At 36.9% G+C, this 230,686-nt stretch carries 228 protein-coding genes, 8 pseudogenes and 4 riboswitches (2 of these 240 cut by a window edge); of the genes and pseudogenes, 53 read left to right on the top strand and 183 right to left on the bottom strand.

From position 1 onward, the window contains the following. Positions 1-397 carry the 3' portion of an Lrp/AsnC family transcriptional regulator gene (locus MHH51_RS12350; RefSeq protein ID WP_339282204.1) on the top strand. It extends 41 nt beyond the left edge of the window, so 397 of the gene's 438 nt are visible here — the last part of the coding sequence; its start codon lies off the left edge, out of view; the stop codon is at positions 395-397. An 85-nt stretch (positions 398-482) separates the two neighbouring features. Here MHH51_RS12350 and MHH51_RS12355 read toward each other — a convergent pair whose 3' ends face one another. From MHH51_RS12355 to MHH51_RS12405, 11 genes and pseudogenes are all read right to left on the bottom strand, one after another. Continuing rightward, on the bottom strand, positions 483-1,682 hold the full coding sequence (locus tag MHH51_RS12355) for an alpha/beta hydrolase (protein ID WP_339282205.1): 1,200 nt from the start codon (positions 1,680-1,682) through the stop codon (positions 483-485). A 265-nt stretch (positions 1,683-1,947) separates the two neighbouring features. Beyond that, positions 1,948-2,391 (bottom strand): GNAT family N-acetyltransferase, encoded by a 444-nt coding sequence (locus tag MHH51_RS12360; protein ID WP_339282206.1) that lies wholly within the window; start codon positions 2,389-2,391, stop codon positions 1,948-1,950. 29 nt (positions 2,392-2,420) lie between these two features. Beyond that, complete coding sequence (locus MHH51_RS12365) at positions 2,421-2,816, bottom strand: MerR family transcriptional regulator (RefSeq protein ID WP_339282207.1); 396 nt, start codon at positions 2,814-2,816, stop codon at positions 2,421-2,423. Positions 2,817-2,928: 112 nt separating this feature from the next. Next, a complete protein-coding gene (locus MHH51_RS12370; protein WP_339282208.1) occupies positions 2,929-3,675 on the bottom strand; it encodes an SDR family oxidoreductase in 747 nt (248 codons plus the stop codon). A 470-nt stretch (positions 3,676-4,145) separates the two neighbouring features. Next, positions 4,146-4,508, bottom strand: a pseudogene (locus MHH51_RS12375) (PTS system mannose/fructose/sorbose family transporter subunit IID); the annotation flags it as partial. Next, positions 4,502-4,828 (bottom strand): annotated as a pseudogene (locus MHH51_RS12380) (PTS sugar transporter subunit IIA); the annotation flags it as partial. The pseudogenes MHH51_RS12380 and MHH51_RS12375, both read right to left, overlap by 7 nt. A 393-nt stretch (positions 4,829-5,221) precedes the next feature. Then, complete coding sequence (locus MHH51_RS12385) at positions 5,222-6,577, bottom strand: hypothetical protein (RefSeq protein ID WP_147212125.1); 1,356 nt, start codon at positions 6,575-6,577, stop codon at positions 5,222-5,224. Positions 6,578-6,671: 94 nt separating this feature from the next. After that, the gene (locus MHH51_RS12390) at positions 6,672-7,382 is read right to left on the bottom strand and encodes a GntR family transcriptional regulator (RefSeq protein ID WP_156985319.1); all 711 of its coding nucleotides are present in this window, start codon (positions 7,380-7,382) and stop codon (positions 6,672-6,674) included. A gap of 73 nt (positions 7,383-7,455) precedes the next feature. Then, on the bottom strand, positions 7,456-8,196 hold the full coding sequence (locus tag MHH51_RS12395; protein WP_156985318.1) for an SIS domain-containing protein: 741 nt from the start codon (positions 8,194-8,196) through the stop codon (positions 7,456-7,458). A gap of 35 nt (positions 8,197-8,231) precedes the next feature. Beyond that, positions 8,232-9,530, bottom strand: a complete 1,299-nt coding sequence (locus MHH51_RS12400; RefSeq protein WP_339282209.1) for a neutral/alkaline non-lysosomal ceramidase N-terminal domain-containing protein — start codon at positions 9,528-9,530, stop codon at positions 8,232-8,234. Between the two features lie 382 nt (positions 9,531-9,912). Continuing rightward, the gene (locus tag MHH51_RS12405) at positions 9,913-11,073 is read right to left on the bottom strand and encodes an MFS transporter (RefSeq protein ID WP_339282210.1); all 1,161 of its coding nucleotides are present in this window, start codon (positions 11,071-11,073) and stop codon (positions 9,913-9,915) included. A gap of 100 nt (positions 11,074-11,173) precedes the next feature. On the opposite strand from MHH51_RS12405, the gene MHH51_RS12410 reads away from it, so the two are divergent. Next, positions 11,174-12,043 carry a LysR family transcriptional regulator gene (locus MHH51_RS12410; RefSeq protein ID WP_156985315.1) on the top strand — a complete coding sequence of 290 codons (870 nt, stop codon included), beginning with the start codon at positions 11,174-11,176 and terminating at the stop codon, positions 12,041-12,043. A gap of 121 nt (positions 12,044-12,164) precedes the next feature. On the opposite strand, the gene MHH51_RS12415 is transcribed toward MHH51_RS12410, so the two are convergent. The 5 genes and pseudogenes from MHH51_RS12415 to MHH51_RS12435 all read right to left on the bottom strand — a co-directional run bounded on the left by MHH51_RS12415 (position 12,165) and on the right by MHH51_RS12435 (position 16,315). After that, complete coding sequence (locus MHH51_RS12415) at positions 12,165-13,598, bottom strand: DHA2 family efflux MFS transporter permease subunit (protein WP_156985314.1); 1,434 nt, start codon at positions 13,596-13,598, stop codon at positions 12,165-12,167. 205 nt (positions 13,599-13,803) lie between these two features. Beyond that, entirely contained in the window at positions 13,804-13,941 is a 138-nt protein-coding gene (locus tag MHH51_RS12420) for an RAxF-45 family protein (protein WP_281289861.1), read from the bottom strand. 352 nt (positions 13,942-14,293) lie between these two features. Beyond that, positions 14,294-14,634: pseudogene (locus tag MHH51_RS12425) on the bottom strand (histidine phosphatase family protein); the annotation flags it as partial. A gap of 485 nt (positions 14,635-15,119) precedes the next feature. After that, a complete protein-coding gene (locus MHH51_RS12430; protein ID WP_156985313.1) occupies positions 15,120-15,677 on the bottom strand; it encodes an NAD(P)H-dependent oxidoreductase in 558 nt (185 codons plus the stop codon). Between the two features lie 116 nt (positions 15,678-15,793). Next, complete coding sequence (locus MHH51_RS12435; protein WP_147212118.1) at positions 15,794-16,315, bottom strand: VOC family protein; 522 nt, start codon at positions 16,313-16,315, stop codon at positions 15,794-15,796. Positions 16,316-16,570: 255 nt separating this feature from the next. On the opposite strand from MHH51_RS12435, the gene MHH51_RS12440 reads away from it, so the two are divergent. After that, complete coding sequence (locus MHH51_RS12440; protein WP_186813712.1) at positions 16,571-16,735, top strand: hypothetical protein; 165 nt, start codon at positions 16,571-16,573, stop codon at positions 16,733-16,735. A gap of 726 nt (positions 16,736-17,461) precedes the next feature. Then, positions 17,462-18,070: a class I SAM-dependent methyltransferase gene (locus tag MHH51_RS12445; protein ID WP_339282211.1), complete on the top strand. Its 609-nt coding sequence runs from the start codon at positions 17,462-17,464 to the stop codon at positions 18,068-18,070. A gap of 155 nt (positions 18,071-18,225) precedes the next feature. Here MHH51_RS12445 and MHH51_RS12450 read toward each other — a convergent pair whose 3' ends face one another. From MHH51_RS12450 to MHH51_RS12475, 6 genes are all read right to left on the bottom strand, one after another. Further along, the gene (locus MHH51_RS12450; protein ID WP_147212115.1) at positions 18,226-18,720 is read right to left on the bottom strand and encodes a LysM peptidoglycan-binding domain-containing protein; all 495 of its coding nucleotides are present in this window, start codon (positions 18,718-18,720) and stop codon (positions 18,226-18,228) included. A gap of 767 nt (positions 18,721-19,487) precedes the next feature. Then, positions 19,488-19,808 (bottom strand): antibiotic biosynthesis monooxygenase, encoded by a 321-nt coding sequence (locus tag MHH51_RS12455; RefSeq protein WP_147212114.1) that lies wholly within the window; start codon positions 19,806-19,808, stop codon positions 19,488-19,490. Between the two features lie 184 nt (positions 19,809-19,992). Then, a complete protein-coding gene (locus MHH51_RS12460; RefSeq protein WP_339282212.1) occupies positions 19,993-21,000 on the bottom strand; it encodes an ABC transporter substrate-binding protein in 1,008 nt (335 codons plus the stop codon). Between the two features lies 1 nt (position 21,001). Next, positions 21,002-21,742, bottom strand: coding sequence for an ABC transporter permease (locus MHH51_RS12465; protein WP_339282213.1), 741 nt, complete (start codon positions 21,740-21,742; stop codon positions 21,002-21,004). A gap of 3 nt (positions 21,743-21,745) precedes the next feature. Next, complete coding sequence (locus tag MHH51_RS12470) at positions 21,746-22,519, bottom strand: ABC transporter ATP-binding protein (RefSeq protein WP_339282214.1); 774 nt, start codon at positions 22,517-22,519, stop codon at positions 21,746-21,748. A 141-nt stretch (positions 22,520-22,660) separates the two neighbouring features. Beyond that, positions 22,661-22,770, bottom strand: a riboswitch (TPP riboswitch). A gap of 104 nt (positions 22,771-22,874) precedes the next feature. After that, a riboswitch (TPP riboswitch) is annotated at positions 22,875-22,974 on the bottom strand. A gap of 313 nt (positions 22,975-23,287) precedes the next feature. Beyond that, positions 23,288-23,686: a glyoxalase gene (locus MHH51_RS12475; protein ID WP_156985306.1), complete on the bottom strand. Its 399-nt coding sequence runs from the start codon at positions 23,684-23,686 to the stop codon at positions 23,288-23,290. A gap of 287 nt (positions 23,687-23,973) precedes the next feature. On the opposite strand from MHH51_RS12475, the gene MHH51_RS12480 reads away from it, so the two are divergent. Both MHH51_RS12480 and MHH51_RS12485 read left to right on the top strand, forming a co-directional pair. Further along, positions 23,974-24,582 (top strand): TetR/AcrR family transcriptional regulator, encoded by a 609-nt coding sequence (locus tag MHH51_RS12480; RefSeq protein ID WP_339282215.1) that lies wholly within the window; start codon positions 23,974-23,976, stop codon positions 24,580-24,582. A gap of 4 nt (positions 24,583-24,586) precedes the next feature. Beyond that, the gene (locus tag MHH51_RS12485) at positions 24,587-25,381 is read left to right on the top strand and encodes an SDR family oxidoreductase (RefSeq protein WP_339282216.1); all 795 of its coding nucleotides are present in this window, start codon (positions 24,587-24,589) and stop codon (positions 25,379-25,381) included. Between the two features lie 892 nt (positions 25,382-26,273). On the opposite strand, the gene MHH51_RS12490 is transcribed toward MHH51_RS12485, so the two are convergent. The 14 genes from MHH51_RS12490 to MHH51_RS12555 all read right to left on the bottom strand — a co-directional run bounded on the left by MHH51_RS12490 (position 26,274) and on the right by MHH51_RS12555 (position 43,283). Continuing rightward, a complete protein-coding gene (locus tag MHH51_RS12490; RefSeq protein WP_339282217.1) occupies positions 26,274-26,549 on the bottom strand; it encodes a transposase in 276 nt (91 codons plus the stop codon). Between the two features lie 27 nt (positions 26,550-26,576). Continuing rightward, positions 26,577-27,710, bottom strand: coding sequence for a zinc-dependent alcohol dehydrogenase (locus MHH51_RS12495; protein ID WP_339282218.1), 1,134 nt, complete (start codon positions 27,708-27,710; stop codon positions 26,577-26,579). A 290-nt stretch (positions 27,711-28,000) separates the two neighbouring features. Next, entirely contained in the window at positions 28,001-29,239 is a 1,239-nt protein-coding gene (locus tag MHH51_RS12500; protein ID WP_339282219.1) for a CNNM domain-containing protein, read from the bottom strand. 502 nt (positions 29,240-29,741) lie between these two features. After that, positions 29,742-31,511 carry an adenine deaminase C-terminal domain-containing protein gene (locus MHH51_RS12505; RefSeq protein ID WP_339282220.1) on the bottom strand — a complete coding sequence of 590 codons (1,770 nt, stop codon included), beginning with the start codon at positions 31,509-31,511 and terminating at the stop codon, positions 29,742-29,744. A 65-nt stretch (positions 31,512-31,576) separates the two neighbouring features. Next, positions 31,577-33,118, bottom strand: a complete 1,542-nt coding sequence (locus tag MHH51_RS12510) for an AbgT family transporter (RefSeq protein WP_147212088.1) — start codon at positions 33,116-33,118, stop codon at positions 31,577-31,579. Between the two features lie 22 nt (positions 33,119-33,140). Then, on the bottom strand, positions 33,141-34,577 hold the full coding sequence (locus MHH51_RS12515) for an amidohydrolase (protein ID WP_339282221.1): 1,437 nt from the start codon (positions 34,575-34,577) through the stop codon (positions 33,141-33,143). A gap of 683 nt (positions 34,578-35,260) precedes the next feature. After that, positions 35,261-35,896 carry an SDR family oxidoreductase gene (locus MHH51_RS12520; RefSeq protein ID WP_147212086.1) on the bottom strand — a complete coding sequence of 212 codons (636 nt, stop codon included), beginning with the start codon at positions 35,894-35,896 and terminating at the stop codon, positions 35,261-35,263. Between the two features lie 192 nt (positions 35,897-36,088). Continuing rightward, on the bottom strand, positions 36,089-36,676 hold the full coding sequence (locus MHH51_RS12525; protein WP_147212085.1) for a TetR/AcrR family transcriptional regulator: 588 nt from the start codon (positions 36,674-36,676) through the stop codon (positions 36,089-36,091). Between the two features lie 244 nt (positions 36,677-36,920). Then, a complete protein-coding gene (locus tag MHH51_RS12530; RefSeq protein WP_339286304.1) occupies positions 36,921-37,868 on the bottom strand; it encodes a phosphotransferase in 948 nt (315 codons plus the stop codon). A 31-nt stretch (positions 37,869-37,899) separates the two neighbouring features. Continuing rightward, a complete protein-coding gene (locus MHH51_RS12535) occupies positions 37,900-38,379 on the bottom strand; it encodes a PaaI family thioesterase (RefSeq protein WP_339282222.1) in 480 nt (159 codons plus the stop codon). Between the two features lie 261 nt (positions 38,380-38,640). Next, positions 38,641-40,188: a multicopper oxidase gene (locus tag MHH51_RS12540; protein ID WP_339282223.1), complete on the bottom strand. Its 1,548-nt coding sequence runs from the start codon at positions 40,186-40,188 to the stop codon at positions 38,641-38,643. 192 nt (positions 40,189-40,380) lie between these two features. After that, positions 40,381-40,785, bottom strand: coding sequence for a hypothetical protein (locus tag MHH51_RS12545; protein ID WP_147212082.1), 405 nt, complete (start codon positions 40,783-40,785; stop codon positions 40,381-40,383). A 1-nt stretch (position 40,786) separates the two neighbouring features. Next, positions 40,787-42,091, bottom strand: coding sequence for a Y-family DNA polymerase (locus MHH51_RS12550; protein WP_339282224.1), 1,305 nt, complete (start codon positions 42,089-42,091; stop codon positions 40,787-40,789). A 223-nt stretch (positions 42,092-42,314) separates the two neighbouring features. Beyond that, positions 42,315-43,283, bottom strand: a complete 969-nt coding sequence (locus MHH51_RS12555; protein ID WP_339282225.1) for a zinc-binding alcohol dehydrogenase family protein — start codon at positions 43,281-43,283, stop codon at positions 42,315-42,317. 118 nt (positions 43,284-43,401) lie between these two features. Between MHH51_RS12555 and MHH51_RS12560 the strand changes: the two genes are divergently transcribed. Continuing rightward, positions 43,402-44,001, top strand: a complete 600-nt coding sequence (locus MHH51_RS12560; protein WP_339282226.1) for a TetR/AcrR family transcriptional regulator C-terminal domain-containing protein — start codon at positions 43,402-43,404, stop codon at positions 43,999-44,001. A gap of 197 nt (positions 44,002-44,198) precedes the next feature. Here the strand turns inward: MHH51_RS12560 and MHH51_RS12565 are convergent, their stop codons facing one another. Next, positions 44,199-44,915 (bottom strand): dihydropteridine reductase, encoded by a 717-nt coding sequence (locus MHH51_RS12565; RefSeq protein WP_147212079.1) that lies wholly within the window; start codon positions 44,913-44,915, stop codon positions 44,199-44,201. Positions 44,916-45,284: 369 nt separating this feature from the next. Next, complete coding sequence (locus MHH51_RS12570; RefSeq protein ID WP_339286306.1) at positions 45,285-46,016, bottom strand: metallophosphoesterase family protein; 732 nt, start codon at positions 46,014-46,016, stop codon at positions 45,285-45,287. A 449-nt stretch (positions 46,017-46,465) separates the two neighbouring features. Here MHH51_RS12570 and MHH51_RS12575 point away from each other — a divergent pair, with 449 nt between their 5' ends. The 3 genes from MHH51_RS12575 (at position 46,466) to MHH51_RS12585 (ending at position 50,363) form a co-directional block, all read left to right on the top strand. Then, the gene (locus MHH51_RS12575) at positions 46,466-48,469 is read left to right on the top strand and encodes a S9 family peptidase (protein WP_339282227.1); all 2,004 of its coding nucleotides are present in this window, start codon (positions 46,466-46,468) and stop codon (positions 48,467-48,469) included. A 245-nt stretch (positions 48,470-48,714) separates the two neighbouring features. Continuing rightward, positions 48,715-49,491 carry a hypothetical protein gene (locus MHH51_RS12580; RefSeq protein ID WP_147212076.1) on the top strand — a complete coding sequence of 259 codons (777 nt, stop codon included), beginning with the start codon at positions 48,715-48,717 and terminating at the stop codon, positions 49,489-49,491. Next, positions 49,488-50,363 carry a DUF3307 domain-containing protein gene (locus MHH51_RS12585; protein ID WP_339282228.1) on the top strand — a complete coding sequence of 292 codons (876 nt, stop codon included), beginning with the start codon at positions 49,488-49,490 and terminating at the stop codon, positions 50,361-50,363. Before MHH51_RS12580 ends, MHH51_RS12585 begins: the two co-directional genes overlap by 4 nt. Positions 50,364-50,502: 139 nt before the next feature. On the opposite strand, the gene MHH51_RS12590 is transcribed toward MHH51_RS12585, so the two are convergent. From MHH51_RS12590 to MHH51_RS12610, 5 genes are all read right to left on the bottom strand, one after another. Continuing rightward, positions 50,503-50,814 carry a GNAT family N-acetyltransferase gene (locus MHH51_RS12590; protein ID WP_339286307.1) on the bottom strand — a complete coding sequence of 104 codons (312 nt, stop codon included), beginning with the start codon at positions 50,812-50,814 and terminating at the stop codon, positions 50,503-50,505. A gap of 27 nt (positions 50,815-50,841) precedes the next feature. Then, complete coding sequence (locus MHH51_RS12595) at positions 50,842-51,369, bottom strand: hypothetical protein (RefSeq protein ID WP_339282229.1); 528 nt, start codon at positions 51,367-51,369, stop codon at positions 50,842-50,844. Between the two features lie 156 nt (positions 51,370-51,525). Further along, on the bottom strand, positions 51,526-51,963 hold the full coding sequence (locus MHH51_RS12600; RefSeq protein ID WP_339282230.1) for a carboxymuconolactone decarboxylase family protein: 438 nt from the start codon (positions 51,961-51,963) through the stop codon (positions 51,526-51,528). Between the two features lie 49 nt (positions 51,964-52,012). Further along, positions 52,013-52,696: an amino acid racemase gene (locus tag MHH51_RS12605; protein ID WP_339282231.1), complete on the bottom strand. Its 684-nt coding sequence runs from the start codon at positions 52,694-52,696 to the stop codon at positions 52,013-52,015. Continuing rightward, positions 52,693-53,208 carry a peptide deformylase gene (locus MHH51_RS12610; RefSeq protein ID WP_147212071.1) on the bottom strand — a complete coding sequence of 172 codons (516 nt, stop codon included), beginning with the start codon at positions 53,206-53,208 and terminating at the stop codon, positions 52,693-52,695. The genes MHH51_RS12605 and MHH51_RS12610 overlap by 4 nt, the downstream gene beginning before the upstream one ends. A gap of 101 nt (positions 53,209-53,309) precedes the next feature. Here MHH51_RS12610 and MHH51_RS12615 point away from each other — a divergent pair, with 101 nt between their 5' ends. Next, positions 53,310-54,185 (top strand): LysR family transcriptional regulator, encoded by an 876-nt coding sequence (locus MHH51_RS12615; protein ID WP_339282232.1) that lies wholly within the window; start codon positions 53,310-53,312, stop codon positions 54,183-54,185. 133 nt (positions 54,186-54,318) lie between these two features. Here MHH51_RS12615 and MHH51_RS12620 read toward each other — a convergent pair whose 3' ends face one another. From MHH51_RS12620 to MHH51_RS12645, 6 genes and pseudogenes are all read right to left on the bottom strand, one after another. After that, positions 54,319-55,140 carry a PHP domain-containing protein gene (locus MHH51_RS12620; RefSeq protein WP_339282233.1) on the bottom strand — a complete coding sequence of 274 codons (822 nt, stop codon included), beginning with the start codon at positions 55,138-55,140 and terminating at the stop codon, positions 54,319-54,321. Between the two features lie 15 nt (positions 55,141-55,155). Further along, complete coding sequence (locus MHH51_RS12625) at positions 55,156-57,009, bottom strand: PTS beta-glucoside transporter subunit IIBCA (protein ID WP_339282234.1); 1,854 nt, start codon at positions 57,007-57,009, stop codon at positions 55,156-55,158. Between the two features lie 111 nt (positions 57,010-57,120). Next, positions 57,121-57,957: a PRD domain-containing protein gene (locus MHH51_RS12630; RefSeq protein ID WP_077602913.1), complete on the bottom strand. Its 837-nt coding sequence runs from the start codon at positions 57,955-57,957 to the stop codon at positions 57,121-57,123. Between the two features lie 449 nt (positions 57,958-58,406). Continuing rightward, positions 58,407-60,479 (bottom strand): annotated as a pseudogene (locus MHH51_RS12635) (catalase). Positions 60,480-60,672: 193 nt separating this feature from the next. Next, positions 60,673-61,077 carry a GNAT family N-acetyltransferase gene (locus MHH51_RS12640; protein ID WP_339286308.1) on the bottom strand — a complete coding sequence of 135 codons (405 nt, stop codon included), beginning with the start codon at positions 61,075-61,077 and terminating at the stop codon, positions 60,673-60,675. A 48-nt stretch (positions 61,078-61,125) separates the two neighbouring features. Beyond that, positions 61,126-61,605, bottom strand: a complete 480-nt coding sequence (locus MHH51_RS12645; protein WP_339282235.1) for a metal-dependent hydrolase — start codon at positions 61,603-61,605, stop codon at positions 61,126-61,128. Between the two features lie 550 nt (positions 61,606-62,155). Between MHH51_RS12645 and MHH51_RS12650 the strand changes: the two genes are divergently transcribed. Continuing rightward, complete coding sequence (locus tag MHH51_RS12650) at positions 62,156-63,409, top strand: Y-family DNA polymerase (RefSeq protein WP_339286309.1); 1,254 nt, start codon at positions 62,156-62,158, stop codon at positions 63,407-63,409. 131 nt (positions 63,410-63,540) lie between these two features. Here MHH51_RS12650 and MHH51_RS12655 read toward each other — a convergent pair. After that, positions 63,541-64,033 (bottom strand): annotated as a pseudogene (locus MHH51_RS12655) (DUF3231 family protein). A 124-nt stretch (positions 64,034-64,157) separates the two neighbouring features. Next, positions 64,158-65,942 (bottom strand): DNA ligase D, encoded by a 1,785-nt coding sequence (locus MHH51_RS12660; RefSeq protein WP_339282236.1) that lies wholly within the window; start codon positions 65,940-65,942, stop codon positions 64,158-64,160. A gap of 88 nt (positions 65,943-66,030) precedes the next feature. On the opposite strand from MHH51_RS12660, the gene MHH51_RS12665 reads away from it, so the two are divergent. Then, a complete protein-coding gene (locus MHH51_RS12665) occupies positions 66,031-66,882 on the top strand; it encodes a Ku protein (RefSeq protein ID WP_339282237.1) in 852 nt (283 codons plus the stop codon). Positions 66,883-67,115: 233 nt separating this feature from the next. On the opposite strand, the gene MHH51_RS12670 is transcribed toward MHH51_RS12665, so the two are convergent. Both MHH51_RS12670 and MHH51_RS12675 read right to left on the bottom strand, forming a co-directional pair. Further along, entirely contained in the window at positions 67,116-67,262 is a 147-nt protein-coding gene (locus MHH51_RS12670) for a hypothetical protein (protein WP_339282238.1), read from the bottom strand. 704 nt (positions 67,263-67,966) lie between these two features. Further along, positions 67,967-68,341: a LysR family transcriptional regulator gene (locus tag MHH51_RS12675; protein WP_339282239.1), complete on the bottom strand. Its 375-nt coding sequence runs from the start codon at positions 68,339-68,341 to the stop codon at positions 67,967-67,969. A 147-nt stretch (positions 68,342-68,488) separates the two neighbouring features. Here MHH51_RS12675 and MHH51_RS12680 point away from each other — a divergent pair. Together MHH51_RS12680 and MHH51_RS12685 are read left to right on the top strand one after the other, a co-directional pair. Next, positions 68,489-69,459 (top strand): annotated as a pseudogene (locus tag MHH51_RS12680) (zinc-binding dehydrogenase). Between the two features lie 121 nt (positions 69,460-69,580). Beyond that, on the top strand, positions 69,581-70,819 hold the full coding sequence (locus MHH51_RS12685; RefSeq protein WP_339282240.1) for an aminopeptidase: 1,239 nt from the start codon (positions 69,581-69,583) through the stop codon (positions 70,817-70,819). Between the two features lie 105 nt (positions 70,820-70,924). Here the strand turns inward: MHH51_RS12685 and MHH51_RS12690 are convergent. Both MHH51_RS12690 and MHH51_RS12695 read right to left on the bottom strand, forming a co-directional pair. Further along, positions 70,925-71,115, bottom strand: a pseudogene (locus MHH51_RS12690) (GrpB family protein); the annotation flags it as partial. 92 nt (positions 71,116-71,207) lie between these two features. Then, a complete protein-coding gene (locus MHH51_RS12695) occupies positions 71,208-72,101 on the bottom strand; it encodes an ABC transporter ATP-binding protein (RefSeq protein ID WP_339282241.1) in 894 nt (297 codons plus the stop codon). A gap of 226 nt (positions 72,102-72,327) precedes the next feature. Here MHH51_RS12695 and MHH51_RS12700 point away from each other — a divergent pair, with 226 nt between their 5' ends. The 3 genes from MHH51_RS12700 to MHH51_RS12710 are packed head-to-tail and all read left to right on the top strand — an operon-like array spanning position 72,328 to position 73,883. Continuing rightward, entirely contained in the window at positions 72,328-72,726 is a 399-nt protein-coding gene (locus MHH51_RS12700; RefSeq protein ID WP_147210529.1) for a MerR family transcriptional regulator, read from the top strand. Then, entirely contained in the window at positions 72,710-72,967 is a 258-nt protein-coding gene (locus MHH51_RS12705) for an MFS transporter (protein WP_339282242.1), read from the top strand. Before MHH51_RS12700 ends, MHH51_RS12705 begins: the two co-directional genes overlap by 17 nt. Before the next feature lie 37 nt (positions 72,968-73,004). Further along, complete coding sequence (locus MHH51_RS12710) at positions 73,005-73,883, top strand: MFS transporter (protein ID WP_339282243.1); 879 nt, start codon at positions 73,005-73,007, stop codon at positions 73,881-73,883. 155 nt (positions 73,884-74,038) lie between these two features. Here MHH51_RS12710 and MHH51_RS12715 read toward each other — a convergent pair whose 3' ends face one another. Beyond that, the gene (locus MHH51_RS12715; RefSeq protein WP_339282244.1) at positions 74,039-74,275 is read right to left on the bottom strand and encodes a hypothetical protein; all 237 of its coding nucleotides are present in this window, start codon (positions 74,273-74,275) and stop codon (positions 74,039-74,041) included. A gap of 186 nt (positions 74,276-74,461) precedes the next feature. On the opposite strand from MHH51_RS12715, the gene MHH51_RS12720 reads away from it, so the two are divergent. Then, positions 74,462-75,811: an MFS transporter gene (locus MHH51_RS12720; protein ID WP_339282245.1), complete on the top strand. Its 1,350-nt coding sequence runs from the start codon at positions 74,462-74,464 to the stop codon at positions 75,809-75,811. 27 nt (positions 75,812-75,838) lie between these two features. On the opposite strand, the gene MHH51_RS12725 is transcribed toward MHH51_RS12720, so the two are convergent. Both MHH51_RS12725 and MHH51_RS12730 read right to left on the bottom strand, forming a co-directional pair. Then, entirely contained in the window at positions 75,839-76,498 is a 660-nt protein-coding gene (locus tag MHH51_RS12725; protein ID WP_147210525.1) for an NAD(P)H-binding protein, read from the bottom strand. Between the two features lie 90 nt (positions 76,499-76,588). Further along, on the bottom strand, positions 76,589-77,770 hold the full coding sequence (locus MHH51_RS12730; protein WP_147210524.1) for an MFS transporter: 1,182 nt from the start codon (positions 77,768-77,770) through the stop codon (positions 76,589-76,591). Positions 77,771-78,052: 282 nt separating this feature from the next. Here MHH51_RS12730 and MHH51_RS12735 point away from each other — a divergent pair, with 282 nt between their 5' ends. Continuing rightward, a complete protein-coding gene (locus MHH51_RS12735; protein WP_147210523.1) occupies positions 78,053-78,394 on the top strand; it encodes a MerR family transcriptional regulator in 342 nt (113 codons plus the stop codon). Positions 78,395-78,547: 153 nt separating this feature from the next. Here the strand turns inward: MHH51_RS12735 and erm (MHH51_RS12740) are convergent, their stop codons facing one another. The 11 genes from erm (MHH51_RS12740) to MHH51_RS12790 all read right to left on the bottom strand — a co-directional run bounded on the left by erm (MHH51_RS12740) (position 78,548) and on the right by MHH51_RS12790 (position 87,820). Beyond that, complete coding sequence (erm, locus tag MHH51_RS12740) at positions 78,548-79,375, bottom strand: 23S ribosomal RNA methyltransferase Erm (protein WP_147210522.1); 828 nt, start codon at positions 79,373-79,375, stop codon at positions 78,548-78,550. A 534-nt stretch (positions 79,376-79,909) separates the two neighbouring features. Continuing rightward, entirely contained in the window at positions 79,910-80,278 is a 369-nt protein-coding gene (locus MHH51_RS12745) for a hypothetical protein (protein ID WP_147210521.1), read from the bottom strand. Between the two features lie 70 nt (positions 80,279-80,348). Further along, positions 80,349-80,870 (bottom strand): hypothetical protein, encoded by a 522-nt coding sequence (locus MHH51_RS12750; RefSeq protein WP_147210520.1) that lies wholly within the window; start codon positions 80,868-80,870, stop codon positions 80,349-80,351. Between the two features lie 74 nt (positions 80,871-80,944). After that, complete coding sequence (locus MHH51_RS12755; protein ID WP_339282246.1) at positions 80,945-81,604, bottom strand: ABC transporter permease; 660 nt, start codon at positions 81,602-81,604, stop codon at positions 80,945-80,947. Positions 81,605-81,717: 113 nt separating this feature from the next. Beyond that, complete coding sequence (locus tag MHH51_RS12760) at positions 81,718-82,407, bottom strand: ABC transporter permease (protein WP_339282247.1); 690 nt, start codon at positions 82,405-82,407, stop codon at positions 81,718-81,720. Then, entirely contained in the window at positions 82,400-83,320 is a 921-nt protein-coding gene (locus MHH51_RS12765; RefSeq protein ID WP_339282248.1) for an ABC transporter ATP-binding protein, read from the bottom strand. The genes MHH51_RS12760 and MHH51_RS12765 overlap by 8 nt, the downstream gene beginning before the upstream one ends. Positions 83,321-83,452: 132 nt before the next feature. Further along, a complete protein-coding gene (locus MHH51_RS12770; protein ID WP_339282249.1) occupies positions 83,453-84,385 on the bottom strand; it encodes a sensor histidine kinase in 933 nt (310 codons plus the stop codon). 38 nt (positions 84,386-84,423) lie between these two features. After that, complete coding sequence (locus MHH51_RS12775; RefSeq protein WP_339282250.1) at positions 84,424-85,113, bottom strand: response regulator transcription factor; 690 nt, start codon at positions 85,111-85,113, stop codon at positions 84,424-84,426. 305 nt (positions 85,114-85,418) lie between these two features. Then, entirely contained in the window at positions 85,419-85,766 is a 348-nt protein-coding gene (locus MHH51_RS12780) for a metalloregulator ArsR/SmtB family transcription factor (RefSeq protein ID WP_156987488.1), read from the bottom strand. Position 85,767: 1 nt separating this feature from the next. Next, a complete protein-coding gene (locus MHH51_RS12785) occupies positions 85,768-86,199 on the bottom strand; it encodes an SRPBCC domain-containing protein (protein ID WP_186813641.1) in 432 nt (143 codons plus the stop codon). A gap of 394 nt (positions 86,200-86,593) precedes the next feature. Further along, positions 86,594-87,820 carry an MFS transporter gene (locus MHH51_RS12790; RefSeq protein ID WP_147210513.1) on the bottom strand — a complete coding sequence of 409 codons (1,227 nt, stop codon included), beginning with the start codon at positions 87,818-87,820 and terminating at the stop codon, positions 86,594-86,596. Positions 87,821-88,191: 371 nt separating this feature from the next. On the opposite strand from MHH51_RS12790, the gene MHH51_RS12795 reads away from it, so the two are divergent. Continuing rightward, entirely contained in the window at positions 88,192-89,478 is a 1,287-nt protein-coding gene (locus tag MHH51_RS12795; RefSeq protein WP_339282251.1) for an N-acetylmuramoyl-L-alanine amidase, read from the top strand. A 59-nt stretch (positions 89,479-89,537) separates the two neighbouring features. On the opposite strand, the gene MHH51_RS12800 is transcribed toward MHH51_RS12795, so the two are convergent. Further along, positions 89,538-90,377, bottom strand: coding sequence for a TatD family hydrolase (locus tag MHH51_RS12800; RefSeq protein ID WP_339282252.1), 840 nt, complete (start codon positions 90,375-90,377; stop codon positions 89,538-89,540). After that, the gene (locus MHH51_RS12805; protein WP_156987494.1) at positions 90,340-91,284 is read right to left on the bottom strand and encodes a threo-3-hydroxy-L-aspartate ammonia-lyase; all 945 of its coding nucleotides are present in this window, start codon (positions 91,282-91,284) and stop codon (positions 90,340-90,342) included. Before MHH51_RS12805 ends, MHH51_RS12800 begins: the two co-directional genes overlap by 38 nt. 310 nt (positions 91,285-91,594) lie before the next feature. Here MHH51_RS12805 and MHH51_RS12810 point away from each other — a divergent pair, with 310 nt between their 5' ends. After that, the gene (locus MHH51_RS12810) at positions 91,595-92,056 is read left to right on the top strand and encodes a hypothetical protein (protein WP_246145130.1); all 462 of its coding nucleotides are present in this window, start codon (positions 91,595-91,597) and stop codon (positions 92,054-92,056) included. A 95-nt stretch (positions 92,057-92,151) separates the two neighbouring features. Here the strand turns inward: MHH51_RS12810 and MHH51_RS12815 are convergent, their stop codons facing one another. From MHH51_RS12815 to MHH51_RS12855, 9 genes are all read right to left on the bottom strand, one after another. Next, complete coding sequence (locus MHH51_RS12815; RefSeq protein ID WP_339282253.1) at positions 92,152-92,892, bottom strand: alpha/beta hydrolase; 741 nt, start codon at positions 92,890-92,892, stop codon at positions 92,152-92,154. A gap of 84 nt (positions 92,893-92,976) precedes the next feature. Further along, complete coding sequence (locus MHH51_RS12820) at positions 92,977-93,894, bottom strand: DNA-3-methyladenine glycosylase (RefSeq protein WP_339282254.1); 918 nt, start codon at positions 93,892-93,894, stop codon at positions 92,977-92,979. Between the two features lie 233 nt (positions 93,895-94,127). Next, positions 94,128-95,102, bottom strand: coding sequence for a D-cysteine desulfhydrase family protein (locus MHH51_RS12825; RefSeq protein ID WP_147210508.1), 975 nt, complete (start codon positions 95,100-95,102; stop codon positions 94,128-94,130). 203 nt (positions 95,103-95,305) lie between these two features. Beyond that, positions 95,306-95,494, bottom strand: coding sequence for a BshB3 potential contributor to bacillithiol synthesis (locus tag MHH51_RS12830; RefSeq protein ID WP_147210507.1), 189 nt, complete (start codon positions 95,492-95,494; stop codon positions 95,306-95,308). An 84-nt stretch (positions 95,495-95,578) separates the two neighbouring features. Beyond that, positions 95,579-96,001, bottom strand: coding sequence for a YfmQ family protein (locus MHH51_RS12835; protein WP_147210506.1), 423 nt, complete (start codon positions 95,999-96,001; stop codon positions 95,579-95,581). Positions 96,002-96,153: 152 nt separating this feature from the next. Next, on the bottom strand, positions 96,154-97,611 hold the full coding sequence (locus MHH51_RS12840; RefSeq protein ID WP_339282255.1) for a PLP-dependent aminotransferase family protein: 1,458 nt from the start codon (positions 97,609-97,611) through the stop codon (positions 96,154-96,156). Positions 97,612-97,666: 55 nt separating this feature from the next. Continuing rightward, positions 97,667-98,479: a prolyl oligopeptidase family serine peptidase gene (locus MHH51_RS12845; protein WP_147210504.1), complete on the bottom strand. Its 813-nt coding sequence runs from the start codon at positions 98,477-98,479 to the stop codon at positions 97,667-97,669. 115 nt (positions 98,480-98,594) lie between these two features. After that, positions 98,595-99,320, bottom strand: coding sequence for a hypothetical protein (locus MHH51_RS12850; protein WP_339282256.1), 726 nt, complete (start codon positions 99,318-99,320; stop codon positions 98,595-98,597). 32 nt (positions 99,321-99,352) lie between these two features. Further along, positions 99,353-99,781, bottom strand: coding sequence for a GNAT family N-acetyltransferase (locus MHH51_RS12855; protein ID WP_339286310.1), 429 nt, complete (start codon positions 99,779-99,781; stop codon positions 99,353-99,355). Between the two features lie 227 nt (positions 99,782-100,008). Here MHH51_RS12855 and MHH51_RS12860 point away from each other — a divergent pair, with 227 nt between their 5' ends. Continuing rightward, entirely contained in the window at positions 100,009-100,497 is a 489-nt protein-coding gene (locus MHH51_RS12860; RefSeq protein WP_339282257.1) for an 8-oxo-dGTP diphosphatase, read from the top strand. Positions 100,498-100,540: 43 nt separating this feature from the next. Here MHH51_RS12860 and MHH51_RS12865 read toward each other — a convergent pair whose 3' ends face one another. The 14 genes from MHH51_RS12865 to MHH51_RS12930 form a co-directional block, all read right to left on the bottom strand. Further along, positions 100,541-101,203, bottom strand: a complete 663-nt coding sequence (locus tag MHH51_RS12865) for a tetratricopeptide repeat protein (protein WP_339282258.1) — start codon at positions 101,201-101,203, stop codon at positions 100,541-100,543. Positions 101,204-101,215: 12 nt separating this feature from the next. After that, entirely contained in the window at positions 101,216-101,524 is a 309-nt protein-coding gene (locus MHH51_RS12870) for a tetratricopeptide repeat protein (protein ID WP_339282259.1), read from the bottom strand. A gap of 323 nt (positions 101,525-101,847) precedes the next feature. Next, positions 101,848-102,405 carry an isochorismatase family protein gene (locus tag MHH51_RS12875; RefSeq protein ID WP_339282260.1) on the bottom strand — a complete coding sequence of 186 codons (558 nt, stop codon included), beginning with the start codon at positions 102,403-102,405 and terminating at the stop codon, positions 101,848-101,850. A 274-nt stretch (positions 102,406-102,679) separates the two neighbouring features. Then, the gene (locus tag MHH51_RS12880; RefSeq protein ID WP_147210555.1) at positions 102,680-103,174 is read right to left on the bottom strand and encodes a GNAT family N-acetyltransferase; all 495 of its coding nucleotides are present in this window, start codon (positions 103,172-103,174) and stop codon (positions 102,680-102,682) included. Positions 103,175-103,186: 12 nt separating this feature from the next. Then, on the bottom strand, positions 103,187-103,570 hold the full coding sequence (locus MHH51_RS12885; RefSeq protein ID WP_339282261.1) for a VOC family protein: 384 nt from the start codon (positions 103,568-103,570) through the stop codon (positions 103,187-103,189). Positions 103,571-103,586: 16 nt separating this feature from the next. After that, positions 103,587-104,723 carry a metalloregulator ArsR/SmtB family transcription factor gene (locus tag MHH51_RS12890; protein ID WP_339282262.1) on the bottom strand — a complete coding sequence of 379 codons (1,137 nt, stop codon included), beginning with the start codon at positions 104,721-104,723 and terminating at the stop codon, positions 103,587-103,589. Between the two features lie 207 nt (positions 104,724-104,930). Beyond that, on the bottom strand, positions 104,931-105,755 hold the full coding sequence (locus tag MHH51_RS12895) for an alpha/beta hydrolase (RefSeq protein ID WP_147210502.1): 825 nt from the start codon (positions 105,753-105,755) through the stop codon (positions 104,931-104,933). 17 nt (positions 105,756-105,772) lie between these two features. Continuing rightward, on the bottom strand, positions 105,773-106,666 hold the full coding sequence (locus tag MHH51_RS12900) for an ABC transporter permease (protein WP_339282263.1): 894 nt from the start codon (positions 106,664-106,666) through the stop codon (positions 105,773-105,775). 19 nt (positions 106,667-106,685) lie between these two features. After that, positions 106,686-107,633 carry an ABC transporter permease gene (locus tag MHH51_RS12905; RefSeq protein ID WP_147210500.1) on the bottom strand — a complete coding sequence of 316 codons (948 nt, stop codon included), beginning with the start codon at positions 107,631-107,633 and terminating at the stop codon, positions 106,686-106,688. Between the two features lie 74 nt (positions 107,634-107,707). Next, a complete protein-coding gene (locus MHH51_RS12910) occupies positions 107,708-109,327 on the bottom strand; it encodes an ABC transporter substrate-binding protein (RefSeq protein WP_246145128.1) in 1,620 nt (539 codons plus the stop codon). Between the two features lie 27 nt (positions 109,328-109,354). Then, complete coding sequence (locus MHH51_RS12915) at positions 109,355-110,575, bottom strand: membrane dipeptidase (RefSeq protein ID WP_147210499.1); 1,221 nt, start codon at positions 110,573-110,575, stop codon at positions 109,355-109,357. A gap of 195 nt (positions 110,576-110,770) precedes the next feature. Continuing rightward, on the bottom strand, positions 110,771-111,787 hold the full coding sequence (locus tag MHH51_RS12920) for an oligopeptide/dipeptide ABC transporter ATP-binding protein (RefSeq protein WP_156987507.1): 1,017 nt from the start codon (positions 111,785-111,787) through the stop codon (positions 110,771-110,773). Then, positions 111,784-112,800 (bottom strand): ABC transporter ATP-binding protein, encoded by a 1,017-nt coding sequence (locus MHH51_RS12925; RefSeq protein ID WP_147210497.1) that lies wholly within the window; start codon positions 112,798-112,800, stop codon positions 111,784-111,786. Before MHH51_RS12925 ends, MHH51_RS12920 begins: the two co-directional genes overlap by 4 nt. 16 nt (positions 112,801-112,816) lie before the next feature. After that, positions 112,817-113,587, bottom strand: a complete 771-nt coding sequence (locus tag MHH51_RS12930) for an IclR family transcriptional regulator (protein WP_147210496.1) — start codon at positions 113,585-113,587, stop codon at positions 112,817-112,819. A 510-nt stretch (positions 113,588-114,097) separates the two neighbouring features. On the opposite strand from MHH51_RS12930, the gene MHH51_RS12935 reads away from it, so the two are divergent. The 3 genes from MHH51_RS12935 to MHH51_RS12945 all read left to right on the top strand — a co-directional run bounded on the left by MHH51_RS12935 (position 114,098) and on the right by MHH51_RS12945 (position 117,517). Then, the gene (locus tag MHH51_RS12935; protein WP_156987510.1) at positions 114,098-115,552 is read left to right on the top strand and encodes a DASS family sodium-coupled anion symporter; all 1,455 of its coding nucleotides are present in this window, start codon (positions 114,098-114,100) and stop codon (positions 115,550-115,552) included. 134 nt (positions 115,553-115,686) lie between these two features. Beyond that, positions 115,687-116,544, top strand: a complete 858-nt coding sequence (locus MHH51_RS12940; protein ID WP_147210494.1) for a manganese catalase family protein — start codon at positions 115,687-115,689, stop codon at positions 116,542-116,544. A gap of 214 nt (positions 116,545-116,758) precedes the next feature. Then, positions 116,759-117,517, top strand: coding sequence for a sulfite exporter TauE/SafE family protein (locus tag MHH51_RS12945; RefSeq protein WP_339282264.1), 759 nt, complete (start codon positions 116,759-116,761; stop codon positions 117,515-117,517). Between the two features lie 94 nt (positions 117,518-117,611). Here the strand turns inward: MHH51_RS12945 and MHH51_RS12950 are convergent, their stop codons facing one another. The 8 genes from MHH51_RS12950 to MHH51_RS12985 form a co-directional block, all read right to left on the bottom strand. Then, positions 117,612-118,436 carry a DUF1835 domain-containing protein gene (locus tag MHH51_RS12950; protein ID WP_339282265.1) on the bottom strand — a complete coding sequence of 275 codons (825 nt, stop codon included), beginning with the start codon at positions 118,434-118,436 and terminating at the stop codon, positions 117,612-117,614. Between the two features lie 951 nt (positions 118,437-119,387). Then, positions 119,388-120,116 (bottom strand): 7-carboxy-7-deazaguanine synthase QueE, encoded by a 729-nt coding sequence (queE, locus tag MHH51_RS12955; RefSeq protein WP_339282266.1) that lies wholly within the window; start codon positions 120,114-120,116, stop codon positions 119,388-119,390. Continuing rightward, positions 120,109-120,576: a 6-carboxytetrahydropterin synthase QueD gene (gene queD / locus MHH51_RS12960; RefSeq protein ID WP_156987516.1), complete on the bottom strand. Its 468-nt coding sequence runs from the start codon at positions 120,574-120,576 to the stop codon at positions 120,109-120,111. Before queD ends, queE begins: the two co-directional genes overlap by 8 nt. After that, positions 120,576-121,250, bottom strand: a complete 675-nt coding sequence (gene queC, locus MHH51_RS12965) for a 7-cyano-7-deazaguanine synthase QueC (RefSeq protein ID WP_339282267.1) — start codon at positions 121,248-121,250, stop codon at positions 120,576-120,578. Before queC ends, queD begins: the two co-directional genes overlap by 1 nt. A gap of 82 nt (positions 121,251-121,332) precedes the next feature. Continuing rightward, a riboswitch (PreQ1 riboswitch) is annotated at positions 121,333-121,378 on the bottom strand. Positions 121,379-121,638: 260 nt separating this feature from the next. Then, positions 121,639-122,112, bottom strand: a complete 474-nt coding sequence (locus MHH51_RS12970) for a thioesterase family protein (RefSeq protein ID WP_339282268.1) — start codon at positions 122,110-122,112, stop codon at positions 121,639-121,641. Beyond that, positions 122,099-123,067 (bottom strand): 3-hydroxyacyl-CoA dehydrogenase NAD-binding domain-containing protein, encoded by a 969-nt coding sequence (locus tag MHH51_RS12975; protein WP_339282269.1) that lies wholly within the window; start codon positions 123,065-123,067, stop codon positions 122,099-122,101. The genes MHH51_RS12970 and MHH51_RS12975 overlap by 14 nt, the downstream gene beginning before the upstream one ends. Before the next feature lie 10 nt (positions 123,068-123,077). Next, a complete protein-coding gene (locus tag MHH51_RS12980) occupies positions 123,078-123,962 on the bottom strand; it encodes a 3-keto-5-aminohexanoate cleavage protein (protein WP_339282270.1) in 885 nt (294 codons plus the stop codon). Continuing rightward, positions 123,959-124,543, bottom strand: coding sequence for a GbsR/MarR family transcriptional regulator (locus tag MHH51_RS12985; protein WP_339282271.1), 585 nt, complete (start codon positions 124,541-124,543; stop codon positions 123,959-123,961). Before MHH51_RS12985 ends, MHH51_RS12980 begins: the two co-directional genes overlap by 4 nt. A gap of 260 nt (positions 124,544-124,803) precedes the next feature. Here MHH51_RS12985 and MHH51_RS12990 point away from each other — a divergent pair, with 260 nt between their 5' ends. The 5 genes from MHH51_RS12990 (at position 124,804) to MHH51_RS13010 (ending at position 130,075) form a co-directional block, all read left to right on the top strand. Beyond that, positions 124,804-125,952, top strand: coding sequence for a betaine/proline/choline family ABC transporter ATP-binding protein (locus tag MHH51_RS12990; RefSeq protein WP_156987524.1), 1,149 nt, complete (start codon positions 124,804-124,806; stop codon positions 125,950-125,952). Between the two features lie 18 nt (positions 125,953-125,970). Next, positions 125,971-126,612 (top strand): ABC transporter permease, encoded by a 642-nt coding sequence (locus MHH51_RS12995; RefSeq protein ID WP_156987526.1) that lies wholly within the window; start codon positions 125,971-125,973, stop codon positions 126,610-126,612. A gap of 238 nt (positions 126,613-126,850) precedes the next feature. Beyond that, complete coding sequence (locus MHH51_RS13000) at positions 126,851-127,759, top strand: osmoprotectant ABC transporter substrate-binding protein (RefSeq protein WP_147210485.1); 909 nt, start codon at positions 126,851-126,853, stop codon at positions 127,757-127,759. Then, a complete protein-coding gene (locus MHH51_RS13005) occupies positions 127,759-128,403 on the top strand; it encodes an ABC transporter permease (protein WP_077601435.1) in 645 nt (214 codons plus the stop codon). The genes MHH51_RS13000 and MHH51_RS13005 overlap by 1 nt, the downstream gene beginning before the upstream one ends. Positions 128,404-128,689: 286 nt before the next feature. Beyond that, positions 128,690-130,075: an FAD-linked oxidase C-terminal domain-containing protein gene (locus MHH51_RS13010; protein ID WP_147210484.1), complete on the top strand. Its 1,386-nt coding sequence runs from the start codon at positions 128,690-128,692 to the stop codon at positions 130,073-130,075. Positions 130,076-130,491: 416 nt separating this feature from the next. On the opposite strand, the gene MHH51_RS13015 is transcribed toward MHH51_RS13010, so the two are convergent. The 4 genes from MHH51_RS13015 to MHH51_RS13030 form a co-directional block, all read right to left on the bottom strand. After that, a complete protein-coding gene (locus MHH51_RS13015; RefSeq protein ID WP_339282272.1) occupies positions 130,492-130,704 on the bottom strand; it encodes a hypothetical protein in 213 nt (70 codons plus the stop codon). Positions 130,705-130,767: 63 nt separating this feature from the next. Then, on the bottom strand, positions 130,768-131,094 hold the full coding sequence (locus tag MHH51_RS13020; protein ID WP_339282273.1) for a hypothetical protein: 327 nt from the start codon (positions 131,092-131,094) through the stop codon (positions 130,768-130,770). A gap of 202 nt (positions 131,095-131,296) precedes the next feature. Beyond that, positions 131,297-133,171 (bottom strand): serine hydrolase domain-containing protein, encoded by a 1,875-nt coding sequence (locus tag MHH51_RS13025; RefSeq protein ID WP_339282274.1) that lies wholly within the window; start codon positions 133,169-133,171, stop codon positions 131,297-131,299. A gap of 322 nt (positions 133,172-133,493) precedes the next feature. Further along, positions 133,494-133,886, bottom strand: coding sequence for a cytochrome c (locus MHH51_RS13030; protein ID WP_339282275.1), 393 nt, complete (start codon positions 133,884-133,886; stop codon positions 133,494-133,496). An 889-nt stretch (positions 133,887-134,775) separates the two neighbouring features. Between MHH51_RS13030 and MHH51_RS13035 the strand changes: the two genes are divergently transcribed. Next, positions 134,776-135,675, top strand: a complete 900-nt coding sequence (locus MHH51_RS13035; protein ID WP_339282276.1) for an alpha/beta hydrolase — start codon at positions 134,776-134,778, stop codon at positions 135,673-135,675. A 102-nt stretch (positions 135,676-135,777) separates the two neighbouring features. Here MHH51_RS13035 and MHH51_RS13040 read toward each other — a convergent pair whose 3' ends face one another. From MHH51_RS13040 to MHH51_RS13065, 6 genes and pseudogenes are all read right to left on the bottom strand, one after another. Next, complete coding sequence (locus tag MHH51_RS13040) at positions 135,778-135,984, bottom strand: hypothetical protein (protein WP_339282277.1); 207 nt, start codon at positions 135,982-135,984, stop codon at positions 135,778-135,780. A gap of 530 nt (positions 135,985-136,514) precedes the next feature. Continuing rightward, positions 136,515-136,643, bottom strand: a pseudogene (locus MHH51_RS13045) (zinc ribbon domain-containing protein); the annotation flags it as partial. A 5-nt stretch (positions 136,644-136,648) separates the two neighbouring features. Continuing rightward, positions 136,649-137,305 (bottom strand): hypothetical protein, encoded by a 657-nt coding sequence (locus MHH51_RS13050; RefSeq protein WP_156987540.1) that lies wholly within the window; start codon positions 137,303-137,305, stop codon positions 136,649-136,651. Between the two features lie 13 nt (positions 137,306-137,318). Then, a complete protein-coding gene (locus MHH51_RS13055; protein WP_339282278.1) occupies positions 137,319-137,735 on the bottom strand; it encodes a permease prefix domain 1-containing protein in 417 nt (138 codons plus the stop codon). Then, positions 137,732-138,061, bottom strand: a complete 330-nt coding sequence (locus MHH51_RS13060) for a helix-turn-helix transcriptional regulator (RefSeq protein WP_147210476.1) — start codon at positions 138,059-138,061, stop codon at positions 137,732-137,734. Before MHH51_RS13060 ends, MHH51_RS13055 begins: the two co-directional genes overlap by 4 nt. A 481-nt stretch (positions 138,062-138,542) precedes the next feature. Further along, on the bottom strand, positions 138,543-138,764 hold the full coding sequence (locus tag MHH51_RS13065; RefSeq protein ID WP_156987542.1) for a hypothetical protein: 222 nt from the start codon (positions 138,762-138,764) through the stop codon (positions 138,543-138,545). A 92-nt stretch (positions 138,765-138,856) separates the two neighbouring features. On the opposite strand from MHH51_RS13065, the gene MHH51_RS13070 reads away from it, so the two are divergent. Next, complete coding sequence (locus tag MHH51_RS13070) at positions 138,857-139,468, top strand: hypothetical protein (protein ID WP_339282279.1); 612 nt, start codon at positions 138,857-138,859, stop codon at positions 139,466-139,468. A 391-nt stretch (positions 139,469-139,859) separates the two neighbouring features. Here MHH51_RS13070 and MHH51_RS13075 read toward each other — a convergent pair whose 3' ends face one another. The 3 genes from MHH51_RS13075 to MHH51_RS13085 all read right to left on the bottom strand — a co-directional run bounded on the left by MHH51_RS13075 (position 139,860) and on the right by MHH51_RS13085 (position 143,018). Beyond that, complete coding sequence (locus tag MHH51_RS13075; protein ID WP_147210474.1) at positions 139,860-140,660, bottom strand: HAD family hydrolase; 801 nt, start codon at positions 140,658-140,660, stop codon at positions 139,860-139,862. Positions 140,661-140,727: 67 nt separating this feature from the next. Then, a complete protein-coding gene (locus MHH51_RS13080) occupies positions 140,728-141,942 on the bottom strand; it encodes an MFS transporter (protein WP_156987547.1) in 1,215 nt (404 codons plus the stop codon). 62 nt (positions 141,943-142,004) lie between these two features. Next, complete coding sequence (locus tag MHH51_RS13085) at positions 142,005-143,018, bottom strand: ROK family protein (RefSeq protein ID WP_339282280.1); 1,014 nt, start codon at positions 143,016-143,018, stop codon at positions 142,005-142,007. A gap of 348 nt (positions 143,019-143,366) precedes the next feature. Between MHH51_RS13085 and MHH51_RS13090 the strand changes: the two genes are divergently transcribed. Both MHH51_RS13090 and MHH51_RS13095 read left to right on the top strand, forming a co-directional pair. Further along, positions 143,367-143,834, top strand: a complete 468-nt coding sequence (locus MHH51_RS13090; RefSeq protein ID WP_147210471.1) for a DUF6323 family protein — start codon at positions 143,367-143,369, stop codon at positions 143,832-143,834. Between the two features lie 3 nt (positions 143,835-143,837). After that, on the top strand, positions 143,838-145,274 hold the full coding sequence (locus MHH51_RS13095; RefSeq protein ID WP_339282281.1) for a DUF6179 domain-containing protein: 1,437 nt from the start codon (positions 143,838-143,840) through the stop codon (positions 145,272-145,274). 628 nt (positions 145,275-145,902) lie between these two features. On the opposite strand, the gene MHH51_RS13100 is transcribed toward MHH51_RS13095, so the two are convergent. From MHH51_RS13100 to MHH51_RS13110, 3 genes are all read right to left on the bottom strand, one after another. Further along, positions 145,903-147,132 (bottom strand): MFS transporter, encoded by a 1,230-nt coding sequence (locus MHH51_RS13100; RefSeq protein ID WP_246145127.1) that lies wholly within the window; start codon positions 147,130-147,132, stop codon positions 145,903-145,905. 246 nt (positions 147,133-147,378) lie between these two features. Beyond that, the gene (locus MHH51_RS13105; protein WP_147210469.1) at positions 147,379-147,921 is read right to left on the bottom strand and encodes a PadR family transcriptional regulator; all 543 of its coding nucleotides are present in this window, start codon (positions 147,919-147,921) and stop codon (positions 147,379-147,381) included. A gap of 266 nt (positions 147,922-148,187) precedes the next feature. Further along, positions 148,188-149,237, bottom strand: a complete 1,050-nt coding sequence (locus MHH51_RS13110; protein WP_339282282.1) for a hypothetical protein — start codon at positions 149,235-149,237, stop codon at positions 148,188-148,190. A gap of 299 nt (positions 149,238-149,536) precedes the next feature. Here MHH51_RS13110 and MHH51_RS13115 point away from each other — a divergent pair, with 299 nt between their 5' ends. Then, on the top strand, positions 149,537-150,070 hold the full coding sequence (locus MHH51_RS13115) for an AAA family ATPase (RefSeq protein WP_156987551.1): 534 nt from the start codon (positions 149,537-149,539) through the stop codon (positions 150,068-150,070). Positions 150,071-150,185: 115 nt separating this feature from the next. Here the strand turns inward: MHH51_RS13115 and MHH51_RS13120 are convergent, their stop codons facing one another. Next, on the bottom strand, positions 150,186-150,473 hold the full coding sequence (locus tag MHH51_RS13120) for a CD3324 family protein (protein WP_147210466.1): 288 nt from the start codon (positions 150,471-150,473) through the stop codon (positions 150,186-150,188). A gap of 567 nt (positions 150,474-151,040) precedes the next feature. Here MHH51_RS13120 and MHH51_RS13125 point away from each other — a divergent pair. Beyond that, the gene (locus tag MHH51_RS13125) at positions 151,041-152,807 is read left to right on the top strand and encodes a DUF2207 domain-containing protein (protein ID WP_339282283.1); all 1,767 of its coding nucleotides are present in this window, start codon (positions 151,041-151,043) and stop codon (positions 152,805-152,807) included. 106 nt (positions 152,808-152,913) lie between these two features. Here the strand turns inward: MHH51_RS13125 and MHH51_RS13130 are convergent, their stop codons facing one another. Further along, entirely contained in the window at positions 152,914-153,279 is a 366-nt protein-coding gene (locus MHH51_RS13130; RefSeq protein ID WP_147210465.1) for a hypothetical protein, read from the bottom strand. Between the two features lie 60 nt (positions 153,280-153,339). Further along, positions 153,340-154,260 carry a YafY family protein gene (locus MHH51_RS13135; RefSeq protein ID WP_339282284.1) on the bottom strand — a complete coding sequence of 307 codons (921 nt, stop codon included), beginning with the start codon at positions 154,258-154,260 and terminating at the stop codon, positions 153,340-153,342. 241 nt (positions 154,261-154,501) lie between these two features. On the opposite strand from MHH51_RS13135, the gene MHH51_RS13140 reads away from it, so the two are divergent. Genes MHH51_RS13140 through MHH51_RS13160 form a run of 5 tightly spaced genes read left to right on the top strand, consistent with a single transcriptional unit; the run spans position 154,502 to position 158,471 of the window. Continuing rightward, the gene (locus tag MHH51_RS13140) at positions 154,502-155,248 is read left to right on the top strand and encodes an ATP-binding cassette domain-containing protein (RefSeq protein WP_147210463.1); all 747 of its coding nucleotides are present in this window, start codon (positions 154,502-154,504) and stop codon (positions 155,246-155,248) included. Continuing rightward, positions 155,248-156,027, top strand: coding sequence for an ABC transporter permease subunit (locus MHH51_RS13145; protein WP_186813634.1), 780 nt, complete (start codon positions 155,248-155,250; stop codon positions 156,025-156,027). Before MHH51_RS13140 ends, MHH51_RS13145 begins: the two co-directional genes overlap by 1 nt. A gap of 12 nt (positions 156,028-156,039) precedes the next feature. Beyond that, positions 156,040-156,753 carry a hypothetical protein gene (locus MHH51_RS13150; protein WP_156987558.1) on the top strand — a complete coding sequence of 238 codons (714 nt, stop codon included), beginning with the start codon at positions 156,040-156,042 and terminating at the stop codon, positions 156,751-156,753. 9 nt (positions 156,754-156,762) lie between these two features. Beyond that, complete coding sequence (locus MHH51_RS13155) at positions 156,763-157,452, top strand: response regulator transcription factor (RefSeq protein ID WP_339282285.1); 690 nt, start codon at positions 156,763-156,765, stop codon at positions 157,450-157,452. Then, a complete protein-coding gene (locus MHH51_RS13160; protein ID WP_147210460.1) occupies positions 157,449-158,471 on the top strand; it encodes a histidine kinase dimerization/phospho-acceptor domain-containing protein in 1,023 nt (340 codons plus the stop codon). The genes MHH51_RS13155 and MHH51_RS13160 overlap by 4 nt, the downstream gene beginning before the upstream one ends. A 96-nt stretch (positions 158,472-158,567) precedes the next feature. Here MHH51_RS13160 and erm (MHH51_RS13165) read toward each other — a convergent pair whose 3' ends face one another. Together erm (MHH51_RS13165) and MHH51_RS13170 are read right to left on the bottom strand one after the other, a co-directional pair. Next, positions 158,568-159,305: a 23S ribosomal RNA methyltransferase Erm gene (gene erm, locus MHH51_RS13165; protein ID WP_147210459.1), complete on the bottom strand. Its 738-nt coding sequence runs from the start codon at positions 159,303-159,305 to the stop codon at positions 158,568-158,570. A gap of 259 nt (positions 159,306-159,564) precedes the next feature. Further along, the gene (locus MHH51_RS13170) at positions 159,565-160,320 is read right to left on the bottom strand and encodes a HAMP domain-containing sensor histidine kinase (RefSeq protein ID WP_339282286.1); all 756 of its coding nucleotides are present in this window, start codon (positions 160,318-160,320) and stop codon (positions 159,565-159,567) included. Positions 160,321-160,359: 39 nt separating this feature from the next. Here MHH51_RS13170 and MHH51_RS13175 point away from each other — a divergent pair, with 39 nt between their 5' ends. From MHH51_RS13175 to MHH51_RS13185, 3 genes are all read left to right on the top strand, one after another. Next, positions 160,360-160,632, top strand: a complete 273-nt coding sequence (locus tag MHH51_RS13175; protein ID WP_339282287.1) for a hypothetical protein — start codon at positions 160,360-160,362, stop codon at positions 160,630-160,632. 8 nt (positions 160,633-160,640) lie between these two features. Next, positions 160,641-160,913 carry a hypothetical protein gene (locus tag MHH51_RS13180; protein ID WP_147210456.1) on the top strand — a complete coding sequence of 91 codons (273 nt, stop codon included), beginning with the start codon at positions 160,641-160,643 and terminating at the stop codon, positions 160,911-160,913. Between the two features lie 88 nt (positions 160,914-161,001). Continuing rightward, complete coding sequence (locus MHH51_RS13185) at positions 161,002-161,256, top strand: hypothetical protein (RefSeq protein ID WP_156987568.1); 255 nt, start codon at positions 161,002-161,004, stop codon at positions 161,254-161,256. Between the two features lie 98 nt (positions 161,257-161,354). Here the strand turns inward: MHH51_RS13185 and MHH51_RS13190 are convergent, their stop codons facing one another. From MHH51_RS13190 to MHH51_RS13245, 12 genes are all read right to left on the bottom strand, one after another. Continuing rightward, positions 161,355-162,392, bottom strand: a complete 1,038-nt coding sequence (locus MHH51_RS13190) for a serine hydrolase domain-containing protein (protein WP_339282288.1) — start codon at positions 162,390-162,392, stop codon at positions 161,355-161,357. A gap of 157 nt (positions 162,393-162,549) precedes the next feature. After that, a complete protein-coding gene (locus MHH51_RS13195) occupies positions 162,550-163,320 on the bottom strand; it encodes an NUDIX domain-containing protein (protein ID WP_339282289.1) in 771 nt (256 codons plus the stop codon). A 76-nt stretch (positions 163,321-163,396) separates the two neighbouring features. Beyond that, the gene (locus MHH51_RS13200) at positions 163,397-164,029 is read right to left on the bottom strand and encodes a response regulator transcription factor (protein WP_339282290.1); all 633 of its coding nucleotides are present in this window, start codon (positions 164,027-164,029) and stop codon (positions 163,397-163,399) included. Further along, positions 164,022-165,074, bottom strand: a complete 1,053-nt coding sequence (locus MHH51_RS13205; RefSeq protein ID WP_339282291.1) for a sensor histidine kinase — start codon at positions 165,072-165,074, stop codon at positions 164,022-164,024. The genes MHH51_RS13200 and MHH51_RS13205 overlap by 8 nt, the downstream gene beginning before the upstream one ends. Continuing rightward, positions 165,071-165,805 carry a cell wall-active antibiotics response protein LiaF gene (gene liaF / locus MHH51_RS13210; RefSeq protein WP_339282292.1) on the bottom strand — a complete coding sequence of 245 codons (735 nt, stop codon included), beginning with the start codon at positions 165,803-165,805 and terminating at the stop codon, positions 165,071-165,073. The genes MHH51_RS13205 and liaF overlap by 4 nt, the downstream gene beginning before the upstream one ends. A 106-nt stretch (positions 165,806-165,911) precedes the next feature. Then, the gene (locus tag MHH51_RS13215) at positions 165,912-166,547 is read right to left on the bottom strand and encodes a PspA/IM30 family protein (protein WP_339282293.1); all 636 of its coding nucleotides are present in this window, start codon (positions 166,545-166,547) and stop codon (positions 165,912-165,914) included. A 24-nt stretch (positions 166,548-166,571) separates the two neighbouring features. Then, positions 166,572-166,925 (bottom strand): flagellar basal body rod protein, encoded by a 354-nt coding sequence (locus MHH51_RS13220; RefSeq protein WP_147210448.1) that lies wholly within the window; start codon positions 166,923-166,925, stop codon positions 166,572-166,574. A 392-nt stretch (positions 166,926-167,317) separates the two neighbouring features. Then, positions 167,318-167,761 carry a GNAT family N-acetyltransferase gene (locus MHH51_RS13225; RefSeq protein WP_156987578.1) on the bottom strand — a complete coding sequence of 148 codons (444 nt, stop codon included), beginning with the start codon at positions 167,759-167,761 and terminating at the stop codon, positions 167,318-167,320. Between the two features lie 35 nt (positions 167,762-167,796). Beyond that, a complete protein-coding gene (locus MHH51_RS13230) occupies positions 167,797-167,952 on the bottom strand; it encodes a hypothetical protein (RefSeq protein WP_156987580.1) in 156 nt (51 codons plus the stop codon). A 124-nt stretch (positions 167,953-168,076) separates the two neighbouring features. After that, positions 168,077-169,234, bottom strand: a complete 1,158-nt coding sequence (locus MHH51_RS13235) for a serine hydrolase (protein ID WP_339282294.1) — start codon at positions 169,232-169,234, stop codon at positions 168,077-168,079. Positions 169,235-169,253: 19 nt separating this feature from the next. Continuing rightward, on the bottom strand, positions 169,254-170,120 hold the full coding sequence (locus MHH51_RS13240) for an ABC transporter permease (RefSeq protein ID WP_186813632.1): 867 nt from the start codon (positions 170,118-170,120) through the stop codon (positions 169,254-169,256). Further along, entirely contained in the window at positions 170,113-171,045 is a 933-nt protein-coding gene (locus tag MHH51_RS13245) for an ABC transporter ATP-binding protein (protein ID WP_147210444.1), read from the bottom strand. Before MHH51_RS13245 ends, MHH51_RS13240 begins: the two co-directional genes overlap by 8 nt. Before the next feature lie 356 nt (positions 171,046-171,401). Between MHH51_RS13245 and MHH51_RS13250 the strand changes: the two genes are divergently transcribed. Then, the gene (locus tag MHH51_RS13250; RefSeq protein ID WP_156987584.1) at positions 171,402-171,542 is read left to right on the top strand and encodes a hypothetical protein; all 141 of its coding nucleotides are present in this window, start codon (positions 171,402-171,404) and stop codon (positions 171,540-171,542) included. Positions 171,543-171,650: 108 nt separating this feature from the next. On the opposite strand, the gene MHH51_RS13255 is transcribed toward MHH51_RS13250, so the two are convergent. From MHH51_RS13255 to MHH51_RS13350, 20 genes are all read right to left on the bottom strand, one after another. After that, positions 171,651-172,157: a DUF3189 family protein gene (locus MHH51_RS13255; RefSeq protein WP_339282295.1), complete on the bottom strand. Its 507-nt coding sequence runs from the start codon at positions 172,155-172,157 to the stop codon at positions 171,651-171,653. 211 nt (positions 172,158-172,368) lie between these two features. Continuing rightward, entirely contained in the window at positions 172,369-172,779 is a 411-nt protein-coding gene (locus MHH51_RS13260; RefSeq protein ID WP_147210442.1) for a VOC family protein, read from the bottom strand. 48 nt (positions 172,780-172,827) lie between these two features. Beyond that, positions 172,828-173,928, bottom strand: coding sequence for a CAP domain-containing protein (locus MHH51_RS13265; RefSeq protein ID WP_339282296.1), 1,101 nt, complete (start codon positions 173,926-173,928; stop codon positions 172,828-172,830). 649 nt (positions 173,929-174,577) lie between these two features. Next, positions 174,578-175,804 (bottom strand): DUF819 family protein, encoded by a 1,227-nt coding sequence (locus MHH51_RS13270; RefSeq protein WP_339282297.1) that lies wholly within the window; start codon positions 175,802-175,804, stop codon positions 174,578-174,580. 180 nt (positions 175,805-175,984) lie between these two features. Next, positions 175,985-176,866, bottom strand: coding sequence for a 4-hydroxy-tetrahydrodipicolinate synthase (gene dapA, locus MHH51_RS13275; RefSeq protein WP_147210440.1), 882 nt, complete (start codon positions 176,864-176,866; stop codon positions 175,985-175,987). A 242-nt stretch (positions 176,867-177,108) separates the two neighbouring features. Then, a riboswitch (Lysine riboswitch) is annotated at positions 177,109-177,289 on the bottom strand. 188 nt (positions 177,290-177,477) lie between these two features. Beyond that, positions 177,478-178,401, bottom strand: coding sequence for a cysteine synthase A (gene cysK / locus MHH51_RS13280; protein WP_147210439.1), 924 nt, complete (start codon positions 178,399-178,401; stop codon positions 177,478-177,480). Between the two features lie 15 nt (positions 178,402-178,416). Beyond that, positions 178,417-178,830 carry a PH domain-containing protein gene (locus MHH51_RS13285; RefSeq protein WP_147210438.1) on the bottom strand — a complete coding sequence of 138 codons (414 nt, stop codon included), beginning with the start codon at positions 178,828-178,830 and terminating at the stop codon, positions 178,417-178,419. 300 nt (positions 178,831-179,130) lie between these two features. Beyond that, positions 179,131-180,027 (bottom strand): 5'-3' exonuclease, encoded by an 897-nt coding sequence (locus MHH51_RS13290; RefSeq protein WP_339282298.1) that lies wholly within the window; start codon positions 180,025-180,027, stop codon positions 179,131-179,133. A gap of 18 nt (positions 180,028-180,045) precedes the next feature. Then, the gene (locus MHH51_RS13295; RefSeq protein ID WP_339282299.1) at positions 180,046-183,654 is read right to left on the bottom strand and encodes a dynamin family protein; all 3,609 of its coding nucleotides are present in this window, start codon (positions 183,652-183,654) and stop codon (positions 180,046-180,048) included. Between the two features lie 300 nt (positions 183,655-183,954). Next, positions 183,955-184,944, bottom strand: coding sequence for a phosphotransferase (locus MHH51_RS13300; RefSeq protein WP_339282300.1), 990 nt, complete (start codon positions 184,942-184,944; stop codon positions 183,955-183,957). A gap of 449 nt (positions 184,945-185,393) precedes the next feature. Beyond that, the gene (locus tag MHH51_RS13305) at positions 185,394-186,923 is read right to left on the bottom strand and encodes an acyl-CoA carboxylase subunit beta (RefSeq protein ID WP_339282301.1); all 1,530 of its coding nucleotides are present in this window, start codon (positions 186,921-186,923) and stop codon (positions 185,394-185,396) included. Between the two features lie 21 nt (positions 186,924-186,944). Further along, complete coding sequence (locus MHH51_RS13310; RefSeq protein WP_186813631.1) at positions 186,945-187,724, bottom strand: enoyl-CoA hydratase; 780 nt, start codon at positions 187,722-187,724, stop codon at positions 186,945-186,947. Positions 187,725-187,745: 21 nt separating this feature from the next. Further along, positions 187,746-187,955: an acetyl-CoA carboxylase biotin carboxyl carrier protein subunit gene (locus tag MHH51_RS13315; protein WP_339282302.1), complete on the bottom strand. Its 210-nt coding sequence runs from the start codon at positions 187,953-187,955 to the stop codon at positions 187,746-187,748. Position 187,956: 1 nt separating this feature from the next. Continuing rightward, positions 187,957-189,312: an acetyl-CoA carboxylase biotin carboxylase subunit gene (locus MHH51_RS13320; protein ID WP_339282303.1), complete on the bottom strand. Its 1,356-nt coding sequence runs from the start codon at positions 189,310-189,312 to the stop codon at positions 187,957-187,959. Between the two features lie 16 nt (positions 189,313-189,328). Continuing rightward, entirely contained in the window at positions 189,329-190,471 is a 1,143-nt protein-coding gene (locus MHH51_RS13325; RefSeq protein ID WP_339282304.1) for an acyl-CoA dehydrogenase family protein, read from the bottom strand. 320 nt (positions 190,472-190,791) lie between these two features. Beyond that, the gene (parC, locus tag MHH51_RS13330) at positions 190,792-193,251 is read right to left on the bottom strand and encodes a DNA topoisomerase IV subunit A (RefSeq protein WP_147210430.1); all 2,460 of its coding nucleotides are present in this window, start codon (positions 193,249-193,251) and stop codon (positions 190,792-190,794) included. Positions 193,252-193,276: 25 nt separating this feature from the next. Beyond that, positions 193,277-195,232 (bottom strand): DNA topoisomerase IV subunit B, encoded by a 1,956-nt coding sequence (gene parE / locus MHH51_RS13335; RefSeq protein WP_147210429.1) that lies wholly within the window; start codon positions 195,230-195,232, stop codon positions 193,277-193,279. Positions 195,233-195,850: 618 nt separating this feature from the next. Next, a complete protein-coding gene (locus MHH51_RS13340; protein ID WP_147210543.1) occupies positions 195,851-196,267 on the bottom strand; it encodes a CoA-binding protein in 417 nt (138 codons plus the stop codon). Positions 196,268-196,286: 19 nt separating this feature from the next. Next, on the bottom strand, positions 196,287-197,810 hold the full coding sequence (locus tag MHH51_RS13345; RefSeq protein WP_147210428.1) for an ABC transporter permease/substrate-binding protein: 1,524 nt from the start codon (positions 197,808-197,810) through the stop codon (positions 196,287-196,289). Next, positions 197,807-198,871 carry an ABC transporter ATP-binding protein gene (locus tag MHH51_RS13350; protein WP_339282305.1) on the bottom strand — a complete coding sequence of 355 codons (1,065 nt, stop codon included), beginning with the start codon at positions 198,869-198,871 and terminating at the stop codon, positions 197,807-197,809. Before MHH51_RS13350 ends, MHH51_RS13345 begins: the two co-directional genes overlap by 4 nt. A gap of 904 nt (positions 198,872-199,775) precedes the next feature. On the opposite strand from MHH51_RS13350, the gene plsY reads away from it, so the two are divergent. The 4 genes from plsY (at position 199,776) to MHH51_RS13370 (ending at position 201,956) form a co-directional block, all read left to right on the top strand. Beyond that, positions 199,776-200,357, top strand: coding sequence for a glycerol-3-phosphate 1-O-acyltransferase PlsY (gene plsY, locus MHH51_RS13355; RefSeq protein ID WP_147210426.1), 582 nt, complete (start codon positions 199,776-199,778; stop codon positions 200,355-200,357). Between the two features lie 114 nt (positions 200,358-200,471). Next, the gene (gene folE2, locus MHH51_RS13360; RefSeq protein ID WP_339282306.1) at positions 200,472-201,404 is read left to right on the top strand and encodes a GTP cyclohydrolase FolE2; all 933 of its coding nucleotides are present in this window, start codon (positions 200,472-200,474) and stop codon (positions 201,402-201,404) included. Positions 201,405-201,411: 7 nt separating this feature from the next. Next, positions 201,412-201,642, top strand: coding sequence for a membrane protein insertion efficiency factor YidD (yidD, locus tag MHH51_RS13365; RefSeq protein WP_222595726.1), 231 nt, complete (start codon positions 201,412-201,414; stop codon positions 201,640-201,642). A gap of 17 nt (positions 201,643-201,659) precedes the next feature. After that, positions 201,660-201,956, top strand: a complete 297-nt coding sequence (locus tag MHH51_RS13370; RefSeq protein ID WP_339282307.1) for a hypothetical protein — start codon at positions 201,660-201,662, stop codon at positions 201,954-201,956. Between the two features lie 57 nt (positions 201,957-202,013). On the opposite strand, the gene MHH51_RS13375 is transcribed toward MHH51_RS13370, so the two are convergent. The 5 genes from MHH51_RS13375 to MHH51_RS13395 all read right to left on the bottom strand — a co-directional run bounded on the left by MHH51_RS13375 (position 202,014) and on the right by MHH51_RS13395 (position 207,642). Then, a complete protein-coding gene (locus tag MHH51_RS13375; RefSeq protein WP_147210422.1) occupies positions 202,014-202,310 on the bottom strand; it encodes a hypothetical protein in 297 nt (98 codons plus the stop codon). Positions 202,311-202,312: 2 nt separating this feature from the next. Further along, positions 202,313-202,741: a thioesterase family protein gene (locus tag MHH51_RS13380; protein WP_147210421.1), complete on the bottom strand. Its 429-nt coding sequence runs from the start codon at positions 202,739-202,741 to the stop codon at positions 202,313-202,315. 28 nt (positions 202,742-202,769) lie between these two features. After that, positions 202,770-203,372: a TlpA disulfide reductase family protein gene (locus MHH51_RS13385; RefSeq protein ID WP_147210420.1), complete on the bottom strand. Its 603-nt coding sequence runs from the start codon at positions 203,370-203,372 to the stop codon at positions 202,770-202,772. A 157-nt stretch (positions 203,373-203,529) separates the two neighbouring features. Beyond that, positions 203,530-206,241 carry an aconitate hydratase AcnA gene (acnA, locus tag MHH51_RS13390; RefSeq protein ID WP_147210419.1) on the bottom strand — a complete coding sequence of 904 codons (2,712 nt, stop codon included), beginning with the start codon at positions 206,239-206,241 and terminating at the stop codon, positions 203,530-203,532. 279 nt (positions 206,242-206,520) lie between these two features. After that, complete coding sequence (locus MHH51_RS13395; protein ID WP_339282308.1) at positions 206,521-207,642, bottom strand: ATP-binding protein; 1,122 nt, start codon at positions 207,640-207,642, stop codon at positions 206,521-206,523. A gap of 222 nt (positions 207,643-207,864) precedes the next feature. On the opposite strand from MHH51_RS13395, the gene MHH51_RS13400 reads away from it, so the two are divergent. After that, positions 207,865-208,338, top strand: a complete 474-nt coding sequence (locus MHH51_RS13400) for a DUF2621 family protein (protein WP_147210418.1) — start codon at positions 207,865-207,867, stop codon at positions 208,336-208,338. A 73-nt stretch (positions 208,339-208,411) separates the two neighbouring features. Here the strand turns inward: MHH51_RS13400 and MHH51_RS13405 are convergent, their stop codons facing one another. The 7 genes from MHH51_RS13405 to MHH51_RS13435 form a co-directional block, all read right to left on the bottom strand. Continuing rightward, positions 208,412-208,885 (bottom strand): cytochrome c biogenesis protein CcdC, encoded by a 474-nt coding sequence (locus MHH51_RS13405; RefSeq protein ID WP_147210417.1) that lies wholly within the window; start codon positions 208,883-208,885, stop codon positions 208,412-208,414. Positions 208,886-209,013: 128 nt separating this feature from the next. Then, the gene (locus tag MHH51_RS13410) at positions 209,014-209,718 is read right to left on the bottom strand and encodes a cytochrome c biogenesis protein CcdA (protein WP_339282309.1); all 705 of its coding nucleotides are present in this window, start codon (positions 209,716-209,718) and stop codon (positions 209,014-209,016) included. A 214-nt stretch (positions 209,719-209,932) separates the two neighbouring features. Then, positions 209,933-210,160: a YneF family protein gene (locus MHH51_RS13415; protein WP_077601369.1), complete on the bottom strand. Its 228-nt coding sequence runs from the start codon at positions 210,158-210,160 to the stop codon at positions 209,933-209,935. A gap of 47 nt (positions 210,161-210,207) precedes the next feature. Further along, positions 210,208-210,666, bottom strand: a complete 459-nt coding sequence (sirA, locus tag MHH51_RS13420) for a sporulation inhibitor of replication protein SirA (protein WP_077601368.1) — start codon at positions 210,664-210,666, stop codon at positions 210,208-210,210. Between the two features lie 157 nt (positions 210,667-210,823). Then, complete coding sequence (gene tkt / locus MHH51_RS13425; RefSeq protein ID WP_147210415.1) at positions 210,824-212,824, bottom strand: transketolase; 2,001 nt, start codon at positions 212,822-212,824, stop codon at positions 210,824-210,826. A 101-nt stretch (positions 212,825-212,925) separates the two neighbouring features. After that, a complete protein-coding gene (locus MHH51_RS13430; protein ID WP_147210414.1) occupies positions 212,926-213,159 on the bottom strand; it encodes a DUF896 domain-containing protein in 234 nt (77 codons plus the stop codon). A gap of 68 nt (positions 213,160-213,227) precedes the next feature. After that, positions 213,228-213,878: a recombinase family protein gene (locus tag MHH51_RS13435; protein WP_147210413.1), complete on the bottom strand. Its 651-nt coding sequence runs from the start codon at positions 213,876-213,878 to the stop codon at positions 213,228-213,230. 477 nt (positions 213,879-214,355) lie between these two features. Between MHH51_RS13435 and lexA the strand changes: the two genes are divergently transcribed. Then, a complete protein-coding gene (gene lexA / locus MHH51_RS13440) occupies positions 214,356-214,976 on the top strand; it encodes a transcriptional repressor LexA (RefSeq protein ID WP_147210412.1) in 621 nt (206 codons plus the stop codon). A 170-nt stretch (positions 214,977-215,146) separates the two neighbouring features. Continuing rightward, complete coding sequence (locus tag MHH51_RS13445; RefSeq protein WP_147210411.1) at positions 215,147-215,410, top strand: hypothetical protein; 264 nt, start codon at positions 215,147-215,149, stop codon at positions 215,408-215,410. A gap of 218 nt (positions 215,411-215,628) precedes the next feature. On the opposite strand, the gene spo0A is transcribed toward MHH51_RS13445, so the two are convergent. The 16 genes from spo0A to spoIIIAF form a co-directional block, all read right to left on the bottom strand. Beyond that, positions 215,629-216,411, bottom strand: coding sequence for a sporulation transcription factor Spo0A (spo0A, locus tag MHH51_RS13450; RefSeq protein ID WP_077601363.1), 783 nt, complete (start codon positions 216,409-216,411; stop codon positions 215,629-215,631). Between the two features lie 384 nt (positions 216,412-216,795). Then, positions 216,796-217,986, bottom strand: coding sequence for a SpoIVB peptidase (spoIVB, locus tag MHH51_RS13455; RefSeq protein ID WP_156987599.1), 1,191 nt, complete (start codon positions 217,984-217,986; stop codon positions 216,796-216,798). Between the two features lie 247 nt (positions 217,987-218,233). Beyond that, positions 218,234-219,928, bottom strand: a complete 1,695-nt coding sequence (gene recN, locus MHH51_RS13460) for a DNA repair protein RecN (RefSeq protein ID WP_339282310.1) — start codon at positions 219,926-219,928, stop codon at positions 218,234-218,236. A gap of 288 nt (positions 219,929-220,216) precedes the next feature. Next, a complete protein-coding gene (argR, locus tag MHH51_RS13465) occupies positions 220,217-220,666 on the bottom strand; it encodes a transcriptional regulator ArgR (protein ID WP_077601359.1) in 450 nt (149 codons plus the stop codon). A gap of 40 nt (positions 220,667-220,706) precedes the next feature. Next, positions 220,707-221,513, bottom strand: a complete 807-nt coding sequence (locus tag MHH51_RS13470) for a TlyA family RNA methyltransferase (protein WP_156987603.1) — start codon at positions 221,511-221,513, stop codon at positions 220,707-220,709. 106 nt (positions 221,514-221,619) lie between these two features. Next, on the bottom strand, positions 221,620-222,504 hold the full coding sequence (locus MHH51_RS13475; protein ID WP_156987605.1) for a polyprenyl synthetase family protein: 885 nt from the start codon (positions 222,502-222,504) through the stop codon (positions 221,620-221,622). A 4-nt stretch (positions 222,505-222,508) separates the two neighbouring features. Then, positions 222,509-222,757 (bottom strand): exodeoxyribonuclease VII small subunit, encoded by a 249-nt coding sequence (locus MHH51_RS13480; RefSeq protein WP_147210406.1) that lies wholly within the window; start codon positions 222,755-222,757, stop codon positions 222,509-222,511. Further along, positions 222,729-224,099: an exodeoxyribonuclease VII large subunit gene (xseA, locus tag MHH51_RS13485; protein ID WP_339282311.1), complete on the bottom strand. Its 1,371-nt coding sequence runs from the start codon at positions 224,097-224,099 to the stop codon at positions 222,729-222,731. Before xseA ends, MHH51_RS13480 begins: the two co-directional genes overlap by 29 nt. Continuing rightward, complete coding sequence (gene folD / locus MHH51_RS13490; RefSeq protein ID WP_339282312.1) at positions 224,096-224,950, bottom strand: bifunctional methylenetetrahydrofolate dehydrogenase/methenyltetrahydrofolate cyclohydrolase FolD; 855 nt, start codon at positions 224,948-224,950, stop codon at positions 224,096-224,098. Before folD ends, xseA begins: the two co-directional genes overlap by 4 nt. Positions 224,951-224,962: 12 nt before the next feature. Next, positions 224,963-225,343 (bottom strand): transcription antitermination factor NusB, encoded by a 381-nt coding sequence (nusB, locus tag MHH51_RS13495; RefSeq protein ID WP_147210403.1) that lies wholly within the window; start codon positions 225,341-225,343, stop codon positions 224,963-224,965. A 270-nt stretch (positions 225,344-225,613) separates the two neighbouring features. Beyond that, the gene (locus MHH51_RS13500; protein ID WP_147210402.1) at positions 225,614-225,997 is read right to left on the bottom strand and encodes an Asp23/Gls24 family envelope stress response protein; all 384 of its coding nucleotides are present in this window, start codon (positions 225,995-225,997) and stop codon (positions 225,614-225,616) included. Between the two features lie 12 nt (positions 225,998-226,009). After that, entirely contained in the window at positions 226,010-227,383 is a 1,374-nt protein-coding gene (gene accC / locus MHH51_RS13505) for an acetyl-CoA carboxylase biotin carboxylase subunit (protein ID WP_339282313.1), read from the bottom strand. Positions 227,384-227,396: 13 nt separating this feature from the next. Beyond that, positions 227,397-227,888 (bottom strand): acetyl-CoA carboxylase biotin carboxyl carrier protein, encoded by a 492-nt coding sequence (gene accB / locus MHH51_RS13510; RefSeq protein WP_339282314.1) that lies wholly within the window; start codon positions 227,886-227,888, stop codon positions 227,397-227,399. A 997-nt stretch (positions 227,889-228,885) separates the two neighbouring features. Continuing rightward, positions 228,886-229,440 carry a SpoIIIAH-like family protein gene (locus MHH51_RS13515; protein ID WP_147210398.1) on the bottom strand — a complete coding sequence of 185 codons (555 nt, stop codon included), beginning with the start codon at positions 229,438-229,440 and terminating at the stop codon, positions 228,886-228,888. Between the two features lie 13 nt (positions 229,441-229,453). Further along, entirely contained in the window at positions 229,454-230,092 is a 639-nt protein-coding gene (gene spoIIIAG, locus MHH51_RS13520; protein WP_147210397.1) for a stage III sporulation protein AG, read from the bottom strand. Further along, a protein-coding gene (gene spoIIIAF / locus MHH51_RS13525) for a stage III sporulation protein AF (protein ID WP_246145123.1) crosses the window boundary here: on the bottom strand, positions 230,089-230,686 show its 3' portion. The gene runs 32 nt beyond the window's last position; 598 of the gene's 630 nt are visible here — the last part of the coding sequence; the start codon falls outside the window, past its right edge — the gene reads right to left on this strand; it ends in the stop codon at positions 230,089-230,091. Before spoIIIAF ends, spoIIIAG begins: the two co-directional genes overlap by 4 nt.

Below are 230,686 nucleotides of genomic sequence, written 5' to 3' on the forward strand. Positions count from 1 at the left end.
AAATGCGAAAATCTCTATGAAGGATTTAGCAAAAGCCGTTCATTTAACCTCTCCATCCGTCATTGAAAGAGTACGAAGATTAGAAGAACAGCAAATTATTGAGGGCTATCATGCGCATATCTCTTTAAAAAAGGTAAATCGTCCCATTACTGCACTTGTATTGTTTAAATCAACAGATTGTAAAGCATTATCTAATTTTTGTAATAATCATCCGGATGTGCTGGAGTGTTATAGAGTTGCCGGAGAGGTAAGCTATATTGCCAAATTAGCCACACATTCTGTGGAAAGCTTAGAACAATTTATTGATGATACGATGCAATATGGAACACCATCAACGAATATTGTACTATCTTCTCATGACAAGAAAGTAATTGACCCATTTGATATGAAAAAATAAAAAGTAACTAAGTGAAGAAGTTATACAAATTCTTCACTTAGTTACTTTTTTCACTAGTTTGTAGCTTTCCATTACCCAATAAATCCTAGTTATATTCATTTAAAAACTCTTCTATTTTTTGTCTGGTTGCTTGATTAGCTATACTGTCCCAGTTAGTGTCATAACTATGGTCAGAAAAAGGAAAATAGTAAGCTCGGTTATCTATATTATTTTCATCAAGTTTTTCATGCAATATCTCTATTTGCTCTTCAGGTACCACTTTATCTTTTAGACCTACAAATGAAACAGTGGGTGCAGATGATTCATTTACATACTGAATAGGAGACATTTGCTGATAACTTAGTTTGATTTCTTCTGTTTTTGGCTGGTCATCCATGAGTTGTTCTAGCAGTGGCTGAACAAATTCTTTACTATTATTTTTACCATAGAGCTGTAATAAATCCGATGGTCCATATAGATTAATAATAGAATTTATTTTCACTGTGGAGTCGGAATCCGTTTCTTTGGGAACAAGGCTGTTTTCCTTTAGTTCCGTGTACCCCGTTAATAAGGCTAGATGGCCTCCGGCAGAAGCTCCTATTAAATTAATTCTGTTTATATCTAAATGATATTCATCCGCATGTTCAACAATCCAGTTTAACGCTGCATGTGTATCTGAAATTTGTTTTTGCCACATATCGGGGCCGTTTTGACTGTATTCCACATTAAATACAACATACCCCTTCGAATTAAACCATTTGCTCCAAGAGGAAACCTCACTTTTATCTCCACTGCTCCATCCGCCGCCATGAATATTTACGATAACAGGACGATTTTCATCATTAACTTTCGTATCCCATACATCCAGTAATAAATCTTCATCTTCGGCAGTTTTATAAACAACATCTTCTTCTAGATCGGAATACGTATCTGTACCAGAAAAAGAGAATGTATAGTTATCCATCAATGCTGTTTCTGTACCAATACGATCTGCATAGTGTTTGTTTTGAATCCCGGAAAGAAGCGCTAATCCTAAAAAAGAAATACATACGACCGCCCAAACAATTTTTAAAAATAGTGCAGATTTTTTCCAAATAAGAAAGAGTAAAATAATGAAAGCCGCCACACCTAAAATTAATAATGCTAAAGGGAATGTAAGCAAGTAAAATGCAATCTGCCCTGAATACGTACCATATCCACTAGCAGAAAAGGAACGCCAAAGTAAAATAAACGTGCCTGTTAGTACTAATAAACTAGCAATAATACCAATTTTGTTGGAAATAGATTTAGATTTTGTAAATGTCATTTAGCTTCTCTCTTTCATTCGTTTATCTGAATAGCGATACCCCGAAAAGAGTTCTTTGAAACTAAAATCTGTTCATCATACTACTTTAAATAATTTAATGTTTACTTCTTAGTTGTGCTAAGCTGTGATTTTTGTCTGATAAGGTTCTTTACCTTTTTGCATTAACATGACAGGAAAGCATGTTTTGCAGATAAAGCACAAAAATTGCAGTCAACTTGTTAAGTTTAAACTGCATAGAACTGTTTTCGTGAACACAAATTTTAAATTAATGATGATAGTTACTTTTCCGCAGAATAACAGGAGTAACTGTCCCAACATAAAATGGCTGAGGCTCACCGACTATCTCCCCGCCCATTTTACATACTATATTTGCTGTTACCTCTCTTGCCTCCATGTAGATTTCATCAACTCCATCCGCAAATAAATCATCAAAGGATAATTGTGCTATTTTACTGCCAATACGATTCCCTCTGTGATCAGGATCTGTAACAAATCGCCCCCAATGTACAACATTATCCTCTTTCCATGCAGCAACAGCCCCTATAATCATATCATTGAATACAGCACACCAACATTGTGGTTTCTTTGATAAAAATGCTGATATAGCTTCCGAGGGTATCTTTTGTTCATCGTTAAATATTTTTATCTGCAAGTCTATAATTTGAGGAAAATCTTTTTTCTTTGCTTTACGAAACACTATATTTTCCAAATAATATACCACCTTCCACTTGAAAATAACTAACAAAGTTTTTGTTTATTTAGACTTGAAAGATCCATATTCTCAAGTTGTTTTAAATGGTTAATTTTTATGGCTACCATCTCCTCTGTTTTCTTTAATTCTTCCTGCTGCTTCTGAAGCTTTTTCTGATGTCCTTCTAAAATATCAATCCGTTCGGATAATACCTCTTTATCCCCTTTTGATAAATTCATCATTTCTTTCAAGTCAGTGATTGAAACATTTGCATCGCGCAAACAGGAAATCACTTCAATCCATGATAAATCATCCTCTGTATAGATTCGATAACCATTTTTATCCCGCTTCACGTTAGGTAAAAGCCTTTCTTCTTCGTAATAGCGTAAAGTATGTGGGGCAAGCTTTGCCTTTGCGGCTGCCTCTTTTATTTTATAAATCATGGCTCTTCTCCTTTTATTAATCTTTTAGCGTCGTATTCTTTGATTGTATCTTAGATCATTCATTTCTAAGATACAATCAATTGACACTTTCATTTAATAATAATTGAAGAATTTAAAAAGCTTTTTGAATAGTAGGTCTGACGATGATTTCATTTGTAGAAACTTCATCCGGCTCATTCACAGAATAAACAATGGCTTTTGCAATACTTTCTGGCTGCAGCCACACTTTACTCACCATTCCTTTTACAGCATCCTTTGTTTCTTCATGGGTTATCCCATTTGTAATTTCTGATTGAACAGCACCAGGAGAAATAATCGTGGTACGAATATTATTTTCACATTCCTCCTGTCGAAGCCCTTCTGTAATAGCTTTCACCGCAAATTTTGTTCCTGCATATACTGCGGCATTTTCTACGACAACATGAGCTAAGGCAGAAGCAACATTAATAATCTGCCCTTTTTTATTCTCTCTCATGGTAGGGAGAACAGCAGATATGCCATACAATACACCTTTGATATTAATATCTATCATTTCATCCCATTCATCCACTTTCTGTGCATGTAATGGAGAAACTGGCATAATACCTGCATTGTTAATAAGAACATCAATCGTTCCAAATTCGTCTAAAGCTAATTGAGCTAGTTCCTCTACTTGTTTGCTTGAAGTAACATCCGTTATTTTATAAACAGCTGTGCCTCCTGCTTCTTCAATGGCCTGTTTTATACTACTTAACCTTTCTTCACGTCTGGCTCCTAAAACTACCTTCGCACCGTGCTTTGCCAATAATTTTGCTGTATTTTCCCCGATTCCGCTGCTGGTGCCGGTTATGATAACTACTTTGTTTTGTATATTTTCCATGAAAATTCCTCCTCCTTTGTATTAGCTTGTATATCTAAGCTATAAATTGGAGTATAAACCTTCAAGTGAACCTGAAGGCAAGGGGAATTTCTTTAATAAGATTTTTGCAATAAAATAAACCCGACTAAATCAATGTCAGTCGGGTTGAAGTTTGATACTTGTTAACTAAATGGAGCAATGCTTTATGACAATTTCTCCATCTTTCACATTCGCTGTATTAAAGGACATCCCTCATTTTTCATACTCTCTTTTGCCGCTTCCACAACCTGCTGTAAATAATCAATTGTTGTTCCTTCTTGATTTATTTTAAGATACTGATAGTTTATCTTAATAGATTCATCAATAGTTTGTATTTTTTATCATTTTACAAACCTAAAACGTAGAACGAAGCAAGGGTACGCTTGAAGCTTTATCATGCTTGGATTTATCAGTTTTTATGTCTAATTATCAAAAAGTTGTTAAAAAATGTATTACATCAGATTAATCACATGGAATACAACACCAACTACGAATAATCCAAGAATCATCACGATTGGTGAAACCTTCTTCCTGAGCAGCCACATACAAAGTAGTGTCAGGATTAATCCGACCAGACCAGGAATCAAACTGTCTAAGTTGTCTTGTAGGGTCGTGACATCCGTTTGACTTAATGCCCTGCCCTCCGCCTGTTGTTGCAACGCGGTCTGGGTTCCTTCAGACCCCTCAGGCAAGTTATCCCAATCAATATAAGCACCTTCGCCGAGCTCAACTTCTGAAACGGTCGGGGTAAAGGCCACATTCACCCAACGGTTCACCAGTGCTCCAAGGATGAACATACCGAGTATGGATGCGCCGTGTTCATGGACATGCGTGAAGCATAGGATTCAATCACCATTGCTAAGTTTAACCCGGCAAAGATAGCCCATTTATCTTCATGGCCTTCCACCAAGCCGCTCGCCTGATTGAAAGGAGTTCCGCCCCAAAGATCGACTAAGAATAATACTTCATCTTGATTGTCAAAAGAAGCAATGGCTTCTTCCATTTTTGCCCTGATATCCTCAGGTCCTTCACTCGGCATCAATGTAACAGCTTTAACATTCTCCTGTTCTCCGAAGATCATTGCTCCAGATTGCAAGATGCCGGTAGCAAATTCACCGTGGCTGGCAATGATAATTCCTCCCTCACATTCAGTATAGAGCCTAAAGCTTCAACAAATGTTTAAAGCGCTTTCAAAATTAATAAAAAATATGAGTGAAAACGAGGCTTAAATAAAGATAGGGATATGAAAATATCCTTACTCTTCACTTTAATCACTACACTTCACTCATATCTAATGGACTCAGTAATATCTCAATATAAAGTGATTGTTCTAATAGCTCAGAATGAGTAATAGTTCTAATAGAAATAAAGTTATTAATAATTTACAAACTAGCATTAAATACAGTAATGCTCTGATTATTATCCACTTTTTCCTGTGTTCTCATCAGCCGTAAAATAACCGCTTTAAAAAATAGAGAAATTTCATATTTTTTATTGGGTTGAAAACTAGTCTATATCCATACCAATCCTACCAACCGTATTTTTTATATCCCCATTCTTTTTCAATATGTTCTTCTTTTTTTATAACAAGTGTTTCGTGAGGTATATCTTTTTCCACATTCAACCCAGGGTATAATGCACATTCACTTCCTACTTTCACTCCTGGGAAGAATATATTATTAATACCTGTTCTAGTATAGTCACCAATAAAAATTGCGTTTGAATAAATATCTGAATAAATTCTTCCATTTATTTTGTGTGTCTGTGGAGTATCATTAAATCTTACAATTCCGCATACACAGGCTGCAGCAATATCCACATATTGACCAATCACACCGTACATTTCGCTATAATGAATAGCTGAAATACCTTTCATGGTGACACCTTCTATTTCAGCATTATGCCCAATTCTGTTCTCACTGCCGATTACAGTATTTGGTTCAAGTTTTGCGTAATCTTTAACATATGAATTATTCCCTATCAAAACAGGTCCATTTATGATAGCTCCAGTATCAACGTTTACATTATCCCCGATAATTACATTGCCATTAATGGTCACATTTTTACCTATAGTTGAATTATCCCCTAATATAATATTACCGTTTATAGTTGATTCTTCAGAGATAAATGAATTATTTCCAATAGAATGACTATTTATCTCCTGAGTTAATGAGTTAAGATAATATGCATTCACGTTTAATATATCCCACGGGAATTGTAAATGATGCACTTCATCCTTAGCAAACACAGATTGAATCTTTTTTCCCTCTTTCAAATAATCATTCAAACCATTTTCGATAAATAACTGATTAGGAATTACGGATCCTGTCACACGTTGACTGAATCCATAATTCGTGCAAGAAATTGTTTCCAGAGCATGCTTATCCAACTTAAATAATCCCGCCACTTCAGAGTTAACATAGTGTTCACGAGCATGAGCCAAAAATTGATTTACTTGATTATTCTCTACATGAGCACCAATCATATCAATACTTTTTTGTCTTTTTTCTATTAGCAGAACACTGGTATCTTCCTCTGATTTCTCAAGAGATACTATATCCTGTACACTAATAAGAGAATTACCTTTTTGAATAATTGCTCCTTCCTTAAATATTTCAAGATTCTTCCGCAAAAAATCATCTAAATTTTGATTAGGTTCTATACAATTAATTTCTTGATATTTTTTTATAAGATTTCTTGTTTGATCTGGTTTATAATTAAGAAATACATAAATATCCGATTCCAATATACCAGCTTTTAATAATCTCTCTATTTGCCAAAGAATCATTTCCTTATTCAATATCGGGAGGCTATTAATTTGATAATGTTTATCAAAGGGAAACATCCTTGGCTCTATTTCAGTACATAATATAAAAGCTTTCATTGTTTTCCTCCTAATCTTATCTTTCTGTTTTTTATTAAATATAAAATAAAAATCCAAGATAAGCGGGTCCAGAGAATATAGAATTTGGTCAGATTTATTTATATACGGTATGCATCAAATAGTAATTTTTTGTTTGATACAGTGCAAACCCAACATTAAATGGTTTTCCATTCTCCATACAAGCAATTATTTTTGTATCGATCAACGGCGCTCCTTCTTCAACATTCAAAAACTCAGCTACTTTTGAATTAGCTAAGGTAGCACTAATACGCTGATCTACAAATTCGTAAGATATTCCTTGCTCATCTAGATATTCATAAATAGAATTTTCACAAATCTCGGCATTTAAATCTTTCACAATGGAAGCGTCAAAATATTCTACCTCGTAAATAACTGCTGCTTTATCAGCGTATCTAATTCGTTCAACCAGCCACAGTTCATCGCCGACAGCAATTTTCATATCTTCCGCTTGTACAGCATCCGCTTTTATTTTTTTCAATTCAAGTAATTTTGTAGAAGGTTCTATCCCCCTATTTTTCGCTTCGGAAGAAAAACCAATGCCAGCCTTGAATCCAAAAAATTTAGGTATTGGATTAACAAATGTTCCTATCCCCTTTTTTTTGGATAATATTTTCTCATTGACAAGTTCTTCGATTCCCCGTCTAACAGTTATTCTTGACACCGAAAGATTATTAGATAATTCTGATTCTGATTCAATAATTTGATGTGGTTGATAAATTCCTGCTTTAATTTTGCTTAGTATATAATTTTTTACAATCTCATATTTTGGTGCGTTATTAGCCATGTTAAATATCCTCTCAATCTGTTATAATCTGTTGTTATTATATCATCAGAAAGAATATTAATCATTTGGTGTGTTATTTCCAATATCCGTAATATTGATTGAAAAGCCTATCATTGTATTCGTCAGCTCCGTCTAAATTCGAGCTTTTAAACACAGGTATTTCTAACTCGGCTTCTTTTAAGCGTGAAATAACGCCAATAATAATTGCTTGTGAAATTCCAATTCCAGTAAAATCAGATGTAGGTCCTAACCCCGTATCTACCCCTTCCATGTAATAGGCAGCATCTCCTTTTGGTGCATGGTTATCAATAGTGACATCGGCAATTTCATAAATATTTTTTCCAGACTTATGCCGAGAAGAAACCGATTGAGAGTGCTCCATAGATGTCAATGCAATCACATTAGCCCCCAGCTTTTTAGCTTCCATACACATTTCTATCGATATGTTATTTCGGCCCGACTGAGAAACGACCATAATTGAATCTCCTGCTTCAACTTTATAAAGCGTTAACATATTCTTAGCATACCCATCTAATCGTTCCATATATGTGCTTTTATTCGGCATTTGATGCAACATTAATTCAGGCGGAAGAATACCCTTCACATAAGCCAGTCCTCCAGCTCTAATATAAATTTCCTCTGCCACCATATGAGAATGACCTGATCCAAAAACATAAAAACGACCGCCGTCTTTACAGCTGTTAAAAATTAACTCTGCAGCCTTATTAATTGCTTCATCTTCATTTTCTATGACTTGTTGCCACGTATTACTCAAATAATTCAAGAATTTTGTAACTTCGTTTTTAACAGTCATTTTATCCCCCCTTTTATTATTATACACTCATATTATCATAACCTGTTATAACATGCAAAGAGTTCGACGTATTCTTCTATTTTGTTAATTAATTTCTCTGCCTCGCCTGCTTTAAAAAAGCTGCTTTGCGCCTCATACATATTCGCTTTATATAACTCCTTTTCTGCAAAATAAAATAAATAATCATTTGTCAGACTGAAAATGAAAGCATGATAGTTGTTTCTCAATTTCTCTGTTAAATTAGAAGTTATTTCTCCAGGGATAAAGATAATTAATTGATCATCGAATGCACCTATCCAAAAAGGTACTTTAAGTGAAGAAATATCACTTAAGGATTCCTTCATTTTGATAGCAGCACGCTTTCCTTCAATTTTTACTTGAATTAATTTTCTTTCTTTTTCACTGTATGTCTTATTTAACTTCTGTTTTAATTTTTCTTTAGAAATCTGTTCTTCTTTTTTAGAAATAGTACTGACATCTTTTGTTTCTAATCTTATTGATTTTTCTTCAAAAGAAAATCGTCCTAATGTTTCTTTTTCTTTTATATATGCTTTCTCTCTTATAAACTGACTATATAATGCATTGCTAAAAAAACTAGATTGCCTGAAACTTTGTTCCTCTCTCGTAAATCGTGTACTGATATTTGCACTGCTCCCATTAATAAAACTTACTAAATCAAAAGCTTCATTCATCTTTTCATAAAAACCTGAAAGAAAGTCTGCTGAAATTAAGTAATTACTAGATGGCAAAACAGTAGGATGACAAGCATAATTAACGATAGCTGTTTTACTTGTATCCGTAGTAATTTCAAATACGGTCATTGTCTGGTCTATTTTTTTTGAAGGCTGATGTCTATCTGTTGCAATTTCTTGAATATTTGTTTTACTTATACTGTAGCGAAACGACTTCATTTTATTTTTACTCCATACTATTGATTTAGTTATTAACAAAATAAGATGCTCCTCTAGGAAATTATCGTATTCTCCAAAAATCCCCATTAAGCCTCTCTTAAATTGCTTATTTGTATCAATCATTCCGCTGGGCCCCGAATGAGTATGAGTTGCAAAAAGAAATAAATCAAATGTATAAGAATCATTTATGAAATTTTCTTTAATTATTTTTTTAATTTTACAGTGTAATGTGCTATCAATGCCCACTACATCGAGTGAAATAAAAAATAAGTAATGGTGATTAGATTCATCCAAAAAAGTATGCGTTTTAACAAACAGTGGGTCATGTTCTCCTTGGCATTCTCTAACAGGATAATATCCGCTTAATTTCTTCACTTTTAGAAAATCTACTTTCTTTTCTGAAAAACCATATAGAATTGCCATTAATATTCCTCCTCAAAACAAATTGTTACTTATTATAATATGTTATAAATACATGCAATTCAACGATTAAAAGGATATAAAAATAATGGCAGTCCAGTATAAGATATAAAATATCACGTCATTTCAGTAAAAAAGGTGCTCTCTTATTTTTCATTAACAGATTCGTTCTAATTGATCTCTCGGCATATATTCTGTAAATTCATCCAAGCAACTAGATACATCATCAGCAAAAAATGATTCTAATCAATGATGACCAGAATCATTTTTAAATTAATTTTAATCAGTTATGCCTGTAACTGCAGCTGTTCCAGTGTCATCTTCATCTGCTCTTATTATTAAAATAATGGATGCGCTGCTTCTATTTTGTGTCCGCCTCTTTTTATCACAACATTTTATTCAAATAAAAAGACCGCCTGATAAAAATAAGCGCAACTGCCACAAACAACCCGGCAATCCAGCTTAAGTTAACAATATCCATATTCTGAATAATAATTCCTCCTAGAGCAGAACCAAACATCATTCCCACATTCATTAATGCGGTATTAAAACTGATTACTGTTTCAGATGACTCGGGTCTCAGTGAAACTAAATATAATTGCTTTGCCGGCGTTGTTGTCCAGGTTGCTACACCCCAAACCGCTAAGGTGATAAATACACCTATCGTTGAATATTGGGTAAATGCCAGTACAAATAAGGCAGCAATATGAATACATAAACTGAGAGATATGGTTCGATTTGGCCCCCATTTGTCTACCGCATATCCTCCAAAACGTGATCCAATAAAAGCAAAGGTGCCTAAAACAAATAAGGCAATACTTGTCATCTTTATAGAAAATCCGGCTGTACTGCTTAACAATGGAGCGATGTAGGCGAACACCATAGTATATCCTAAAATCCAAAAAATTGTGGTCATCAACCCGGAAAGAACCCGCTTGTCTTTAATAATTTGCAGCTGTTGTTTAAACGGCAGTGATGGGTTTCCTTCGATAGCCGGCAGTAATTTGTAAAGTCCGGCTAACAAAAGAACTGTACCAAGCGCAATGATAAGAAAAACGTAACGCCAATCAACATATCCAGCTAAAAATGTTCCTATTGGCACCCCGAGTACCAAGGAAATCGTAAAACCAGTAAGAACCGTCGCCATGGCACTTCCCTTTCTTTCAGGAGCTGCAATTTGAGCCGCATAATTAGTAGCTATGACAATAAACAGTCCCCCACTCATTGCCTGAACAACTCTGGCTGCCATAAGAACGGCAAAATGATAGCTGAAAAATGCTATCAAATTTCCTGCAACGACCATAGAAATGGCAAATAAAAGTACTTTTTTACGGTCAAATTTAGAAGTTAACATGACCAGTACCAATGCCCCGACGGCATAAGATAGCGCATAAATCGTGATCAACTGACCGGCCGTTGATATAGACACGCCCAAATCAAAAGAAATCAGCTCTAATATTCCAGAAACAACAAATTCCCCTGTTCCTGTTACAAATGCTCCCAAAGCTAAAAGTATAATTGTAAATTGATTCTTCCTGTTTTTCATTTTCTATGTTTCTCCCTTCTTTGAACATTGTTTTTATTGTAAGTCCCGTGTTAATATAAGTAAAACTCGATTTTTTAATAAGGGAGATGAGTAAAAACTCATGAGCATTGTTCGCTTTGAAATCATTGCAAAAGTAGTTGAGTCGGGGAGCTTTACAGCCACTGCTAAAAAACTAAATATGACACAATCAGCAGTAAGCCACGCTGTAGCCAGTCTGGAGACTGAATTGGGCGCTTCTCTGTTAATCCGCGACCGTAAAAAAGGAATTACTCTTACAGATGTAGGCCAAAAAGTTCTTCCTCATATTAGAGAAATACTGAGAAGAATGGAAAGTATCCATCAGGAAGTTGCATTAGCAACCAATTTAGAAACTGGAATGATTCGTGTGGGAACATTTGCAAGTGCTTCTTCCTGTTTGTTACCGAAATTGCTCGCAAAGTTTCAGAAAAAACATCCTAAAATAGAATTTAAGTTTTATGAAGGAACCTATGAAGAAATTATCGATTGGCTGAGTTCAGGTATTATCGACATCGGTTTTGTTGTAAAAGGAAAGTCAAATTCAGGTTTTGACTTGGTTCCTTTGATAAAAGACAACATGGTGGTAGCTTATCATCCAGAACACCCCTTCCATTCAAAAGGAACGGTGGATATGAATGATTTAAAAGACCAGCCTTTTATTATGCCGACAGGAATGTATCAATCTCATGTAGAAGAGTTGTTTGAAGAAGCACAAATAAAACCTCCTATCCGTTTCGAAGTGCATGATTGTACAACGATTGCTAATATGGTACAGGAAGGTCTCGGCATTACGATTGGTCCAGAATTATTCTTAAAGACACAGCAGAATATAAAAATCAGTAACTTGAATATTAAAAACACACGTGAAGTGACACTTGCCTGTCAGTCCATTGAAAATGCTTCACCTGCAGTAAAGGAATTCTTACGTGTAGCGAAAGATGTTTTTGAATGAAGACAAAATGTTTATGGTATTTATTGAATGGTATAAATACAAAAAGAAGCTATCTTCAAATGAAAATTAAGATAGCTTCTTTCATCTCGCTAGAAAAGGTTCATTGTCGCGAATTAATTACTTACTCCTCATTAGGCGGTATAGCTCGCCTTATAAAAAGTGAAAATATCAAACCCACTAAAGCAAAACAACTACCCACTTTAAAAGCAAACTGTATCCCGGCAACGACTGTATCTTCCTGCCCCCCGATAATGCCCGATGTACTTGGGTAAAGGTTTTGCCCTACACTCATCATCGTGACATAAAAGGCGATACCAGTTGCACCTGCAATTTGCTGTAATGTATTGAAAATAGCAGTACCATGTGAATAATACTTAGCAGGAAGCTGGTTTAATCCATTTGTCTGTGCCGGCATGATAATCATGGCAATGGCAATCATCACTAACGTGTAGAGCAATATAAACATGAGTATCGAAGTTGCAGTGTTTACTTTGGTGAATAACTGTAAACCAATTACTAACAAAATCATTCCTGGTATCACTAAAATTTTTGGACCGAATTTATCGAATATCCGGCCTATAAATGGAGAGATAGCCCCATTTATAATTGCACCCGGCAATAAAATAAGACCAGCAGCAACGGTACTGACACCAAGTGCATTCTCGAAAAGGAATGGAAGTAAAATAATCGTTGAAAATTGTGTCATCATGCCGATAAATAGGAGAAGAGCAGCCAATGAAAACATAGGATGTCTAAAGGTCCGCATTTCAAGCATGGGCGTTGCTGACTTTAATTGCCTCCATACAAAACCTGAAAGACATACAAGACCAACACAAAGTGAAATATATACACTTGGATTCAGCCAGCTTACAGATTCATCACCAGCAAAACTAAGTCCAAAAACAATGCCGCCAAATCCAAAAATGGAAAAAAGAATAGAACGAATATCTATTTTTGGCCTTGTAACAGTTGTCACATTATCTAATACGAATATGGAGCTAATCAATACAAGAAAGATAAGTGGCAGCATCATGAAAAAGAGCCATCTCCAGTTCAAAAAATCTAATATGACTCCTGAAAGTGGCGGTCCTATAGCTGGGGCGACCATGATGACTAAACCAATAAACCCCATAACAGTACCTCTTTTTTTCGCAGGATAGAGCATGAGCAAAGTGTGCATCATTAATGGAAGTAACAAAGCAGTACCCATAGCCTGAAAGAATCTCCCGATAAATAAATATGGCAAAGCAGCAGCTAAACCAGAAACAAGACTTCCTACAGAAAATAAAACAAGGGATCCAATAAATAATTGTCTTGTTGTAAACCACTGAATCATCAGAGAAGATACAGGAATAAACACTCCCATGATCAACATATATCCTGTAACTACCCATTGAACAGTCGAAGGAGCAGCATCCATCTCATTTACGAGCACAGGAATCGCTAAATTTAAAAGTGTTTCATTTAAAAGGGTGAAGAACACTCCGGTTAATAGAATAACCATGATTAAAAATCTTTTTTCTTTTGGTATCTCTTTAGAAATATTTTTTGTCATATAAACCAACCTTTTTGTCACAATATATTTTCAAATCGTGTTGTCAACTCTAAAATTGTATTTTATGACGTATGACCTTTTAATCAACAAAAAGCCATGAGGAAATATACTCCCCATAGCTTCATTTCAAATTTAGCAAGCAAAAAGAAGAGCATGAAAAGCTCTCCTTAAACCAAATTTATATCACGATGGATAAGAGGTGGTTTCACTGTTTTTGTTCCCCTATCAAGTTGTTAAAAAAGGACATACGTATCCTGTTAACAACTGAAGCAGCAAACTTTGCACGATTCAAAAACAGATATTCTGTCCAAAATTCATGCGTAAATACAGTGAGATTTAACATCTCTTTCCACCTCCTTTTCCGTATACTCTGTCTTAAAGTGTAAAAGTTTCAAAATAATTTTTCAAGACATAAATACTATTTTATTAATAATAAATGCTTAAATACAGCATTATTGAATATAAGAGTATTACTTTATCAAATTGAAGAATAGTGCTTGGTCTTATATTTATACCAGATTCCGAGGGCCCTATTCCTTATATAAGGAATAGGGCCCTCGGATTTTGACTCATTTTTTATACCGCTCCTTCTCTTAGGGGTTGATATTGTCTTTTGTCTAAAAGTGTTTTATGAATTATCCAGATTAAGTATTTCTCCCTTCCTCTTGCTGCATAATATCTAATAAGCAATCAGAAATACGTTTCTGTACTTCATCCTCACCATCCCCACCAAATTGAACAAAAAAATCTCTATATGGAAGTGCTGGATTCAAATATTCATGCTCCCCTTCAAAACAGCCAAAATTCCATTCTTTCAATCCTTTTATTCGTTTATAAGGCAGATCTGTCACTAGTTCCAGAGAGTATCGCAGGCCCGCTCAGATGTGGAACTATAAGCAGCATCTAGTTCAATATTTTGTTTCTTAAAATACCCTTCGGCAATCCGCGCCTGCTCTACACTGTTTTCGGTTAATGGAGAGTCACACCATCCTTGAATCTTTTTCATTTGATTAAAAAATGTTTTTCCATGTCTCATTAAGTATAAATATTGTTTTGACACAATTGTTCTTCAATAATCTTTTACGGAATACAGTTTACCAAATATTGTATCTATTTCACTAATTCAATTTGGCTGTTTGAATCTTTTTAATATATGCTCAGGATTACTGGATTTAAGGATTAATATTTGCTCTGAAACAAATGTATGATGTAACTTTCTCTTAAGATAGCTTATGTGGAGCAGTATAGATTAAATGTTGTTGCTACCTTTAATCTAATAGCAACATTTGTCATGATGGTAAAAGAAAGTGTTGGCTATGTTTGTTTTACCTTTTGATAAGCTGATTAATACGAAAGAGGTCGTAATATTTGTACTCGCCCCTTAGATCAAAAACATTATTAATGTTCAAGCCAATTCCTGTAGTTCTAAGGAATACATTGGTATAGGCGCTAACCACCGAGCACAAAAATAGTTCCGGCCATTCTTTTTAATGGACTGGAACTATTTTTAATTTAGATCAGTTAATTTGCTTCAAATGTCTCAATTAAATCTACAAAAGCATCTACAAAAGACTGGAGAAATTGAATAGTGCTGTCATTATTAATTTTTCCAGTCTCATCTAACAGTGTCGCAACATTTGCTAAATATGCTTCTGGCTGCTGTACGACAGGCATGTTAAAAAACACGAGCGACTGCCGTAAATGATGGTTGGCACCAAATCCACTCAAGTTACTTGGTGAGTTACTGATAATTGCTGCTGGTTTATCATTCCAAACGCTATCTTCTTTAGGGCGGGAACCAATATCAATGGCATTTTTTAATACACCAGGCACGGAACGGTTATACTCCGGTGTTACAAATAAAACAGCATCAAATTCTTTCATTTTTTCTCGGAAGGTTGTCCAATGATGAGGAGGGTTACCCTCATCATCAAAGTCTTGGTTGTATAATGGCAAATCTCCAATCGGAATAATTTCTGTTTCAAATTTATCCGGAAATAACCCCATTACATTTTTTGCAACCTTCCTGGAAAATGACTCTTTCCGTAATGATCCTATTAATACTGCAATTTTTGTCATTTTTAACACACTCCTATTTTGTTATTAAACTGAAGTATATCCTGCTTGTATATTTTCAAGTGAATAATTATGCTCCATACAAACCATGAAATGAAAAATGGACCTAAATATATATTTTAAGGTGTAAATCTTTTTGCTTCACTATATTCAGGGTAATCTAATTTATTTGGATTGTAGCTTATTAACTCAATCAGCATACCCCATGGAGCACGTCCATAAACAAATTCCCCTGCTCCATTTTCCACATCTCCTAATAGCTCGCCTGGTTCCGTTAATAGTTCCCCGCCTGCTTCAACAAAATAATCAGCTGATTGCTGGATATCATCAACATAAAATGCAAAGTGCTGTACTCCCAGGTCAGAAGCAATAACTGGCTCTCTTTGCTCTGTATTTTTAAAATTAAAAAGCTCTAAGCTGGAGCCATTACCAAAAGAAAGAATACGGATATGAATAACCTTTGCCCCTTTTTTAAGACCTAATGTTTTTTCCACATCCTCTCCCTGCTGTGGTTCATCACCTAATTTCTTATTATCGTAGGAAATTTTTGCGTGAAAAGCTTTTTTGAAAAATGTAGTAGCTTCTTCAATATCTGGGACTGTAACTCCGATATGATCAATGCCGCTTGTTAAATTTGCCATGATAAAATCACTCCTTTTATTAAATGAACTAATATCTTTATATTAACTTATAGTATTTGCGAGTGCATACATATTAAAGGGGGGCTGGTTCTTAGTCAAGTGATAAAGTGCATTCTCTTTAATAGATACTTTTAAAATTTCAACTTGAACCTATTAATTTTTTCAGAAAACATATATGCTAGATATGTATTTTCGGCGAAGATAACTTAAATATTGATAAATTAATGGAATATGTTTTCAGGAGGAGAAAGAAACATGTCTACCCTGCCAAATAAATCGAGACGTGCTGTAATCACTGCTCTTGCCAATGAAATTGTCTCATTAAATCTAGACCATCCGACAAGGGTTGCTATAGATGGCCGATCTGCTGCGGGGAAAACTACATTATCCGATGAGCTGGCTGAAGCTATCCGCGAATAAACCCGTGTAGTTTTCCAGTCTTCCATCGATCATTTCCATTACCCTGAACATAAAAATCGCTCGCAGCAAGGAGATTGGACGGTGCAAGCTTATTATGATTATGGATTCGATTATACTTCGTTTGCCAACTTCGTATTGGAGCCTCTTGGATCTGAAGGAAATCGAAAATGCCGAACGTCTCTTTGGGATTCATTCCATGACAAGGAGATCACAGATCAATGGCATACTGCAGGAAATAAGATATTGTTATTATATTTCTTCTGCATCCAGAGCTTATTAATTACTGGGACTATGTAATTTGGCTGGATATTGATAACGAAACCATGGTGAATCGAGCTGTGCAAAGAGATATAGCTTGGGTTAACTCGGCTCAGGTTGTTGAAGAGAAATACCGGCAATTTTGGATTCCCATGCACAAACATTATGAGCAGCAGACATCAGCACCTGATCATACTCATGCCTTTATCGATAATAAAATTTTCACTGAGCCTAAGCTTTTACGTCTATCAAAATAATTACCTGCAGACTGCTGATTTTCTATTTCAAGCCTTTCCATCAGCAGGTACATCCAAAAGCAGAGTACGCTTTATCTGATTAAGGAATTAACTTTCTACCAATCTTAGAGAGTCTATGCTCTTGGAAGCATAAATAAACAGATAATAAAATAAAAATGAAAGTTTAGGCTAATAACATTATGATTATGTTATGGAAGAAAGGAGATTATAAATGACAAACAATAAATGGGATGAACTATATAATAATCAGGAATACCGATACGGAAAAGACCCTAATGTCTTTGTTCAATCAATGTTACCCGGTCAACCTCCTTCTGATCTATTAACTCTGGCAGAGGGAGAAGGACGTAATGCCGTCTATGCAGCTGAATTGGGGCATCAGGTTACTGCCTGGGATTATTCTTCCGTTGCCTTGAACAAATTACAGCGGCTTGCTGATGAAAGAAGTGTAGAGGTAAAAACAGAGTTAGTAGATCTAACACAAAATAGCCCTTTTAGAGAAAATCAATGGGATGTAGTATTGAATGTTTTTGGTCATATTGGAGATGCTTCTGTCCGTCAGCGTTTAATGAAAGGAATCAAAAAAACACTTCGCCCGGGTGGAATCTATATCATGGAGGTTCGCTCTGATCGTCAGCTTCCTTACCGGACTGATGGCGGAAAAGACTCCAGTCGCTTATACTCGCCATATGAAGTACTTGATATTTTTACAGACTGGAAAATCAAGCATTTTTATTATGGTGAAGTGGAACGTTTTGAAGGTAAATCACACAATGGACTGGGGCACGTTATTCAACTCGCAGCTTATAAAACTCTATAATTTAATTGATCACATTTATTTATTTTACTTTCTATTTCTTCTATTATAGGATGTTAGAAATGAAGCAGCCTGATACCAATGTTTTGAGGTAACAGGCTGCTTTTTTGTGGTAAAGTTATGAATAACATTATAAATCTGTAATCTAGTTTTCAGAGTTAATATGTCCACACTTTAGCTTGAAGTTCTTGTACTCCAAATTCAAGTGCATCATCTAAATCTTCCATGTAAATATCCAAATGGCCATTTGTAATTGCGCTTCCCCGATCTTCACACACGTAAGTTTCATTCAGATCTGAGATATGTATTTTTGTTCCAAAAGGAAGAGATTGCGGACATGCAATTGTTTTACCTTCTTCTACCTCTTCACCAGACGCCGTTATACCATAGGCAGGGTCGCCAGGTTCTTTTCCGGTAGATTCAGGTCCAGCTGTATAGGCTGTAACAGTAAAAGAAGCTCCAGTTTCATCTGGTATTTTTATTGTTTGTCCAGCTTCAATATAGGCAGGATCCGATATGGATGGATTTGCTGCAATGACAGCATTTACATCTACTTGATAGTTTTGGGCAATACGGTATACATTATCTCCTGATTTTACTTCATAATTCTTCTCAGCAGCTGCTGTCCCTGCAAAGAGTACGAATCCAACCAAAGAAAAAATGATTAAAGAAATATACTTGATAATAACAACTCCCTTTCTATGTAATAACTACTATCTACCCTTCTTTTTAACTTGTAAACGCAAATTCTATCTATCTGAACATTTTTAATTTAATTGTAAAGAAAATGAAAAAAATGAAATATTTCTTCATTGCGTTAATTATTTTCCGTAATAGTAAGTTTGATAACTACTTGTCATCCCCCTTTTATATCTCTGATTAACGATTTTTTTATAAAATTCTTCGTAGATTTTACTGCTTCAAAGGTTTGTATCACAGCCTAAATCTACTGTATTTTTTATCAAATCAAAAAAGAAAGGAAAGAAAAATCTTCCCGTTAACCCGGACAAATAAGATTTTTCTTTCCTCTATTCTTTATTTTTCGCATATATAATAAGAAATCAGTTTTGTATAATTACAGGATTTCTTATGACCTATAACAAAAGAGAAGGAATCTCTATCAAGTCTCTATATGTTGGTTGGGGGGTAACACAATGAGTGATCTGATTAATCCACAGAATAATTTGATAGAGAAACCCCTTTCTGTAATGATAATGATAATCATTATCACATTAGTTGTCAATACCTAATTGCAATATTATTTATTTTAATAAGCAGTTTGATTCGTTCACTAATTGATTATTGTATGAATTATTGGGGAAATATGCATAAATCTATTCATAAAAATGCCGTCTTCTTCACAGTTGAAGACGGCATTTTGTGAATAATCATAGTGTAACAAAACTTAGATAAAAGGATACTATGCTGGATGGTGCTGTACAAAGACTTCAAATATTGATAATTCCGTTCCAAGGATTGGACTATCTTCTTTTTCTTCTTTATTCTGTGATTCATGAGCTTTTCTTGTTTCTCTGCTTTCTCTCCAAACCTCAAAAGAAGCGTGATCATCCCACGTTGTGCAAACCTGCAGCTCATCATACTCTGCTGTATTTTCTTTTATCAAGACTTCCATAAATACAAATCCATCAAATGTGTGTACTGCCTTAGCTTTTTGGAATAATGCTGCGACCTCATTTACCTTTCCTTTTTTTACTCGTAATGTGTTAACGACTTTAATCATTATGCACAGCCTCCTATGATTTAGATAAAAATCTATGTTTATATTCTAATACCACTTCTGCCTGTTTTCCACCTATTCGGGTGTGCCAAAAATACGGTATACCATGAGAAACCCTTGCTTGAAACGCACTTGGCTGATTTCCAACAATACTTTGAACAATAAATAAGCAGCTTTATAGAAATTATTATTCAATATTGACAAATATATCATCGATATTTGGAATTTCTTTAATCACGCCGTATTCTTTTAACCAATTCGCTGTTTTTTCCCATGAAGCTCTTTCCTGTGTACCAAAACCCTGCTCTGAATCCATTTTTGGTAATAAAATAGTTAAGCTCTCTGTTTCAATTTCTTTTTCCAGGGGAAAGTTTACTTCATCCTGATAATCCAGCAGGATTTGCAGTGCTTCTTCCTCATTTTCAACCATGAAATCGTATCCCTTACGCGCAGCGCGCCAAAACGCTTCAATATTTTCTCGCTCGGCATCCCATGTTTCATCACTTGTCACAGCGACAATTTCGTAAAAATCAGGCACCCCGTAATCTACTGGATCAATAAAATCAATTGCATGCCCTTCACTGCGTAAGACTGGCACTTCATGATTCACATACATGCCACTCACTGCATCGACCTGCTCAGAAATAAGTGAAGAACCTAATTCAAATTCTACATTTATCATATCTACTTTTTCATAATCTCCGCCGTCATGCTCGACCATTGTTTTAACAATTGCCTCATTTACAGGAATTCCAGGGTAACCTACCTGCCTCCCTTCTAATTCTTTCGGCGATTCTATCGGATCATTGGAACGGGAAACAATCCGGTTTAACGGCTCACGAACGACAGCAGCCACAGACTTAACAGGAATATCTTCATTTGCTCTTGCTGCAATCACATCGGGCTGGTAATATAACCCCATTGTCACCTTGCCTGAAGCCGCAAGTGTCAGAGGGTCTGTTGGATTTGCCGGGAATTGAATATCAACTTCAATCCCTTCTTCCTCAAAATAACCCTTCTCTTCTGCTACGTATAGATAACTATGTACGGCATTCGGATACCAATCAAGCATAATAGAAACAGTATTTGTCCCGTTTACTTTTTTATTATCCTCTGCATTTGATTCTTCATTTCCACAAGCGCTTAGAATTGTAAAGCCTATCAGAATACTAACTATTGCTGTTAATTTATTCATACTAAGATCTTCTCCATTTCAATATATATTTTTCTAGCAAAACAACTGTAATAAATAATATAATTCCAATTAAAGAGAGAACGACTATAGGTGCAAAGACCCCTGCTCCATTAAATTGTGTCATCATCCGCCGGCTAAAATAACCTAGGCCAGCCTGTGCACCGAGCCACTCTCCAATTGCAGCGCCAATCACACTCATGGGGACGGCTACTTTTAACCCTGAAAAGAAAGAAGGCAGTGCAGATGGAACCTCCAGCTTGAAAAAAAGCTGTCTTTTAGATGCGCCAAGTGTTTGAAATAACTCTTTCAGTTCTTTACTTGTTGATCGAAAACCATCGAATGTACTGACGGTAATAGGAAAAAAGGTAATGATAATTGTAACGATGACTTTGCTCCAGATGGAATATCCGAACCAAAGTACAAAAATAGGTGCCAGTGCAATAATAGGAATGGTTTGTGATGTAATTAAAATAGGATAAATGGCTTGCTCTAATGTTTTTGATATATTCATACTGATTGCTAGGATAATTCCAAGTACTAATGAAATACCGAGGCCAATTGCAATAACAGCCAGTGTAACAGGAAGATGATGCAGCAGAAGCTCCGCTTTCAATTCCCATAGCTTTATCGCAATTTCAGTCGGCGCCGGTAAAATAAATGGTGTATTAACAAACCTCGCTCCTGCTTCCCATATAAATAAAAATATTGTGATTAAAATAATAGAATAAAGATAATTTTTCATTGATTACACCCTCATCCGAAATTGATCCAGCAGATTATTTTTTAGCTCCGTCACTTCTTTATTTCCTAAATCCTGTTGCCGTCTTGGACGTTCCAAAGGCACTTCGATCTCTTTAAATGTTGTAAAAGGTGTATCAGTAATGACAAAAATGCGGTCAGACAAAAATAATGCTTCTGTAATATCATGTGTTATAAATAAAATAGTAGATTGCTGCTCTTTCCATTGTTCTAATAGCCATTCCTGCATAAATAACCTGTTCATCGCATCCAAAGCTGAAAAAGGTTCGTCCAGCAATAGCACATTAGAACCGGATAAAGTAGCTCTTAAAAAGGAAACACGCTGGCGCATCCCACCGGATAGTTCATGCGGATATTTATTCTCGTATCCTTTTAAACCAAACGCCTCCAGCAAGCTATCGACAGCTCTTCTATCGAGACGACTTTCTTTGTGCAGTTCTAACGGAAGAACTGCATTTTGCTGAACTGTACGCCAAGGCATTAATAAATCCTGTTGAGGCATATACCCAACTTTTCCTGAACGGTCGGTTACTTGTTTTTCATTTAAATAGATAGATCCACCGGTCAGTTCTTCCAGCCCGACAATAAGACGAAATATGGTTGATTTTCCTGAGCCGCTTGCACCGATAATACTTACAAATTCACCATCTGCAACAGAAAGATTCATGTTTTTTAAAATGGGAATCTCCCCTGCATCATTTTTATAATGGAAATCGACATTTTTAAACTGAAGTGCTAATTTATTATTTTGTTCTCTCATCCTTCGTTTTCACCCTCTTTCTGATAAAAAGTATAAGTTTATTTCTTAATAACACTTGTTAATAGATTGAATATGCACGCCTCCCTTCAAACAAAAATACCCCGGACACGAAGCCCAGGGTACACACATTTCCATATGATAGAAATTACTTTGCATGTTCCCTACGCTGGTCTCAACCAGATCAGGTTCTAAGGGTCTTTATCTTATGGATACTATCTCAACCAGCAACACTGGTCCCCCTACATTCTTATTAAATTGTATCTCTTACTATTTGAATCTACTGTAAGAGCATTAAAAAACCCACTCAACAAATATTGATGAATGGGAAATGAGTACATAACTAGATTATTACCTACTTAAGTAAACCTCACTTCCCTACGTTAGTGTTAACTAAATCAGGTTCCAAGGGTCAAGTTTCCTTTCTCAGCAATAAAATTGCTCCCCTAGCGATTATAGAAATATGAAATTTAGAATTAATAGTTTACCTGTAAGTGCTGATTAAATAGCATGATGCATTCATAGCGTTATTTTCAGCGGTATCCTTTATAATCAGGGTGTATTATGGTTTTTATTCTTGAAACGAATACACTACAGCATGCTATAAGAAAGAAGTAAAATACTTAAGGCTTATTTAAGCATATATCATTTAAAAATGCAAACCATGCCTGACACTACAATATTAGCGTCAGGCTGGTTCCTGTCATTATTGGTACTTATTAATAGGACGAGATCATTATCTCTCCACATTTCTTCTATTCATTTATTACCCTATTGTTTCATCCACATCGGTTCTAACATATTCCCATCAATATCAGATACCTCCAAGCCATACATTTGCTCTTCCGGCACCCCCATATCAACACGATAAGCATCGCCGCCATTTTCTTTTGCTAATTGTCCAAATTCTTTGACTGCTTCAGCGCTTTCCATGCCGAAACAAATTAAAGCAGCATTTTCTTTTTGTGTATCGGCAATCTTCTTATTTTTGAGGAACTGTTGATAAAAAGAATGTTCTAACAACATGATATAAAAATTTTCGTCCCAGACCATACAGCTTGCATGAACATCAGAAAAGTCATCGTTCTTTGTAAATCCAATTTTTTCGTAAAAATTAGTGGCATCTGCTACATTCTTGACTGGAAAGTTAACAAAAATCATTGTACTCATTAAAACGCCTCCTTTTTATTAGTTTACTATAAATGAATAAGAAAAGCTTCTTCTCGATTGCTCAATAGTTTTTCTTTTATTTAATAAATTCTCGGTATAAGCCATTACCTATTTTCTTTTTCAGAATAAATAAGGCTTCTTGATTTCTCCTGGTGTGTTTTCCCCTGCATCTTATATTAGACATTTTTTCATACATAATATTGAAATTTCTTGCCTAATAGGTAAAAATATATTAAAATGACCACAGGTCAAAATTGACTATGGGTCAAATAAAGGAGGTTTTATTCATGTCACAAAGAATGGATAAAATATTTCATGATAGAAATACTACCATTCTAAATAATGCAGAGAAACTATTTAGACTAAAAGGTTTTGATAACGTAACGATGAATGACATAGCGAAAGAATCTAATATTGCAAAGGGTACGTTATATTTGCATTTTAAATCAAAGGAGGAATTACTTTTTAATATTTTGATACCTAAATTAAAAGAATTTAATGCCAAAGTGGAACTTATCGATAAAAAAGAAGAACTTACAAGTGATAAAATCAAAAAAATAATCACGTATGGATTTGATAGTGACTTTTTTGATTTTACTAAGAATCATTTTCTTTATATGCATCAATTATTTAATGTACAATACTATAATGAATTAAATGCAGTTATTGATAAGATCATAAAGAATTTTTCTCTAATCATACAAAATGGAAAAGAAATAAACGAGGTAAACTCTTCTTTGCCTAATAACTATTTATCCCATCAATTGATGCACGTTTTTGACCCTCAAATTTATTTTAGTTTAGTTGAAATTGAAAAAAATACAAAAGAAAGTTTTGTACGCAACACGATTACTTTTTACTTAAATGTATTACATGTGGCTAATAAAGGAGACTAATAATATGGATTTAAAATTAAAAAATAAAAAAGCACTTATTACCGGGTCAACGAAAGGAATAGGAAAGGCAATAGCTTATGAACTTGCAAAAGAAGGTGCGGATGTTTTGGTCAACGGCAGAAGCAATGAGGAAGCAGAATTGGTTGTTCATGACATAAAGCAAAAACATCCAGAAACTAATCCTCAAAATGCCTTTGGTAATCTATTGAACAAGGATGATAGAGAAAATATCTGTAATAATCATCCTGATGTAGATATTCTTGTGAATAATTTAGGCGTATACGAAATGATGAACTATGAAGAAATCACTGATGAAGTCTGGAAAAAATATTTCGATACCAATTTCCTCGTTGCTGATAATATGTCTAGATTTTATTTAGAAAAAATGCAGAGTAAAAATTTTGGCAGAATTATTTTTATTGCCAGCGAAGAAGCTGTTATGCCTTCTGGAAATATGCCGCAGTATGCTGTGACCAAATCAATGATTTTATCTTTATCTAAATCATTATCCTTTTTAACCAAAGGCAAAGAAGTAACAATTAATACTATTATGCCCGGGCCCACATTATCAGAGAATGTTGAAAACATACTCAAAGATATGAATGATACCTCCAGTAAATCTTTCGAACAAATTGAAAAAGACTTTGTATTGTCTAATTTACCTGATTCATATATTGAAAGGTTTATCCGTCCTTTTGAGATAGGAAGAATGGTTGCATTTTTAAGCAGCCCATACTCTGGTGCCATGAAAGGTACCGCGGTTCGAATGGATGGTGGTTTAATACCTTCTATTTATTAATTCAACAGTAAAAAGGGCAGCGAAATGCTGCTCCTTTTACTATTTATTAATATTTTTCAGTCAGTTACATTGCTATAAATTATAGAAAATACTTGCGAATATTTTATTTAAATTCAACTAGATTATGTGGTATATAAGGCTCTTTCAAACAAGCGATATCTTCCTCTTGAAATGCGATAGCTAAAGCTTATGCCAGCAAGATCAATTTTTGAGCGCGAAGTTTGTACATCGAACTTTCTTGTAAGCTTTCTTATTGCAAAAGGACTACAAGGCGTTACTGCAATGCTTTCTGATTTACAATTAGGTAGCATTTCTCTTTCGTCTTCACAATAAATTAATTCAACGGTTTGGTGAACTAAGAAAGTTAATTCCCGATATCAACCAAATGATTTTAATCAATCATTTATATGAGCTGAAAAACTGTCGTACTGTCAAATGCACCGTCTGTCCAATTATGCCTCCTCATGGTTCTTTTCAGGCAACACAGTCAATTGAATTAAGACAGATTTCTTGCCTGGTGATGCATCTGCTGTGTCGTTTGAACTGTCTTTACAGCCGTGGCAGGGTTTTCTCCTGTATTTGTATTAAGAAAAATAAAATTCTGGGAACTGGAAGTAATTGACAAATGAATTCGATGTCCCTTTTTAAGTATCTAACAGTTTGTTTTCTCCATTTGCTCTCAGCTCTCACTATTTTAAACCACATATTATACGCTTCTTTTAACTCATGCGCTCTTTTTAAATCCTCCGATAACCGTTGATAACGCTCCAAATACCAGCACTGATTTTTCTGTCAGATCTTTTTTATAAAATACATGCCTTATTCGTTTGCACTTCTTCCGGTCATAGTCGTGAAATTCTCTTTGCACACAAATTCGAACACACTCCAGCGCCTAATAAATATACCTGGTAAAGTGAAACCGGTCGGCTAAGATAATCGGAAAATTCAATGCCCTGCTTACCGCAGCTTTAAATGAATGACTCATATTCATGACAACAACTTCCACGCTATCTCCATGTTCTTTTAAGTACGCTACTAATGTATCCTTTTCCCGGTCCGGAAGAATTTCTAATGGTTTATGACGGATTGGATCAGCGATGATTGTTTGATACTTCTTATTGCCTGCAACTCTTTTATACTCATCAATCGCAATCGCTTTTGGCTTCAATCAAAATACAGAATTTAAATGGTGCTGCTAGGGCTTTAACACAACTTTAATGCAATTATCTTCCTTTTTATTAAAAATATGGTACCCATGAGAAGCCTCTTCTAAAGGCATCGTATGAGTAATAATTTTTGTCGGATCAATATTCCCGTTCTTTATCATATTGTACAGATCTGGCATATAGTGACGTGCAGGTGCCTGCCCCATTTTTATTGTAATGTTACGAGTGAAGAAAGGGCCTAATGGAAACATATTGTATAGTCCGCCATAAACACCTGTGATTTGTAAGACGCCACCCTTACGCACTGCTTTTGTAGCAATTTGAATCGGCCCTAAAGTTCCCCCTTGCAGCTTTAATTTCTGTTCTGCCCACTCTAGTGGAGACTTTTTACCGTCCATTCCTACACAATCAATAACAACATCTGCCCCGCCTTTAGTAAGCTCTTTTAGAGTCTCCCCCATATCATCATATTGAGTGAAGTCAAATGTTTCTGTTCTGTTTATCTTTTTGGAATGATGGAGCCGGTTGGTAATATAATCAACTGCAATGACACGTTCTGCCCCTCTATCCCATGCAAACTGTTGAGTCATTAATCCAATAGGCCCAGAGCCCAGGACAATAACTGTGTCTCCTTTTTTTACTCCTGCATGCTCCACACTCCAATAAGCAGTTGGAAGGACATCTGATAAAAATAATAAGGATTCATCTTCTAATTCACAATCTTTTGGAATTACAAAAGGAGTATAGTTGCCAAAAGGCACGCGCAGGTACTCTGCTTGTCCGCCCGGATAGTTGCCGAATTTTTCGGAATAACCGAAGTAACCTCCAGAATCATAATGGGGATTAGCGTTATCACACTGACTTTCTAAATTGTGTTCACAGTATTGGCAGGTCCCGCAGGCTACGGTAAATGGAATGACAACGCGGTCCCCTTTTTTTACTTTTGTAACATCGGGACCTACTTCTTCAACTATTCCCATTGGCTCATGTCCGATAATGTAGCCCTTTGGTAAAGGGAAGTTCCCTTGATATAAATGAAGATCAGAACCGCATATGGCTGTTGAAGTGACTTTTATAATCACATCTTCACGATCTTGTATTTTGGGAGCTTCTACTTTTTTGACGGCAACATCATATTTCCCCTGGTATGTGACTGCTTTCATAATATCCTCCTAACATGTATAAAAGAATGATTAGGGATCTCTTTTACTGCAGTATTCAAGTACTGCCTGAAATCATAATACCCTCCGCTTTAACCGTAACAAGGATTTGTATGCTTATTATTACAGATTTAAACGTTGTAGAGATCCATCTTCTTTTATTATTCAATGTTAGCTTTCGTTATGTTTACATAGTTTATTCAAACAAACTATTCTGATCGTTGTATTGCTTTATTTTAACTGTTGTATCTTTTAAAAATCGCCTGCAGATTTTATTATCTCTGCCAATCACCTTACTCCGGTTTTTTAATTCCTTTTAATATTTTAACTTTACTAATTTTATTCTTGTCGGCATCAAGAATCTCAAATGTTAAATTATCATACTCAAAAACCTCTCCAATTTGTGGGATATACCCTAGTTGGCTCAGGCAAAAACCAGCTAAATTATCTTCTTCCTCTGGAATATTCGTTTGAAATATAGTGTTAAGGCGGCGTAATGAAATTTTACTGTCACAAATAATCTCATTCTCTGTTTGTTTTTCAATTATTATATCATCAACATCCGTTTCATCTTCAATATCTTGTCCGATCATTGCTTCAATCATTTCTTCCATTGTTATAATGCCTTCTGTACCGCCATATTCTTCATGGACAATTGCGAAGTGTTTTTTCTTTTGCAGCATCTGCTTGTACACATCGCTTACCTGCTGAAATTCATATACATGCAGAGGATTTAAATCAGCAAACGCTGTTACTTGCTTTTCCGGTTCTCGAGACCAGGAAACAAAAAATTTCGAATGAAAGACACCAATAATATTATCAAGATCGCCTTCGTAGACAGGATAACGGCTAAACTGATTTTGTAATAGAATTTCACCCGCTTCCTCAAAATTTGTATCTGCAATAATTCCCTGCACATCAATTCTGGGAGTCTGCAGTATGTCCGCAACATTTAAGTTGGAGAAGTCCAGCACTCCTTTTAAACCATAAACTTCTTCCCTTCCAAACGTTCCTTCTGTATGTCCGATATCCACCATCGCTCTCATATCTGCCTTAGAAATCGTTGTTTGATCATTATTATCTTGTCCAAGGAGTTTAATGGTTGTTTTGGTCAATAGATTTAATAAGAGGATGAATGGCTTTAATATCACGAGAATAATCATAGTTGGATAATAGACTATATGAGCAATTTTTTCAGGAAACGCTGCTGCAATTGATTTTGGCATTACTTCCGCCAGAATAATAATGAGTATTGTTAAAACGGCTGTGGTTATGCCTACATTCCAATTGTATTCGAGTGCCACAATTGTAACCAATGAAGGAAGTACAATGTTTGGTACATTATTTGCAATTAATATACCTGGAATAAATAAATCTGGGTTGTTAACCAGCTTCAATAAGCGTGCGGCTTTTTTATCTCCATTTGTTGCTTTTAGCTTCAGCTTCATTTCATTTGTTGCCGTCAACGCTGTTTCACTGCCAGAAAAATAACTGGAAGCGATAAATAGTAAAATAATTGCAATAATTAACATGGTCAAACTCTTTCACCTACTCTAATTCGATTGTTGTTTACATTTCAATAACTACTTTCTTTATCAAATTATATCAAAACAGGATAGGGATTCCAAAAATGATGATATGACTGTTCATATGTATAAAACGGCAAATCCAAAATGAAAATTGACCTTTTCTCCATTAAGCGTGTTATTTACCAAGAAATTTCATTTACAAAAGTCTTAATATGGACTCTTTATTTCAATAAACAAAGCAACGGTCTGGTTAAACCGTTGCTCATTTACTTTTATTTAATTGTTTTCAACATTGTAGTAGTTTCTACAGACTTCTAGATTTTAATAACTTGTAGATATTTATTGCTTTACCCAACAACAGATATCGAATCTATCTGAGTGTTTCCCGGAAGAAAAACTCGTATACAATACGAAAGCCAATTTGAATCAGATAGCATTCTGCTTCTATCGTTTTACTGATTGACAGGATAATGCATATAGCAAGCTCCCGGTTTCACGTCTGATTTTATCCTTCTACAAACAATGGGAGCAATTGTTGTTTATTCACATCAACAAGGCCTAGATTGCTGATACGTATTTCCGGAATAACTGTGAGTGCTAGAGAAGACATTGCCATTGAAGGAGCCCGTCTGCCAACTTTAACGCCCATATCTATAGCTATATTATTAAAATTTATAATAGCAGGTGCAAGTGTTTCAACTGGGAGATCTGACATCAGTCCAGCCACGGGTAAATCTATCGCTGCTTTCACATCCTCGTCATCGAATAGAACGAGCCCTCCGCCTGAGGATTCAAGATATTTAGCTGCATGATACATATCTTCTGCGTTTGTACCGACGACTACCAGATTATGGCTGTCATGAGATAATGTTGTCGCATATGCCCCTGTTTTCAGACCTGCGTTCTTTAATACACCTACAAAAGGCTTTAGACCTTGACCATGTCGTCCGACTACTGAAGCAAAAACATATCCTTCTGGCAATTTATCGATTATTCCATTTTTTGCGGAAATTTCCAGTACTCCTTTTACTGTAGTGCCGATTGGGGTCATTTCTATCGTATTGATACGAACACTATCCATTCCATTTGGCATGCTGATATTAAAGTCATTCACTTCAATGTCGGGAATCTTTACAGTATCCTCTTTAAGAATTTCAGTTGTTGTCTTGATTCTATTGATTAGCTTGCCGCCTTTCACCTGATGAATGCCTTTCGTAAATACATCTGTAACATCCATGTCTTCCAGTGTGTTTACCAGACAAAAATCAGCAATATATCCCGGACCTATACCGCCGCGATGTCTCAAATTAAAACGTTTCGCACCATTTAATGTTGCAAAACGCACGGCAAGCGGTGCGGGGATCCCTTCTTCAATGCATCTTCTGACAACACGATTCATCTGACCGCCCTGGTACATATCACTAGCTTCTACATCATCTGTGCACATAGCAAGGTTTGTTGTATATGGAACTTCACGCCATGCTTCAGCAGCGATATCCGCAAACTGGCTGACACTTGACTCGCGGATGTACACACACATGCCTTGGCGCAGCTTCTCAACAATTTCCTCCGTAGATCGGCTCTCATGATCAGAGTCGACACCTGCGGACATGTAAGCATCCAGATTCTGACCGGTTGTTCTCGGCAAATGCCCTTCATTATAGACACCCTTTTTTAATCCTTCTTCAACAATCCCCGTCATCCGTTCACTCTGGTTGATTACACCGATGTAATCCATAATTTCTGCTATACCGATGACACGCTCTTCCTCTAGCAGCATGCCAATTTCATCCGATCCGAACACAGCGCCGCTTGCTTCAAGACCTGGAACTGCCGGAACAGCAGAAGGTATTGTTACCAGAATATCAATTGGCAAGTTCTTCGTTGCTTCAATCATATATTTGACGCCATCCACACCGAGTACATTTGCAATTTCATGAGGATCAATAACTGCGGTGGTCGTGCCTCTTTCGATCAGCGCTTTGGCGAAGTTAGCCGGAGTCACCATAGTGCTTTCAATATGTACATGACAATCGATAAAACCGGGAACTGCAAATTTCCCACTGCTATCGATTTCCTTCTCTCCTGCAATTTCAAATATAGGGGCATTATCTGTATACCGTGCCACTGCAGCAAAGACATCTTCCTTAATGCCTATATCCGCTGTGTATATTTCAGCGGTAAACACATTCACAAGCTGAACACCGCGGATTACTGTGTCCATTGGAATATCTCCACGTGCAGCAGCAACTACCTGTTCTCTTGAATACATCATTATCTCTCCTCTTCTGCTTACCTATCGTGAAAAAAAGATGGAGAGAATATCCCCACCTTTTAAAATTATCCATCTAATCTAATATTAATCCCCGGACCAATCGGCAGATCAAGCAGGAACCATACTATCATCAAGAGTATCCATCCTACCATCAGGGCAATCGTGTAAGGAATCATTGTTGAAATGATGGACCCAAGTCCAGACCTTTTATCATAACGCTTCATGAACCCAAGCACCATGATCAGGTACGGGTTTAAAGGTGTAAGTAGCGCTGTCGATGAATCACCGATTCGATATGCCAGCTGTGTAAACGCCGGATGGAAATCAAGCAGCATGAACATCGGTACAAAAACCGGAGCCATTAGCGCCCACTGGGCTGAACCGCTTGTGATGAACTGGTTCAACATCCCCATCACCAGAATGAATATAATAATCAGCGGTAAGCCGACAAAATTGACTGATTGGAGGTAATCAGCACTATTTACCGCGATAATTGTACTCAGATTCGTCCAGTTGAAGTATGCAATAAACTGCGCAATTGCAAAGACAAGTACAATATATGGCGCCATATCTTTAACTGCACTGGCCATGAAAACCGGGATATCTCCTGACTTCTTAATTGTTTTGGCTGATATTCCATATGTGACCGATACAACGATGAAAAATACAAATATAATCGGCACGATATTTGACAGAAATGGCGATGGAACCAGAACTCCGCCTTCCCCGCGCAAGACGGATGTTTCAGGCCAGATCAAGGCTAGGATAACGCCTATATAAACAAGTGCTGCAATCATGCTGTTCCTGAGTGCTTTTATTTCAATTCTGCCAACTTTCTCCTGCTTCTGTGCCAAAATACCTTCTTCAGCATACTTTGGATCATATTTTCCGAGCCTTGGCTCGATGACTTTCTCAGTTACGAGTCCAACCAGCAGGACAATCAGGAAGACGGATGTTGCCATAAAGAAATAGTTATCAATTGGTGTGATCAGCATATCCTGGTCAATTGCCCGTGCTGCTTCAGTGGTAATTCCGGCCAGCAGGGCATCTGTACCTGCGATAAGCAAATTCGCAGTAAAGCCGCCTACTGCACCGGCGAAACCGGCTGCAATACCGGCAACTGGATGCCTGCCCAAAGAGTAGAATACCATTGCTGCGAGCGGCGGAACAATGACAGCAGCAGCATCGGAAGCTATGTTACCCATAACCGCTACAAAAGCAATAGCATATGTAATCACTGCCCGGGGCGCTTTTTCAATGGTCAGCTTGATTGCTGTATCGAACAATCCAACCCCCTGGGCAACACCTATACCTAACATCATTGTAAGTACAAGCCCGAGCGGTGCAAATCCTGTAAAGTTCTCAAGCATTGTTTCCAAGGCAAACAATAGCCCTTCACCTGACAAAAGGCTCTTAGCCACAACTTCTTCCCCTGTACCCGGATGTGTAACTGAAATATCAAAGGAGGCAACGATTGCCGATATAATAATGATAATCGCTGCAAGATAAACGAATATTAAAAAGGGATGAGGTAACTTGTTACCGAAGCGCTCAATGAAATCCAGTACACGTTGGAACTTGCTTTGTTTATGGTTTGTATCTTCCATGGTACACCTCACTTGTTTAGTATCAATTTAATTTTGAAGGCACCACGCCTTGCGGGATAGGACATACATATTTCTTTCCACCCTTACGCCGATCAAATTCCGCTTGAGCTTCTTTGATTTTCTCGGGATTATTTAAAACCGCCCCAGCAGTCTGTGCCATAACCTGCGCTGCATGCAACATTCCTTTCGCAGCATAGGTCGTCTTCCCCTGTGTAACTGTTTGCCACGTATGCATCTGTGTGCCGAATGCATAGCATGTTGCCAGGCACTGTACTGTTGGTGCTATCTGACTGACATCTCCGACATCCGTCGAACCGGGAAGAAGATTGTATGCCTTGGAATAAGGTATTGTATTCCCATATAATACTCCCTCGGATTCAGGGGGTTCCTGTCCAGCTTTATGATATGCATCACTGATTTGTGATTCCGAATACTGGATTTCATCCGGAGTAAGTGATTCCTGAATCTTCTTAGCAAACTCAAGTTCATCAGCCGTGTATGACAGGCCGCCGATTTCTTGAAGCTGTTCCTCCATGACTTCTTCCAGCACATTATTGCGCAAAAAATTGGAGCATGCCTTTTCAAAGTGAATGCTGAGTTCGGTTTCTGTCATGAGTGCTGCGCCTTCAGCGATCTTCTTCACACGCTCATAGATGGCGCCAGCCTTCTCCACACTGACATCGCGCATCAAATATAGAACTTCGGCTTCTCCCTGAACCACATTAGGTGAAATGCCGCCTGTATTTGTAATGGCATAATGCAGCCGTGCAGTATCTTCTACGTGCTCTCTTAAATAATTTGCACCGACATTCATAAGTTCAACAGCATCAAGTGCGCTGCGTCCTAGATGTGGGCTCGATGCAGCATGTGTAGATACACCTTTGAACTTGAATGACACCTGATAGTTTGCTAGTGATTCATTCACCCATACTTGGGTGTATATCCACGGGTGCCAGCATATCGCAAGGTCAATATCATCAAAGACACCCTCACGTGCCATGAATGTTTTACCTGATCCGCCTTCTTCACCGGGACATCCATAAAAACGGATAGTACCTTCAAGATTATGCTCCACCATATAATCTCGTGCAGCAATAGCCGAAGCCATCGCACTTGTGCCAAGCATATGGTGACCGCAGCCATGTCCATTGCCGCCTTCTTCCATTGCTCGCTGTTCAGCAATTCCTGGTTCCTGACTGAGGTTGGACAGGGCATCAAATTCACCTAAAAACGCAATAACAGGACCACCGGACCCATATGAAGCTGCAAATGCAGTATCAATATCTGCAATGCCGCGCTCAACAGCAAAGCCTTTCTGTTCCAAATATGTTGCCAGCACTTCACTGGACTTTGTTTCTTCAAAGCGCAGCTCCGGATTATCCCAAATTTCTCTGGAAATTCTTATGTAATCTTCCTCACTATTTTTTATACTCTTCTGTACTGAATCATATAAAGACATACTTCATCTCCTTTTATTAATGTCATATCATTAAAATTTTTATGATTTCTCCGTCAAACTATTGGTATGGAGGATTTTTTCCACTCAAAGTCAAGCATACCCTCCTTTCTAAAATCTCCTATTGAGACAGGAATTTACTTGGAATGACAAGCATGAAAAGTTATAAATTTTTATGAAGCAAGAGACAGCTGCATCTTTGCACTATGATTTATGCTTGTAAAGATTCCAAGTTAAAGTCTCTAAAATCAGATAGCGTTTTCATATTTTCTTTGACGCTATCGATAATAACAATATATTCTCACAAAACATATGTACGAATAATGAGACATTTTATCATAGTCAGAATTCATAATCAACCATAGTAAAAATTGGTAACCGACTCGATTCGACATAAAAATTCAATTAGGTGAACAGTTATGATAAAGCAAATTGTGATGCCTCCGAACTCAATCTAGAGAAGAAGTTAGCTAGATTTTAAAATTTATTTTGATCCCAAAAACAAATGCATCGTGTTTCATAAAAACATAAAAAACCTCCATTGTTTCTTGAAAAAACGATGGAGGGAAGAATTTGAGAGGAATTTGAAAGGGTGAATATTCCCTCTAAAAGCAATATCGAACTATTTGTACTTGCAAACTTCGTGAAAAGCGTGGTCCGTTTGTTATTTTTTCATAAAATATATTCTACTTAGCACAAACATAAGCAACTCTATGAATAGAATCTGGATTTTTCAATTGATCTACTATAGATGCAGCCAAATCCGCCCGGGTTATACGCCCCTTTCCTTTCTTAACAGGTTTATCAAAGCTTATTTGATAACGCCCTTTTGGAACGCCGTTAGTCAGATAAGGCGGCCGGATAATGGTCCAATCAACTGTACTTTGATAGATTTCTTCTTCCATTCGCTGCATGTCACTATATAAATTATGAAATATTCTCCATAAAACTTTAACAAGGATACGCTCTGTAAACGAAGATTCTTCCTTCGATTTAAGTGTTTCAGCAGATAAGCAAATCAGTCGATTAACTCCTGATTTCTTCATTTCTTTTATTATATTTGCCATACCTTCCGAGTAAACCGTTGTCGGCTGGCGGTGATTTCCGCCAAGAACTGATAATACGGCCTCTTTTCCAGTCAGCTTTCCTTCTATGGCAGCTGGATTTAAAACATCCCCTCTTATAACTTCCAGACGTGTTCCGGATAATTCTAACTTTTCCGGGTTTCGTACGATTGCTGTTACTTCATGACCTTCTAGAAGTAATTGCTTTACTAATGGAATTCCTGTATCACCAGTGGCTCCAAATACAACAATTTTCATATAAAACACCTCCCAATAATAAATGTTAGTTAGTAACAACTAACATTTATTATAAATTTTTTATTATGACTGCCATACCGGCATAAGCGTTTGAGCAATAATACAAACAGCATAGATCCATGCTAAAATAAGAAACACTTGCCTGGAATAATAAACACGATTAGTGGAGTCCGCCAATTTTAAACACCTCCTTTACGGTTGAAGTCCATAACAAAATGTTTGTACACTATTTTTAATAAACTCCTCCTTTGCTACAGTGATAAATTTTTCTTTCCATAATGCAGTAGAAATAAAATAGCTGAACAAGGTCGCTAAAAATATAGATGCCTGCGTATAAGAATCTGTTTGCTTCATCTTCCCTTCCTCCTGCATGGTATTAAAATATGCCGTGATATATCCTTTTAACTGCTCTGTGTTGTCAGACACCAGATCGACTAATTCAGGCATTGATGCTCTTTCTTGAACAGCAATTAAACAAATAGATTCATAACGCTTCATAAGGTCAAGGTATAAATTGGCTATCTGCAGCAAATCTTTTTCCAAATTCCAAACAATGTCTTTATCAAGTATCTGCTTAAACCCGGGAACAACCGTATTTCTTTCAATCGCTGCCTCCAGAACTCCTTTTTTTGTTTCAAAGTGGCGAAAAATCGTCATTTCGCTCACATTAGCTGCATCTGCAATTTCCTTAATGGTCACTGGCTGGAATCCTTTTTCCTTCATTAATTGAAGTGCAGATTGTAATATCCTGTCTGATGTACTTAATTTATTCTTCGACATAACGCCACCTCCACTTTCAGAAATATATGTTATTGATAACTAACATTTTATTGATTATTATTTTATCTTTTCATACAAATAAAGTCAATGCTTTAATTTGAAGTTAGTTATAAACCAGTTGTTTTCGGTAATGCTTTAATCAGCAGGAACCTGAAGTGCCTCTTCCCTTCTGCTTTTTCATTACCGTTCAACTAACTGGCTCTATTAACCAATCTCCCGCTTCCATAGCAGCGTTTCATAAATATCAGCTTTCAAAAAAAGAAGACTCTAGTTCTATCCTTATTCTAAAATGATTCATTATTCTTATCTGTTCTTCAGTCAGCTTTTCTTTATCCCAGTACATATGCATTATATTGTATTCAAACAATTCTTTTAATTTAATAAATAAGGGCAGTTTATCTAACGTTTCCAAAGGCAGATCATTTTCCTCCTGATATCCCTCAATGATTGCTTTTGTAATCCCCCGTCCGTATTCCGCTATGTTGCCTCCGCCTGCAAATGAATACTCCACTGCACTGTATATAGGAACTGCTAGATCGTAAATATAATAATGCTTTTCACAATCTTGAAAATCAACCATTGTTACATTCGAATTTTCATCCACCAATATGTTTTCCAGCCATAAATCACCATGTAACAATCCATAATTCGAATTATTTTGAGGAATTTGTTTTATAGTTGATAAAACCTCTTCTGCAACATCTCTGATAGTGGATTCTTCTTCAGGAATATATTTTAGAAAGTTGTATTCCTCATTATCATGCCAATCATTAATATGTTTAATTGGATACAGTTCTTCAAACTTTCGGGACAAACGATGCAATTTACCAATTTGTCTGCCTAATTCTTTTAGTATATCTACATTCCATTGATTTCTTGGTAAATGTACACCAGGCGCTGCTTTATAAAGCACTGTTAAGAGTTCACGGTTATTATAAATCAGTTTTTCTACTGTATTCCCATTGAAAGAAGATACTGTTGGTGATACTCCCAATCCTTTCTTATACAGGAAATCTGTATAATTAACTTCCTCCAGCTGTTCATCAAAGCTTTTATAGTTTGTAATTCTTGCAAAGTAATTGCCTTCTTCTGAAATGCATCGAAATATCTCATCTGTTACCGCTTCTGTCTTAATGAAATGAATTGGATATAGTTTATTAAGTTCTGTAAGTATCTCCTGACTCAAAATTATCCTTCTCCTCTTATAACAATCTTCCAATATATTATTTTAAAAATGTACTGGGCATAACAACAAGTTCTACCACTCCACGGGCACAAAGAACATCATTAGCAGACACCTCTGTATGCACCTTCCATCTTTTAGGATGGATTTCTTCAACTGTCCCAATTGCTTTTAAGGGAACATCCTGTGGAGTCGGCTTAAGGAATTCAACATTTAGGGAAGCGGTAACAAACCTGGGCGGTACAGTCCCATCGCCGATTTCATTTCCATTCTTGCGGTGTAATGCAAGTGCAGCAGATCCAGAACCATGACAATCCATTAAGGAAGCTATCAGTCCACCATAAATAAAACCCGGGATTCCCATATACTTTGATTCAGGTGTAAAGATAGTAACTGTTTTATCTCCCTGCCATCCGGTTCGAAGGTGATGGCCATCTTTATTTAACCGGCCGCATCCATAACACCAGGCGAAATCATCAGGGTAAATATCCTGTATCGCTTTTTCAATTTTTTCTTCCATTATTCATCCCCCTCGCATAATCAGCTTAAGTAAATCTATTGCATTATAAGTAAGCGCTTTATTCCATTGTACTATAACTACTATATAAGTTCTTCCTGATACACAATAATTTCTCGATAAATGGAAACTTCAATCAACAAAAATCCCTCCCTCTCATTTGGATATGCTTCCTATGAAAACAGTACGCCAGTATTCACTTTATTTAATACCTCAAAAAAAGAGCTGAATCAATTCCAGCTCTTATTCTGTATAAATTCAGCATTACTTTTCGTCATATTCATCTTCATCTACAACCATATAAGGCCGCATCATATCATAGTCTTCATGCTCTAAAATATGACAGTGCCACACAAACTCTCCGCTATATGGTGCAAATTTAGCAATTACTCTGGTAATGTTAGCTGCTGGCGCCTCAATAGTATCTTTCCAGCCGCGATTATTTGCTGCCGGCGATTGAGGCGGTCCTGTAAATATAATTTTTCCATCTATATTATATTGGTCCAGATCGAATGGTTGATGCTCCAACACTTGGAATTGAACCAGATGAATATGAATTGGATGAGAAAAATTTGTTGTATTTGTAAAACCCCATATCTCTGTTGATCCAAGCCGCGGATTTTCTGTAACTGGGTCATGCCAGTGTTTATTGCTTAGAAGTAATAAGGGACGATCAAATTCGTCAGAAGAACCGACTAATTTTAAATAGCGAATGCCCGAAACGTCATTCTGTTTTAATGAAGGAATAACAGATAAAGCGGAAGGCAAATGACTGCTATCCTTATTTTTTAATGGCTTCGTAACTCGAAATTGCATAATCTCCCCAGTTTCGTCATCTGGATTAGCATTTGCTCCTAAATCATTTTTTAATATGATGGATTGACCGGCTGCTTTCGAAAAATCAATAATGACATCAATTCGTTCTGCCGGCTGAAAATTGATTTCCTCCATTTCGACTGTACTTCTAAGCAGTCCGCCATCAGAACCGATTTGTTGGAATAATGTATTGGAATCAAGCCGTAATCGATAAGACCGTGTATTTGAAGCATTCAAAATCCGGAAGCGGTATTTTCTCGGTTCAACCTCCAAGTAAGGCCATATCTTTCCGTTAACTAATATTTTATCTCCATTGAAGGCAGGCAAAATAGAAGGGTTTGGCAGATTAGCAGCTGCATCATCAGGCTGTGATGGATAAAATAATGAACCATCGTCGTTAAAGCTCCGGTCTGTAATCATAAGCGGAATCTCATAGTCCCCCATCGGCAGGTTTAAAGCTTCCTCCTGTTTATCACGCAAAATGTACATTCCTGCAAGTCCTGCATATACATTTAATCGTGTAATTCCCATCGCATGATCATGATACCAAAGCAGACTTCCGCGCTGATGATTTGGATACGTGAATGTTTTTCTCGAAAAAGCAGGCCCGGTTTCCCGAAAGTTATTTGTATACCACGCTTCCGGATGCCCATCGCTTTCTGGTTTTGTCTCAATACCATGCAGATGCACCACAGTGCGTACAGCAGGCAGCTGATCAAGTCCATGAATTGATACATCAACAGGAAGCAGATGTTTACTTGGCAATTGATTCAGCCATGTTACGTGAACGGGTTCATCCCGATTTGCTTCAATCATCGGTCCAGGAAATTGACCGTTATAACCCCATAAGGTTGTTGGTGGTAAATCCCGATGTACTTTCTTCCTGAATTGCTTCATCGTCATTTCATAATGAGCTCCATCCTTCGTTTTTTTATAAGGCTTTAGAAGCTGTATTTCTGGAAGTAGATCAACAAATTTTTCTAGTTTGCGACGCAATTGTATTCACCTCATTTCTTTCCTATGAATAGTAAATGTAACTATATGCAAAAAAGGAAAGGCTGATGTACCTAGTAAACTAAATTAATTAGGGTGAATATAACAAAATGATTATCATCTTTCGTTGCCAATATGGAGCTTCTGCAATGATTTCAAGCTAAACAAAAAATATCGGGATATTCTTTTTGTTTATTATCTTCTTTTTCGATACCAATCAAGCATGTTCATCATCTCCACATTTCTTATTTCCTCCAGTGTACAGCTGGTCGCCCGCCCATCTTTTAAAAATAAATAAATCCGATTATCAACATATCCGGATATCTTACATTCTAAATCTTTATAGTAGTTACCATTTCTGATAACATTTGCTTGAATACAAACAGGAGAATCCGTTACAAAGGCCTGATACAACACACCGGCTATTTCTTCTTCGTCCATCTTTTCTTTTGCTTTCACTTCTATCAGCTGATCATCTATTTCTTCTTTTTTCAGTGCTTCGGAATGGTCTGATAGCATCATTCCTAACCATTTCATAATACCTCTGTCTCTATATCCAATTTTTTCAGGTGTGAAGCGCGTTATCGATATTTGCTCCATATCACTCTTCCTTTCCAGATCGGTGACCGCCAAGCAATTTCGCACGGTATCTCGCCATTCCGCCGTCAAGTAAGCTGGAGGCATGCAGCAACGAAGTATAACCATACTTTTCTCTGACAAAATCAATCGTCCTGTCCAGCTCTTCATTTTCTACCGCTTCTTCTGGCGGCTCAAATAAATCCAGCTGCAATAATTGCTTTGGCTGAACTTTTCCAAAGGTGACGTTAACAGTCCTTACAGGTGTGTTTTTTTTATAATACTTATTAAAGATAAGCAGCATATACTCTTTCAATTTTTTTGAGGAATCGGTAGGCTCAATCTTCATCTGATGATTGAATCCACCTTGTGCTACATCTCTGGAATATCCAATATACAGCTTTACTACACCGGTCATTAGATTGTATTTTCTTAATCTTGCTGCATTCTCGTCTGTCATTTCCCGGATAACGGTTTCCACATCATGTTTAACTGTATAGTCTCTGTTTAATATCTGATTTCTGCTGAATGATGTGCTTTTAGGTTTATAACTATCCGATAACCGTGTCCGGTCGATCCCATGTGCATGGCAAAAAAGCTGTTCTCCAATGACTCCGAACCTTTCCTTTAATTTATCAATACTGTATTGAGACAAATCATAAATATTCCTGATACCTAACCGATTTAAATTTGCTTCTGTTTTCTGGGCGATTCCCCAGAAATCCGCCAACGGTTCAATTTTCCATACTTTAAGAGGCACATCCTCGTAACGCCATTCACCAACAAAGCCACGCTTTTCGTCGTGTTTCGCCTGATGATCAAGCGCTAATTTTGCTAAAAGAGGATTATCTCCTATCCCCACTGTCAGCACTAAGCCTAATTCTCTCCATACATCACGCTGGATTTTTTTTGCTATCTCATGCGCACTTCCAAAAAGCTTTCTTGATTTAGTCACATCAAGAAACGACTCATCGATTGAATAAACAAGCAAATCCTCTTTCGCTACATACCGTTTAAAAATACGTAATATTTCTAGGTTCTTCTCCAAATACAATGCCATACGAGGCTCAACTATTTCTATATTTGCGTGAAGCGGGATCTCGTAAATCCTTGTTCCGGTCTTAACCCCGTATTCTTTTTTTACCAGAGGAGACGAGGCTAAAACTAAACCGCCCTGATTATCCGGTTTCGATACAACCGCAATCCGCGCTTTTAAAGGATGCTGCTTGCGTGCAGCAGCTTCTGCGCTTGCAAAAAATGATTTGACATCGATGCACATAATATCCCGGCGCGGTTCATTAGAGTAATCCGCCATCATAATATTTTTCATCATACTCTCTCCTGACACGAATGTATGTTTGTATTTAAAGTATACGAACTTACATTCGTGTAGTCAAGATGAATACGATGAAATAGGCGTGTTAATATATGGAAAAGAAAAATTGGAGGGAGAGTGAATGCTTTTAATTTTTAAAGTAAATATGCCTGTTCGACATAATTAAATGAATACATACGTATCTTTGTTCCTTGTTTCTCCCTTGTTAATATAATCCTTAAGGATGAATTACAATCCTTTTCCCTTGAAAATCGGAACAGTTCCAGACATTTTCAATATCTTGAAGCAAAACATTTTCCATGTCCATATGAAGTTTACCTTCTTTTAGCCACTTCCATATCAGATTTGTTCCTTCCTCTATGAATGCAGGAGTTATACCTGCAGCGCCTCCGGAAATTTCAAGACCAGAGGTCCGTAGAGCACTTGCGGGAAGCTTGAGATCTGATCCTGCCTTTTCCCCTATTTGAACAAGGTGCGTTCGATGTCCATTTAAGCTTATTTCTTTTGGTACGATCGATTTTAGGAGTGTTTCTGTTGGAGGCCCCCATAAAAAATCCAAAATAATATCTATCCCTTCATCTACCTCCTTTTTAAAGGATGCAGATAAATTATCTTCAGACTGTTTAAGGTTCAACACTGTATCTGCACCCAATTCCTTGATCCGCTGCAAAGATTCTTCGTTCCGGCCGGTGCCGATGACGCGCCCTGCGCCAAGGAGTTTTGCGATTTGAACAGCAAGCTTACCTGCAATCCCGGTAGCGCCGTTTATAAGCACGGTCTCGCCAGGCTTCATCTTCGCTCCCCATTTAAGCGGAAAAAGTGAAGTCAATGCGGCAGGTGGAAGAGCAACTGCTTCTTCGGCGCTGACTCCATCAGGAACCAGGACAATGGATTCTTTAGAAACAACTGCTTTTTCTGCCATGGCGCCATATGGAGATTTTGCACCCGAAAATCCAACCAGTTTTCCATCGGAACGCTCGCCCACACCTCTAAGTCCGACGATAGCCGGTAATTCAGAAAGAAATTGACGGCTCGCAAAATGCTCCCCTCTCGCTATCATCTGATCAACATTTTCAAGAGCTACAGCTTTCACATGGATTAAAACTTCATTTTTACCTGGAGACGGATCTGCGAAATCTTCATAACGTGGCGTTTCTCCAAATTTGTGCAGTACGGCTGCTTTCATGATAAAACCTCCTGTATAAGTTTACTTAACACTGTTAAATTTAACGGTGTTAAGTAAACTTATACTCCTTTTATGATATACTGTCAAGAGCACATACAGCTAAAGAAAGGAGTACACTATGGCACTAAAAAAACAACAAATTATAACAGAAGCTTTAGAGCTGCTTAATAAAAGCGGACTTGAAGGAGTCACGCTAAGAAAGCTGGCAAGCAGATTAAATGTCCAAGCTCCTGCATTATACTGGCATTTTAAAAATAAACATGCTTTGGTGAATGAAATGGCTGAAGCTATTCTGCAGATGGAGTTTCATGATCTGAAAGAGGCAGAAAATGAAGAGCACTGGCAAGATTGGCTGCTTAATATATTTAATCATTTACGTAAAGCAATGCTCGCATATACTGATGGAGGACGTGTCGTTGCAGGAGCACACCTTTCGTTAACGATGGCTAATTTATCTGAGACTGCAATAAAATCCCTGGTGAATGCGGGAGTAGAGTTGCGCCAATCACGTTTGATTGTTTTAACTGCAACCCGCTTTACTTTCGGCCATGTTATTGAAGAACAAACGAGGATCACTGAACAGGAGATGCAAGAACTTCATATGGAATCATTTAATCAGGAATATCCTACACTGACAGCAGGTATTGAAGAATATTTTTCAGCAGGAAAGACAGTTAATGACCTTTTTAATGATGGTTTGCGAATGATTATTGGTTAGTTGATTTGATTTAGATGCTTACGTTATTTGGAAAAGAGAGTTTTTCTTTTCACACGTCTATCTTCTGTCTAATTACAGAAAAAAGCTGCATTCAGTATTATACTAAACGCAGCTTTTCTATCATTTATGGGTTATCATTTATGGGTTATCATTTATGGGTTATCATTTAATGTTGATTAAAAAGAGAATTGTCTTACTTAAATAGAAACATCAGATGGTAAAAATTCAGCCCGCTGACCTTCATGCTTGTCGAGCATAATCTGTTCCGGCTGGATGCCCTGCTCACGCAAAACCTCAATGTTCTCCGCCAGGAATTCGTCACTGCCGACAACATAAAAGAGCCCAGCCTTGTCTTCAGCAAGATTTTTCACTTCTTCATAATAATCTTTACGATTATCTACGAACTGTGATGTGAATTTCTTGTCAGGTGCGGGTTCAAAAATATTAGTGAATAGGAAATCTCTTGATGAATCAATGTTCAGGGAATGAATTTGATTGACGTTGTCGGCACACTCGAAATAATCCAGTACGAGTGGTCTGAAGGTTGCCAGGCCAACCCCTGCTGACAGCAGATACACATTTCTGTCTTCTCTTTTAAGCGGTACATTCGTATGTGTTTTAAATACAGCAACTTCCTGCCCAACTTCCATCTCTCTTAAAATCGTTTTAAATTCAGAGCACTGCTCTTTGATACGTGTTGTGATACCGATTAAATTTTCATGCGGTAAAGTGGAAATCGACATATGGCGAATCAGACTGCGGTTTGGTTTATCTCCCGCATTAAAACCCTCCAGTGCAAGATGAATATGGGAACCCTCTTCCCATGTATAGTCTTCCGGGCACTCAAGCATATATGTTTTAACCTCAGGGGTTTCATCAATAATCTCATTTATTTTAGTCCAGTATATTTTCATTATATATTCTCCTTCTCCATTATATTTATCGTTACTATCTACTATACAATAAATGATAATAATTCTCAATTAAATGAATTGATTATTTTAGTAAATTTATGCAATTTAAATTTACTAATGATGCGGAGAGTAATTTCAGGTTAGTAAATATCCTGGCAATCCGGTCTTTTGGAAATGTTGACCATATCAATTAATGAAGAAGACAGTATACTATCAGATAAATCCTGCTGATATTAAGAAAATAGCTAATCCATGCGTCTGGGTTTGTGTCAATTTAGTTTTAGTTTTTTTAAAGAATTCTAAGCAGTTATAGGATTCATGCAGGATTGATTAAAAGAAAATAAGTATATTACATTTGTATAAATGTTATTAATTTTTTTTAAGTAATTCAGCCGCCTCCAAAGCTGTCGGGATTTCAATTACATTCTTTTCAGCAAATTCATAACCTTGTGGATCACCACTTGCTATAATTTCTTGAGCAGCCATTTCAACATCGTAGGATGTAAAGCGGAATTCAATTCCTTTTGGGCTAATTAAAATCCAATATGCTCCTGGTTTATCTGCAAACGGCATTCCTACACTGCCTGCATTAAAAATTTGTATGTCTCGCAACTTTCTTTCAAATTGCATGTGAGTGTGCCCACAAATGACAATCTTTTGCTGAATGTCTGAAAAAATATTATCGAGCTTTTCCTGCGGGGTAAGCGATGTAAATATTTCTTCATCACTTCTTGGTGTAGCATGACAGAAAAGAACATCGCCCAATTCATCAACAGGAATGGTTACTGTCATTGGTAATTCGGACAGTAAATCCCTTTGAAATTGGGTTAACTGTTCAGCAACCCATTGTGTCCTCTTACGACCCTGTTCTGACATGGCAGAAGGAAGTTTTTTACCGTCAAAAGCCATTACCACCTCTCTATCTCCATTCCCGCGTACAAAGTTCAGTTTTTCACCTAAAGGCAAAAGTCGTTCCAAGGTCTGCCCTGGCATTGGTCCAGAAACAATATCTCCTCCAATCACAATAGAATCCGAGTCGAGTTCTTCAATATCATTCAACACGGCATTTAACGCTGGTAAGTTACCATGGATATCATAAATGCTGCAATAACCATTTTTTAATCCTCCATTCTAGTATATTTATCTCCATAATATATACGAAAAACTCAAGGGAAAGGATATGCGTTATCGAAAATCCTTAGAAAAAGGATTTTATTTTATCTATTTTTTAAATAACTTGAAGTTGTAAAATAATAGGATTATTATAAATATATTGAAACCCTTTTCAAAACGAGGTGATTAATGATACAAAAGCTATTTTAGTACAACCGGATTTTTGGTTTGCAAAAAAATAAATTCCGATAAGCTATAGTTCAAAAATTATATCAGCTTAATAAAAGTCAGAATACTCCCCAAAATATATCATCTTGAGAAGTTTTAAGCATGGTCACAGAAAATCTACCGGAAATCTTTTACAGCAAACTGAAACCGCAGAGAATTATCAAATCAAAAGTAAAACTATTAAACGATAATCTGAAAGGAGTATACTTATGCCCAATAACCATGCAAATTATTTAACAATAGAAGAAATAATAGCTTTACCAACATTCCAGGATGTTGCCATCAGCGAGGATGGACAGCGTGTAGCTTATGTAAAAAGCACAACGGACTGGGACAATAATACATACCCTCAGCATGTCTGGATTTATGACAAACATACCGATAAAAGTTATCCCTTAACAATAGGTGAAAATGAAAGTACGCAGCCTTGCTGGTCACCGGATGGGCAAACCCTTGCTTTTCTCAGCACAGCTGGTGAAGGCGACAAAAAAACAAAGCAGATTTTTATCCAAACTGACGAGGAAACAGCAGCAATACAGATTTCTCATGCCGAACATAATATTGATTATTTTAAATGGACTCCAGACGGTAAAGGCCTTTTCTTCACCGCAAAGCGCCCTGAACCGGATAAACTGAAAAGCCGCAGTGACATGTACGGAGAATTTTCCTATGTGGATCAAGATTTTCATTATAATGCATTGTACTTTCTGGATCTGGATAAAGGGAAACAACATGCCAAAGCGCTGGACAATCTGCCAAAGGACTTAAGGGAAGCGGCAGATGAAAACGGTGAAGATAACAAAGATAAGGCAATTACACCATTGACGGAATCGCTGGATAGGTATATTTATTATTTTGATATTTCACCAGACAGCCGGAAAATTGTCTTTAGCTCTGCCCCTACTCCCAGATTCACTGACCTGTTAAGCCAGGAAACTTATTTGTTGGACCTGGAAACCAATGAATTTGTAAAATTAGATATCAGCCCTTTACAAGCGGGACCTGTTCTATTTTCCTATGATGGGTCAAAAATTTGCTATAGCCGCCTTACACAGAAAAAAATATACGCAAACGTTATGCTGGAAATCTATGATTTAAAAGTCAAACAAGTCAAACAGCTTCCACTGAACATCGATGAAAATATTTCTCCTGTTCGCTGGACTAAAAATGGTATCCACATTACCTGGCTGGAACGGACCAATTACATGACCGGGCTTATCGCAGAAGATGGCACATTGACACCGCTTTTTGATTCATCTGACATAGTGGTGACTTACCCGGCTATTACGACGGATGGCAAGCATGCTGCATATGTTAAGGCAACTTCACAAGCAGCTGCTGAAGTATATCTTGATAATAAACAGCTGACCAAGCAATATAAGCTTTACGAAGGAAAAACGAAAAGTAAAAAAGAAATTATTTCCTGGAAAACAGAAGATGGATTGGAAATTGAAGGCATATTATCAAAACCGGCTGATTACGATGATTCGAAGACCTATCCGCTTGTACTTGCCGTTCATGGCGGCCCAACAGGCATATCATTAGCAACCCCGACCACAAATAGATATCAGCCAATCGAACAATTTATAGAGAAAGGGTTTGTTGTTCTGGAGCCTAACTACAGGGGCAGCGCCGGCTACGGAGAAGCCTTTCGCTCGGCAAATTTCCGGAAGCTGGGGCTGGGAGACTATCAAGATATTATTTCCGGAGTCGATTTTTTGGTTGACAGCAAGGTAGCAGATCCGGAAAAAGTCGGCATCCTGGGCTGGAGCCAGGGCGGCTATATATCTGCTTTTTGTGCAACATACAGCGACCGGTTTAAAGCCGTTTCGGTCGGAGCCGGTATTTCCAACTGGATGACCTACTATGTCAATACGGATATTACTCATTTTACACGCTACTATTTAGGAGATACGCCATGGAATGACGAAGAAATCTATCGAAAGACCTCGCCTATGACTTATATTAATAATGCTTCAACACCAACCTTGATTCAGCACGGTGAAAAGGATCCCCGGGTTCCTGTTCCAAATGCCTATGAACTATATCGCGGCTTGAAGGATGTCGGTGTAGAAACAGAGCTGGTCATCTTCAAAGACATGCTGCATGGTTCAGACAAGCCGGGCATCCACCGCGCTATTCTTAAACAAAATCTGGATTGGTTTGCGCATCATATTTTAGATGAAGAGCCGGATGGAGATCGGGTATATTAGTTTTTTCATTCAGTATAAAAAAAGCACTTTGAAATAGAATTAAATAAAAGCGGGTGATGATGCAAAATATAATGTATTATCACCCGCTTTTTTCAACTGTAAATAAAAAAATCTCTTTATTTCTACTATATTAGTCTAAATCATCTAATCTCAATAAAGTTTGACTATTTCATCTAATTTTTGTTATATTCGATTATATAATCAAACTTATTACTACATTCGATAAGGAAGGAGCTGTTTTCTTCATGGCAAATGAAGTCTCTATCTTCATTATGGATATAAGTAATTCATCAAAAGAAAATATCGGAAATGAATTAAGCGAATACCTGGAGCAATTAAAAAACTACATTACCGAATGGACAGAGAATACAGCTGTCACAAAGGTCAGCCACCGCGCTGGTGATGAATTGGTGGTTGTAAGCAGCGGTTATGCTTCGGCTTATACACTTGCTTTCTATCTAAGCCGTATTTGGCGGTTTCCCGATCATAAGCCCTATTTCGGGTTATCATTTGGTGATATTCAAGAGGATATCAGCGAAATAAACATAGAAACCTGGATTCACCCCTTAATGAAACAAGCTAGAAATGCCAATAATCATTTAAAAAAACAGACGAACAGATTACTGTTTCACTTTGAATTACCTCCTTTATCAGAGGGACAGAGCTTTACTGTTTTCAGTCAGCAGTTCGAAGCCTTAATAAATACCAGTTTAACTTTAAAGCAGGAGCAAATAAATGAACAAACCGAAATACAGTCTCTCGTCTGTTCTTTATATGCCATACTCGGTCAACAGAATAAAGTAAGTGAATATCTTGGAAGAACAACAGCTACGATATCCCATCATATGAAACAAGGAAAAACGCATCTTATTTTGAATGCTTTTTATAACATTGTAAAGGTGCTGGATTCATTAGGTGTACAAGATTGGCAGGCTCAGACGGATAAACTGCAGGAAAATATCAGACAAAATATAAGGACGCATCTAAATGATTATTTTCCTGAAGAAAGGAGTTTGTCATGACTATATTATTGCTGTTACTTGCGCATCTGATTGCTGATTTTTGGCTGCAAACAGACCAGATGGTGCAAAATAAAATAAAACATTTGAAAAAACACTTACTTCATCACCTGGTGACAACAGGCATTGCGCTGGCGATAATATGGGGATACCAATATGAATTTCAACATATAATCTACTATTTTATCCTGCCCTTTGCCTTTATTATCCTCACGCATCTTGTGATTGATTTGTTAAAAATAAAATTAGTAGATTCTATTCCAAAAAGTCCGACGGATAATATAAAAAGACTTGGATATTTTCTATCAGATCAAGTCTTGCATATCATCATGATACTCATAGCTTGTATCCTTTTCTTTCATATGACAGCTGCAAAAATGACGGCGGAGCTCTTTGATTTGTTGCATGGGACAAGCAGTTTAAATCCATTCCATACCGTATTATTTATGATTATCATTTATATTTTAGCCATAAGCGTCAGCGGGCATATTGTAAAATTTATCATCGGCTCCCTGCCCTCTGAATTTGCTAATTTTGAAGGCGAGCTGACATTAAAAAATCAAATCGCTGCCGGAAAGGAAAAAATTCACGCGGGAGCAGATAATCGTTTCACAGAGGAATATCATTATTTTACCTACTCTACCCCGCTTCGTTCGCACGGAAAACTTATCGGCTATCTGGAAAGATTACTAGTGATTATATTAACAGCGGTTGGTGCGTATCCGTCAATTGCTTTTATTATTGCAGCCAAATCCATTGCGCGGTTCAAACAGTTAGATGACCGGAACTGGGCAGAGTATTTCCTGCTAGGTACGTTGTCTTCTATTTTCTTAGGGTTGGTGCTTGGCCTTGTTGTACAGGGGGTTCTTATGTAAAACCCAAAATCTTTGGAAATGAACAAAGCCCTTACGTTTAAGTTATACCTTGAACATAGGGGCTTTTTATTATGATATATACCATACCCTTAACCTGCTCCCTTCATTATTGCAGGTATAAAGGGTGTCCAATCTGGCTCTATTTTAAACGATGAAATGATTTTGTTTGAGCGAATTGTTCAAAACCGATAGACTTGTAAAGCTCACATGCATCTGGGGAGGTACAAACAACAACCGCTGTTTTTGCCCCCTTTTCACTCAAAGCATTGAGAGCAAGCTTGCTGACTGAACTCGCTAACCCCATTCTCCTAAATCCCGAATTCGTTCCAACAGGTTCCAGTAACCCCACCTTGTTAACTTCATCATACCAAATTAAACAAGATGCGACGAACTCACCATTTGGAGATTCTATTACCCAATCAAGCGAAGGATCATAAGGATAGGTATTCATAACGTTCAAGTAACTTTCTTCTGTGACTCAGGTTTTATCAAATGCAGCCCTATGCACTGCCACACGATTTGTTAAATCCTCAGAACCCTTGATATGGCGACCCTTAAATTTATCTGGTAATTGAACAGGAAAGGAACAACTATCCAATGAAATTTTTGTAAGGACTTCTGGATTTTCTGCTAATGGGGTGAATAAAGAATCTTCTAAGGCAGAAATAAGATGCGATTCCGTTTCCAGGACAAGCACTTTTTGCTCATTGGTTTTAGTTATTTTATTAAACCAGTCAATAACATCCCTGGCCACTTCAGGAAAATCAGGATGAACTTGACATATTAACTCACCAGGTTTTTGAATCCATCCCCAAGCAACGGGATTCCCATCCAATTCCCAAATTGCAGTATCCCAATCATCCTCGCGCCCAGTATGTCGGTAGCGTTGCCAAGCCAAATCGCCTATATGGTAATTAGGTTCCAGTGGCCATATAGCTTGTGTGAGTTTCTGCATCCGTTTTAAATCATTTGAATCCTTGTAAGTTCGAATGACAGGTTTACTCATTTATCTAACCTCCTCGAGAATTATTTTTCTACCCTAGCATTTATTATGAAATCTATATCAGCATTTATAAATTGAAATAATAACTAGGAAACAAAGTTTCCATGCAAAGAAATATTAACAATTTACTACTCACCAAATTATCCAATGCTATCTTAATCACTCTGCCATCGCCCCTGTTGCAATAGAAAGCCGGTTCCAGCTATTAATTTGATTAATCAACACAATTAAGTCCAGGTATTCCTTCTCCGTATAATGTATTCGAACACGATCAAATAAATCATCCGATACATCATTTTTTGAAATAAGCGTAATTTGTTCCGCTAACTCTAAAGCAACCTTTTCTTTTTCAGAATAAAAAGTACAATCCCTCCAGGCACTGACACAATATAATCGCTGTTCTGTTTCCCCTATCTTCCGGGCTTCTATTGTATGCATATTCAAACAAAATGCACAGCCATTTATTTGTGATACCCGGATTTTAATTAGCTCCTGGAGTTTACGGTCAATGTTACTTTTTCTCGTGTACTTTTCAATCTCCCTCATCATCCCCACTGCCTCAGGTGCAAGCTCAAAAAAGTTCATCCGCTGTGTCATATATAGTCCCTCCAAGTTATTTTTTATTTCCTGCAATCAACAATTTTCTTCACTCTACACTATAATCTAGTGTTTTTTGAACATGTAAAGAAACTGTATCCAAAAGCGGTATATCACAATCATCACTCGACAAAAGTAATGGTAATTCTGTACAACCAAGTATAACAGCATCCACATCATAATTATTAATTATTTCAATAAAACGGCTTTTCGTCTGGTTGGAAAAATGCTGTATAACCAACTCATCAAAAATAAAGGAATTGATTTCGTTTTGATGCTGTTCATTCGGCGTAATGACTTCCGGCCCATATTGTTTAAATATGTCCTGATAAAAGGTAGATTGCATGGTGTATTTAATGCCCGTTAAAAGCAATTTGGCATATTTTTTCTCCATTGCTTTTAAAGCTATTGATTCAACAATGCTGATCATAGGCACATTAACAAGTTGTTCTATTTCTTTAAATACAGAGTGAGGAGAATTGGCAGCCATTATCACTACCTCAGCCCCGGCTCGTTCCAACCCATTTATTTTCCGGAAGATATAATCTATGTACTCTTCTTTTCGATGCTCGTTCTCTAAGTCTGTGAAATACTGAAAATCCAGACTATGAATTAGAATTTCGGGATAATAATAATCCTGATACTTTTCATAATATAAATCTGTCAGCCTCTTATAGTAATGAATTGTTGATGCAGCACTTATACCGCCGATTATCCCAATCTTCTTTTTCATTGGCCCTCCTCCTTATCTATATTGCTTCTTTGGGAACGCAGAGCAAAGGATTGATTATCAACAGCTTTTGAAGTTGCCAGGATACCGTCTAAGTGGTCATATTCATGCTGAAGCAGCTCTGATAAATCATCCGTCAGCTCCATACTTTGTTTCTTCCAATCGATATCCCGATAATGAATCGTACACGCCTTATATCTTTGTACTTTGACAAGCAGGTCCGGAAAGCTCATGCAATCATCCCACACCTCCATTTTTTCATGATTGGTAATCACTAATTCCGGATTGATAAATACAAACGGTTTGTCAATATACATATAAATCATTCTTTTAAAAACTCCGATTTGAGGTGCCGCAATGGCACGCCCTGCATCATATTTTGATTTGAAATCCAACAATGTATCGTGAAGATCCTGGACAGCAGGCAACAATTCATCCATTTCCTCTTCTGCCACCAAAGAGCTGATTTCATGTAATTTCGGATTTCCCAATAATAGAATTTCTTTCACTGCCATGCTTCTCCCTCCTTTGTTTATATTATAAAAGCAAGATAGTATAATAGACAAAACGAATAATTAAATAGTTACTATTGACTTTTTCGATAGGAGGAAGAAAAATGCATTATGAGCAAATAAGGACCTTCTTAACAGTCGTTGAATTAAAAAACTTCACCAAAACAGCAGAAGTCCTTCATGTGACGCAGTCCACAGTGACAGCACGTATTCAGCAGACAGAAGCATTCTATGGACAAAAGTTATTAGTGAGACATAAAGGTAATATCGAACTGACTGCCATTGGTTATAAACTGCTGCCTCTGCTGCAGCGTCAAATGGATTTATGGGAACAGACGAAAAAGATTGCTGAAGAGGAGTTAGAGGAAAGCTTTCAAATCACAATTTCTGCTGCTTATTCACTTTGTAGAAAAATGAATACGAAAATCATCAAAGAATTACATCAAGTGCATCAGCCGGCACACATCCATTTGCGAACAGATCATTCCTCTTTTGTCATTCAGCATGTTTTAGATGGATCAACAGACTTTGGTATTGTTTATAATAAGCCGATGAGCAAGGAAATCTCTTCCATACTGATTCAACAAGATACCTTTCATTTGTATAAGTATAAGGATTTGAACATAAGTAAGCCCGCAGGATTCCAAGAATTAGCTAATCAGACTTGGATTTATCTGAACTGGGGGCGTTCGTTTCAATCATGGATGGAAAATGAGAACGAGCAAGGAGCCAAACCTAGAATGGAAGTGGGACATAGTGATTTAGCGATTCAATTTATTATTGATTTAAAAGGGATTGGATTTTTGTCTGATACGGAAGTGAATCAATCTGATTATGCAGATTGTCTGGAGCAAATAGAATTCAAAAGTAAAGTTTCTATTCCTTCTCAATCCATATTCCTCCTATTTAAAGAAAGCAGAAGGAATGAGTCAGCTATGAAGGCAACCATTGATATATTTCAACATCATAAACAAGCTTGAGATTTGTTTTGGTCAAAAACTTAAATAAAACAACTCAAATGTCTATGTGAAGATACATCCCGAACGTTTAAAAAAGGACAGCACGCACCCAATTAAATCAGAGTACATGCTGCCTTTTTTTCACTTAAATCTTCTATTTACCAGCATTACGCTTCAATTCTATGAACTGCTCTTCCGTCAAGCCATTATTACCAAACTGAAGCAATTCTGGATCGTGAAAATCACTTCCACCGCTTCGATACAAATTGAATTTAGAAGCAAATTCTTCTGTCAATTTATAATCAATTGCTTTCATTTTTGAATGATTAATTTCTATTCCCTGCAACCCAAAATTCACATACTTTTTAATTTCGTCATAATTATCGTATACACAAGGATGAGCCAGCACTGCAATACCACCATCTTTTTGAATGGCTTCAATGCCTTTTTTAACATCTATATATTCCATTTTCATATCTGTTTCAATAGAGGTTTTGGAAGCAAATAACTGTTTATATTTTTCAGGATTCATATCATCCGAATATTTTTCCTTTAAAGCCTGGTAAAGATGCATTTTAAAAACAATATTATATTTAGAATACTTTTTGGCATCTGCATAGGTGATATAGTAATTTTTCTGCTTCAACTCTTCGATGAGTTCTTTATGATAATTATCGCGTGCCTGTAAGGTTTTTGTACACAATTTTTCAATATGATCTGTTTTTTCAATCCATAAGCCGAGCACATGTACTTTTTTATATACATCAAAATCATAGCAGCTCATTTCCACACCGCGAATCGCCTCTATGCCTAATTCCTCAGAATATTGCTTAATCTCTGCCCAATGATCGACTGTATCATGGTCAGTGATAGCAAGTGCTTTTATATTTTTTTCTTTCGCTCTATCTAAAACATCCTTTATTTCACATACTCCATCACTATGGTTGGTATGAACATGTAAATCTGCATAAATCATTTAACTCTTCCCCTTTCAAATTATTGCTAATAAATCATCTGCCACTTTGACATTCTTTTTATTTACAGGAACAACATCTAAATAATCATCGCTATTTGTAATAATGACAATCGTTGTTGTTTCATATCCAGCCTTCACTATTTGGTCTATATCGAATTCTATAAGTAAGTCCCCTTCTTTAACAACCTGTCCTTTTTCAACAGATGAATGGAAATACTTTCCTTCCAATGAAACGGTGTCGATTCCTATATGAACCAGTATCTCTACGCCATCATCCGTGGTTAAGCCAACGGCATGGCCGCTGCTGAATGCTGCACTTACTACACCATCACAAGGGGCATATAATTTCCCGTTTTCCGGTTTAATTGCAATGCCTTTTCCCATAATGCCACTGGAAAAAGTCTCATCATTAACATTTTCCAATGGAATCAATTCACCATCTAAAGGACTTTTTAATTTGGTATGTTTTTTAACAGCTTCATCATTTTTAACCATATTTGATTCTTGGGACTTTTCTTCAACCGGATCATCAAATCCGATAACAAATGTTGCTATGAAGGTTACAACTGCTGATATAATCAGTGTAAAAATAGCCAGCAGAATATTGTTTTCCTCTTCTGAAATCCACATAGGTAAACTTAAAAGACCTGGAGTAACATAAATAAAAGCTTTGAGTTTCATGATACCCGCAAACAACCCTGCTGCTGCGCCGCCGATCATACATGCATACATAGGCTTTTTCAATTTTAGGTTAACCCCATATAAAGCAGGCTCTGTAATTCCGCCTAAGAAAGCCGCCATACTTGAAGAAAACGCCAAAGATTTCAATTGAGTATTTTTACTTTTAATGGATACGGCAAGGGAAGCAGAAGCCTGGGCCATATTGGAACAAAGAGCAACAACACGAATAATCGGGTCGAATCCTCTGGTCGCTACAAGGTCAATACTAATTGGACTTAATGCCTTATGAATACCGATAGATACTAACCAGGGATATACCATTGCCAATAATGGAATAGCAATAAAGCCGCCATGATTATAAACAAACATGCTTCCTTGGGCAATTAAAGAAGAAATGAAATCGCCGACCGGACCGACAATAATTAGCGCTAAAGGTACGCTGATTAAAGCTACCAGCAACGGTTCTGCGAATACTTTAATCATCTTAGGCACTATTTTTTTAACAAATCGTTCTACATAAGACATAATCCATACAGCAAGCAAGGCTGGAACCAACGTTGCTGAATATTTAACTAAGGAAACACCAATACCTAAAAATGTAACAGGATCTCCTTCTGACACTAGAGCCATCCAATCAGGATGTACCATCACCAGACTAAGAAACGCACCTAAGTACTGGTTGGCCCCAAAAATTTTAGCCGCAGAAAAACCGATAAATGCGGGCATGAAATAGAACCCTGTATCAAACATTAAGTTTAAAACAATATACGTATCCGATTCTGTTGTTAACCAGCCAAGCATCGTTAGTACAAGTAATAATACTTTTCCCATACCACAGCCGGCAAGTAACGGAATTATCGGCGCTATCGATCCAGTAATTGTGCCGATAACTTTATCAAAAACGGACCTGTCATCATTTTTCTTGCCATTGTCTCCCGAACCGATACCAATTACTTTTGCTAAATCATTATAGACACGATCCACATTATTTCCAATGACTAATTGGTATTGCCCTCCTTTTTTAACCAGGGACAATACTTCTTTTATGGATTTAATTTCTTCATCATCCGCTTTGGAATCGTCCTTCAAAGTAAACCGTAAACGGGTAGCACAATGAACGACATTATTTATATTGTTCTTTCCCCCTACTGCCTTTATAATTTGATTTACTAATTTTTCATTTTTCATGTTTTCTCCTCCATTTTTAAATGTATTAATGAAGGTTTAGCCAACTTAATGTCACCATCCTCTGTCAGAGCTATCGTTCATCAATCACCGCCTTAAAGGTTATTATAGAAGCTATTGCTTTATTATTTTTGCTATATGAATGGTTAGATACAATAGTTCGTCATTGTCCAGAATATAATCATATTTTTGTTCCACATATTCTTTTATCTTCAAGGAACATAGATAAGGCTGCACATATTTTTCTTTAATAATTTCTAATAAATCATTATCCAGCGGATTTTCTTTTTTATTATTTTGTAAAAAAATACGGTGACCAAAAAACTTTAAATGTGTAACAAAACGATGATATGCAAGCGATTCCACGTCAAATTCGATGGAAAAATAATATTTAACGATATGGGTAATCTGTTGAATAAAGTTTGTTATTTGATAGGAATTATGCACCTCTCCATCTAATTCAGCACTGACAATATGGACAGCAATAAAACCCGCTTCATCCTCCAGCATTGAAATGCCCGTTTCGTTTTTTATCAGCATCACAGCCTCTTGTCCAATTTCAAACTCCTTTTGATAAAAATGTTTGATCTCCCATTGTAATTTATTTTTCAAGGGGATCCCTTCATGATATCTTTGAATACTCGTATAAATATGATCCGTTAAAGATATATAAATACTGTCATTTAAAGGAGTTTCAAGCTTTTCCTTCGCGATATTAATAATCTGTTCGGATAAATCAATGTATTTTACCGGAATCTCATCTATCATCTCAATTATTCGGCTGTGAATTGTCTGAGAGTCAGCGGAAAAAGTTTTATAAACTTTATCCTGATCGATGGAATCACCATTCTTTTTGTTATAAGCAATCCCTTTTCCCATTACAATAATCTCTTTATTATTACTATCTCTTGTAATAACAGCACTATTGTTAAGGATTTTTCTTATTTTCATTTCATTGGCCTCCTTACCTGCACTATATTGTATTAATTTACATTTTTGTATCTTTATTGATGTCAGAATATAAAAAAACCTATTTACAAATAAAGATATTTGTAAATAGGTTTTGTGTAGCTCAGAATCATGCTATAACAATCCTAATCGTTACTATCATATAGAAATTATATTTAAATTATTTCGTTTTTTTTTGTATAAAGATTTGATTATAAAAAGCGCTCTCTATGTCACCTAGTATACCATGGGCAGCTTTGATGTCAAGCGCTTACGAAAATCAACTGGAACCTTTTGAAAACGAATCACCGATTACTTGGTAGAGTAAATAAAAAAGAAGACCCCTAAACAAGTAAACTTCACTTTGATTAACAGGCCCCCTTATTCAGACAGGAGATATTGATTTTTTTATCTCATCTTCAACATTTATAAAATAGAAACGAAAGATGTACTTATTTCCCTTTAATCCCATTCACATTATAAAGAAAACTTGGGCGCTCCCAAAAGCGCTGCTTCGCCATTGCATCAATAAATTTCTGGCCAAACTGAGAATCTGTATCCATCACAACGCCCGGCATCCCTTCAATTCCCATTTCCTTCAATAAGTGAGCACTCTCTTCCCTCGCACCTATTGGCTTGAAGTGATTGTACATATTCATAATAAAGGTACGGGCCTGATGATGGAAATAGTCATCCACTCCAGTTCCACCAACCAGGTAGGCACCCTCATAGCTTAAAGGTGACCCTGTCAGGAAGTTTTGGTCGACATCATACGTCATTCCTTCACTGCTCTTTACTTCACCCAGGTTGTTGCTTACAATCACTACATGTATCCCTTCTTTTCTCCACTGCTTCAAAAGTGCGTCCACTTCCTTTCCAGGAAAGCCTTCCGCCAGAAACACAGCTACTTTTAGCGTTTTCGCCACGAATTTCGTATTCATCAAGCTTACAGCTGGTGATGATTTCGTAACCTTGGATTCTTCTACATCCGGTACAGTAACCCCGACTTTTATCGCAACCTTTTCGGCGAGTTCTTTACTGACCCTCGCCAAGCGGTCAACCATCTGCTGACGTACAGGTACATGAAGACATCTTCCAAGTTCAAAGCTGTAAGCACCGATAATATGGTCCCGCTCCACCGGTGTCATACTGTTCCAGAAAAGCCTCGCCTGTGAGTAGTGATCCTTGAAGGAATCTGCTGTTTTACGCAGCTTCAATCCTTCTACCGTCGAAGGATAGGTTACAAAGCCTCCCTTTTCCGGCGGTACTTCAGCTGGTGTATTATCTGCCAATATGTTTTTGTGATAAGAAACTTTCCCGCGGTCAATCACATAACGTGAAGCACCATCCCGCTGATTGTTAAAAACAGGACACACCGGCTTATTGATCGGAAGCTGCTGGTAATTCGCTCCAACCCGTTCCTGTTGCGTATCCGTGTACGAGAATAAACGTCCTTGCAGCAGCGGATCATTAGAGTAATCAATTCCCCGGACAATATTCCCTGGATGAAATGCACTCTGCTCTGTTTCCTAAAAGGCATTATCAACCGTTTTATTTAACGTTATTTTCCCTATCTTCTGAAGCGGAACTTCCTCTTCTGGCCAGAACTTCGTCGGGTCTAAAATATCAAAATCAAACATAAATTCCTGATCTTCCGGAATAATCTGTATCGCAAGCTCGTATTCTGGATGATTTCCCATTTTGATATTTGTCCAAAGATCTCTGCGGTGAAAATCAGCATCCTCACCCAGCTTTTGTGCCTCGTCCCAAATTAATGGATGAACCCCCAGCATTGGCTTGATATGAAACTTCACAAAATGAGCGACCCCTTCTTTGTTAACTAGACGAAATGTATGGACACCGAATCCTTCCATAGTACGGAAATTCTTAGGAATTGCACGATCAGACATAATCCACATAGCCATATGGGTTGTCTCCGAGTTGATTCCCATAAAATCCCAAAACGTGTCATGCGCCGTTTGGCCTTGCGGATATTCGTTATCTGGATCCGGTTTAACAGAATGAATCAAATCAGGGAATTTAATTGCATCTTGAATGAAAAAGATAGGAAAATTGATAGCAACTATATCAAAATTTCCGTCATCTGTATAGAATTTAATAGAAAATCCGCGCACATCCCGAACGGTTTCATTACAGCCCCTTGAACCAATTACTTGTGAAAACCGCACAAATAACGGTGTTTTTTTAGAAGGATCCTACAGGAAATCAGCTATCGATACATCACTCATAGATTCATACAGTTCAAATTCACCATAAGCGCCCGTTCCTCGTGCGTGAACAACTCTTTCCGGAATTCTTTCCCGATCAAAATGTGCTATCTTTTCTCTGGCAAGAAAATCTTCAAGCAAAGTCGGTCCGCGGTCGCCGGCGGTCAATGAATTTTCATCATCCGCTATCTTTTTTCCTTCATTGGAAATCATCTCTTGATTACGTGTCTCTCTTATATGGGATTCCAGCTGTTTTTCCTTTTTGTTTAGATCTTCTTTTCTTTCATACAGATTCATCTCCTAGCAATGGTAATAGCATCCATTTTTAACCAAGAAATGAAAAGTATGCACTAGGAATAGTTTTCTGTATAAAAATAGAATGCCTTTATTGTATGTATCGTTAACTTCTATTTTATTTTGATTATTGTATTCAGTTAAAGAAGTCACCTGTTCAGTACAGACGGCTTCTTTAACTGATTTGATTTGGGAACTATACATATTTCTCCATAATAACGTAGGACTCGTCATTTTTCACAAAGCTTGAGCATGTCCGGACAAGACCAAACCTTTGATAAAAACTCTCCTTGTTTTTTCTGGCATTACACCAAATTCTCTTTATATCGTATGTTTTTGCTTCCTCCAATACTGCCTCTAGCAATCTACTTCCATACCCTTTTCCTTGTTCTGATTTCAGCGTCGCAAATTTTCTAAATTGAGCTTCGTCTTTATCTACAAACAGTGAAACAACAGAAATCAGCATATTTTCTTTAAAAAGGCCAAAATGAATACCTGCATCATCATCTTTTAATTTTATGTAATCGAAATCCTCATCTGGCCACATCACCTCATGTCTTAGCACCCAAGCTTTCTCTTTCTTTATTTTACTAATTTGAATTTCCATGTTCCCCTCCTCTTTGCCATGGCTCTTAGCAAGAATCTACTTCTAAAAAATCCCGATCATACGGTTCGCATAGTAGAGCGTAACCACAGTCAGCAGCAATAAGATAATATTTTCTGCCTTTCCGCCGGTTCTCGCAGTAATTGGAAAACGAACCGTTATCCTAGCAGGATATAATAGCTTAATTCCCTGTTTGGTACTGGCATCTAATAATAAATGTGTGGCCATACCAATCAAGAGGCCCACGGTAATGGAGGTGTTACTGACTACTTCCGATAAAATAAGTGCCACTAAAGCTAGAAATAATAAACTGTGTGTAAACGTCCGATGTCCAAAGATTGTATTGATAATTTTCGAAATCGCCGGAAACCTCCGCCCGATTTTGCTGCCGCTATGGCAAATATCCGGAAGTAATCCACCGGCAGTTCCTGCTGCAATGAACCATTCAGGCTGGTAGGCATCCGTAATTGCCACAATAGCTGTCGTTGCAGTGATGCCGGCCATGATATGTGTTTTCCCTGTCATGCTCTTTTTCTCCTTTATTTGTAAATTACATTCTATCATCATAACACCTCTACAAGAAAAAGAACATACGTTTCTTTCATTTCATTTCTGTTTTTTAAAAATGCAGCAAACATTGATTGTCTGCTGCATCAAAATATTTTACTGTTTTGTTAAATGATAGCTCGTATCCAAAAGCTGAAAGATTTCATCCTTTGAAAGAGTACCGTCTAATACAATACTTATCCACAGGTTTTCATCATGCTTTAAACTCTTTTTTATCAGAAATGTTGTTAATGTTAAATTTATCTGTTTGAAATCAATATTCACTTTTTATTTTAAACTATTATATAGAAGAAATAAATCAAAAAAACGAATCGAATGTAATCTTATAAAAAAAGAGGTAGGTCTCTCTTTTTTTCCATTTATTACATCCTAATCTACCTTGATCTTGCGAACGTATATTCTTACAATTAATGCATATAATAAATAGGAACTTACATTCGTATTGAGGGGTGTCAGCATGAAAGAAATCATGATGGTGGATTATACTAATGAACCACGTAGAGATATAATGTGCATTGATGCAAAATCATTTTTCGCAAGCGTTGAGGCAGTCGAACGTAATCAACATCCTTTATACGCTCGCATTGCAGTTGTATCAAAACCGGATAATCAAGGTGGCCTGGTGCTAGCTTCCTCCCCTCTGGTTAAGAAGGAATATGGTGTTAAAACCGGCACGAGGATTTATGAGATCTCTAAAAAAGCTAACATTGAAATTGTTGAGCCGCGAATGGCTCTGTATTTGAAAAAGAACATGGAAATATTGCGTATCTTTAAACGTTATGTAGCAAAAGAGGATTTACTTGTTTATTCCATTGATGAGTCGTTTCTTGATGTAACTAAATCTCATAAACTTTTTGGTAGTACGCATGAGATAGCAAGGAAAATCCAGCGTGATGTATGGAGAGAGCTTGGATTAGTTTTGACTGTTGGTATAGGCCCCAACCCTCTTTTAGCAAAATTAGCTCTGGACCATCAGGCAAAACATGATGAGAAAAATGGATTTATTGGTGAGTGGAGATATGAAGATGTTCCGGAAACTGTATGGAAAATAAGGCCACTTAGGGATTTTTGGGGTATAGGTAGCAAAACTGAGGAGAAGCTCAATCGAATGGGTATACGAAGTATTGGGGAGCTGTCACAATACAATTTTAAAAAGCTTAAAGATAATTTTGGAGTCATTGGATTACAGCTCTTTTTCCACGCACATGGAATTGATCGGACCCTTTTGTCAGACGTTTATACACCTAAAAGCACATCATTCAGCAGAAACCAGATATTGAATCGTGACTATAAGGATATACACGACATTGAAGTCGTCATACGGGAGATGACAGATGAAAATGTGGCCAGGATAAGAAAAAATTACTTAATGACTACCGTAGTAAAATTGTACGTCGGTTATTCCCGGGATGTCGTACAAGGCGGTTTTAATCAGCAGATGAAGATTCCTGCAACTGACTTATCTAAAATATTAAAAGAACATATGATATATATCTTTTATAAGCATTACGAGGAAGGCACCCCTGTAAGGACTATTAACGTTATGTTCGGAGGTCTTAAGCATAAGCAATCACTACAGCTTAATCTATTTGAACCTGCTGAGGAAACGATACAAAACGAGGAGTTGGACCAGACTATAGACCATATACGGCAAAAATATGGTTATACCTCCCTGCTGCATGCTTCCAGCCTGCTTGATGGTGGTATGGCTAGATTTAGAGCCAAATTGGTTGGTGGTCATCGTGCTGGGGAAGATAAATAAAAATAACCCATTCTTGTTAAGACTCCTTAGAACTTTTGCTTTTTTAAACCAAACTTACGTTCTGCAAAAACTACGCCCAACCAAAAAGGTAGGGCTAATTTTCACTTCAAAATTAATACATTCAGTTATCATTAGCCTTCTTTTGAAGAAGGATGAAGGGGAGGAGGGATAAGCCAACCTTTTTCTTTCGTTAACTTTAATAATTTACCTCCAAGTGCGGCTTTATTCATGTGAAATTGTCCAAACATCATTGCAATGTCCTCACGAATAGATTGTCCCATTATTTGACTACAGGTAACTAAACCAGTTGCTATTTTTGCAGAGACTGAAGCTGCTACATCTGCATCCTGAAAACGAGCACCCGTAGGAATATCATTGATCTCTACATACGGAGGCTCAGGAGCTGCAGGGGGTAGAGCAATACCGTTCTGTTTTAATATCTCTTCAACTTGCTTTACTTCTTGTTATCCTCCGTCTATGGAGTCTTTTATTAATTTCTTTAAATCCTCATCTCCTACATGGTTTAAAAGCGTTTGATGGTCAGCTATCATTTTATTGCCTGTTAAAACATAACTCCACGTAGTGCATTGGTTCATCCTGTGGATTTCCACTTAAAATACCCATTGTTATCCTCCTAAATAAATTCATTTATGTGCCACCTTTCTTGTTTGCACACTTATTCTGTTGTAGTATGTGAAACTTTTATCGATTAATACATTTAAATCAACAAAATTGAATATAAGGACTTTTAATCTTTAACTATTTTCAACACCTTATCCAATTTTTGTTTGCTTCCTGTTTCAAAATATCCTGCAAACGGACACCCTACTTCTTGCACACGTTGGACTGCATTTCCGATTGTAAAAGCTGTAGGAGTCAAATCTTCATTCACCTCGTGCCAATACAGGGGCATTGAAACAGTTCCTTCTTTAGTCTTCCTCGGAGAGTATGGAGCAATTAATGTTTTATCTTGTCCATGCTGCACGTAATCAATATATAACCTTCCATGTCGATTCTTTTTCAGACGTTCTGTCGTAAAATCATCTGGGTAGGTTCTTTCCAAAGTTTTCGCTACAGCCTCCGTAAAAATTCCTGTCTCATCATATGTCATACTTCCCTCTCTGATAGGGATATACACTTGTATTCCTTTATTTCCAGATGTCTTTACAAAAGATACAAGGTTTAAGCCATCTAACATTTGCTTCAACAGCTTGGCTGCTTTTACTGCCATGGAAAAATGTTCTCTATCTGGTGGATCTAAATCAAATACAATCTCTAATGGTGTAACATGCCCGACTTTTTGAAAAGGCACATGGTATTCAATGGAACCATGATTAGCCATCCATACTAAACTTTCCAAATGATTACATACAATTAAATCATCAGTTGAATCAGATGATAGAAAGCCAGGGACATAGTCCGGCAAGCTTTTCTGAAAGAATGATTCTTTATCTATTCCGTCTGGACACCGAATAACTGTTAAAGCTCGTTGTTTTAAAAATGGTAGCATCCAGGGTGATATTTCTCTGATATAAACTAAGAGATCTTTCTTTTTTAAAATATCAGGCCATAAGTATTTATCAGTGTTGGATACTTCAATCGGCATCTGCGCCATGTCTAACTGCAATTTATCCAATGTACATTCTCTATAAGGTGTAGTAGGATTAATGCTCTTGAAATTAGGTTCTCTTAATTCTCCACTATATAAATCCAATGTATTGATTGTACTAGTAATAGCTGATGGCAGATGATACGAACCGTTGGTAAGCTTACCTTGCTCTCTAAAAAGCTTTTGCACCGTTTCTGCTGATCCTTTTGGTAATCCGTGTTTGCAAGTTCCAACACTTATTAAAGCATCACTATTTAATACATTAACAGCAAAATAACCATTGCTTGGATTATACTCTGTTAAGATACCCTGGACCACTCTCCAATTTTTAATCTTATACCAATCATCATGGTTCTTACCTTTTTGATACGCGCTTTCCTTTCGTTTAGCAATGATTCCTTCACTTTTAGAATCGGAGACAACTTTTTTAATCTCTGCGATTGATGTAAAAGTTTCTACACGTTTTAAAGCCGCATCTTTAGATATTGTCTCCAATGTTTGCTGCAGAATTTCTTTCCGAAAAGATAACTTATCCTGGTGTAACTTTTTCCCTCTTATTTCAGTTATGTCAAAGACCATTAAAGAGGCCGGTCTTATGGCAGCCTGTTTCTTTATTCGATCAATACTTTTCATTCTTCCCCGCGCTTGTATTAAAGTGAAATTAGCTTGGTATTGGTGATTTAGAATGACAAGTTCTCCATCCAATTTTAACGGCATCTTATTTTTAAAATAATCATAATTATTATTGCACCAATTAACTATCTCAGGAAACTTATCTGAAATTTCATGACTGTTTTTGCTTGTTAAAATAATCTTCTTATCTGTCCAATTTAACTCACATCTAAAGCCGTCATACTTAACCTCGTAAATCCAGTTATCACCTGCTGGTATATCTGTTCTCTCGATCGGCTTCATCCAATCCATTCGTATCACCTCTTTTAAATAGGATACCTCATATCTTTGTATAAAAAACATGCAAATCAGCAAAATAAATCAAAAAGGAGTGAACGGAATGCATACAATGTGGAAAGGAACCATTAGTTTTGGTCTTGTTAACATCCCTGTAAAAATGCACGCAGCTACTGAAAATAAAGATATCAAACTGAGACAACTACACAAAAAGTGTAAAACACCGATTAAATATGAAAAGACTTGCCCTAACTGTGGAGATGAAGATGTAAAAAGCGAAGATATAGTTAAGGCGTATGAATACGCAAGGAATAAATTTGTGGTTTTGGATGATGAAGAATTGGAGGCTCTTAAAAAGGAGCAAGAAGATAAAGCTGTAGAAATTATGGATTTTGTGCAATTGGAAGACATTGATCCGATTTATTTTGAAAAGAGCTATTACTTATCTCCCGGTGATGGTGGGACAAAAGCATACGCCTTATTAAGAGAAGCTTTAACCGATACTGGCAAGATTGGTATTGCAAAAATGATGATACGTTCAAAAGAGCAACTCGCTGTAATCAGAGTGTATAAAGATGCCATAGTAGTTGAAACAATTCATTATCCTGATGAAGTTCGGGCTGTTGGTGATGTCCCTAATGTTCCTAGTCAAGAATCTGTTGGCAAAAAGGAGCTGGATACTGCCAAGCTGTTAATTGATCAATTAACAACAGAGTTTGAACCAGAGAAGTATAAAGATGATTATCGAACTGCACTTATGGAATTGATTGAAGCTAAAAAGAATAATGAAGAAATTGAAATTGGTGGGGAAACTAAAGCGAAGCCTGATAATGTGGTTAATCTGATGGATGCGCTGCAAGAATCACTAAATCGTGCTAAAAGCGAAAAACCGAAAAAGAAAACAGCCGCTAAAAAGACTACCAAAACAGCTCCAAAAAAGAAAGCTACTTCTTGATATTTGTACAGCCCTCGTATAAGAAGGCTTATTTTCTTAGTTCAATAAGATGCAAACATTCCAGTCGGTGATATTAAGCTTGTTAGTGTAATTTCTTAGATATATTGGATTGGTATGATAAAAGCTTAAATAGCCCCTCACATCAGTGAAGGACTATTTAAGCTTTCTTGCTACTTAATGATTAAAAATAACATTAGTCGTACTAAGGAGGGAATCCGACTACAGCTAATTAATTAAAACTCTACCTTCCCGGCACTATCATTTCTTTTAGTAATACCTGTTACAGCAATGACAGAATCTTTTCTTACAACGACTTTTGTAGCAATTTTTTTGACATTTGTAATGATCGTCATAATAGTCGTCTTTTTTATACCAATCATAATCTTTTTTCTTGCAACGACATTTACAATGATCTTCGTGTTTCTTTTTACATGTGTTATAATTATAACACATAGCTTTATCACTCCTTTCGTATTTCAACATACGCAATTTCAGAAAAGGAGATTGGACAAAGCTAATAGTAGCTAACACATTTTATTTCTTTAAAGGTTTTCGTGGAGCATTAGCATAAAATACCCTAAGCGTGAGGGCTTGTTTTTTGATAAAGAGAAAGACGCCCGCAATTATCTATGCAAGCGTCTGATCTTTGAGTCCCAATTGCCAAAGCAATTTCCAAATATCCCACAGAGCATTATATGTCTGTAACATTGTGAATGTGAATGTGGTTTATTGATCGGTTGGATTGGTACAATAAAATTAAATAAAAAGACGCTCACGAGGAGCGCCATTGTAGGAGAATATGAGAGAAATCACTCTCACACCTTATATGTATTATATCATGCAGTTTCTTTATGTAAAGCCCCTCACACCAGGGTAGTGACCCCTAAAAGTTAGAGTTCACAGGGACTGGTATGCAGAATAAGTGGAAACTTCTTGATATCCTTCCATTCAAGCATCTGTGATTTAACTGGCATATCCTGCTCAGGTATAACAGCATAATAATTCTCCGTAAATAATTCCGTTATAAACAGATCCTTTGTCCGAAAAGAAGCATCGATAAAAGCCGCATCAATCTGTTCGTTGATTACTGACTGGACAAGCGCTTCTGAATGATTCTGAATAAAAACAGAATGATCCGTAATAACATCCGGGAGAAAAGAGGTTGACTTGGCAAACAGCCAATCGTAAGTTTATCAGTTTGCTGCATTTTCATTAACTTCTCTCTCGTTCTGTTCGTTTCCTGCAGCAAGGATTGTGCCTGCTGGTAAAAATACTGTCCTGCTTTGGTCAGTTCAATTCCCTTTGAGCTTCTTGTAAGCAATTTTGTATTTACATCTGCTTCTAAGCTTCTTACTTGTTTGCTTAATGCAGGCTGAGAAATATTTAAACGATTGGCCGCTCTGGTAATACTTTTTTCCTCAACAATCGCGATATATGCTTCTAGCCAAATCTGATTCATTCCATCACCTCATAACAATTGATTATGATAACCAATCTGTATTTCCGCCGTCTCTATGTTCACTATACAATAAACAAAGTATACAGGCAGTTTATTTGTTTTTGATTTAATATAAAAATGGTTTTATTCCTTTAGTTATCATAACGTATTGGAATAGAAAGACTAACTATATAAAGTCAAGTAAGAAATAAAAGACCTGGACCAAGAGAGGTAAAAATCAAATTAAAAGCTGCAGGGTTAAATCGGCGTGATTTATTTGTGATGAGTCAGAACCGTTCCCAAGAAACATCTTATATCCCAGGATCAGATGGTGCGGGAATCATTACAGAACTCGGAAAAGATGTTACAGATTTTAATCTAGATGATGAGGTTTTTATTAACCCAAGTCTTGATTGGCATGCAGTGAAAGATGTACCTGAAACACCGCATGTTTTAGGCGGCCCATCCAACGGCACCTTTGCCGAATACATTGTGATTCCTTCAAAAAATATCGTAAAAAAACCCGCTTATCTTTCATGGGCAGAAGCAGGCGTATTATCCTTATCAGCTCTTACTGCTTATCGGACATTGTTTACCAAAGGACAGCTTAAAACTGGACAACATCTTTTTATTCCTGGCATTGGAAGCGGCGTAGCAACCTATGCTTTACTGTTCGCCAAAGCAATTGGTACAAAGGTAAGTGTTACTTCACGCGATAAAGCTAAGCTTCATAAAGCCAAAGCTCTCGGAGCAGACCAGCTTCTCCCGACAGAGAGTGATTGGAAGACTGAGCTGAGAGAAGATAAATTTGATGTCATATTAGATAGTATTGGAGCAGCATTTTTCCCTAAACATTTTGATGTATTAAAACCAAATGGGAATTTGGTTCATTTTGGGGCAAGTTCCGGTGACAATATTACACGTTCTCTGCTCTGCGCTCACTCTTTTATCTGCAATTTAATATCCTCGGAACCTCAATGGGAAGTGCAGAAGAATTCGAACAAATGACACAATTTATATCGCATTACAAGATAAAACCGGTCGTGGATAGTGTTTATCCGCTTATTGAAATCGAACGGGCAATGGAGAGAATTCAATCCGGAAATCAATTTGGAAATATAGGTTTAGTGATGGAATAAAAACACGACTTTCTTTTGGCGTCTATCACACAACCAATATTTCCCTCCCCTTCTTTGTTATTCATAATTGATTATGCTACTATGAAAAAGGATATCAAATTTACAAGGAGGCTCAATACGTATGGCTTTAGAAAATTTTGATCAATTACTGGAAAAATATGCTGAATTAATCGTAACTGCCGGTGTGAATGTACAGGAAGGACACTCTGTTGTTGTATCCATCGATGTCGACCAGGCTCCATTAGCCCGTAAAATAACAAAAGCAGCTTATGAAAAAGGCGCCAAACGCGTTATTCTTAAATGGGGAGACGATAAAGTTTCGAGACTTGGTTTTGAACATCAATCAACGGAAACGTTAACAGATATTCCTGATTACCGAATCGAGGAAATGAATTACATCGTTGAACAAGGTGCTACCCGTATCAATGTTGTTTCCAATGATCCTGATGCCTTAAAAGGCTTAGATGGTGAAAAAATTGCTGCAACTCAAAAAGCAGCCGGTGAAGCCTTTAAGCCAATGGCTCAAGCAACACAGGCAAATAAACTCTCCTGGATTGTAGCAGCAGCTGCCAGTCCGGCATGGGCAGCAAAAGTCTTTCCTGAATTAAATTCAGCTGATGAACAGACAGATGCATTATGGGATGCTATTTTCAAAGCCGTTCATTTATATGATGACGATGCCATCCAGACATGGGAAGAAAAAGATAAAACCCTGGAAACAAAAGCAGAAACGTTGAATAAAGAACAATTTGTAGCGTTACATTACACTGCTCCAGGTACGGATTTAACTGTCGGCCTGCCGAAAAATCATCGCTGGGAAGGAGCTGGAAGCTTTAACTCTCGCGGCGAGCGTTTTATCGCCAATATGCCGACCGAAGAAGTATTTACTGCTCCGGATGCTAACCGGGTAGATGGTGTTGTTGTTTCAACCAAGCCATTAAGCTATGCCGGTTCTGTCATTGAAGGGATGGAATTCCATTTTAAAAATGGGAAAGTAACCAAGGTTACCGCTGAAAAAGGCGAAGAGGTTATTCAAAAATTAATCCAGCAGGATGAAGGTGCTTCCCGTTTAGGAGAGGTTGCGTTAGTTCCTGATGCCTCCCCTATTTCTCAATCTGGATTAACTTTCTTTAATACATTATTTGATGAAAATGCTTCGAATCATTTAGCACTGGGTTCTGCATATGCGTTCAGCTTAATCGGCGGAACAGATATGACAGAAGAAGAGCTAAAAGAAGCAGGTCTTAACCGTTCGACTACTCATGTTGACTTTATGATCGGTTCGAATCAAATGGATATTGACGGTATTAAAGAAGATGGTAGCCGTGTTCCTGTTTTTAGAAAAGGCGCATGGGTTTAATTCGTTTGTCGATTTGACTATTAAAAAAATCCAACTACGAATATAGTTGGATTTTTTCTTTATTTACATTTAAGGTGATAATAGGATAACTGCCAAGCATCTTTATTAAGATTTAATATCTGTTCTCTTTATAAAAATATTTTTAACAAATTCCTCTTTGAAATCGGTATATTCATTGACTCCTATAGAAGAATTCTTAAGATACCCAACTTTATCTCTAAATACTGTTTTCTTGCTGCCTCATTTGAATTTAAATAATCCCTAAAGAAAATTAGATTATTCCATAGCTCCTTTTGGCTGCCTGCTGTGATCGCAATCAACAGGAATAAAATAATCCATGTCAGCTTCCGATTAACAATCTTCATCATTTCATTTGAGATCAATCCAATCATTTTTCTTCCCCCATCATTTCCAAAAATTTATCCTCCAGGGTCCGTTCCTGCAACAACAGCTTATTTAATTCCGGAACCTCATCTTTATTCATCTGGATCCACAACTCGTTTGGTCCGTTACCGGCTATCGCAGTCTTGTTCAAATCCGCAATAAGCATTTTGGTCAATTCTGTTTGCGATGCTTCTACCTCCAGATAAACTCGTGAAATACTATCTTTAGATATAAATGCTTGTACATTTTCGATACTGACCAGCTTTCCCTTCTGCAAAACAGCAATTTTATCGCACATCAATTGCATTTCTGAAAGCAAATGACTGGAAACAAATACGGCTACTCCCTCCTGGTGAGCAAGTTCTTTTAAATTATTGCGGAGCTCCCGTATTCCGGCAGGATCCAGTCCGTTTGTAGGTTCATCCAGTATTAACAGAGACGGTCGATGCAGCAGTGCCTGGGCAATTCCCAGACGCTGGCGCATCCCCAGCGAATAAGAGCTTACTTTGTTATGAATACTCTCCTTCAATCCAACATGCTCAACGATCTCATTGATCCGTTTCTTAGAAATACCCGAAACCATCCGCGCATAATGCTTTAAATTCTGATAGCCCGTTAAATATTTATATAAATCCGGGTTTTCTACAATTCCTCCTACATGCCGGATTGCTTGTTCAAACTGGCTGGCAATACTGTGCCCATTAATCAGGATATCTCCCCGGCTTATTTTTATCAGTCCGACCATCATCCGGATTGTTGTCGTTTTACCCGCGCCATTTGGCCCCAGAAATCCAAATACCTCTCCTGCTAAGACATCAAAATTTAAATCATTAACGATTGTCTTTCTTCCAATTATTTTAGTAGTGTGCTTAAATTTAACAATTGGCTGTTGATTCATATACCTGTTCCCCTTCTGTTTCATAATATGGAGCGCTTATCCGACGCTTCCACTAAATTATAGAAAGCGAAAGTAAACAGAGGGTAAACTAAACGGAAATTAAATACTGTGCAAATTCACGGATTTTATTTACTTTATTTTTCATGTAAAACAAAGAAGAATTTTATTCATTGACCTTCACATAATGTCAAGGTTTATACTGCTATTATCGAAAGGAGGTTATCCAATGAAAATCAGTGAGCTGTCTCAGGAGACCGGAGTTAGCATGCGCTCTCTCCGTTATTACGAGGAAAAGGGCTTGATTCATCCAAAGCGGCTGGAGAATGGCTACCGTGATTACGATGAATCTATGTTAGAACAGATAAAAACAATTCAGTTATATTTTAATTTGGGTCTAAGTACGGTTGAAATTAAAGAAATTGTGGACTGTGATCCATTTGTTTTTCCTTACGAACAATTAATATGTGATGAGGTAATGGAGCTCTATCAAAATAAATTACTGGATGTAGAGCGTCAAATCAACACATTAAAAGAAGTAAAATCACGCTTGCAAAACAGAATTGAAAAAGTAGAGGAATTAAGGGTTTCAACGAATGGGAGTAAAGCACATGACAAAACCGAATAATATATGGATATTAACAGCGCTGTTTATCAGCGTATTTACAATTGGCACATCAGAATATGTAATTATGGGGATTCTGCCAGTTATTGCAACAGATTTAAGTATTACCATTCCAACAGCAGGACTGCTGGTAACTGGCTATGCCCTCGGAGTAGCTCTTGGCAGTCCATTAATAACAGCAATGACCAGCCAAAGCTCCAGAAAAAAGCTGCTGGTCGGCTTAATGATATTTTTTTCTAAGTAATGTACTGGCTGCAGTATCCTTCAATTTTGAATTGTTGATGATTGCCAGAATTTTATCCTCTCTGATTCACGGAACCTTTTTTGCAGTTGCAACTGTTGTGGCCAGCAAGATAGCACCACAGGACAAACAGGGTTCTGCGATTGCAGCTGTTGCTGCCGGCTTAACCCTTTCCACTGTTCTAGGTGTGCCATTTGGTACGTTTGTGGGTCATACATGGGGATGGCAGACAACTTTTGGGATAGTGACTTTCCTTGGTATTGCGGCATTAATAATGCTGATTCTACATATTCCAAGCCGAATTAAATTTCAGTATCAATCTTTGAAATATGAATTAGGAGCTTTTAAAAATCCGCAAATTATTCTTGTTCTATTAATTACTGTCTTTGGATATGGCGGTATCTTCGCTTCCTACACGTATATTGCGCCACAGTTGGAAACATTTGCAGGTTTTTCCGCAGAAGCCATTACAATACTTCTGTTTCTATTCGGTATAGGGTCATTTCTGGGAACGGTTGTAGCAGGAAAATTTGCTAATCGATTGTTAATGCCGACACTAAGTATCACCTTAGTACTGTTAACTGTCATTCTAGCGCTTTTCACTTGGACAGTTCATGATAAAATACTTTCTTCAATTACTGTTTTTCTATTTGGATTTACAGCTTTTGCGACCGTGCCATTACTGCAGACAAAAATTGTCCAAACTGCTAAAGAAGCCCCTACCCTGGCAGCAGCGGTCAATATTTCTGCTTTTAATCTAGCTAATGCTGTCGGTGCTTATCTGGGCGGAGAAACAATCCGTACAGGCTTTGGAATGGCTATTGTTAATCTGACAGGTGCAGTCATTACAGCTGCAGGGCTTATCTTTTCTATTATTTTAATAGTGTACGGAAGAAAGCACAGAGTGAAACAGAAATAATCTAAAGGTTTCATGTAAAGAATACAACGTCAATTCCGATTAAAATTAGTGGATTAGATGGATAAGGAGTGCTGCTTTTTCACGGAAGCACTCCTTTCTTTTTCATATAAAACTAATATTTTATTACTGCCTTATGGTAATTATTCTAAATAAGCTTAATTCTGCTGGATAGAACGGACCCAATCTATCATATCATTTAACGTATCATGGTTAACAGAATAAAAATAACGTTTCCCCTCTCTCTCCAAATTTAGTATATTTGCATTTCGCATTTCTTTTAAATGATAAGAAAGCTTTGTGTTTGAAATAGCTGCTTCTTCATTATTTAATATTCTTAATATATCCTGTGGACAGAAGCTGTTTTCCGCCAAATTTGTAGCGGGCAGATACATTCTTTCCTCCTTTCTCTTCTGTATGATTTCAATTATTTTAATCCTTGTCTCATCCTGTAATACTTTAAAAATGTCATTGATTCGATATGTTTTCATATTTTTATTATAACAGTTTAACTTGACATTTCAAATATTTTTGAATTAAAATCAATATTGTTTCAAAAATATTTGAAATGAGGGGTTGTAATGAAATATTATTCGTTTACCAAAAGAGAAGCAGTGAGTTTAATCAGCATATGTTTGGGAAGTTTTCTAATCATTTTAGATACAAATATTTTGAACGTTGTTATGCCCGTAATCAAAAATAAACTACATATCGATTACACAGCTATGGCTTGGGTTTCTAACAGCTATATCCTTACATTTGCAGGATTGCTACTCTTGTTATCAACATTCGCAAAAAGGATAGGCAGTAAAAATGCCTTTTTATTAGGAATTTCTGTCTTTTTAGCTGGCTCTATTTTTGCCGGGTTTGCTAACAACTATTTCTGGCTAATTGCTGGAAGGATTGTACAAGGGGTTGGGGCTGCACTCTTTTCCCCTGTTGCTACTTTATTATTAAATCAGCTCTTTCCGGACGCGAAGAAAAAGGCAGCTGCTTTTGCTATATGGTCAGGAACATCCGGCATCGCCTTTGCTTTTTCTCCGATTATCGGGGGATTATTGAGTTATACTTTCGGTTACCGCAGTGTCTTTTTTATTAATATTCCTTTTGTTATCATCATTATTTTATTTGGAATCTACACTTTACCGAATAATGCTAAAGAACAGACTCAATTTCATTTCAAGGAACAAATCTATTTTATAATTGGTCTTCTGGCTTTTGTTCTGTTTTTAAGTTTTATAGATATTTTTTCAGTTGCCTACACAATTTTGATTAGTCTATTATTTATTGCTATTGTTTTTAGGTTTATTCATCAAATCAGAAAAGATAAACTGCATATTCTGCCTGCTGATTTATTTAATATCCAATCGATTTCGTCTCTTTTAAGTGTTTTCAGCTACAATCTGTGCTGTTATGGATTTATGCTGGCATTATCTATTTTATATCAAAATCAATTAGGCTATAACTCAACACTTACAGGAGTTTTATTCTTGCCTTTTACATTGTCAGCCATGTTACTGACCACTTTTTTATCACCTAAAATCAGTGAGAAGTTCGGGTTGTATAAGGGGCAAAGATATTCTTTAATTTCAATGATTATTGGCCTGATTTTAGTTTGTATATCCATGCTGTATCGTGACTATTATTATTTATTAAGTATCGGCTATGTCTTTTTAGGCTTCAGCGGAATGGTAGCTCCTTTGGTTACCAATGCTATCTATCAGGATACAAATCCTGAATATCATAATGAAATATCTTCTTTTCTTAACATCTTCAGGCAATTTGGCAGTATGATCGGGATTATTTTAGCAACAATTTCTATTAATTATTTTGGGATTATAAACGGCATCTATGTTGTCAGTTTCTTGATGGTTATTCTTTTAGTAATTGCCATTACTCTTTCGAAAACAAAGCACCGGGCTCAATATTGAACCTGGTGTTTTGCAGATTTTTAATTTTTACTCGTCATCGGCAATAAGGTATATCCCTTCCCACCTCTCTTTTACCGCATCACATACAGCAGTTGCAAAATCCTCATAGCTGATACTTTTCTTTAAAAAATCCATCTTATTGTTCTGAACTTCCCACCTTTTATAAGCTCCAGTACGCAATCCATCAGGAAGATAAGCAGGCGGCGGAATTAAGTAAGCCCATGATTCAAATGAAGGCAGTTCCGTTAAATAATCATATAACTTTGCATGAGCTCTTCCTCTGGGTAAGGTGCGTCCCGGAAAAGCAATATCCTGCCAAAATCGTTTTCCATTCCCCATTTTCAGACTCCCTGCCCCTCCTACCGTAACAATCATTGGATTCTTTCTGCCGGCAGCTGCTTTTCTAATTCGTTTGTCAAGGTCAACCAATGCAGTTGCCTGAATATCTCCACGCATACGAATCGCATTAATAATTACATCTGCTTCATTTGCAGCGCGGCTTAAACTGGAGATAACATTTATATCCACAACCTTAGTTTGAAAAGGATATGTTGTTTTCGGAAGCCTTGAAATATCCTCAGCCTGTCGTAATGCTGCAATAACCTGAATATGCTCATATTCTGATAATTGCTGTAAGACAGAGACACCTGTACGTCCGGTGGCACCTAAAATAAGTACATTTGTCATCAACGCTTCACTCCTCAATAGAATTTTTATGGTTTAAAACACTTTAAATTACATGATAAATAGAATTAACTCACCCTTTTCAAATTAAGATTAATCATTTTTTATACAAAACGATATGATCAAGCTGATTCCAAGCAGTATCGCCAGGCATACAAAAGCCATCCCGTAATTTGCAACCTGTAATAATAGCACTGCAATCATCGGACCGAGACTTGCGCCGACAAATAAAATAAACGTGTAAAGTGAAACCGCTGCTCCATGATTTTTCCCGCCAAGCTGGCCGATTAAAGAGATAAGCGTTGGAACAGTCAATGCAATTCCAGCCACAAAGATAATACTCATGAATACTAAAAATACTGAGTTGGAGTTAATTCCAATGATTAATGAGCCTAGAACTGCAATAATAAGTGCTGCCCGTAAAACGGCCATTAATCCAAATTGGCTGGTCAGCTTTCCTGCAAATGGAGCAAATAACATGCCAATGATGCCGATTATCCTGATATAAAGAATACCGTCAGCACTCATTCCAAATTCATTCGTCAAGTACTCGCCGAGAATAGTATAGAATGCCACGAAAGTAAGTAACAAAGTCACAGCGATACTATATACCTGAACCAAACGCTTATCCGTTAATAATCGAAAAAACTGGGTAAACATGAACTTCAGGTTAGTATTTTCTTGCCTGGCAGCTGTCTTTGGAAGCAAAATCAGAACCAATACAGCCGTTAGGAAATAAATCCCTCCAAAGTAATAAAAAACACTTTGCCATTTAAATTGCTCGCTAATATAACTGCTGAATATTTGACCGACAATGGCAGAGATTAAAAAGCTGGAGCTGATAAAACCAATGGCAGTCACTCTTTTTTCCAGAGGAAATTTATCTACTACATAAGCAATAGCCACCGGCGCAAAACTCGCTGCAGCAAACCCTTGAAAAGAACGCCAGGCAATGACCCATGCTAAAGAACTGAAAATCGGTAGTATAAAAGTCACCATCGTCAGTATAACTAAGCCTGTTAACATAACCTGCTTTCTGCCATAACGATCAGATAAGGGGCCGGTAAATAAACACCCTATCGCATAGCATAGAGAAAAGGCGCTGCCCGTCCAGGCTGTATTTGCCATACTAGTGTGAAAATCCTCACTGAATATCGACATTAACGGAATGGTTAAATAATTACTTGCTACTATCACTAACCCGCACCAGAACAAAATAGCTGTTAATAAGGAATACTTCGGCTGTGAGTTACTATTTTCATTACTAAAATCCATGACTAATCCCCTTCACGAAACTTATTTTCTTTATTTGTAACTTATTTATACAAATTGTAATTTAGTTACAATGGTAAGTCAAGAGATAATTTGTAGACTACCTACTTTTATTGTAAAATAGTTACAAGCATGAAATTATATAAAATGAAACCTTAAATAGTATATTTACCCCCTGCAAAGATAGCTGCATAGTAATATATCTTTTAATTAAAAAAGCCTGTTGTTTTATTAGCGGGATATGCAGCGCTAGCAAAAATCTAAGTGGAGTTAGGAGAATAAGAAATGAATGAGGACGCACAAAAGTTGAATGCTCTATTGGACTTTGATTTATTAAAAAAATTAGTAGTTGGAATTGGCGAAGTATCCGAAATCACAGGTATTCCAACTCGTAAAATTCGCTATTGGGAAGAAAAAGGAGCCATACAATCTGAAACCAATACAGAGGGGTCAACACGAAGGTACAATTATTTAAATGTGAAAAAAATGCTGCTTATTCAGGAAATGATTGAAGAGGGATTTACATTAGATGCAGCGATTAAAAAGGTAGAAAAACGTATGGTTACCTTAAATGAAGCATTTCGTAAATTGGCGGATACAGTGCCGGATACAGAAGATAATGAATAAGAGCTTTTTCAGTAGCTATATCAGAAGTTATTTCTTAAATTATCGAAGCTGCAATATAAAAATAAGAAAGGACGCAAGATTTATCCATACTTGCGTCCTTCCTTAAGATAAAAAAATATTGGTTAGATATATTTTTTATACTTTTGGACTTTACTATTTCTTTACTCTGGGCCATAACGGTCGCTGCACATATTTAATCATCGTATTGAAAACCATCCCCCATTGAACCTCTGTCAATAATCCAATTGGAGTGTCATTCGTAACTCCCAGATTTCTTCTTACATATTTTAATTGTGCAGGTGTAAAAATCCTTTTAAACGCCTTACCAATAGCTGCTTCAGGTTGTTTTAGACTATACTGTACCAATCCAAGAAAAATGAAATAATCCTTCTTCGGTATAATAGGCTCTTTTTTTCTGGTTATTGTAATCATTGCGGAATCAACTTTTGGAGGCGGTGAAAAGTTATTTCTGGATATTTTCCTGATGTAACATATATCAAACCACATTCTCCACGCCAGCACATAATCATCTTTGACAAACTGTGAAGTAAAACGTTTAGCTGCTCCCATCTCCATAATAATAACTCCTTTTTGAAAACCGTTTGCAGGCTTATTTAAAAGCATTTTCATAATGGGTGTTGTAATAGCATAAGGAATATTTGAAACGACAACAAATTTTTCTTTTGGTAAATGTATTTTCATAATATCCTGATGAATAATTTTAGTAACTGGATTTTCTGCTGTTTTTCGTTTTAAAATATCTATAAAATTGGTATCATATTCTACTGCTAGGACTTTGCCCGCCTGTTGATTTAATACAGTTGTTAAAGCCCCCTTTCCAGCTCCTAATTCTAAAACAGTGTCCTTCTTACTTATATTTGCTCTGTCAACAATTTCATGAAGCAGTTTTTTATTATGAATTAAATGCTGCCCGGAAAAATTGGGAGATTTCGTATTATATTTATGAAATTTTTTAGCCATATCTTCTCTTCCTTTCTAAAATAAAAAATCACGGACAATCTGCCTGTGATTTAAAGTAAAGGGAGAAGACCCATCCTCATGTAATTATGAGCTATTAGAAATAACCCTTCATTTTATAACATTAGAAGGTAATTTAGACATAAATAAAGAAAGGCAGAACAATCCGCCTTTCCAGACATTACATATTATTTACTACCCTGTCCATTGTCCAAAGATAGTACGGAAGAAACCACATATAATTTGCCATTCAAAGCAAATTATATGTGATTCTAATATGAAATGAAGATTATTAAAAAAGAACAGACTTATCCCGTTTACTCTGCATATACAGGCAGAGCCTTTGAATGTATTTAATTACTGATTCAAAGTTGGGAAACGAAGTCTGATCGAATGTGGCATTTTTTAATAATCCTCCTTTAATTAATTTATCAATACACTCACATTGTATTCAGTATTTCATTAAAAGTCAAACGGCTTTCCAATCTCTTATTCCCCTAACTTATGGAAGCTTCTTATCACTTACATCTAATCCAGCTAACTTTCCTTAAAAAAACTTTCCGGCAAAGTAATAAAAATACTCCAAATACTGATTACTGCACCGACTAATGAAACGATACTTATAAACACAGCATTGAAACTAAATACGCCTGTCGGTACAAGAATGATAAACCCTAAGAAAAACATGGATTGATATATGGCTGACAGAAATCTCCAGAATTTATGATTAAAAAAAGATAATAAAACTGGAGGAATAAACAAAATAACCATAACGATGATACTTGCCTGAATGACTTGTGGATCATTTAATGAAAGTGTATTCATGTCTCTTTGATAATAAGCAGTGACAAATAATGTTACGATAGAGACAATCAGCATTAAAAATAATAAACCTAATCTTTTCAAACATATTCCTCCTTGCACATAAAACATCTGTAATTGAGATTTTTATTGTATAATATGTTTAGTAATCCAGTTAAACAGCATCTTGTATTTTTCCTCGGTAAACAGAAATTAATCCGGGTATCTGCTGAATATCCTGGGGTGTTATTAGCTCTGGCGGTTTATTAAAAGAAGTAATCTCAGCTTCCATTAAAAGAGAAGCCACAAATTGAGAGCAGAAGTAGGCATTTGATCTTTGAATAGGCTTGTTCAGAATCACTCCAAACAGCCCTAAGAAGTTATAGTGATAGGAGTTTTGTCTGCTCTTAAAAAATGCTAGTGCTCTCTTCAATTTCTTACTTTGTTTTGGATCAATAGCATAAGCATAAATCAAGCAGTCCGCATTCTGAAAAAGTCCCTCTTCTGTTCTTTCCTTCACAAATCCGCCCCAAAATGGATTACGAAAATGCTTCCTGCCAAAGCTGTATACTTCATTTAATTCCAAATCCAGAGCTAATGAAACATGATTGTATTCTGCTTTTGTGTATAATCTAATAGCTTTTGTAAGCAATGTACCCGTATTTGTGAATAAAAGATAAATATGTTCTTGTCTCATCACTACAAACTCCTATTTTTTTGATTTTTCTGTTTTTTTCAGCGAGTATCTTCTTTCAAATTTTCATCTTATCTTTAAAATACATCCTTGTGTTCGATATTTCTTATCGAGAAGTACGAAGCAACCACACCAATGATGGTAAGTGTCAATGGTATTACGATAAAGGAACCTATCGACAGGTCTTCATTGCTTGCACCGAAAAAAGCAGCAATTATAATCGATGTAATAATCGTCGTTCTAACCGACTTTTTAAGCATCCCCAAAAATAGAGGGACTAAGCTGATACCACTGGCAGAAAAGTCATAGAGAATTGTATTTCTAAAATGTTCTATAATCATTTGAAATGTTATGTCTCCCTCGATGAAATTCAAGCTGTTATCTAGCATCGTTAAAACAACTGTTGCAAAAATTCGTGACAGGAGAATCGAGAAAAAGGTAAAGCATATAATAATCAATAGCTTTGAGCTAATTAATTTTTTTCTGCTGATTGGATACGTAAACATCAAAGTGATTGTTTTATCATTGTATTCTTCAATAACTAATCTTGAAATTAACACACCTGAAAATACAATAAAAACCATTCTTGTAATACTATCAACCAGGAAGAAGAAATCTGTACTGCTGGCAGTATACAAATCTCTGTCGACATATAACATGAAAAATAGAAATCCGGTGACTGCAAAGCAAGCTGCCATAGAGCTATTTATATATCGGCCAAAATTAACTTTTCTCATCTCCAAACTCATTAACTTAAGCATTTCTCTCACCTCTCTTTATATTGATTGGTATTAAAAATGATATTGCTTCATTCTTATGGATTTTGGTTTTCCCATTTTTTTAATTAGAATTAAAGGACATCTTTCTGCACAATATTTCTTATCGAAAAATATGAAGCAGCTACGCCAATAACAGCAAATATCAACGATCTGACGATGAAAGAACTCATTGATACGTCCGACAGTTCCTCATTACTTATTCCGAAAAAAACTGCAATAATAATAGACGTGATGATAGTCGTTCTAACAGATTTTTTGATCATCCCAAAAAATAAAGGAACTAAGCTGATACCGCTGAATGACAAATCATAGATAATTGTATTTCTAAAATACTCCATTATCATATGAATTGTTACGCCTCCATCAATAAAATGCAAGCTGTTATTTAACATGTATAGGACAGCTGCTACAATGATTCTTGATACATGTATGAAGAAAAAGGTAGAGCATATAATAATCAATAATTTAGAGATAATAATCTTTTTTCTGCTGATTGGATACGTAAACATCAAAGAGATTGTTTTATCATTGTATTCTTCAATAACCAGCCTCGAAATTAATACTCCTGCAAATACAATAAAAATCATTCTTGGGCTGTCAACCACGAAGAAAAAATCTGAAATGGTGTTGGCAATCTCATTTCTATCCGCATAGACCGCATAGAATAACATTCCGGCAAGGACGAAACAGGCTGCTAAAGCGCCAAGGACATAACGCCAGAAATTAACTTTTCTAATTTCTAAATGGATTAATTTAAGCATTTTTCCCGCCTCCGATTAAGGACAAGAAATAGTCCTCCAATGAAGCCGATTTTGTATTGATCGATGTAATAGAAATATCATTTTCCATTAACTTTTTATATATTTGGTTTTGCGACATTCCTGTTTCGTATATTCTTATTTTGTTCGCATCAAGCACTTTGAAATTTTTTATATTTAACTCTGAGTCAATAATATATACTACTTTCTGAGCATCAGCGGTTTCTATTTCAATATACTCCGCATTATTTTCTCTAATCGAATCCATGGAAACCTCTTCTACTAAGTGTCCATTATTCATGACGCCTATTGTGTCAGCGATTTGCTCTATTTCCGCTAAAATATGACTTGAAATCAGGATGGTTATCCCATATTCTTTGTTCAGCATTTCAAGTAGATTTCTAATTTCTATTATTCCGACTGGATCCAGTCCATTAACGGGCTCATCCAATATCAGCAGCTCTGGCTTCGTAATAATTGCTCTGGCAATCCCGAGCCGCTGCTTCATCCCCAGCGAGAAATTTTTAACTGCTTTGTTCGTAATGTTCTTCAGATTTACAAGTTCTAACGCTGCTTTGATATCCTGCTTATTGTGATAACCCATATACTCACAATGCATATCCAGATTATCCTCTGCAGTAAGCTTCTCATAAAAAATAGGATATTCGATAATCGCATTCATTCTTTTAAATAATTCATAAGGAGTATCTGTCATCGTTTCATTAAAAATTTCGATGGCGCCCTGGCTTGGTTTTAATAGATTCAAAATCATCTTCATGACTGTGCTTTTTCCGGCACCATTCGGGCCCAATAACCCATAGATTTCTCCCTTCTCGACGTTCATATTGATACCGGAAACAACATTGTCTCCATTGAAAGATTTTCCTAAATCATGTGTTCTTAAAATATATTCCACAATATGTCCTCCTCTGCTTTGCAAAATTTCTATACTACTAATGGTAAACGTTAAAATTATCTTTTTTCTTAACGAAGTCTTACGAATTTCTTAAGTTTGCAAAGCGTAGGGCAGGAGCGGCTTTTAGCCCGTTTAGGAAGCCAATTTCTTTAATTTCACGGTAAAGACTGTTTTCTCATAGGGTTTGCTGGATAATGATATATCGCCTTCCATACTTTCTACTAATCTTTTCGTGATAGTAAGACCCAGTCCACTTCCCTGATACAGTTTATTTCGCGAGTCCTCAAGCGTATAGAGCCTTTGAAAAACGCTTTCTTTATTCATCTCGTCAATGCCCTTCCCTTTATCCCAGACCTCGATATAAACGAATGAGTCGTCCTGCTTTAAGGTTAAGCCGACAACACCACCGTCATTTCCATATGTGATGGCATTAGATATCAGGTTCCTGAGTACCCTGTCTAGAGCCTCTTGATTTCCTGCTGCATAGATATTTTCATCTGGAATCTCAATGGAAACATCTAAGCCTTGATTAGTTAATATTTCATAGAATTCTAAAATACTCTTCCTGCATGCCTCGTTAATATTTGTCTTTTCAAGCGGCATCTCCTTATCACCGGATTCCAATTTTGCCAGATCAAAAAAAGTATTGATTAATGTTAGCAACTCTACTGACTTTTCATGCGCCTTATTAACTTCTTTTTCCAGCTCATTTTGAATGGATTTATTCGATTGAATGATTTCTAAATAGCCTACAATAACCGTCAGCGGGGTTTTCAAATCATGTGATATATTTGAAATCATTTTCCGGATAGATTCTTCTTTTTTCGTATAATCAGCCAATATTTTCTGGTTATGGTTTAATAGATTATTAATACCCATCAATAGATGAATAAGCTCCTTATCATCGGTAAAAACGAGAAGGTTCTCACTTGTTCTTTCAGTAATAATCCTATCTAATTTTTCATACATATATTTTATTTGTTTATCTCTTGCTGCCTTTAATCTATATTGAAAAATGATTATGCCTGTTAAAATCAATATGATCACAATGAAGGAATAAATCATACTTATCTGTCCCCTTTAATTATTTTCAACTGGGGCAATCATTCACCCAGCTTATAGCCAATCCCCCAAATAGTTCTAATATAATCAGGCTCTGCCGGGTTGTCCTCTATTTTCTCACGCAGCCTTCTAATATGAACATTGATCACATTCTCATCACCAAAGTAATCGTTATTCCAGACTGTTGTATATATTTGGGCCTTTGTAAAAACGTTATTGGGATGCTTGAGAAATAATTTTAAGATATCAAATTCCTTTGATGTCAGTTTAATTTCCTTCCCATTTTTTTGTACAGAATAATTATTAATATCAACTGTTAAAGCTTTATAATGAATCACATTCACTTCTTTTTTCGCTTCCGAATAACTGGTTGCACGCCGCAGCGCTGATTTCACCCTGGCGGAAAGTTCTATCATGGCAAATGGCTTTGCTATGTAATCATCTGCACCAAGCTCAAGGCCTAAAACCTTCTCTACATCAGTGTCCTTAGCAGAAACAATAAGTATTGGCACAGAGCTGTCTCTTCTAACTTGCTTCATTACTTCGATACCATTTAATTTAGGCATCATAATATCGAGAATGATTAAATCAAATGCATCGTTTTGAAATTTTTGCATTCCCTCTTCCCCTTCAAAGGCAGCTGTTACCTCATAGCCCTCTTTTTCTAAGTAATCTTTAATCATTTCGCTTACGGATAGATCATCTTCTACGATTAAGATTTTATTGTTCATAACGTGTATCCTCCTATGCAATTTCTCTGATTACCAGCTATGCATGACTGTTTGCTATTTAATTTTATTACAGAAATTTTTTACAAGTATTTCATAAAGTTTAACACATTATTTTGATGTTAAAATAATGTGTTGTTGAATCAGCTATATTCCTGAGATGAATAATAAAAATAAAAAAAGGGATATTGCTGTTACACATTATCCCTTAACCTATTAAAATCTGCATCTTTATTATCAAATTTTCTGCAAACCATTCAACTAGAGACCATTCATTGTCTTCCATATCCTTAAATTACAATACTGAATTAAGTTAAACCAGATTTATCAGTGGATTCCGCTGACTCCTTAATCCATTGTAATCGTTTATTCCAATCAGCTGCCAGATCTGCTATCCACTCTGCCGCTGATGAAAGTTGATCGGGACATACGGTATATCGTACCTCTCTCCCGACACGATTGGATGTAACAAGCTCAGCTTCACTAAGAATACTAAGATGTTTCACTACCGCCTGACGAGATACAATCACCATCTTTGATAATGCAGTCGCACTTGCTTGTCCTTTTTCAGCAATGAGATGAAGCAATCGACGCCGAGTAGGGTCTGCTAATGCAATCAAAATATTTTCGTAATTGTCCTGAGATGTTGACTCCATATTAATTCTCTGCACGCTTTCGTAATACTTCCATCTGTTGCTCCCATCCATTTACGTTTCCATCCAAGAACTTCGACTGTTCTTCCTCCGATACTTCAAGGCTGGAGAAACCACTTTCCACTACACGGAGCAAAGTTCCCTCTTCCTTTTCAGTCAATGTAAATGCAACTAGCGTAGAATTTCCTTCTTGCGGTTCCTCACCTGGAAAAGAACTTGCCCATTGACATGTAAGGTAGTTTGGTGGATCTATTTCTTTAATTAATACAGGGAATGTACCAAATCTTGTCTCCGCTACTATTCTTGTACCTTCGACCTTTACGCTGTCAGGACCAGGTTTATCACCTACCCACCATGCTGGGCGGCTAACCAATTCCCAAACGGTATGAACTGAAGCTTTAATAAAAATTTCCCGTTCGATTCGATCGTTATTCATACTGTCCCTCCTTATAAACTTATATGTGCAACCAAATGGTAGCACGTTATTGTTTGACATACAACATTTCGGTTGCACTACATCATCTCACTGAACGAATTACAACTAAAAGCAGAAAAATCTGTTTTAAAATTTCAAGGTCTACTCTTTCTTTCTCATCTGTAAATTCAATGTTTTTTAATTAGATACTTCAAATCCAGTCTTCATATTCCATTTTTCAGGGATTTAATATATAAGCTATAAAGTAAAAACACCTCCATTTGTTTTGAAATAAAACAAATGGAGGTGTTATATAAGTTAAGTATTTTTCATCATTTTTGATTCATTATAGTAATAACAAACTCATTCTATATTTGAAAATAGCTTTCGGCATATCCCGAGAAGTAACAGTCAATCACACATACTTATTCCTTCCAGCACCCAGCCCTGCTATCGTCATCAATAAACAAACTGCAATAATAGCCATAATCGGCGCGCTCCAGGCATGCGTAATATCAAATAACAAACCGATAAATAACGGTCCGATGGCAGCAAAAATATATCCGACAGATTGTGCCATTCCAGACAGAGCACCTGCCTGCTGTCCATTACGTGCACGCATACCAAGCATAGCCAGAGACAGACTGATGGCACCACCAAAAGTAACCCCAATCAGTGTTACCCAGACGAAAATTAACGGCAGCGGCCCGCCGATTAAAAGACCGATAAATCCAATTGTTGCTCCACCGCCAATTGCAAGCACGATTCCCTGCTGATTGGAGAATTTTTCTGCCAACACCGGTGCCAAGAAGGTTGATGGCAATCCGACAAACTGTACATAAGCGATTATCCATCCGGCAGCTGAAACAGAAAATCCAAAGCTTTGCATTATTTCCGGCAGCCACGACACCATTACATAGAATATAAATGATTGCAGACCCATAAATAAGGTGACCTGCCAGGCTAATGGAGATTTCCATAGGCTGCTGTCATCAAAGGGTTTACTGCTTAACTGTACTTGTTCCTCTTTAGGCACAGGATTTTGTCTGACAACAAAAACCCAGATAACTATTCCTACTACAGCCAGCAGTGCCCAAGATAGTAAGGCTAATTCCCAGCCCAGGCCTGCATCTTTTGCAAGCGGGACAGAAAGCCCTGAAGCAGTAGCTGCAAATATTGCCATAGATGTAGAATACACACTGGTCATCCGGCCGACTTTATTCGGGAATTTTTCCTTAATAACTGCCGGCAGCAGGACGTTCATCACTGCGATGCCAACTCCAATAATGGCTGTGCCAATAAATAACGTTGGCGTATACGGGATCGACCTGACCCCGATTCCGGCAAACAGGAGTATAAGACCCAGCAAGACAGCTTTTTCATTTTCCAGCCGTCTGCCAAGTTTCGGAGCAAGCGGTGATACAATGGCAAATGCTATCAGCGGTAAACTGGTAATCGTTCCTGCGCTCCAATTTTCCAGACCAATCTGATCCCGGATCGTTCCTAATAGCGGTCCAACGGAAGTAATTGCCGGTCTCAAATTAAATCCGATAACAATAATAGCAATTAAATATAGCATTCTCTTATTGGAGACTACTTCCTTGCCCCCGATGTTTTTTACTTTACCTCTATTTTCCTCCATCCAATACCTTCTTTTCCACTAACCGTATCCCTTATCATAGAAAAGGGTACGGAAAATTTTTAAACAATACAATATATGTTATGGTATTGTATATTCCATTGTCAAGATGCGAATTTTATATCATTAATAGAGTCTATTCTCTTCATTAGTATATTTATTTAACCCTCCTTCATATATTCTTCTCTTTTCGTATCCCCCTGCTGTTCTTCATTATGAACAATATACTATTTTCTTGAAATCTCCTCGCCAGTACAATTAAAGTTCCCAACTCTAAAACTAAAATTCTAACAAATTTGCATGAAATGTATATTAATAGAATTTATTGGCAAGCCTGTCAATATAACAAACTATTAATTGGAGGTATATCCAATATGAAGTACAACATAACGATAGGCATTGCTTTTCTTATCTGCCTATTTGTTCTTTTACCAACAGTTCATGCAGACAATGGAAAAACGTATAAGGTAGATTCTGAGAAAATAGAGTTAATGAATGAGCCTGGTAAAGACGCAGCTGTTCTTGGCGAATTAGAAAAAGACTATAAGGTCACTATTTTTGAAGATTCATATGGCTGGGGTAAAACATTTTATAACGGAGAACCAGCTTGGGTTGCTCTAAATCAGCTTACAGAAGTAAATAATGACATAAATAATATGGAAGAAAATCAAGAAGTAGAACAGCAGGATACAGACGAACAAAATAATGAAGCTGTATCCGCTTCAGAAACAAGCACTGAAACAAATAAAGCTATAGAAAATGGAAAATTGTACCGCATTAACGCATCTGCTGTAAATTTACGCAGTGCTCCTGATAAAAATGCAACGATTATTACTGCATTAAGTAATGGCAGCCAGATTACTATCTTTCAAGAATCTTACGGCTGGGGTCAGACTTATTATAATGATGAAGAAGTATGGATTGCATTATATTTACTTGATGAAGTGAACGACTCAACAGATGTTGAGGTATCAGAGGAAACGGAAAAGACTGATTCACAGCAAATACCAGAAGAAAGCGAAATAGAAGAGGCAGAATCAGAATCTGACCAAAAAGATGAGGAAACAGCTACTGATGCTGCCGAATCTCAGGAAGAAAAACAAGTGGTTCAAGCAGAGCAAAGCAGTGAAGCTCCTTTAGCCGGTTACCATTTTGTTATTGACCCGGGACACGGTGGAAAAGACCCAGGTGCGATTGGATCAGAAATATATGAAAAAACGTTAACACTAATCTCAGCGAAAAGATTAGAACAAAAATTGCATAATAAAGGGGCTTCTGTAACGTTTACCCGGACAGATGATACGTATATTTCCTTAGGACAACGAGCTGTGATTAGTAATTCTACAGATGCAGACGCGTTTATCAGCCTGCACTATAATTCATCAAAAGATCAGTCTGCACGTGGAATCGAAACCTTTTACAACGAAGCTAGCAGTCTTGCCAATTTCGTTCAATCATCGCTAATGAATCATGTTAATCTCATTGACCGCGGGGCAAAACAGGCAGGTTTTCAAGTGTTGAAAGAAAATAAACACCCTGCTATATTAATTGAGCTTGGCTTCATCAGCAATCCAGACGAACAGAAGCTTGTTCAAACGGATAGTTATCAGGAAAATGCGACCAATGGTATTGTGGAAGGATTGGAAGCGTATTTCAATTAAATATGAAAGCATGCTGAAGAAAAGTGCAGGAAAAGCGCACTTTTCTTCAGCATGCAATTTTACCCTTGCATATTTAGATTATTAAATCGTTTTAAGCGATAGAAATTAGTCGTATTAGCGCTAATCTGTTGTCGAACTTTATCAAAAGACAGCTGCTTTATTTCAGCTATTTTCTTTATAACTTCCATAATCATATTTGGATGTGTCATCTGATTTTGAAAAGGTCCTTCAAATCGCCAAGGTCCGTCTGTTTCTGCCATGACAAGCTCTAACGGATATTGTTTAATGATTGACTGGGTCTCTTCTTCATACCAGCAATCAGGTGTTATAGAAATCATATACTGATTGTTTATCATACGTTCAATGGTAGCTTTATCACCTTTAAACCAATGGAAATGAGCTTTTTTAACCTCATATTTTTCAAGGAGATCACAGACAACAGCTGCATCTTCATACACAGCATGTAATACGATTGGCAAATCATATTTTTTGGCAGCTTGTACGAATCGTTCCAGTATCGCGTGATAAGGAGTAACATCCAGTGATGCTTCTTTACGCTTTTTATAATATGGAAGTCCCACTTCCCCAATAGCAGCAATATCTTGAAATCTTTGATCAATCGTTTGTATAATATTGTCGATTTCCCGCACAGATGGCAGATTCTGTTCTGGATGCCATCCAAAAGCTGGATAAACAAACGGGTATATTTGTACTAATTGCCACACCCTTTGACAGCTCTCAAAATCACTGGAAACAGCTATCATTCCATCTACTTTAAGCGTATCCATTAACAGCTGCTGCTCATCCGTCTGATACCAATCCAAATGAATATGTGCATCAATCATCCAGCACACCTCGCAATCAAATATCTTTGAATAAATCTCCGGCCTTCCTGACATCAACATTTCCTCCGCTTAAAACAACACCCACTCTTTTCCCTTTAACAGGAAGCTTCTTATATGCTGCTAAAGCGACAGCTCCAGATGGTTCAACAACAATTTTTAACCGGGTCCAAAGAAAGTACATCGCAGCTTTTATCTCCTCTTCGGAAACGGTTATAAAATCATCAACATTTTCCTTAATGAAAGGAAAGGTTATTTTTCCTAATGAAGGTGAGTTTAATCCGTCAGCTATGGAGTTTGGATTCGCAATGGATCGTAATTCTCCTGCCCTGAATGACCTTGTGGCATCATCTGATACCACAGGTTCAACCCCGATCACCTTACTTTCAGGTAACAGATATTTTGTGGTAATTGCGCAACCGCTTAACAGTCCACCGCCACCGCAAGGGACCAGCAGATAATCCAGTTCGCCCACCTCTTCTATGAGCTCTTTAGCAACTGTCCCCTGTCCAGCTATAATGGATTCTGCATCAAATGGCCGGATTAACGTATAGCCAAATTCATCTATCATTCCTTGAGCTATTTCCTCCCGTGATTCTGTCCGGCGATTATATGTTACGATAGTCGCACCGTAGTCTCTGACAGCTGCCGTTTTTACCTGTGGAGCATCCTCTGGCATGACGACAGTAGCAGGTATATCAAGTATTTTACAGGTCAAAGCAGTGGCCATTGCATGATTCCCTGAAGAATAGGCAATGACACCCTTACTCTTCTCTTCTTCAGAAAGGGAGCTGATCGTATTATAAGCACCACGGAATTTAAATGCACCCATCCGCTGGAAATTTTCACATTTAAGAAAAATTTGATTTTCGGTTAATTCATTCAGGAGTGCGGAAGTTAGAACCGGCGTTTTATGCGCAATACCTTCTATCCGTTTGGCTGCTTCTACTATTTTTTCATACATTATTGATTTCTCTCCTTTTTAACTTATATTTATCAAAAGCTCTAAATCATTTCCCCAGCTTTCCACATGCTTTATTTTATCTCTCTTTCAAAAAATAATTTCTCTAGATGAAATCTATTCTATCACTTGTTTCTTGTATTAAAAAATTATAATTCATATATAATCAAAATTTTAAAACAAATTTGCATCATTTACTTCCTTTGAATATAATTATATAAAATAATGTACTTCTGTAATCGAAAGGCCAGCTTAAAATATCTGAGGATTTCTTATTTAAAATTTATGCAAAATAAGAAGGAGGTTACCTATTATGGTAAGTCCACGGGATGATAAGCTTACCACTAAGATTGAGGATTTAAGAAACAGCCTAGGAGAGAAGACTTCCAGAAAACTTGAATTGGATAAATGTAACCGGCTGGTAAAAAGACTAAATATACTTTCGTCCGAATGTGAAAAATGTTACCAGGATTTTATCGATTTAGAAAAACATATAACAGAACTGGCAGATAAAACTGATCAACTTACCAAAACGGATTTTAAGCAGCACAGTCAGAAGCTTGAATCTATTAGTTCTCATCTTCTGAAAGAGCATAAGTTAGTCTCAAAGGATTATTATTTGAGCATTTATATGTCTTTGGGGTTAAGCATAGGTCTTATTTTTGGACTATTATTCGATAATCTTTCATTAGGATTGCCGATTGGCTTAGGTATTGGAGTAGCGATTGGAGCAGGTCTGGATGCAGATGTTAAGAAAAAAGGAAAAATAATATAATCTTTACCAGGAAAATTAGCTCGTCTGTTCTTGATAGATTTATTTCCACTTTCTATTTAGAAAGGAGAATTCCACTAATAGTTTTCTATCATAAATCACCATTGTAAATTATTCAAAAACGATAAAATATCAGCTTGAATTTGTTCCTGATCCTTATCCGCCAGCATTATATGTCTGGAATTGGAATATCTTTTCAAAATTTTATTTTCAGAAGACACATTTCGATAGATATAATCTGCACTTTCTTTATACAAAGGCTCATCCAGTTCCCCATAATAAATACTTATTGGTTTATCAATTTTTGATAGCTCTTCCATGGTTAAATCAATATGTTTCTCAAATTTTATTAAACTGTTTAATGAATTCTCTTCTAAGTTATTTAATTCATAAGAAATCTGCTGTTCTGATTTTCCTTCCAGTTGTTTATACGTTCGCGCATACCTTTGGACACGGCGTTTTAATGCATTTACCTCTCTTTGATATGGAGCTGACATTGTAACAATACCGTTAACGTTCCATTTTTGTCCTGTATTTAAAGCTAAAATTCCGCCTAACGATATTCCAATGACAGCGATATTCTGATAGCCTTCATTCTTTAAAAAATGATACCCTGCTTCGACGCTTCCACACCAATCATCAGGACCCGTAAGAATTAATTGTTCTGCAGATAATCCGTGGCCTTTATATAATGGTGCAAAGCAAGTGTAATTTTCCTGATTCAGAAATCTGCCCAGTTTCTTCATATCGACTGTACTGCTGGTAAATGAATGTAATAACAAAACAGCTCTTTCGCCGCCTTTTAAGAAGAAAGGTTTAGGTCGAACTATTTTCCCCATCTAAATTTGCCCCTTCATGATTTAATTTACGCATCTAAATTATTCCTGCTCTACGGATCGATGAACTTATACTGTTTAATACAATTAATACAACATTCTCCATAAATAAAATGTAGCATAGGACTCCCAGTTCTTCCATTCTGATGTCAATTCTCTAATCTCTTCTTTTGTTGGTTTCCGCTCCATTTCCGTGACCAGTTTAATAGCATTGATCAACCCTGCATCATCAATAGGAAAAGCATCCGGATAGCGCAGACAGCGCATTAACACATAATTAGCAGTCCATGGACCGATCCCCCTAATTTGGGTCAACTCTCTTTCGGCTTGCTTCAACTCATCTAAATACAGCAATTTTTCTTTTGTCAAATCTCCCTTTGCCATCAGCTCAGCGATACCGATAATATATTCCCTTTTCTTTTTTGTCATTTTAATGTCAGACATATCTTCAGGACTTAATCCAGAAATTTTATCAAATGAAGGGAAAACCCAATAAATTTTCCCTTCATATTCCAAGGTCTCACCAAATTTTTCAACAAATTGACGTTTTAACGTATACGCAAATGTCAGATTAATCTGTTGCCCCAAAATTCCCCAGCACAGGGCTTCAAATAAATCGTGTAATCCTATAATTCTGAGGCCATAAAATCTTTCAATAGCCTGCTCAAGCAATGGATCCTTGCTTCCCATTTTATAAAAGGGTATAAGATCGGTTTCAAAATCAAACCACTCTTCAACATAGCGTACTATTGCTTTCTTGTCTTCCATTGATTCCAGCTTCCCCCCGGCTAAAAACTCCACAGCCAAATATTCACTGTCTGCTTCACTTATACGTACCAACGTACGCAGATGATTTATTTCAATCACACGTGTAATTCTATCTTCTTCTATCTCATACATGCATTCATTGGGGTCTCTCCGTAAATAATTTAAATTTGTCTTAAAATCAAATAGTTCAGGTGTTTTGATTAAAATGCAATGTTTATTTTCTTTCCAAATTCTCAATTTATTTCCCCCCATCTTTAAGACCTGCAAAATATTCTGTCTGTTCGTTTCAACATCCTTTTCTCTATTGTACACCAAGTGATATAACCTCTGTAATTCACCGAATCTTCCAGGTAACAATGTCTTCATCACATTTATGTAAAAAGACAAAGAAATACTGTTTTCACAATATCCCCTTGTCTTTTTAAGTGGAGGCTTATACGTGCACTATCATAGCTTTCTGCAAATAAAAATTACGCCCTGTCATTCTTTCTTAAAACATCCTTCATTCTCTCTCTCATCTCTTTTGTATATCCTTGCTGTCCTCCGGTATGAATGAATAGAATATTTTCTTGATCATCATAATTCCCATTTTTTATTTCGGTTACTAATCCTTTAAAAGCTTTTCCTGTATAAACTGGGTCAAGAATAATTCCCTCGCTTTTAGCAACGTCCATATAAAATGCCAGTTCTTCATCTGTTGCTTGACCGTAGCCAAGTCCAATATAGCTGTCATTAATGGAAATAGAATCAAAATGATGGTCAGTGTCTTCCAGATCAATTACAATTTTCATCACATCTTCTTTGAACACTTCTGCTATCTGGTCAACAGAATAGCCAATGATTTTCTTTCTGGTATCGGCTTCTTCATTTGCATACCAGAGTCCTGCATATGTTCCGCCAGATCCGATTGCAAGGTTGATAGAATCAAAATGAATACCCATCTCTACTTCCTGCTTTATAATTTCGTTGTAGCAATTAATATAACCGTAAGACCCGATTGCATTTGATGCACCAACCGGAATAATCAATACTTTTTTCTTTTGAGATTCCAGCTTTTGCTTCAGCTCCTCCATCGCATCTTCCCTTGATGCGCTGGGAGGAATAATATTTACATTTGCTCCAAGCATATCATCCTGGAATAAATTTCCTTCATATTCTTTTACTTCACCTCTAAGTACCAGGTGGCACTCTAAATTCATCATCGCACAGACAGCAGCAGTCGCCCGGGCATGATTTGATTGAATAGCACCTGTTGTAATAATGGTATCGTAGCCATTATCCAGCGCATAGGCAATAATATACTCCAGCTTTCTTACTTTGTTGCCTGAGACTTCAATACCCGTAAAATCATCGCGCTTCATAAAGATATTTTTCCCCAGCTTATCGCTCAGTTTTTCCAGTTTTTTAATTGGTGTATCCAGGTTAGCAATATTTAGTTTACGCATTTTTTATTCCTCTCACTTTCATTCTGTTTATTCCTTTATGATAGCGAATAATCACTTACATAAGCAACTGTTAGATAGATTGATTTTATTATTTCAGCACCGGGATAATTTTATTTAAAAATCAAAAAACAGCAATAGAACTTCCTATATAATAGAAGTTCTATTGCTGCGTATACATCCAATCTAAAACTTTAAGTAAGATACTAGATAAAAACCCATATAAGAACCGAAGCTAAAATAATCGCAGGCAAACCAAGAAAATAAATATAAGAGAGACTTGAGAAGCTTTTCTTACGTTCGTAATTGTCATCAAGCATTCTTGTGATAAGAAGCGTTCCAATCAATGCAAGAATACATACAACAATAACCACTATGATAAGGATGTTCATCATGCTTCCTTCCCCACCTTTCAAAAAATTAAATGGTTCATACAGCTTCATTCACACAGCCTCAGGCATTGCGCGGCTTGCTGTCTGTCAAAGCTTCCTTTGCAGATACTCAGAATCAAGGGTGTAGGAAGCCATTTTTTTCTTCCATTGTTTCACTACATCAACATGATTTTCATAGTTGAAAACATGGAATGTCATTTCTTTATTCTTCTTTTTAAAATGAACAATATATGGTGTAATATTTGTTTCAGGATGGAGAAATAACTCTTCCTTGCCAGGAAAGATATGATTCTTGTTTAAAAATTGAGCTTTATTAAAAGAATCTATAAATCTGCTTTTTTCGTCTTCATCCAAGTATTCTCCATCGAATAGTACAGTACTGTTTGATACATCAATTTTTGGATGTAACTCAAATTTATTTAAGAACCATCCGACCAAAGCACTCGGTGGGCTGGTTAAAAATTTCACTATAATTCCTGCTATCGTGATTAATACAAAGGTCCATGTCATTTCTAAATTCCAACTCCCTAATAAGCTGCATTTCCTGCTTTAATAGAAGACAGCGTTACTTGCTAATAAATTTCAATTTTATCCTAACTTTCATTGTAGCGTATATTTGAATAATGATACCATCCAATTCGCATAAAAATAACCCATCCACTTTAGTTATTAATAGATGGGTTACTTTTATGCAAATGCTGAAGAGCTTCAGAAAGTCTAGATATCCCCTTCCAAATATCTGAAGGATTACTTCTGCCATAAGTGAAACGAACGAACCCTTTGCTCTCACCAAAAATAGATCCGGGAACAAAAGCAAGTCCTCTTTTCATAGATTCATTCAGCAATTGAAATTCATCGACAGGTTCTTTCAGTTTACACCATAAATGAATCCCGCCATTTGGTTCGATAAACTCCACCTTATCTCCAAAAAAATGAATAAGCGCTTTTGATAATTGTTTTCTGCGTACTTCCAGCTGCTGTCTAACCCTATGAATATGCTCATCAAATTGCGGAGAACCAATAAATTCATTTGCCACCCACTGCGGAAAAATACTGTGTCCGAAATCAATCTGCTGTTTGGCATCAGCTAAACGCTGGATTACTTTTTCCGGACCAACAATCCAGCCGATCCGTAATCCAGAGGCGACAATTTTGGATAAGGAACTGATATATAATACATTTCCGTTATTATCCATCCGCTTTAAAGAAGATGCTACATTTCCATTAAACGCCGTAATACTGTACGGGTCATCCTCTACAATAGGAATACCATAATCAGATGAAATCTCTAATATTCTTTTTCTTCTGCTTAACGGCATCTGCACACCAGTCGGATTTTGAAAATCAGGATTGATAAATACCATCCGTATACGGTGCTTTTTATGCAATTCAATTATATCCTCCGGGTTGATTCCGTGTTCATCGCTTTTTAATAAATAGGTACGTAAACCTGCTGATTTAAATAAAGGCAATGAATAAGCATAAGACGGGTCCTCTATCGCTACTGCATCTCCCGGCTTCAGTAAACATTGTACGATTAAGTGAAGTGCCTGCTGCGCACCGGATGTGATCAGAATAGATTCTGCATCGTTAGAGATTCTTTTATATGCATAGAGATGATTGGAAATGGTTTCCCTCAAATTAATATTTCCTTGAGGGTGATCATAGCCCAGATGCTCTGTAAATGGCTTCTCTTTAAAAATAGAATGGAACTGCTCTGCAGGGAACAAGTCAGCTGCTAATTCCCCGCTTGCCATATTTATCATGTCATTATTTTGGGTTTCTGTCCGTATTTTTTGAACTAATGGCAAATTAGGAAGAAACGAACCATCCTCCACATACCTTCCCCAGTTAGGGATTCTTTTATCGGAAATCCCCCAAATATCTGTACTGATATGTGTTCCGCTGCCTTTTTTTCTTTCAACAATTCCTATCGATTGCAGCTCATCATAAGCGGCAACTACTGTACTACGATTAACCTGTAGTTCTTTCGCCAGCTGACGTTCTGAAGGCAACGCAGTGTCCGGAGAAAACTCACCTGTAGAAATTCCGTTTTCGATATATGCTGCTATTTGTTGATATAATGGAGATTTTGCTGAACGGTCCAATTTAAAGTTCATATGAATTCCTCGATTGTGTTGTAGATTTAAATTTGCTTGTATCCTCAATCAAATACTAACCAAGATATTTTTTAAACCAATTGCTTGCTTTTAGTTTCATATTATAATCAAATTGGTGGTTAATAAAAGGCATACTAAGCTGGAGTTTATCTGGATGTTCAGAGTAAAGTGGCAATAGCTTCTTATAAAGCTCCAACGAGTAGATAAAAATAGAATCCATGTCTTGATCACCATTAATAATTAATAAGGGCTTGGGGGAAAAATTACTGAATTTTTCAAATGGATCTATCTTCCGGAAAAATTCCGTACGTTCTTTTATTTCGCTTTTTACGTCTTGAAGCGGTATCTTCCATTGTTCATAAGTAGCAGTTGATGCAATGCTATCTTCCCATGCCTTCTCAAAAGCGGGTTTACCGGCCACTGGCACTGCAGCCTTAATAGCGGGATTATTTGCAGCTACATAAAATGAAGCGTATCCTCCCATGGAGAACCCTGATACTCCGATTCTATCAGCATCAATTTGTTCCTTATTTTTAAAATAATCAATTAAATATTGTATATCAATACCTGCCTGCTCAATAATTTCATGCATATGGACATATGTATCCAACCCAGTATCCAGAGGGAACACGGAAGAAAACTTACTGTTTTTATTGGCTTTTTTTCTCTTACCATGGTCTTTACAATCTATACTCACATAATAAAAACTTTTTTTAGCAAGCATATATCCATAGTCTAATGCTTGTTCTCTATCAGCACCATAACCATGAATATAAAAAACTAATGGGGCTTTGACTATTTTTTCTGGATATATACTTAATACAGGTATTTCATTTATTATACTATCGTCTATAATTATTTTTGTCATAATTTAAGCCTCCTATTAACTAAAACTACTTTTTTTATTCAATTCTTATAATAAAGTATTCACCCATTCAAGTTTATCACAGCCACATTGTATCATAACTACATCTCACTTTATTCTACTTCCAATATTCAATCATTTCGCTCAGGTTATCTTTTTGTTTATTAAATTCCTTCATTCTATGTCCATTCGCTCCTGATGGATGAGGAAAACCTTTCAGGCAAACCTGATTAATTTTTTCCTCCTGCTTTAATTCATCTATAATGGAATCTACTGTTTTACCTAAAGGAATTAATAGTGAGGATGAAGGTAACGAATTAATTTCATCAACAAACCTGTCATATGCATATTTAGAAAGAAGCGGGCTGTTATTAATTTTAGGTTGGTGACCAGTATAATTTTTATCTTTGTAAAAAACCGGATGCTTAATCATTGATGTTGTATGTAATAATGATCGGCTATCTTCAAATATGCATGATGTACCAGGCAATCCAAGGGCATCATGAAGTTTGATTTCATCTAACATATGTATTAAATTCAACCTCATTGTACCCGAAAAACTTGCTTCCTTTTTCGCTTCTTCAAGAATTCGATCTACATTCAGGTTTCCTGCTGCTTTCAAAGCAACAAAAGTCTCAAATGCCCTCTTCATCTGTGTCCACCCAGGAGCAATTCCAACAATCACAATCTTTGCTTGATAATTTATATATTCATTATGAGGTGAATAATACATTTGCAAATTATTTTCTTTTTCTATAAGAAAATCAGGATTAATCAGATCATCACGTCTTAATTCTCTGGAATCAGGTAATTGTTCTATATATTGTAAGTATTGATCTAACATAAGCCGCTCCTTTAAAACAGTGATTCATATTGTTAATTGCTATTATTATACCAATCAAGAAAAATATTCTTTTCAATTACATTCAAAACACATGCCTCTTGCACTTGAGATTCCAATTTCCGCTGTTCTTCAGGGAACTCCCTTTTAACATCAATTGTTATATACGGAATCCTTTCTTGTGCTTTTTGAGAACGGATATTTGATATCTTTGCTCCCGCAAATACATATTCTAAATCTAATTCTGTAAATGCCTTGTATAACATTTTTTCTTTCGCCAATTGATTATAACCTTTACCCCGGTACGGATACCCTATCCATGTTCCAATATGGCTTGTTCTCTTTTTCAAATCGATTTCTTTTAGTGTTATAACTCCTATTATTATTTTATTTTCATTTAGTATTACTCTCGAAAGTTGTTTTTTCTTTTTTTCTTCTTGGACAATAAAATGAATAAAATCGATTGTCCCTTTTCATGTAACATGCTCACATAGAAGACAGAGTGCATTTTTGACTTGAGGATGAGAGGATAAAGTGGAAATTTGTTTTGCATACTTTAAATGATGAGGAACCAACAATATATCTATCATCATTTCTTCCTCCTTCAAAATTCATTTTTCTAATTGATAATCATTTTATGCAATGCTACTATTGCTTATTATACATAAAAACATTCTATTGGAGGTGTATCATGCAACAAGATATTACATATAAATTCTGGACTGTTGTAATGGTTCAACATAAAGATAAAGTACTACTGCTGAATAGACAGCATGATAACTTCAAAGGGTTTATCCCGCCAGGAGGAAAAGTAGATTTCCCAGAGAGTTTTGTTGACGGAGCCATCCGGGAAGTAAAAGAAGAAACTGGATTAGAAGTAACAAACTTGGTCTTTAAAGGGATTTCCGAATTTGTTAATACAGCTGCAAAAGACCGTTATATTATGATGAACTACTGGACAAAGGATTTTAAAGGAGAATTATTGGAAAATCCTCCAGAAGGCACACTGCATTGGATTGATATTAACGAAGCCAAAAATCTGCCGATGCAAAAAGATATCAAACTTCGATTTGATTTATTTTTTAAACCTGGCACATTTGAAATTCACACTGTCTGGGATGCAGAAAAAACGCTCCAGGAGAAGTATTTATTAAAGAAACCTGAACTGGGAAAAGGGTAAAATGATATTTTAATAGATAGCAATCATTTTACCCTTTTCTTACTTATAGGCCATTAAAAGAATCCTCATCAGCTCCAACCAGTTCAATAAATCTTTCATTATCATAAACTTCTTCAAACATTGGGTCAGAAGCTGCATAATCAATTAAGTTCGGGTCTTCTGCTGCTGCGTCTTCCAGCTGATCTAAACCTTCATCAATCTCTCCACGATAGATATGTATGAAACTTAATCCATAGTATGCTATACCTTTCTCTAAAGGATGCTCCTCAAGCATTTTCTCGTAAAGCTGTTCAGCCTCATCCAATTGCCCGTTTTCTGTTAAAAGGATCCCCTTATAATCGATATTGTAAATAAGATTTTCATCCTCATCAATTTCTATTACAATGTCGTTATATTTTATAGTTTCCTCATAATCGCCTGTCATCTCATAAGCATAAACAAGTGCATCCAGCACATCAACATCTGTTGGCTCCAATTCCAGATACGTTTCAAGATAAGTAATACTTTCCTCATATTCTTCCAGGTAGAATAAGGCTCCTCCCTTACCATATAAAGCGTAGTCTAATTTCGGATCAATTTCTAACGCCTTGTCAAAGTATTCCAGAGCTTCTTCATCTCTATCCAGCATAACAAGTGCATTCCCCAAGGCTACATATTGTTCGGGTGCATCTGGTTTAAGTTCTATAGCTTTTGTTACGGCTTCCATTTCCTCCTCATATTATTCCAAATCAATTAAAGCAAAAGCCAGATTACTATATTCTTCTTCCAACTGATCATCAAGACCGACTGCTTTTTCTAAATTTTCTCTGGCTCCTTCAAAATCTCCAAGTTCATTAAGTATATAACCCTTTTCATTATAAAGCACCGCCTCTTCAGGATACTCCTGCAAGCCTTCTTCAACTAGTTCTAAAGCTTGTTCAAAATCTCCAGCTGAATAAAGAGCCCGCAGCTTAATTGTTAACAGATATGGGTTGCTGCCTTCCGATGATTGATTTTCTTCTTCTTCACCTAAGTCTTTTTCTTTCACATCTTCTTTCGTATCCGACTTTTCATCGGAAGCTTTAGAGGATGATGGTTCAGTTGTATCCGATTCTTTTGAGGACTACATCCTGCAATTAATAAAAATAATACCAAAAAAATAATAATTCTTCTTTTATCCATACTTTCCTCCACATCTACCAAATTTTTCTTTTAACCAATAAATTTATTATAGTACAAATGGAATATAACAGGAAGTCAGATTTAAGACCGTATGCTTAAGAAATAATTTTTGTTAAATACATAATCACCCTTAGAAAGCAATCTCTACAATAGTAAAAGCAGCACAAACTGTACTGCTTTTACTATTATCTACCTATAGGTATCATGGGCTGGACAAAACAAATCTTCCGTTGCATTTCTCACAATTGAAAAATGATCTACATTATAATGCCCATGAAGTGTATGGTTATGATGCTTTATAATCTGCTGCTGGCTTAAGACATCATTACCCAGCGTCGAGTGGCCGTCCCCGACTAATGTGACGTCAAATCCGTTAATAGTCGCTGTTCGGACAGCACTGTCTACGCAATGCTGTGTTTCACAGCCCATCATGACAATATGTTTTATTTGATGAAGCTTTAAATATTCTGCAAGACCTGTTCCGTAAAAAGCATTTGTAGCAGATTTATCAAAAATTTCTGCTGCTGTCGGAACATTAATTTCCTGATGAATTTCAAACCCGCTTCCTTTACCTTCATTAACATCTAAATCTCTGACAAATACAACTGGAACAGATGCTTTTCCCGCTTTTTCAATTACCAGATTAATATTAGAAATAAGCTGTGTTTTTTGAAACACTGCGCTCCTCTCAGGATTTCCATCCATTAAATCCTGTTGTGCATCAATAATTAATAGAACTTGATTCAAATTTATTCCCCTTCCAATTTAGGGAAACACGATATAACTGGTTAGTTAAGCGTTCTCCCTTTTCTGTGTTTTACTGTCATTCTATTTTTATTTATCATATAAAACGCCTCCTCCAATTATATTCCTTATTGAATTGCTTTCTTTAAGGTAGCTTTATTTTACCATAAAAAAATAGATTTTCTTTTCTATATTACAAAAGATTCAATTTTTACATATTAATTTCGAAGCATAAAGGAAGAAAAATACTACTTGGATCGGAAAGTTAAGAATAAAACTAAATGCTCCTTGAATACTGCAAATTCACAAAAGCTTCGCCAGTATCCGTCATCCCGTTTCTTTTTTCACGCAACATAAATCCTCTTGCCTCATAGAATGGAATCCCCCTTTGATTATCGTCCTGCACAGACACCCACTGCTCTGTTGCGCCTTGCTCTTTGTGTTCCTTTGTAAATATTTCTAATAATTGTTTCCCTATTCCCTGATACCGATATTTTTCATCAACATATAATACGAAAAGCCTGCTTACACCAGAGTCCATGACCTTACCGCCAATGACGCCTGCCACCTTTGAATCAATAATGGCAGTATGGGTATAGGAGCCTATTTCTATATCCTGCTTAATGCGTTCCGGAGTATACCATTTTGTGACATTCTTATCCTGATAATCCTGACTGAACTTCCCTGCTACTGTCTGTCTCCATCCAGAGGAACAAATTGCAGCAATTTCCTTTGCATGCTCTGTAGCTGCTTTTTCAATTTTCACTTCCATCATCACTCCTCGCTATTTTACATGGGTTAAATTTTCTACAATCCAAATTCTGTATCCATCAGGATCAGAAATGACTGCTTCTTTCACACCCCAAGGTCTATTAACAGGTTCTTGAATGACTTCTGTATGTTTCCTTTTCATCGATGAAATAGCTGAAGTAACATCATTGACCAGAAATTCAATAACAACTCCTTTTTCCACCGGTTCAGGCTCATCAATTAAATGTAATAGTATAGTCGTTTTTTCTTCAGACGCTCTAACCAAAAAGAAAGCCATACTTTCGTCGGTAAATGTCTGCTCTAAATGTAATACATTCTTATAAAAGTCGATCGATCTATTTAAATGCTTTACTGGTACAACAATTGTATTTAACTTTTCGATTTGAAATGCTGTCATCCTTCTCCCTCTCTTTCTAAACCTTTAAAAATGAATTTAAGGTCGCTGCTACTTTTTTCAGTTCATCTTCATTTATAGAAAAATACTTTGTATTTCCTTCCTGATGTACCGTCACTAGATTTGCTTGCTGCAGCTGGTTTAAATGGCGTGAAACGGTGCTTTGCTTCAAATTCAGTTGTTGGATAATCTGTTGAGCGAACATTTCTTTATTCTCAGCTAATAAATCAATGATTTGCAGCCTTGTTATATCCCCTAACCCTTCAAAAGCAGAAGAATAACCTGACAGCTTTTCTTTATTTCTACCAGCTTCTACTTTTGGATCAAACATAAGATAAATATGCTTATCGAACCGGGTAAAAGTCAGTAATCTCTCCAGATTGGAGGAAGGTATAAAGGTTAGGTATTCCGCTCTGTTTATTTTCTCTAATTCACTGGTGTCTGGATATAGGCCGGTTATTTCAAAAATTGCTGCTCCGTTTGTAGGGTAGGATTTTTTCAACAAAGTTTCGTGCTGCCTAACCCATGTTACCAGAGCTCTTTGGTTACTTTGCCACTGTTGGTTTACTCCTGAATTCCAAAATGTTCTGAGCAATCTGATAATACTTTCTTTAATAAAAGATAGATTATCGTAATGCTCTGCTAATTTATTTATTTTTTCGATAGGAACAGACCAGCTAAGTAATACTGCTTTCACAGCTTGTCTGCGCATATCAGAGTCTTGAAATAATGACTCTTCTTCCAGACGAACCTCCTGCATCACTTCTTCTACAGCCAGCATACGGGGTATGTATTTATGGTAATAGTCCATTGTTTCTCTAATTCCATAGATAACAAGCGCCAGTATATCGGCCTCATCAAGCTGCTCCCACCACTGGATAAATAAATCCCAATTCCCGGTTAAATCAGAATTCTTTTTAATATAAAAATCTCTTAAAATCACGCTATGGGCAAACACCGTTCTTAGTAATTTCAAGTCTTTTTTAGAAGTTTCCGATAAATCAGCTGAAAAATTTCTTATCCAATCATTTTGCTTAGAAGAGCCATTTAAATAGTAATCAACCAGCTGAATATTTGTAAAAAGATTTATTGCTAAGGAATTGACTGCATTTAGCTCTGTCTTAGGAAAAGCTGGTATAAGTAAATGTCTTTCCAAATCATTACCTCCCTCACCTTATATTCGTATATTGAATATATTAATATAAGGTTTTCATATCGTCAACAGATATACGGTTAGATACTATTCTCTATAGCATTCTTATACACGCTGCTTTAATGTTTTGTGTTTTCCAAACATGTAAAAAGTACATACTAATAGCGCATGTACTTTTGGGAGTCTCTATATAATCTAACATTTATATATCTAAACAAGGAAATCTCTTATAAGCTGAATGAATTTTTTATTCTCTTCCTGTTGTGGAGAATGACCGCTGTTTTCAAAAATAACCAGCTGCGCATTCGGGATATTCTTCGCAATTAATTCTGAGCTTTCAACAGGAGTAATCCAATCGTGCCTGCCAACAGTTACTAATGTAGGTACTTTAATATTTTGAAGACTGGGAACAAGATTAAATTTTGGTTTATTATATTTAAAAGCAAAATTATGTGTCTCATAACGATAGTAAATAGAATTTAGCCTTTGTTGAACTGCTTGTTCATCATATTTTACTGTATATAACGGCTGGATAGCAGCAAACATCTCCTTTAATTCTTCGTTTGATCCTACTTCACCCTTAAATAACCTGTTTATACCGTCTTCTGTAATTCCCGGTAAATTGCTCTCTAAGGCTTTATCAATTGATAAATGATCAAATTCATTATTTGCTGAGGTGTCTCTAAGTAATACATGTGTAACATTTTCTGGGTATCTTAATACATACTCAAGAGTGAGAAAACCGCCATAGGAACCACCTAATATAATTATTGGTCCACCAACTAAATGCTTTCTTAATTCTTCTATATCAGCAGTCCATTGTTCATGCGTAAAAGGCGGATTATTTTCAGAACGTCCAGACCCTCTCATATCCAGAAAAACTAAACGATACTTGTCACCCAAAGCAGAAAAAGATTTTATATCGCCCCGGCAGTCACTCAGCCCTGGTGCCCCATGTATAAAAAATATTGTTTCCCCTTCTTCATTTCCATGAACCTCATAATATAATTGATTATCATTAATGGTTATATACATATCTATTCACTCCGTTTTTATTTTTTCACAAATCTTGGATCTAGTGCATCCCTAAGCCCATCACCTAAAAAGTTATATGCTAACACTACTATTGTTATAGCTGCTCCGGGTAAAACACCTAAAATAGGTGCAGTCCAAATATATTGTTGTGAATCCTGAAGCATATTTCCCCAGGTTGGTGTAGGTGGCTGTATTCCCATTCCCAGATAACTTATTGCACTTTCAGTTAAAATGGCCGCTGCAATGGTTAAAGTTCCTGAAACGATAATAGAAGGTATAATTTGTGGAATAATGTACTTCGTAAGAATCCTGATAGAAGTAGCTCCTGAAGCATTTGCAGCTTCTACAAATTCATATTCCTTCCATTTTAATGTCTCTCCATAAACTACCCGCGCTATCTCCATCCAGCCTGATAATGCAATAACAATAACTACCATAACAGGGCTGGTTCCTAGTACTGTTAATGCTACCAGTACAAAAAAGAAATTCGGAATAGCCATCATTGCCTCTGCAAATCTCATCAGGACTGTTTCAACGTATCCTCTGAAAAAGCCCGCGCAGGCTCCTATTATAGTACCAATCAGTAAAGCAAATAGCATAGCAGCTAATCCTACTATTAAAGTAATTCTGCCACCATATAGCATCCTTGAGAACACATCTCGTCCTAAATCATCGGTTCCCATTGGGTGCTGTAGTGACCAATTTGCCAAAGCACCTGCATCCTGTAATCCTGTTGGACTTACTTTCCATACAAGAGGACCAATAAAAACAATAATATGAACTAAAATCAAAAAACAAAGAGATACATAAGCTATTTTATTTCTACTTAATCTTTGAAGCAGAATATTTTTCCTGCTTCTTTTTTTAAGAATATCTTTTTTCTTAACATTTATATTAGTAGATGCATTCATCTTGCTGCCTCCTGCCTGTTTATACATTTTTCACCCTTGGATCAACACGTGAATAAACAATATCTACTATTAGATTACATAAGATAACAACAATAGTAATTACAATTGTAATGCCCATGACCAGCGGATAATCTCTTCCTCTGGCAGCTTCTAGAATCAGTGTACCAATACCCGTCCAGCCAAATATAGCTTCTGTAATTACAGCACCACTTAAAAGTCTTGGAATTAACACACCGATAATCGTAATAATTGGAATTAAAGCATTTCTTAGAGCGTGAATATAGATTACAATCGATTCCTTGGCTCCCTTAGCACGAATTGTCCGGATATAGTTTTGGGAAATAACCTCCAGCATAGAGGAGCGGGTAAATCTGACTATATTCGGTAAAATGGTAGTTGTCAGGATGAGAACCGGCATAATTAAATGTGAAATCCATCCCCATAAATCAAAGTCTGTTCCTCTTGCACCTACTCCTGAAGAGGGCAGCCAGCCCAAATTGATTGAAAATAATAGAATCAACATTAACCCTAACCAGAAAGCTGGAACAGAGAGACCGACTACGCTAAAAAAGTTAATAATATGGTCTGGTACACTTCCTCTTTTTATTGCAGATAGTATACCAACTGGAATACCAATAATAATAGATATAATAATAGTAAAAAATGTCAGCTCAATAGTATATGGCAGTCTTTCTGCGATTCTTTGAACAACAGGTTCATTAGAAGTGAATGAAGTGCCTAAATCGCCAGAAAATGCTCCTTTCAACCAACTTGCATACCTGACAATAACAGGCTGGTCCAATCCTAACTTCTCTACCATAGCCTGTCTTTCCTCTGGAGAAGCATCCATTCTCATCGTACTTGATGGGCCACCAGGAGCTAGATTAATAAGAAAAAATGTAATAACAGTAACAATTAATAATAAAATAATACTTTGTCCGAATCTATTTATTAGAAATTTCAGCAATAAAACTCCCTCCTGACATTGGGACGTTATGAATATATAGAAGTGCGCCCTACAGCGCACTTCTATATATAATTTTATTCTTCTAAATACCATTCATTAATATAATGAAGAGCATCTCCAAAAGATAAGTCTGGAACTCCTTTTAATTTGTCAATGCGTACCTGAGCCTCTTGTGGATACCATAAAAATAAATACGGTAACTCTTCAGCCATTAATTGCTGTGCTTCAATATATATATCTTGCCGTTCTTCTATATCACTGGTTTGTGCGCCTGCATCCAGCAGTTTATCTAACTCCTCATTTTTATATCCAGGTATATTATTCCCGTTTACATTTTTGGAGTGCATATAAGCAGATAAATCAGGATCAGCAGGGTATCTCCACCAGTTTAAAGTCATCTCATAATCTCTCTCAACTACAACCTGCTGAATCATTGTATTCCATTCCATTGCATTTAAATTCACTTTTATTCCTATTTCCTCCAAATATTGCTGTACCATTTGAGAGACTGCTTCCAAATCGCCCTGAATTCCTATTTCGAAATCAATTGTAAATGGTTCTCCATCTTTATCTAAGATTCCATCTCCATCAGAATCCTCCCATCCGGCTTCCTTTAATAGTTCTTTAGCTAGATCTGGATCATACTCGATTCTGGTAACATCTTCTGTATAATATTGCTGCAATGCTGGCGCAATGCCGGAATCAGCTATTGTTGCATAGCCTTTTAAAACGGTATCAATAATAGTTTGCCGGTCAATCGCATGGAGTATTGCTTGTCTAACTTCCTTATTCTGATATTTCTCTATTTCCTGATTTAAAATTAGCCAAAAAAATCTTGTCGTATCCCGGGCATAAACATCTACTCCATCGGCATTTTCTATTTTTTCAATAGCCGCTAAATCATCTAAAGCAAAAATCGATAATTCTCCAGTCAAAATCTGGGCAACATGCGTATTAGCATCTCCAAGTACTTTATATTCCACTTCATCCAGCAGTGCAGTTTCTCCGTAGTAATCCTCATTTCTTTCCAAAACGACACTTTGCCCGGAATTATAATTTTTTAATTTGAAAGCACCCGTTCCTATAGGATTTTCTTTATTAAAAGAGGTCAAATCCCAAGGGTCTTCTCCTTCAAATATATGTTTTGGAAGGATTTCCGTATTAAAACCTAAATATGCAGGAAGAGCAGCGACAGGACTTTCTAATACAAATTTCACAGTATACTCATCTACGATCTCTACCTCATTCAGTTGTCCGAAATAAGAAGAGTTATTCGCTCCTAACTCTTCATTCAGAACAATTTCATTAAAAGTATATGCTACATCATCTGCTGTAAACTTCTCTCCATCGTGCCACAATACATCATCCCGTAAGAAAAAAGTCCACTCTAATTCATCATCTGAGACTTCCCACTCTTCAGCTAAATCTGGAGAAGGAGCAAGATCTTTACCAGGCTTAGTCAAGCTTGAAAATAATACTCTATTTACTACATTTGACTCAGCGTATGCATTAGGATGCCAAGGATTAAAAGTTGGATCCGCAACTATAGGTATCGATACTTTTCCGCCCTTTTGTACATCTTCTTCCTTATCGTTGTTAGCAGTTGAAGTATTATCAGCTCCGTAAGAACAGGCATTCATAAATAACATTCCGATTATTCCAATAATTGTAATAACAATAATCTTTTTATTCACTTTGTTATTCTCCCCTTGACTATAAAATTATTTAGCCCATGTTGCCTCTAATACTCTCAGTACATTTCCACCTGCTACTTTACGGATGTCTTCACGACTATAACCTTTTTTAACTAACCACCTTATAATATTTGGCATACATTCGGCAGGGTTTTCTAATCCTTTTACATATTCTACTTTCTTCAAACCAGGCATTTGCGCACTTTTGATTGATAATTGTCCAGCTAAAAGGTCATGTGTACCTACATGGTCACCGAATAATGTATCTGGACCAAAAGCTACGTGATCAATACCAACTAAATTAGCAACATACTCAAAGTGTTCCATGAATGATTCTATATTGTGTTCAGGGTGGGCTTTAGTGATTGTAGAATGGGGTGCTGCTTCAATACCAATCACGCCTCCTTTTTCGGCACATGCTTTAATAACACTGTCTGGCTTCAAACGCTTCGTATCCCACAATGCTCTTGCTCCAGCATGGTTAATGGTAACTGGCTTTTCACTTTCCTCAATGGTGTCCAGAGAGGTTTGATCTCCCGCATGTGATACATCAATGGTAATACCTAACTTATTCATTCTTCGGACCGCTTGTTTACCAAAAACAGTCAAGCCAGCATCATTTGGTTCTCTCAGTCCGGCTCCTAATTGGTTGGCTTCAGAATACACTATCCCCATTGTCCGAATTCCAAATCCATAAAGTATGTCTAGCCTATCCAACTCATTTTCTATCATTGTCGAAGACTCTAAAGCACCGACAAATGCAATTTTACCTTCTTTTTTCGCCCGATATAAGTCAGAAATTCTCTCTGCTTTAATCAGCAAATCTTGATGAGCTATATCACTATATCGAATTCCAATATCATGAATAACATCTGACCACTTCCATCCTGCCATAGATGTTACCATTGCTGTTCCATCCATAAAATTTTCAAACACGACATCCAGCCCTGATTCACTTAAAGCTTTATAACCTGTCCAATCTCTTCCTTGTCGTCTGAATTCAAAAAAATCTAATAAGTTTTCCGGCATAATAAATGTATGCTCATGCATAGAAACAATATAATCTTCTTCTAATATTTGTTGTACTTGTTCCTCTTCATCTTCTGACAAAGAATATACATATGGAGTAACACGATCATTTTGTTTAGAAAGCTTGTACTCTTTATAATCGACTCCGGCTTCTAAATACTGAAAAGATGTATAACCATCATATACCTTCTTTTTTCCTTGCCCTAACTTTGTTGACATTTTAACCTCTCCTTATTGAAATATTTTTATAGAAGTGTTCAAATCCTGATGGAACTTATTGTCATTAAGATGGGAATTTTCTGATAAATAAAGCTATTTTTAGCCTATATATTTTTACCTTGTAATGCTTTTTCCCCTGCTTAACATTTGACAGTACTGTCTATCACTTTTTGAACACATAACTATCCTTTTTATTTATAAGTTTGACACAACATCTTTTAATGACTGGTCAGCCCCAAGCGGAAAATGGCATGAAACATAATGTCCATTTCGAACTTCTTGCATTTTTGGAACTTCTAATTGACATTTTTCTGTAGCTAAGGGACATCTTGTCCGAAAATGACAGCCTGATGGTGGATTTGCAGGAGATGGAACCTCTCCTTTAAGAACAATTCTCTCTTTCCGTAAGCTAACATCAACATCAGGTACTGTTGATAATAAAGCAGCTGTATAGGGATGTGCAGGTGTATCAAATATATTATCTGTTTCCGAAATTTCTACAATTCTTCCTAAATACATTACACCTACACGATCAGAGATATGCCGCACAACATTTAATCCATGCGCAATAAATAGCATAGTCAGACCGAGATCTTTTTTTAAATCCATTAGTAAATTGATGATTTGTGATTGAACGGATACATCCAAAGCAGATACTGGTTCATCTGCAACAACAAAATCCGGATTTAAAGCTAGGGCTCTTGCAATACCTACACGCTGCCTTTGCCCGCCTGACAATTCATGTGGATAGCTGTTATATTTTTCTGAGTCAAGACCTACCAGCTCCAACATTTTTTTTATTTCACTCAATTTGTCTATTTCCCTATCCGTTTTGTGTATTTCATACATCTCCCCAATAATCTCTCCGATAGTAAATCTGGGGTTCAAGGAACCAAAAGGGTCTTGGTATATAATCTGCATTTCCTTACGAAGTCTTCTTAATTCACGATTGTTATATTTCAATATATCCTTATCTTTGAAAAACACTTGTCCTTCAGTTGGCTCTTGTAAACGCAGAATATTTTTTCCCAGTGTTGATTTCCCACAGCCTGATTCTCCAACTAAACCTAATGTTTCCCCTTGAAAGATTTCCAGTGAAACATCATCAATTGCTTTCACAACTTTTTTATTATTAGCAGCAACGAAGCTGTTGCCATTTTTAATGACAAAGTATTTTTTTAAATTTTCGATTTTTAGCAGAGGGGGATTCATTGAAACACCTCCGTATCTTTTTGATTCTTTACGTGATCGTGAAGTACATTATCTATATTCCAGCAAGCAACCTGGCGATCTTTAAAATTCTCTAATACTGGCTCCTGGTTCATGCACTGCTCCGTAGCGAATGGGCATCTTGGTGAAAAACGACATCCAGATGGAACATTTGATAAACTAGGTATTGATCCTGAAATGGAATTAAGTTTCACTCCCCTTTCACCTGTCATTTTAGGGACAGATTCTAACAAACCTCTTGAGTAAGGATGAATCGGATTTTCAAAAAAATCTTCAGCACTTGAAACTTCCATTATTTTACCTGCATACATAATAATTACTTTGTCAGCCATTTCAGCAGCTACTCCAATATCATGTGTAATAAGCATGATAGACATTTTTTTCTCTTTTTTTAACTTACGCAGTAAGTCTAAAATTTGGGCTTCTATTGTAACATCGAGTGCTGTAGTAGGCTCATCAGCAATTAATAGTTGGGGATTTGAAGCTAAAGCTATAGCAATCATTACCCTCTGTCTCATACCACCCGATAATTCGTAAGGATATTGCTTTAATCTTGTCCTTGGATCTGAAATTCCTACTAATTGAATCAATTCTTCTGCCTGCTTATATGCATCTTTTTTCTTTACAGATTGATGAAAACGTATAGCTTCAACAATTTGTCTGCCTATTGTAAATACTGGATTTAAAGCTGTTAAAGGTTCTTGAAATATCATTGATATTTTTGAACCCCTTATTTTTCTCATTTCATAATTATTTTTTTCTACAATATTCTCACCATTAAATAAAATATCTCCATCAATAATCTTGCCGTTTTCATATTCTATTAATCTCATAATGCTCATCGATGTAACACTCTTCCCACTGCCTGATTCTCCAACAATACAGACTGTTTCTCCTCTGTCAATATCAAAAGAAACTCCATCAACCGCTTTCACAAATGTATTTTTTCCTTGGTAACCTGTTACTAAATTCTTAACCTCCAATATTTTGTCCAAATTACCCCTCCTCACTTTATTCGTTTCGTTTTGAAGGTAAATAGATTTTATCTAATATTAAGTTTATTTCCTGTTGATACTTTTTTGGAATCTCTACAATCTCTTCAGATTTAATTTTTGTTAATCTATAGCTTGGTCCAGCAACAGAAAGTGAACCGATAACATTCTTCTTCATATCAAATAATGGAATCGCCACAGCCGATACTTCATCAAATGTTTCATTAGCAGTAAATAACCAGCCTTGTAATTTGATTTTGTCTATATTATTAATAAATTTCTCTATAGCACCATTTTGTTTCTTCTTGGTTGTTTTCCATTGATTAAATATCTTCTTTTGTACAGATACAGGTAAATAAGCTAAAATAATTTTATGTGATGCGCCTATATATAAAGGGCTTCTTCTTCCGACTGTTTCAGAAAACCTTACATTCTGATTCGACTCAATAATTTTGGTATACACCCCCTCTTCATTATCGAGAATGGTTAAAACAACACTTTCCCCGGTTTCTTCAGAAATCTTTTTCATAATTGGCTCTAATACATTAGAAATGTTTAAATTTTCTTCTACCACTTGGCTTAGCTCTATAAATTTAATTCCTAATTGATATTTTTTTGTTTCCTCATCGTAAATTAAATATCCATTTTGTTCGAATGTAACTAAGAGTCGATAAATAATTGTATGACTTATTCCCAAATGTCTCGCAAGCTCTCTAAGCCCCCATGTCGGTTTTTCAATTGTAAATGCGTTAAGTACTGATAAAGCTTTATTTAACGTTTTTGAAGTCATTTTATCCCGCCTTCACTACGGTTCTATTTTAGAACCGCTGTATCTATATTTGTTTAAATGAAATAGTATCACTTAAATAAAGTAAAGTAAATATATTTTTTAAAAAATTCTAATTTTATCAATTAATTATGGCTTAACAAAAAAAGTTATTAAACCATTGTTGAATACAATGATCTAATAACCTTGAAATAAATTGCTTCTTATACTATTTCTTTATGAATTTCATCTTATTGGTAAGACAAAATTAAAACATATTCTTTTCTAATATGTCTTTTAAATAAATTATGGAAACGCTTATAAAAGTTCTTATAACCAGCCGGATCGTGATGAAGTAATATTGATAATATTAATTATAATGTAAAGCAAAATTTAACTGAAGGAATTCTTTCCCTTCTATTTATTGAATATTTTGTGAACCATTTCACAAGTTCATTATTCTGTAACATGTGAAACAAATCACAAACAAGGTATTATATATTATAATAAAGGTAAATAAAGGGAGGGGTTTTCATGAAAAAGAAAGATGCTATTGCACTCATTGCAGCTTTTTTAGTTCTTATTATTATTTTAATCTTACCTAATCCTGATTCATTGCCTTTGGTGGGACACAGAGCGCTTGCTGTCTTAGCTTTTGCTGTTGTTTTATGGGTTACAGAAGCGGTTTCTTATCCTGTCAGTGCGGTAATGATAGTCAGTTTATTGGCTGTCCTGATCGGAATATCCCCCACTCTCGAAGACCCGGGAATAATTTATGGAACGAGTCAGGGGCTTGGGATGGCAGTAGAAGGATTTAGTTCTTCTGCCGTATTGCTTGTCGGGGGAGCACTTGTTTTGGCAACGGCTATGGAAATTACCGGGCTTCATAAAAGAATAGCGCTGTATATTATGTCGAAGGTCGGAACAAAGCCTGATGCGCTCGTTTTAGGAACGATTATTGTCAGTTTTGTACTTGCATTGTTCGTGCCAAGTGCCACCGCCCGTGCAGGTACACTTGTACCTATCTTGTTAGGAATTGTTGCTGCATTTGGATTAGCAAAGCAAAGTAAACTGGCAGCATTATTAATGATTACTGCTGTACAATCTATTTCCATTTGGAATATTGGTATAAAAACAGCAGCCGCACAAAATATGGTTGCTCTGGGATTTATGGAATCTGCATTTGGAATTAATGTGACATGGGGAGAATGGTTTCTCTATGCTGCTCCCTGGGCTTTTATTATGTCTATTGTGCTTTATGTTGTTATGGTCAACCTGATAAAGCCGAATATGTCGGAAATGCCAAAAGGAATAAGTATCGGCAAGCAGCTGAATGAGCTTGGAAAAATGAGCAGTAAAGAATGGCGTTTGGTTATTATTGCCGGATTATTATTATTATTCTGGTCTACTGAAGGCATTTTGCATCCTTTAGATTCTACTACGGTTACCATTGTTGCGGTTGCAATTATGCTGACACCAGTTATTGGCATCTTTGCCTGGAAAGAAGTACAGACCAAGGTTCCTTGGGGTACATTGATTGTATTTGCAACGGGAATTTCATTAGGGATTGTTCTGTTAGCAACGGAGGGAGCTACCTGGCTTTCTTCTAATTCATTTGAAATACTTGGTGTGTCTTCCCTGCCTCTGGTTGGTATGATCGCAGTACTTGCTTTATTTAATATTCTGATTCACTTGGGCTTTGCCAGTGCCACCAGCCTAGCATCAGCCTTTATCCCGATTGTTATTGCTTTAGTCGGATCTATGGAGCCGGCAGCCTTTAATGGTCCGGGGCTTGTCCTGATTATGCAGTTTGTTATCAGCTTCGGCTTCTTGTTACCGGTCAGCGCTCCGCAAAATATGCTGGCATATGGTACCGGAACATTTACTTTAAAACAATTTATTAAATCCGGCGTGCCGCTTACTGTGATCGGCTACCTGCTTGTTATCCTGTTTAGTGCAACCTATTGGCAGTGGGTTGAATTGTTATAATTAGTGTAAAAGCGATATAAAAGAGATTAAAACTGCTCTTTTACATCTTTTTTCATTTTTTATTTGAATAATTTAAATTTGCATAGGAAAGATAAGTAAGAATATATCAACAGATAAAAGGAGACCAACCATTTATGTATTTCTATAAAGAAGATTTAATCAACATGATTGTTCCAGATAAACCCGACCCGCATGCAGCAAGAGTACTTCAAGAAGCGTTAGGCGGACAATTTGGAGAAATGAGAACTCTGATGCAATTCTCTTTTCAAAGTGCTAACTTCAGAGGGAAAGCCAAGCCTTATCGTGATCTTATCAGAGGGATATTTATAGAAGAATTAAGTCATGTGGAGCTTGTCCAATCCACCATTAACCAGTTATTAAATGATTCTGGAGAGAATATGCCAGGTAATCAGGCATCTGATGGTGCTCCACTGGATGATGTCATTCAGACCGGGGTGAATCCGCATCACTATATTATGGGAGCAAAGGCATCCCTGCCTGTAGATGCTGCTGGTAATCCGTGGAACGGAAGCTGGGTTTACGATCACGGGAACCTGGTTGCGAATTTATTAAATAATGTTGTATTAGAATCAACTGGCGTCCTGCAAAAATCAAGAATTTACGAAATGAGCAGCAACAAGGCTTTAAGAGAGACCATTGCTTTTCTGATTGTTCGTGATAACGCCCATCAAAATGCGTTTGCAAAAGCATTGGAAACATTAGGAGTAGATTGGGGCAAGATATTCCCAGTTCCAAATTATGATTTAAATAAGTACCCGGAATGCCGTAAATATGTTGAAATGGGCTTCCATAATGCTCAATTTAATTTTAGACTGGATGATACACAAATAGGAGAAATATTCCAGGGAACGACCCCAAGCAGAAATGGCGGCGAATTACATGTTACAGAGCCGCCTAAGGGATATCCAGTACCTACTATGCCAGATATGCCAAATGAACATGCGCCAGGCATACATGATTTAAATAATTAATGGTCAATTACTTATTACATTCACAAAAAGAAAAATGCCTTTATCGGTGTTTTTCTTTTTTTATATTCTTCACAAGTTATATTAACTGCATAAACTCATCACTCAATCAATATGCTGTCTGATACGAACTCTTCACAAGACCTGCCGCCCAATATTTTTCCGCTAATATGCTATAATACTTCATGTAGTTTTAGAAAAGAAAGGGATTTTAATTTTGATTGTTTTATTAACGATGCTTGTTATCGGAATGCTACTTGGGTTTATCGGGGCTGGGGGCGCCGGTTTTATTATTGCCATGCTGAGTGAAGTCTTTGATGTTCCGATACATACAGCACTCGGGACATCCCTGGCAGCAATGGTTTTCACATCGTTATCCGGCACAATCAGCCATCTGAGAGAAAGAAATACGATGTTAAAAATAGGACTGGCAACGGGATTGTTTGGCGGAATTGGTGCCTTTTTTGGATCAAGGCTGGCAGTTTTCATTCCTGAAAGTGATTTAAAATGGTTTACAGCCGGAATGCTTTTTTTATCCGCAATTTTGCTTTGGATTCGTGTCACAGTCGGCTTCGGCAGTTTTGCTACGCAAGCATTTGCAGAGAAAAATCGCTCTTCAAGAAGCAGATTTTGGATGACGGCTGGCGGTATTGGGATTGTGACTGGTTTATTATCTGGTGTCTTCGGTATCGGGTCTACCCCATTTATTCAAATCGGTTTGCTTGTTTTCTTCGGTTTATCGCTTCAACTATCCGCAGGTACAACGATGCTCGTTATTATACCAATCGCATTAGTTGGCGGTATCGGTTATTATACTGTAGGATTTCTCGATCTAACATTATTTGCAGAGGTCGTTGCAGGAACGATTGTTGGTTCTTATATCGGCGCTAAATTTACAACTCGGTTACATCCGATGGTATTAAAAATCGCCATGGTTGCTGTACCAATGCTCGGCGGGATTATTTTATTGCTTTAGTCTGCCAATACAAAAAAATAAAAAGGATATACCATTCCCCTATCAAAAGGCAGTGGTATACGTCGTCTTTTGACAGGGGCATAGCTATGTAATTCTAAACTGATTTCAAGCCGTTTGTTTTTACCCTGTACATCCACATGGCTTGCAGACTTCCTTCATATATCAGATAACCAGCCTGGATAAGCGAACGGATCCGGTACTCAATCCATAAATCTGAAAAGAATTGATCAGACTTCGTTAATACGCCTCCAACTACTCTTGCTGCATTGATAAAGGTCGCTTCCTCTCCTTCTTGTTCCACACTTTTTATATATTCTATAATCAAGGTATCATCTCTTGTTTCTAATTCATCTATGATTTCCCCTTGCTTCCAGGAACGTACCAAACTGCCACGCTGAAGCAATTCTTTTCCCTCCTGCTCGAAAGTTTGCCGCATTTCTTTTGTTATGTATGAATATGAATGATTATAAAAATGGATTAGCTGTTTCGCATTACAATCACCCGTGGAAAGAATAGCAACTTCTATTTCTTTACCCCTCATATATTCCTGCATTGCGTCAGCGGTATTTACTACCCTCAGCTCCACATCTTTACCATTTAATAAATAGCAGCTGATTCGAAGGCCAATTTGCTCCGAGGTATTTTCACAGGTCCAAATGGTCAGTTTATCGCCATCTTTTATTTCTCCTAATTGCTTCAGCGCTTCTTGATAATCAGATTGATCTGCATGAAAGTTCTGCACCTCCTGAAAACAAGAAGCTTTCCAGGCAAAATGATCCTTGATGCCACAAGGCTGATGAATATTAGTAATTGGCCCTACTGAAAAATCAATTGGAAAGCTGATAATTTGATGATTTTTCTTACGGAATGCGTGCTTTAAAATGCCGGCTGCTGCACTTCCAAATATAAAGTGTTTCATATAATCAATCCTCCGCTAAGATCATTTTATCACAATGCACCATGCTTGATGGATAAGCAACTACATCTTCCATATTGAATAAAAATTCATAGTATAAGCAACCTTAATAACACATTTTACATAATAACAGCTTTTCTTTCTTTATTTCTATCATTTCAGCCAAGCGGACTCCTTCCTCAAAAATTTCATCGGATTTTAGGTGGGAGGTTTTAATACTTCATCCATGCAGATGTAAATGGCGCTGCAAATATTATGCGAAAAGTTTTCAAAGATGCGTCTCATCACAGCTTTTCCAATATCGGGGCTTTACGAAACCCGGTAACTTTGGTTGTAAGATAAAAGTAGTCTTAGGAGGCAAAGACCAATGGGATAGCGGGGTTGGGTGTTTTCAGCACACCGATGTGTCCACTCCACTGGAGGTTAATCGTCATCTTGAAATTCGACACCCCAGAAACCCCCACTTCCAATTTCAATAGAAATGAAGTGGCGGGAGTATTCATGAGGACGATTATTTTATTACTGAAGCATCTTTAGTTTTATCAGAAGCCAATATGCAAGACATCATTGAAATTGATGCAGCCGTTTCTTAGGTAGACGATTTAAAAACGGAAAATTATATTAAACACTTAGAGGGACTTGGACTGGAAATGGAATAGTTATGTTACTCATGTAGAAGTTTCTAATTTCTCTCTGCCTATAGGAGTTTTTAAAAATGAATACTTGAGAAGTCAGACTGACTTCTCAAGTATTATCAGAGTCTTACCATTGACCTGGATCAACTTTCTATTTTGTTAAAAGTAAAAATAACAGATTCTCTACAGAAATTTAACTTATGATAATGAACATGATTTTATAAATATGCCCGTAAAGATTTTTATACTTTTTCTCATAACAATAAAGGTGCTTTACCATAACAAATTATATTATTATCCGTGAAATTCCCTTTTTTTACTACACCCCACGTTTATTTCCCCAAACTAACGCATGCACCTGCGGCAGAACACGAACCCGATTCAACACTGTAGATGCCACTACTTCATTAATTAGCCATTCATACTTATTTAATAAATGCCGGGATAATTGCTGCGGCTCTGCTTCCTCTAAATCATCATTTCCTACCTGCATGAAAAAAGCAAGCTCCGGATAGCGCTGATGTACTTTTTCAGCATAATGAAGATCTTCTTTATCAAAAATTACAACCTTTAAGCTGGTATGTTTTAATCGTTCATTTGCTTTAAGTTGATGGATGATATCATCAAGCTTCTCCCAGTTTGTTTTCATATTAGAGCTTGGCGGTTTTGGAGAAATGGTCAGATCATCAATTTTCATAAACCAATCCTGATAACTACTCCCCTGTGTTTCCAGGGCGACCTCGATATTATTTTTCTGTAGCAAATCGATCAGGTTATCAATAGCAGATAACAAAGCTGGATTCCCGCCTGAAATCGTCACATGGTCAAATTGATTGCCGCCTATTTCTTTCAGCCGCTGCCAAATCTCTTCACTCGTCATCTGAACAATATCTTCTTTGGCGCTTCCATCCCATGTAAATGAGGAATCGCACCATGCACATCGATAATCACATCCAGCTGTCCTTACAAACATCGTCTTACGTCCCACTACCATTCCTTCCCCTTGAATCGTAGGTCCGAATATCTCTAAAACAGGTATTTTACGCATGATAAATCCACTCCCGTCTGGCCTCAGCATAACTCGTCGGCGTTTCAAACAGCCGGACAAGTTCTACTTTACAATCGTTAGGCAGGTCACGGATTGCTTCTTCCATTTGTTCAAAAATCCAGACGACCATATTTTCTGCAGTTGTATTCATTTTTGGTAATGTTTCATTTAAATAACGATGATCTAAAAATACTTCAATCTTGTCCTTCCAAATCTTTTTTATATCGGAGAAATCAATAACTAAGCCGATTTCATCAACAAAACCGCTGATACCGAATATAACTTTATAGGTATGCCCGTGAAGATTTTTACACTTTCCCTCATAACAATGAAGATGGTGTGCCGCATCGAATGTAAATTCTTTACTTACCATTACTCGTTTTTGATGGTAGGCTAAATGCTCTCTTTGAATATCTTCATCCAGTTTTTGCAGTTCTTCAACAATACGAAACCCGAACATTATTGATTCACCTCCTGCCTTCTTGCCAGATATTGATCTAACCCTCGCTGGCGCAATTGGCATGCCGGACACTCTCCGCACCCGGCCCCTCTTATTCCGTTATAGCAGGTTAGTGTTCTCTCTCTGATATAATCGAAGACTTGCAGCCCGTCCGCCATTTTCCATGTTTCTGCTTTGTCCAGCCACATTAATGGAGTGTGAATAACAAAATCTTCGTCCATTGACAAATTTAATGTGACATTTAAAGACTTAGTAAAGATATCACGGCAATCCGGATATCCGCTAAAATCTGTCTCACATACACCGGTAATAATATGCTTTGCATTGATTTGCTTAGCTAAAATTGCTGCAAATGAAAGAAACAGTAAATTTCTTCCCGGGACAAATGTATTTGGTAATTTTCCTTCCTCTTCGGCATTTTCCACTTCTATATCCGCCCTTGTCAGAGCATTAGGAGCTAATTGATTCAGTAATGACATATCCAGGATATGATGTCTCAACCCTTGCTCTTCAGCAATTTCCCTGGCGACTTCAATCTCCAGGCTATGACGTTGATTGTAATCAAAGGTCACTAATTCCACATGCTCAAACTTTTCTAATGCCCAAAATAAGCAGGTAGTGCTATCCTGGCCACCGCTAAATACAACTACTGCGCGCTTATTATTTTTTCCCATAAAAAAATCCCCTTTCCAATCTGAAAAAGAGAATCCTATACACCCAGAAAATATAAAAAACCATACCTAAGGCTCGGTATGGTTATCCTTAGTTTTTTATAGAGGGTGTTAGCTAGAACCTCTTCTACTTCGTTTCGTAGATTTTATTAATGTTGATTACAAATGGCAGTATAACATATTTTTCCTGATGATGTTACCATTTTTACAAATGTTGAATTATTTTTCAACAGCTAATACAGTCTTACAGCGAATGATATCTGTTCTTTCGGGCATAGCAAATGCTCCCTTTATCATCTGAGAGAATTTTAATTATTTCTCTGTTCACAATAAAGGGAGTATATATTACCTATGACAATACAAATATTTTTGTTTCAATCAAAAGTATATGTTATTTTTTCTCACGAATACCCATAAGTGTATTCGCTCCAGTAGGCCAATTCTCTTTTGGCAATCTAGGAAATTGATTAATCCGCACATCAACTGTATCTGGAAACGGCGCAGGGCGCCCTGATATCTGGTCCATTCCCATTACCATCTGTTCACTGGTTGCCACAGTCGTATTTTCTTCATTTTTCATTTCAAACCAAAGATGCATACGCTTTTCATCCTTGTTCAAAACAGTAACATTTGTATGCAGTTCTTCATTTTCATGTGCTTCTTTTAAATATTTAATATGCGCTTCCAGGGTAAATATAGTATAAGCGTTTGCTTTTCTTCCTTCTTCATCGAGTCCAATTTCATCCATCAAGGCATCCAGGCTGCGGCTGAAAATCAAAGCATAATATGCATCATTTAAATGGCCATTATAATCTACCCATTCGGGCAATACACGGCCCTTCCATATTTGCTTACTTTCTATCATAGGAAAGCAGCCTTTCTGCCGGCCAGAAACCTTCTTCCTCTAAAAGCCCCATCAGTTTAATCAAGAAGCGGTCACGACGATGCTCCAGATCTTCAATTGGTACATCTCCGCTTTGCTCTGCAGTTCCTGAAATAACTTTTTCACTTAATTCTTCGGTCAATTCTGGGGCTACCAAGCGAGTCCACGGAAGCTTCAAAGCAGGACCAAACTGTTCAAGCATGTGCTTCATACCGTCTTTACCACCAGCTAAATGAAGTGTCAAAAATGGTCCCATCAAAGCCCAGCGCAGACCAGGTCCATACACAATCGCCTTATCCACTTCTTCAGTTGTGGCAACGCCATCGTTGACAATATGAAGACCTTCACGCCAAATTGCTTCCATAAGCCGGTCACCAATATGACCATCAATTTCGCCTTTCATCACAAGCGGCTTCATATTCATGCTTTCATACATTTTTTCTGCTTTTTCCATGTAACTTCTTTCTGTTTGTTTGCCTCCAGCTATTTCTACCAGCGGTATTAAGTAAACTGGATTAAATGGATGTGCAACAATAACGCGTTCTGGATGGTGAGCACAGTCCTCCTGCAGTACTGAAGGCATATAACCGGAGGTACTGGATGCAATAATCGCTGTTGGTTTAGCTGCGGCATCGACTTGTACCAATACCTTTTTCTTCAACGCTTCCTGTTCTGGGACGTTTTCTTGTATCAAATCAGCTTCTTTTACAGCTTCTTCTAAGGTGTCATAAAAGCTGAGATTTTCCTTCGCTGCTTCATCACTTATTCCAAATTCTTCTAATGTTGTCCAAATTTCATCTATCATTTTTTCTGTTTTTTCTTTCGCGCCAGGAGCCGGATCAAAAGCATTGACTTTATGACCGCTTGCTAAAAAGCGGGCAATCCAGCCATTGCCGATAACTCCAGTTCCTAAAACTGCCATTGTTTTTTGTGCCATAGTTCACCTCTTAAGAATTAAATGTTTTCAGATTCAAATGCTCTCTCGCTTCTGCCGCTGTCATCGGCTCAAGTTTCACACTGTTTAAAATATTGACAGCTTGATCTACCAGCTGTTCATTTGTACCAAGTACACCTTTTTCTAAATATAGATTGTCTTCTAATCCAACACGGACATTCCCGCCAAGCAAAGCAGCCTGTGCAACAATCGGCAGCTGCATGCGGCCAATACCGAACGCCGACCAGTGGGATCCCCCGACAATACGTCTTTTCATATATTCGATTGTTTCTGAATCAGCATCAGCGCCCCATGGAATCCCAAGACAAAACTGATACATTGGTGTTCCTTCCACCAGCCCTTCAGAAATTAGTTGGTTGGCAAGGCGGATATGACCTGTATCAAATACTTCCAATTCGGCTTTTACACCACTCTCTTTAATCAGCTCGGCATGCTCGCGAAGCCAGTCTTCCGGTCCTAAATAAACCTGGTTACCAAAGTTCAGGCTGCCGCAATCCAATGTTGTGAGCTCCGGAAGCAATTTACCGACAGGCTCATGCCGCTCCTTCGGGGTCTGGATATCTGTCCCTGGCCCTCCTTGTGTCGGATTTTGAAGGTCAGGAACAAAATCTCCGCCCCCGCCAGCAGTAATATTAATAATCACATCTGTATCGGATTCACGAATTCGTTCTACAGTCTCTTTAAAAAGCTCTACATCGTGACTGAGCTTACCAGTCTTTGGGTCACGAACATGAATATGTGCAATTGCAGCACCTGCTTTTGCTGATTCAATAGCAGATTCCGCAATTTCTTTTGGTGTAACCGGGACATGTCTGCTTTTTTTTGTTGTATCTCCTGCACCAGTCAGTGCCGCAGTGATGATTCGTTTATTTTTCATTTTGCGCTTCCTCCTTCTTGTTCTGAGGAGACGATGGGTACATGGTTAAAAATCTCGCCACTTTCAAAAAATGCAACAAGATTATCAATCCAATTATAATAAGCATTCCATTCATCCAATTCCTGCTGTAATCTCTCCATTCGAACCTTTACATCTTCAGAAGAATCCTCCGTCAAGAAAGTTTCTAAATGACGAATTTGTTCTCTGAGACGGCGTTCTAAACTAGTATTACGTTTTACAACCTCTGACCAGTTACTTGTAAATAAGGAAATAAACGTCTGGGCATAGTCCCGTTCCACATTGTAATGATCCTTACGGCTGCCTTTAACGTATTCTTTCTCAGCGATATTAAGTGAAATCATCTGTCTCATGACTTGGCTCATTCTTGTTTTACTCATACCTGTTTCATCAGCCAATGAATCTAATGTCATCGCCTCTCGGTTCATATAAATAATGCCAAGCAAACGGCCGACTGTTGAAGATACGCCGAAAGTTTCCATATTATCCGCAATTCGATCTGTGAGAAGATCCTCGCAGGATTTAATTTCTTGAAGCAATTGATCGTTTGAAAATGATGCCATCGTCAAGCCCCCTTTTTCCTGTATATGTGCCACTTTAACATGAATCAAACAAAAATGAAAAAAGCAGATACTGTAGAAAACAGTCGTAAAATAAAGAAATTCTAAGATAAACCCTTCTGTATACTTTGTAAAGTTTAAATTGCACAGATTTTACGGTTTAAATCGCTATTTTCGGATTTTCATTTTTACCTGACTGTTTATTATACTGAGTAAGTCTGAAAGTTAGTTTTTTAACGGAATAAGCAATGGAGGTGCTTTGGATGCTAGAGTTTAAAGAAGTAACAAAACAGTTCGAAGGGAACGACTATCCTTCTGTTCATAAACTGAACCTAAAAATAGAACGTGGAGAGTTTGTCGTTTTTATTGGACCAAGCGGCTGTGGAAAAACAACAACAATGAAAATGATTAATAGGTTAATTGAGCCTTCCAGCGGAGAAATTCTTGTGGACGGAGTAAATGTTCTCAAGCAGAATGCTGTCCAGCTGCGACGATCCATTGGATATGTTATTCAGCAAATCGGATTAATGCCCCATATGACTGTAGGAGAAAATATATCTCTTGTAGGATCCCTTTTAAAATGGAATAAGGAAAAACAACAGAAACGGGCAAAAGAACTTATTTCTTTAGTTGACCTTCCAGAGGAATATTTAAATCGTTATCCTCATGAACTAAGCGGTGGACAGCAGCAGCGAATTGGTGTGCTGAGAGCTTTGGCTGTGAATCCCCCATTAATTTTAATGGACGAACCTTTTGGGGCACTAGACCCAATTACCCGTGACAGTTTACAGGAAGAGTTTAAAAAGCTTCAAAGGGAAATGGATAAAACAATCGTTTTTGTAACGCATGATATGGATGAAGCAATAAAACTCGCTGATAAGATCGTTATTATGAATAAGGGGGAAATCGTTCAAGCCGGTACCCCAGATGATATTCTGCGTCATCCAGCTAACGAATTTGTAGAAGACTTTATTGGAAAAGACCGGTTATTAGAAAGTCGCCCGGAGGTAACACGGGTCGAACAGATTATGAATCCGAATCCAATTACGATAGAAGAAGAAAGCAGTCTGAAAGAAGCGATTCAGAAAATGCATGCAAAGCGTGTGGACTCTCTGCTTGTAGTTGATGAGTCAGGAATTTTAAAAGGCTACGTCGATATCGAAATGATCGATTCAAATTATAAAAAGAAAAACCAGGTCTATGAAGTAATGGATACTGCAAAATATGCTGTTGATAAAAACAGCCTGCTCCGGGATACGATGTATCGTATGCTTCGCCGTGGCAGCAGTTACGTACCAGTTGTGACAGATAATAATAAGCTGGCGGGAATTGTAACAAGAGCAACACTTGCAGATATGGTATACAACACCATCTGGGGTGATGAAACAGCAGAAGGCAGTGCAATTGAATAATAAAGGAGGCAGCAGAGCATGCAGACAATGATGGATACACTCTCATCATATGGATGGGATTTGTTAGATAAAACGGGAGAGCATTTATACATCTCTATCGCCGCTATTGTTTTAGGCGTACTGGTTGCTGTTCCGCTGGGGATTTTACTGACACGGATACCAAGTAAAGCAGCAGACCGGTTTATATCTTTCGTAGGAATTTTGCAAACCGTCCCGAGTTTAGCTATTTTAGCTTTTTTAATGCCTTTTCTGGGCGTAGGCGTTGTACCTGCGATTATTGCTTTGTTTATTTATTCTGTACTCCCCATACTTAGAAATACGTACACCGGTGTTATGGAAGTAAATACAAGTTTAAAAGAAGCAGGAAAAGGCATGGGAATGAGTACCTTTGAGATTATTCGAAAAGTTGAACTGCCGCTGGCTTTACCTGTCATTATGTCCGGCATACGATTTGCAACAGTTTACCTGATTGGCTGGGCCACACTGGCAGCATTTATCGGCGGCGGCGGTTTAGGTGATCTCATTTTCGATGGTCTGAATCTGTATAAACCTGAACTTATTGTTCTCGGTACGGTTCCGGCAACGATTTTAGCTTTAATTGCTAATGGGTTATTATCACTCCTTGAAAAAGGATTAACGCCTAAAGCCTTGATAAAGTGAAACTTTATTCAGTGAGGTTTTTCTTAGCATTTCCCACTGACGTAAGGAACAAAGGCTAAGTTCGCGACATCGTGTCGCAACGCCTTTGTGACCTACATCCTGTAGCCCCGAACCAATCGGGCCGTTACTGGCTGTTTGATCTCCCACCTAGAAATTTCGAGTTTTCTCTATGTTAGGAGTGGGAGTCTTACAGCCAGTTACACTGCGAGAAAAACTGTATAAAAAGGAAGGATAATATATGAAGAAATTATTGCTGGTTCCCCTTCTTTCGGCACTTCTCCTTTCAGGATGCGCACTGCCTGGTCTCAGCGGTCCTTCAGAAAGTACCGTTCGAATTGCAACCTTAGATACGGTAGAATCCGAAATATGGGGCAATATTCTATCTCAGATGATCGAGCACTATACTGATTTAGATACGGAGTTAGTAACAAATTTAGGATCAACTATGGTCCTGCACCAAGCAATGATGCAGGATGAAGTAGATATTACCGCTACCAGATATACCGGCACAGATATTGCAGGTGTCTTAAATTATGAAGATATTACAGACCCTGAGGAAGCAATGGAAATTGTACAGCGGGAATTTGACGAAAAATTTAACCAGACATGGGGCGACTCCTACGGTTTTGAAAACAGTTATACCATTTCCGTTACACAGGAATTTGCAGATGAAAATGGAATTACACACGTAGATGATCTAAAGCCCTTCGCTGATGATATGAATTTTGGAGTGGATAACGCATGGGTAAATCGTTCAGGTGACGGCTATGAAGCTTTTACAGAGACACACTTTGCTTTTGGTAATGTTTATCCAATGGCAATTGGTCTAGTGTATGAAGCTGCGGCATCTGGGAATATGGATGCGGTACTTGGCTATTCCTCAGACGGAAGAATTGCCGCTTACGATTTAAAAGTACTGGACGATGACTTCTTCCCTCCTTATGATGCTTCTCCTGTAGCAAGAAATGAAATCCTGGAGAAAAATCCAGAGATTAAAGAAGTAATGGACAAGCTGAGCGACACAGTAACAACAGAAAATATGCAGGAAATGAACTACCAAGGTGACGTGGAATTAGTCAGCCCGGCAGCCATTGCCCGCGACTTCCTGGAAGAAAACAACTACTTCGAAGATAAGGAGGGCAAATAATGAGCATCTGGGAACAATTTACAACATACGTATCTCAAAATGGTTTTTACATTTGGACAGAATTTTACCGTCACTTTTTAATGGCTGCCTACGGTGTTCTTTTCGCTTCCATTGTTTCCATCCCAATTGGTGTTTTGATTGCCAGATATGGTAAGCTGAGCGGATGGGTGCTGACACTTGGAAGCATCATTCAAACCATTCCTGTATTAGGATTTATGGCTATTACCATGGTTGCGATGGGACTTGGAACAACAACCGTCATTACAACCGTTTTTTTCTATTCCCTATTGCCCATCATTCAAAATACCTATGTTGGAATAACCGGGGTCGACCAAACAGTGAAGGAAGCTGCTTATGCTTCTGGAATGACACGATTCCAACTGTTGTTCAAAGTAGAATTACCTCTAGCAGTCAGCGTTATGATGGCAGGAATCCGTACAGCACTTGTTGTCGGCATCGGTGTTGTAGCAATCGGAACGTTTGTTGGCGCAGGAGGTCTCGGCTCCATCATTGTACGAGGTACAAATGCAACGGATGGAACAGCTATTATTTTAGCTGGTGCTGTCCCTACAGCCTTGATGGCAATTGCAGCAGATTTAATTATGGGTAAAATCGAAAGAATGTTAAATCCGGTAAAGAATTAAGATAAGTAAAATGATAGGACCCTTTTAGTTAATATATAATTAGTTTTATTAATTATTAGACAGATACGAAAAATACCACCTGCTTAGTAAAATAAGCAAGTGGTATTTTGTTGTTTTAAATTATTCACTCCCCCTCTACGAGAAATTATCTTGTCAAAACTTAAAATTCTTTTACAATTATTGAATTAATTTGAAAAGCAATTATAATGAATATAATATATTAAAGTGTATATTTACTTTATATTCAAAATAATTTTCCATTCTAACGAAGGAAAGGAGCAAAAATATGGAACAAGTTATACAAGCATTAAGCACAAAATTATCAAGTGATCAAATATCCTCAAATGACACAGTGAAAGAACTACATAGTAAAGATGAAACCTATCATCAGACAAGCCTGCCTGATGTCGTCGTGTTTCCAAAATCAACAGAGGAAGTTTCGTTTATCATGGAGGTCGCCCAGAAATTTCAAACTCCGGTAACCCCTTTTGGAGTTGGTACCAGTTTAGAAGGACATGTTATCCCTTACCAAAACGGGCTTACGATTGATTTTTCATTAATGAATCAGATTCTGGAAATAAAAGAAAGTGATTTGCTTGTAAAAGTTCAGCCGGGAGTGACAAGAGAACAGCTGAATAAAGAGTTAAAAAAGTACGGTCTTTTTTTCACTGTAGACCCTGGTGCAAATGCAACTCTTGGTGGAATGGCAGCAACAAATGCAAGCGGTACCACAACTGTGAAATATGGGGTTATGCGTGATCAGGTTCGTGATATGGAAGTTGTGCTTGCAGATGGAAGTGTTATTCATACAGGAAACCTGGCAGCAAAATCCTCTTCTGGCTATCATTTAAACGGGCTTTTTATTGGTTCTGAAGGCACACTTGGCTGTTTTACCGAACTTACACTTCAGGTTTATGGAATACCGGAGCATATTGTTGCTGCCCGTGCTACTTTTCCAAGTCTTACTAACGCAATTGAAGCCGTAACCTCTATTTTACATGCAGGAATTCCAATCGCGAGAGTTGAGTTTGTTGATGAAGCTTCTGTAACACAAATTAATAAATTCAATGAGACAAATTATCCTATAAAGCCCACACTTTTCTTAGAATTTCACGGAAATGCATCTGGGTTGCAAGAAGATCTCGCATTTTCACAGGAGATTATGCAGGATCACGGCTGTGATAATTTCAGCTCGGAAACAGATAACGCTGCCCGCAACCATTTATGGGATGCCCGGCACAATCTAGCATATGCTTATATTCATGGTCATGTTGGTAAAAAAATGATGCTGACAGATGTTGCTGTTCCAATTTCTGAACTGGCAAATTCCGTGATTTATGCGGGTGAAGAATTAGAAAAGCTGAATATTCCTGGAGGCATTTTAGGACATGTCGGGGACGGAAATTTCCATTCATTAATTATGATCGATATGGAAAATGAAGAAGAAGTAAAAAAAGCAAAGCAATTTAATGAAAAAATTGTACGCTACGCATTAGAGCGCGGCGGAACCTGTACTGGTGAACACGGTGTAGGTATCGGAAAAAAACCTTATCAACGCCTGGAGCACGGTGCAGCACTTGATGTTATGGTAAATATTAAAAAAGCTTTAGATCCAAATAACATCCTAAATCCTGCTAAAATCGTAGATGTTGATAATAGAGTTAATCAATAAAAACATTTAAATCCGTTGAACTAGCACTCATAAAAACAGCTGAACGATCGTTCAAGCTGTTTTTTTTATAGATACCCGGCGCACGCATTAAAGTATTCATCCGGTTGGAGGTTTACGTACAAGCCCCAATATACCTGCGGTGATACAAAAGAAAGCTCCGATAATCGTTAAAGATATTTCTATGAATCTTTTTATATGAGCTAAAAATTAAAAGCTGTAGAAAAACATCCCTTCATTATTTTCATGTTACACGTCAATGAAAAGGAGGCTTCTTTATTTCTATAATTAACAGCTGTTATTCTTTATCTAAAATGGACCTTCCTCAGACACCATCATCTCAACAAACTGTTCCACATCTTCCAGCTCCTCTATTTTTATTAAAGGAATAGATAGTCTGTCAAAGAGTGGTTCTCCATTTACCGCAAAAAATCATCGAACATATAAACAGCTTTCGGTAAAACTTTTATTTTATCAAGAAGTTGGTAGATTGCCTGCTGAACACCTTCTGTATCGCAAACAGATTCTATTAAATCATAATGTAATACTTCCTCCGTTCCCCTATCAATAAGAACAAGAATATACGGGATAAAAGGTCTTGATTCAGGAGTTTTCTGAACTGGTTCGTTCATTTGAATAAAGGCCAGCTCTACTTCATTCCCATTTGCAGGCTATATTTTTTTCTTTGTCCGCCGTCACTCCAGTTCAGATATATCCAGCTTCAAAACAGGGTTCTGCAGAGCTTTTTCAATCAGCTCATCCATTGATAAAAGAGTTAATTCCCCATTTTCCTGAATAACAAGCAGGTTCTCTCCAAAGCTCGGAACCTTTTCAGACAGGTTTTCCGTATCAGAAAGAAAAGTATTCAACTTTAATTGAATATCCTTTAAAAGAAGGCTTTCTTTCTGGTTAATCATCCACGGCAATTGATCCGGTATCATGCTGACAAAAGGAGGCCATTGATATTTTCCGCGGTATTTTCTTCCGAGACATTTTATTAATTCATATTCTTCTCTATCCAAATCCTCCTGATTATCCAAAACTCAATTCTAACATTATTTTTCTTTGGACAAGATGCAAATATTTGATAGTATCTATCTCTTTCATAACGGGCATCAATTTTATTTTTGCAGATTGGAATTTCTTACCAGACAAATAAAAATAAGAGAATAAGCATGAACATAAATGCCTCTTCTCTTATTTACAGAAAACCGTTTAATGGGTTTATGAATACATCTGCCAAATAAACAGCCAGGCAATAAACAGTATGCTGCTGATACAGGTCAACAGATATCCGCCCTTCTGCCATTTCGATAACGGAGCTTTTTTCCAATATATAATTACCATAACAAGAGAAATCAAACTGGTTATAGTGAAACAATAAGTCCCTATAAAATGAAGAAACAACTCTGAATATGCCCGCATTGGATTAGCCAGCATCCGTACTATCAATAGTGCTATATTAACTGTCAAGGCTGTCCCTGAAAGCATCACCGCCCAGTTCCATTTCGCAGCAGCTGTTGTTTTATTCTTTCTTCTCCTTCGAAAAAATGCCAGCACTATTAAAACAAAAGGAGAAATCAGGAAGTACACTACAGACCAAATAAATAATACTAAGCTTACAAGCAGAAACGATTTACTTTTATCCATAGACACATAATCAGCATACACCGTTGAAATTTGCTCTGCTTCTCCATCATTCACATGAAAATACATAACATTGTTTTGTATAAAGATATCATTTCCGCTTTTCAACTTATATACATAAGGACTCGTTTGCATATAAGTTGCTTTAAAACCCGCCAGATCCAATTCAATCTCATTATCATTTATTGGCTCAACATGTAATGGAGCAAGATATGCATAAAGATTCATGAAACCATCATAAGTTCGGCGTGCAGTAAGGTAAGACCCTTCTACGTCAGAGGCTGGAGGAAGGTTTTCCTGTACTGCCTGATCTCCCCTCCCTACTAATTCATCTATCAGCCCAATTGAAAGATCTGTTTCATCAGCCTGATTAGTTAAAACAATAATAGCAAACTGATCCTCCGGAACTATCTGCATATTGCTGGAATAAGCAACTGTATTTCCACCATGCATCAGCCCTCTATACTCCCCGTCATATTCCCAAAAACCGTGAGCAAGTCCCGGGACGCCCTCCTTTGGAGAATAGCTTGTTGAAAATAGTTCAAAAAGTGTCCCCTTTTCCTGAAATAAAGAAGTATTTTCCGATTCAGGCGGCATCAAAGCCTGTACAAATTCCGCTAAATCTATCGCTGTTCCATTAATCCCTCCGCTTGGATACATGGAAATATAAAAAGGCTGTGATTCTGTAAAATTAGCACTATCCCCAGTTAAGTAACCCTTTCCTTTATGAAGCGCAATGTCTTGATTATCCTCAACAGGCAAATGCATAGTGGAATGATTCATTCCCAATTCTTCAAAAATATGCTCATCTACATATTCATAAAAAGGCTGTCCGGTAATTCCTTCGATAATATAAGCTGCTAAAGAAGTAGAATAATTAGAATAAGCAACAACCTTCCCAGGCTTATAGACCTGCTTCGGCTCTGCTAATTTCAAAGATTCCTCCAAAGACACCAGATGTTCTGGAGAGTCAAATAATAAATCAAAAATATACTCTTCAAAGCCCGCATTATGATGCATTAAGTTTAACATGGTAATGGGCTGCTCATCAAAATTTAATTTAGTCAGAAAATCTTCCGGCAAATAGCTGCGGATGTCCTCCTCCAAATCCAATTCTCCTTGTTCAGCAAGCTGCATGGCTGAGACCCAGACAAATAATTTGGCAATAGATCCCCACTCCAAAACTGTTATCTCTGGATCCATCGGGATTTGATTTTCTATATCTGAAAAACCATAACCTTTGGACAGGACAATCTGATTATCTTTAATAACTATAATTACTGCACCTGCCACAGTATTTCCTATGTATTCCTCTGCATAATCGTCTACAAACTCTTCCAGTTCTTCAATCGGGATACCAGATGGTGTTGTATTTTCTGCTGCTGAAAAAGTATTCGGAAAACATAAGCTTAATAAAAGTATATGGAGAAAAAAACAGCTTCTTTTTATCATTCTGTTACCCTTCTCTCTTCTTTTCATATACAATTTCTGTATTCATCATACCATTAAAGAGATATTTTTACAGTTATTATTTAAAAATTCTAATAACTTTTTAATGTTTTGATATTCTCACTCTCTGTTTTTAGGGAGGAGTTTTTAATGGTTATCCATTTAACATCCATCAAAAGGCAGATGCTTCATTATTCAATTTCATTCTTTTATGTAATTATTAATCAGCAAACAAAGTGCTCCCTTTATGCCACTAGAGAGTTTTTATTATTTCTCCGTCTGCTTAAAGGGAGCATCATAATGTATACTTATTTTTTATTACCTATTACTTATGTTCACTCAGCCACTTAGTAAGTTCATCCAGGTCATCACCCTCTAAATTCCCGAAGGCTGGCATTCCTCCATCTGTTCCATTTTCAACAATATCAGCAATTTCATTCTGAGAATATTTACTGCCGATTTCTGTTAAATCCGGACCTCCTCCTCCAGTCAGATCTTGGCCATGGCAGCCGGCACAATTGTTTTGAAATACTTCTTCTCCAGCTTCAACGCTGGCAAACTCAGAATCTTCATCTTCCTCAGTTTCTTCCACACCTGCAGACTCTGTCTCTCCCTCATCACCTGCGTTATCAGCGCTTTCATTATTGTCATCTCCTCCACAAGCTGCTAATACACACGCTAAACATAAGACCAATAATATGAGATAGAACTTTTTCATTATAAGTTTTCCCTTTTTAAATAATTTTATTTTCAATTTTCATACTACTCCTTTTATCTTTAAAAAACTATATATTTGCTTATATAGAATGATTCAAAAGACCTGAAAAAATATCTTTTAATAACAGCTTCTATGTGTTGTATTCTCGTAAGATTAATATATACTATTCCCTCCCTATCAGGAAAAGAATATATTTTTATTTATTTCACAAATAACAACAAGGTAAAATTAACTGTATATCTGCCAATTGAATAGAGCTTTCACTGTAAAAATTTTTAATCCCGATGATTTTAAGCCGATAAATTGATTATAATTACTGTAAACATAATTCTGTTTAAAGATGATAAATAATGAAGAAGCGTATATACTTGTAAGGTATTTAGATTTTACATCTTAACTAATACAATAAACACAAATATTTATATATTTATGTAAAGATTGCAGAATAAAAATTGGTATTACAGAAGTTTTGGAATGCAGTCATCTTCTTTTGTTTTATACTGAAAGGATGGCTTTTTAGTTTGTTTAAATAAAATTACATCAGATATTATTTGATCCATGCTAAGTCATCTGCTGGATATATAGGAATAATCAATACGTATGCGACGGCTTCCGTATGCTCAAAACATACTTTAACAATAAGATTGTCACAAGTAATGTTCAAAATGGGTTAAACATTATACATAAAATGAAACTTCAATCAAAACTTCAATCAAAACTTGACTAAAAAGTAGTCTTCATAAAGAATCTTGAACCAATCAGAGCATCCTGGACTGCCCTGCTCCCACTTAGAATTTTCAATTTTCCTTTCTTATTGAAGCGGAAGCCTTACACACAAGTTAAACTGCGATAAAATCGAACGATTAATGATATACAGGGGGAAGCAAATATGAGAAGTATTCAGAGCTGGTTCGCAGAACGTTTACTCACACGGTTGAGTAACAAAAATAATTTTACCAATCATAATTTATACGCTAAATTTTTAAAAGAAAAACAAATCAAAAATGAGAAGCCTTATGTCTTGCCAAAATTTATTCAAAGAAAGTTTGACATAAAAAAACAAAAGTTTGATGGAATGGACTATTATATCTTTAATCAAGAAAAAAATACTTCTGAAAAAGCTATACTCTATTTGCATGGAGGAGGATATATCGAACAGCCATCTGTATTCCACTGGCTTTTTCTTGGAAAAATAGCAAAAGAAACGAAAGCTACAATTTTCGTTCCAATCTACCCTAAAGCTCCCAACCATCAATATAATGAATCTTTTGATAAAGTTCTTCCGATATACGAATGGATTTTAAGAACATTTGGTAAGGATAATATTACCTTGATGGGCGACTCAGCCGGCGGAGGATTTGCATTAGCGTTAGCACAATTGCTCCTGGAAAAAAAGTTATCACAGCCCCGGCATATCATCTTAATTTCACCTTGGCTTGATATTACGATGAAAAATCCAGATGCTTCTGCGCTGGAACGCAAAGATCCAATGCTGGGTATTTATGGTTTAATTGAAATGGGGAAAGCATATGCAGGAGACACAAACCCAAATGATTATTTACTCAGCCCAATAAATGGAGAGATAAATGGATTGGGAGAAATTACTTTATTTGTCGGAACACATGAAGTTTTTTTACCTGACGCCAGAAAGTTCAGAGACAGACTGAAAGCGGGAGAAGTGAAAATAAATTATTTTGAATATCCAAAGATGAATCACATCTTTGTACTTTATCCTATACCCGAAGCAAAAAAAGCGACCAGAGAAATAGTGGAAATTATCAATAATTAACCATAACAATATATACATTCTTGCAGTTAAAACCAGCTGAAGCAGAGCCTCCGCTTGAAACAGACGTAGATTTACGGTATTTTGATTCAAGACAAACACGTACTAAAAAACAAAAATAAAGTAAAACGATAAGTGCAGAACTAAAATAATATGAAGTGTTTTCAGTTTCGCACGTAAAAATGCCACTACGATGCCGAGACCTAAGATACTAAATGCAGATGAAACATGCGCGAGTGCAAAACTATCGGGAATAAATACCGCATGACCAATATAGAAAATGATTGCAACTGCCAGAATAACTGTCCACATTGGCAGGTGTTCCTCTAAGTAACTCTGCAATAATCCAAATGTAAGGTAATCCTGCCAGAATACAGAAACAGTCATCCAAAAAATATAAAGATGTGCTGGAAGCGGAAGATTGTAATAAAAAGGAAGCACCAAAGCCAGAACAACGGGAGAAATATAGAGATAAATCCATTTTGGATTGATGAAATAATAATTGATTACAGCGTTTATGCGTTACAATCAGTATGATTACAATAATTAATGCAATGATTGTTTCTAGAAAAATAGAGGATTCGTCATTATTCGTAAATAGGTTCCCAATACCATTGCCATGCAGCCCTGGCGTCAAATACCAGAGTATAAGCCACCCTCCACAAATAACAAGAAAGGAACTCCAAGGCAGTATTCTATTATTGGATGCAGAGGTATCATCTGGCGGTATAAAAAATAGAAAGTCTAACATGTTTTGGTCCTTCTTTTTCACATTCACCAAATCCTTTTAAGAAAAATTCACTGATAATGGTTTCATTATTTTTACACTTATCAAACTTCTATTCACGCAAAGCGAGATTTTTATCGTCTTTGTTTTGATGTCCACAATTCGAACATAGCTAACTGGAGGGGGAGTTTTTAACAACGATAACAATTTGCTTTCTGTACCAGGCTGCTTTGTATTCCAGCATTGTTCCTATATTTGCCGGATTATTTTATTGCGACTATTTCTTTTATTAGAACCATAAAAATACATACTCAAAGGCCACCACAGAATTAGAAAAATCGGATACACTTCCCAAATAACATTTGGTGTGGAAACCGCGCTGACAACAATCAAAAAAACGACTGTTAAGAAGGTTCCGAAAATAGATAGTCCAAAATATCTTTTTGAACTGATAAAATATAAAAGTGTTGGCCACCATAACACTGCATATGCCGGATAAACCGCCCACGGGTACCCTGGCGAAAGATAATAATTCAAGAAAGAATAATACAGTATGGCAGCCAGGCTTCCGATTATTGCAACAGACAGTTTTATACTTGATTTACCTAAGAAAGTTAAGACTACCAATAAAATAATTGGATAAACAGCGTATAAAACCCATGGATGCCCCGGTGAATTGAAATAATTATTTAACGATAAGAAAAGGATGATTACTAATCCTACAAAAAGAACACCAAATTTATATTGCTTTTCACTTAAAAAATAAAGGCTGACAGGCCACAGAACAAGTATATGAGAAGGATATAAAAACCAAAGATGCTCAGGACTGGTGAGAAGGTTAACTATCATCAAAAATACAATCGTCATAATACTTCCAATCGTTGCAAAAACAATTTCCTGCTTCATATTGACACCTCTTTTATTTTAATTTTCTCCATCGATAAAACATACTGAGCGGCCACCATAAAATAGCAAAGGTCGGATAGACAAACCAAATTGTTGATGGCGAGTAGTATAGATTAATAAAAACCATCAAGGCAATAATTAAAATACTTCCCCAGATAGAGAAATTCAAATCGATTTTTGCTCTTTCAATTCTTTTTCCATCTCCATCTCTGTTTACGTTATAAACACCTAGTTCACTTTTTATTTCATCAATATTCCCAAATTCCACGATGGCTTTGTTAACAGCATCCTCTTCTTCTTTCCCTTGAGCCACCAAATCATACACTTTTTCTTCCAGATTCTGAAAAATCTCTTGTTTAATAATTTCCTTTTCTTCACTCTTTCGAATATCTTTAAATAATTCATCTACATGATTTTTTATCTTATTCAATCTAATCCCTCCATAAACAAATCAATAATTTCCTTTGTAACTTTCCATTCTCTGGCTGTTTCTTTTAAATATGCTTTTCCTAACATCGTGATCCTATAATATTTTCGCTTTCCGCCATGAGATACTTTGCCATAATATGACTCAATTAATTCTTTCTTTTCAAGGCGTTGGAAAACGGCATATAATGTTGCTTCTTTAATCTGAAAACGATTTTCTGTCCGCAAGCTGATTTGTTTTGATATTTCATAACCATATTGATCATTTTCATAAATCAACCGCAGTATAATCGATTCCAGATGTCCCCGGATAATATCACTTCTAATCATAATAATCCTTCCTTATCATATAACTCTATCTGATAGAGTTATATTAACACTGATTACTCTATGTGTCAAAGTAATTATAATTAAAGAAAATTGATACTCCTAATTATTTGAAAGGTCTATTAAATAAATCATTTTCAATTTAATAAGCATTTATATGATTTATTACCATTTACTTATTATTATATCGGAAGAGTAATTATATCATTTATTACTCTTTCTGTTATAGCAAAATCACAAGCTGTATTGAGGTTTATAAATCCACGGAAATCAACCATGTAATATGAAGATTTTTTCTGCAAAAATCAATCGCATTCTCCCCCCCCTTCGCTTCATTAGAATGATTGAAATAGTTAATACCCTGATGAACGATAGCGCCAGCATTGCCCCTCGGTCAGGTTATTCGAACTATATGACGGTCCTGGCGGTACCATAGCTCTTTCGGATTCTTGTAATAAAAAATTACGAGCGACACTGATTGGAGTCAATACATCGTTCCAAGTAGATTGTTTGCAAGAATTTGAGTAAGTGTAATACCAAGAAATACATCCAGAACAAGAATTCGACATTTTCCAAGTAATGCAGCAACCAAATCGAGACACTGCTTCATCCTTGGAGAGTACCTTTTCACTCTAGTTTTTACAGCATTAGAAAGATCAGCCATCCCTAAAATTTTACCTGTTCTTTCTTTGGAAACAGGCTTCATATCTCTTTATAAAACCATTATTTTTTAGAGGAATATTGAAAAAATATATCGTCATGTTTGTATGTATACTAATCATCGCAGGTGGCTGCGATATGCGTATACAAGAAGAAAATAGAAAGCCTTCAGAAATGAAGCTTGATGAATTACCAGAAGCACCAGCATTTAAAGATAACTTTACAAGAGGGTTTTTACAGTCCGCAGAGCCAATACGAGAAGGGTATTACCCTTTTTTATCGGAATCAGAAAGCTTTACCATGGACTTTCCTGAAGAGATGAAAGTGGAGTATCGGAGTCACTTCGCAAGTTCTGATAACGAGAGGGAAACAGTTGAAATAAGGAATGTAGAAAAGAACAGAAATGTTCATGTCCATTTTTTTATGCAATATTATCGCTCTATGGGCACTGCAGAAGATAGTATGAGAATGATGTCAGCAAGTGCTGATAAGGATTTAAATTTCAAAAAAATAGAAACAACTTATGAAAATCAATATTTAGATGTTGCAGAATTTCAATATGATGAGAATAACCACACTATCTTAGCGATAGTATGGAATGAAGCGGGTCAACAGATTCAAATTTCTTTGATGGCAAGATGCCTGGATTCTGAAGAGATGGACCGATGTGAACCTTTAACAAAAGAGGATAGAGAAAAAACAATGGAACAATTTAAATCCATAGAATTGATTCTCCCCGAAAACGATTAATCATATCAGAAAGAAAAAACAGAATTTATAATTGGCAGTGTTTTCAATTGATAATAAAAAGTTTTCTAAAACACCCAACACGTTAGAATAAAATCGGAATGTATTTATAGCTATCTAAAAGCAATATTTTTATAGTTTCTTATACAAAATAAATACTGACTGCACAGACAGCCAGTATTAAAAACCGCACGGAAGAAGACCATTGAATATTAATTACAAACTTTTCTTGCAGATAGCTAACCCGAGTTCCGCACTGCCAAAATGCCGGGATCGGGATTTCTCTGCGTGATAAAACCAGTTAAACACAAACGGTAATTCTTCTTTTTCAACGTACCTCTTACCATTATAACAATTGTAAAAAGTTTATATAGCTCATTTTCTAATCATACCATTATCCTTGTAAAGATAACGTTTGAATGATCGTCTTCATTACAGCATCCTCTTCATTGGAACGAGCGATGTAATTCGCGGCATCTTTTAATTCCTGTACTGCATTACGGACCGCAAAACTATATTTCGCACGGACCATAAGCTCTAAATCATTATAACCGTCACCAAACGCCATCGTTTCTTCCGGGGTCGTATTTAATAAATGCTGTAAATGTTCAACAGTAGTCCCCTTATGAACATTAGCATTTGCAATATCAATCCAGGCTGCTTCAGAGGCAACAATGTAAGCTGACTCAAAAAATGGAGATAATTTCTCTTTTGTCTCAAAACAATTTAAGGATGGATCATGAACTGTTATCTTAATAAAATCATCCGTTATTTCATTAAAATCAGCAACCTGCCTTATCTGCGTATATGATCCTTTGACAACATTCATTTCATCCGGTGAAAGGTTTTGTTTAACAATCGCTGCCTCTTTCGTACATGCGATAATCGTATGTTTCGAGCTTATTTCCTCAAGTAAGTGAATAATTTTCAGTCCTAATTTATTGCTTAACAATGATTCATAAACAAATTTACCTTGATGCTTGATTCGGGTTGCGCTGTCTCCCAGAATCCATAAATCATCTGCATCGTCTCCAAATAATGTCTCCACACGTTCACATTGTTTCCCTGTAACAGGTGCAAATACAACATCTTTTTCCTTCATTATCTTTTTAACATCTTTATACAATTCCCGATTAAAATCACCACTGTTATTCAAAAATGTACCATCCATATCTGTTAATATCAATTTAATCATATAATATCCTCCCGCTCTGTAAATAAATTCATCCATTTAAGAACTCTATTTAAGACGATCTGTATTTCTACCTCTCCTGCTTTAATAATTGAGATGTTTTCAGTAAGCTGTTTAATTTCTCTGAGCATAGAATCATTACTGCAATAAAAATAACAATACAAATCGTAAAGACTCCCATCGTTGTGTGAGATACAATGAAACCGATAACAGGTGGCATAAATGTAGTACCTGTATAAGCGGCAGCCATTTGATAACCCATTATTGTTTGAGAATGTTTTCTTCCAAATCGCGACGGTGTTTCATGTAACATACACGGAAATATTGGAGCTAGACCAAGCCCAATAATGATAAAGCCAGCAAGTGAAAAAAAGGCGGGCAGTGGCAGCAACAGAATAACGGCACCTGTTAATGCTGTGATTTGGCCAGATCTAATCAGTGTGCGATTCGTTATTTTAAAGGTAATAAAACCAGTTATTAACCTTCCTGCTGTTATCCCCACAAAATACATAGAAACCCAACTGGCTGCTGTTGCTGCATTTAATCCTTTGATGTTTACTAAGAAACTGCTTCCCCAAAGGTTTACCGTTGCTTCAACACCACAATATAATAAGAAAGAAACAAGCGCCAGTTTAACTCCCTTTATTTGCGTTGGCTTTATTTTTTTTATAGGTTCATCCTTCATTAGATAGATTTCATCTTCATTCTGATCAGGTATGCTATGCGTACTATTGTGGATTACTTTGTTCCATAAAGGCAAAGAGAAAAAGAGAATCAAAATCAATACAAATTGAATACCAGCAATAACGAGATACCCGTTTCTCCAAGAATTATCCCCAGAAATAAAATACGCCATTATAATCGGTCCGAGGGATGCTCCTATCCCCCAAAAACAATGCAGCCAGCTCATATGATGCGCCTTGTAGTGGGTAGCTACATAATTGTTTAACCCCGCATCAACAGCTCCAGCTCCCAAACCAAGAGGAATGGCACAAATGATTAACCAAATTACCGATGGAGCAAAATAAAACCCTAATAAAGCAATGGCAGTCATTAAGACACTGACAAAGGTTACTTTGCCAGTACCGAACAATTTAAGTATCCTCCCGCTAACTAAGCTGGAAATAATCGTACCAAATGCAATCATCATAAAAAGGATTCCGCCTGTTTCAATCGGAGCGCTAAGATCTGATTGCATTACCGGCCATGCTGCTCCTAATAATGAATCTGGTAGTCCTAAACTGATAAAAGCTAAATAAATAATTAGTAAAAGATATACTGCCATGTTTTATCTCCTTTTAATATTTATCTTTCCATGAAGATTTAAAATGAAAGTTATAGTTACAGTCACCTCTCCTGAAAGTTAATTTTATAAATCGTGTCTTTCGTAACTAACCATCTTAAACCAACTGTTATGCTTTGCTGGAAATTCCGGTCAAAATAGATGACAGGTTTGTTTGGCTGCCTGGAAAGATGCGTATTATCCCCAATTTGTCGCTTCATCATTTCTTCGTCTATATTTTCAGAGGAAATCACAAAAATACTTGGAGCTATAACAGCATTATAAATAGCTACAATTTCTGAAAGATTATGGACTAATTCTTCATCCGTACCTGGAGCAGCTTTATCCATAAGCATCGGAAGATATTTTATTTCACCGACCAACCCTTTCTGTCCTTCTATAAGCACACCTTTAGATAGTATGGTTATTCCCGGCATACTTTTTTCTGGATAATAGATTCCAACAACACTTTCATTCGTAAGATTATTTTCAACACAATATCCCATCGTCATGATATGTGCATCATTCTGTATTTTTATAGGAATATCCGTTATTTTTTTCAGTTCTTTTTCAATATTCCAGGAATCAAACATATTTTCCCAACTGGATGTAATAACACCTTCAAAAATTTTCCCGGGCAGTGTCAGCCCTATTCTTTCAATTTCATATTCTCTATGAATATATTTATCAATGATTTGCAAAAGGTCATCTGTATCATTCGGAAAATCGACTATATCAGAAACTTTCTCATCTCCATCCAAATTTACAATTTTAATGATTGTTTCCAAGTTCCTTTTCCGTTTAGCACTCTTTTTTTCTTGAATTGAAACGAGAAGATAAAATGATTTGTCATAATTAAAAATATAATCGGCTGCCGGCCGCCCTGTCTTTTGCTGTACGAAAGAATTCTCCAAAAATATGTTTTCCTTCACTAATTCTTTAACTAATGAATTAATAGTAACTACACTAAGGCCGGTGTCTTTAACCATCTCTGCTTTAATAGCTTTTCTCTTTTTAAACAGCAACGCTTTCAATTCCCTCAGGTTTTTTTGTCTAATAGGATTGTTTTCTTCTCTCAATCAAACCACCTCCCACATTCATTAAACTACTTTATTAAGTACCTTTAATAAATATAAATGATAAACAAATTATTGTAAAGAGAATTTGCAGGATATTGCCATAAAGTGAAACTTCATTGAGCAGGGTTTTCTTCCATGGGATTGGAACTGGAATAAATAATTTACCGGGGTTAAAAAGCGCTGCGCGTTGACAGTTCATAAATATTTAAACTTGATCTAAAAAGTTGACAAAAAAATTATTTCATGCTATAATTTACATTTATTATTTTTAGTTATATAATAGGGTTCCCTTGGCCAGGGGACCCTTTTTTTGCGTTCTAAATATCCTTACAGGAAAGGTGATATCCTATGAATTTATCCGCTATGTTGAATTCCATCCAACAATCACATCATTCCAATACAATAATGGATCTGGTTAGTTTAAACGATAAAACAAAAGAGCGGGGTTTAGCGCTAACGCCAGATGATGCAAAGTCACTCGTGGCATCCAGAAATAAAGTGCTGCGTGATCATGCGAGAATTGAATTGAGCAACGGTGTGTTAAAGGAGTTAATTGAGGTATTTTCCACCTCCCCTTATATAAACCAGGAGCACTATGTTGATACACTGAATGAACTTCAGGAGATTTTTTATTATCTTAGAAATGAAACGGAAGATAAGGTTGCAGATGCAAAGCTTATTCAACTGATGAATGATTATTATAACAGATCCTGTGCAGGCTCTATCGAACTGTTAAGAAGTAAAATGGAAGAATTCACGGAGAATTTCAGAAGAGATATAACGCTTCCTGATTCTATTTTTAAAGGGGATGAATAATATATGGAATTCGATAACCACTCAGGTCATTCCCGGCAGATTTCTAATATAAGAATTGATCGGTCGCGGTTAAAACAAAACCAATATACCCTCTCTCTCCTGCAGGAAGGTCAGCGGTCAGGAGTTATCCCAAGTCAAAAAGTTTATCAGATACAAGTAGAAGTGGTGCAGGTTCTTCAGCGATTAATCCTGCGGTATACTCAAGGAGCAAGTACCTCAGTGACAACGGAAACAGCGGAAGGAATCATGACATCCCTGCTTTATGCTATTGATGCTTATGCTCTTCAATATGAGAATCCTGAGGAAGCACTTACTCGTTTAAATTTGGAAAGTATAAAAGATATACATTCTAAAGGGGTTGAATTACTCCGCTGTTATTTTGAAGAAACAAAACAACTGTATCAAGAAGTTAAAAAGATCAAATTAGATGTGCCGGTCGATGCTTATCATTTGACTATTGATGAATCGTTACCTGTATTTATAAAACATTATGATATTATTTTCGAAGCCCAAAATACTATGGCAAGCATTGATTATCCTTTAGCTGTTGATGATATGCGGCTTCAGGGCGTTTTTTATATACGGCAGTATTTAGAGCGATTACGAATAGAGACAGAATTCTGCCGCTTTTTTAGTCTTCAGGATGTAATGTTTGTCTTAATAAATCTCGGAAAAATAAGTCGCTTTAATTACCAAATCGAGCTGTTTAATATGTTTGAGCTAATGATAAATAATGCTGTTTTTTCACTGCTGTCCGGAGGAAAACCTGATAATGTCCGGATTTCGGGAATTCAATTTGAGCAGCTGAATCGAATGTTAACAGCTGCCCCTGCTGATCAAAGGACGAAGTTGATTCATCAAGCTCTTGATCAGCTGCAGAAAATCCTGCAAACAAATCAGGCTCTCATTGATTACATCGATTTGTACCGCGGTGAATTCGTTCAAAGGGTGAATAGTGCTGCAAAAATCGGCAGCTTCGAAACGCTTATTATCCGAGAAATAAAAGAACATGAAAAAACAATGGTATTCAAGTTAGATGAGAATGATCGAATGAGTGATATACAAATGCGCAGCTTAGTAGACCGTATCTTAGAAATCAGCAATTCTGAAGAAAAAGCACTGCTCATCCGGAGACATTTTGTTTCACTGCATGATTATCTGGATCTACTCCATGCAGGATGCCTGTTTAACGGGGATTATGAAGCTCTTTTTAGAACTTTTGGAGATATTGAACTAGCTATTTTAGCCAAAATCATATTTTATGAGAAATTACGGGATGCTACGCACGATTTTTCAGATATTATTGAGGATGGTATCGAAGCGGAGAATGAGTGGGAGATACATTATATTGAATTTATACAGCAGTTGGAAGATGAGCGCATTAAAGCTATAGGGAATTTTATTTATGAAATCAATTATGAGGATATATCCTTTCATTAGGCAGAAATTATTGAAAGGAAAATGATTACTTCATCTCCCTTAAGTTTTCCTGTCTACAAAGGAATAGAACTGCGCGAAATAAGAAGTGAATTGTATCAGCTATGTTTGTGGATTATACTGGCAGGCAGGCTCCTCTTCTTGCGGTTTAATAAGCTTCGAATTATTGAGATGGAGACTTACTGCCAGTTTAAAATAAATTTAACCTGATTTAAGACAGTGAATATACTCGATCATAACTTTAGAATCTAATGACTATTCGCGCATCTTAAGGCATCGGTTTTTCCAATAATAATGAATAAGTCTTAAATAAACTATTGGACTCTGGTCTGATTTTCTGTATATAATCTGGTCTGATTTTCTGTATATAAAATGAAGTTCCGCTCTTATTGTGTTAAATAACGTTTAATTATTTAACACGAAGTCCAGAAAAAATTGCAAACAGTTGGGTTCATTCATTAATACACTGAATTATTTTTTTATTTCCGGTATCTAATGAGTACTGTATGAAATCATGCTTATAGTAATATCAAATTCTTCTGAAAACCAGTATGCGGTAAAATGAATCCTGTCCTTCCATTTCACCGCATACGTATAAATCTGGTCTGCTACTTGAGAAGCGTTTATTTTATCATCCCGTATTTCTCTTCGAAGGTGTCATCACAGTAAAAATGAGCATATATACCAAAACAACAAGCCCTATTGCAAAATAACTTAGCTGTAAACCGAAAAAATCAGAGGCAGCTCCACTAATCATTGGTCCGATCATCATCCCTGCAGAATAAGCCGTATTATAAATGGCAAAGGTAACACCATACGCTTGGGTTTGACTTTCCTGTGCAATATCAGCAAGTTCAGGAAGTGTCGGTGCGAGTACCGTTCCCATACTGATACCGATACAAGCTAATGCAGCAATTTGCAGCCATATATTGGTCGGTAAAACAACGAGTACCAGAGAAACAGCAGTAATGGCTAAACCAATAGTAATTGTTTTAGGATGACCGATTTTGGTGGAAAGACCTCCAATAATGGGAGCTGTAAACGCATAAGCAAGTGAAGGTACACCAAATAATAAACCGATAGCTCCTGGTGATGCATCAAACACATTTCTTAAATAGGTTGGAAATGTTGGTTCCAGCACACTGGGAATAGCAGCACCGATAACAACTGCCCCGCCAATCATGAACAAAGAACGATTTTTCAATAAACGGAACGCACCTGATGGTTCCTCTTCCTTTCTGTGAGGCTCTTCTTTCAATAGAAACACTCGTAACAGCCCATCGATTAAGGCAATTCCTGCCGCTATAAAAAACGGAAGCATATAGCCCCCTAATTGGTAGAGCCAGCCTCCGAAAGCTGGGCCCAACAAGGTCCCTAAAGCTTGCCCCGATAGAGCAATTCCCATGACTTTTCCCCTTTCTTTCGATGGATAAAAGTCTGCAAGCAATGCAAGACCGGATGTCCAGGTGGCAGCTGCAGCAATTCCTTGTAAAACGCGGCAAAGGAGTAGTAGCCAAAAAGTATTCGCAAACGCAAATAACAGTGTAGCGACACCGAGTCCTAAAATTCCCCACAGCATTGGACTACGTCTTCCAAATTTGTCTGAAACAACACCAAATATTGGTGTGGCAATTAATAAAGCAGCTGCATAGCTGCCAAATAAAATACCGATTGCAGTTTGTGATATACCTAAGTTTTCAGCATAGTCCGGTAAAATAGGAACAATCATTCCATAAAGCAGCATATCAGTGAAGATTGCTAAAGTTACAACTAACAAGACGCTTTTTTGAGCTTTTTTAATATTTCGTTCCTGATTCATTTTCTTTCCTTCTTTCTTCAGATATTTTGTTGTTAATATCAACAACAGCTACTCCCCTTTGTCAGAAGCTGAATGACCTCCTTTCTTCTTTTACTCCTTAAGAGGAAAAGGAATAATTGTTTTTACCGCCTCGTTAGCTCGCCGCCTCCACCGATAACCGCAGTAATTTATTATCTTACTTATGTCACTGCTATTATCCATCCCGAATAAAATATAACTTACCCTCCATTGATTACTCAATGTTGACTATAAATATATTTTTTTCTCCCTCTCAATAAAGAGGGAGAATTACTGATCATTTTTTTCTAAGTATATCAATGCTTTCTCAACGAAATCCTGCTGCTGTCTGATAGTAGCAAACATATTATCAAAAACCAACTGCACCATGGGGGGAATATCGCCTTCTATCGCTGCTTCTTTTTCCTTCCAACCTGCCTGGACACTGCGATATTCATTTCCCAACGTCATTTGCTGCTGTTCTAAAGCTTGACGTGCTTCTTCTACAGACAGCTTATCAAAAAAAGAAATGCCGGTATATAAAGAGGAAGGATATTGAACGGATGAACTGGTTAATGCCTCTCGAACCAAATCTTTCAGGTGTTTTTTTCCTTCTTCTGTGATTCGATAGGTAAACTTTTGCCGATGACCCGTTTGTTCCACTTTGTCAATTGCAATATATCCATCCTTTTCTAATTTTTTGAGCGCATGATAAATCGAACCGATTAATACGCCGCCCCATCTTTCTGCATCTGTCATGCGCAGCGCCTGCTGAATATCATAACCAGACATCGGTTTCGTATCTAACATACCCAGTACAAGTAATCTTGTCAAAAAAGTCACACCCTTTACTTAACGTTGAGTATTGTATAATGAATATATAAGAATGTCAATTATTCAGAATATAAATGCACAAAACGTTTATCCAACTTTGTTGCAGATTATTTACTTTACCGTTTTCGATATCCCCCATTTGAAAGATAAAAATATGCCTCAATATCATTTATAATTAAAGATCTTGTACTCAATAGCAGTAAAGAACCTATTATTGCTAGTGTGAAATAATTAACAGAAATAGGTTCCCTCGCAGTTGTATTATATTAATTTTCAAATGATTTTCGAAGTATAATTATTTCCTCAAGCTCTAGGCTGGTTAATTCAGATATTTCTTCATCCGTATAATCCCTGTCTAAAAGCTTTTTCACAAAATTTCGTTCTGCTTCTTTCATTCCTTGTTCTATTCCTTGTTCGATACCTTTTTCTATACCTTCAGCCACACCTCTTGCCATTCCCTTTTCCATGCCTCTTCTTGTCGCTTCTTCCTCAATTTCTCTAAACAATCTTCCAAACGTCGGGGTGTCTCTTAGCTTTTCCATTCCCATTATTTTTCCTTCCTCCTTTTCATTTTGTGCGATTGGTAATGATTCGTACAGTTTTTCCTGAAATTCCGGTGGTATCTGCAGGGTATAATCGATAAAGTACAACAGGGCTGCAAGATAGGCTTCGCGATGTGAATATTTTTCGAATGCCAAGCTGATGAGCTTCTGCTTAAATTGGAACTTTTTTCCATTATCTTTATCTGTCCTGCCAGTGTTTTTACTGATATAGATTCCCGCGAGAACAGCTAAAGCGAATGGATTACCAGATTTTTTCAGCTCCCCCTCATCTTCCCCATAAAATCGATAGGTGTTATAGGCATAGGTCAGTTCTGTTCCATAAAAAGAATAATGGAACCTATCTTCATGGTGCTGATGGCTGGCATCAGTCAAAAGGGCAATAGAATAAATCAGGTGATTGTATTTATCGTATATCCGGTAAAAATATTTAAACATGCGTTCTGCAAAGTCCTGTTTCCCAATGGTCTGCACTTCGATATGGATAAGAACATATTTTTCTTCCCCGTTTTTCAGCAGCACTTTGACTAATTTATCCGTATAATTTTTTCCTTTTCTTGAATCGATAACAAACTGAAAAAGTTCCAGATTCAAGAAGTCTGCTCCTTTTTCAAAATCAATTTCCGGATATAAATCCTGTGCAAAATATTCCATAAATTCTTGAAATAATTCTTCAATCAAATTTTTCCAGAGCCCATCGTAATCCGTGTTCTTTTCACGGTAAGTCTTTTTATTTTCTTTTACGGTTGTCAGCATTATTTTACCACATCCCCAAGTAATAATAAATTTGTTTTAATCGTATAGACTTTGTGCAAGGAAAGCAAAAGCGCAAAACAGGATTTCTTCTGTACATACTGACTATATATATGGGTTTTTAGTACAGTATTTTACGTTTTCGACCATGAAATGACATTCATATTGAGTTTTTAGTAATATTTTTTTCAGTAGAAAAATTGCTTGTCCTTTTTTAAGCCAATTGTGATACCATGGTATAAGCTATTGTGTATTTTAATAGAGAGGTTTACATGCTTTTTAAAAGATTTGGAGGGATTTTGATGGAAGTAACCAGATCAACCGCCAATCGAATAGTAATCATTGGATGTCCCGGTTCAGGTAAGTCAACATTAGCTACACAAATTGCTCAAATTGGAAACATTCCTTTGGTACACTTAGACAGCATTCAATGGATCGATAATGAAACGAATACTTCTCAGGCAGTTTTTGATGCAAAATTGAAAGAAGAAATACAGAAAGACCAATGGGTTATTGATGGTAATTATGGCAGAACGATGGAATTGCGTATGAAGCGCGCAGAAATGGTTATTTGGTTAGATTTTCCCCGCAGTGTCTGTCTATATCGTATACTCAAGCGCTACGTAAAAAATAAAGGAAAGAAAAATCCGCACGGTAATCCGGATAGATTATACTTTTCTTTTCTTCGTTTTGTTTGGAATTATAAGAAAGAGAATGATTCCCGTATAGAGGCATTAAGAGGCAGATTCCAAGACCAGCTTCTATTCATCCATATTCATTCTGGAAAAGAGCTCAGGAAATTTATAAATAATTTTGAAACTCGATGTGAGCTGTAACATATGTGTCAGCTTAGTAATTACTTTCTGTCGCCAAAAAATATCCTGCATAAAAAGAGCAGTACTCATTAACATGTTAGTGAGTACTGCTCTTTCAGATTAAAAACGCTTATCATTATTTTATTTCACTATTCATCTCACGTGTTTTATAGATAATTTTACGGATACTGTCCATCGATAGATTATAGATTTGTTCCAATTCCTCAAAAGACTGGCCTTCATTATATAATCGATAGATTTCTTCGTTTCTTTTGGCTAAGGCGATACGTGATCCGTTAGCTTCTCCCCATCCTGCACGCTGGCTGGTTTGTTTCGGAATATAGATAAGCTCTCCTTGAATATATTTCTGGAGCTCCTTCAACAAATGAGGCGGAAGCACCTCTTTTCCATTTTTGTATGACAAGCAAGAACATCCTTTCTATGAAGATGTATGTGTCGATCATGCTTTGTTTTCTCATTCATCATTAAAACTCCTCTCATTTTAATTTATTTTACGTAAGCCTTTTCATTATTAGTATACATTAAAGCAGAAAAGAAAAGGAGACCGCAATTTTAATGCGGCCCCGTGTTTTATGATTTCCGCTAAGCGGAAATCACCTCATATTTTGTGATCAATTTAAATCAGCCTCCTTTCCGAAATATTATCGGTCCGACACCCTTATTAACTCATATATTCCCTGCCTGAACAAGGGGAAGAACGATTATAATTATTTTTTACCACTTTTTATATTTATTACAAATAAATACTCCAAATAAAATCAAGGCTGGTATATTCCAGCCTTAAATGAATATCTACTACACTATAAATTCCCACCTGCTCATTAGCCAACATTTTGCACATTCCTTGAGGTCAAGAGTCCTCTCGCCTGTAGGATAGATTTACGATTAGCAGCTCTTAAAAAGGGGTATATAATGTATAATACATTATGAAAAATAACATTATAATGACGAAAGCGAGTGATAGACACAAATGAATAAGTGGACAAAAATACTTGTTGCCTTAACGATGATAATCACAATTAACATGGGACTTACACTCACGGCATTTGCGGAAAATCAGATGAACGATTTACATATTGAAATAGAACTGCTGGAAGATGGTTCAGGAGTTGTTACTGAACATCGTCAAATGAATATAGATAATGGTACGGAGTTTTTCATTAATATGACCAATCTTGAGGGATCAGAAGTATTGGATTTTTCAGTTGAAGGATTTACAGAGGAGCCTGATTGGGATTCCGATGCTTCCCGGGAAGAAAAGACTGGAAAATATGGAACAATATCTACCAATGATGGGGTTGAATTAGTTTGGGGGACTGGAGAGTACGGTGAAAATTCGTATACCATAACCTACACGCTTTCTAACCTTGTTCGTAATTTAGAGGATGGGCAGGGAATGCTTTGGAACTTTGACACCTTTTCAGATGTTCCTGCTCAAAATTTGACAGTTGAAATTTCAGGTTTTCAGCCGTTTACATCTGAAACGGTAAATTTCTGGGGCTTCGGTTTTGCCAATGACATGCAGCTTGAAGATGGTCGAATTGTATGGAAGTCAAATGATGAAGTCGATGGAGATGTGATTGTTTTGACACAATTTCCAGCTGATTTCTTTCAAGCACAGCAAACAGAGGACATGACGTTATCCGAACAGCAAGAAGAAGCAATGGACGGGTCTGCCTATAATACAAGTGACAATTCCAGGGCAGCTATTATCATCATTAGCGTAGTCGTTGGTTTTATACTATTAATCGGTACTGGAACCCTTCTAATTATCCTTAAAACCAACAAAGCAAAAAGAGAAGCCGGTGCAATGAAGCCACTGCATAAACGAATGGCAGAAAATAAAGGAAAAACGTATGCAGCCATACCTTTCGATGGAGAAGACTATGCAGGTTTAAGTGCCCTTCTAACTCAGATGCGACTGGGTTATTTTGAAGATATTTTCCAGGCTTATCTATTAAAATGGTCAGTGAATAAGAAAATCTCTATTGAAGCAGAAGAAAAAAGTAAGGTTTTCGGGAAAAAATATCGCTCGACCATTGCTATCAATGATTTTAAAAATGAACGTGATAAACATCCAACAACCTTTGGAGAACTAACGGATCAAATTGAGGGCGAAACATATGACGAATCATATGAAACTGGTCTATGGACGATGCTCTTAGATGTTGCTGACAGGAATGGTGTCGTTACAGAAAAAGCCATCCAAAAATGGAGTAAACAGTATGCAAAGGAAGTCAGTACGTTTGCTGATTATCTCAAGGACTATTCCGAAGCTTATTTAGAGCAGCAAGGGCTGTTTTCTTTTAAAGAAATTAAAGCAGCTGGATTTTTACAATCTATTATGGTACCAAGTGATGAGGGAGACAAACTGGCGGATCGTTTGATACAATTTAATAACTATTTAAGCGAAGCAGATATAAATCAATTTACGAACGTTTCCAATCCAATTTCATTAAAAGATATGATGCTATGGAGCGTTTTGCTCGGTAAAAGTGATAAAGCATCTAAAAAATTAGAGGCTTTAGTACCTGAAAACAGCTATGAAGAGGACTTGGTATACCTTAATTACTGGTATGGGACTGTCCACGCCCGTACAATCATGACTACAGGCTTAGCCAGCGGCGGCTTTCATTCCAGTACTTCATCTATTAGTGGGTCCAGCGGAAACGGCGGGATTACAAGCGTCAGCGGCGGTGGCGGAGCTGGTGGAGGCGGCGGCGGTGGGATCCGCTAGATAAAACCTCTTTAGTTCCCAGCTTTAAAAAATACTATATCAATTATCTAACATAAGAAAAGCTCAAAACTAATTTGAGCTTCTCTTATGTTGATTTTCTTTTAAGTTATGATTGCCCAATAAATTCCTTAAAAGACTGCGCATCAAAGAAAATAGAGGAAGCTGTCAGTTTACCAGCTTCATTAAAAGACAGGAATTCTCCAACATCTAACTGCTTTTCCGCTCCAGATGGAGACTGAAGTGTATAACGGTTTATAGCAGCAGCCTCATTTCCCTGAATAATCAACTGCTTTGTTTCCAATGCTGTACTTAACGAGAAAAATTGTCCTGCTCCTTTTAAATAGAAACCCTTCCCCTTCATAGCATCGGCAGTATCCAACACAACATAGGTTATGTCGTCAGAAACATAGCTTTCCCATCCCCCGTCATGAATCGATTGAAAATACGCTTTGACTAAATTCCCTGTAACCATAAAATTACCTCCTAAGATGATTGTGTTCATTACACAATCATCTTAGCAAAGGCAATATGACTACATATTGTCATATTGCCTGAGATTTTTTTGCAAAATCATTATTATTTTTGTCTTTAAAGAAGATGGACCGAGAATCTTTACATGATTCCCAAAACTGAGAAGAAGGTCAACCAGCTCCTGATCAATTATTCTTTCTGCTGTTACCAGCAAATTGTTTTCCTGCTCTGTGATTTCCTCTGCTTTAAAATAATCATATACCTTTGCAGAAACATCCAGTGAAAACATTAACCGGACAATTTCTTTTTCAACTGATTTTTTCGGATTAATCATTTGCTCCAGCTCTTGATAGTTCAGCTTTTTATGTAATGTCTCATCAAAATTCACTGCTGTCATTTCCAAATCCCGGATTCTGGATAGTTTAAAAAAACGCAGCGCTTCTTTTTCCAAACAAAAACCTAATAAGTACCAGGCATTCATTTTAAAGATCAAATGGTATGGAACCACTGTACGTTTGACTTGTTCCTTCTTTTTCGAAGTATAGTCAAATTCGACGATTCGTTGTTGGTGTAAAGCTGCGTCAATCCTGTCCAAATTATTTGTATCCAAATTCCAGGAATTAAAGTCAAAAAAGTAATCACTGCTGACCGGGTTGTCTGATTTATAAGAATCCATCTTTTTTTCAAGCATATCAACACTAGGATAATGAATCATTTGATTAATATTTCTGCTTATATTTTTAATAAATTTCTGCTCTTCTTCCGTAAATAAAGAAGCATTCATTTTGTATTTCTCCGCCAGAAAAAATCCGCCATTATTTCCCCTTTCCGAATAAATCGGAATACCGGCTAAAGTTAATGTATCGATATCTCTGTAAATAGTACGAACAGAAACTTGAAACTTCTCAGCTGTTTCTTTTGCTATGATTCTTTTTTGAGACAACAAAGCAATTAGAATATACATCAGTCTTTCTAATTTCATATAAGAGTTTCCTTTCTAATATATTTTGTTTTACTGTTTCTATTAAACAGTTTATATCATTTAAATATAGTTATAGCACATAGAACACCCTATCAAGTAATGCTGTCATTATACCATTATAATTTGAAAACTCCCTGCCTCTTTCCAAAAATCATACTTTATCAAAACTTTATGTAAACTATATTCTCAGCTTATTTTACTTTGCTACTATTTACAGTATCAAAAAGGAGATGAGCAAATAATGCAAGCAAATAAAAAAGAGTCCATTTTAGAAATTAGAAATCTAAACAAAAAAATTGACGGGCAAACCGTAATTGATGATATTCATTTTTCAATTCAAAAAGGTGATATCTATGGCTTTCTCGGACCAAATGGTGCAGGAAAAACAACAACATTAAGAATGATTACCCGTTTGATTTTCCCTCATTCCGGTGACATATTAATTGATGGACATTCCATCAGGAATAATTCCGTTTTAGCCCTTTCCAGAGTAGGAAGTATTATAGAAAACCCTGCTTTTTACCTCCATCTTACAGCAAGGCAAAATTTAACTCTGAGTGCTAAATTAGCTGCTGTCAAAGTGCCGAAAACAAGGATCAATGAAGTTCTATCCATTGTAGACCTGAAGGAAGCAAAAGATAACAAGGTGAAGACATTTTCTTTAGGGATGAAGCAGCGTCTTGGAATTGCTAATGCCCTATTGTGCTATCCCAGCTTAATTATATTGGATGAACCAACGAATGGTGTTGATCCAATGGGTCTTCGGGAAATGAAAGCATTAATTAAACGACTGGCAGAAAAAGAGAAGATTACATTTCTTATCTCCAGTCATATGCTTCGGGAAATGGAGGATTTATGTCATAAAGCAGCCTTTATTCAAAGCGGCAAGATTGTTGAAGAAGGAGATATTGCCGAATTATTAAACGTCTATCAAGTTACCAATTTAGAGGATTTATTTTTTGCATGTATAAAGGAGAATTTAACATAATGAAGAATATATGGGCACTGACCTCATTCGAGTTTAAACGTACACTGACTTCCAAAATGCTGCTTGTCTATACACTTATTTATGCTGCGATGTATGTTTTAACAGGTGTTATTTTTAAGGTTTACGGTGCAGGAAAAACAGTAGTTGCCGGTTATGGTCAATCATTTCCTGTGGAAATGCTCCAAGCTGGTATTACATTTACAGCTGTTTTTATTGCCATTTATGTTGGAGAGATATTAATACAGGAACGAAATAACGGGACAATCAAATTTGTTCTTTTACGTTCTGTTTCCAGATTTCAATATTATATTTCGAGAATTATATCTATCTTTTTATTTTCACTTCTATTAACAACTATCATCATTTTAATAGGTTATGTCGTTGGCCTCCTGTTCTTTGACTGGGGAGATACGTTTGTCTTTTATTCTGTAACTACGAGTGGCTGGCAGGGTATAAGAGTTACGGTTTTAGCCGGGTTAGCCTTTGCTTTTGCTTATTTTATTTTTGGTTTAATCGCTTTATTGGTTTCGCAGTTTATTCAGCGAATTGCTACTTTAGCTATGCTGATGGGATTGTCTACACTGGTCGGACAATATATCGTTATTTATGATCAAATAAAACAATATGTGATTTATGAACATTTATTATTTTTCCATATTAATCTATTTGAAAAGTCTATTTCCTACAGTGTCACAAGCTTTGGTGTACTCGTTGGTTATCTTATCGTACTTGGAACAGCAGGCTACTTTCTATTTAAAAAACAGGATTTATATGTATAAAGGAGGGTGTATATGATTCAACAATTAAAACATGACATATTTTATTTGTTTTATAATCGTAAATATCGGTTATTGATATTACTTACTATTTTATTAACAGCAGGTTTAAGCCTTTACACAGCGGTAAATGCGAATGCAGGAGAAGATATTCTCATTCAGGTGTTTGGAAGCTTCAGGCAAATGTATTGGATAATCTGTGCTTATTTAATTGCTGATTTGCTATCAACAGACTATCACTCGCAGACAATTAAAAACATTATCCCTAAATTATCCAGCCGTAATCATTATTATTTATCAAAAATAATCGTTGCGACATTATTAGGAATAGTTATCTTATTAATACACGTTGTAACGAGCTGGCTCACAATTGGTTCTCTTGCAGCAGGAATCGAATTAAATTATTTTAACATCTCCTATTTTTTATGTGGAGCTATCCTTTCTCTTCTTTTCTATTCCTCCATGTTGGCTTTTGTTATAGCTATTTCTAGAAAAGAAACCGTCACTATTGGCGTGGCATTAGGACTTATACTCTTGCAGGCGTTGATGGAAGGTCTTGATCCTGTGGTTTCAGCTCATTTTCCAACCATGTACGTCAGCACTTTACATGATCTTGTTTCAGCGAATCTATTAACAGGTATTATTTCGATTAGCTGTTATCTTATTTTCACTTTCTTATTGTTTATTGGTACGATAAAGATATTTAGTAAACAAGATTTATTTACTTAGGAGGTACCAATGGAGCTGAAAAAAATACTTGTAATAGAAGATGATGTAGATTTAGCTAAAATGATGGAAAATTATTTAAATAGAGAAAACTACGATGTGTTGATTTGCCAGCAAGGGGATCGAGCCCTGCATGTTGTCAAACAGTATCAACCTCATATGGTTTTACTAGATTTAATGTTACCAGGATTGGACGGGCTGGAGATATTAAAGCAAGTAAGAGCATTCTCTGTAGTACCTGTCATTATTATCAGTGCAAAAGAAACAGAGGTGGATCGAGTACTTGGGTTAAAAATTGGATCTGACGATTATATTACGAAGCCATTCTCGATTAAAGAACTCGTTGCAAGGGTGGAAGCATTATTCAGACGTTTTGAATATGCTTCTCTCCCCTCTGCTTCCAGTGAAATCATTGCATTTGATGATATTATTATTGACCTGTCTTCGAGAAATGTAACAAAGGGCGGAGCGCTTGTTAACCTGACTATGAAAGAATTTGATTTGCTCGTATTCTTAGCACAATCTCCTAATCAGGCTTTCCGCAAAGAACAACTCTATGACAACGTTTGGGGAATACATGAATATGGAGACATCAATACAGTTACGATTCATATACAAAAAATCAGAGAAAAGCTGGGGAACAGCAGCTACATCACTACTTTACGCGGAATAGGCTATCGTTTCGACGGTGAAATACAATGAAGCAGAGTATTGTAAAAGAACTTATTTGGATGTGTATCATCACTGCTTGTATACCGCTGCTGATTGCTTTTATGATGGCACAGTCTGATATTATCTTTATTATTATCCTGATAACAACCTTGCCTTTTTTTCTATTCTCTTTTTGGATGATTACCTACGTGAGAAAAAGAATGATTGCCCCTCTATCCATTTTAGCTGAGGAAGCTCAAAAAATTTCTCAAGGGAACTTATCACATCGAATCTCATACAAAAAAGAGGATGAATTTGGCCGTTTTATCTCTGCTTTTGATCAGATGAGAAATACATTACATCTGCAAGAGCAGCAGCAGCAATCCTTTGAAAAGGAACGTAAGCATTTTATCGACAGCATTTCCCATGATTTAAAAACACCGATTGCTTCGATTTCTGCTTATATTGAAGCATTACAGGATGGCATGGCAGAGGGTCCGGAAGAAGAACAGCTTTATTTACAAGTCATTCAAAAAAAGGTACATGTATTAAATGACCTTTCCAATCAATTAAGCCTAAGCTATGAAACACCGGACACCATTCATTTGGAAACACAATCAATCAATTGCTATGAATGGGCAGTGGACTGGCTGGAAAATATTCTTGTGGAGTGCCAGACAATGGGTATACATGCCCAATTAGAAAATCAACTTAACAGTAAGGATGCTTCCAATTTCTGCATCGATGTCTATCAGCTGGATCGAGCGCTGCAAAATATTCTTAACAATGCCTACCGATATGCGAAAGAATTTTTATCGGTTAAAACAAGTCTCGACGCTGCTTCTTTTAAAATATACATGGCAAATGATGGAGCCCGCCTTCATAACACACAGATCCATAGGATTTTTGAACGGTTTTATACGGAAGAACTGCACAATGCAGATGGTCATCTGGGTTTAGGGCTTTATATAACAGATACACTGGTCCAGGCGATGGATGGGAAAATAACGGCAGCTGTGAAAGATGGCCGGATATATTTTGAAATTACTTTTCCGATTGTAAGTATATAATTTGATTCAGCAATTTTAGTTCTATATAAAATAGAGAAAAGGTAAAGCATTCAATTTATTTTCTTCTAAATGCTTTACCTTATCATTATCTTTTCTTCAGTTCAAGAATAACTTATAGCTATGAAACATTGATAAGGCCTGCTCACCAGTTAAACAATTTATGTTTGTGACCCCGGTATGCTTCAATGTCTTTTTAAACTGATTTTTTGTAAACAGCTTATCATATTCCTTATTTACCAATTTATAAACAAAATATTGATACAAATCTCTATCACTAGAGTGAATTCCAGATTCTTTTCTTCTAAGTCTGATTAAAACAGAATCAACTTTCGGTTTTGGATGAAAATAATCTCTAGGAATTCTTCTTAAAACCTTTATATCAACTTCAGGAAATAGGAATAATCCTAAAGTCCTTCTATAATCTGTCAGCCGCTTCGCAAAACCTGCTTCTACAATCAGAAAACAGTATGCAGCAGCACTTTCAAATACAATCTTTTTTATTATTTTTGTACTTATATTGTAAGGTATATTTCCGAAAATTTTATACGGTTGATTTCCTTTTGAAAATCTATATTTTAATATATCTGCATGCACAACTTGAATGTTTTCAGAACGTTTGATAGACCTCTGCATCATAGATACAAGCTTCGTATCTATTTCAACAGCTGTGAGAAAATGACAGATCTTAACGAGCTCTCTGGTGAAGTGACCTTTCCCCGAACCAATCTCAATAACCGTATCATTTTTCCCAATGTTTGTTTGGGATAATATGTCATTAATATGCTTTTTCGACGTAATAAAATTTTGACTATCTTTTAGATTTATTTTGTTCATTATAACCCTCTATCCTATTGGTTATAACAAACTTTACCTATCGTTCATTATAACCATTTCGTATTTTTCTTGGTTTATAATGAACTTTTTTAACAACAGCAATGCTACAAATCCCCATGTCTACCCTCCTTTTAAATTTTAGAAGAGTAGACTGTTATCTACTACTGCGATAGATGCAATTCCCATTACGATAACCTCCAAATATAATATGACAGATTGATTATAACAGATGCGTGCATCTAAAAACAGCCTAGCTCTATCATTTAGCTGTTGGCAATACAATCTGTACAGCCAAACCTCCATACTGGCTCTGGTCAATAACGACTTCACCGCCATGCGAAGAAATAATCTGTTTTACAATCAGCACTCTCAGACCATGCCGAAACTCTCCAGAACGATTGCTCCTAAGCATATAGTGCGGGGAATTATTTAAATGTTGAATTTGTTCCTTCGTTGCACCTTTTCCATTGTCTTCTACTGAAATAACGCATTTACTCTCCGCTATTTTAATAGATATAAAAATGGTACATCCATCCTCATTATGATTCATGCAATTTTGAACCAGATTGCTGATCGTCCGTTTTAGTAAGGATTTATCTGCCACAATGATACAAGCGGATACCTCTTTATCAGCAATCCATTCTACCGGATATTTTCCATCCAAATCGATATTCATAAATTCTACTGCTACTTCCCGCACAACAGCAACCACATTTTCGTCCTTTAAATGAATCGGCTGCATATTATATTCCAATTTGGAAGCCAAGTTCAAATCATCAATTAACCGCTTCATTTTTTCACTTTGTTTTCTAATGACTGATATTTTTTTCCTGGATTCTTGATTCAGTGTATCTTCCTCTTCCAGTTGCCCGACATAGCCCATTACCATCGACAAAGGAGCCCATATATCATGCGAAACGCCGGCAATCCAATTCGATCGTGCTTCTTCCTTCCTTTTCAGCATCCGCTGTTGCGATTGTAAAATAGCAGCAGTTTGATTGATATTTGCCGCCAATTCAGATAAAGCGCCCTTCTTTTTCCTGGCGGCTAACCAATGCTTTCTGTATTCTGGATGTTGTCTATCTGCATTCAGACACCTATTTTTGTCACAGGACTCAGACTGGCTTCTGTCGTTCCATCTGTACTAATGATTAATACGAAACTTTGGTTTATTTATCCGATGTGCTACCCGTTTTACGTAATAACCGCCAAATACATTTCGACAGCTCAGGTCAGTCTCTTCCCATGGATACCTGCTGCAGTTGGAATTACAATCGTTTGTTTAGCCATTTCCTGTATCTTTTTTGGGAAAGCGGAAAAGAGGTAGGATTATAAATGAAAAATATTTTTATAAGCATTTGTACAATCATGCTGTTTATCCCCTGGACAATTCTAATTCTCAGGACAAATGATTGGGCACTTGAATCACCAACAGCTGAATTTATAATTTTATCCTATGCTGCATTTATGGTTTTCAGCGGCATATTCACGATATTTACCTATCTAAAAGTAGATAAGGAAGCCTTGATGAAAATCTGTCTGATAATCAATTGTCTATATGCTTTTACCGGGGCAGCAGCAATCTTTCTTATCGTTGCTCCTTCTTAGCGGATTCACATACACTAAGTTTAAAATTAGACATCTATGGGAAGAAACTTAGCATGAAGAATATACAATATGTATGGAGGCAGTACGAATGATTGTTGTTTTTATCATTATCATTTTGCTGAGTTTTTTTGTAAATAAAAGATTTACGAATAGAGATTCAAAACCAAAAATTCCTGTTCAGATCGGAATGGCAGCAGTTTCCATTGCTGCGACGATGCTTATTTTGTTTAATGATCATGCGGGGGATCAGGCTTTTAAATATATTGCTGTTGGTATAGGCATATTTTCTGCAATAGCGATTTTATCTGAAGCATTTATTACAAAAAGAGATTATAAACAGTAATTCTAAAGAATAAAAATAGCAATGGGATGATGTTGTTGCTATTTTTATTCTTTTCAAATAGAGTAATCTGACTGTTTTCTCTCATCATATAATGCTTTCTAAGAAAAAAGTGTCTTATATATTTCTCCTATGATGCCTTCCATTTGATGAACACCTAATTCTGCATTTGTCATGATCACTGCACCTTTTCCTGGATACGGATATGCTACGATCATACATTGAAAACCTACACCCCAGCCTAGAGATGCAATTTCCAGTTTTTCTTCCGAACCTTCCAAAAACACTCCTAACCCAGCCCAGTTTTTACCTTTTTGCGGAGTAATCATTTCTTTTGCTGCATTTTCCGATAGACCAATCTTACTTTTCCTTTTTACAGCATTCATTAATTCCAGTACTAATTTAGCTAAATCGAAAGATGTTGTCCATAATCCAGAAGCTGCCGGATAAGGATATATAGGGTATTTTTCATCTGTGAGTCCACCATTTCTGTTATGTCCGCAAGAAAAATTATCACTATCCAAATTCAAACTTGTCGTATCTAAATAACTGTTTTCCATTCCTAGCAGTTCAAATACTTGCTCATTCATAACCTGATGAAAGGCTTTTGCAGTAACATCTTCTATCAACTGCTGAATAATACAGAAGCCTGCATCTGAATAACGGAATTCACTTTCAGGTTCACGCTTTACTTTAATAGGAGCTCTACAATAAGGTGTTTCTCCTTCTAATACCGCAATTATAGAAGGGCTTCCTGCTTCCGGATCCAGTTCAGAAAAGCTGCCCTCAGGATCTATAATTCCAGATTGATGACTTAATAAATTTCTTAATGTTACTTTCTGATTTTCTGTAAATTCACTTTCCGGTACTTTCCACGAGATAAGGCTTTTATTTACGTCTTCATCTAAATAAAGAATTCCTTCATCTGCCAGTTTCATAGCAAGGATGCCCGTTAAGAACTTGCTGATGGAACAAGCATTAAAAATAGAATTATCATTTACTTTTCTATTGCTTTCAGCTTCCAATAAGCCTTTATTTATCGTTCTGCTGATTTGACCGTTCTCAAACAATGTAATACTCAACCCATTAACATGATAAAACTTCATCCGTTCTTCCAAGTCAATATTTTTTAACTCCAAATTGTTACCTCCTTCTTTTTAGGTTATTTTGAAATGTAATTGCCTATTGTCAGAATTAAACACACAAATATTCAGACAAATAATCTATATAGAGACTAAAGGAGATATACGTCTTATATAATAAGCATATATCCCCTTAGTTAAGTCTACAGCAGCTCTAATCAGAAAGTATAAGATTAGAAACAACTATTTTTGACCATGACTCCAACGCGTCAAAATGTTGTTTCAACTCCTCTTTTGTCATCCATATCCCCGTAAGCTCTTCTTCCTCTGATTGAATATCTTTACTATTTAATTCTATTTCATAAATAATCCCCAGATGATCACTATCGACACCATCATTCGATTTAATTATACCTTTCATTTCCAGCTTTTTAACCTTTTCTGCTTTTATTCCGGCTTCTTCTTCCAACTCACGCCAAAGTCCATTTTCGATAGAACTTTGAATATCTCCGGGTACTGCATCAATTTCCCCGACGTGTCCCCCCAGAAGTCCTTTTCTTCCGGCAAGTCTGCTTTCTCCGACACCTGCACCGCGTAAAATAAAGAAGTATTCCTCTTCATATCTTACAGCGACGTATGGGATCGGATGTCTTTGATTCGGGTGGTATTCCAATAAACTGCGTTCTTCTATTTCATAGTCTATTAACGGCAGGTTCTTTACTTTACTGAAGCCCCATGGAATACTGTCTAAATCAGCTTCTTTAAAATATAATATTTTTTCCGCTGTACTTGGCTTTTTCTTTTGTAAAATTTCCGATTTAAACTTATTTAAATACTCCCATTCATCTGATTCAACAGGATACTGCGACCGTTCAGCTAATATTTCTTCCAGACTTTTTTCTTTGAGAAAGTCTTCATCGTTTTTTAGAAATTGGACTGCTTCATTCTTTTTATTAGAAGAATACATCATTTCTTTATTTGTCATAACATCACCTTTTTCCTGAAACTATAGTTCACTTTTCATTTATTTAAAGAAGCTGAAGATACTCGCTCCAAAAATACTATTCTACCAGCTTATTTTGAAAAGCATAAATTACCGCCTGTGTACGATCGTGCACCTCCAATTTTCCTAGGATATTGCTGACATGCACCTTCACTGTTTTTAATGCGATAAACAACTCATCGGCAATTTCCTGATTCGATTTCCCTTTTGCCATTAATAATAATATTTCCTTTTCTCTCCCTGTTAATTGCTCATGTAAAACGGTCTCCTGCTTTGTCCGCATACGATTCATAATTTTCCCGGTAACTTCTGGTTCCAGTATTGATTGTCCTTCGTATGTAGCACGAATTGCTTTGGCAATTTCGCCGGCTTTTGATGTTTTCAGCATATAGCTGGTTGCTCCCGCTTCTAGTGCCGGATATACCTTCTCATCATCTAAAAAGCTGGTAACGATAATAATCTTTGCTTCCGGCCAGGATTCAATAATTTTCTTTGTGGCTTCAATTCCATCCATTTCTTTCATCACAAGATCCATTAAAATAATATCCGGGCGAAGCTCTAATGCCAGGTCAATAGCACGTGAGCCATCATCTGCTTCTGCAACTACATCAATATCCGGCTGTGATGACAGATATGCGGATACGCCGATTCGTACCATTTCATGATCATCAACAAATAAAACTTTAATCATCAGGGTTATGCTCCTTTCTTAAAATAGGGACTTTTACTTCCAAACGCGTGCCTTCATTCGGCAGACTGATAATTTTCAAAGTACCGCCAACCTCATAAGCACGTTCACGCATATTCTGCATTCCATAAGAACTTGTTTTAACAGCTTCTGTCTCGAACCCAACTCCATCGTCAACCACGCGCATAATAATATTTTCATCTCGTTCCAGTAATAATATCTGAAGATTTTCAGCCTTCGCATGACGCAGCGTGTTGGAGATAGATTCCTGAAAGATACGGAATAGCTGGTCTTCTACCCCTTTATCAACTTGAAATGCCTCTATTTTTGCATTGATTTCTAAAGGTACTTTTTGTGTCAATTCTCTTAAAAGCCCCTCTACGCCCTCCTGCAATGTCTTCCCCTTTAAGTCAACCGGCCGTAAGTGCAGAAGAAGTGCACGCATTTCCAATTGTGATTGATGGATCATTTTTTCCACCATATTTAACTGCTTATTTAATGTTTCATCCTCAGCTGATCCTGCCTCATTAATTGCTGACATCAGCATGGAAGCTGCAAAAAGCTGCTGACTCACGGAATCATGCAGTTCCCGGGCTAAACGGTTTCTTTCTTGTACAACTACTTCCTGCAAACTCTGTTCCCTCTCGTTTGCTCTTTCTGTAGCAATCTTTTGCGCATGCTCCGTTTGTGCACGCAACTTCTCCTGAACCTGATTCATTCGCGCAGAGATCGGTTCCAGTTCTTTTGGTATTTCTTCTGTATCAGGAGGTCTTTCTCCTTTAATAATGCCTGTAAGCATTTTTTCAATTTTTTTCAAATTCCCCTTCCAATACCAGCCTATAATTGCACCGACTATGGAACCGAAGATAATCACAAAAGCCAGAACCGTCAGAAGGAAGGAAACACCTCCAATTTGCCCTTCCCAAAGTGCGCTCCAACCCGCTGACTCATTTACAGAGAAAGTAACAAAGGTCGTTAAAACTGCAGCAATAGCCAGAACAAAACTGCAGGCAATAGACAAGAGAACAAAACGGATAATCGTATTCATATGCGTTTCACCTCAATGTCTCCGGAAAATAAAGATGTGACAATCTTTACTCTTTGATGAGCCGTATTATAATTTTTTGTTTCATAATGAAGTGACTTGTTCATTAGCCGGCCATGGTATTCTCCAAAAATAGATGCCCTGCCAAATATAGAACTATGATGAATACTGACCTCTACTTCATAAGGAACGTAAATCTCAATATTGCCTACAAGATGCCGGATAGAGATAATCGCCGTATCGTAAGGCAGCACTGTATTACTTAAATCAATAACACGATCACCATAAATGCCATGCATATTGACATCTTTCCATTGATAAGCTGTTTCCTCAGTCCGAAAATCATCAAAAAAGCGTTCATCAAATAAATTATCAACCTGAACAAGAGGTTCTTCATTTTTCAAACTTGCTTTATTCGGAAGCTCCGGTTTTTCTTTACTGGGTTCTTTCGTTGATTTGATATAATTTAAAATAAAGAAAACAATGGCAACGATAATTAAAAATCGAACCGCCAATAAATTAAAAACGTTCAGAATGAAGGATATTGCAGCAATTGCGAACACAATCTTCCAGCCCAGTGAATGCAATCTTTTCCAGCTGAAGTAAACAAAGAAGCCGGAAATTAACGCTGATATCAGTGAACCGCCGTGGAAAAAGACGATTTCAAAAACAAGAAGAATGGCGACGGTAATCCATATCCAGTTTAAATTTCTCGTGCTGAGCTGTTTATACATCCTTCCATTCTCCTTTCATTATTATGTAAAATATACAAGGCGCAAGAACAACCTGCGCCAGTATAAGTATATCATGATTTTCTAATTCACCCTACAAATTCTGAGTTTATTCATTTTCCTTTTCTTCTAATTTCTTTTCGATTGCTGCAATTTTATTATCAAATGTGCTCTGATAGTATGAGCTGTTTACTCGGTATTCAAGATTTTCAATATATTGTTCCATTTCTTCAAATTTGGAGAAAGGTTTTTCTGGTGACTCTTCCACTACCCGATTAATTTGATGATTCGCTTTTGCGATATTTTCACGTCCCATCAGTTCCATACGGCGCAGGTGCATATCCTTTAAGCGGTGCTTCATCTCTTCGTATTTCTGCTCCAGATTTTCAAGCTCAGTAATAGCTACTTCTCTGGATGCTTTCATACGATCTGCACGGTTTTGATATTCTTCATGCTCTTTTAGAGCAAATTCATGCATTTCCTCTTCCTGAGCACGATCTGCGATTTGTGCTTGATTTAAGCGTTTATCCGCAAGTTCCTGTGCTTTCATATACTCACGTGCAAACTCTTCTTTTAATTTAAATTGGCGGTCAATCAGCTTTCTTACTTTTTCTTTTTCCTGTTCACTTTGGCGTAAATAATGATTAAGCGCAGCAATTGGATTCTTTTGCTCCTTTCTATCCATCATTGTGTGTAAATCTGCTGAAATCGTATCCTTCATTCGAGTGAAAATATTTGTTGACATAATCAATCTCTCCTTTTATGATTTTTATTTGTTTAACTCCGCCCACTGTTTTTCAAAATTCGTAAATGGGTCATCATCTTCTTTTATTTCGTGGACAACAGAGCTTTCCGGCGTGTTCCAATTTTTATAGATAAGGTAAAGCGCATATGCTGCTGCAACACCTAAAACGGCATAGATGTTAGAGAATGTGATGCTCAATACGATCAATCCTGCAATCACCCATCCGATTTTTGCAGCAGTTGAATCTGTGCCCATAAATTTTTTAAAGCATATATACAGTAACCATATGCTTAATGCAAGCAATATCATCGGGCCAAGGTTTGCCAGAAGTATCAGCACTGCGACAAGTCCTCCGATAAATAACATGAATTTTTTCATTCCGTTTTCCTCCTTTCGTTATTGTATCTTCATCTTACCGTGGGACTGTTTTTTGTGTAATGAGCCTGAGAAATATCTTTATCTAAGTCTTAGGGTCTATGCGCCTCTAAACCTCCGCAGCAATACTTTTCCAATAGAGAAAAAACATCTGCTAAATTCAAAAATGGAATGGTACCTCTTGCTGAGATACCATTCCATTTCTATTCTAGCTATTCGATTTTAAATGTAACAAAAGTTCTTTTTGCCTTTAATCCTTTCGTTAAGGCCGGCACAATACTGTGTATGAATCCCCCCTAAAATTTAAATTTATTTTTGAGTAGAGAGCCTCCTAGACTTTAATGTTAGAGAATAACATTAAAGTCATTTAGTTTACATAATATAATTATGGTCATCTATAAATGCTTCTCCATAATAATTTCTCCTTCCGAATCATGCTGCCCTGTCCGGACAAAGCCATGCCTTTTATATAATTGTTCAGCTGGATTGTTTCCCGGAACAAAGCTTAAACGTATGATTTGCACATCATAATGCTCTATAATGTATTTTTCAATTAATGGGATAAACTGATTTGCATAACCTTGCCCCTGAAAACGACGATCAATCATAAAACGATCAAACCAAATGCTTCTTTTTTCATCAAAATAAAATCCAGTCATGGCATACCCAACCGGTTGATTGTCATCATACAAGCCAAGCGATGTTGTAAGCTGTTCAATAAAGCTTTCTGCTAAACAAAATGATACGCTTTCCATAAAATCTTTTTGATTTTCAGTTACTTCTAATGCAGCAATTTCTCTCCAATTTCCCTTATTTACTTCTTCTATATAAATTGACACTGCTTTCCACCGCTTTTCTTAGTTTAGTGATACATTTAAAAATAATGTTGAATTATTTTTACCCAGCCACTAATAGAAAGGATTAATATTATCAGTAAAAATAAACCGGCACTTAAAATTCTCGGGATAGAGAACCAATACGCTGCTATTTTCAAGGAAGTCTTTTCTTCCTTATTTTTATCATCTTTCATTTTTTCATCCTCTCAAGCAACTGTCCCCTGCTCTTTTCTTGAAACAGATCTTTTTAGAATACAGCTTATAAATCAAAATCCCCTTAATACGATGCAAGGTACCGGCGTCAGGGGAATTATATAATTATTCAGCTAATAATTCTCTAACTTTCTCACGAAAATCTTCCTCATTTACTAATTTATCCGTCAAAGCCTGCACCTGCATAGCTGCGACCTCCAGCTCAGAAAGGTTAAGATCATTTGTAAATAAAATCATCTCTAAACGGTTGCCTGCCCCGTCTTCTGCATATACAGCCTGATTTAATACAAAAGCAGTGCTCCCGCCTTTTTGTGCCGCGCGTTCAATTGCTTCATTTTCTAATTTCAGGCTAAAGATAGCATCCAATTCTTCATAAAAAGCATCGGAGTAATGCTCTTTTTTATTCAGCATAGTCATGATTTTATGGTAATCTTCAGCTGTTGCGTGGGTCAATCGATCAGACCAGACCTTTTGAATCGGCATATCCAATAGTGCAACAGCTTTTTCTTTTTCCTCTTCACTTAACGGTTCCTCTTGCCATTCTTCAAAAAGATCGACAGCTATCTGGCGGTATGCATCATCATCTAAATCACGTAATGCTGCTTCTAATTCGTCTTTTTCTAAATTGTTCTCTTCCAATACTCTTTCCGGAATTGCAATGCTTGCTGTTAACGGATAGATCGGATCATGGTTATTTAAATCTAACTCCTCAACCCGATTATTTACTTCCTCCAGCCCCAATCGTTCTATTAAATAATCAGTATTTGCATTAGAGCTGAAATCCATCATTCCTTGTGCAATTTGTTCGAGGGAAACCTCTCCTGCTTCGTTGCTCAAGGTATTTTTCCAGGCGTCATGTGCTCCGCCATCTGTATTAGCAAAATAATACTTATCTACTTCTTCCATAGATACCTTTTCCGAAGGGTCGATTTTCCCTTCCTCCGCTTGACTGGCGAATTCAATCGCAATAATTATTTTGACAACACTGGCAAGCGGCAGGGCTAGATTGGTATTCATTTCTGCTATTGGTTCATCGTTCCATGTAGCTAAAAAAGCAATCCGGTCAGAGTCTTTATTTTCTTTTATAAATTCCATAAAAAGCCCTGTTGCAGGATCCAGATTTTCTTTATTATCCTTTTCTTCCAGATCCTCTTCTTGCTCCGTATCATTTTGATTATCTTCTTGTTCTCCCTCATTCTCATTAGAGCAAGCTCCTAAGAGAAGCAAAAGAAATACAAACAATAAAGTAGAAGATTTCTTCACAATGCCTCTTCCTTTCCAATTAATTTCCAGCTACATCTCTTTTTTTGAAAGTGAGCCATCCTACTATCATAAATATAATGTAATAAACGATAAGAACAGCAATAGAAAACCCAATAGTTGTTCCTTCAATTAAAGGCGCCCCCGCAAAAATACTTTGGAGATCGAGATGTGCCGTTAACAGATATTTTGCAATTTCATAGCGGCTTACCAGCATGGTAATAATAGGTGCAGCAATGAAAATCACAATACTTGCTGCAATCGCCATGGCGCTGCCTTTGAATAAAATTGCAATCATGAAGGACAAGGTTGCCACTATAATTAACGGAACAAGACTAAATAGTATATTTTTACCGATAGAAGTAATGATAGAAACTTCGGTATAACCAGACCCCATGTTATCTACAATGATTGGATTCCAAGCATCAACACCAAAAAAGATAAGCCCAATAATCATGGATAGAATAATGGTGTATAGAATTAATACAACTGCAAAGAGTAAAACAGTAATATATTTGGATGTTAATACGGTTCCCCTTCCTGCCGGGCGAATAAGTAACAATTTAATCGTTCCCCATTTATACTCATTCGAGATAATTTTAGCTGCTGCGACAATGATAAAAATAGTAATAAAACTGATAAGCGAGATATTATCAGCCACGAAAGCCCACATATCATAAGCTGGAATCTCTACCCCAACAGACTGATAAGCTTGAACCAGTTCACTTTGAAAGGTTGCGTCAATAATCATACTCTGGTTAGCTACAAAGTTTGTAATGATAGCCCCGCCAACCAGAAGAACCGCAATAATGATATACATAGCCCACGTAGATTTATAATGATGCAGTTTAATAAATTCGTTTTTTATAAGCTGACTCAGATTACTCAATGACATTCTCTCCAATCAAATCGAAAAATTTGTCTTCTAACGTGCCTTTTGCAGCCTGAACTTCATATACATTGATATTATTATTTAATAATTCTTTGAGTACAGCTGGTATTTGTTCACGTTTCATCGCTGTTTTTAAGATTGTTTCATCTGCTGTCTCTACAAATAAAGATTCATCCAGACTATCCAGATGCGCTTTCGCAGTCTCCGCATTGCTAACGGAGATAATATATTCTGATATATCACTATCCTCAATCTTTCTGTTCTTTTCTACATCCTCTACAGCGATTAATGATCCATTTTTAATAACTCCAATGCGATCACACATCAGCTCAATTTCAGATAATAAATGACTGGAAACAATGACACTGACATTTTCTTTTTCCGCCAAGGTACGGATATATTGGCGAATCTCCTTCATTCCTGAGGGATCAAGACCATTTGTGGGCTCATCCAAAATGAGAATCGATGGTTTATGTAACAAAGCCTGTGCAATTCCCAACCGCTGCCGCATTCCAAGAGAATATCCGCCAACTCTATCATTGATTACCTTCTTCAAACCGACTAATTGGACTACCTCTTCTATCCTTTCTTTTGTTGTGCCTGGAACCATTCTTGCAAACTGCTCCAGATTTTTTCTTCCTGTTAAAAAAGGATACATCTCCGGGTTCTCAACAATCGCTCCAACCTCTCTGATCGCTTCACTATAATCTGTTTGAATACTTTTGCCAACAATACGGATGTCGCCTTCTGTAATTTTCATTAAACCAACCATCATCCGGATGGTGGTGGTTTTACCAGCCCCGTTCGGCCCGACAAAGCCAAAGACCTCGCCCTGTTTTATTTGGAAGCTGACATCTTTAATAATTTCTTTATTCTTGATACGCTTGCTGACATTTTTTAATTCCAATGCAATTTCAGTCAATTCTAGTCCTCCCCGTTCAACTTATTCTTCTTAATCAAGTTATACGAAATGATTGAAAAAAAGTTTCAAATTCATTTGTATTTTTTAAGTAATTCGTTTATGAATCTGCAGTCTCCATTAAAAAATGTGTTAGCTCCTATTAAGTTTGTCTAATCCCTTTTTTCTTACTAACGTATATTGAATGGGAAAGGGGGGATAAGCTATGTGCGGTCATCACTCATCAGAAGGAAGACGTAAAGACCCTTGTTGCAACACAAGTCGTCCAGGCGCCGACTATCGTCGTAAAAATCATAAACAGGATTGCTGTCATAACAGTCACCAAAATCACCAAAATCGCAACAGATGTGAAAACAGACATGAAGACTGTTGTCACAGCAGAAATAATCACAGAAACGAACACCATCACAGATGTCGTGAATCGAATCGTTGTGATAATAGGCAAAGGAATAGTAACAGAAGGAAATTCTGTTTTTGTTGTAACAGCTTCTACTAATTAAAGCTTGCAGACAGGTCACCCTCATCTTTTGAAAAACACATCAGGCTATCAGGTATTTTATTCTGATAGCCTGATGTGACCTATAGAAAACTTTTTCTCCTAAATAAAATCAATGAAATTTTTTATTTTCCAATACAATAACTTTGGCAGTCATAGAATGACCCGCCTGCTTTGTTTCCTCAACTAACCGGTTAATCTTTACACAGCATTGCTTTGCACCGGCAACCAATAAAGGTTCTCCTAAAAAATTGATATTCAATCCTCTGGATAAGAAGCCTCCCACTGACATCACAAATGGTACAGTAGGAGAAGTATTGGAAATAATAATCTTTTCATTCATCGAAGTTCTTTCATATAACAAAGCTGCTAAGTCTTTTATAGCTGGCACAACATATTTATTATTTCTTCTTCCTATGGTGTATACTGCATTTCCCTCGTCATCCATACCATGGAAAATCAGTTTACCTAAATCATGCTTTGTTAATTTATTGAAGTATCTGACATGAAGTATTTCTTCCTTTGTCAGCTTTCGATTCGTTGGAAGTTTATTTAAATGATAGGCTGCTGCAAGTGAAGTGGTATGTGTACCTCCGTAGTCGTTATATATATAAATCAAAATAATTTCCTCCTCTAAAAAGTTTCCTTTTGATACCTTCTGAACGTATATCACCTGCTCCTTGAAATAACCCCAATCCATTAAAATTTCTAATCAAGATTTATTATTATCCAAAAAATATAAAGCAATGCACCCAGGCATATCATTTACTAAAAAAGGATAAACAACACATATATGTATTGTTTATCCTTAAAACTTTATATAAAATTGATTACTCTTTCGTAAAATTCAAATCCCAAACAATCCCGAATTTATCTTTGACTTTTGCATATTTTGCTCCCCAAAATGTATCCTGAAGCTTCATTAATACTTTGCTTTCCTGATGCAGGTTATCATATACCTTCTGAATACTTGCTTCACTTTCAAATTCGAGCACCAACGAAATATGATTCCCCGTTTCAACAGGCTGACCGGGAAAAGTATCTGAGAGCATAAAGAATAATGCATCCTTTTTAAATTGTGCATGAATAATTCTGTTTTCCGCTTCAGGAGGAGTTGGATAGTCCGCTTCACCAAACGTTTGTATCGCCAGGATTTCCCCATCGAAAACTTTCTGGTAGTAATTTAAAGCTTCTTTGGCATTTCCGTTAAATGTGAGGTAAGGTGTTGCCTGTTTTTTCATTAAATCACTCCTTTTCATTAGATTACCCGATAATCTTTCTTCCGTTAGTTACTGAAGAAAGTTCTCTGTATAAAACGGCTGGTCACTTTCATTAAAATCAACGCCGATTCCTAAATGACTAAAGCTTTCGTGTAAAATATTTTCCCGGTGTCCAAGAGAATTCAATAGACCCTGATGGGCAAAAATACTGCTGAACTGGCCATAAGCGAGGTTCTCACCCGCGCTTAAGAAAGAAATGCCATCTGCCTTCATCCGGTCAAAAGGAGATTGTCCTTCTAAATTCGTATGACTGAAAAATTGATTGACAGCCATATCAGTACTATGCTTTCTTGCTGTTTCTCTTACATCTTCATCCCATTCTAAAATAGACAGATCCTGTTTCACGCGTGTAGCGTTGGTTAAATCAAATAACTGGTATTCCAGCCCTTCTTTCAGTGCCTCACTGCCGGGAGTATAAAGCGTGCTCTTCGCAGCTTCTAAATCTTCATCTATGATTTGAATGGCAGTTACTTCATCCAATTCATGCAGATCATAAAACATGGTTACGTAAGTACCATCCATATGATAAACATCATATTCGCCTTCACTCTCTATTTTATAATTAAACCAGCCGTTGCGGATCATTTCTTCCGGCTCACCTAATATCTCGTTTACTGATGACTTGGAATCACCAAGCGCAATATCGTGCTTAGATGACAGTAAATCCTGGTTGGTAAAGAGTCCACGGACTACATCCTGTTCATCGTAAGCAACCATCATAAAGTTTTGATAGTTTTCATGATAAGTGGACCACTCTACCCCATATTCATTTTCACTTTTCCGTTCAGGTTCTCCATACGTCTCTTCAACCTGATCTCTTGTATCTCCAATTTCTACATTGCCCACGGAAAAAGATTGCTCCTCGGGTGTAGTGAGCTCCGGTGTTTCCACTTGCTCATACTCTCTATTTGTTTCTGAACCTGTGATGGAATTAAAAAATGAAGCAGCTTGATCTGATACCTGCCGAAAGTAAAAATCATTATCTACCGCATCATTAATAAAATCACCTGCAGAGGAAAATGTATCACTTACAGCATCAGGAATTATATTACGGACTGGATCTTCCCATAATGGTTTTGTCCAAATGGCTAACAGTATAATTAACAGCAAAAAAAATAATCGCTTAAAAATAGCTATCCCAACCTTTTTAATCTCTTTGATGCAACAAAAGGATTACAACTGATATTTTATTATTTACTGAATCAGTCTTTATTAATCCTTGAAATTAGCAGTCTGCCTGCTGACGTATATTAAATTATACTATGTTCAAATTGCTTTCAACAAATCTGAACATTTTTCATAGTAATGCTCTTGAGAACAAAAGCGCAGAGCGCCTGCTTAAAAACGTAGAGATTGGAGCGGCGCAACTGAGATAAAGAAAACGCGGTGAAGTTGACGAACCGATGTTGACTTTCGCCCACAGGGCATAAGTGCGACGTGAAGTCTCTAAAGTTTGGCGCTCGGAGCTGGACACGGCTGCTTTTCTATAAATAGTTATCCACAAGGCAATTATTCTATAATTTCCTGGTGTATGAAATAATGATTTCAAACACAAAAAGTCCCTTTGACTATGCTACGATTGAAATACTTAACCAAGTTTACTCAATCACCCACCCGACAAGGAGGAAATAGTCAATGAGATACTTTAATGGAAACAAGGTTTTAGAAAAAGTCAATTCGCAAAAGAGATTCGAGGTACTGATTTATGCAATAAAAAAATCTGCTTCTGTATTAATGACAGAAGCAGATTTGACTATCTCTACATCATGGTTCCAAACCACACAGCGAGGAAGGTGCCAATATAGTTTCCAATAATATAGCCCAGGGTACCGACGATTAATATTGGACCTACTAATTGCCGCCAGCCTTTTGCAATCGCAAACGCTGCTGCAGTAGTTGGTCCGCCAATATTTGCATTACTTGCCAGCAAAATTTCCTCTAAGCTCATTCTAAATAGCTTTCCAAAAACAAGAGAAAGTATTAAATTGATTGCGACAATAATAAACGCAAAAACAAGCAATAATGGTGCCGTATTAATAATTAACGTGATGGATGCCGGGACTCCAATAACGACGAAAAATATGTGAATCAGATATGTACCAATTTCCTGACTGCCGTTTAATTCAGAAAAATAATTTGGAAAAACTCCTAAGGCAATAAAAGTAAGTGTTGTTAATACCAGATACTGATCACCGATTAAACCGTTTAACAGGTTATTGAAGAAGGATGCATCTTCTCCACTTGGAATAATACTGGCAAAGAAATCGGCAATTTTTAAAGAAACGACTACTAAAAGAAAAGCTGTTCCAACAGAAAGTGCCATATCCTTTAATGAGACTGATTTTCTCTTCCAAAAGCTTTCTGCTAATGTTTTATCACCATCAGCTGATTGATTCTGCTCCACTTCGTCAATATGAGGCGTTGGATAGCATTTTCTAATAAAGTTCATGGCGGGAATAGCCATCAGCATGATAAATAATAATGCCATCATTAAATTATCAGCAACAACTGCCGCCGAAATAATTTCGCCAGGAGTTTCAAATTTAGCAGCCATTGCTGCAAAATTCACGCCTCCCCCAATATATGTAGCACTGAAAATACCGCTTAATTGGTCTAATAGAGGTATGTAATTCCTTAAAGTGAAAAAGGCAACAATTGTTCCTGCAATCGTACCAATAGAGCTCAGCAGAAAAATAAGCAACAGCCTGCTGCTTTCCTTCCATATTTTTTTAATATTAACATGAAACAACAGAAGCGGTATTGCTAATGGAACAATAATAGACCAGACAGCATCATATACCGGCGACTCCGTTGGAATGATACCAAAATTAGATAAAACCATTGCTCCCACTAATGCAATAATTGCTCCTGTAACCTTGGAAGCCCAGCTATAACGCTGTTCTAAAAAAATACTGACAGATGCCCAGATAATGATAATCCCCCAAAGGGTGATTGTATCATCTGCTTGAATGAATGTTTCTTTCATTAACTCCTCATTCCCTTCTTTTTATGGTTTGTTTCATATTTTACCATTTAAAGTTAATAATTTCGCAGGTATTGTGGAGTATTTTTTTAGAATTATAGTAAATAGTCAGCTGTTACTTAAATGGAAAAAAATTGAAAATACCCTCTCTAAAACGTTTTAGAGAGGGTTCAACAAAAATTTTTATTTTACTTTCTCAAATAAATCCAGTTTATGATTTAAGGATTGCAGCTGTTCATCATTTAATGGGAGCAAGGGCAAACGGACGCCTCCTACATGTACGCCAATTCGATTTAATGCTGCTTTGACGGGTGCAGGGCTGGGTGCTGCAAACATTTCCTGCATTACCGGCAGGATTCGCTGGTGAATAGCAGCAGCTTTTTTCACAGCTCCCTGTTCATATGCCGCAATCATCTCTTGCATCTCATTACCGATAATATGTCCAGAAACGGAAACAATGCCTATGGCTCCGACTGCAAGGGATGGTAATGTTATCGCATCTTCTCCGCTGTATACAGAAAAACTTGCATCCGTCTGTGCCACCATCTCTGTCAGTTTATCCATATCACCACTCGCATCTTTAATTGCCACAATATTATCAACTGCAGATAAACGAATAGCTGTTTCAGCTGCCAAATCTACAGAAGTTCTGCCAGGTACATTGTATAGCATTACTGGCAATTGAACCGCGTTTGCCACTGTTTTAAAATGCTCATACAGACCATCCTGAGAAGGTTTATTATAATAAGGCGTTACGAGCATAATTGCATCAACACCTGTTTTTTCAGCAGCTTGTGACAGCTCAATAGAGCCTTTTGTCTGATTGGAGCCTGTGCCTGCAATCACTGAAACCCTTCCATTTACTTTTTGTACCGTATGAGAAAATAATGCCAGCTTTTCTTCATTTGACAAGGTTGGTGATTCGCCCGTTGTTCCTGCTACTACCAATCCATCTGAACCATTATCAATAAGGTATTCAATCAGATTATCTAATGCATTATAATCAATTTCTTTTTCTTCGTTAAATGGCGTTACCATCGCCGTGACCACTTTTCCAAAATTCATAACAACACACCCTTTGTATAATATCAACATCACTTGATGAAAATAGACGGACAGCGCCTAAGTAAAGTACTAAAAAAACTAGAGGATGGAAAATAATAAAGACAAGCAGAAAAAGTTTTATTTTCTGTCCTTCTGCTTCTGAATTTATTTGATTCTCTTATCATTATTCATTACTTCCATTATTTCCACAAAATAAAAAGCACCAACGGAGACCGCTGCTGCACAAACATTTGAATGTCCTCTCAGCTGATAGCCCTCCACATAGTTTCCTATATGACAGCACCGGATTTATTCAATCCCAGTACCAGTACAATAAGAATACGGCTTATTATACTTCGGCAAATTCCCCTTTCCATATGCTTCATCGCCAGCCTATTCTGCCTCTGCATATTTACTGATGGTCTTTGCACCTCTATCGTTCATCTATGAATAATGAATTTGTTTGTATTATAGCAGGAATACGCAAGAAAAACAAATGAAAAATAGAGATATTTATGGAGTAAGAAAAGCTTTATAGCGACCGCACCAAGATGCAGAAGCCCAATATTGTTCAACTTCTTTACTGGTAAACTATGCAAAATAAAAAAATAGGTGATTCGCCTGCTTGATTATTAATTCTCTTGCAGAAAGTCCATAGACAAGTATCTTTCTCCAGTATCAGGCGCGATACAAACTATCTTTTGTGAAGGCTTCAGACGCTTGGCGACCTCTCTGGCTGCGTAAATGGCTGCAGCCCCGGACGGTCCGATAAATAACCCTTCTTTTTGGGCAAGCTCCTGCAATAAATTCAATGCCTGATCATCATTGATTTGCATGATTTCATCATAAATGGAGGTATTTAAAATCTCAGGTACGAAGCCTGGACTTGTTCCTACTAACTTATGCGGGCCAGGTTCTCCCCCTGATAAGACTGGAGAGCCTTTTGGTTCAACAACAGTAATATGTAAATCCGGAATAAATTTTTTTAGCGATTCTCCCGTACCTGTTACTGTTCCCCCTGTACCGGCAGTACAGACAAAGGCATCTAATTGATTATTCATATCCTTTAAAATTTCCAGTGCAGTTGTTTTACGATGAGCATCAGGGTTCGAAATATTTTTAAATTGCTGGGGAATAAAACTGTTTGGTATTTCCACCTGCAATTCCAGTGCTTTTTTTATGGCGCCCGGCATTTTTTCATTACTTGGTGTTAAAACTACCTTTGCACCATATGCTTTCAAAAGATTTCTTCTCTCTTCTGTACTATTATCGGGCATCACAAGAATTGCCTGATAACCCTTTGCAGAAGCTGCCATTGCCAATCCTATTCCTGTGTTTCCACTTGTCGGTTCAATAATTGTATCTCCCGGTTTTATAAGTCCCTCCTGCTCTGCAATATGAATCATATGAGTTGCAGCCCGGTCTTTTACACTTCCGCTCGGATTAAACATTTCCAGCTTCACATAAATTTTTGCTGCATTTTCTGGCTGCAGTTTATTTAGCTCAACCATGGGTGTCTCTCCTACTAATTCTGTAATATTATCTACAACTCTCATAATTGCCGCCTCCTTCTATTCTTTTAATAAACGCTTATCTACTGAAATATCTGGATTTATCTTCATCAGTTCTTCTACAAAGGTAAATTTATCCTTCGGTGAGATTGCAATTAAATCATATTTTCCGCTTCGGATTTGTATACGATCTAGAGATAGCGCCGGGGCAATAATCGGCATCTTCGCCAGGAGAATTAACTCCATATTTTCTATATAAATCGTTTGACGAATCGGCCCATAATAGACAATTAAACGGTCTTTATCAATCTTATACCCTGTACGGAACCAAAACCAAAGCAATATACTGCATAGTATTAGCATAATGATTAAATTAATTATCTGGCCTTTCAGTAATGGAATAAACACACCACTAAGCACAACAGCCCAAAGAATAACCACCATCCAGGTATCTTTTTTCGATTCAAAATACATTATATTCCCCCATTCATCCTAACAATATCTCATCTTCCATTATAGCCACTGAAAGTGTATATACCAAATTTCAACATTATTTCCATATGTTAAATTTATACAATAAGAATAACTTATATCACCCGAACCCTTTCGTTCTCTATAAAGAACGCAGGGGTTTTCATCCTTTTTCACTTCTATAAGTATAAATAATCTCCACCTAGGTCTGATATCCTTCAACATAAAATGAAAGGAGGGGGGTATGTTCTATACCTATGCCCGGTATAAAGCATACCCCCCCTCACCAAAGAATTAATTAATTTAAAATGATACAGATGGTTTATTTTTTAATGGAGCAAGTAAACGATCCAGATGCTTCCATTCAAGTTTATCTAATTCGGTTATCACTTTATCTTCTTTAAAATCCCATCTGGAACCTTCTAAATCACAGCTAATTGGAACATCACATTTTATTTCCGCTAATTGCCGTGATAAATAAAGCATATCCATATCGGCTTGTAATTTACTTTGTATTCCTTTTGGGAGCCTTTCAATATTCTCTACTAAACCATCGATGGTTTCAAATTCCTCCAGCAATTTTAAGGCTGTTTTTTCTCCAATTCCTTTTACTCCAGGATAATTATCCGAGGAGTCTCCCATCAATCCTTTTAAATCAATGATTTGTGCTGGAGAAAGAGCCTTTTTCTCATAGAAATTATCCTTATCAAAGACCTCATAATTCCCCTGGCCTTTCCGCATAATAATAACACGGATATTTTCTTTTACTAATTGAAGCAAGTCTTGATCACCAGAAAGAATAAACACTTCATTTTCCGGATTATATATATTTGCAAGTGTACCCATGCAATCATCCGCTTCAAAATTTTCTAACCCTATATTAGGAATATCAAAAGATTGTACAATTTCTTTTACCAAATCAAACTGTGGAATTAATTCCACAGGCGGTGCATCCCGATTTGCTTTATACCCATCATACATCTCTGTCCGAAATGTTTTGCTTCCCATATCCCAGCAGCAGACAACATGGGATGGTCCGAAAGTTTGAATGGCATCTGTTAAATAGCGTAAAAATTGGTAAACACCATTAGTCGGAACTCCTTTTGAATTATACATAAAATTCCCCCGGAAAGATGTTGCAAAAAATCCCCGGAACAGGAGTGCCATCCCGTCTACTAATAAAACTTTATTTGCTGTCATGCTTCATTTCCTCCCTCTTTAGTATCGATCTAAAATTAGATCCATTTGTTCTTTTCTATCTGTCAGATCATCCATATCCACTTCCACAAATAAACGGTCAATAAATTGCTGATAAAGTATATCCGCTTCTTGTACAAGGACTGACTTTTCTTGATGAATCCGATTATTCCACTGTTCCTGATAGGACGACTCGATTAATTTAACACCTTCTTCTACAAAATCCTGGACGCCTGACTCTATGATTGCGTATAGCTGCTCCTTTATCTCTTCCTTTTGATTTTGTACAAAGAACGTTTTTGTATCTTTAAATTTACCAAATAATTTCTGAAGCTCGCTATGCTTTTGAACCGATAGCTTAATCGTTAAATCAGGTGTATCAAAGCCGGAGATATCCCACTCTGATATTGAAAAAACAGGGTCGAATCTTTTAGCTTTTTCTATCATTTCAAGCTGATTGGTTTTTAACAAACCTTTTAAGAGCTGCTCAACCCGTAAAGAGACAGCTAACAGCTCTTGATGCAGCTCCGATTCCATATAAGTGACCAGCTGTTCAAACTGCTTGACCAGCTGCTGCCGGCCAGCTCTGCCTGACTCCGTAATCGTTGTTGGATTATAAATTTCTTTAAATAGATCATGAAAGCGGATCGCAAAGCGCTGATTTAGAAAAAAGGCTTGTTTTTCTAATTTTTGATGCCATCTATTTTTAGTTGAGTCTAGATCTAAATTTTCTACTGTTTGAGCGATTTGCTGATAAGCGTTTTGCAGCACTTTTTTCCGCTTTGTTTTTGCAGACTGGTCCAATTTTAACGATTGAATAAATTGTTCTAATGCTTCACCTGACCGTTCGATATCGCTGATTGCTGCTCTTTTTGCAAGCGCAGTTAAATCATGATGAATAAAATCATAGAAACGGGATTCAAATGACCGCATCTGTTCATTCAGTGTTTTTTGTTCTATTTTTTCTGCTAAAGATATCTTACTCGATACAGGATAAAGACGCGGAAAACGAATTCCTAATTGTGCTAATTGCTCTTTAACGTACATAGTTACCATATCTAATTCTTGCTGATCACTGGCAAGATCTGCAGCATTGACAATAAAAAACATTTTATCAAGCTCAAATACATCCTTTACACGTCCCAGCTGCATCAGAAAATCTTTATCTGCACGGGAGAGTGCATGATTATAGTAGGTAACATATAAAATAGCATCTGCATGCTTAATATATTCAAAGGATACATTCGTATGTCTGGCATTAATCGAATCTGCACCCGGCGTATCAACAAGTGTAATTCCCTGCTTCGTTACTTCACAATCATAAAAAAGATCCATCGATGCAATATAACACGCTTTTTCCTCATCTGTCACGTAGGATCCAAAATTATCAAAGGTGATTTTCTTGGCAGAGCCAATGACAGATCGGACCTCTTCATAGCCTTCAAGCATCGCATTTAAATAAGCCTGATACATTTTTGGCAAACGCGAATCCGTTAACACATTCTTTGTTTTCAGCCATGTAATCAGCTCCTCCAGGGAAGCATTTGGCGGTTCACATACCTTTGCCAGTGTCATTATATCATCTACCAGCATTTCTTCTGATTTAAAGGTGACAATTACATCCCGATGCCGATTTTCATTTGTAACTGGACGAATCCGGTTAACTGCAGCTGTTGTCGGATTCGGTGAAACCGGAAGGACATGTTCTCCAAGAATAGCATTAGCAAAGGATGATTTCCCGGCACTAAATGCACCAAACAAAGCAATGGTATAAGAGCGTTCTGTTAAGGATACTTTTCGTTTCTTTAGATCCTGCTGGTAGCTTTCAAACCCGGGTAAATGAATTGCTTGTAAGACATTATCTATATCACAGACAACATGCTGGTCTGTTGCTGCAGGTGACTCGTTCTTTATTTCTTCCTGTACTTCATCTTCATCAGCATATACCTCCTCATCAAGTATTTCCATAGTCTCTGTTCCCTGTCTGGGAATTACTTTTCGCGCTTGGAGCTCTTCCTTCATCTCTGTAATGACTTCCGGTAACACATCAGGATTTTCCTGCTGCTCATCTAAATGGTTGAAATAAGCTGCTTCCTCACTTTCAAGTGCATAATTAGCTTGCTGATCCGCCTCTGCAGCCTGCAGCTCCTCCAATTGTTGCGTCATTTCCTGCAGCTGTTTCTTATTCTTTTCTTCAAGCTCCGTTCTTACTTCTTTTGCCAGCTGTCTCATTTGTTTTTTGAAATGCGTCTTTAAACTGGCAGCAATATCATTCGTATAATTTAAAACATAATCTCCATTTATACTTGCGCCTTTACGCAAACTGCTTTCCAGCAGCTCTTCACTTAAAGACCATTCCAGGAAGGAGATGCCTTTTTCCTGATAAGAGGAATCCAGTTGATTCAATTCAATTTGCTCATACCACTTATCACGGAGCTTCCATTTTAATGTGGTCTCAACATTCTTTTCTAAAGCATTCATAAAGGCTTGCTTCCGCTCTATTTTTGCTTCCTTCGTTTTTTTACTGCTTGTAAGTAAGCCGCCAACCTTAAAGTCAGGCTGTACAGATTCTAAATAAACCTTTGCAAGCTCTCTTAAATCTGCGGGCATCAGATACGCATTTTTCGCAGTTTGATCTACCTCATTTAAGAACCCATCTGCTATATTTTCCGGATACTGCTGCAGGTCTTCAATCTTTTTCGTTAATGTGTCTATCTGCTCTGTCAATGCCACTTCCTCGACTTCATCTAAAAAAGCTTTTTGATTCGACATTTCCCGATGAACTTTTTCTTTATGATCTTTCACAATTTGTCGAATACTTGCATCCATTGTTGTGTATTCATCTTTAGACCTGAGCATTTGAAATACGGTGTCTTTCAGCTCTGGCCACTCATTTTGCGGTGCTTCCGGACTTTTAAGGGATGTGTAGAAAATGGAAGAAGGATGCAGATTCCATTGATCAAACGTTTGTTTAATTTTTTTATCAAATTCGACAAAGGGCAATTCCGTTTCATTATGCTTATCTATCTGATTGATAACAATCATGAATGGAAGGCCATTTTCCTGCATTGCCTGAAGAAATAATAGATTCACTTCAGATTGAACATGATTATAATCGGTTACATAAATAAGATAATCTGATAAGTGAAGAGATGCTTCTGTAAGCATTCTGTCAATATCGTCTGCGGCATCAATTCCCGGCGTGTCTAAAATAGCTGTATGAGGCGGTAAAATATCCTCGCCGGTACTGATATGCATTTTTTTTATTTGATTTTTATTTTTTGAGAACTTTTTAATTTGATCCAAATCATATGGTTCATGGTATTCAATCACTTCACCATTATGAAAAAAAACATTGACAGTGCCTTCCCCAGATGAGATCTTAACAATATTTGCACTGGTAGGGATGGGACTGTTCGCTAAAATCTCCTGCCCTAATAAATGATTTATTAATGAAGACTTTCCAGCAGAAAAATGCCCTGTCAATGTAATAATAAATTCCTGATTAAAGTATTTTTCCAGTATATCAAGCATCTTATCTGCATTAATTTTATCTCCCCTATTTTTCATTTCCTGATAGAGAGATGCAATTTGCTGTTCTGTTACCCTTTTTTCCATATACGTGATCACAAGCCTTTACCCCTTTTTGTCAACTTATTCATACCTGCTAGCTGCTTTATTGTTTTCCCCTTCTTTTGACATAATATCTTTATTATACGGAATATTGGTATCGATTTCTAGGGATTTAAATATTTTAGTTTACATAATAAAATTATGGTTAATTAAATTCGTTGCTGCATGGAATGAAATAACATTGACTCTACCAAAACTATTATTTTTTTCTACAAACATGTTCCCTTTTCCTTTCATTTAGTCAATACCTGCATCGTAAATAAAGGCGATACATCAGGAACATGCACCGCCTTTTTACTATTTATTTAGCTTTTCAATGGAAAGACGGTATTTTTCTATTATACCAGACAACTTTAATCGAAGGTTTATCAGCCATTCAGGATGATCTTCAGCTGCATCAATATCTACAGCTCTTATCAATTTTGCCAGGGAGATTAATTTGTGTAACCTTTCAAAGCCTGAAAATGCACGAAGTATTTCCATATCTAAATTAGTTTCGGTTTTATATCCATCGATAAATGTTGTTATCATCGGATTTTTAACATTAAAATCTCCCACATCTCTCCATGCATAGACAATATCAGCTGCAAACCAATGGAGAGAAGAATCATCAAAATCAAGCATTCCAATTGTGTTATTATCAAAAATCACATTATCCAGTTCAAAGTCATAGTGAATGATTCCAAAGTTTTCTTTCGATAGGCTTAACTCATCCGCCCAAATTAATAGTCTTTCAAATTCTTTATGAGCTGCCAATTCTTTTTTAGGAAGTGCTTCTTTCGCTTCTAGTAAAAGGTCCTTCCAGCTTGGACGATTAACTCGATATTCTTCTGGCAGCTGCTTAAGGTTTGCGTGTAGATTACCTAACGATTTCCCCCAGATATAAGCCTGTTGATCTGAAATTTCTTCCATATTGAGATGCTTACCTTCCAGAGCTTCAAATACGACTGCATAAAAAGTTCCCAGCTTCGTTTCTATGACTTCTATATCATTTCCATTTAATGATGTTATTGGTTGAGCAACGTTTAGTGCCCTATTCCCCAAATACTTTACAATGTTCAGTTCAGCTTCAATCGACGAATAATCCCGTTCTGATGAATCATTAAATCGCAAGAACAATTGTTTTCCTTCTTTATAAAATTCAAAAATAAAATTTGCACTTGCCCGCAATATAGTTGCAGAGTCTTTATCATAGCCCCACCGTTCCAAAATTTCTTCTCCCAATGGACTTCTCCATTCACTGTTAACAGTATCCATTACTTTTTTCATCGTACTTAATTTCATCATAAATATAACTTCCCCTCTTTTGAATATTGATAAAATATTCAATAAGCTTCAGGGCAAAAAGGAGAGCCAAAACAATATGCTTCGGCTCTCCAGTTTATTTTAAAAGATGGTTTATGAAAAAATCTTTTATGATGGAAGCCCTTAGTCTAATCCATCCAAAGGGCCGGTCATTAATATTTATCAATCATGAGCAAGGATGGACAAACTAAACTTATTGAATTAGCTGACATCAACCTCACCCCTTTTCATTTAACGTTGCTTTCTATTATATATCAGATAATTTAGATAAACAAGAATATTTTTATGTTTATCAAATATTCTGATCAATAAAAGATTAGCTAAATCGAAGCAGACCATTCTCAATTTCTAAAAAAATATATCTGGTTTACTGTATTTATCTATTTATGTTAAAACGCCCAGGATCCAATCAGCCTGAGCGCTTCAAAACTTTACACTGGATAAACTCCATGCTTTCTTTCTGTAAATTGTTTGTTTTTATTCTGATAAATGGAAAAACGACTTATCAATGCTTGGCGAAGCTGATCGGGGTTAATTATATCATCAATAATCATCTCCGAGGCTAACCGGTAAATATCAATATTCTCTTTATAAGCAGCCTGCTTTTCCTGAATATAAGCTGCTCTCTCCTCCTCCGGAAGCTTGGCGATTTTATTTGCTTCTACTGCGTTCACTGCCGCTTCCGGCCCCATGACAGCAATCTGTGCATTTGGGAAGGCCAAGCAGCAATCCGGATCAAAAGCAGGACCTGACATTGCATATAGACCTGCCCCATATGCTTTTCGGACAATAACGGATATTTTAGGAACTGTTACTTCACTCATTGCAAACAGCATTTTTGCTCCATGACGGATAATCCCTTGCTTCTCCACTCTTGTTCCAATCATAAATCCTGGTACATCTGTTAAGAACAGCAGCGGAATCTCAAACGCATCACATAGTTGGATAAACTTTGCTGCTTTATCTGCTGAATCTGTAAAAAGGACGCCTCCTTTTACACGAGGCTGATTTGCAATAATCCCTATACTACGGCCATCAATACGTGCCAGCCCTGTGATTAATTCCGGAGCAAACCGTTTTTTTATCTCACAAAAACTGCCTTCATCAATTGTACGGTCAATCAGATCGTACATATTAAAAGCTGCATTTTGATTTTCCGGGATAATTTCACTGATAGGCTTATCAAATGTCTTTGGCTCTACAGGGACAATTTGTTTTGGTTTTTCCCGAAAATTAGCCGGAAAATAGGTTAAGTACTTCTGTGTAAATTGAATAGCTTCCTCCTCTGTATCTACTAATACATCGCCTACTCCTGAGGTTGTGCAATGCATCTTTGCTCCGCCCATTTCCTCTAAGGAAACCTTTTCGCCAATAACCTTCTCAGCCATTCTTGGAGAACCTAAATACATGGACGCGTTTCCATCAACCATGATAACAATATCGCAAAAAGCAGGAATATATGCTCCGCCAGCTGCTGATGGACCGAATAATATGCAAACTTGAGGAACCCTTCCAGACAGCTTAATTTGATTATAAAAAATGCGTCCAGCTCCCCTTCTTCCCGGGAACATATCTATTTGATCGGTAATCCTTGCACCTGCAGAGTCAACCAGATAAATCATCGGCACTTCCAGCCGTTCTGCCGTTTCCTGAATACGCAAAATTTTCTCTACAGTCCGCTGACCCCAGCTTCCAGCTTTGACAGTAGAATCATTCGCCATTGCACAAACTGTCTGTCCGTTAATTTTTCCTGTGACAGTAATCACACCATCCGCCGGTAAATCTTCAGCCAACGCATTTGCAAATAAGCCATCCTCAAGTATCTCATGAAAATCAAAAAGAAGATTAATTCTTTCTCTTGCGAAAAGCTTGCCCTTTTCTGCATTACTGTCATGATATTTTTGTTTCCCCCCTTTTTGTATTTTTTCAATACGCTGCTCCAGTTCCTTCTCCATACTCATATAAGCATACTCCTTCCAGCTTTAGTTTCCGTGATAATCGGGCTTTCTTTTTTCTTGAAACGCCAGCAGCCCCTCTTTTCTATCTTTCGTTGGTATAACCTTTAAGTAAGATTCATGCTCCAGTTGAATTGCTTTATCCAGCGGAAGATTAACTCCCTGGTTAATAGCTTTTTTAGCCTGTTTCACAGCGATTGGACCATTATTTGTTATTTTCCGGGCGATACTGATTGCTTCATCCTGTAAAAAGGAAGCAGCGACTGACCGCTCAATCAGTCCGATTGCTAAAGCATCATCTGCTGAGATAATTTTGGCAGTATAGATAAGCAGCTTTGCCTGCCCTATTCCTATTAATCTAGGCAGCCGCTGTGTTCCTCCAGCTCCCGGTATAATTGCTAAAGATGTCTCCGTTAATCCCAGCTTTACATGGTTGGCAGCGATTCTCAAATCACAGGCCAAAGCAAGTTCCAGCCCGCCTCCAAAGGAGACACCATTGATTGCAGCAATAACTGGTACATCTATCTTTTCTATGGAATCGCAGACACTTCCAATTTTTTGTACTGCAGCAACAACCTCTTCCTCATTCATTATCTTTCGTTCTTTCAAGTCAGCTCCGGCACAGAAAGCCTTCTCCCCGCTTCCAGTTATAATTACACAACGAATTTTTCCTGAGGCTTTGATTTTTTGAATACATTTCTCTAACTCTGTTAATAAAGCTAAAGATAAAGCATTTGCAGCTTCTGGCCGATTTAATGTGACAACAACTATATTCTCATCAACCGTCTCATAGTTTACAAATTGCATAGGCATACACTCCAGACTAAATTATTCAACAATCGCTATTGTATCTCCCTCATTAACGAAATCTCCTTCCTGCACCTTCCATTCCTTCAGAACTCCCTTTCCCTCAGAAGCAATCGGAATTTCCATTTTCATAGATTCCAGAATAACAACATCCTGTCCTTCTTCTACTGCTTCACCCTGCTGAACTGTAATTTTCCACACATTTCCTGCCATCGATGCTTTAATTTCCATGTTATTTACCCCCTGAGTTTGGTTGATAATATTTGCTTAAAAAGGATGTTTGTGTATTTCCTTTCAGAAATGCTTCATATGTTATAATTTCCTGAAGCATTAGTATGTTCGTTTTAATCCCTTCAATATTAAATTGACGCAGTGCCTCTTCCAGCTTATCTATTGCCTCTGACCGATTTTCTCCATAGACAATCAATTTCGCAATCATCGGGTCATAAAAAGGTGTTACCGTATCTCCAGAAGTAACTGCACATTCATTGCGGACATCTTTTCCTTCAGGCAGTTCAAGCGCTGTAATTTTACCCGGTGATGGAAAGAAACGAATGGGGTCCTCTGCGTAAATCCTGACTTCAATTGCATGCCCTTTTATTGCTATCTCTTCTTGTTTAAAAGAGAGTACTTGATTATTAGCAATATTGATTTGTTCCTTCACAATATCAACACCAGTAATTTCCTCTGTAACTGGATGCTCCACCTGAATACGTGTATTCATTTCTAAAAAGTAAAATTTACCTGATTCATCAACTAGGAATTCAATTGTTCCTGCATTGGAATAATGAATTGCTTCAGCTGCGATAACTGCTGTTCTTCCTAACTGTTCGCGAAGCTGTTCAGAAATGGATGGAGAAGGAGCCTCCTCTAATACCTTTTGGTTCCGGCGCTGTATCGAGCATTCCCGTTCAAATAAATGAATTGTATGATTATGTTGATCTGCTAATATCTGCACTTCAATATGTCTGCTATTTTGTATGTGCTTTTCTAAAAACATCGCACCATCTCCAAAGAAAGACGCAGCCCGCTTGGAGTTGTTTTCAAAAGCTTTTTTCAGCCCATCGGCTGAATGCGCTATCTCCATTCCGATGCCGCCACCGCCAGCTGATGCTTTCAACATAACCGGATAGCCGATTTCCTCAGCAAACCGAAGAGCTTCTTCTGCAGATCCTACAGCACGATCTGTACCAGGAATTACTGGTACACCAGCTTCTATCATCGCTTTTCTGGCTTCAATCTTGCTCCCCATCAGCCTTAATATATCTGCTTCAGGACCAATAAAAATGATATTTTCTTCTCGACAGCGTTCAGCAAATGCCGGGCTTTCACTTAAGAAGCCATAACCGGGGTGGATCGCATCAGCATTTGTCTGTTTAGCAACTTCAATGATGGAATCTAATTGAAGATAGCTTTGTTGTACTTGTGATGGACCGATATGATAAGCTTCATCAGCATCTTTTTTAAATAGTGCATTCTGATCAGCGTCTGAATATACAGCTACTGTTTGAATACCCAATTGTTTACAAGTACGGATAATTCTCCTCGCTATTTCACCTCGATTAGCAATTAATACTTTTTTTATCATTGACTTCCCTCCTTCTCTAGCAGCCTAGAAGCCTCGCAATAACCAGTCGCTGAATCTCTGAGGTTCCTTCTCCAATTTCCAGTAATTTAGCATCTCTTAATAACCTCTCTACCTCATATTCACGCATATAACCATAGCCCCCGTGAATTTGAATCGCCTGGTTTGCAGCACGAAAGGCCATTTCTGATGCATATAATTTGGCATATGCCGCTTCTTTGGAAAAATTTCTGCCCTGATCCTTTAACCATGCTGCTTTATAAACCATATTACGGGCAAGCTCAATCTCCATAGCCATGTCAGCTAATTTAAATTGAATCGCCTGAAAACTGGAAATGGACTTTCCAAACTGCTTCCGGTCTTTGGCATATTGTAAGGAACGATCTAAAGCAGCCTGTGAAATACCAACCGCTAACGCAGCAATAGAAATTCTCCCGCCATCTAATGTTTTTAAGAATTGTTTATGCCCCTCATGCGCTGTACCAAGTAAATTTTCTTTGGGGACACGGACATTATCTAGGATGACCTCTGCTGTATCTGATCCGCGGACTCCCATTTTTTCATAATTACTGCGGATTGTTAGTCCCTCAGCATCTGTTGGAACAATAATGGCTGAAATTCGATTCTTATTGTTTTCATCTTTTTTAGTAACTGCCGTAACGATAATGAAATCTGCGAAGCTGGCATTTGTGATAAAACATTTTTCTCCTTGAATAATATATGCATCGCCATCCAATTTAGCAGTCGTTCTTGTGCCTCCAGAATCTGATCCGGCATTTGGTTCTGTTAATCCAAACGCTCCAAGCGAATGTCCTTCAGCAATCGGCTTTAAAAACGTTTGTTTTTGTTCTTCCGTTCCAAAATAATAAATCGGACTGGCTCCTAAAGACACTGCCGCTGCATAACTTAGTCCTGTGCTGCCACAACGCCGCCCAATTTCCTCTACGGCTATCGCATATGAAATCATATCACCGGAAGAACCTCCATAGTTTTCAGGAAAAGGAATGCCTAATAAGCCAAGCTTTCCCATTTCTTGAAAGATGTCTTCTGGAAAAGCTGCATTTACATCGATTTCTATTGCTCTTGGCCGGATGGTTTTTTCCGCAAAATCAGAAACCATTCGTTGAATCATCTTTTGTTCTTTTGTTAAATCAAAATTCATCCCCACGCCCCCTTGACTTAAATATCGCATTCATATTCTTCTTTTTCTTCGAGAAATTGAATTTGTTTTACAGGCAGTTCTAAAAAGATATAGACCCAAATTGAATGCGCTTCCATTTCTATTTTATCAAAAGGTGAGAGTTAGGCAAACAAAAAGATAAAATGTTTTTTTATCATAAACTACGTAAAATATTTTTATTCTTCTCTTAAGCTTGAAAAATAAATTCGCCGATTATCATTTGAGTGCTTTTTTGAACATACTCTTATAATAAAAAAGCTCCTCAGCATTATTATTTCATGCTAAGGAGCTTATATGATTCTCTATATTTCATCGCCCATATCTTCAAAAGGCTTTTTATAGGTTGTCTCTTTGTATACCTCGATTACTTCACCGGCTTGATCCGTATCGACGATAAATGATCCGTTACTATAGCGGTCGGCAATAGACAGCTCAAGTGGGTATACCTGCTGTGTTCCGCCATTCTTCGTTCTATAACAAATGGTTTCTTGTTTACTCACCATAAAAAATCCTACAATCCGATGAGGTTTTTGCTTTAATTCTTTAAGCATGATTAGCCCGCGTTTGGCACGACTTGCTTTTTCAAAGGATTTTAGTTTCATGCGTTTACAAGCTCCACGCTGCGTTATTACAAATAAATCTTTTTGAACTTCCTGATCAAATACTTGTCCATTCACCACATAATCATCATCTTTTAAAGCAATGGATTTCACCCCTGCTGCTCTCTGGCCGACAATGGATACTTCAGCTTCTTCATACCATAAACCGTAACCTTTATTTGTTGTGATAAAGATGTCTTTGTTTCCATCTGTACGGCTTACTTGTACAAGTTCATCATTTTGCTTGAGATTTAATGCAATTAATGCTTTTCCCCGACGCTGTGCTTCGTAAAGCTGAAATTCACTTCGTTTAACCATACCGTTTCGAGTAAAGAACACTAAAAATCCTTTCTCTTCTTTAAAATCACGAACAGGAATGACTTTAATCAGATGCTCTTCTTTTTCTAATGGCACAATATGTGAAATGTGTTGTCCCATATCCTTCCAGCGAATATCCGGCAATTCATGAACAGCACATAGTATATATCTTCCCTTATTTGTAAAGATTAATAAATCATCTGTTGTATTAACCTCTAATAAACTTATCGGATGATCATCATCTTTCAGCGGTAAGTCTTGATTATTAGAAGCTGCATAGGAACGCAGACTTGTCCGCTTCACATACCCGTCTCTGGTGACAGAAACCAGCACGTCTTCACTTGCGACAGTAACCTCAATATTAATCTTTAATTCTTCTACTTTGTCTTCGATATGCGTACGCCGTGCATCTGCAAATTTTTTCTTAATTTGTCTTAAGTCACTCTTAATGGTCTGGAGTAATTTCTTCTCACTATTCAGGATTTCAGAAAGTATTTCCATTTGCTTATTTAGCTCGCGTGCTTCTTCTTCTAATTGAACAATATCCGTATTTGTCAATCTATAAAGTTGAAGCGTAACAATAGCTTCGGCCTGCGGTTCTGTAAATCCGTATTTTATCATGATTTGATTTTTGGCATCCGTCTTGTCTTTTGACGCACGAATGGTTGCAATCAATTCATCTAAAATCGAAATAGCTTTAATCAATCCCTCAACAATGTGTGCTCTGGTTTTAGCCTTGTTTAAATCAAATCGTGTTTGATTCGTTACAACCTCACGCTGATGACTGATATATGCATCAAGAAGCTGCGGTAATGATAAAAGCTTCGGTGTTTTATCTTTAATAGCAACCATATTGAAATGGTAGGCAATTTGTAAATCCGTATTTTTGTATAAGAAGTTTAAGATACCTTCACTGTTTGCATCTTTTTTTAGCTCTACAACAACACGTAATCCAGTACGGTCTGTATCGTCACGGACTTCTGCAATTCCTTCTACTTTCCTATCAATACGAAGCTCATCCATTTTCTTGACCATCGTTGCTTTATTAACTTCATACGGGATTTCCGTAATAACAATTTGTTCACGATTCCCTTTTAAACTCTCGATAACTGCTTTACCGCGGACAATAACTTTTCCTTTTCCAGTCTCATATGCTTTCTTAATTCCTTCGATACCTTGAATAATTCCACCTGTCGGGAAATCAGGACCCTTCAGTACCTGCATCAAATTATCCACACCGGCTTCGGGTTTATCAATCCGCATAATAACTGCGTCGATTACTTCTCCCAAATTATGAGGAGGGATATCTGTTGCATACCCTGCAGAGATCCCAGTTGATCCATTCACTAACAGGTTTGGAAATTTTGCCGGTAAAACAACTGGTTCATTTGTTGTTTCATCAAAGTTAGGAATGTATTCAACCGTCTCTTTGTCTATATCACGAAGAAGCTCTGAAGCAATAGGAGACAGCCTGGCTTCCGTATAACGCATTGCAGCAGGAGGGTCCCCATCAATACTGCCGTTATTTCCATGCATTTCAATTAGTCCATTACGCACTTTCCAGCTTTGGCTTAAGCGTACCATTGCTTCGTAAACAGAAGAATCTCCATGCGGATGATAGTTACCGATAACTGTTCCAACAGTTTTGGCAGCTTTTCTGAAATTCTTATCATGTGTATTTCTTTCAACATGCATTGCATAAAGTATACGCCGCTGCACAGGCTTCAATCCATCTCTTGCATCAGGAAGGGCACGATCTTGAATGATATATTTACTGTATCTTCCAAAACGATCTCCGATAACTTCTTCTAAAGGAAGGTCTAAATATTTCTCTGTTTGATCCAAATGGAATCACTCCTTACAATCCGAACTAATCTTCTTTATGAATATTTTCATTTTCTAAAATGGTCCCGTCTTCTTCCAAACCAAATTTAACATGACCTTCAATCCACTTACGGCGCGGCTCTACCTTATCTCCCATCAAGGTGGTTACTCTTCTTTCCGCTCTGGCGATATCATCAATTGACACGCGAATAAGTGTACGGGATTCTGGATTCATTGTTGTTTCCCATAACTGATCAGCGTTCATCTCACCGAGACCTTTATACCGTTGAATATCATAACCATTTTTTAATTCAGTGACTGCTTTTTTCAGCTCTTTTTCATCCCATGCATAAAGCGTTTTTTCTTTTTTTCCTTTACCTTTAGAAACCTTAAACAGAGGTGGAAGTGCGATAAACACTTTTCCAGACTCTACTAAAGGACGCATATAGCGATAAAAGAAAGTTAACAGAAGCACCTGGATATGTGCTCCATCGGTATCTGCATCGGTCATAATAATAATTTTGTCATATTGAACATCTTCCATATTGAAATCTCCGCCGACGCCCGCTCCGATTGTATGAATAATTGTTGAGATTTCTTCATTTTTAAAGACATCCTCAAGCTTTGCCTTTTCCGTATTAATAACCTTACCGCGTAATGGAAGTACCGCCTGGAATTTACGGTCACGGCCTTGTTTTGCCGACCCGCCGGCAGAATCTCCCTCTACCAGGTATAATTCATTCTTTTTAGGGTTTTTCGATTGAGCCGGTGTTAATTTACCGCTTAATAAGGTATCTTTTCTTTTGCGCTTTTTACCGGTACGGGCTTCTTCCCGTGCTTTTCTCGCAGCTTCCCTTGCTTCTTTCGCGCGAATTGATTTCTTAATCAGCACAGTAGAAGTTTCTACATTTTCCTCCAAAAAGTAAGTCAGATTTTCAGACACAACAGAATCAACCGCAGAACGAGCTTCTGTGGTTCCTAATTTTCCTTTTGTCTGTCCTTCAAATTGTAATTTATTCTCTGGAACACGCACGGAAATAATTGCTGTCAACCCTTCCCGAATATCCGTTCCTTCTAAATTCTTATCTTTTTCTTTTAATAAACCAGCTCTTCTTGCATAATCATTCATAGTCCGGGTAATTGCCGCTCTTGCTCCAAATTCATGTGTACCGCCATCACGCGTCCGCACATGGTTTACAAATGAGAGCATGTTTTCAGCAAATCCATCATTGAATTGAAAAGCAAATTCAACTTCAATTTCCGATTGCTCTCCTTCAAACGAAACAACTGGATGAAGAACATCCTTTTCTTCATTTAGCCATTCTACAAAAGACCGCAGCCCTTCAGGATATTCATAAACCTGGTGTTCATTATTATGTTCATCTGTCAGCTCAATTTTTAACCCTTTAAGCAGAAAGGCAGATTCTCTTAACCGCTCTGAAATGGTTTCAAAATTAAATACCGTTGTAGAGAAAATCGCCGGGTCCGGTTTAAAATGAATACAAGAACCTTTCTTTTTGGAAGGACCTTTGTCCTCTAAACCGGTTGCAGGCCTCCCGCCATCTTCAAAGCGCTGTTCATATTTACGGCCATCACGATAAGTTGTTACTGTCAGCCATTCTGATAGGGCATTTACAACAGAAGCCCCTACTCCATGTAATCCTCCACTTGTTTTATAGCTGCCTTGACCGAATTTTCCGCCTGCATGCAGAACAGTGAAAATAACCTCTGTTGTTGGTTTTCCGGTTGCATGCATCCCAATCGGCATCCCGCGGCCTTTATCCTCCACAGAAATACTGTCATCTTTATGTATGGTTACTATAATTTGATTGCCATGACCAGCCAGTGCTTCGTCAACAGCATTATCAACAATTTCATAAACAAGATGATGTAATCCACGAATGTCGGTACTCCCAATATACATTCCTGGCCGTTTACGTACTGCATCCAGCCCTTCCAGTACCTGGATAGAACTATCAGAGTATAGATTTTCTTTCTCCACGAATCATCTTCTCCTTTCAAGACTTCCTCTATATACATCATAGAACATTAGTTCTCATTTGGCAAACAGGTAAATATTAAACTGACTTTTGTATAAGTGCTTGTGCAACTATAACATTCTAATAAAAGAAAAAAAGCACAAAGCAATAATTCAGCGGCAAACCAATTTGGTTACAAACTAGAAGTCTGTAAGCAGCTGAATGCTTGGAGCTTCAGGCAGCTGTGCTTATAGGACGTTTCTTTTCCACCCTTGTTCTACCTATATAAGAAATTTTAACCTTGTTTATACACTATAGAGCAAAATTTGTTTCTTCGTCTAGTCTGAACATACACGCTTCCAATAAATTAGAAAACATTTCAATTGAAATGCTTGTTATAAATTGTCGTTCCAAAGAGTTTTATCTGATTAGACTTAAACGCACTATATCAATGTTTACATCATTAATATCTTATGGGAAAAACCAAAGAAAAGCAAGGCAATCATTTATTTAAGGTTCTTGAACAGCTGAATTTCTTTCCGTTATTTTATTTAAAACTAAAAAGCTGAGTCTGAATTATGCCTGACTCAGCTTTTAGTATATTTATAATAGATTCTGAACATAACCCAATCATAAATTTTCTACTTCAATAATACAGCATGAACTACTTTAATACAAAGGTCCATCACTACTTCAAAATCATGCTCTTTTAAATAATCATAAGCCTCTTCATTTACAATTCCCTGCTGCGCCCAAAACATTTTACAATCTGTCTGTACAGCATCTTTTGCTACATCCATCAAATGCTCTGGCCGGCGGAAAACATTAATAATATCAATAGGCTCATCTACTTCTGCTAAAGAGCGATAGGCTTTTTCTCCAAGAACCTCATCAAGAGTCGGATTCACAGGAATAATCTTATATCCTTCCTCCTGCATTCTTTTAGCGATTTGATGTGATGTTCTCTCTGGATTGGCGGATAACCCTACAACTGCAATTGTTTTTGCTTCCGTTAGAATTTCTTTTAACCTTTCATTACTTGGATTTTGAACGGACATCATAATTCCTCCTTTATAATTATTCAATAAAACTATTCTCTATCAAGTAGTCTCTAGCCACATCCTCTGCAGATGCATCCTCATAATCCACTTGATAATTCATTTCCTGCATTTCCTCATCTGTAATTTGTCCACTTAACTGATTCAATATATCTTCCAGTTCTGGATACTGTTTTAACGTATCTGCCCGCATTAACGGTGCACCCTGGTATGGCGGAAATAAGTTTTCAGAATCTTCCAGGGCTACCAGCCCTAATTCTACCATATAGCTGTCCGTTCCATAGGCATCAATCACGTCTACTTCTCCACTGGAAATAGCTCCTTGACGCAGACCGGGATCCATTGTGTTTACCTCATTAAAATCTAAATTATATACGTCCTGCATTCCTACATAACCATCATAACGGTCATTAAACTCTAATGTGAAGCCAGCTGTTATTTCATTTTCAATCGATTTCAAGTCAGAGATATCGTTAAGATTGTTTTCTTCTGCAAATTCTTTTGTTACAGCTACCGTATACGTATTATTAAACAACATTGGTTCTAATAGCTCCAAATTATATGCTTCTTTAATACCGTCTCTGGCTTGTACGTATACCTCTTCTGCTTCGTTAGACTCCGCTTGTTCATCAAGCAGTGAAACGATAACGGTCCCTGTAAACTCCGGATAAATATCAATACTTCCCTGCTGCAATGCATTAAACACCATATCTGTTTTTCCAAGGTTCGGTTCTAACTCAACGGTAATATCACTTTCCTCCTCAATTAATATTTTATAGATATTCATAATGATTTCTGGTTCTGCTCCTAATTTTCCAGCAATAACAATTTCACCTTTTTGGCTGTTTGGTATCATAAAAGGAATCGCAATAACAAGTACAACAATCAACAACATTGCTGCAAAAGCCTGCATTCCGTATTTCTTAGACAGCTTCTCAAATAAACGGAGAATAAAATCAAGAATGACAGCTAATAAAGCAGCCGGTATTGCACCTAATAAGACGAGCGGAATATCCCCTCCCCGATCCAAACCTAGTAAAATAATATCTCCAAGTCCGCCGGCACCGATTAAAGCCGCAATCGTTGTAGTACCAACAATAAGCACCATGGAGGTTCGAATACCAGCCATGATTACTGGCATCGCAATCGGCAACTCTATCTTCATTAACTGCTTCCTGGTATTCATCCCCATCCCTCTGGCAGCTTCCCGTAATGCCGGATCAACCCCGTCTATTCCTGTGTATGTATTTCTGAGAATTGGCAGCAGTCCATATAGTACAAGAGCAACAATAGCCGGTTGAATTCCGATTCCTAAAAATGGAATTAAAAAGGCAAGCACAGCAAGACTCGGTATTGTCTGTAAGACTGCAGATGTGCCGATAATAGGCTCGGCAACACGTGGATACCTTGTCAGCATTATCCCTAATGGAACAGCAATTAAAATAGCAATACCAAGTGAAATTAAAGAAATCTGTAAATGCTCCCAAATTGCCTGGAGGAGCATATCCTGTCGATTCTGGAATACGTTAATAAATGAACTCATAAGATGCCTGCTCCTTCCTTTTCCTGCTGATAGAAGTATTGAAGCAATTCATTACTTGTAATAACACCGACAGCTTTTTGACCATTCTCCACCACCGGGAAATGAGTCTGCTTCACTGAACGAATAATTGCATATGCGTCCTCAACCGTGCTTTCAACAGGAATCGTCACAGCTTCTTTCTGTTCCTTATGATTTTCAAAAATTCCTTTTAAAATCTGATTTTTGTCCACAAGCATGAAAAATGCACTGCCGTATTCCATCACGTCATCAGCATTATCCTCCTTAAAATATGCTGGGTCCTTCTTCATAACTTCTTTAATCGGTTTTAGCCATGGCGACTGCCGATTTCCAATAAATTCTTCTACAAACTCATTTTCAGGATGTCTCATCAATTCTTCAGGAGATCCGCATTGAACAACACTGCCTTCTTTCATCAGGCAAATACGATCACTCATTTTTAATGCCTCGTCCATATCATGGGTAACAAAAACAATCGTCTTTTTGATCTCCGTTTGTAATTTATTTATATCTATTTGTAATTGCTCCCTGCTGATTGGATCGAGTGCGCTAAACGGCTCATCCATTAATACGATATCAGGATCCGCAGCTAAAGCCCGGATAACGCCGATTCGCTGCTGCTGCCCTCCTGACAGTTCTCCTGGATATCGCTTTTTAAAAATGGATGGATCGAGTCCTACCATATCCAATAATTCATCTGTCCGTTTCTGCATTTTACCTTTTTTCCACTTCAGCAAATCTGGAACCACCTGAATATTTTCCTGCACTGTCAAATGAGGAAACAAAGCAATTTGCTGCAGAACATAACCGATATTCCACCGTAACTCGTGAATGGAATATTCGCTTACCGGTTTATCATCTATGTATATTGTTCCTGCAGATGGATCAATCAGACGGTTAATCATTTTCATCGTGGTTGTCTTTCCGCAGCCGCTGGGACCAATCAATGTCATAAATTCACCTTTTTCCACCGTCAGATTAAAACGGTCTACAGCAGTTGTCCCATCCGGATATGTTTTTGTAATATCATCAAATGTAATCATCATAAATCCCCCTTCATTAATGATTCCCGATTGTACGTATTTAAAAACCTGGCATCGCTTTATTTTTCACTTTATATATAACTCAACTTTCACATCTGAGAATAAACATCTATATTTTGCTGTTCCAAGATGAACACGGTCTCTATTAACATGCTTGCTTTTAGTTAACTCATCTTTTTATTTTTTGAACAGGTTATTGTGTATAGCCTCCGCTCCGGCCAACCACTTTGCTCTAATAGGATTCTACAGCGTATGGAAGAAATAATATCCTGATGAAGTTAGCTGAAATCATTGTTTTTTATCCTAAATAAACATGCTGGTGTTTCAAATGGTTTTTTAGCAGTTCAAATCATGCCAGCATGAATAATTCATATCGAGAATAGCTTTCATGCACCAGAAATAAGGATTACTAGGCATGTTTACCATTTAACACAAAAAATTTGTTCTGTTAGATCTGCCTTTTATTTGTCCAGTTATTTCAGTATAGAACCCACCCTGCTAGCGGAGGCGGACCGTTTTGACTCCTGAGGGATCAGCACCATCTGAAGATCCACTTTTGCCAAGCGAACTTCTTGGCAAAAGTTAGCTGAAGAGCGTGCCCCTAGGAAAGCAAAACGGTCCGCCGCAGCGGTCGCCTCACACGTTACCTTCTTTCTCGGTAGAGTTTATGCTTTGTCAAGAGTTAGATGGAAGAAATGATCCCCCCTGTTCCTACAGCTAGGAAGTTTCTTTTTAAAGTGCGAAGTAGAGTAATTTATAAAGATACGTATAGGAAAAAATAAATTTGCTAAAAGAACAGCTCAGTTGAGCTTTTCTAAAAAATTTTGTACTTAAACAGATTGGTTCATGCTAAAATAACCATAGGAGCATAGAATAAGAATTTGGAAAAGAGAGTTGGGAACGTATGGATTATATTATTTTTGGGATTATCGCATATCTCTTAGGATCTATTCCATTTGCCTTAATTATCGGCAAAATAGGATATAAAATAGATGTTCGTGAGCATGGGAGTGGTAACCTGGGCGCAACCAATGCCTTTCGAGTACTCGGAATAAAAGCTGGAAGCATCGTTATTATCGGTGATATTTTAAAAGGAACTGCAGCTGTTTTATTACCTCAATTATTTGATGCAAACGTCTATCCTTTAATCATTGGTATTATAGCTGTCTTAGGTCATACTTATCCAATTTTCGCTAAGTTTAAAGGCGGGAAAGCTGTTGCAACATCAGGCGGGATGATTCTAGGAATTAATCCGTTTCTGTTTATTATCATGATTGCAACGTTCTTATTATCATTATATTTATCAAAATATGTTTCACTTTCATCCATGATTGCTGGAATTGTTGCCTTTTTTGCTTCCTTGTTTTTCAATGACATCGGACTGACCATTGTTATCTTTTTATTAACTGCTTTTGTAACCTACCGTCATTGGGCAAATATTAAACGAATAAAAAATGGTACAGAGCCTAAAATAACGTGGATGTAGAAAGCCGATAAATTGAATATTTAAGCCGAATTCAGTATACTAGTGGCTAGTTATAATTTTGATTGTTTAAGCATCTAAGGTACCACAGATGTTTACAAGAAAGGGCGTTTTTTTATGCAGCAAATAGACACGATTTCATTAAAAAAGCTTCCATCTAAGGAAGAAAGACATAGATTATTTGGTTCTGTTCCGCCTGGAGAGAAAAAAAAGCCTACTGAAAAAAGCAAAATGGCTGATTTACAAAATGTAAAACGTGATTTTCTTTTTGATTTGGATGCAGTTGGAGTAGCAAATGTAAAGTATCCTGTCCGTGTCTTGAGCGGACAAGCACCTTATGAACAAACAACCATTGGGACATTCACATTTTCATCCAGCATCCCTGCCAATAGTAAAGGCACAAATATGAGCCGTTTTATGGAGCTGTTAGAGCAATATTATCGAGGCGGCTTCACCATCTCTATTGATGAGCTAAAACAGTTTACCAAGGATCTGGCAAATAAACTGGAGCAGGATGATGCATCTGTTTCTGTACGCTTCCCCTGGTTCTATGAACGTGAAGCTCCACAGACTCTTGCCTCAGGACTGAACCATGCTGAAGCATCTGTTTCTGTACGCTATTCAAAACATGAGGATTATCAAATCAACGTTTCTTTAAAAGTACAAATAACGACACTATGCCCCTGCTCAAAAGAAATTAGTGAATACAGCGCTCATAACCAGCGGGGTAATGTGACGATTGAAACAGAGCTGGAGTCTAATTTTTCGAATGCAGATGATGATTGGAAGGTACTTTTATTAGAGGCTGCTGAAAGTAATGCAAGTGCCAGACTTCACCCTATTTTAAAAAGACCGGATGAAAAAATGGTAACAGAGCAGGCTTACGAAAATCCGAGATTTGTCGAGGATATGGTTCGCTTAATTGCAGCAGACCTCTATGAATTGCCTTCTGTTCTTAAGTTTCATGTATCATGCCGTAACGAGGAATCTATTCATATGCATGATGCTATTGCTTCAGTTACGTATGATAAGCGCAACGGACAAGGTTAATTTTAATATGAAATATATATTTATTGGACTTATTCGCTTTTACCAGCTTGCCATCAGTCCTTTTACACCGGCAACCTGCCGCTTCTATCCTACCTGCTCAGCCTATGCTATAGAAGCATTTCGACGTTTTGGAATTTTTAAAGGTGGAATATTGACTATAAAGAGAATTAGTAAATGTCATCCATTCCATCCAGGCGGAGTTGATTACGTTCCAGAGAAATCTGAGAAAAAGCATTAATACAAGGGAGAGAGACAATGGACATTAAAGTATCAGAACAAGTTGCAAAATGGTATAAAGAAGAGTTAGCTTTAGAGAATGAAAAGAATGTACGATTCTTTCCAAGATATGGCGGAGTCGGCGGCAGAATTGCCGGTTTTTCTCTCGGAATTAAAGCTGAAGCACCAAAAAACGAAACTACTTCAACCACGGTAGAAGGTATCCATTTTTTTGTTGAAGAATCCGATGACTGGTATTTTGAAGGAGCAAATTTATCTGTCTCTTATGATGAATCTAAAAAAGAACCAAAAATTGAATATCCTGAAACAGATTAATGAAATTACTGTAGAGCAGACAAAAAGCGTAGGAGATTGATTTTCCTACGCTTTTTGCTATTTAAATCGCTCTAATTGATCCAGCCTGTTTTCAGTTTTTAAAATCTGCCATTGATAGTCGCCGAATAAATCAAAATGGGGGTATTTAGGTTTTAAATCAATCCAGGATTCATCTAAATTATATTTCCTCCCCCACTCTTTTAGCTTCTCCAAGTCACTGCAGCCGACTTTTGTTACTGTATTACAGCCAGGGAAACGATCATCCAGCCAATAATGTGTTATAAAATCAATCTTTCCAGCTCGCACATTTCGCTTCCACTGGTTTAACTCTTCTCTTTTTAATCCAAAAGCCATTTCTAATCCTCTTTCTTAAGCTGATCTTGATATGCAGCGTGCCAATCAGGAAATTTCCTTCGAATAGATAGCGGTCGAAAGGTGTCTTTATCAACAATTGTGTGAGTTGTTGTACCAGTGACAGCTAAATCTCCAGCTCCATTTAGAATTTCATAACGATAAACCGTACGTAAACCGTCGTAAGTCTCCAGCCATGTTTTTACAACTGGTTTTTCACCATAGCGAACGGCATTTTTATATGAAATTTGCGCATCAATTACAGGAGAAACAACATTATGCTTCTCCATGCCTTGATGATAGTTAAGCCCTAAAGCTTCCACAAATTTTGTACGCCCGATTTCAAACCAAACTAAATAATTCGCATGGTAGACGACGCCCATCTGATCGGTTTCCTGATATCTAACTTCTATTGGTGTTTCTGTAATTAACAAGCGTTCTTCCTCCTCTTACTTCCCGCAATCAATCCATTTCTTGAACCATTTCCTCCATAAATTCATAATCCATCGGCCCCATTTTTCTCGGATGCTGTATTTTCCCATCTGTTCCGATAAAATATGTGGTTGGTGCCGCATAGACAACATACTGATCAGACACGGCGTTATCTTTATCCAAAGGTACAGGAAACGTATATCCATGCTCCTGAATAAATTCCTGCGCATCCGATATGCTGTTTTCAACTGTAGTCAGATTTACAGTAACTACCTCCACTTCTTCTTGATAGTCCTCATAGAATTTCTGCAGTTCGGGCATTTCTTCTATACAAGGGGGACACCAGGAATACCAGAAGTTTAAAATTACTTTCTTTCCCTGTAAATCTGAAAGCTGAAAGCTTTCTCCTTCTAATGTCTCAAGTTCAAAATCAGGAGCTTGTTCACCAGGTTCCACTCCGGCACTTTCAGCAGGGGCAATGGCAGCACCCTGGCCAGAAGTACCATCGTCTATAAGAACTGGATCTTCTTCTCCATTTGCAGTGTTATCCATGAATCTGTCTTGAACAATATTTGCAATAACAATCCCAACAAGTACTAATAATAAGGTGAGCGCAAATATCCGTTTATACACTTCTTATCTCCTACCATCCAAATTAATTGGTTTCCTTCCTCTATCGTAAAGAGGAACTTGAAATTTGTAAAGGATAGAGCCCTTAAAAATAGCATAGAAAAAGAGCCTTGTCTGATTAAAAACAAAGACTCTTTTTCCATACAAAACAGCTGACTGTTTATGCTTTTACTTTTTCACGCAGTACCATACGTAAGATACCACCATGACGATAGTAATCAATTTCTACGTCACTATCAAAACGGGCAACTGCTTTAAATGAAGTTACCTTACCAGCTTCATCTGTTGCAGTTACATTGACTAAATCACCCGGTTTTACAGATTCATCAACATCTACAGCAAATGTTTCTTTCCCTGTTAAACCTAAGCTTTCAGCGTTTTGACCTTTTTCAAATTGCAACGGTAATACACCCATCATTACAAGGTTAGAGCGGTGAATACGCTCAAAGCTTTCAGCAATAACTGTTTTGATTCCTAATAAATTTGTACCTTTTGCAGCCCAGTCACGGGATGATCCCATACCATAATCTTTTCCGCCCATAACAATAAGACCTGTTCCGTCTTGTTGATATTTCATTGCAGCATCATAGATTGGCATTACATCACCAGTTGGCCAGTAGGTAGTGTAACCACCTTCTGTGCCAGGAGCTAATAGGTTACGGATACGGATGTTAGCAAACGTACCACGCATCATGATTTCATGGTTACCACGGCGAGACCCGTAAGAGTTAAAGTTTCTTGGTGAAACTCCTTTTTCCTGCAAGTACTTACCTGCTGGCATATCTTTTGCAATTGCACCTGCCGGAGAAATGTGATCTGTTGTTACAGAATCGCCAAATAATCCGATAGCACGTAATCCGCTGAGTGGTTCAACTGTTCCTGCTTCAGGAGTCAGCCCTTCAAAGAATGGAGGATTTTGGATATAAGTAGAGTCCTCATCCCATTCAAATAATGGCTCATCTGTTGTATCAATTTCATTCCATTTTTCATTGGAATTAAATACATTTTCATATTCTTTGCGGAAGATTTCCGGAGTAACTACTTTCTGAACCTCTTCTTTGATTTCAGTAAGTGTTGGCCAGATATCAGACATATAAACGTCATTGCCCTCTGCATCTTTACCAAGAGCATCTTTTGTTAAATCAACATCCACTGTTCCTGCCAGTGCATAAGCAACTACAAGCGGCGGTGATGCTAAGTAGTTCGCTTTTACAAGCGGATGGATACGTCCTTCAAAGTTACGGTTACCTGATAATACAGAAGACGCAATTAAATCACTTTCAGCAATAGCTTCTTCAATTTCTTCACGTAAAGGTCCGGAGTTACCGATACATGTTGTACATCCGTAACCTACAAGATTAAAACCAAGTTTATCTAAATACGTTTGTAAGCCGGCATCTTCTAAGTAACGTGTTACAACTTTGGAACCTGGTGCCAGTGAAGTTTTTACATATTCAGGAACTTCAAGACCTTTTTCAACAGCTTTCTTTGCAACAAGACCTGCCCCTAACATAACATACGGGTTTGATGTGTTTGTACAGGATGTAATTGCAGCAATAGCAAGGCTGCCGGTTTTCATAACAGAAGTTTTACCATTTGGATGCTTGATTTCAACTTCTTTATCAAATTCAGCTTTATCTAATCCAAATCCCTGATTTCCTTCTTTTGCAGTAATTGCTTTATTAAATTCTTTTTTCATGTTAGACAGTGCAATTAAATCCTGAGGACGTTTTGGGCCGGAAAGATTCGGTTCTAACTCTGAAAGATTAATTTCAATTACTTGTGTATATTCAGGATCAGCATCATTTGCATCGTACCATAAATTATTTTCTTTACAGTATTTTTCAACAGTTGCAATCAGCTCATCGTCACGACCAGTTAATTTTAAATAATCAAGCGATTCCTGATCAATTGGGAAGAAACCACAAGTTGCGCCGTATTCTGGCGCCATATTAGAAATAGTCGCACGGTCAGCTAATGGCATATCCTTTAGACCTGGTCCGAAGTACTCTACAAATTTACCAACTACATTTTGTTCACGCAATACCTGCGTTACTTTCAATGCAAGGTCAGTCGCTGTGGTACCATTCGGGAATGAACCTGTGAATTTCACACCAATTACTTCAGGTGCAGGGAAATAAGAAGGCTGTCCAAGCATACCTGCTTCCGCTTCAATTCCACCAACGCCCCAGCCCAGAATACCTAGACCATTGATCATTGTTGTATGGGAGTCGGTTCCTACAAGTGTATCAGGGAACGTGTCATAAGTGCCGTCTTCATTTTCAAGCGCATGTACAACATCAGCAAGATACTCCAGGTTAACCTGGTGAACAATACCTGTTGCCGGCGGTACTGCACGATAGTTGTTAAATGCTTTCTGAGCCCAGTTTAAGAACTGATAACGCTCCGCATTACGTTCAAATTCTAATTCCATATTTGCACGTAATGCATCTGGTGTTCCATATTGGTCAACCTGTACAGAGTGGTCAATGACTAAATCTACAGGAACTTCCGGATTGATTTTGTCCGGCTCCCCACCAAGATCTACCATTGCCTTACGAAGAGAAGCAAGGTCAACAACCGCAGGCACCCCTGTAAAGTCCTGCAAAATAACGCGGGAAGGTTTAAAAGGCACATCTGCTCCTGTAGCCTTATCTGTTCCCCAGTTTGCCAGTGATTCAACATGTTCATTTTTAATTTGATGTCCATCATGCTGTCTTAGTAAAGATTCTAAAAGAACACGGATAGAAAATGGCAAACGATCCACCTTACCTAATCCTGCTTCTTCCAAATCCTTCAAACGGTAATAATTATACGTTTTACCGTTCAGCTCGAACTGCTTTTTTGCATTGTACGCATTTGTGTTCGACATATTGTGTTACCCCTTTCATTTCCTCTCCTCCCCGACTTTTCGCAAGGAGGTATTACTTTTTTTAATCAATACTGCTATTCAAATAAATAGACTGTTCATAGTATATAATATAGGAATCTAGCAAATAAAACAAATAATTATTGTTAAATAGTAGATAGTAAAAAGTTATGCCAAGAGATAAGCCTAACTTATATAAACCCTAAATTATTGATAGTGAAAATAATATGAATGCTTTAAACCTGATTAGGTTTGTAAAATGAAAACATTGCATCAAAAAAATTATATGTCAGGATCATCATCAGCCTTTGGAAAAATAATTTCAAACGTGCTCCCTTTATCTTCATTATTATACATATGAAAATCTGCATCATGATTACTGAGGATTTTTTTAGTAATTAACAGCCCCAGTCCTGTCCCGGATGATTTTGTTGTAAAAAAAGGTTCCCCGAGCCGGTGCAGAACCTCTTCTGGCAGCCCGCAGCCTTCATCAATAACAGAAATTTTTATTTTATCATCATTTTCTTTTGCTTTAACAATGATTTGTCCAGGCTGATCCATTGCTTCAATTGCATTTTTCACCAGGTTAATTAGAACTTGTTTAATTTGAGAACGATCACAAAGAACCGGTGCATTTGTACTGCTCTGCAGCTGAATTTGAATATTCTTTTGATTCGCCTGCGATTGTAATAACATTGCTACGTCCTGCATCATACTTGTTACTTCTTCTTTAGAACGATTATCTGTCAAAGGCTTCGAAATAAATAATAATTCTGATGTAATTGACTCGATTTTTTCAACTTCCTCAATCATCACATTAAAGTATTCCTCCTTATGCTGTGCACCAGCCTGGAGTAATTGCAGGAAACCCTTTAAGGATGTAAGCGGATTGCGTATTTCATGAACCAGGCTTGCAGCCAGCTGACCTGCCACATTCATCTTCTCTGAACGGATCATCAAATCATCCAGCATTGAATCTTCTGTTTTTCTTTCCAGATAAGCCAAAATTCTTTTTTCTGTATCTATATCTTCTAAATCGTAATTTAACTCACAGGAAAAAGAGAACACCTCACCTTTTTTAGTCGGAATATCGATTAACAGATTTTTTTGTTTCACTTTGTCATCAATCAAAAACTGTGATGTAACCTCAGGGTCTATTCTGAGTGGAGCATCCTTCCACGTCTTTCCAATTACTTCTTTTGGTCCATAACCAAGTATCCTATAGACAGAATCACTGATATATTCTATTTCGCCGCTTAATTTGAATACTACCACAATTCCTTCAATATTCTTACTCAGCCATGAAACAATGGCTGCTGAAAGCGCTGCATCGGGGTGTAAATTATGACGACTTTCAGAACTTTGTAAGCCATTAGGCAGTTCATTTTTTTGTTTTTTATCCATACCCATGCTCCTTCCAGAAATTATTATAAATAATATGTATGATTATGACGAAACAATTATGAATACTTGTGTATATTTCTTAATAACTTTATAATATAAAAGTAAGGAATGATGACAATGGTTAAATTAATGTTACTACAATTTTCTAAAAAAATAAATTGATAGTTTATAATAATTAGCAATATTCGTAATTTTTCTTGTAAGATTAAGGTGAGGTGTACGATGATATCACTTATTGTTATAATGTGGGGCTGTTTATTAATAGGTTTGATGGCAATCGGTGGGTATTTTATGTTTCGAAAGTTCTTAAAACGGCTGCCAAAAGAGGACGGACGCTCAATTATGGATTGGGAAGAATATTATTTTGAACAGACGTTACATAAATGGTCTCAGTCAGAAAAAGACTTCTTAGAAGAACTGGTTTCACCAGTTCCTGAATTGTTTAGAGATGTTGCCAGACAAAGAATTGCCAGTAAAATTGGCGAATTATCCATTCAAAAAAATGAGGAATCCATTACACGTCCAACATTAATTGAAGGATATATTTTAGCAACACCAAAAAGAGATCATAAATTTCTCCGCAAAAAACTGAAGGAAAAAAATATTGATATTGCGCCCTATGAAGATTTTTTCCGGCAGTCAAGAGACAATTATCAGGAGAATTGGGAAGAGAAATATAAGCAGAAGAAATCATAGTTTTCATATCCCGGGGCTAAACAAGTTATATTCCAATAAAAGAATGATTTTCGTAAATAAAAAAGCAAAGTGCTCAAATTTCTGCACTTTGCTTTTTTGTTAATTGTAAATACTGATAAAGCATAGCTAATCTCCAAGTCCCAATCATTCCTAAAGCAAGTAAAAAGAACATGCCGGAGGTTTCTCCGACAGAGATGCTTGTACCAATAATAAGCTTTATAATAATACGGATTACCAGCAAACTAACTAAAATGACGGGAAACATCTTTGATGGCTTAACATAGATATGATCCCCTTCATGCTCTAATTTTGATGTTTTAATTAAAAAAATAGAAAATATTATTCCTACAATCAGCGCTTCCGCAACTTGAAGCCAGCTTATCTGAAACATCGGAAATAAGAACATAAGCGCCCCGGTACTCATAAAAAATGGCGGCAGGATAATGCTTTTTACAGATGCCGGCCTTCTGGAAGCACGCATCCGCACAAATATCATCACAATTGCCATAAATGCAAAAACAGCCGTTGTCGCAATTGCTAAATACATACCTAACAACTCTTTTCTCTAAATTCTGGCAAACATCAGCTTTTAAATAGTTTAATCTGATGCTTTTCATCTTCTAGTTTAAAATCTTTATTTCAAGCATACCTCTAAATACTCTTATTTGAAAGCATTTAAAACCCGGTAAAGCCGAATAAATTTGCTAAAAATCCAGTTAATTTTGTCATCCAATCAAAAAACAATGCAATTCCCACTAAAATCATTATCCAGCCGCCGATTTTCACCATTTTTTGGCTGTGCTTTCTAAACCATTTTAACTTGCCGATAAAAAAGGCCAGTACTAAAAAAGGAATAGAGAACCCTAAAATATAGCTGACCATCATAATCATTCCTATATTAGGACTTGTTGCAGCCAGTGAAAATACAATAGCTAGAATTGGCCCGGTGCATGGTGTCCACCCTAAGGAAAAAGCCATACCAATGATAACAGAACCAAAATAACCTGCAGGACGATTTTTAAAATGAATTTTACGATCTTTCATGAGAAACTGAAAATTTAATACTCCGACAATAACTAAACCAAAAAAGATAATTAAAATAGCACCAATTTGTCTTATTTCATTTTGATATGTTACTAAAAACTCGGAGATATAAGTTGTCGTAAAACCAATCATTATAAAAATACTTGAAAAACCAATTAGAAAGCATACCGTATGTAAAATTGCTTTTCGATCAAGCCCCTTATTATCTTGATTTATTTCATCCATGCTCATTCCCGTAATATAAGAAAGAAATACTGGATACAACGGTAGAACACAAGGCGAAATAAATGAAAGAAATCCAGCTGCAAAGGCTAAGAAAATATTAATTTCCTCCATGATAATCCCCCTATCAATCATTTCTATTCTAACAGAGAAATACAAAAATAAAAGATTATTTTATGACAATCTCCATACATTTTACGAATGATATGAAAAAAAGATGCCTAAAGGGATAATATTGTATCCTTCCCTGCATAATTATTTTTACCAATAAGAAAAACCACCTTCTAAAAAAAGTGGTTTTAGTGCTTGTCCATAAAATAATTATAAATTATTTCCCAGACTGATTTTGGTTATTCATCGCCCGCATCATCTGATTAATTTTCTTCTGCGATGGCTTTTGGCCCATTTGCATCATCAATGTACGAAGCATCTGCTCATTAATCGGCGGATTCTTTTTCAAATAATTCATCATATATTTTCTGGCAATGAAAAATCCAAGAGCAACACCAGCAACTAAAGCTGCAATTGCAATTAATACTACCCATATCGTACTCATGTTACAAAATTTCCTCCTTCGTGTTGTCTCTAATACAGTATATTAGATTAGAGGAAATTATACAACACTTGACTTTCATCATCCTGTGCTTTTACCGGCTTTGGAGAAATCCATCCATACTGAGGTGTATCCTTCCCCTGTACAAAGAAATAAGGATGAATATCTTCTAATATAGGAAAAAGTACAGATACTGCCGAAACTAAATGATTACATTTTAAAATTAACTGTCCATTCTCTATATATAGACAAAGTGTTTCTTCCCCTTTTTTTACAATCACTCTATTCCCGATTCGTTTTATCATGATATCAGGTGAAGAAAACGTCTTTAAATGCATAGCAAACTTATAAAAATGGATTTTTCTGGTTATGAATCGAAATTGCTTTCTAATTATTATCTCATCTTGATTTTCAGCACATTCTAAAAAGAATCGATGTAATAAATCACTTTTATGAAAATAATTTTTTGCTACACTCTCTTCTATCCAATAAATTGCATATTCATTCATCACGCATTCCTCCTTTGACTATTATTATAGAGGAATCTATTTCCGAAAGTTGTCAAAATAGTGTGCAAAGAACAACTTCTTTTGTCGAAACTAGAATAATAAAAGAGAGAGGTACTTTTACCTCTCTCTTCATTGATATAAAGTATATAAACTTTCCTTATTTTGTAACTTCTTCAACCAATTTAACAACATTATCCACTGTAAAACCAAATTTCTCAATTAATAGATCGCCATTCGCAGAAGCGCCGAAACGGTCAATGGTAAGAGTCTTTCCTTCAAAGCCGACATAACGATCCCATCCAAATGACGCTGCCATTTCAAGACCAACTCTAGCTGTTACTTCTTTAGGAAGTACTTCGTTTTTATATGCTTCATCCTGCGCTTCGAAACGATCCCATGAAGGCATACTTACAACCTGAACATCGACACCTTTTTCTTTCAAAGCCTCTTGAGCAGCAACTGCTAATTGAACTTCAGAACCTGTAGCTAATAGAAGGGCATCTGGAGTTTCTTTTTCAGATTTACTTACAATATAAGCACCTTTTTTAACTCCTTCATAAGCTAATTCTGCTGTATTAGCTAATGTAGGAAGATTTTGGCGGGTCAACACAAGAGCTGTAGGCTGATCTGTTGATTCCAGAGCTAGTCTCCATGCTGCCTGTACCTCGTTTCCATCAGCTGGACGAATTAAAGATAGATGAGGCATAGCACGTAGAGCAGCTAAATGCTCTACAGGTTCATGCGTTGGACCATCTTCACCAACCGCGATAGAATCATGTGTAAACACATATGTTACAGGCATATTCATAATAGATGCAAGACGAATAGATGGGCGTAAATAGTCACTGAACACAAAGAATGTTCCGCCAAAAACATGAAGTCCGCCATGAAGAGCCATTCCGTTTAACGCTGCGCCCATTGCATGTTCACGAACGCCAAACCAAACATTACGTCCGGCATAATCTTCTTTTGTAAAATCATTTTCATCATTAATTGTCGTTTTATTGGATCCTGCAAGGTCCGCACTTCCGCCAAAGAAGTTTGGAACAGCTTTTGCTACTGCATTTAACACTTCACCTGAAGAGGCACGTGTAGCAAGCTTTGATCCTTCCTCATACACCGGAAGACTTTCATGCCAGTTTTCAGGAAGCTCGCCTTTCAACGCAAGTTCAAACTGCTCACCTAATTCTGGATATGCTTCTTTATAAGCCGCAACAAGTTCATTCCATGCAGATTCTTTTTTTGAACCGTCAGTAACAATCTTTTCTTTGAAGTCGGCATATACTTCATCAGATACATAAAAATCTTCATGATTCCATTTATAGGCTTCTTTTGTTAACTTCACTTCATCTGCTCCAAGCGGAGATCCATGTGAAGCACTGGAAGCAGACTTATTCGGAGAGCCATAGCCGATAATTGTTTTCACTTCAATTAATGTCGGCTGGTCTTGATTTTGCTGTGCTTCTTTAATTGCCTGGCGGATAGCATCTACATCATTTCCGTCTTCTACCCGAAGCACTTGCCAGCCGTATGCTTTAAAGCGTTGTTCCGTGTTTTCAGAGAATGCGCGATCCAAATCACCATCTAAGGAAATATCATTTGAATCATAAAGGGCGATCAGTTTGCCTAAGCCGAGATGACCGGCTAAAGATGCCGCCTCATGAGAAATCCCTTCCATTAAATCCCCGTCACTGACAATAGCATATGTATAATGGTCTACCACATTATACGCTTCTTTATTATAAGTAGCACTAAGATGTGCTTCAGCCATTGCCATTCCAACAGACATAGCAATCCCCTGACCTAATGGCCCTGTAGTTGCTTCCACACCGTCCGTATGATGTACTTCCGGATGCCCCGGAGTTTTAGAATCCCACTGACGGAACTCTTTTAAATCATCGATAGACACTTTATAGCCGGATAAATGCAATAGACTGTAAAGCAGCATAGATCCATGACCAGCAGATAAAACAAAACGGTCACGATTGAACCATTTCGAATTTTTTGGGTTATGATTCATAAAATCTGTCCAGAGGGTGTAAGCCATAGGCGCCGCCCCCATTGGTAAACCAGGATGTCCGGAGTTTGCTTTTTCAATCGCATCAATGGATAACGTACGAATCGTATTAATGGATAGTTCTTCAATTTGTTGTGTCATTATTTTTCTCCTTCCACTTCAAAACATATTCTATTTCTATCTCTATTTTATAATGAAATCCTTTACTATACAAGCTAAGTCAATATGAAGAATGTGAAGAATTAGTGTTTTTTACTGCGTTCCTGATAATCACGAAGCTTTTGCGGGGTAACATCATTACCTTCCGGATCAACTACTGTCATCCCTTTCAGATGATTTTTAAAAGAGCCTCGTACATTTGCTAAATACTCTTTACGTAATGTTTGCTGCTCATTTTTTTCTTCCTCTGTTAATCCTTCATTTTTTGCTTTATTGGCTAAAATATTAATTCTATCTAATTTATCTTTAGACAACATATAACTTGTCCCTCCTTCTACTAAAAAAACAGGAGATAAACTTCCTGTTCTTCTATCTTACGCTACGATTAATTTTCATTCAAGGAATTGATATACTCCTGATAACGCCGGTGGATTGTAGCTTTTGATGCATTAAAGCCAAGACCGTTTAAAACCGTAGTGATTTCGTGAAACGTTAATTTATTCTGACGAAGCCGGACAATCTCTTCTATTGGAATTTCAGTACGCTCTCTTCCCGGAGACTGATTGATATGATTTAAATTTTTTTGAGGTTTATATCCATTTGATACAGCGCGGCGCATCCCCCGTTTTATTTTCATATTATGTAGTTTACGCTGATATTCTTCCACTATACCGACAATATTTAGCACCATTGAGTCAGCTTCATTTATCTCCAGCCTCCCCTCATGTGTAATTGTATAAATAGGGATATCCATTTTCCGCAGCTGATGAAATAAAGCAATTTTAGTATTTCCTCTACCTAATCTTGTCTCGTCTTGAATACAAAGACAATCAGCTTCTTGATGTGAAAAATAATCAAGAAGCTGAAAAATACCATCTCTATCTATGTCATAGCCGCTGGCCTTTTCCTCAATGCAATCCACAATAGTAAAATTTAATTTTCCAGCCAGTACTGTTAACTCTTCATATTGTCTTTGAAGTGATGTTTCCTGTGTTTCTTTCTCAGTACTTACCCGACAATAAATTATTGTTCTCAATATTTTATCCTCCAATAGCAAAGCCCTCTTTTTCTCATCTCTTAAGTAAAATGCATCTTTAAGAATACGTTCATAAGTCTAATAAAAATAAAACAGAAAATTTATTCATACTTTTAGAACAAGCACTTTAAACAATTTATTTTACCAACACTGCAAATTTTATTTACTCTCTAAAAAATATGCAAGGAAATTAGCCATACGGGCTAAAATATTTAAGCAGTAGTAACCATCATCGTATATAAAAATAATAATGCAATAATAAAAGCCACAATATAAAATGCATCTGATTTCATTAGTTTTTCAAACATATAAAAAACTCCCTTCAGTATTTTATAAGGTCCTGGAACAGTTGTTCTGATACCAGTATATTTAGAACAGTTGTTCTTGTCAATACTTTTTCAGAACATTTGTTTGTAAAATTATTATTTAAGTGCTATACTGTGAATAACAAATACCTATGCTAGAGGGGAGAAAGTCATGACAAAACTATCAAAAAGACAACAGATGATTTTTGACTTTATTAAAGAACAAGTAGAGCAAAAAGGGTATCCGCCTTCTGTTCGTGAAATCGCTGTTGCTGTAGGATTAGCTTCAAGCTCTACCGTTCATGGCCACTTAGAAAGGCTGGAGAACAAAGGATATATACGAAGAGATCCAACAAAGCCCCGCGCCATTGAGATTATGTATGAGAATGAAAACGAAGCGCCCAGAGACAAAGCTATTTATGTACCTGTAATCGGAAAAGTTACTGCAGGAATCCCTATTACAGCAATTGAAAACATTGAAGAATTCATTCCTGTTCCAAGCTCCTCAGCCGGGCCGGAGGATAATCTGTTTATACTTGTAATTGATGGAGAAAGTATGATTGAGGCAGGTATTTTAGACAATGATATGGTTATTGTCAAACAGCAAAGTTCCGCAGATAATGGCGATATCGTTGTAGCAATGACCGAGGATAACGAAGCTACTGTTAAACGTTTTTTTAAAGAAAAGAATCGTTTTCGCCTGCAGCCGGAAAACGCAACAATGGAACCACTTTATTATGAAAATGTTTCTATCTTGGGTAAGGTTATCGGATTATACCGTAATATTCACTAAAAAAAGTGTATTCATACAAGCTGAGAACATTTTGTCTCGAAGTCGTATAATTCCTAAAAAAGGTTAACGGACACATTTTAAAATGTGTCCGTTAACCTTTTTTTCTAACATAAAATTAGTCTGATCCTAATATGCTTTAAATAAAGTACAAGTTCAAGGAGTGTATAAAATTGACTGAAACGATGAAAAAGAAACGTTGGCTTTATTTTCCGATTATTATAATCAGCTTTGTTCTGGGAATTATCTATTTAACGAAGGTTGCTGACTACTTAACACTGCCATTTTTATCAACTCTTTTACTTATTGTGACTTTTTTAGAAGTCTATCCAGGCAAGAACTATTTTTCCAAAACTAATCTAATAAAAATTATTTCTGCTCTTTTGCTTGTAGCACTTGCTTTATGGTATCAGATTACTGTTTTTATTCTCGGCTAAATCAAATCAACAAAACGTTTAATACGGTCTTTTTTTACATTTCAAAAATCTGATGCTTACCATTCCTTATGTTAATCAAAAATAAGTAATATACCAACTTTTTCGAATATAAAAAATAGAGCTGTTTTAAATATTTACATTTAGTATATAAAACAGTACGACTCTTTACATCGGGTAAAAAAAATGATGCCGACTGTTTAATACCTGCCACCGTATTGTTATGACACCTTATGTTCCAAACGTAATCTGTCAGCCACCATTGCAATGAATTCACTATTTGTCGGCTTAGCTTTTGAAATATTGATGGTGTAGCCAAATAGAGCCGAAATGGAATCTATATTTCCTCTGCTCCAGGCAACTTCTATCGCATGGCGTATAGCTCTTTCCACCCGTGAAGCAGTTGTGTTGAACTTTTTCGCAATATCAGGGTAAAGTACTTTTGTAATAGACCCTAAAAGCTCAATGTCATTATAAACCATCGTAATTGCCTCTCTTAAGTACATATATCCTTTAATATGTGCAGGTACACCAATTTCATGAATAATATTTGTTATATTCGCTTCCAAATCTTGTTTTTTCCTGTTTTCTGTATTCGTTTTATTTACATTTGACACTCTTGGAATGCTGCTGCCCTGAACCTGCAAGATTTGGTCAGCCAGATTCTGTATGTCAAATGGCTTCAGAATAAAATAAGAAGCTCCTAAATCTACAGCTTTCTTCATTACTTCTTCTTGGCCAAAAGCAGTCAGCATAATAATATGGGGTTTTTTATTTAAATCCATTTTTTTAATTTCATTTAATACGGCAATACCGTCCATATGGGGCATGATTATATCTAATACCAATACATCTGGATTCTTCTCTTCAATTAGCGGGATGCAATCCCTGCCGTTTAAGGCTGTTCCAACTATTTCAATTTCTTCCTGTTCCCCAAAAAAATCCTCCATTAATTGAATTAACTCACGATTATCATCAACAAAACATACAGATATTTTACTCACTAAAAAATCCTCCTTTTGCTTTTTATGCACCTATTACATATTCTACAAAAAATATAAATATCCTCTTTAAAATCAAAAAACTTTTGATTTATTTCGATTTTCTTAAGTATTCTCTGTTTTTCTTTGTTTTTCACCAACTTTCGACACGATTTTTAATCTTTTTTGTATACGTTTTCATTATATCAGATAGTAATTGGATATAAAACACCTGTATCCATACACTGTACGCAACTTTAATCTTTATAATACTAACTCAACTTTCGCACCTGAGAATAAGCTTCTATACCTTCCTATTCCATGATGAGCAAGTTATTTTTTAAGCCGCAAAAATTGAGATACTAATCAAAAAATACTTGTAATGGCAATCACCATTACAAGTATTTTTTAAGCTGCATTCTGATTAGACTCAGGTTTGATAATGCCGGCGTCCTCAAGCATCCATTCGATATGAACACCATAACCCGAGGTCGGGTCATTAACAAACACATGTGTTACTGCACCAATAATTTTGTCATTTTGAATAATTGGACTGCCACTCATTCCCTGAACAATCCCGCCTGTTAATTCTAACAACCTGGGGTCAGTGATCTGAATAACCATTCCTTTGGTTGATGCTGACTTTTGAGGAACACTGCTGATAATTTCAATATCAAATTCTTCAATTTTTTCTCCATCAACTACTGTAAGAATTTTTGCAGGACCTTCTTTGACTTCATGAGATAACGCAACAGGAAATGCTTCTTCATATTTTTCATGATTTACTTCCTTCTCTAATATCCCAAATATGCCATAATCCGTATTTTTGGTTATATTACCAATTCTTTTTTCCTGTGTTTGAAAGGAGGCTTGTTTTTCCCCTGGTAAACCATTATCTCCTTTTTCAATTGCTGTAACAGAAGAATGAATAATGGAGCCCTGTTTAATATCAATTGGCTTTTTTGTATCCATATCTGATATAACATGACCTAAAGCACCATACCGCCCTGTTTCCGGGTCATAAAATGTCATTGTACCGATACCTGCAGCAGTATCTCTAATATATAACCCGATTTTATAAGCTTTTTCTTTCTTATCAAAAATCGGCTGTAAATTGGTTTCGATAAATTTATCTCCACGTTTCAGCTTGATCTGCAGCTTTTTATTCTCTTTGCCGCTATTATCTACAATCGGTTTGATATCTGTCATATGATTTATTTTTTGACCGTTTATTTCAACGATTGTGTCACCAACATTTATTTTAGCAGCTTCTCCCGGAGATTTTGCTCCTTCTGATACTTTTACCTGGTGATGACCGACAACCAGAACACCTTTTGTTTCCAGCTGTACTCCAATAGATTGTCCCCCCGGCACCACCTTTACATCCTCCAGGCGATGGTACTGCTCCTTATTGTCCTCTTTTGAGCTCTCTCCTTTATTGAAAAAAGGGGTAATCGGGGAGTCATGGAACACTTCTTTATATCCTTGTAGGGATGTATCTGCGTGAATAAAGGAAGGAAAAAGAAAAAACAACATAAAAAAAAGTGATAACAGCGAGCTTAATTTATATTTTAAATTGCTCTTGTTTGGTTTACTCATAAATCGTCTCCTCCTCATACAAAAAATATTATCTTTCTGTACATATACTTTTTGCAGTTGGAGGGCAGTTTAAACTGGAACAACCTATGTGATATGTGTATCTTTTCCTCTAAAAATATAGATAAACTAACGTATAGTGTTGTTGTTCTAAAGGTGCAAAAGGACATGTTATTAACGAAATTTGTAAGTACAGGAAAAAGAAAAAACCGGTACGTTTATTGTCCGGTTTTTTTTCGTTTTTATCCCTTTAATTTGATTTTTTAAAACGGCCTGCCAATACTAACATTTCCTTTGCATGTTCTTTTGCTGTATCTGTTAATTTTGTTCCTGTAATCATACGGCTTATTTCCTCAATAAGCTCTTTGTCATTTAATTCCATTACAGAAGTAAAGGTGCGATTCGACTTTTCTTTTTTCTGGATAAATTTATGTGTATCTGCCATCGCAGCAACCTGCGGAAGATGTGTAATACATAAAACCTGTGATTCAAGTGATATTTCATGGATTTTTTCAGCGATTGCCTGTGCAACTCTTCCACTGACACCTGTATCCACTTCATCAAAAATAACACTCGTGATCCCCTGATGCTTTGAGAAGATTTTCTTTAAAGCAAGCATAATCCTTGATAACTCTCCTCCTGAAGCAATTTTTGTAAGATCCTTTAAAGGCTCTCCGACATTTGTAGAAATACGGAACAATATTTTATCGTATCCGTTAGATTTCAGCTTCCTTTGAGCAGAATCTTCAAAATCAATAGAGAAGGTTGTTTTTTCTAAATAAAGATCCTTTAACTCCATGTGAATATCATGCGTTAACTGTTCAGCAGCCTGCTTTCGTAAATGATGCAGCTGGTCTGCTTCTAATAATGCATCTTTTTCAAGCTCGTCAATTTCTGTCACCAGTGTATTTAAATGTGATTCCCTGTTTGTAATCTGCTCGATTTCTTCTTCTACACGGCCTAGATAGTCTAACATTTCTTCCACAGTCGGACCGTATTTCCTTTTTAGTCTGTTCAGTTCATCCATGCGCTGTTCAATCTCATTAAGCCGTTCTGGATTGTATTGCAGCTGATCGAGGTAATTACGGATATCATAAGTAATCTCTTCCAGCATATAATAATGGTTAGACATACTATCTAATTTTCCGGCAATAAAAGGGTCTAAATCCGCACTATCCTGTAGCGATATTTGCGCCTGGCTGATTAAATCTAATCCGTGCTGCTCACCATATAATGAAAAATAAGCATCGGAAAGTGATTTATGTATTTTTTCATAATTAGCAAGCTGGTTACGTTCTTCCTCCAGATCCGTATCTTCTTGAGGGACAAGCTGTGCTTCTGTTAATTCCTGCTGCTGAAATTGAAGCAGATCCAGACGCTGAGCCATCTCCTGCTCATTGTCATTCAAACTGCGGTACTTCTTCTTCAGATTTTCCAGACGGTAATAAATATCCTGATAATCCTTTTTCGCTTCTTTCATTGCATCTCCCAGATAAAGATCTAAAAAGTCAATGTGCTGCTCATTATCCATCAACGATTGTGTCTCATGCTGGCTATGGATATCAATCAATGTCTTTCCAAATTCTCTGAGAATGGCTAATGTCACTAATTTACTGTTTACACGGCAGATGCTTTTTCCTGAGGCCGTAATCGTCCGTTGGAGCACAATTTGCTCATCACTTATTTCAATCCCGTATGCTTTACCAACTTGATAAATAGGATGCTTTTTATGATCAATAAAAAATAATCCTTCAATCTCCGCTTTATTCGATTCATGTCTGACAAAGTCCACTGATCCCCGTGCTCCAGCTAATAATTGGATAGCATCAATAATAATTGATTTCCCAGCTCCCGTTTCCCCAGTCAATACAGTAAGTCCTTCCTGAAAGCTTAAGGATAATTCTTCAATAATCGCAAAGTTTTTTATAGATAATTCTGTTAACATGCTCCTCACCCCAACTAAACAATTTTAAAGTGTGCGTTCAAAAAGTACGATAAAAAGGACCAAGAAGTTCAAGGCGGTGCATCTTTGAGGAACGCAGCGTATGCTTTAAGATACGCGAGTAGCGCTTTTGATGGGACGAGTAATCGCAGTCCCATTCCCACCGGAAAAGTAAGCCAATGTGCTTTCACAGGATGTAATGACTTCTACGTTGCCCACACGACGTGGGCGCTCTTAGTAGAAGCTCCTTTTCCCAATGTGTCATTTTTGTTGGGCTTTTTAAACATCCTCTTAAAGCATCCCGATTAACCGATTTTTAATTTCTTCCGCATGTTCCGGAGTCCGGCAAATAATTAAGCAAGTATCATCCCCGCAAATCGTCCCCATAATCTCTTCCCAATCCAGGTTATCAATTAAAACACCGACTGCATGCGCATTGCCGGGAAGTGTTTTTAGAATAATAAAATGACTTGCATTCTCTATTTTGACAAATGTATCTACAATTAACCGCTGCAGCTTTTGCAGTGGATTAAAACGCTGATCTGCCGGCAGGCTGTACTTATACTGTCCTGTATTTGTCGGAACCTTTACCAATTGCAGCTCTTTAATATCACGTGATATCGTTGCCTGTGTTACGTTATAGCCGAGATTTTTCAAAGCATCAACAAGCTCATCCTGTGTTTCAATAATATTTTCAGTAATCAATTCACGAATTTTAATGTGACGTTGTATTTTACTCAAGTATAAATCCCTCCTTTTAGTAAAGCTTACCTAAGATTTATTAAACCAGTGCCTGTTGTGCATCTTTAACAACTTGTTCTAAATTAATGTCTTTTGGCATTTCTTTATTCATCCATCTAAAATGTGCTAAAAATTCAATATTCCCCTCAGTCCCTTTAATAGGTGAATAAGTCAAATCCACTAAAGTAAATGAAACATCAGCCGCATAATTTACTGTTTTTTCTAGAACCTCCAAATGAATAGAAGGATCCCTGACAATTCCTTTCGCACCAACCTGGTCTTTAAAAGCTTCAAATTGGGGTTTTATCAAGGCAATAATGTCATTTTTTTCATTTAGCAATGTGGCCAGGACCGGGAAAATATGCTTTAAAGAAATAAAAGATACATCAATAGAAGCTACCTCAGGAAAACCGGATGTTAACATATCTGGTGTAACATGCCTGAAATTTGTTCGTTCCATCTCGATAACACGAGGGTCATTGCGAAGCTTCCAGTCTAATTGATTATAACCGACATCAATGGCATAACATTTTTTTGCACCATTTTTCAATGCACAATCCGTAAAACCGCCTGTTGAGGAGCCAATATCCATAAATATTTTATCTGAAACATCCACAGAAAATGATTGAAGAGCTTTTTCAAGTTTATATCCGCCACGGCCAACATACTTTAAACGCTTGTCCTTAATCCGCAATGGCGTCTCAACTGGAAGCAGGCTGCCAGGCTTATCAATACGTTCCTCTCCAGAATAGACCAGTCCTGCCATAACAGCACGTTTTGCTTTCTCAATATCTTCTGCAAGTTCCCTTTCAACCAATAGCTCATCAATTCTTTTCTTTTTCTTCATAGACCTTTTCCTTTTCGTTTTTTTATCCATGTTCAAAGGTTCCACTGAAGCAGAAAGTCCTTTTCCAGGTGTATCATTTTTATTGGGATTTTTCGAATTTTCTATTTTAATGATCTCTTTGACTAAAGTAATCCGTTAATGCTTTTAAAAGTGAATCTTCTGCATCAGCTAACTTTAAGCTTTCATAAGCTTTTTGAACATATTTTTCTTTTTGTTCTATAGCGCCACCCAGCCCTAATAATTTAGGATACGTGCTTTTTTCATTTAATTCATCACTGCCTACCGGCTTACCCAGTTTTTCTTCCTCGCCGGAAACATCAAGAATATCATCCTGAACCTGAAAAATCAGTCCCAGATAATACGCATATTGCTTCAAATAATGTAGCTGTTCATCAGTAGCATTTGCTAAGTATGCTCCTGCAAAAATAGCAAAACGAATGAGTTCGCCCGTTTTTAAAGCATGGATTTCTTCCATTGCTTCTAAAGAAACAGATTGCTTCTCCGCCTCCATATCAAGAATTTGTCCGCCAACCATACCTTTAGGTCCGCTGCAGACAGCTAATTCTTTGGCCAGGACAATTTTCTCTTCTGAAGTAAGTAATGGATCATCTAAAATCAGCTCAAAGCTGTAGGTTAACAACGCGTCGCCGGCGAGAATAGCTGTGGCTTCATCAAACTTTTTATGATTCGTTAACATACCGCGCCGGTAATCATCATTATCCATTGCCGGCAGGTCATCATGAATAAGTGAATAGGTATGTATCATCTCCAGGGCAATAGCTGATGACATTACTTTTTGAACATCCTGGCCGTATACCTCATAACTTGCCAATAATAAAATTGGACGTAATCTTTTCCCACCGGCATCTAAGGAATAAAGCATGGACTGTTTTAAATTAGCAGGTATCTCAAGCTTATCAAAGCAGCTTGTATATGCTTTTTGAAGTTCTTCGCGGTAATATTCCAGATAAGCTTGCAATCGTTTATGCATAATCTTATTTTTCCTCCTCTACATCAAACGGTTCCAGTTCTCCTTGTTCGTTTAAAATATGAACCATTTTTTCCTGTACATTTGTTAATTTCTCATTACACAGCTTAGAAAGCTTCATTCCGTCATGATAATATTCGATTGCCTTTTCAAGGGGAACATCACCTTCTTCCAGCATGGTTACAATGTTTTCCAGTTTCTCCATAGCCTGCTCAAAGGTTAATTCATCATATTTCTTTTCTTCCGCCACTGTCATCGGCCTCCTTTATCTTTTGTACTTCCGCTTGAACATATCCATCTTTCAGCCTTACATCAATTTGGGCGCCCTGATTCACTTCCTTGATGGATTTGATTACATTACCTTCCTGGTTATAACTGATCCCGTAGCCTCGTGCCATAATTGCAAGCGGGTTTACCAGTGCTAATTTATTTATTGCAGTCTGCAGCTCACGTTCTGAGCTTGTAAACAGCTGTTTCATGGATCTGTTCAGCTGTGCTGTTAATTTATTATTATTATCAGCTGCGATTTTTATTTCTTGCTCCGGATGCTGCATACCCAATCTTTTTTTCAAGTGTGTGTAACGGAGCTGTTTCTCTTCCACCCGGTTTTCAAATGACCTGTTAAGCGTATCCAGCATACTATCAAGCTCTTGTTCCTTCTGTGCAATCAGCTGTTTAGGATATTTAAATGCATAGGTTTGGCTTAAACGTTCTAAACGCTTTGAATACATTTGTATATCTGTTCGCATTACCTGAGTCAGACGCTGTACAAAATACGATACTTTATCAAGCTGTTCTGTTTGCGATGGAACAGCCAATTCAGCTGCTCCTGTTGGTGTAGGAGCTCGTAAATCGGCTACAAAATCTGCAATTGTTGTATCCGTTTCATGCCCTACAGCAGATATAACCGGGATGCTCGAATCGTAAATCGCTCTTGCAACTGCTTCTTCATTAAAACTCCATAATTCTTCAATAGATCCACCGCCGCGGCCGACAATCAAGACATCATACTCATCTGGAAATGCGTTTGCATACTGAATAGCTCTTACAATTGAACTGACAGCCTGCGGCCCTTGTACAGATACAGGCAGAACTGTAATCTTCACGGAGGGTGATCTTCTTTCAATCGTTGTCACAATATCACGAACAGCCGCTCCTGTCGGCGAGGTAATAACACCGACATGATTCGGATAGGCAGGAATCTTCTTTTTCTGATCATCAAGAAATAAGCCTTCTATTTGCAATTTTTCTTTCAATTGCTCAAAAGCCTGGTATAGAGCACCGATGCCGTCTGGTTCCATTTCACGGATATAGAGCTGATATTGACCGCTTGCCTCATATACGCTTACCTCTCCACGAATAAGCACACTCATGCCATTTTCTGGACGAAATAATAGCTTGCTGTTATTTGAAGAAAACATAACTGCCTGAATACGGGCATTATCATCTTTAATGGTCATATACATATGCCCGCGGCTATGGTGTTTAAAGTTTGATATTTCCCCACGCAGCCATACCTGACGTAAATGTGGATCCGTATCTATTTTACGTTTCACATATCTGGTCAGGGCAGTAACCGTTAAATAGTTGTCTTTCACTTTTCAGACAATCCTTTTGCTGCTTTAATAGTATTTTTTAAAAGCATCGTAATGGTCATCGGACCGACACCGCGGGGAACAGGAGTAATATATGCTGCTTTTTCCTTGGCGCTTTCAAATTCTACATCGCCTGTCAGTTTTCCATTATCCATGCGGTTAATTCCAACATCAATAACAACTGCCCCTTCTTTCACATAACTTCCATCAACAGCATGCTCTCTGCCCATTGCAACGACCAGAATGTCTGCTTCAGACGCAATTTCACGGAGGTTCTTCGTACGGGAGTGGCAATATGTAACTGTAGCATTTCTCTCTAACAACAATAATCCCATCGGCTTCCCGACAATATTACTGCGTCCAATAATTACTGCACGCCTTCCTTCTATTTCAATATTTTTAGATTCAAGCATCGTCAGAATTCCAAAAGGTGTGCAGGGTAAAAAGGTTTCTTCTCCATTTACAAGCTTTCCAATATTAATCGGGTGAAAACCGTCCACATCTTTTAAAGGCGAGATAGCATGAATAACCTTTTGTTCATCAATATGGTCAGGCAATGGTAACTGGACAAGAATTCCGTGAACTTCTTTATCATTATTCTGTTTTTCAATAACCTGTAACAGCTCCTGCTCTGATACTGATCCTGGAAGCTCAATCAAGCTGGACGATATCCCCGTCACTTCACAGGCTTTTTCTTTCCCTTTTACGTAAGACTTTGACGCAGGGTTATCTCCTACTAAAATAACAGTCAAATGAGGATGGATACTCTCTTGCTTCAAAGCTTCTACTTCTTGTTTCATCTCTTCTTTCAGCTGGTCGGATAGCTCTTTTCCATTTAATATTTCTGCAGTCATATTTGCTCCCCCTTAAGAAATAACCTTTGATAATACTCCATTGATAAATTTACCGGATTGTTCATCTCCAAATGTATGTGCCAGCTCAATTGCTTCATTAATCGATACATTAGGCGGAATATCCTCCATGTATAATAATTCATAAACTGCCAGCCTTAAAATAGTACGCTCTACTGCTGCTATACGTTCGAGCGACCAATTTTCCAGGTTTCCTGCTATTTTTGAATCAATCGTTTCTTTATAAGTAATTACTCCTTCAATCAGCATAGTCAGGAATACATCTTTCCGTTCTTCTTCCTTCAGTGCTTCCATTGCCAAGCTTATTTCATCTTGATTCATATCTAATTGAAAAAGCGTCTGAAATGCCTTTTCTCTAGCTTTATGTCGGTTCATCACGCAGCTCCTCTACATTCTTTCATTTACTGTTAAAATCATAACACGTTTCCCTTATTTTTGGCTAGGATACAGTATACCCGCTTTTTTTGATAATAATTTAAATCTGATCAGAAAATAAAAAAAACGTGTATACTTCCCCAACAAAAAGGAAACACAGAATATTAACCTGTGTTCCCCTTTGTTGACCAAATGTATATTTATACATCTTCTTTATTTCATACTTAGAATCGTATGATGAGGCAAGAGTCTAAGGATAATTGTTTTAAACTATACAATCTCCTGATTTTCCATTTGAATACCTGCTACATGAACATTTACTTCTTCAACCTGGATAGATGTCATGGTATAGACATTTTGCTTAATATTAGTCTGCAGCTTTGTTGCTACTTCCGGAATCGATTTTCCAAACTTAAGGATTACATAAATATCAATAATAGCTCCATTATCTGTTAGCTCAACACGTACACCTTTGCCATGTGACTTCTTCCCAAATTTTTCAGCAACACCCGTTGCAAAGTTACCATGCATCGATTTTACGCCATCTACTTCCGTTGCAGCTATTCCTGCAATAACTTCAAGCACTTGCGGTACAATTTGTACGCTGCCTAAGCTGTCATCCTCAAGAATATCTAATAATAATTGATCGCTCATTGCCTTCACTCCTTATTTGCTATCCTCATCTTCCCTTTCCTGGATGATCGGATATTCAGTTAAGAAATTCGTATTGAAGTCTCCCTCTTTAAACACAGGGTGGCTCATAATTTGATATTGGAACGGAATTGTCGTGTGTACTCCCTCAACAACAAATTCTTCTAACGCACGCTTCATACGTTCTACAGCTTCTGCTCTGGTAGGAGCATAAACGATAAGCTTAGCAATCATGGAGTCATAGTATGGCGGAATTCTATAACCGCTATATGCGCCGGAATCAACCCGAACTCCCAGTCCGCCCGGCGGGAGATACATTTCGATTTCTCCTGCAGAGGGCATGAAATTCTTATAAGGATCTTCTGCATTGATACGGCATTCAATAGAGTGCCCTTCAAGAGTAACCTCTTCCTGGGTAAATGCCAGCTCCTGACCCTCTGCAATACGAATTTGTTCTTTAATTAAATCCACTCCAGTAACCATTTCCGTTACAGGGTGCTCTACCTGAATACGAGTATTCATTTCCATAAAGTAAAATTCTTCTGATTGTCTGTCAAAAATATACTCAATAGTTCCGGCCCCGACGTAATCCACAGCCTGGGCCGCTTTTACAGAAGCCTCTCCCATAAGGCTGCGAAGTGTTTCATTAATTGCAGGTGACGGAGATTCTTCCACAAGCTTTTGCAGGCGGCGCTGAATAGAACAATCTCTTTCTCCGAGATGTACGATGTTCCCATGTGTATCAGCCAATACCTGAATTTCCACATGTCTGAAATCTTCTATATATTTTTCAATATAGACACCTGGATTACCAAAGGCTGTTTCAGCTTCTTTTTGTGTCAGCTCCATTCCCTTTATTAATTCTTCCTCTGAACGGGCTACACGAATTCCTTTACCGCCACCGCCGGCAGTTGCTTTAATAATAACAGGATAACCTATTTCATCGGCAATTTGTTTTGCATGGTCAATGCCGTCTACAATTCCCTCTGATCCAGGAACAACAGGAACATCAGCAGATTTCATCGTTTCTTTGGCAACATCCTTGATACCCATTTTTTGAATAGCTTCAGGTGTAGGACCGACAAACGTAACATTGCATTCTCTGCAAATCTCTGCAAAGTCAGCATTTTCTGCCAGGAATCCATATCCCGGATGTATTGCATCCGCCTCCGTTGACAATGCAACACTCATAATATTAGTTATGTTTAAATAGCTGTCCTTACTTAACTTCGGGCCGACACAATATGCTTCATCCGCTAACTCAACATGTAACGATTCCTGGTCTGCTTCAGAATAGATTGCAACCGTCTCAATGCCCATCTCCTTACAGGCGCGGATAATTCGGACAGCTATTTCTCCACGATTGGCAACTAATAGCTTTTTAATCAATTATTCCATCCCCTTACTTCTTCTTTACTCTAAATAACGGCTGGCCATATTCTACAAGCTCACCATTTTCAACTAAAACTTCAACGATTTCTCCATTAGTTTCAGCTTCAATTTCATTAAATAATTTCATCGCTTCCACAATACATACAACCGTGTTTGTATTCACCGCGCTGCCTTTTGTCACAAAAGGATCGCTGTCCGGCGAAGAAGAAGCATAAAATGTCCCAACCATCGGGGAAACAATTTCATAATCATAATCAGCCGAAGCCTGAGGTGTTTCTTCTGCTTTCGTTTCTGTTTGAGCACTTGCTTCAGGCTGCGGTTTTTGAACCAACGGAGCTTGAGGTTCAGCTGTAATTTGAGGCTGTGTTTGAACGGTAGTAGTTACAGAACCTGTATTTTTTTTCATAGCTATTACTGCACCGTTTGCCTCATAGGAAAATTCTGTTAACGATGATTTATCGACCATTTCAATAATTTCTCTAATCTCATCTACTTGTAACATATTGGCACTCCTCGCTTCGATTAAAATCTTTTTTTAGTATTTCATATTGGCTGTTTCATTACCTTCTAATATATTACGATAAAATGAATAAAAACTTCAAGTCTACCGCAAATACTATCTTGTTATTATAACAGTTATAGCCCGATAATGTTGGTTTTAACTATATTTTTAAAACTCAACTTTCGCACCTAAAAAAATAACTTGCTTATCATAGAGACAGGTGTTGATCATTCCTTCCATCTATCTCTTGACATAGCATAAACTCTATCTAGAAAGAAGGTAACATGTAAGGCTACCGCTGCGGCGGACCGTTTTGCTTTCCTAGGGGCACGCTCTTCAGCTAACTTTTGCCAAGAAGAGCACTTGGCAAAAGTGGATCTTCAGATGGTGCTAATCCCTCAGGAGTCAAAACGGTCCGCCTCCGCTGGAAGGGGGCTCTATACTGTTTAGTACAACTGAGTCAATAGAAATTAGACCAGTTAAAAACATATTTTTCGGGGCATAAATAAAAATGTCCGGTCACGATTACTTTCTATTCATGAAAGCTATTCCCGATATTTACTATCCATGCCGTATTATTATTTAAATTGCAAATCAACCATTTAAAACACTAAAATAATCTTTTCAACAAGCAAAAAGCAATTATTTCATCCAACCCCATCCAGGATATGATTTCTTTCATGCGCTGTAGTAACCTAACTGAGCGCAGACCAACCACGTAGACTCCTATGGGAACAGGGCGAGCTGAAGATCCACTTGAAAAGCGGTTTTCTTTTCAAGTTAGCTGAAGCCGTCCCCATGGAAAGCGTAGTGGTTGGTCGGAGCGGAGCTATACACAATCTCCATTTCAATAGAAGGATGATTTAACAAAATGCAAGCAGGATAATAAAGAACATGTTCATCCTGGAATAGGAAGGTATAGATGCTTATTCTCAGGTACGAAAGTTGAGTTAAAAATAAGAAAAACCAGCAGTTCAGGGGCTGCTGGCTTCAGATTTTATTTACCTGTCGGCTGGAAATTAACTTCTGTTACAATATCTCTTCCAAATTCATCACGAACCATCTGCATAATATTTGCTGCTTCTGTATTAGATAATTCTTCTGTTTTCACATGTACATGTACTTTCTCACCATCGGAGCGGACAAGAATATCTTCATATTCTGTAGCAGCCAGAAGTTGTTGCTGAATAAGGTTTTCTTTAACCGATAATTCCTCTAAACTGTCAATTTCCTGCAGTGCTTCATCCTTTTCAGTTGGTGATGCATTTGCTGAAGCCACTACATCTGTTAACTGACTTTTTTTCCTGCTGCGTTCATCCTGGATTTCCATTCGGATGGTTGTAAATAATTCATCACTATCTACATTTTCTATATTCTCCACTTCGATGTCTTCTTCAGATTGCGTTGCCGGTACCGCATCTTCTGTGGCTGTTTCTTGTCCATCATTTACAAAAGCTAAATCATTCCCATTTGACGAAAAAATATAATACACACTTAAAACAACCATCAAGCTTAACATTGTCAGTAACCATACTGTTTGTTTTTTTAACATACATTCTACCTCCTTAATTTTTAGCCATTACTGAAATTTTATGTGAAGGGACATCTAACACTCTTGATACTGCTTCAATTACTTGACTTTTAATAGATTGACTTTCCATCCCTTGTCCAATAATAAATACGCCCCGCACTTCTGGCTGTTTTGTTTGTACAAGTAAAGGGGTTTCCTGATCTCCCTGCCGGTAGAGCACCACCTGATGATCATCTGTCTGATCCTGCACTACTCTGGAACCTCCATTGCGATCCGTTTCATCTGTTGTCTGCTGACCCGTTGTCCGATTTTTTTCATAAACCTGCTCACTGGTTGCCTCTAAATTAATCATTACTTCCGTTTCTGAAATACCATCCATTTGATTCAGCATACTGGCCAGCTGCTCACCCAGCTCATTTTCCAATTCTTTTACTTCTCCATTCATCGACTGAGTTGCTGCTTCTTCAGAAATCTCTATCTGCGTATCATCATAAGGAACCGGCTGCGCCTCTTGTTCTGGCTTCAGCAGGTTACTGATAACCATAATCAGAATTCCCACTAAACCTAAGATGACAATAAACCCGATTTTTTTAGAGGGCTGTTTTTGTTCTTTCCCGGAAACTTCCTCATTACTATTGGCCTGTTTTAAAAAAGAAGTTAGTTTATTTTTCAAAATCCCTCTCCTTCCCAATAGACCGTTATTTCTTTATCTTCAATCTCCCAAAGCTCTCTTAAACTGTTCTCAATCTCCTGAAACGATTCTTCTGCATGCTCTTCCTCCTCGTGGTCCCATTCAATAACAACATCCTCAACCGTATTCATCGCTCCTTCCCCTGGTTCTGATTCTGTTATATAGACAATGACCTCTGTCAGATCCTCATAAGTTAAGGAATCCGTTACAGCAAATTGGAAATCAATAGATGTAATCTCTACGGCAAATTCCTCTTTTAACGATTCCTCTGCTATTTTTTCCAATTCAATAGCCATTTGTTTTAAAATATATGCATCTTGTCCATTTTCTATTTCATTTTTTTCAAAATCTATTTGATTTTCTATCGATGACTGATTATTAAACTGACTCTCAATTCGGTTCATAGAGCTTGATATGGCCGCATTTATGTCCGTATTAAATAAATAAAAAACAGGCTGAAGAAGAATCAAAATTAATATTAAACTAATAGCCAGCCGGACATATTTTTGCAAATGGTTGGCAGGGATAAGCAAATCAATCACAGAAGCCAGAATAATAAATAAAATAATTTGTGTT

Origin of the sequence: Oceanobacillus sp. FSL K6-3682 (assembly GCF_037976165.1) — a bacterium.
GTDB lineage: Bacteria > Bacillota > Bacilli > Bacillales > Amphibacillaceae > Oceanobacillus > Oceanobacillus sojae.

Coding starts and splice junctions, on each gene's coding strand:
- MHH51_RS12355 (WP_339282205.1), bottom strand. CDS start 1,682: ATGACATTTACAAAATCTAAATCTATTTCCAACAAAATTGGTATTATT.
- MHH51_RS12365 (WP_339282207.1), bottom strand. CDS start 2,816: ATGATTTATAAAATAAAAGAGGCAGCCGCAAAGGCAAAGCTTGCCCCA.
- MHH51_RS12370 (WP_339282208.1), bottom strand. CDS start 3,675: ATGGAAAATATACAAAACAAAGTAGTTATCATAACCGGCACCAGCAGC.
- MHH51_RS12385 (WP_147212125.1), bottom strand. CDS start 6,577: ATGAAAGCTTTTATATTATGTACTGAAATAGAGCCAAGGATGTTTCCC.
- MHH51_RS12390 (WP_156985319.1), bottom strand. CDS start 7,382: ATGGCTAATAACGCACCAAAATATGAGATTGTAAAAAATTATATACTA.
- MHH51_RS12395 (WP_156985318.1), bottom strand. CDS start 8,196: ATGACTGTTAAAAACGAAGTTACAAAATTCTTGAATTATTTGAGTAAT.
- MHH51_RS12400 (WP_339282209.1), bottom strand. CDS start 9,530: ATGGCAATTCTATATGGTTTTTCAGAAAAGAAAGTAGATTTTCTAAAA.
- MHH51_RS12405 (WP_339282210.1), bottom strand. CDS start 11,073: ATGAAAAACAGGAAGAATCAATTTACAATTATACTTTTAGCTTTGGGA.
- MHH51_RS12410 (WP_156985315.1), top strand. CDS start 11,174: ATGAGCATTGTTCGCTTTGAAATCATTGCAAAAGTAGTTGAGTCGGGG.
- MHH51_RS12415 (WP_156985314.1), bottom strand. CDS start 13,598: ATGACAAAAAATATTTCTAAAGAGATACCAAAAGAAAAAAGATTTTTA.
- MHH51_RS12420 (WP_281289861.1), bottom strand. CDS start 13,941: ATGTTAAATCTCACTGTATTTACGCATGAATTTTGGACAGAATATCTG.
- MHH51_RS12430 (WP_156985313.1), bottom strand. CDS start 15,677: ATGACAAAAATTGCAGTATTAATAGGATCATTACGGAAAGAGTCATTT.
- MHH51_RS12435 (WP_147212118.1), bottom strand. CDS start 16,315: ATGGCAAATTTAACAAGCGGCATTGATCATATCGGAGTTACAGTCCCA.
- MHH51_RS12440 (WP_186813712.1), top strand. CDS start 16,571: ATGTCTACCCTGCCAAATAAATCGAGACGTGCTGTAATCACTGCTCTT.
- MHH51_RS12445 (WP_339282211.1), top strand. CDS start 17,462: ATGACAAACAATAAATGGGATGAACTATATAATAATCAGGAATACCGA.
- MHH51_RS12455 (WP_147212114.1), bottom strand. CDS start 19,808: ATGATTAAAGTCGTTAACACATTACGAGTAAAAAAAGGAAAGGTAAAT.
- MHH51_RS12460 (WP_339282212.1), bottom strand. CDS start 21,000: ATGAATAAATTAACAGCAATAGTTAGTATTCTGATAGGCTTTACAATT.
- MHH51_RS12465 (WP_339282213.1), bottom strand. CDS start 21,742: ATGAAAAATTATCTTTATTCTATTATTTTAATCACAATATTTTTATTT.
- MHH51_RS12470 (WP_339282214.1), bottom strand. CDS start 22,519: ATGAGAGAACAAAATAATAAATTAGCACTTCAGTTTAAAAATGTCGAT.
- MHH51_RS12475 (WP_156985306.1), bottom strand. CDS start 23,686: ATGAGTACAATGATTTTTGTTAACTTTCCAGTCAAGAATGTAGCAGAT.
- MHH51_RS12480 (WP_339282215.1), top strand. CDS start 23,974: ATGTCACAAAGAATGGATAAAATATTTCATGATAGAAATACTACCATT.
- MHH51_RS12485 (WP_339282216.1), top strand. CDS start 24,587: ATGGATTTAAAATTAAAAAATAAAAAAGCACTTATTACCGGGTCAACG.
- MHH51_RS12495 (WP_339282218.1), bottom strand. CDS start 27,710: ATGAAAGCAGTCACATACCAGGGGAAATATGATGTTGCCGTCAAAAAA.
- MHH51_RS12500 (WP_339282219.1), bottom strand. CDS start 29,239: ATGTTAATTATTGCAATTATTTTACTATTTATCGCTTCCAGTTATTTT.
- MHH51_RS12505 (WP_339282220.1), bottom strand. CDS start 31,511: ATGATGTATTCAAGAGAACAGGTAGTTGCTGCTGCACGTGGAGATATT.
- MHH51_RS12510 (WP_147212088.1), bottom strand. CDS start 33,118: ATGGAAGATACAAACCATAAACAAAGCAAGTTCCAACGTGTACTGGAT.
- MHH51_RS12515 (WP_339282221.1), bottom strand. CDS start 34,577: ATGTCTTTATATGATTCAGTACAGAAGAGTATAAAAAATAGTGAGGAA.
- MHH51_RS12520 (WP_147212086.1), bottom strand. CDS start 35,896: ATGAAAATTGTTGTATTTGGAGCCACTGGTGATACAGGAATTCCATTA.
- MHH51_RS12525 (WP_147212085.1), bottom strand. CDS start 36,676: ATGTCGAAGAATAAATTAAGTACATCAGACAGGATATTACAATCTGCA.
- MHH51_RS12535 (WP_339282222.1), bottom strand. CDS start 38,379: ATGGAAGAAAAAATTGAAAAAGCGATACAGGATATTTACCCTGATGAT.
- MHH51_RS12545 (WP_147212082.1), bottom strand. CDS start 40,785: ATGGAGCAAATATCGATAACGCGCTTCACACCTGAAAAAATTGGATAT.
- MHH51_RS12550 (WP_339282224.1), bottom strand. CDS start 42,091: ATGAAAAATATTATGATGGCGGATTACTCTAATGAACCGCGCCGGGAT.
- MHH51_RS12555 (WP_339282225.1), bottom strand. CDS start 43,283: ATGAAAGCAGCCGTACTGCACAAATTTGGAGAAACGCCACGTTATGAA.
- MHH51_RS12560 (WP_339282226.1), top strand. CDS start 43,402: ATGGCACTAAAAAAACAACAAATTATAACAGAAGCTTTAGAGCTGCTT.
- MHH51_RS12565 (WP_147212079.1), bottom strand. CDS start 44,915: ATGAAAATATACTGGACTAAAATAAATGAGATTATTGATGAAACCCCT.
- MHH51_RS12575 (WP_339282227.1), top strand. CDS start 46,466: ATGCCCAATAACCATGCAAATTATTTAACAATAGAAGAAATAATAGCT.
- MHH51_RS12580 (WP_147212076.1), top strand. CDS start 48,715: ATGGCAAATGAAGTCTCTATCTTCATTATGGATATAAGTAATTCATCA.
- MHH51_RS12585 (WP_339282228.1), top strand. CDS start 49,488: ATGACTATATTATTGCTGTTACTTGCGCATCTGATTGCTGATTTTTGG.
- MHH51_RS12590 (WP_339286307.1), bottom strand. CDS start 50,814: ATGAATACCTATCCTTATGATCCTTCGCTTGATTGGGTAATAGAATCT.
- MHH51_RS12595 (WP_339282229.1), bottom strand. CDS start 51,369: ATGAGTAAACCTGTCATTCGAACTTACAAGGATTCAAATGATTTAAAA.
- MHH51_RS12600 (WP_339282230.1), bottom strand. CDS start 51,963: ATGACACAGCGGATGAACTTTTTTGAGCTTGCACCTGAGGCAGTGGGG.
- MHH51_RS12605 (WP_339282231.1), bottom strand. CDS start 52,696: ATGAAAAAGAAGATTGGGATAATCGGCGGTATAAGTGCTGCATCAACA.
- MHH51_RS12610 (WP_147212071.1), bottom strand. CDS start 53,208: ATGGCAGTGAAAGAAATTCTATTATTGGGAAATCCGAAATTACATGAA.
- MHH51_RS12615 (WP_339282232.1), top strand. CDS start 53,310: ATGCATTATGAGCAAATAAGGACCTTCTTAACAGTCGTTGAATTAAAA.
- MHH51_RS12620 (WP_339282233.1), bottom strand. CDS start 55,140: ATGATTTATGCAGATTTACATGTTCATACCAACCATAGTGATGGAGTA.
- MHH51_RS12625 (WP_339282234.1), bottom strand. CDS start 57,009: ATGAAAAATGAAAAATTAGTAAATCAAATTATAAAGGCAGTAGGGGGA.
- MHH51_RS12630 (WP_077602913.1), bottom strand. CDS start 57,957: ATGAAAATAAGAAAAATCCTTAACAATAGTGCTGTTATTACAAGAGAT.
- MHH51_RS12645 (WP_339282235.1), bottom strand. CDS start 61,605: ATGACAGGGAAAACACATATCATGGCCGGCATCACTGCAACGACAGCT.
- MHH51_RS12650 (WP_339286309.1), top strand. CDS start 62,156: ATGTGCATTGATGCAAAATCATTTTTCGCAAGCGTTGAGGCAGTCGAA.
- MHH51_RS12660 (WP_339282236.1), bottom strand. CDS start 65,942: ATGGATTGGATGAAGCCGATCGAGAGAACAGATATACCAGCAGGTGAT.
- MHH51_RS12665 (WP_339282237.1), top strand. CDS start 66,031: ATGCATACAATGTGGAAAGGAACCATTAGTTTTGGTCTTGTTAACATC.
- MHH51_RS12670 (WP_339282238.1), bottom strand. CDS start 67,262: ATGATTGGTATAAAAAAGACGACTATTATGACGATCATTACAAATGTC.
- MHH51_RS12675 (WP_339282239.1), bottom strand. CDS start 68,341: ATGAATCAGATTTGGCTAGAAGCATATATCGCGATTGTTGAGGAAAAA.
- MHH51_RS12685 (WP_339282240.1), top strand. CDS start 69,581: ATGGCTTTAGAAAATTTTGATCAATTACTGGAAAAATATGCTGAATTA.
- MHH51_RS12695 (WP_339282241.1), bottom strand. CDS start 72,101: ATGAATCAACAGCCAATTGTTAAATTTAAGCACACTACTAAAATAATT.
- MHH51_RS12700 (WP_147210529.1), top strand. CDS start 72,328: ATGAAAATCAGTGAGCTGTCTCAGGAGACCGGAGTTAGCATGCGCTCT.
- MHH51_RS12705 (WP_339282242.1), top strand. CDS start 72,710: ATGACAAAACCGAATAATATATGGATATTAACAGCGCTGTTTATCAGC.
- MHH51_RS12710 (WP_339282243.1), top strand. CDS start 73,005: ATGATTGCCAGAATTTTATCCTCTCTGATTCACGGAACCTTTTTTGCA.
- MHH51_RS12715 (WP_339282244.1), bottom strand. CDS start 74,275: ATGTATCTGCCCGCTACAAATTTGGCGGAAAACAGCTTCTGTCCACAG.
- MHH51_RS12720 (WP_339282245.1), top strand. CDS start 74,462: ATGAAATATTATTCGTTTACCAAAAGAGAAGCAGTGAGTTTAATCAGC.
- MHH51_RS12725 (WP_147210525.1), bottom strand. CDS start 76,498: ATGACAAATGTACTTATTTTAGGTGCCACCGGACGTACAGGTGTCTCT.
- MHH51_RS12730 (WP_147210524.1), bottom strand. CDS start 77,770: ATGGATTTTAGTAATGAAAATAGTAACTCACAGCCGAAGTATTCCTTA.
- MHH51_RS12735 (WP_147210523.1), top strand. CDS start 78,053: ATGAATGAGGACGCACAAAAGTTGAATGCTCTATTGGACTTTGATTTA.
- erm (WP_147210522.1), bottom strand. CDS start 79,375: ATGGCTAAAAAATTTCATAAATATAATACGAAATCTCCCAATTTTTCC.
- MHH51_RS12750 (WP_147210520.1), bottom strand. CDS start 80,870: ATGAGACAAGAACATATTTATCTTTTATTCACAAATACGGGTACATTG.
- MHH51_RS12755 (WP_339282246.1), bottom strand. CDS start 81,604: ATGAGAAAAGTTAATTTTGGCCGATATATAAATAGCTCTATGGCAGCT.
- MHH51_RS12760 (WP_339282247.1), bottom strand. CDS start 82,407: ATGCTTAAATTAATCCATTTAGAAATTAGAAAAGTTAATTTCTGGCGT.
- MHH51_RS12770 (WP_339282249.1), bottom strand. CDS start 84,385: ATGATTTATTCCTTCATTGTGATCATATTGATTTTAACAGGCATAATC.
- MHH51_RS12775 (WP_339282250.1), bottom strand. CDS start 85,113: ATGAACAATAAAATCTTAATCGTAGAAGATGATCTATCCGTAAGCGAA.
- MHH51_RS12780 (WP_156987488.1), bottom strand. CDS start 85,766: ATGGAGTCAACATCTCAGGACAATTACGAAAATATTTTGATTGCATTA.
- MHH51_RS12785 (WP_186813641.1), bottom strand. CDS start 86,199: ATGAATAACGATCGAATCGAACGGGAAATTTTTATTAAAGCTTCAGTT.
- MHH51_RS12790 (WP_147210513.1), bottom strand. CDS start 87,820: ATGGAGGAAAATAGAGGTAAAGTAAAAAACATCGGGGGCAAGGAAGTA.
- MHH51_RS12795 (WP_339282251.1), top strand. CDS start 88,192: ATGAAGTACAACATAACGATAGGCATTGCTTTTCTTATCTGCCTATTT.
- MHH51_RS12800 (WP_339282252.1), bottom strand. CDS start 90,377: ATGTCAGGAAGGCCGGAGATTTATTCAAAGATATTTGATTGCGAGGTG.
- MHH51_RS12805 (WP_156987494.1), bottom strand. CDS start 91,284: ATGTATGAAAAAATAGTAGAAGCAGCCAAACGGATAGAAGGTATTGCG.
- MHH51_RS12810 (WP_246145130.1), top strand. CDS start 91,595: ATGGTAAGTCCACGGGATGATAAGCTTACCACTAAGATTGAGGATTTA.
- MHH51_RS12815 (WP_339282253.1), bottom strand. CDS start 92,892: ATGGGGAAAATAGTTCGACCTAAACCTTTCTTCTTAAAAGGCGGCGAA.
- MHH51_RS12825 (WP_147210508.1), bottom strand. CDS start 95,102: ATGCGTAAACTAAATATTGCTAACCTGGATACACCAATTAAAAAACTG.
- MHH51_RS12830 (WP_147210507.1), bottom strand. CDS start 95,494: ATGATGAACATCCTTATCATAGTGGTTATTGTTGTATGTATTCTTGCA.
- MHH51_RS12835 (WP_147210506.1), bottom strand. CDS start 96,001: ATGACATGGACCTTTGTATTAATCACGATAGCAGGAATTATAGTGAAA.
- MHH51_RS12840 (WP_339282255.1), bottom strand. CDS start 97,611: ATGAACTTTAAATTGGACCGTTCAGCAAAATCTCCATTATATCAACAA.
- MHH51_RS12845 (WP_147210504.1), bottom strand. CDS start 98,479: ATGACAAAAATAATTATAGACGATAGTATAATAAATGAAATACCTGTA.
- MHH51_RS12850 (WP_339282256.1), bottom strand. CDS start 99,320: ATGTTAGATCAATACTTACAATATATAGAACAATTACCTGATTCCAGA.
- MHH51_RS12860 (WP_339282257.1), top strand. CDS start 100,009: ATGCAACAAGATATTACATATAAATTCTGGACTGTTGTAATGGTTCAA.
- MHH51_RS12865 (WP_339282258.1), bottom strand. CDS start 101,203: ATGGAAGCCGTAACAAAAGCTATAGAACTTAAACCAGATGCACCCGAA.
- MHH51_RS12880 (WP_147210555.1), bottom strand. CDS start 103,174: ATGGAAGTGAAAATTGAAAAAGCAGCTACAGAGCATGCAAAGGAAATT.
- MHH51_RS12885 (WP_339282261.1), bottom strand. CDS start 103,570: ATGACAGCATTTCAAATCGAAAAGTTAAATACAATTGTTGTACCAGTA.
- MHH51_RS12895 (WP_147210502.1), bottom strand. CDS start 105,755: ATGTATATAACCATTAATGATAATCAATTATATTATGAGGTTCATGGA.
- MHH51_RS12900 (WP_339282263.1), bottom strand. CDS start 106,666: ATGAATGCATCTACTAATATAAATGTTAAGAAAAAAGATATTCTTAAA.
- MHH51_RS12915 (WP_147210499.1), bottom strand. CDS start 110,575: ATGTCAACAAAGTTAGGGCAAGGAAAAAAGAAGGTATATGATGGTTAT.
- MHH51_RS12920 (WP_156987507.1), bottom strand. CDS start 111,787: ATGAATCCCCCTCTGCTAAAAATCGAAAATTTAAAAAAATACTTTGTC.
- MHH51_RS12930 (WP_147210496.1), bottom strand. CDS start 113,587: ATGACTTCAAAAACGTTAAATAAAGCTTTATCAGTACTTAACGCATTT.
- MHH51_RS12935 (WP_156987510.1), top strand. CDS start 114,098: ATGAAAAAGAAAGATGCTATTGCACTCATTGCAGCTTTTTTAGTTCTT.
- MHH51_RS12940 (WP_147210494.1), top strand. CDS start 115,687: ATGTATTTCTATAAAGAAGATTTAATCAACATGATTGTTCCAGATAAA.
- MHH51_RS12950 (WP_339282265.1), bottom strand. CDS start 118,436: ATGAAACACTTTATATTTGGAAGTGCAGCAGCCGGCATTTTAAAGCAC.
- queE (WP_339282266.1), bottom strand. CDS start 120,116: ATGCGTAAAATACCTGTTTTAGAGATATTCGGACCTACGATTCAAGGG.
- queD (WP_156987516.1), bottom strand. CDS start 120,576: ATGTTCGGGTTTCGTATTGTTGAAGAACTGCAAAAACTGGATGAAGAT.
- queC (WP_339282267.1), bottom strand. CDS start 121,250: ATGGGAAAAAATAATAAGCGCGCAGTAGTTGTATTTAGCGGTGGCCAG.
- MHH51_RS12970 (WP_339282268.1), bottom strand. CDS start 122,112: ATGATAGAAAGTAAGCAAATATGGAAGGGCCGTGTATTGCCCGAATGG.
- MHH51_RS12975 (WP_339282269.1), bottom strand. CDS start 123,067: ATGGCACAAAAAACAATGGCAGTTTTAGGAACTGGAGTTATCGGCAAT.
- MHH51_RS12980 (WP_339282270.1), bottom strand. CDS start 123,962: ATGAAAAATAAACGAATCATCACTGCGGCACTGACTGGTGCAGGAGAT.
- MHH51_RS12985 (WP_339282271.1), bottom strand. CDS start 124,543: ATGGCATCATTTTCAAACGATCAATTGCTTCAAGAAATTAAATCCTGC.
- MHH51_RS12990 (WP_156987524.1), top strand. CDS start 124,804: ATGCTAGAGTTTAAAGAAGTAACAAAACAGTTCGAAGGGAACGACTAT.
- MHH51_RS12995 (WP_156987526.1), top strand. CDS start 125,971: ATGCAGACAATGATGGATACACTCTCATCATATGGATGGGATTTGTTA.
- MHH51_RS13000 (WP_147210485.1), top strand. CDS start 126,851: ATGAAGAAATTATTGCTGGTTCCCCTTCTTTCGGCACTTCTCCTTTCA.
- MHH51_RS13005 (WP_077601435.1), top strand. CDS start 127,759: ATGAGCATCTGGGAACAATTTACAACATACGTATCTCAAAATGGTTTT.
- MHH51_RS13010 (WP_147210484.1), top strand. CDS start 128,690: ATGGAACAAGTTATACAAGCATTAAGCACAAAATTATCAAGTGATCAA.
- MHH51_RS13015 (WP_339282272.1), bottom strand. CDS start 130,704: ATGAACGAACCAGTTCAGAAAACTCCTGAATCAAGACCTTTTATCCCG.
- MHH51_RS13025 (WP_339282274.1), bottom strand. CDS start 133,171: ATGATAAAAAGAAGCTGTTTTTTTCTCCATATACTTTTATTAAGCTTA.
- MHH51_RS13030 (WP_339282275.1), bottom strand. CDS start 133,886: ATGAAAAAGTTCTATCTCATATTATTGGTCTTATGTTTAGCGTGTGTA.
- MHH51_RS13035 (WP_339282276.1), top strand. CDS start 134,776: ATGAGAAGTATTCAGAGCTGGTTCGCAGAACGTTTACTCACACGGTTG.
- MHH51_RS13040 (WP_339282277.1), bottom strand. CDS start 135,984: ATGTGGACAGTTATTCTGGCAGTTGCAATCATTTTCTATATTGGTCAT.
- MHH51_RS13050 (WP_156987540.1), bottom strand. CDS start 137,305: ATGAAGCAGGAAATTGTTTTTGCAACGATTGGAAGTATTATGACGATT.
- MHH51_RS13060 (WP_147210476.1), bottom strand. CDS start 138,061: ATGATTAGAAGTGATATTATCCGGGGACATCTGGAATCGATTATACTG.
- MHH51_RS13065 (WP_156987542.1), bottom strand. CDS start 138,764: ATGAAGCCTGTTTCCAAAGAAAGAACAGGTAAAATTTTAGGGATGGCT.
- MHH51_RS13070 (WP_339282279.1), top strand. CDS start 138,857: ATGCGTATACAAGAAGAAAATAGAAAGCCTTCAGAAATGAAGCTTGAT.
- MHH51_RS13075 (WP_147210474.1), bottom strand. CDS start 140,660: ATGATTAAATTGATATTAACAGATATGGATGGTACATTTTTGAATAAC.
- MHH51_RS13080 (WP_156987547.1), bottom strand. CDS start 141,942: ATGGCAGTATATCTTTTACTAATTATTTATTTAGCTTTTATCAGTTTA.
- MHH51_RS13090 (WP_147210471.1), top strand. CDS start 143,367: ATGAATTTATCCGCTATGTTGAATTCCATCCAACAATCACATCATTCC.
- MHH51_RS13095 (WP_339282281.1), top strand. CDS start 143,838: ATGGAATTCGATAACCACTCAGGTCATTCCCGGCAGATTTCTAATATA.
- MHH51_RS13110 (WP_339282282.1), bottom strand. CDS start 149,237: ATGCTGACAACCGTAAAAGAAAATAAAAAGACTTACCGTGAAAAGAAC.
- MHH51_RS13115 (WP_156987551.1), top strand. CDS start 149,537: ATGGAAGTAACCAGATCAACCGCCAATCGAATAGTAATCATTGGATGT.
- MHH51_RS13125 (WP_339282283.1), top strand. CDS start 151,041: ATGAATAAGTGGACAAAAATACTTGTTGCCTTAACGATGATAATCACA.
- MHH51_RS13130 (WP_147210465.1), bottom strand. CDS start 153,279: ATGGTTACAGGGAATTTAGTCAAAGCGTATTTTCAATCGATTCATGAC.
- MHH51_RS13135 (WP_339282284.1), bottom strand. CDS start 154,260: ATGAAATTAGAAAGACTGATGTATATTCTAATTGCTTTGTTGTCTCAA.
- MHH51_RS13140 (WP_147210463.1), top strand. CDS start 154,502: ATGCAAGCAAATAAAAAAGAGTCCATTTTAGAAATTAGAAATCTAAAC.
- MHH51_RS13145 (WP_186813634.1), top strand. CDS start 155,248: ATGAAGAATATATGGGCACTGACCTCATTCGAGTTTAAACGTACACTG.
- MHH51_RS13150 (WP_156987558.1), top strand. CDS start 156,040: ATGATTCAACAATTAAAACATGACATATTTTATTTGTTTTATAATCGT.
- MHH51_RS13155 (WP_339282285.1), top strand. CDS start 156,763: ATGGAGCTGAAAAAAATACTTGTAATAGAAGATGATGTAGATTTAGCT.
- MHH51_RS13160 (WP_147210460.1), top strand. CDS start 157,449: ATGAAGCAGAGTATTGTAAAAGAACTTATTTGGATGTGTATCATCACT.
- erm (WP_147210459.1), bottom strand. CDS start 159,305: ATGAACAAAATAAATCTAAAAGATAGTCAAAATTTTATTACGTCGAAA.
- MHH51_RS13175 (WP_339282287.1), top strand. CDS start 160,360: ATGCTTTCTGTATTCTGGATGTTGTCTATCTGCATTCAGACACCTATT.
- MHH51_RS13180 (WP_147210456.1), top strand. CDS start 160,641: ATGAAAAATATTTTTATAAGCATTTGTACAATCATGCTGTTTATCCCC.
- MHH51_RS13185 (WP_156987568.1), top strand. CDS start 161,002: ATGATTGTTGTTTTTATCATTATCATTTTGCTGAGTTTTTTTGTAAAT.
- MHH51_RS13195 (WP_339282289.1), bottom strand. CDS start 163,320: ATGACAAATAAAGAAATGATGTATTCTTCTAATAAAAAGAATGAAGCA.
- MHH51_RS13200 (WP_339282290.1), bottom strand. CDS start 164,029: ATGATTAAAGTTTTATTTGTTGATGATCATGAAATGGTACGAATCGGC.
- MHH51_RS13205 (WP_339282291.1), bottom strand. CDS start 165,074: ATGAATACGATTATCCGTTTTGTTCTCTTGTCTATTGCCTGCAGTTTT.
- liaF (WP_339282292.1), bottom strand. CDS start 165,805: ATGTATAAACAGCTCAGCACGAGAAATTTAAACTGGATATGGATTACC.
- MHH51_RS13215 (WP_339282293.1), bottom strand. CDS start 166,547: ATGTCAACAAATATTTTCACTCGAATGAAGGATACGATTTCAGCAGAT.
- MHH51_RS13220 (WP_147210448.1), bottom strand. CDS start 166,925: ATGAAAAAATTCATGTTATTTATCGGAGGACTTGTCGCAGTGCTGATA.
- MHH51_RS13230 (WP_156987580.1), bottom strand. CDS start 167,952: ATGAAAGATGATAAAAATAAGGAAGAAAAGACTTCCTTGAAAATAGCA.
- MHH51_RS13250 (WP_156987584.1), top strand. CDS start 171,402: ATGAAGACTGTTGTCACAGCAGAAATAATCACAGAAACGAACACCATC.
- MHH51_RS13260 (WP_147210442.1), bottom strand. CDS start 172,779: ATGAAAAAACAGGCAACACCTTACCTCACATTTAACGGAAATGCCAAA.
- MHH51_RS13270 (WP_339282297.1), bottom strand. CDS start 175,804: ATGAAAGAAACATTCATTCAAGCAGATGATACAATCACCCTTTGGGGG.
- dapA (WP_147210440.1), bottom strand. CDS start 176,866: ATGAATTTTGGAAAAGTGGTCACGGCGATGGTAACGCCATTTAACGAA.
- cysK (WP_147210439.1), bottom strand. CDS start 178,401: ATGAGAGTTGTAGATAATATTACAGAATTAGTAGGAGAGACACCCATG.
- MHH51_RS13285 (WP_147210438.1), bottom strand. CDS start 178,830: ATGTATTTTGAATCGAAAAAAGATACCTGGATGGTGGTTATTCTTTGG.
- MHH51_RS13290 (WP_339282298.1), bottom strand. CDS start 180,027: ATGACAGCAAATAAAGTTTTATTAGTAGACGGGATGGCACTCCTGTTC.
- MHH51_RS13300 (WP_339282300.1), bottom strand. CDS start 184,944: ATGATGAAATTAAGTACGATGAAAAAAGTAATGGATACTGTTAACAGT.
- MHH51_RS13305 (WP_339282301.1), bottom strand. CDS start 186,923: ATGAGTATGGAGAAGGAACTGGAGCAGCGTATTGAAAAAATACAAAAA.
- MHH51_RS13310 (WP_186813631.1), bottom strand. CDS start 187,724: ATGCAATTTGTAAACTATGAGACGGTTGATGAGAATATAGTTGTTGTC.
- MHH51_RS13315 (WP_339282302.1), bottom strand. CDS start 187,955: ATGGAAATTAAAGCATCGATGGCAGGAAATGTGTGGAAAATTACAGTT.
- MHH51_RS13320 (WP_339282303.1), bottom strand. CDS start 189,312: ATGATAAAAAAAGTATTAATTGCTAATCGAGGTGAAATAGCGAGGAGA.
- MHH51_RS13325 (WP_339282304.1), bottom strand. CDS start 190,471: ATGAATTTTGATTTAACAAAAGAACAAAAGATGATTCAACGAATGGTT.
- MHH51_RS13340 (WP_147210543.1), bottom strand. CDS start 196,267: ATGTCCGTTCAAAATCCAAGTAATGAAAGGTTAAAAGAAATTCTAACG.
- MHH51_RS13345 (WP_147210428.1), bottom strand. CDS start 197,810: ATGAGTTCATTTATTAACGTATTCCAGAATCGACAGGATATGCTCCTC.
- MHH51_RS13350 (WP_339282305.1), bottom strand. CDS start 198,871: ATGATTACATTTGATGATATTACAAAAACATATCCGGATGGGACAACT.
- plsY (WP_147210426.1), top strand. CDS start 199,776: ATGGATTATATTATTTTTGGGATTATCGCATATCTCTTAGGATCTATT.
- folE2 (WP_339282306.1), top strand. CDS start 200,472: ATGCAGCAAATAGACACGATTTCATTAAAAAAGCTTCCATCTAAGGAA.
- yidD (WP_222595726.1), top strand. CDS start 201,412: ATGAAATATATATTTATTGGACTTATTCGCTTTTACCAGCTTGCCATC.
- MHH51_RS13370 (WP_339282307.1), top strand. CDS start 201,660: ATGGACATTAAAGTATCAGAACAAGTTGCAAAATGGTATAAAGAAGAG.
- MHH51_RS13375 (WP_147210422.1), bottom strand. CDS start 202,310: ATGGCTTTTGGATTAAAAAGAGAAGAGTTAAACCAGTGGAAGCGAAAT.
- acnA (WP_147210419.1), bottom strand. CDS start 206,241: ATGTCGAACACAAATGCGTACAATGCAAAAAAGCAGTTCGAGCTGAAC.
- MHH51_RS13395 (WP_339282308.1), bottom strand. CDS start 207,642: ATGGATAAAAAACAAAAAAATGAACTGCCTAATGGCTTACAAAGTTCT.
- MHH51_RS13400 (WP_147210418.1), top strand. CDS start 207,865: ATGATATCACTTATTGTTATAATGTGGGGCTGTTTATTAATAGGTTTG.
- MHH51_RS13405 (WP_147210417.1), bottom strand. CDS start 208,885: ATGTATTTAGCAATTGCGACAACGGCTGTTTTTGCATTTATGGCAATT.
- MHH51_RS13410 (WP_339282309.1), bottom strand. CDS start 209,718: ATGGAGGAAATTAATATTTTCTTAGCCTTTGCAGCTGGATTTCTTTCA.
- MHH51_RS13415 (WP_077601369.1), bottom strand. CDS start 210,160: ATGAGTACGATATGGGTAGTATTAATTGCAATTGCAGCTTTAGTTGCT.
- sirA (WP_077601368.1), bottom strand. CDS start 210,666: ATGAATGAATATGCAATTTATTGGATAGAAGAGAGTGTAGCAAAAAAT.
- tkt (WP_147210415.1), bottom strand. CDS start 212,824: ATGACACAACAAATTGAAGAACTATCCATTAATACGATTCGTACGTTA.
- MHH51_RS13430 (WP_147210414.1), bottom strand. CDS start 213,159: ATGTTGTCTAAAGATAAATTAGATAGAATTAATATTTTAGCCAATAAA.
- lexA (WP_147210412.1), top strand. CDS start 214,356: ATGACAAAACTATCAAAAAGACAACAGATGATTTTTGACTTTATTAAA.
- spoIVB (WP_156987599.1), bottom strand. CDS start 217,986: ATGAGTAAACCAAACAAGAGCAATTTAAAATATAAATTAAGCTCGCTG.
- recN (WP_339282310.1), bottom strand. CDS start 219,928: ATGTTAACAGAATTATCTATAAAAAACTTTGCGATTATTGAAGAATTA.
- MHH51_RS13470 (WP_156987603.1), bottom strand. CDS start 221,513: ATGAAGAAAAAGAAAAGAATTGATGAGCTATTGGTTGAAAGGGAACTT.
- MHH51_RS13475 (WP_156987605.1), bottom strand. CDS start 222,504: ATGCATAAACGATTGCAAGCTTATCTGGAATATTACCGCGAAGAACTT.
- MHH51_RS13480 (WP_147210406.1), bottom strand. CDS start 222,757: ATGACAGTGGCGGAAGAAAAGAAATATGATGAATTAACCTTTGAGCAG.
- folD (WP_339282312.1), bottom strand. CDS start 224,950: ATGACTGCAGAAATATTAAATGGAAAAGAGCTATCCGACCAGCTGAAA.
- nusB (WP_147210403.1), bottom strand. CDS start 225,343: ATGAACCGACATAAAGCTAGAGAAAAGGCATTTCAGACGCTTTTTCAA.
- MHH51_RS13500 (WP_147210402.1), bottom strand. CDS start 225,997: ATGAGCGATCAATTATTATTAGATATTCTTGAGGATGACAGCTTAGGC.
- accB (WP_339282314.1), bottom strand. CDS start 227,888: ATGTTACAAGTAGATGAGATTAGAGAAATTATTGAAATGGTCGATAAA.
- MHH51_RS13515 (WP_147210398.1), bottom strand. CDS start 229,440: ATGTTAAAAAAACAAACAGTATGGTTACTGACAATGTTAAGCTTGATG.